This is a genomic window from Salmonella sp. SSDFZ69, assembly GCF_004010755.1.
Taxonomy (GTDB): Bacteria; Pseudomonadota; Gammaproteobacteria; order Enterobacterales; family Enterobacteriaceae; genus Salmonella; species Salmonella enterica.
In genome coordinates this window covers 1,205,137-1,435,822 of record NZ_CP034831.1, presented here as the reverse complement: position 1 = coordinate 1,435,822, position 230,686 = coordinate 1,205,137, and the positions used below count along the sequence as shown (strand labels likewise).

The 230,686-nt window shown below is 53.9% G+C and carries 196 protein-coding genes, 6 tRNA genes and 6 pseudogenes (1 of these 208 cut by a window edge); 69 read left to right on the top strand and 139 right to left on the bottom strand.

Translation table 11 applies throughout. The features are described from left to right. Window positions 1-44: 44 nt before the first annotated feature. Genes pgtA through pgtC form a run of 3 tightly spaced genes read right to left on the bottom strand, consistent with a single transcriptional unit; the run spans window position 45 to window position 4,478 of the window. Window positions 45-1,292 carry a two-component system response regulator PgtA gene (gene pgtA / locus EOS98_RS07030; RefSeq protein ID WP_000930843.1) on the bottom strand — a complete coding sequence of 416 codons (1,248 nt, stop codon included), beginning with the start codon at window positions 1,290-1,292 and terminating at the stop codon, window positions 45-47. Beyond that, entirely contained in the window at window positions 1,282-3,288 is a 2,007-nt protein-coding gene (pgtB, locus tag EOS98_RS07025) for a two-component system sensor histidine kinase PgtB (RefSeq protein ID WP_126523936.1), read from the bottom strand. Before pgtB ends, pgtA begins: the two co-directional genes overlap by 11 nt. After that, window positions 3,285-4,478: a phosphoglycerate transport regulator PgtC gene (gene pgtC / locus EOS98_RS07020; RefSeq protein ID WP_023203531.1), complete on the bottom strand. Its 1,194-nt coding sequence runs from the start codon at window positions 4,476-4,478 to the stop codon at window positions 3,285-3,287. The genes pgtB and pgtC overlap by 4 nt, the downstream gene beginning before the upstream one ends. Before the next feature lie 435 nt (window positions 4,479-4,913). Here pgtC and pgtP point away from each other — a divergent pair, with 435 nt between their 5' ends. Continuing rightward, window positions 4,914-6,305, top strand: a complete 1,392-nt coding sequence (pgtP, locus tag EOS98_RS07010) for a phosphoglycerate transporter PgtP (RefSeq protein ID WP_000955747.1) — start codon at window positions 4,914-4,916, stop codon at window positions 6,303-6,305. Between the two features lie 238 nt (window positions 6,306-6,543). Here the strand turns inward: pgtP and EOS98_RS07005 are convergent, their stop codons facing one another. Further along, window positions 6,544-6,786 carry a YfdY family protein gene (locus tag EOS98_RS07005; RefSeq protein WP_000639889.1) on the bottom strand — a complete coding sequence of 81 codons (243 nt, stop codon included), beginning with the start codon at window positions 6,784-6,786 and terminating at the stop codon, window positions 6,544-6,546. Between the two features lie 521 nt (window positions 6,787-7,307). On the opposite strand from EOS98_RS07005, the gene lpxP reads away from it, so the two are divergent. Both lpxP and ypdK read left to right on the top strand, forming a co-directional pair. Beyond that, window positions 7,308-8,228, top strand: coding sequence for a kdo(2)-lipid IV(A) palmitoleoyltransferase (gene lpxP, locus EOS98_RS07000; RefSeq protein ID WP_000484431.1), 921 nt, complete (start codon window positions 7,308-7,310; stop codon window positions 8,226-8,228). Between the two features lie 402 nt (window positions 8,229-8,630). After that, a complete protein-coding gene (gene ypdK, locus EOS98_RS06995; protein WP_010723117.1) occupies window positions 8,631-8,702 on the top strand; it encodes a membrane protein YpdK in 72 nt (23 codons plus the stop codon). Window positions 8,703-8,751: 49 nt separating this feature from the next. On the opposite strand, the gene alaC is transcribed toward ypdK, so the two are convergent. Next, a complete protein-coding gene (gene alaC, locus EOS98_RS06990) occupies window positions 8,752-9,990 on the bottom strand; it encodes an alanine transaminase (protein ID WP_000763118.1) in 1,239 nt (412 codons plus the stop codon). A gap of 586 nt (window positions 9,991-10,576) precedes the next feature. Here alaC and EOS98_RS06985 point away from each other — a divergent pair. Then, complete coding sequence (locus EOS98_RS06985; RefSeq protein ID WP_001528431.1) at window positions 10,577-11,431, top strand: AraC family transcriptional regulator; 855 nt, start codon at window positions 10,577-10,579, stop codon at window positions 11,429-11,431. Between the two features lie 7 nt (window positions 11,432-11,438). Here EOS98_RS06985 and EOS98_RS25085 read toward each other — a convergent pair. The 7 genes and pseudogenes from EOS98_RS25085 to glk form a co-directional block, all read right to left on the bottom strand. Further along, window positions 11,439-11,519, bottom strand: a pseudogene (locus EOS98_RS25085) (hypothetical protein); the annotation flags it as partial. Between the two features lie 13 nt (window positions 11,520-11,532). After that, window positions 11,533-14,028 (bottom strand): phosphoenolpyruvate--protein phosphotransferase, encoded by a 2,496-nt coding sequence (ptsP, locus tag EOS98_RS06980; protein WP_126523935.1) that lies wholly within the window; start codon window positions 14,026-14,028, stop codon window positions 11,533-11,535. A 21-nt stretch (window positions 14,029-14,049) separates the two neighbouring features. Further along, window positions 14,050-15,090: an aminopeptidase gene (gene ypdE, locus EOS98_RS06975; protein WP_023181642.1), complete on the bottom strand. Its 1,041-nt coding sequence runs from the start codon at window positions 15,088-15,090 to the stop codon at window positions 14,050-14,052. Beyond that, window positions 15,090-16,172 (bottom strand): aminopeptidase, encoded by a 1,083-nt coding sequence (ypdF, locus tag EOS98_RS06970; RefSeq protein WP_126523934.1) that lies wholly within the window; start codon window positions 16,170-16,172, stop codon window positions 15,090-15,092. The genes ypdE and ypdF overlap by 1 nt, the downstream gene beginning before the upstream one ends. 16 nt (window positions 16,173-16,188) lie before the next feature. After that, a complete protein-coding gene (locus EOS98_RS06965; protein WP_001528423.1) occupies window positions 16,189-17,436 on the bottom strand; it encodes a PTS fructose transporter subunit IIC in 1,248 nt (415 codons plus the stop codon). Between the two features lie 20 nt (window positions 17,437-17,456). Then, a complete protein-coding gene (locus EOS98_RS06960; RefSeq protein WP_000162759.1) occupies window positions 17,457-17,783 on the bottom strand; it encodes a PTS fructose transporter subunit IIB in 327 nt (108 codons plus the stop codon). A gap of 275 nt (window positions 17,784-18,058) precedes the next feature. Next, complete coding sequence (glk, locus tag EOS98_RS06955) at window positions 18,059-19,024, bottom strand: glucokinase (protein WP_000170380.1); 966 nt, start codon at window positions 19,022-19,024, stop codon at window positions 18,059-18,061. Between the two features lie 203 nt (window positions 19,025-19,227). Between glk and EOS98_RS06950 the strand changes: the two genes are divergently transcribed. Continuing rightward, the gene (locus EOS98_RS06950; RefSeq protein WP_000468920.1) at window positions 19,228-20,463 is read left to right on the top strand and encodes an ion channel protein; all 1,236 of its coding nucleotides are present in this window, start codon (window positions 19,228-19,230) and stop codon (window positions 20,461-20,463) included. 19 nt (window positions 20,464-20,482) lie between these two features. Here the strand turns inward: EOS98_RS06950 and EOS98_RS06945 are convergent, their stop codons facing one another. Then, on the bottom strand, window positions 20,483-22,135 hold the full coding sequence (locus EOS98_RS06945) for an alpha-keto acid decarboxylase family protein (protein ID WP_126523933.1): 1,653 nt from the start codon (window positions 22,133-22,135) through the stop codon (window positions 20,483-20,485). A 179-nt stretch (window positions 22,136-22,314) separates the two neighbouring features. On the opposite strand from EOS98_RS06945, the gene mgrA reads away from it, so the two are divergent. Next, window positions 22,315-23,313, top strand: coding sequence for an L-glyceraldehyde 3-phosphate reductase (mgrA, locus tag EOS98_RS06940; protein WP_023260184.1), 999 nt, complete (start codon window positions 22,315-22,317; stop codon window positions 23,311-23,313). A gap of 113 nt (window positions 23,314-23,426) precedes the next feature. Further along, window positions 23,427-23,753 (top strand): DUF2502 domain-containing protein YpeC, encoded by a 327-nt coding sequence (ypeC, locus tag EOS98_RS06935; protein WP_000490091.1) that lies wholly within the window; start codon window positions 23,427-23,429, stop codon window positions 23,751-23,753. Between the two features lie 60 nt (window positions 23,754-23,813). Here ypeC and EOS98_RS06930 read toward each other — a convergent pair whose 3' ends face one another. After that, window positions 23,814-25,055 (bottom strand): Nramp family divalent metal transporter, encoded by a 1,242-nt coding sequence (locus tag EOS98_RS06930; RefSeq protein ID WP_000131734.1) that lies wholly within the window; start codon window positions 25,053-25,055, stop codon window positions 23,814-23,816. Window positions 25,056-25,397: 342 nt separating this feature from the next. Between EOS98_RS06930 and nupC the strand changes: the two genes are divergently transcribed. Continuing rightward, window positions 25,398-26,600 carry a nucleoside permease NupC gene (nupC, locus tag EOS98_RS06925; protein WP_000376347.1) on the top strand — a complete coding sequence of 401 codons (1,203 nt, stop codon included), beginning with the start codon at window positions 25,398-25,400 and terminating at the stop codon, window positions 26,598-26,600. Between the two features lie 52 nt (window positions 26,601-26,652). Here the strand turns inward: nupC and EOS98_RS06920 are convergent, their stop codons facing one another. From EOS98_RS06920 to EOS98_RS06910, 3 genes are all read right to left on the bottom strand, one after another. Continuing rightward, window positions 26,653-28,842 (bottom strand): sensor domain-containing phosphodiesterase, encoded by a 2,190-nt coding sequence (locus tag EOS98_RS06920; protein WP_126524421.1) that lies wholly within the window; start codon window positions 28,840-28,842, stop codon window positions 26,653-26,655. Between the two features lie 190 nt (window positions 28,843-29,032). Then, window positions 29,033-29,108 (bottom strand) — tRNA-Ala (locus EOS98_RS06915). Between the two features lie 42 nt (window positions 29,109-29,150). Beyond that, window positions 29,151-29,226 (bottom strand) — tRNA-Ala (locus EOS98_RS06910). Between the two features lie 221 nt (window positions 29,227-29,447). Here EOS98_RS06910 and EOS98_RS06905 point away from each other — a divergent pair. Further along, window positions 29,448-29,810 carry a MerR family transcriptional regulator gene (locus EOS98_RS06905; protein WP_000472034.1) on the top strand — a complete coding sequence of 121 codons (363 nt, stop codon included), beginning with the start codon at window positions 29,448-29,450 and terminating at the stop codon, window positions 29,808-29,810. Window position 29,811: 1 nt separating this feature from the next. After that, window positions 29,812-30,204 carry a MerR family transcriptional regulator gene (locus EOS98_RS06900; RefSeq protein WP_000826514.1) on the top strand — a complete coding sequence of 131 codons (393 nt, stop codon included), beginning with the start codon at window positions 29,812-29,814 and terminating at the stop codon, window positions 30,202-30,204. A gap of 53 nt (window positions 30,205-30,257) precedes the next feature. Here EOS98_RS06900 and gltX read toward each other — a convergent pair whose 3' ends face one another. Then, on the bottom strand, window positions 30,258-31,673 hold the full coding sequence (gene gltX, locus EOS98_RS06895) for a glutamate--tRNA ligase (protein ID WP_126523932.1): 1,416 nt from the start codon (window positions 31,671-31,673) through the stop codon (window positions 30,258-30,260). Window positions 31,674-31,931: 258 nt separating this feature from the next. On the opposite strand from gltX, the gene EOS98_RS06890 reads away from it, so the two are divergent. The 4 genes from EOS98_RS06890 (at window position 31,932) to EOS98_RS06875 (ending at window position 32,325) form a co-directional block, all read left to right on the top strand. Beyond that, window positions 31,932-32,007 (top strand) — tRNA-Val (locus EOS98_RS06890). A gap of 45 nt (window positions 32,008-32,052) precedes the next feature. After that, window positions 32,053-32,128 (top strand) — tRNA-Val (locus tag EOS98_RS06885). Window positions 32,129-32,169: 41 nt separating this feature from the next. After that, window positions 32,170-32,245 (top strand) — tRNA-Val (locus tag EOS98_RS06880). A 4-nt stretch (window positions 32,246-32,249) separates the two neighbouring features. Further along, window positions 32,250-32,325: transfer RNA gene (locus EOS98_RS06875), tRNA-Lys, on the top strand. Window positions 32,326-32,539: 214 nt separating this feature from the next. On the opposite strand, the gene EOS98_RS06870 is transcribed toward EOS98_RS06875, so the two are convergent. Genes EOS98_RS06870 through xapA form a run of 4 tightly spaced genes read right to left on the bottom strand, consistent with a single transcriptional unit; the run spans window position 32,540 to window position 35,837 of the window. Beyond that, window positions 32,540-33,424: a LysR family transcriptional regulator gene (locus EOS98_RS06870; RefSeq protein ID WP_000438888.1), complete on the bottom strand. Its 885-nt coding sequence runs from the start codon at window positions 33,422-33,424 to the stop codon at window positions 32,540-32,542. A 51-nt stretch (window positions 33,425-33,475) separates the two neighbouring features. Continuing rightward, on the bottom strand, window positions 33,476-33,634 hold the full coding sequence (locus EOS98_RS06865) for a XapX domain-containing protein (RefSeq protein WP_000658727.1): 159 nt from the start codon (window positions 33,632-33,634) through the stop codon (window positions 33,476-33,478). A 58-nt stretch (window positions 33,635-33,692) separates the two neighbouring features. Beyond that, window positions 33,693-34,949: a nucleoside permease gene (locus EOS98_RS06860; RefSeq protein ID WP_126523931.1), complete on the bottom strand. Its 1,257-nt coding sequence runs from the start codon at window positions 34,947-34,949 to the stop codon at window positions 33,693-33,695. 54 nt (window positions 34,950-35,003) lie between these two features. After that, on the bottom strand, window positions 35,004-35,837 hold the full coding sequence (xapA, locus tag EOS98_RS06855; protein ID WP_020899062.1) for a xanthosine phosphorylase: 834 nt from the start codon (window positions 35,835-35,837) through the stop codon (window positions 35,004-35,006). 255 nt (window positions 35,838-36,092) lie between these two features. Here xapA and EOS98_RS06850 point away from each other — a divergent pair, with 255 nt between their 5' ends. Next, window positions 36,093-36,854, top strand: coding sequence for an outer membrane protein OmpK (locus EOS98_RS06850; RefSeq protein WP_000722930.1), 762 nt, complete (start codon window positions 36,093-36,095; stop codon window positions 36,852-36,854). A 61-nt stretch (window positions 36,855-36,915) separates the two neighbouring features. On the opposite strand, the gene EOS98_RS06845 is transcribed toward EOS98_RS06850, so the two are convergent. After that, window positions 36,916-37,842, bottom strand: a complete 927-nt coding sequence (locus EOS98_RS06845; protein ID WP_024157186.1) for a LysR family transcriptional regulator — start codon at window positions 37,840-37,842, stop codon at window positions 36,916-36,918. An 89-nt stretch (window positions 37,843-37,931) separates the two neighbouring features. Here EOS98_RS06845 and EOS98_RS06840 point away from each other — a divergent pair, with 89 nt between their 5' ends. Continuing rightward, entirely contained in the window at window positions 37,932-38,930 is a 999-nt protein-coding gene (locus EOS98_RS06840) for a bile acid:sodium symporter family protein (RefSeq protein WP_000765580.1), read from the top strand. On the opposite strand, the gene EOS98_RS06835 is transcribed toward EOS98_RS06840, so the two are convergent. The 3 genes from EOS98_RS06835 to zipA all read right to left on the bottom strand — a co-directional run bounded on the left by EOS98_RS06835 (window position 38,927) and on the right by zipA (window position 42,220). Continuing rightward, window positions 38,927-39,145, bottom strand: coding sequence for a DUF3820 family protein (locus tag EOS98_RS06835; RefSeq protein ID WP_104856774.1), 219 nt, complete (start codon window positions 39,143-39,145; stop codon window positions 38,927-38,929). The two genes, EOS98_RS06840 and EOS98_RS06835, sit on opposite strands and share 4 nt — an antisense overlap. 1 nt (window position 39,146) lies before the next feature. Continuing rightward, entirely contained in the window at window positions 39,147-41,162 is a 2,016-nt protein-coding gene (ligA, locus tag EOS98_RS06830) for an NAD-dependent DNA ligase LigA (protein WP_126523930.1), read from the bottom strand. Window positions 41,163-41,233: 71 nt separating this feature from the next. Next, window positions 41,234-42,220 (bottom strand): cell division protein ZipA, encoded by a 987-nt coding sequence (gene zipA / locus EOS98_RS06825; protein WP_000983126.1) that lies wholly within the window; start codon window positions 42,218-42,220, stop codon window positions 41,234-41,236. A 231-nt stretch (window positions 42,221-42,451) separates the two neighbouring features. Between zipA and cysZ the strand changes: the two genes are divergently transcribed. From cysZ to crr, 5 genes are all read left to right on the top strand, one after another. Further along, a complete protein-coding gene (gene cysZ / locus EOS98_RS06820; protein ID WP_000255008.1) occupies window positions 42,452-43,213 on the top strand; it encodes a sulfate transporter CysZ in 762 nt (253 codons plus the stop codon). Window positions 43,214-43,376: 163 nt separating this feature from the next. Further along, the gene (gene cysK / locus EOS98_RS06815) at window positions 43,377-44,348 is read left to right on the top strand and encodes a cysteine synthase A (RefSeq protein WP_000036904.1); all 972 of its coding nucleotides are present in this window, start codon (window positions 43,377-43,379) and stop codon (window positions 44,346-44,348) included. A 383-nt stretch (window positions 44,349-44,731) separates the two neighbouring features. Then, complete coding sequence (gene ptsH, locus EOS98_RS06810) at window positions 44,732-44,989, top strand: phosphocarrier protein Hpr (protein WP_000487600.1); 258 nt, start codon at window positions 44,732-44,734, stop codon at window positions 44,987-44,989. A 48-nt stretch (window positions 44,990-45,037) separates the two neighbouring features. Beyond that, window positions 45,038-46,765: a phosphoenolpyruvate-protein phosphotransferase PtsI gene (ptsI, locus tag EOS98_RS06805; RefSeq protein WP_000623118.1), complete on the top strand. Its 1,728-nt coding sequence runs from the start codon at window positions 45,038-45,040 to the stop codon at window positions 46,763-46,765. Window positions 46,766-46,805: 40 nt separating this feature from the next. Next, on the top strand, window positions 46,806-47,315 hold the full coding sequence (gene crr, locus EOS98_RS06800) for a PTS glucose transporter subunit IIA (RefSeq protein ID WP_000522253.1): 510 nt from the start codon (window positions 46,806-46,808) through the stop codon (window positions 47,313-47,315). Window positions 47,316-47,464: 149 nt separating this feature from the next. On the opposite strand, the gene EOS98_RS06795 is transcribed toward crr, so the two are convergent. Continuing rightward, window positions 47,465-47,704 carry a hypothetical protein gene (locus tag EOS98_RS06795; RefSeq protein WP_000844541.1) on the bottom strand — a complete coding sequence of 80 codons (240 nt, stop codon included), beginning with the start codon at window positions 47,702-47,704 and terminating at the stop codon, window positions 47,465-47,467. Next, a complete protein-coding gene (pdxK, locus tag EOS98_RS06790; RefSeq protein WP_000529613.1) occupies window positions 47,701-48,567 on the bottom strand; it encodes a pyridoxine/pyridoxal/pyridoxamine kinase in 867 nt (288 codons plus the stop codon). The genes EOS98_RS06795 and pdxK overlap by 4 nt, the downstream gene beginning before the upstream one ends. Before the next feature lie 82 nt (window positions 48,568-48,649). On the opposite strand from pdxK, the gene ptsJ reads away from it, so the two are divergent. Genes ptsJ through EOS98_RS06775 form a run of 3 tightly spaced genes read left to right on the top strand, consistent with a single transcriptional unit; the run spans window position 48,650 to window position 51,118 of the window. After that, window positions 48,650-49,942 carry a transcriptional regulator PtsJ gene (gene ptsJ / locus EOS98_RS06785; protein ID WP_094964292.1) on the top strand — a complete coding sequence of 431 codons (1,293 nt, stop codon included), beginning with the start codon at window positions 48,650-48,652 and terminating at the stop codon, window positions 49,940-49,942. Between the two features lie 14 nt (window positions 49,943-49,956). Further along, on the top strand, window positions 49,957-50,676 hold the full coding sequence (locus EOS98_RS06780; RefSeq protein WP_023218206.1) for a type 1 glutamine amidotransferase: 720 nt from the start codon (window positions 49,957-49,959) through the stop codon (window positions 50,674-50,676). Window positions 50,677-50,734: 58 nt separating this feature from the next. Beyond that, window positions 50,735-51,118, top strand: a complete 384-nt coding sequence (locus tag EOS98_RS06775; RefSeq protein WP_000710728.1) for a YfeK family protein — start codon at window positions 50,735-50,737, stop codon at window positions 51,116-51,118. A 1,311-nt stretch (window positions 51,119-52,429) separates the two neighbouring features. Here EOS98_RS06775 and cysM read toward each other — a convergent pair. From cysM to EOS98_RS06720, 10 genes are all read right to left on the bottom strand, one after another. After that, complete coding sequence (gene cysM, locus EOS98_RS06765; protein WP_126523929.1) at window positions 52,430-53,341, bottom strand: cysteine synthase CysM; 912 nt, start codon at window positions 53,339-53,341, stop codon at window positions 52,430-52,432. 67 nt (window positions 53,342-53,408) lie between these two features. Continuing rightward, window positions 53,409-54,506: a sulfate/thiosulfate ABC transporter ATP-binding protein CysA gene (gene cysA, locus EOS98_RS06760; protein WP_000021076.1), complete on the bottom strand. Its 1,098-nt coding sequence runs from the start codon at window positions 54,504-54,506 to the stop codon at window positions 53,409-53,411. After that, window positions 54,496-55,371 (bottom strand): sulfate/thiosulfate ABC transporter permease CysW, encoded by an 876-nt coding sequence (cysW, locus tag EOS98_RS06755; RefSeq protein ID WP_000852705.1) that lies wholly within the window; start codon window positions 55,369-55,371, stop codon window positions 54,496-54,498. The genes cysA and cysW overlap by 11 nt, the downstream gene beginning before the upstream one ends. Next, window positions 55,371-56,204: a sulfate/thiosulfate ABC transporter permease CysT gene (gene cysT / locus EOS98_RS06750; protein WP_000881746.1), complete on the bottom strand. Its 834-nt coding sequence runs from the start codon at window positions 56,202-56,204 to the stop codon at window positions 55,371-55,373. The genes cysW and cysT overlap by 1 nt, the downstream gene beginning before the upstream one ends. Further along, entirely contained in the window at window positions 56,204-57,220 is a 1,017-nt protein-coding gene (gene cysP, locus EOS98_RS06745) for a thiosulfate/sulfate ABC transporter substrate-binding protein CysP (protein ID WP_000290273.1), read from the bottom strand. The genes cysT and cysP overlap by 1 nt, the downstream gene beginning before the upstream one ends. A gap of 157 nt (window positions 57,221-57,377) precedes the next feature. Then, entirely contained in the window at window positions 57,378-58,169 is a 792-nt protein-coding gene (ucpA, locus tag EOS98_RS06740) for an SDR family oxidoreductase UcpA (protein WP_000517460.1), read from the bottom strand. 237 nt (window positions 58,170-58,406) lie between these two features. Further along, a complete protein-coding gene (gene yfeX, locus EOS98_RS06735) occupies window positions 58,407-59,306 on the bottom strand; it encodes a porphyrinogen peroxidase (RefSeq protein WP_000084583.1) in 900 nt (299 codons plus the stop codon). 94 nt (window positions 59,307-59,400) lie between these two features. Beyond that, window positions 59,401-59,976, bottom strand: coding sequence for an RpoE-regulated lipoprotein (locus tag EOS98_RS06730; protein ID WP_000838971.1), 576 nt, complete (start codon window positions 59,974-59,976; stop codon window positions 59,401-59,403). A 61-nt stretch (window positions 59,977-60,037) separates the two neighbouring features. After that, a complete protein-coding gene (locus EOS98_RS06725) occupies window positions 60,038-60,487 on the bottom strand; it encodes a DUF2919 domain-containing protein (protein ID WP_126523928.1) in 450 nt (149 codons plus the stop codon). Then, the gene (locus tag EOS98_RS06720; protein WP_000406008.1) at window positions 60,474-60,899 is read right to left on the bottom strand and encodes a GNAT family acetyltransferase; all 426 of its coding nucleotides are present in this window, start codon (window positions 60,897-60,899) and stop codon (window positions 60,474-60,476) included. The genes EOS98_RS06725 and EOS98_RS06720 overlap by 14 nt, the downstream gene beginning before the upstream one ends. Before the next feature lie 212 nt (window positions 60,900-61,111). On the opposite strand from EOS98_RS06720, the gene amiA reads away from it, so the two are divergent. From amiA to EOS98_RS06700, 4 genes and pseudogenes are all read left to right on the top strand, one after another. Continuing rightward, on the top strand, window positions 61,112-61,981 hold the full coding sequence (gene amiA, locus EOS98_RS06715; protein WP_000102880.1) for an N-acetylmuramoyl-L-alanine amidase AmiA: 870 nt from the start codon (window positions 61,112-61,114) through the stop codon (window positions 61,979-61,981). A gap of 2 nt (window positions 61,982-61,983) precedes the next feature. Further along, window positions 61,984-62,883 (top strand): oxygen-dependent coproporphyrinogen oxidase, encoded by a 900-nt coding sequence (gene hemF, locus EOS98_RS06710; RefSeq protein ID WP_001619258.1) that lies wholly within the window; start codon window positions 61,984-61,986, stop codon window positions 62,881-62,883. 20 nt (window positions 62,884-62,903) lie between these two features. Further along, on the top strand, window positions 62,904-63,233 hold the full coding sequence (locus EOS98_RS06705; RefSeq protein WP_023242678.1) for a hypothetical protein: 330 nt from the start codon (window positions 62,904-62,906) through the stop codon (window positions 63,231-63,233). Between the two features lie 75 nt (window positions 63,234-63,308). Continuing rightward, a pseudogene (locus EOS98_RS06700) lies at window positions 63,309-63,512 on the top strand (DUF1963 domain-containing protein); the annotation flags it as partial. 169 nt (window positions 63,513-63,681) lie between these two features. Here the strand turns inward: EOS98_RS06700 and eutR are convergent. The 18 genes from eutR to maeB form a co-directional block, all read right to left on the bottom strand. Beyond that, a complete protein-coding gene (gene eutR / locus EOS98_RS06695; RefSeq protein ID WP_000753665.1) occupies window positions 63,682-64,734 on the bottom strand; it encodes an HTH-type transcriptional regulator EutR in 1,053 nt (350 codons plus the stop codon). A 47-nt stretch (window positions 64,735-64,781) separates the two neighbouring features. After that, complete coding sequence (gene eutK / locus EOS98_RS06690; protein ID WP_126523927.1) at window positions 64,782-65,276, bottom strand: ethanolamine utilization microcompartment protein EutK; 495 nt, start codon at window positions 65,274-65,276, stop codon at window positions 64,782-64,784. 12 nt (window positions 65,277-65,288) lie between these two features. Continuing rightward, the gene (gene eutL, locus EOS98_RS06685; protein WP_001111056.1) at window positions 65,289-65,948 is read right to left on the bottom strand and encodes an ethanolamine utilization microcompartment protein EutL; all 660 of its coding nucleotides are present in this window, start codon (window positions 65,946-65,948) and stop codon (window positions 65,289-65,291) included. Window positions 65,949-65,957: 9 nt separating this feature from the next. Then, window positions 65,958-66,854 carry an ethanolamine ammonia-lyase subunit EutC gene (gene eutC / locus EOS98_RS06680; protein ID WP_127821154.1) on the bottom strand — a complete coding sequence of 299 codons (897 nt, stop codon included), beginning with the start codon at window positions 66,852-66,854 and terminating at the stop codon, window positions 65,958-65,960. 18 nt (window positions 66,855-66,872) lie between these two features. Beyond that, entirely contained in the window at window positions 66,873-68,234 is a 1,362-nt protein-coding gene (gene eutB / locus EOS98_RS06675) for an ethanolamine ammonia-lyase subunit alpha (RefSeq protein WP_000769990.1), read from the bottom strand. Window positions 68,235-68,245: 11 nt separating this feature from the next. Further along, complete coding sequence (eutA, locus tag EOS98_RS06670) at window positions 68,246-69,649, bottom strand: ethanolamine ammonia-lyase reactivating factor EutA (protein ID WP_080087591.1); 1,404 nt, start codon at window positions 69,647-69,649, stop codon at window positions 68,246-68,248. Continuing rightward, window positions 69,646-70,872: an ethanolamine utilization protein EutH gene (gene eutH, locus EOS98_RS06665; RefSeq protein ID WP_126523925.1), complete on the bottom strand. Its 1,227-nt coding sequence runs from the start codon at window positions 70,870-70,872 to the stop codon at window positions 69,646-69,648. Before eutH ends, eutA begins: the two co-directional genes overlap by 4 nt. Window positions 70,873-70,991: 119 nt before the next feature. After that, entirely contained in the window at window positions 70,992-72,179 is a 1,188-nt protein-coding gene (gene eutG / locus EOS98_RS06660; RefSeq protein WP_001147501.1) for an ethanolamine utilization ethanol dehydrogenase EutG, read from the bottom strand. Then, window positions 72,169-73,008: an ethanolamine utilization protein EutJ gene (gene eutJ, locus EOS98_RS06655; RefSeq protein ID WP_000929675.1), complete on the bottom strand. Its 840-nt coding sequence runs from the start codon at window positions 73,006-73,008 to the stop codon at window positions 72,169-72,171. Before eutJ ends, eutG begins: the two co-directional genes overlap by 11 nt. A 10-nt stretch (window positions 73,009-73,018) precedes the next feature. Further along, complete coding sequence (locus EOS98_RS06650) at window positions 73,019-74,422, bottom strand: aldehyde dehydrogenase family protein (protein ID WP_001075640.1); 1,404 nt, start codon at window positions 74,420-74,422, stop codon at window positions 73,019-73,021. An 11-nt stretch (window positions 74,423-74,433) separates the two neighbouring features. Then, window positions 74,434-74,721: an ethanolamine utilization microcompartment protein EutN gene (gene eutN / locus EOS98_RS06645; protein WP_001522340.1), complete on the bottom strand. Its 288-nt coding sequence runs from the start codon at window positions 74,719-74,721 to the stop codon at window positions 74,434-74,436. Window positions 74,722-74,833: 112 nt separating this feature from the next. Continuing rightward, complete coding sequence (gene eutM / locus EOS98_RS06640) at window positions 74,834-75,124, bottom strand: ethanolamine utilization microcompartment protein EutM (RefSeq protein ID WP_000387716.1); 291 nt, start codon at window positions 75,122-75,124, stop codon at window positions 74,834-74,836. 40 nt (window positions 75,125-75,164) lie between these two features. After that, window positions 75,165-76,181: a phosphate acetyltransferase gene (gene pta / locus EOS98_RS06635; protein WP_000582927.1), complete on the bottom strand. Its 1,017-nt coding sequence runs from the start codon at window positions 76,179-76,181 to the stop codon at window positions 75,165-75,167. Further along, the gene (eutT, locus tag EOS98_RS06630) at window positions 76,178-76,981 is read right to left on the bottom strand and encodes an ethanolamine utilization cob(I)yrinic acid a,c-diamide adenosyltransferase EutT (protein WP_080194624.1); all 804 of its coding nucleotides are present in this window, start codon (window positions 76,979-76,981) and stop codon (window positions 76,178-76,180) included. The genes pta and eutT overlap by 4 nt, the downstream gene beginning before the upstream one ends. Next, window positions 76,978-77,667: an ethanolamine utilization acetate kinase EutQ gene (eutQ, locus tag EOS98_RS06625; protein WP_000733861.1), complete on the bottom strand. Its 690-nt coding sequence runs from the start codon at window positions 77,665-77,667 to the stop codon at window positions 76,978-76,980. The genes eutT and eutQ overlap by 4 nt, the downstream gene beginning before the upstream one ends. Further along, complete coding sequence (gene eutP / locus EOS98_RS06620; protein WP_000820751.1) at window positions 77,645-78,124, bottom strand: ethanolamine utilization acetate kinase EutP; 480 nt, start codon at window positions 78,122-78,124, stop codon at window positions 77,645-77,647. The genes eutQ and eutP overlap by 23 nt, the downstream gene beginning before the upstream one ends. A gap of 12 nt (window positions 78,125-78,136) precedes the next feature. Continuing rightward, on the bottom strand, window positions 78,137-78,472 hold the full coding sequence (gene eutS / locus EOS98_RS06615) for an ethanolamine utilization microcompartment protein EutS (RefSeq protein ID WP_001031445.1): 336 nt from the start codon (window positions 78,470-78,472) through the stop codon (window positions 78,137-78,139). Window positions 78,473-78,888: 416 nt separating this feature from the next. Beyond that, the gene (maeB, locus tag EOS98_RS06610) at window positions 78,889-81,168 is read right to left on the bottom strand and encodes an NADP-dependent oxaloacetate-decarboxylating malate dehydrogenase (RefSeq protein WP_000344299.1); all 2,280 of its coding nucleotides are present in this window, start codon (window positions 81,166-81,168) and stop codon (window positions 78,889-78,891) included. Window positions 81,169-81,439: 271 nt separating this feature from the next. On the opposite strand from maeB, the gene tal reads away from it, so the two are divergent. Further along, a complete protein-coding gene (gene tal, locus EOS98_RS06605) occupies window positions 81,440-82,390 on the top strand; it encodes a transaldolase (protein ID WP_023215833.1) in 951 nt (316 codons plus the stop codon). A 19-nt stretch (window positions 82,391-82,409) separates the two neighbouring features. After that, window positions 82,410-84,410 carry a transketolase gene (tkt, locus tag EOS98_RS06600; RefSeq protein WP_000087326.1) on the top strand — a complete coding sequence of 667 codons (2,001 nt, stop codon included), beginning with the start codon at window positions 82,410-82,412 and terminating at the stop codon, window positions 84,408-84,410. Window positions 84,411-84,472: 62 nt separating this feature from the next. Here the strand turns inward: tkt and EOS98_RS06595 are convergent, their stop codons facing one another. From EOS98_RS06595 to nudK, 3 genes are all read right to left on the bottom strand, one after another. Next, entirely contained in the window at window positions 84,473-84,703 is a 231-nt protein-coding gene (locus tag EOS98_RS06595; protein WP_000700635.1) for a hypothetical protein, read from the bottom strand. Between the two features lie 127 nt (window positions 84,704-84,830). Continuing rightward, on the bottom strand, window positions 84,831-85,874 hold the full coding sequence (locus tag EOS98_RS06590) for a DUF1176 domain-containing protein (RefSeq protein WP_001270671.1): 1,044 nt from the start codon (window positions 85,872-85,874) through the stop codon (window positions 84,831-84,833). 124 nt (window positions 85,875-85,998) lie between these two features. Then, a complete protein-coding gene (gene nudK / locus EOS98_RS06585) occupies window positions 85,999-86,574 on the bottom strand; it encodes a GDP-mannose pyrophosphatase NudK (protein ID WP_000084037.1) in 576 nt (191 codons plus the stop codon). A gap of 203 nt (window positions 86,575-86,777) precedes the next feature. On the opposite strand from nudK, the gene pbp4b reads away from it, so the two are divergent. Beyond that, complete coding sequence (pbp4b, locus tag EOS98_RS06580) at window positions 86,778-88,076, top strand: penicillin binding protein PBP4B (protein ID WP_000673293.1); 1,299 nt, start codon at window positions 86,778-86,780, stop codon at window positions 88,074-88,076. Between the two features lie 448 nt (window positions 88,077-88,524). Here pbp4b and aegA read toward each other — a convergent pair whose 3' ends face one another. Further along, on the bottom strand, window positions 88,525-90,486 hold the full coding sequence (aegA, locus tag EOS98_RS06575; protein WP_079902448.1) for a formate-dependent uric acid utilization protein AegA: 1,962 nt from the start codon (window positions 90,484-90,486) through the stop codon (window positions 88,525-88,527). Between the two features lie 185 nt (window positions 90,487-90,671). Here aegA and narQ point away from each other — a divergent pair, with 185 nt between their 5' ends. Both narQ and acrD read left to right on the top strand, forming a co-directional pair. Beyond that, entirely contained in the window at window positions 90,672-92,372 is a 1,701-nt protein-coding gene (gene narQ, locus EOS98_RS06570; protein WP_000216814.1) for a nitrate/nitrite two-component system sensor histidine kinase NarQ, read from the top strand. Between the two features lie 184 nt (window positions 92,373-92,556). After that, window positions 92,557-95,670 carry a multidrug efflux RND transporter permease AcrD gene (gene acrD, locus EOS98_RS06565; RefSeq protein ID WP_001533680.1) on the top strand — a complete coding sequence of 1,038 codons (3,114 nt, stop codon included), beginning with the start codon at window positions 92,557-92,559 and terminating at the stop codon, window positions 95,668-95,670. 101 nt (window positions 95,671-95,771) lie between these two features. Here the strand turns inward: acrD and ypfM are convergent, their stop codons facing one another. Then, entirely contained in the window at window positions 95,772-95,831 is a 60-nt protein-coding gene (ypfM, locus tag EOS98_RS06560) for a protein YpfM (RefSeq protein ID WP_001386977.1), read from the bottom strand. Between the two features lie 412 nt (window positions 95,832-96,243). Here ypfM and EOS98_RS06555 point away from each other — a divergent pair, with 412 nt between their 5' ends. The 3 genes from EOS98_RS06555 to EOS98_RS06545 are packed head-to-tail and all read left to right on the top strand — an operon-like array spanning window position 96,244 to window position 97,959. Beyond that, complete coding sequence (locus EOS98_RS06555) at window positions 96,244-96,600, top strand: ArsC family reductase (protein ID WP_000631923.1); 357 nt, start codon at window positions 96,244-96,246, stop codon at window positions 96,598-96,600. Window positions 96,601-96,603: 3 nt separating this feature from the next. Then, complete coding sequence (gene dapE, locus EOS98_RS06550) at window positions 96,604-97,731, top strand: succinyl-diaminopimelate desuccinylase (RefSeq protein ID WP_001277822.1); 1,128 nt, start codon at window positions 96,604-96,606, stop codon at window positions 97,729-97,731. A 27-nt stretch (window positions 97,732-97,758) separates the two neighbouring features. Continuing rightward, window positions 97,759-97,959 carry a YpfN family protein gene (locus EOS98_RS06545; RefSeq protein WP_000383839.1) on the top strand — a complete coding sequence of 67 codons (201 nt, stop codon included), beginning with the start codon at window positions 97,759-97,761 and terminating at the stop codon, window positions 97,957-97,959. Window positions 97,960-97,985: 26 nt separating this feature from the next. Here the strand turns inward: EOS98_RS06545 and tmcA are convergent, their stop codons facing one another. The 5 genes from tmcA to dapA all read right to left on the bottom strand — a co-directional run bounded on the left by tmcA (window position 97,986) and on the right by dapA (window position 103,831). Then, window positions 97,986-100,004 carry a tRNA cytosine(34) acetyltransferase TmcA gene (gene tmcA / locus EOS98_RS06540; protein WP_126523924.1) on the bottom strand — a complete coding sequence of 673 codons (2,019 nt, stop codon included), beginning with the start codon at window positions 100,002-100,004 and terminating at the stop codon, window positions 97,986-97,988. Between the two features lie 15 nt (window positions 100,005-100,019). Next, window positions 100,020-100,883 carry a neutral zinc metallopeptidase gene (locus tag EOS98_RS06535; RefSeq protein WP_001267523.1) on the bottom strand — a complete coding sequence of 288 codons (864 nt, stop codon included), beginning with the start codon at window positions 100,881-100,883 and terminating at the stop codon, window positions 100,020-100,022. A gap of 130 nt (window positions 100,884-101,013) precedes the next feature. Next, on the bottom strand, window positions 101,014-101,727 hold the full coding sequence (gene purC / locus EOS98_RS06530; RefSeq protein WP_001171630.1) for a phosphoribosylaminoimidazolesuccinocarboxamide synthase: 714 nt from the start codon (window positions 101,725-101,727) through the stop codon (window positions 101,014-101,016). 174 nt (window positions 101,728-101,901) lie between these two features. Further along, window positions 101,902-102,936, bottom strand: coding sequence for an outer membrane protein assembly factor BamC (gene bamC, locus EOS98_RS06525; RefSeq protein ID WP_126523923.1), 1,035 nt, complete (start codon window positions 102,934-102,936; stop codon window positions 101,902-101,904). A gap of 16 nt (window positions 102,937-102,952) precedes the next feature. Next, window positions 102,953-103,831 (bottom strand): 4-hydroxy-tetrahydrodipicolinate synthase, encoded by an 879-nt coding sequence (gene dapA, locus EOS98_RS06520; protein WP_126523922.1) that lies wholly within the window; start codon window positions 103,829-103,831, stop codon window positions 102,953-102,955. Window positions 103,832-103,976: 145 nt separating this feature from the next. Between dapA and EOS98_RS06515 the strand changes: the two genes are divergently transcribed. Both EOS98_RS06515 and bcp read left to right on the top strand, forming a co-directional pair. Beyond that, window positions 103,977-104,549, top strand: coding sequence for a glycine cleavage system transcriptional repressor (locus tag EOS98_RS06515; RefSeq protein WP_000189061.1), 573 nt, complete (start codon window positions 103,977-103,979; stop codon window positions 104,547-104,549). Next, on the top strand, window positions 104,549-105,019 hold the full coding sequence (gene bcp / locus EOS98_RS06510; RefSeq protein ID WP_001068686.1) for a thioredoxin-dependent thiol peroxidase: 471 nt from the start codon (window positions 104,549-104,551) through the stop codon (window positions 105,017-105,019). Before EOS98_RS06515 ends, bcp begins: the two co-directional genes overlap by 1 nt. A gap of 46 nt (window positions 105,020-105,065) precedes the next feature. Here the strand turns inward: bcp and EOS98_RS06505 are convergent, their stop codons facing one another. The 4 genes from EOS98_RS06505 to EOS98_RS06490 all read right to left on the bottom strand — a co-directional run bounded on the left by EOS98_RS06505 (window position 105,066) and on the right by EOS98_RS06490 (window position 110,077). Beyond that, window positions 105,066-106,205 carry a glycerate kinase gene (locus EOS98_RS06505; RefSeq protein WP_000706377.1) on the bottom strand — a complete coding sequence of 380 codons (1,140 nt, stop codon included), beginning with the start codon at window positions 106,203-106,205 and terminating at the stop codon, window positions 105,066-105,068. A 5-nt stretch (window positions 106,206-106,210) separates the two neighbouring features. Then, window positions 106,211-107,479 (bottom strand): GntP family permease, encoded by a 1,269-nt coding sequence (locus EOS98_RS06500; protein ID WP_000200859.1) that lies wholly within the window; start codon window positions 107,477-107,479, stop codon window positions 106,211-106,213. Window positions 107,480-107,546: 67 nt separating this feature from the next. Continuing rightward, window positions 107,547-108,734 carry a sugar diacid recognition domain-containing protein gene (locus EOS98_RS06495; protein ID WP_001533732.1) on the bottom strand — a complete coding sequence of 396 codons (1,188 nt, stop codon included), beginning with the start codon at window positions 108,732-108,734 and terminating at the stop codon, window positions 107,547-107,549. A gap of 275 nt (window positions 108,735-109,009) precedes the next feature. After that, the gene (locus EOS98_RS06490) at window positions 109,010-110,077 is read right to left on the bottom strand and encodes an AI-2E family transporter (protein WP_000892056.1); all 1,068 of its coding nucleotides are present in this window, start codon (window positions 110,075-110,077) and stop codon (window positions 109,010-109,012) included. A 207-nt stretch (window positions 110,078-110,284) separates the two neighbouring features. Between EOS98_RS06490 and bepA the strand changes: the two genes are divergently transcribed. Both bepA and arsC read left to right on the top strand, forming a co-directional pair. Then, window positions 110,285-111,748, top strand: a complete 1,464-nt coding sequence (gene bepA / locus EOS98_RS06485; protein WP_000489631.1) for a beta-barrel assembly-enhancing protease — start codon at window positions 110,285-110,287, stop codon at window positions 111,746-111,748. Window positions 111,749-111,787: 39 nt separating this feature from the next. Further along, window positions 111,788-112,147: an arsenate reductase (glutaredoxin) gene (gene arsC / locus EOS98_RS06480; RefSeq protein ID WP_000132650.1), complete on the top strand. Its 360-nt coding sequence runs from the start codon at window positions 111,788-111,790 to the stop codon at window positions 112,145-112,147. Between the two features lie 26 nt (window positions 112,148-112,173). On the opposite strand, the gene EOS98_RS06475 is transcribed toward arsC, so the two are convergent. From EOS98_RS06475 to upp, 3 genes are all read right to left on the bottom strand, one after another. After that, a complete protein-coding gene (locus EOS98_RS06475; protein WP_061835882.1) occupies window positions 112,174-112,875 on the bottom strand; it encodes a DnaA inactivator Hda in 702 nt (233 codons plus the stop codon). Between the two features lie 94 nt (window positions 112,876-112,969). Next, on the bottom strand, window positions 112,970-114,259 hold the full coding sequence (uraA, locus tag EOS98_RS06470; protein ID WP_000198344.1) for a uracil permease: 1,290 nt from the start codon (window positions 114,257-114,259) through the stop codon (window positions 112,970-112,972). A gap of 87 nt (window positions 114,260-114,346) precedes the next feature. After that, a complete protein-coding gene (upp, locus tag EOS98_RS06465; protein WP_000706208.1) occupies window positions 114,347-114,973 on the bottom strand; it encodes a uracil phosphoribosyltransferase in 627 nt (208 codons plus the stop codon). A gap of 412 nt (window positions 114,974-115,385) precedes the next feature. On the opposite strand from upp, the gene purM reads away from it, so the two are divergent. From purM to ppx, 4 genes are all read left to right on the top strand, one after another. Further along, window positions 115,386-116,423 carry a phosphoribosylformylglycinamidine cyclo-ligase gene (gene purM, locus EOS98_RS06455; RefSeq protein WP_000130477.1) on the top strand — a complete coding sequence of 346 codons (1,038 nt, stop codon included), beginning with the start codon at window positions 115,386-115,388 and terminating at the stop codon, window positions 116,421-116,423. Continuing rightward, window positions 116,423-117,061: a phosphoribosylglycinamide formyltransferase gene (gene purN, locus EOS98_RS06450; RefSeq protein ID WP_127821153.1), complete on the top strand. Its 639-nt coding sequence runs from the start codon at window positions 116,423-116,425 to the stop codon at window positions 117,059-117,061. Before purM ends, purN begins: the two co-directional genes overlap by 1 nt. Window positions 117,062-117,249: 188 nt before the next feature. Further along, complete coding sequence (ppk1, locus tag EOS98_RS06445; protein ID WP_000529555.1) at window positions 117,250-119,316, top strand: polyphosphate kinase 1; 2,067 nt, start codon at window positions 117,250-117,252, stop codon at window positions 119,314-119,316. 4 nt (window positions 119,317-119,320) lie between these two features. Continuing rightward, window positions 119,321-120,862 (top strand): exopolyphosphatase, encoded by a 1,542-nt coding sequence (ppx, locus tag EOS98_RS06440; protein ID WP_023181768.1) that lies wholly within the window; start codon window positions 119,321-119,323, stop codon window positions 120,860-120,862. 35 nt (window positions 120,863-120,897) lie between these two features. On the opposite strand, the gene EOS98_RS06435 is transcribed toward ppx, so the two are convergent. Further along, the gene (locus EOS98_RS06435; protein WP_000773647.1) at window positions 120,898-123,111 is read right to left on the bottom strand and encodes a sensor domain-containing phosphodiesterase; all 2,214 of its coding nucleotides are present in this window, start codon (window positions 123,109-123,111) and stop codon (window positions 120,898-120,900) included. Window positions 123,112-123,207: 96 nt separating this feature from the next. Next, window positions 123,208-123,345 (bottom strand): hypothetical protein, encoded by a 138-nt coding sequence (locus tag EOS98_RS06430; protein ID WP_001540598.1) that lies wholly within the window; start codon window positions 123,343-123,345, stop codon window positions 123,208-123,210. 178 nt (window positions 123,346-123,523) lie between these two features. Here EOS98_RS06430 and EOS98_RS06425 point away from each other — a divergent pair, with 178 nt between their 5' ends. Continuing rightward, on the top strand, window positions 123,524-123,715 hold the full coding sequence (locus EOS98_RS06425; protein WP_000075924.1) for a YfgG family protein: 192 nt from the start codon (window positions 123,524-123,526) through the stop codon (window positions 123,713-123,715). A gap of 78 nt (window positions 123,716-123,793) precedes the next feature. Here the strand turns inward: EOS98_RS06425 and EOS98_RS24795 are convergent. Beyond that, window positions 123,794-123,937 (bottom strand): annotated as a pseudogene (locus EOS98_RS24795) (hypothetical protein); the annotation flags it as partial. A gap of 267 nt (window positions 123,938-124,204) precedes the next feature. On the opposite strand from EOS98_RS24795, the pseudogene EOS98_RS06415 reads away from it, so the two are divergent. Both EOS98_RS06415 and EOS98_RS06410 read left to right on the top strand, forming a co-directional pair. Next, window positions 124,205-124,426 (top strand): annotated as a pseudogene (locus tag EOS98_RS06415) (hypothetical protein); the annotation flags it as partial. Further along, entirely contained in the window at window positions 124,411-124,740 is a 330-nt protein-coding gene (locus tag EOS98_RS06410; RefSeq protein WP_023994424.1) for a DUF1493 family protein, read from the top strand. The pseudogene EOS98_RS06415 and the gene EOS98_RS06410, both read left to right, overlap by 16 nt. A gap of 76 nt (window positions 124,741-124,816) precedes the next feature. Here the strand turns inward: EOS98_RS06410 and EOS98_RS06405 are convergent. From EOS98_RS06405 to guaB, 3 genes and pseudogenes are all read right to left on the bottom strand, one after another. After that, window positions 124,817-125,136, bottom strand: a pseudogene (locus EOS98_RS06405) (DDE-type integrase/transposase/recombinase); the annotation flags it as partial. 135 nt (window positions 125,137-125,271) lie between these two features. Next, window positions 125,272-126,849: a glutamine-hydrolyzing GMP synthase gene (gene guaA / locus EOS98_RS06400; protein WP_000138293.1), complete on the bottom strand. Its 1,578-nt coding sequence runs from the start codon at window positions 126,847-126,849 to the stop codon at window positions 125,272-125,274. A 69-nt stretch (window positions 126,850-126,918) separates the two neighbouring features. Then, window positions 126,919-128,385: an IMP dehydrogenase gene (gene guaB / locus EOS98_RS06395; RefSeq protein ID WP_000944174.1), complete on the bottom strand. Its 1,467-nt coding sequence runs from the start codon at window positions 128,383-128,385 to the stop codon at window positions 126,919-126,921. 160 nt (window positions 128,386-128,545) lie between these two features. Between guaB and xseA the strand changes: the two genes are divergently transcribed. Beyond that, a complete protein-coding gene (xseA, locus tag EOS98_RS06390; RefSeq protein WP_126523921.1) occupies window positions 128,546-129,895 on the top strand; it encodes an exodeoxyribonuclease VII large subunit in 1,350 nt (449 codons plus the stop codon). Between the two features lie 161 nt (window positions 129,896-130,056). Here xseA and shdA read toward each other — a convergent pair whose 3' ends face one another. The 20 genes and pseudogenes from shdA to EOS98_RS06290 form a co-directional block, all read right to left on the bottom strand. Beyond that, window positions 130,057-136,338, bottom strand: coding sequence for a fibronectin-binding autotransporter adhesin ShdA (gene shdA, locus EOS98_RS06385; RefSeq protein WP_126523920.1), 6,282 nt, complete (start codon window positions 136,336-136,338; stop codon window positions 130,057-130,059). A gap of 658 nt (window positions 136,339-136,996) precedes the next feature. After that, a pseudogene (locus EOS98_RS06380) lies at window positions 136,997-137,215 on the bottom strand (hypothetical protein); the annotation flags it as partial. Between the two features lie 158 nt (window positions 137,216-137,373). Next, window positions 137,374-142,977: a DUF823/DUF824 repeat adhesin RatA gene (gene ratA / locus EOS98_RS06375; protein WP_127821152.1), complete on the bottom strand. Its 5,604-nt coding sequence runs from the start codon at window positions 142,975-142,977 to the stop codon at window positions 137,374-137,376. A gap of 119 nt (window positions 142,978-143,096) precedes the next feature. Next, window positions 143,097-144,065 carry a SinI family autotransporter-associated protein gene (locus EOS98_RS06370; RefSeq protein WP_126523918.1) on the bottom strand — a complete coding sequence of 323 codons (969 nt, stop codon included), beginning with the start codon at window positions 144,063-144,065 and terminating at the stop codon, window positions 143,097-143,099. A gap of 57 nt (window positions 144,066-144,122) precedes the next feature. After that, entirely contained in the window at window positions 144,123-146,315 is a 2,193-nt protein-coding gene (gene sinH, locus EOS98_RS06365; RefSeq protein WP_126523917.1) for an intimin-like inverse autotransporter SinH, read from the bottom strand. A 345-nt stretch (window positions 146,316-146,660) separates the two neighbouring features. Further along, window positions 146,661-146,882, bottom strand: coding sequence for a zinc ribbon domain-containing protein (locus tag EOS98_RS06360; protein WP_000406469.1), 222 nt, complete (start codon window positions 146,880-146,882; stop codon window positions 146,661-146,663). An 88-nt stretch (window positions 146,883-146,970) separates the two neighbouring features. After that, the gene (gene der, locus EOS98_RS06355) at window positions 146,971-148,443 is read right to left on the bottom strand and encodes a ribosome biogenesis GTPase Der (protein WP_000249411.1); all 1,473 of its coding nucleotides are present in this window, start codon (window positions 148,441-148,443) and stop codon (window positions 146,971-146,973) included. Between the two features lie 116 nt (window positions 148,444-148,559). Next, the gene (gene bamB, locus EOS98_RS06350; RefSeq protein ID WP_001177072.1) at window positions 148,560-149,738 is read right to left on the bottom strand and encodes an outer membrane protein assembly factor BamB; all 1,179 of its coding nucleotides are present in this window, start codon (window positions 149,736-149,738) and stop codon (window positions 148,560-148,562) included. A 10-nt stretch (window positions 149,739-149,748) separates the two neighbouring features. After that, complete coding sequence (locus EOS98_RS06345; protein WP_000409190.1) at window positions 149,749-150,369, bottom strand: YfgM family protein; 621 nt, start codon at window positions 150,367-150,369, stop codon at window positions 149,749-149,751. Between the two features lie 13 nt (window positions 150,370-150,382). Further along, window positions 150,383-151,657, bottom strand: coding sequence for a histidine--tRNA ligase (gene hisS, locus EOS98_RS06340; protein ID WP_001107139.1), 1,275 nt, complete (start codon window positions 151,655-151,657; stop codon window positions 150,383-150,385). A 110-nt stretch (window positions 151,658-151,767) separates the two neighbouring features. Next, the gene (ispG, locus tag EOS98_RS06335; RefSeq protein ID WP_000551804.1) at window positions 151,768-152,886 is read right to left on the bottom strand and encodes a flavodoxin-dependent (E)-4-hydroxy-3-methylbut-2-enyl-diphosphate synthase; all 1,119 of its coding nucleotides are present in this window, start codon (window positions 152,884-152,886) and stop codon (window positions 151,768-151,770) included. A 26-nt stretch (window positions 152,887-152,912) separates the two neighbouring features. Next, a complete protein-coding gene (gene rodZ, locus EOS98_RS06330; RefSeq protein WP_001090890.1) occupies window positions 152,913-153,917 on the bottom strand; it encodes a cytoskeleton protein RodZ in 1,005 nt (334 codons plus the stop codon). A 291-nt stretch (window positions 153,918-154,208) separates the two neighbouring features. Beyond that, window positions 154,209-155,375 (bottom strand): bifunctional tRNA (adenosine(37)-C2)-methyltransferase TrmG/ribosomal RNA large subunit methyltransferase RlmN, encoded by a 1,167-nt coding sequence (locus tag EOS98_RS06325; RefSeq protein WP_000003206.1) that lies wholly within the window; start codon window positions 155,373-155,375, stop codon window positions 154,209-154,211. 206 nt (window positions 155,376-155,581) lie between these two features. After that, window positions 155,582-156,013 (bottom strand): nucleoside-diphosphate kinase, encoded by a 432-nt coding sequence (ndk, locus tag EOS98_RS06320; protein ID WP_000963846.1) that lies wholly within the window; start codon window positions 156,011-156,013, stop codon window positions 155,582-155,584. Window positions 156,014-156,133: 120 nt separating this feature from the next. Further along, entirely contained in the window at window positions 156,134-156,997 is an 864-nt protein-coding gene (locus EOS98_RS06315; protein WP_080096224.1) for a 4Fe-4S binding protein, read from the bottom strand. After that, on the bottom strand, window positions 156,997-157,806 hold the full coding sequence (locus tag EOS98_RS06310) for a dimethyl sulfoxide reductase anchor subunit family protein (protein WP_126523916.1): 810 nt from the start codon (window positions 157,804-157,806) through the stop codon (window positions 156,997-156,999). Before EOS98_RS06310 ends, EOS98_RS06315 begins: the two co-directional genes overlap by 1 nt. Continuing rightward, window positions 157,799-158,428 carry a DMSO/selenate family reductase complex B subunit gene (locus EOS98_RS06305; protein ID WP_000077440.1) on the bottom strand — a complete coding sequence of 210 codons (630 nt, stop codon included), beginning with the start codon at window positions 158,426-158,428 and terminating at the stop codon, window positions 157,799-157,801. The genes EOS98_RS06310 and EOS98_RS06305 overlap by 8 nt, the downstream gene beginning before the upstream one ends. Next, window positions 158,425-160,803: a DMSO/selenate family reductase complex A subunit gene (locus EOS98_RS06300; protein ID WP_308813356.1), complete on the bottom strand. Its 2,379-nt coding sequence runs from the start codon at window positions 160,801-160,803 to the stop codon at window positions 158,425-158,427. Before EOS98_RS06300 ends, EOS98_RS06305 begins: the two co-directional genes overlap by 4 nt. A gap of 155 nt (window positions 160,804-160,958) precedes the next feature. Continuing rightward, window positions 160,959-163,274, bottom strand: coding sequence for a peptidoglycan glycosyltransferase PbpC (pbpC, locus tag EOS98_RS06295; RefSeq protein ID WP_079966909.1), 2,316 nt, complete (start codon window positions 163,272-163,274; stop codon window positions 160,959-160,961). Beyond that, window positions 163,275-168,215 carry an alpha-2-macroglobulin family protein gene (locus EOS98_RS06290; RefSeq protein ID WP_126523914.1) on the bottom strand — a complete coding sequence of 1,647 codons (4,941 nt, stop codon included), beginning with the start codon at window positions 168,213-168,215 and terminating at the stop codon, window positions 163,275-163,277. Between the two features lie 208 nt (window positions 168,216-168,423). On the opposite strand from EOS98_RS06290, the gene sseA reads away from it, so the two are divergent. Beyond that, window positions 168,424-169,266 (top strand): 3-mercaptopyruvate sulfurtransferase, encoded by an 843-nt coding sequence (gene sseA / locus EOS98_RS06285; protein WP_094897667.1) that lies wholly within the window; start codon window positions 168,424-168,426, stop codon window positions 169,264-169,266. Here sseA and EOS98_RS24600 read toward each other — a convergent pair. Beyond that, window positions 169,246-169,470 carry a hypothetical protein gene (locus tag EOS98_RS24600; protein ID WP_001533267.1) on the bottom strand — a complete coding sequence of 75 codons (225 nt, stop codon included), beginning with the start codon at window positions 169,468-169,470 and terminating at the stop codon, window positions 169,246-169,248. The genes sseA and EOS98_RS24600 overlap by 21 nt on opposite strands. 42 nt (window positions 169,471-169,512) lie before the next feature. Between EOS98_RS24600 and EOS98_RS06280 the strand changes: the two genes are divergently transcribed. Beyond that, window positions 169,513-170,181 (top strand): DUF5066 family protein, encoded by a 669-nt coding sequence (locus tag EOS98_RS06280; protein WP_126523913.1) that lies wholly within the window; start codon window positions 169,513-169,515, stop codon window positions 170,179-170,181. Window positions 170,182-170,596: 415 nt separating this feature from the next. Next, window positions 170,597-170,713, top strand: coding sequence for a small toxic inner membrane protein TimP (timP, locus tag EOS98_RS25080; protein WP_350028759.1), 117 nt, complete (start codon window positions 170,597-170,599; stop codon window positions 170,711-170,713). Window positions 170,714-170,749: 36 nt separating this feature from the next. On the opposite strand, the gene sseB is transcribed toward timP, so the two are convergent. The 11 genes from sseB to trmJ all read right to left on the bottom strand — a co-directional run bounded on the left by sseB (window position 170,750) and on the right by trmJ (window position 179,766). Next, window positions 170,750-171,526, bottom strand: coding sequence for an enhanced serine sensitivity protein SseB (gene sseB, locus EOS98_RS06270; protein ID WP_063809315.1), 777 nt, complete (start codon window positions 171,524-171,526; stop codon window positions 170,750-170,752). A gap of 109 nt (window positions 171,527-171,635) precedes the next feature. After that, on the bottom strand, window positions 171,636-172,919 hold the full coding sequence (pepB, locus tag EOS98_RS06265; RefSeq protein ID WP_000133541.1) for an aminopeptidase PepB: 1,284 nt from the start codon (window positions 172,917-172,919) through the stop codon (window positions 171,636-171,638). Between the two features lie 177 nt (window positions 172,920-173,096). Then, complete coding sequence (gene iscX, locus EOS98_RS06260) at window positions 173,097-173,297, bottom strand: Fe-S cluster assembly protein IscX (RefSeq protein ID WP_000523621.1); 201 nt, start codon at window positions 173,295-173,297, stop codon at window positions 173,097-173,099. A gap of 11 nt (window positions 173,298-173,308) precedes the next feature. After that, on the bottom strand, window positions 173,309-173,644 hold the full coding sequence (gene fdx, locus EOS98_RS06255; protein WP_001124466.1) for an ISC system 2Fe-2S type ferredoxin: 336 nt from the start codon (window positions 173,642-173,644) through the stop codon (window positions 173,309-173,311). Window position 173,645: 1 nt separating this feature from the next. After that, window positions 173,646-175,496: a Fe-S protein assembly chaperone HscA gene (hscA, locus tag EOS98_RS06250; RefSeq protein ID WP_001196659.1), complete on the bottom strand. Its 1,851-nt coding sequence runs from the start codon at window positions 175,494-175,496 to the stop codon at window positions 173,646-173,648. 12 nt (window positions 175,497-175,508) lie between these two features. Then, complete coding sequence (hscB, locus tag EOS98_RS06245; protein WP_000384398.1) at window positions 175,509-176,024, bottom strand: co-chaperone HscB; 516 nt, start codon at window positions 176,022-176,024, stop codon at window positions 175,509-175,511. 195 nt (window positions 176,025-176,219) lie between these two features. Beyond that, on the bottom strand, window positions 176,220-176,543 hold the full coding sequence (gene iscA / locus EOS98_RS06240; RefSeq protein WP_000028952.1) for an iron-sulfur cluster assembly protein IscA: 324 nt from the start codon (window positions 176,541-176,543) through the stop codon (window positions 176,220-176,222). Window positions 176,544-176,571: 28 nt separating this feature from the next. After that, the gene (gene iscU, locus EOS98_RS06235; RefSeq protein ID WP_000331704.1) at window positions 176,572-176,958 is read right to left on the bottom strand and encodes a Fe-S cluster assembly scaffold IscU; all 387 of its coding nucleotides are present in this window, start codon (window positions 176,956-176,958) and stop codon (window positions 176,572-176,574) included. 27 nt (window positions 176,959-176,985) lie between these two features. Continuing rightward, window positions 176,986-178,200: a cysteine desulfurase gene (gene iscS / locus EOS98_RS06230; protein WP_000775263.1), complete on the bottom strand. Its 1,215-nt coding sequence runs from the start codon at window positions 178,198-178,200 to the stop codon at window positions 176,986-176,988. A 180-nt stretch (window positions 178,201-178,380) separates the two neighbouring features. Further along, on the bottom strand, window positions 178,381-178,875 hold the full coding sequence (gene iscR, locus EOS98_RS06225; protein WP_094897669.1) for a Fe-S cluster assembly transcriptional regulator IscR: 495 nt from the start codon (window positions 178,873-178,875) through the stop codon (window positions 178,381-178,383). A 159-nt stretch (window positions 178,876-179,034) separates the two neighbouring features. Next, window positions 179,035-179,766, bottom strand: a complete 732-nt coding sequence (gene trmJ, locus EOS98_RS06220; RefSeq protein WP_000940032.1) for a tRNA (cytosine(32)/uridine(32)-2'-O)-methyltransferase TrmJ — start codon at window positions 179,764-179,766, stop codon at window positions 179,035-179,037. Between the two features lie 118 nt (window positions 179,767-179,884). On the opposite strand from trmJ, the gene suhB reads away from it, so the two are divergent. The 5 genes from suhB to asrC all read left to right on the top strand — a co-directional run bounded on the left by suhB (window position 179,885) and on the right by asrC (window position 184,782). Continuing rightward, complete coding sequence (gene suhB, locus EOS98_RS06215) at window positions 179,885-180,688, top strand: inositol-1-monophosphatase (protein WP_000553473.1); 804 nt, start codon at window positions 179,885-179,887, stop codon at window positions 180,686-180,688. 144 nt (window positions 180,689-180,832) lie between these two features. After that, window positions 180,833-181,711 (top strand): alpha/beta hydrolase, encoded by an 879-nt coding sequence (locus tag EOS98_RS06210; RefSeq protein WP_000174944.1) that lies wholly within the window; start codon window positions 180,833-180,835, stop codon window positions 181,709-181,711. Window positions 181,712-181,892: 181 nt separating this feature from the next. Beyond that, entirely contained in the window at window positions 181,893-182,936 is a 1,044-nt protein-coding gene (asrA, locus tag EOS98_RS06205) for an anaerobic sulfite reductase subunit AsrA (RefSeq protein ID WP_000985209.1), read from the top strand. A gap of 3 nt (window positions 182,937-182,939) precedes the next feature. Continuing rightward, window positions 182,940-183,758, top strand: coding sequence for an anaerobic sulfite reductase subunit AsrB (gene asrB, locus EOS98_RS06200; RefSeq protein WP_000017587.1), 819 nt, complete (start codon window positions 182,940-182,942; stop codon window positions 183,756-183,758). 10 nt (window positions 183,759-183,768) lie between these two features. Beyond that, on the top strand, window positions 183,769-184,782 hold the full coding sequence (asrC, locus tag EOS98_RS06195) for a sulfite reductase subunit C (RefSeq protein WP_000020685.1): 1,014 nt from the start codon (window positions 183,769-183,771) through the stop codon (window positions 184,780-184,782). Here asrC and EOS98_RS06190 read toward each other — a convergent pair whose 3' ends face one another. Then, entirely contained in the window at window positions 184,783-185,769 is a 987-nt protein-coding gene (locus tag EOS98_RS06190; protein WP_094897670.1) for a nickel/cobalt transporter, read from the bottom strand. Then, window positions 185,760-186,398, bottom strand: a complete 639-nt coding sequence (locus EOS98_RS06185; RefSeq protein ID WP_094897671.1) for a DUF1007 family protein — start codon at window positions 186,396-186,398, stop codon at window positions 185,760-185,762. Before EOS98_RS06185 ends, EOS98_RS06190 begins: the two co-directional genes overlap by 10 nt. A gap of 125 nt (window positions 186,399-186,523) precedes the next feature. On the opposite strand from EOS98_RS06185, the gene csiE reads away from it, so the two are divergent. Next, window positions 186,524-187,801, top strand: a complete 1,278-nt coding sequence (gene csiE / locus EOS98_RS06180) for a stationary phase inducible protein CsiE (RefSeq protein ID WP_000982963.1) — start codon at window positions 186,524-186,526, stop codon at window positions 187,799-187,801. On the opposite strand, the gene EOS98_RS06175 is transcribed toward csiE, so the two are convergent. Together EOS98_RS06175 and glyA are read right to left on the bottom strand one after the other, a co-directional pair. Then, entirely contained in the window at window positions 187,796-188,935 is a 1,140-nt protein-coding gene (locus tag EOS98_RS06175; RefSeq protein ID WP_001173729.1) for a 3-phenylpropionate MFS transporter, read from the bottom strand. The genes csiE and EOS98_RS06175 overlap by 6 nt on opposite strands. Before the next feature lie 195 nt (window positions 188,936-189,130). Further along, window positions 189,131-190,384 (bottom strand): serine hydroxymethyltransferase, encoded by a 1,254-nt coding sequence (gene glyA, locus EOS98_RS06170; RefSeq protein ID WP_000919178.1) that lies wholly within the window; start codon window positions 190,382-190,384, stop codon window positions 189,131-189,133. A 324-nt stretch (window positions 190,385-190,708) separates the two neighbouring features. On the opposite strand from glyA, the gene hmpA reads away from it, so the two are divergent. The 5 genes from hmpA (at window position 190,709) to EOS98_RS06145 (ending at window position 199,057) form a co-directional block, all read left to right on the top strand. Next, window positions 190,709-191,899 carry an NO-inducible flavohemoprotein gene (gene hmpA, locus EOS98_RS06165; RefSeq protein WP_061424906.1) on the top strand — a complete coding sequence of 397 codons (1,191 nt, stop codon included), beginning with the start codon at window positions 190,709-190,711 and terminating at the stop codon, window positions 191,897-191,899. A 181-nt stretch (window positions 191,900-192,080) separates the two neighbouring features. After that, window positions 192,081-193,622: a lysine decarboxylation/transport transcriptional activator CadC gene (gene cadC / locus EOS98_RS06160; RefSeq protein WP_001727744.1), complete on the top strand. Its 1,542-nt coding sequence runs from the start codon at window positions 192,081-192,083 to the stop codon at window positions 193,620-193,622. Between the two features lie 360 nt (window positions 193,623-193,982). After that, a complete protein-coding gene (gene cadB, locus EOS98_RS06155) occupies window positions 193,983-195,314 on the top strand; it encodes a cadaverine/lysine antiporter (protein ID WP_000100008.1) in 1,332 nt (443 codons plus the stop codon). Between the two features lie 82 nt (window positions 195,315-195,396). Further along, window positions 195,397-197,541, top strand: a complete 2,145-nt coding sequence (gene cadA / locus EOS98_RS06150; protein WP_001100652.1) for a lysine decarboxylase CadA — start codon at window positions 195,397-195,399, stop codon at window positions 197,539-197,541. Window positions 197,542-197,596: 55 nt separating this feature from the next. Further along, window positions 197,597-199,057 carry an oligopeptide:H+ symporter gene (locus EOS98_RS06145; protein WP_127821151.1) on the top strand — a complete coding sequence of 487 codons (1,461 nt, stop codon included), beginning with the start codon at window positions 197,597-197,599 and terminating at the stop codon, window positions 199,055-199,057. A gap of 48 nt (window positions 199,058-199,105) precedes the next feature. On the opposite strand, the gene glnB is transcribed toward EOS98_RS06145, so the two are convergent. The 5 genes from glnB to purL all read right to left on the bottom strand — a co-directional run bounded on the left by glnB (window position 199,106) and on the right by purL (window position 207,588). After that, window positions 199,106-199,444 carry a nitrogen regulatory protein P-II gene (gene glnB / locus EOS98_RS06140; RefSeq protein ID WP_000717694.1) on the bottom strand — a complete coding sequence of 113 codons (339 nt, stop codon included), beginning with the start codon at window positions 199,442-199,444 and terminating at the stop codon, window positions 199,106-199,108. 76 nt (window positions 199,445-199,520) lie between these two features. Further along, a complete protein-coding gene (gene glrR, locus EOS98_RS06135; RefSeq protein WP_024131115.1) occupies window positions 199,521-200,855 on the bottom strand; it encodes a two-component system response regulator GlrR in 1,335 nt (444 codons plus the stop codon). Then, entirely contained in the window at window positions 200,855-201,619 is a 765-nt protein-coding gene (gene qseG / locus EOS98_RS06130) for a two-component system QseEF-associated lipoprotein QseG (protein ID WP_001054239.1), read from the bottom strand. Before qseG ends, glrR begins: the two co-directional genes overlap by 1 nt. Before the next feature lies 1 nt (window position 201,620). Beyond that, window positions 201,621-203,051: a two component system sensor histidine kinase QseE/GlrK gene (gene qseE / locus EOS98_RS06125; protein ID WP_126523911.1), complete on the bottom strand. Its 1,431-nt coding sequence runs from the start codon at window positions 203,049-203,051 to the stop codon at window positions 201,621-201,623. 649 nt (window positions 203,052-203,700) lie between these two features. Beyond that, window positions 203,701-207,588, bottom strand: a complete 3,888-nt coding sequence (gene purL, locus EOS98_RS06120) for a phosphoribosylformylglycinamidine synthase (RefSeq protein WP_127821150.1) — start codon at window positions 207,586-207,588, stop codon at window positions 203,701-203,703. A 24-nt stretch (window positions 207,589-207,612) separates the two neighbouring features. Here purL and EOS98_RS06115 point away from each other — a divergent pair, with 24 nt between their 5' ends. Beyond that, the gene (locus tag EOS98_RS06115) at window positions 207,613-207,843 is read left to right on the top strand and encodes a hypothetical protein (RefSeq protein WP_001667158.1); all 231 of its coding nucleotides are present in this window, start codon (window positions 207,613-207,615) and stop codon (window positions 207,841-207,843) included. Beyond that, a complete protein-coding gene (gene mltF, locus EOS98_RS06110; RefSeq protein WP_127821149.1) occupies window positions 207,844-209,388 on the top strand; it encodes a membrane-bound lytic murein transglycosylase MltF in 1,545 nt (514 codons plus the stop codon). It abuts the gene before it with no gap. 50 nt (window positions 209,389-209,438) lie between these two features. On the opposite strand, the gene tadA is transcribed toward mltF, so the two are convergent. The 4 genes from tadA to murQ are packed head-to-tail and all read right to left on the bottom strand — an operon-like array spanning window position 209,439 to window position 212,919. Then, entirely contained in the window at window positions 209,439-209,990 is a 552-nt protein-coding gene (tadA, locus tag EOS98_RS06105; RefSeq protein WP_001134565.1) for a tRNA adenosine(34) deaminase TadA, read from the bottom strand. 24 nt (window positions 209,991-210,014) lie between these two features. After that, on the bottom strand, window positions 210,015-210,650 hold the full coding sequence (gene yfhb, locus EOS98_RS06100) for a phosphatidylglycerophosphatase C (protein ID WP_000253558.1): 636 nt from the start codon (window positions 210,648-210,650) through the stop codon (window positions 210,015-210,017). 3 nt (window positions 210,651-210,653) lie between these two features. After that, window positions 210,654-212,015 (bottom strand): PTS transporter subunit EIIC, encoded by a 1,362-nt coding sequence (locus tag EOS98_RS06095; protein ID WP_001630389.1) that lies wholly within the window; start codon window positions 212,013-212,015, stop codon window positions 210,654-210,656. 10 nt (window positions 212,016-212,025) lie between these two features. After that, window positions 212,026-212,919, bottom strand: a complete 894-nt coding sequence (murQ, locus tag EOS98_RS06090) for an N-acetylmuramic acid 6-phosphate etherase (RefSeq protein ID WP_001048535.1) — start codon at window positions 212,917-212,919, stop codon at window positions 212,026-212,028. A gap of 115 nt (window positions 212,920-213,034) precedes the next feature. On the opposite strand from murQ, the gene EOS98_RS06085 reads away from it, so the two are divergent. Further along, a complete protein-coding gene (locus EOS98_RS06085) occupies window positions 213,035-213,883 on the top strand; it encodes a MurR/RpiR family transcriptional regulator (RefSeq protein ID WP_000995703.1) in 849 nt (282 codons plus the stop codon). A gap of 38 nt (window positions 213,884-213,921) precedes the next feature. Here EOS98_RS06085 and EOS98_RS06080 read toward each other — a convergent pair whose 3' ends face one another. Together EOS98_RS06080 and EOS98_RS06075 are read right to left on the bottom strand one after the other, a co-directional pair. Beyond that, window positions 213,922-214,839: an oxidoreductase gene (locus tag EOS98_RS06080; protein WP_126523910.1), complete on the bottom strand. Its 918-nt coding sequence runs from the start codon at window positions 214,837-214,839 to the stop codon at window positions 213,922-213,924. Window positions 214,840-214,860: 21 nt separating this feature from the next. Then, on the bottom strand, window positions 214,861-216,057 hold the full coding sequence (locus EOS98_RS06075; RefSeq protein WP_001276365.1) for an OFA family MFS transporter: 1,197 nt from the start codon (window positions 216,055-216,057) through the stop codon (window positions 214,861-214,863). 115 nt (window positions 216,058-216,172) lie between these two features. Here EOS98_RS06075 and EOS98_RS06070 point away from each other — a divergent pair, with 115 nt between their 5' ends. Next, the gene (locus tag EOS98_RS06070; protein ID WP_001022463.1) at window positions 216,173-217,099 is read left to right on the top strand and encodes a LysR family transcriptional regulator; all 927 of its coding nucleotides are present in this window, start codon (window positions 216,173-216,175) and stop codon (window positions 217,097-217,099) included. A gap of 37 nt (window positions 217,100-217,136) precedes the next feature. Further along, complete coding sequence (locus EOS98_RS06065; protein ID WP_001196291.1) at window positions 217,137-217,397, top strand: YfhL family 4Fe-4S dicluster ferredoxin; 261 nt, start codon at window positions 217,137-217,139, stop codon at window positions 217,395-217,397. A 111-nt stretch (window positions 217,398-217,508) separates the two neighbouring features. On the opposite strand, the gene acpS is transcribed toward EOS98_RS06065, so the two are convergent. From acpS to rseD, 12 genes are all read right to left on the bottom strand, one after another. Further along, window positions 217,509-217,889: a holo-ACP synthase gene (acpS, locus tag EOS98_RS06060; protein ID WP_000986043.1), complete on the bottom strand. Its 381-nt coding sequence runs from the start codon at window positions 217,887-217,889 to the stop codon at window positions 217,509-217,511. Beyond that, window positions 217,889-218,620, bottom strand: a complete 732-nt coding sequence (gene pdxJ / locus EOS98_RS06055; protein ID WP_000818969.1) for a pyridoxine 5'-phosphate synthase — start codon at window positions 218,618-218,620, stop codon at window positions 217,889-217,891. The genes acpS and pdxJ overlap by 1 nt, the downstream gene beginning before the upstream one ends. A gap of 11 nt (window positions 218,621-218,631) precedes the next feature. Then, window positions 218,632-219,360, bottom strand: coding sequence for a DNA repair protein RecO (gene recO, locus EOS98_RS06050; RefSeq protein WP_000399380.1), 729 nt, complete (start codon window positions 219,358-219,360; stop codon window positions 218,632-218,634). Window positions 219,361-219,371: 11 nt separating this feature from the next. Then, a complete protein-coding gene (era, locus tag EOS98_RS06045) occupies window positions 219,372-220,277 on the bottom strand; it encodes a GTPase Era (protein ID WP_000102230.1) in 906 nt (301 codons plus the stop codon). Beyond that, entirely contained in the window at window positions 220,274-220,954 is a 681-nt protein-coding gene (gene rnc, locus EOS98_RS06040) for a ribonuclease III (protein WP_001068341.1), read from the bottom strand. The genes era and rnc overlap by 4 nt, the downstream gene beginning before the upstream one ends. Before the next feature lie 273 nt (window positions 220,955-221,227). Beyond that, entirely contained in the window at window positions 221,228-222,202 is a 975-nt protein-coding gene (gene lepB / locus EOS98_RS06035; protein WP_000002559.1) for a signal peptidase I, read from the bottom strand. 16 nt (window positions 222,203-222,218) lie between these two features. Next, a complete protein-coding gene (lepA, locus tag EOS98_RS06030) occupies window positions 222,219-224,018 on the bottom strand; it encodes a translation elongation factor 4 (protein ID WP_000790154.1) in 1,800 nt (599 codons plus the stop codon). 250 nt (window positions 224,019-224,268) lie between these two features. Then, on the bottom strand, window positions 224,269-224,748 hold the full coding sequence (rseC, locus tag EOS98_RS06020) for a SoxR-reducing system protein RseC (RefSeq protein WP_000589087.1): 480 nt from the start codon (window positions 224,746-224,748) through the stop codon (window positions 224,269-224,271). After that, entirely contained in the window at window positions 224,745-225,701 is a 957-nt protein-coding gene (rseB, locus tag EOS98_RS06015) for a sigma-E factor regulatory protein RseB (RefSeq protein ID WP_000812021.1), read from the bottom strand. Before rseB ends, rseC begins: the two co-directional genes overlap by 4 nt. Then, on the bottom strand, window positions 225,701-226,351 hold the full coding sequence (gene rseA, locus EOS98_RS06010) for an anti-sigma-E factor RseA (RefSeq protein WP_001168374.1): 651 nt from the start codon (window positions 226,349-226,351) through the stop codon (window positions 225,701-225,703). Before rseA ends, rseB begins: the two co-directional genes overlap by 1 nt. A 31-nt stretch (window positions 226,352-226,382) precedes the next feature. Then, window positions 226,383-226,958: an RNA polymerase sigma factor RpoE gene (gene rpoE / locus EOS98_RS06005; RefSeq protein WP_000003307.1), complete on the bottom strand. Its 576-nt coding sequence runs from the start codon at window positions 226,956-226,958 to the stop codon at window positions 226,383-226,385. After that, window positions 226,955-227,119 (bottom strand): rpoE leader peptide RseD, encoded by a 165-nt coding sequence (gene rseD, locus EOS98_RS06000; RefSeq protein WP_014344135.1) that lies wholly within the window; start codon window positions 227,117-227,119, stop codon window positions 226,955-226,957. Before rseD ends, rpoE begins: the two co-directional genes overlap by 4 nt. Window positions 227,120-227,382: 263 nt before the next feature. Between rseD and nadB the strand changes: the two genes are divergently transcribed. Then, window positions 227,383-229,005, top strand: coding sequence for an L-aspartate oxidase (nadB, locus tag EOS98_RS05990; protein WP_000989181.1), 1,623 nt, complete (start codon window positions 227,383-227,385; stop codon window positions 229,003-229,005). Here nadB and trmN read toward each other — a convergent pair. Beyond that, entirely contained in the window at window positions 228,990-229,727 is a 738-nt protein-coding gene (gene trmN, locus EOS98_RS05985) for a tRNA(1)(Val) (adenine(37)-N(6))-methyltransferase TrmN (protein ID WP_126523909.1), read from the bottom strand. The genes nadB and trmN overlap by 16 nt on opposite strands. A 130-nt stretch (window positions 229,728-229,857) precedes the next feature. On the opposite strand from trmN, the gene srmB reads away from it, so the two are divergent. Further along, on the top strand, window positions 229,858-230,686 hold the 5' portion of the coding sequence (srmB, locus tag EOS98_RS05980; protein ID WP_000219174.1) for an ATP-dependent RNA helicase SrmB. Its footprint extends 506 nt past the window's final position; only the first 829 of its 1,335 coding nucleotides appear in the window; the start codon lies at window positions 229,858-229,860; its stop codon lies beyond the right edge, outside the window.

The window sequence follows — 230,686 nt, the reverse complement described above, 5'->3', positions numbered from 1 at the left end:
CATCGTTGCTGATGTTGTCAGCCAGATTGAAAGTAACTGTAATATCAGAATTTATAATGCTCTTTACTTAGACCATATTTTTTCATGCGCAGATAAAGTTTTTTACGGGGAATTTGCAGGTACTCCGCCACTTCATTAATTCGTCCCTGATGAATATTTAATGCTTCGGTAATAATTTGTCGCTCATACTCTTCAACGCGCCGGTCAAGCGGGGTCGGTTCCTGCAGAAGCAGCTGCGGGTTGACCGTTTCCGCCAGCGGCAGCACGCCAACAGCGAAAAGCTCCGCCGCATTAGCCAGTTCGCGCACATTGCTTGGCCAGGCGCGTCGCATTATTCCTTTCAGTAATTCCCCCGCTATTTCCGGCACTGGATGATTGAGTCGCAGGCAGGCTTTTCGAAGATAATGGCGAAATAACGGCTCGATATCATCTGGTCGCTGAGAAAGAGACTGGCAGGCGATTTGGGTCATGGCGAAACAGTAGTAAAGCTCGGCCGCAATCTGGTTAGCTGCCGCCTGCTCCACCAGCGAAGCGCTGCCAACGCCCACCAAACGAAAAGGCCGATGCTCCAGGCTTTGTAAACGCGCCAGATGGTGCTGCTGTTCGCGTGTCAGATATTCGGGATGACTCAACACCAGCGTACCTCCTTGCGCCTGGTCGATGAATGTCTCCAACTGCCCGGCATTCTCCGGCGTGAGTTCATAGCGTACAAACGGCCCTTTCGCGTTACGCCCCAGTTGATGGAGATAACGGGCGCCAGTCATACGTCCAGTGCCATGCTCACCGTAAAACCATACGGCAATGTCCGTTTCCGCCAGTTGTTGTAACCGTTGTCGAAACTGATTCATCCACTCGCTGCGCCCAATCAGTTCAACCTGTAACGTCTGCTGGCAATATTGCCGCCGTGCAATGACCGACCGGCGCTGGCGTAGCGCGTCTTCAATTAATATCAACAGCTTGCCCGGATCGACGGGTTTTTGCAGAAAATCCCAGGCGCCCTTTTTCACCGCATCAACCGCCATCGGTACATCGCCATGTCCGGTAATCAATAAGATTGGCAGTTGATCGTCATCCTGATGAAACAGCGTCATAAGATCGATACCGGAACACCCCGGCATACACACATCGCTCAAAACGATCCCCTCCCAATCCGCTTTTACCCACTCTTTGGCCTCGAAAGGATGGGTAAAGCCACGCACGCGGTAGCCTGCCTGCTCAAGCATTTGGGTATAGGCGTCAAGTACATCAACGTCATCATCAATCAGCAAAATAGAACATTCATCATTCAACATCATCGACATCCGTTACCGAGAATTGCAGCACCACGCAAGCGTTACGCGTCAGCGTCGACGCCAGACGCAGGTCGCCCTTCATTTGCGCCATCAGCGACACGCTAATCGACAGCCCAATACCCAACCCGACAGCTTTACTGGTGGTAAACGGCTTGAGTAAAGAGGGCAACAGCGCCACAGGCCAGCCAGGGCCATTATCTGCAATATAAACCTCCAGCGCCTCTCCCTGCGTCTGCCACGTCACCGCGATCGCCGCATCATGCGAACAGGCGTCAAGCGCATTCGCCAGCACATTCACCAGAACCTGCTGAATACGCACTTCATCGCCGCTAACCCATACGGTGTCGGTTGGCAGTGAAAGCGCTCCCTGCCGGGATTGGTGGCGCATGGCCAATAACTCCCATGCCGCCACGAAAGTTTGGCGCAGATCAACGGGATACAATGGCGTTTCCAGCTCCGCCCGGCGGGTAAACTGCCGCAGCGAACGGATGATGGCGTCAATCCGGTTAATGAGCCCTTCCGCTTTGGTGAGCGTATTTCTCGCCTGTCCGCTCTGACCTTGTTCAATCGCGCGTCCCGCCGTAAATAAATACATTGAAAGCGCATTCAGCGGCTGGTTAATTTCATGCGCCAGCGTGGTCATGGTCTGGCCGACTACCGCCAGTTTCGCCGTCTGAATTAACTCATCCTGCATGGCGCGCAGGTCGGCTTCTATCTCTTTGCGCTCGGCGACCTCTTGTTCAAGCTGTCTGCGTTGCATATTGAGCTGGCCCAGCGTATGGCGTAGCAAACGGGCTATCCGTCCTAGCTCATCGCGCCCGTAAACCGGGATAGTCGAGTCGGTTCTCCCCAGCCCTATCTGTACCACAGCCTGATTAAGCGCGGTAAAACGCTTTACCAGCCGGGAACGGATAAAATAGTGGTTGAGTCCCCAGGCCAGCAGCAACGCCAGGAGCGTTGCCACTAAAATAAGCCCGCCGCTAACGCGGACAATCTGTTCCAGGCGTTGATTGAACGTCTGCATTTGCTGGTGACTACTACCTAACTGCGCCTCAAGCAGCGTGCGAAAGCGCCCTAGCGTAGCCTCTCTGGCGCGGCTGGCGTCCAGTAAGGCTTTTTGCGCCGCAACATAATCGCGCATGGTATCGGGCATCTTATTTTTTACCATCCCGATTTCCAATAGTTCGTCGATGGTTTGCCGCAGCGTGATCGTACTGGGCCAGTCATCCAGCGCACGAATATTCTCATCCGCCGTTTTTTTTAGGTTTTCCAGATAACGAATATGGGTCTCCACCAGCATCCCGTCATTATTGCCGGACTTGAGCTCATTCAATCTGTCGCGCAGGTCGTCAACAATCTGATTTTCAATTCGCGCCAGGGTATATATCTGCTGCTGCTCGTTCTGCACCTCGCGCGAACGTTGCAAATACTGCGCTGCATCGCCCTGATTCGCCTCAATTTGATCGAGCAGCGTCCCCTGCTGCCAGGTAAAATCCTGTACCAGCGAATTTAGCTCCGTGGTGAAATCATCATGGAGCCAGTCAATGCGAGCGGAAAGCTCGCTGACTTTCTCCCGCACCAAAAACATGTTGTAGAGGGCGTTGTCCAGCTCCGCCAGCAAGGTCCGGCTATCCTGTAAAATGACGGCCAGTTGCTGGCGCTCAGCAAGCTGAAGCCCCTGACTGAGACGCTCAATCTTATCCAGATGCTGAATAATCTGCGTACGTAACTGCAAACGTACCGTCGTGTTCGGCGCCAGCAAAAATTCATTGAGTTGATCCACGGCCAGATTCAGGTTCCCCTCAATTAAAAAAGCGGAGTGGATGCGAGGAAAATATTCATCAAGCGAATAGCGAACCTGCGAACTTTGTTCATGCCAGGAATAAAGGCTGACCATACTGACAATCAGCGTCAGTAATGCGCCCGTTAAAAATGCACCCCGTAAACTGTTGCTGATACTGAGCTGACGAAGCCGTTGCAATAATCTCCCCTTCATTTCAGCTCTTCCAGTTTGTGAATCGCCAGCCGCTGATTGTTCAGAAACCAGATCTGCCACTCCATCATTTTTTGTTCGGCAAAGCTTTTATTATCAAACTGCGCCAGCCAGGTTTCATCTTCGCTGCTTGCCGCATCCACCGGGACGCTGGTCAATAAGGCTCTGATTTCAGGTAAGGGGCGTTTAAGCCGCGTTTCTGCGCTGTGCAACGCTCGCCATGCATCTTTAAGCTGCGCAAGACGAAAACTGATCGCGGTATCAAACATGCGTTGTACCAGTTGCTGACGCTTCAGGATCAGACGATAGTTCAACGGCGGCTGGGCCATCAAACGCTGTTGTTGCGCGGCGCGAGGATTATCGGCGCTAAGCGGTGCGACGGGATACTTACCGGTATTCGCGTCAGCCAGTATCCTTTGCCCTTTCGGACTTAATAAGTAATGAATAAAAGCACGCGCTTCGTCTGCATGACGGCTGTTTTTCAACACCGCGACGTAAGTGGGCGACACCGCAGAATACGGGAAATAGGTAAAAGTAAGATTAGGATCGTTAAGTAGCAAATTAGCATAGTTATCAATGACCGGCCCGGCAACGCCAAGCCCGCTTTTGATTTTATCCGCAACCCCGAAACTGCGAGAGGAAATCGTGACCAGATTACCCGAGATTGCCAGCAGCGTCGCCCATCCTGCCGTCCAGCCTTTTTGCTGCAACAGCGACTCCACCATCAAATGATTGGTGTCTGAGCGTGACGGACTGCTCATTAATAGAGCGCCCTGGTAACTGGGCAGGACCATATCCTGCCAGTCGGCAGGCGGCGGAAGATGGCGCGCAGCAAGCGCTGAACGATTGATCAATAGCCCAAATCCGGATACCGCTACCGCCACTGAAGTTGAGCGGATAGAACGCGGCACCAGCTTCTGGCTGGCGGCAGGCGCGCTATCCAATAGCGCCAGCTTTTGGTGCTCCTGAAGGTGTTGCAACAGCATGGGGGATGACGTCAGGATCAGATCGACATTTTCCGCATTCGCCGTATCAAGTAATTGCTCTAAAGAACCGCTGGTACGGTTGAGCGTACGAATCATGACGGAACCCGGCTCCGTCTGCCAGCGCTGGATAATCCAGGCGGTCGCGCTGGGTGAAAAGGTCGTTGCCATAACCAGCTCGCGGCTGTACGCCTGGCAAGAACCGAACATTGCCGCCAGCCATAGCGTAAAAGCGCCCACTCTGGCGAAACGACTACAGCATGAGAAAAGTCGATTTGTGATCCCGTTCATAAATATCGATATCACATAAAGAAAATATTGAGACAAAACTTACCCTTTTATTTCTGTTGGCATCCAGAACAACGTTATTTGAATAATAACGGGTCCGTCGCCCGAAAACATCAATAAAGCGTATCAGATCACTGGCAGCAAATTTGTTAATATCCGCACATGCTAACGATAAAACGGCCATGCCAATAATTAAAGTTTCACCACACCCTTCAGGATGGGTCAAAAATAACCTTTAAATTCACCCAATTGAGTCAATTTTGACACATTTCTTCGACTTGAATTTTATTGTCACTCCTTTCACTCTACCGACAAAACCTCCTGATGTTCATCTCACTATAAAATACAGGTGACTCCATGTTAACAATATTAAAAACAGGGCAATCGGCGCATAAAGTCCCACCGGAAAAAGTCCAGGCCACATATGGTCGATATCGTATACAGGCATTGTTAAGCGTATTTCTGGGATATCTCGCTTACTATATAGTCAGAAACAACTTCACATTATCGACGCCTTATTTAAAAGAGCAATTGGATCTCAGCGCTACGCAAATCGGCCTGCTGAGTAGCTGTATGCTTATTGCTTACGGAATCAGTAAAGGCGTAATGAGCAGTCTGGCGGATAAAGCCAGCCCAAAAGTCTTCATGGCGTGCGGTCTGGTACTCTGCGCGATTGTTAACGTTGGGCTGGGATTCAGTAGCGCATTCTGGATATTTGCCGCTCTGGTGGTCTTCAATGGCCTTTTTCAGGGCATGGGCGTCGGCCCCTCGTTTATTACTATTGCAAACTGGTTCCCTCGCCGGGAACGCGGACGCGTAGGCGCCTTCTGGAATATCTCGCATAACGTTGGCGGCGGGATCGTCGCGCCTATCGTCGGTGCGGCTTTTGCGATATTGGGCAGCGAACACTGGCAAAGCGCCAGTTATATCGTTCCGGCCTGCGTCGCCGTCATTTTTGCCTTAATTGTTCTGGTCTTGGGAAAAGGTTCGCCGCGCGAAGAAGGTCTTCCCTCCCTGGAACAGATGATGCCGGAAGAAAAAGTCGTACTGAAAACGAAGAATACGGCAAAAGCGCCGGAAAATATGAGCGCATGGCAAATCTTCTGTACTTATGTGCTGCGCAATAAAAATGCCTGGTATATTTCGCTGGTGGATGTCTTCGTCTATATGGTGCGGTTTGGCATGATTAGCTGGTTGCCTATCTATCTGTTGACAGTAAAACACTTTTCAAAAGAACAGATGAGCGTCGCGTTTCTCTTTTTCGAGTGGGCGGCGATTCCCTCCACGCTACTGGCAGGCTGGCTGTCAGATAAACTGTTTAAGGGCCGCAGAATGCCGTTAGCCATGATTTGCATGGCGCTGATTTTTGTCTGTCTGATCGGATACTGGAAAAGTGAATCTTTGCTGATGGTAACGATTTTCGCCGCCATTGTAGGTTGTCTGATTTACGTCCCGCAGTTCCTCGCGTCCGTACAGACAATGGAGATAGTCCCCAGCTTTGCCGTAGGTTCCGCCGTCGGATTACGTGGGTTCATGAGCTATATTTTCGGCGCCTCGTTGGGCACCAGCCTGTTTGGCGTCATGGTGGATAAACTGGGCTGGTACGGCGGATTTTATCTTCTGATGGGCGGCATCGTGTGCTGCATTCTATTCTGTTACCTCTCCCATCGCGGCGCGCTGGAACTGGAACGCCAGCGCCAGAATGCGTTACATAATCAGGACTCACTGCAGCTTGCGGACGCACAATAAACGATTAGCCTTCCCGGGGAACAGAAGCGCCGACATTGTCGGCGCTATCTATTCGCTGACATCGTGTATACCAAAAATAATTCGAGTTGCTTAAAAGCGGCAAGGGAGTGAGTCCCCGGGAGCATAGATAACGATGTGACTGGGGTGAGCGACGTCCCGTCAGGGCGAGGCCCATGAATGGGCCGAGTAATCCATAGCCAACACATCAGCAACTTGAAGTATGAAGGGTATGTACTGACTAACGCTTACCGTATCCCACCATAAAGCGAATAATTAACCCACATGCCGGTGCGAGAAAAAGCAATAATCCGCTAACGATGTCATCGCCATCCTGCAGCCATACATTGAGTAAATAAATCAGCGCGGCAAGGATAACCATTCCCGTAAAAGAAGAAACCGCAGAAAAAGCCCCCATCACCTGACCGATATAGCCACTCACGGCAAGTATACTTATTGCAAGAAATGTCCATAAATAGATCATCTATAATACCTCCTGTCTATGGCAAGGCTTCCATATAGCCTTACGGTCCCTCTCACTTCTCCTTTAAGATAAACCTTATCAGCACGTCATTTCCATAACATTTATCTCACATTTTATTTTTCTAATCATTTTTCAATGACCTTCGTCTGAAATAAAATTATTACTGTAAAAACAATGCATTAAAAATAATGATTAGCTTATTTTTGCTACGGAAGAAATATTTACGCTTCTTGATAAAGAATTTCTGGGCGCGAGTAAATAACTGGTGGTACATTAGCCTGCCTGGCGTTCATGCCCTCGTGGTTTAGTACTGACTTAGTTTTACACTCCTTACGGGAACCATTGTCGTACATGATGGCCTAACTATACGTAAATCATTCAAGTTACCCTGATGAGCTTACTCAAGTAAGTGCTTCGGATAAGCGAACGCAACTTGAAGGATGATGCGTATTTCAGAGTGTACCGCTGCGGATAATGACTCTTCTGCGATACATTATTTTCGTATCTACAGAAGGTATTTTATGTTTCCTCAAAGCAAATTTTCACGCGCGTTTTTGCACCCGCGCTACTGGCTGACGTGGTTTGGCGTTGGCGTCCTCTGGTTACTGGTGCAGCTTCCCTACCCGGTTTTGCGTTTTCTGGGCACCCGCACCGGTAAGCTGGCGCGCCCCTTCCTGAAGCGACGTGAGTCGATCGCCCAGAAAAATATTGAACTCTGTTTTCCGACCCTCTCCCGGGAAGAAAGGGAAAAACTGATCGCCGAGAATTTCCACTCTCTTGGCATGGCGCTGCTTGAAACGGGCATGGCCTGGTTCTGGCCTGATAGCCGGGTTCGCAAATGGTTTGATGTGGACGGGCTGGACAACCTTACCCGTGCGCAGGCGCAAAATCGCGGCGTAATGGTCGTTGGCGTGCATTTTATGTCGCTGGAATTGGGAGGCCGGGTAATGGGTCTCTGCCAGCCGATGATGGCGACCTATCGTCCGCATAACAATCCGCTCATGGAGTGGGTGCAGACGCGCGGTCGTATGCGCTCAAATAAAGCGATGATCGGCAGAAACAATCTGCGCGGCATTGTGGGCGCGCTAAAAAAAGGGGAAGCCGTTTGGTTTGCTCCCGACCAGGACTACGGCCCTAAAGGCAGCTCCTTTGCGCCATTTTTCGCGGTTGAAAACGTCGCCACCACCAACGGTACCTATGTACTGTCCAGGCTGTCTGGCGCCGCCATGTTGACCGTTACAATGGTAAGGAAATCCGATAACTCGGGTTATCGTCTGTATATTACCCCTGAAATGGAAGGTTACCCGGCAGATGAAAATCAAGCCGCTGCCTATATGAATAAAATTATTGAGAAAGAGATCATGCGCGCCCCGGAGCAATATCTCTGGATTCATCGCCGTTTCAAGACTCGCCCGCTGGGGGAAGCGTCACTCTACATCTGAAAAAGGCCGCAAGGCCTTTTATTTTGGCATTTCGCATTGCCATAATATTCATATTGTAAATTACTCATTCCTGCTTTTAGCGATAAGTCTCCTGTTTACAGGCGATTTTTTACTGTGTCGGCGACGTCGCTCAATAGCGATTCATCACTGTCAGAAATTAAACTGTCGCCGATTCCCGACACTTGTAAGTTACTAAAAGTAAATAAGAAAATGCCTCTTGTTTCACCTCATTTTTAGGCGTACATTAGCGCCGTCTGGAGCGATGACGCGCAGAATTCTGAGGTGATGCAGGCGATCGAAACACGAATAATTCTCAATTTCGTATTGTCCGGCATCAACTCTCTATAATCAGGTAAGTGTAAGTTCATTTAGGCGTACGACAGGTACGCGGAGAGATGAAACGTGAAATATTTCTTTATGGGCATTTCATTTATGGTCATCGTTTGGGCCGGTACTTTCGCCCTGATGATTTAAAAGTACAATGCAAAGAAAAACAGGAGCCATGGGGCTCCTGTTTGCTTTTCTACTCCGTGCTCGCCTCAACGGGTTTTGGATGTGACGGCAGCACGCCATCGGCGCGGAACATCGCTTTAATCCCTCTGACGGCCTGGCGAATGCGGTCGCGATTCTCTATTAATGCAAAGCGTACATGGGTGTCGCCATAATCACCAAAGCCTATCCCTGGAGAAACACAAACTTTCGCCTCATTCAGCAGCTTCTTGGCAAACTCAAGCGATCCCATCGCCGCATATTGCTCCGGGATTTTCGCCCAGACGTACATTGAGGCTTTCGGCATTTCAACCATCCAGCCCGCCTCATGCAGCCCCTTCACCAGCACATCGCGACGACGTTTATACTGCTCGGCGATATCGCGCACGCACTGCTGATCGCCTTCCAGAGCGGCGATAGCCGCCACCTGAAGCGGGGTAAAGGTGCCATAATCGTGATAACTTTTAATGCGCGCCAGCGCGCTGACCAGGGTTTTATTGCCCACCATAAACCCAATACGCCAGCCCGCCATATTATAGCTTTTCGACAGCGTGAAAAATTCGACCGCCACGTCGCGCGCGCCGGGCACCTGCATAATGGATGGCGCTTTCCAGCCGTCGTACACGATATCGGCATACGCCAGATCGTGCACCACCAGCACATCATAACGTTTAGCCAGAGCGACCACTTTTTCAAAAAATTCCAGTTCGACGCACTGGGCCGTAGGGTTAGATGGAAAACCCAAAATCATCATTTTCGGTTTCGGATAACTTTCGCGAATAGCGCGCTCCAGCTCGTTGAAGAAATCCACCCCCTCTACCAATGGAACCGAACGCACCTGCGCCCCGGCGATAACGGCGCCATAGATATGAATTGGGTAACTGGGGTTCGGCACCAGAACCGTATCACCATGATCCAGCGTCGCCAGCATTAAATGCGCCAGTCCCTCTTTGGAACCGATGGTCACAATCGCTTCGGTTTCCGGATCGATATCGACATCATAACGTTCCTGATACCAGTGAGAAATCGCGCGGCGTAAACGCGGTATGCCGCGGGACGTGGAATAACCGTGCGTATCCGGACGCTGCGCGACGGTGCAAAGTTTTTCGACAATGTGGGGAGGGGTTGCGCCATCAGGATTACCCATACTGAAATCAATAATATCTTCGCCGCGCCGACGCGCAGCCATTTTGAGTTCAGCGGTGATGTTAAAAACATAGGGCGGAAGGCGATCGATACGCGTAAAGCGACGTTCAGGGCGGAAGTCAGCCATAATATCCTCAGATTAACGTTAGCGCCCGGACCGTCCGAGCGACGCTGCCACGATGGTGGCTCCTTTAGAAAATAGCCTGAAAATTTTCTTCCTGTCGAGAGGCTAATGAAAATATTTTTTAGCGACGAAAAAGAGGAACAACCGTAAAAATTTACTTTTTAAGCGTGTCAGTTATAGCATCATACAAATCATATTATTAACAAATTGATATCTTTAAATTTACCTAACGTGGTAAAGCCGACGATAATTTCCTGTCAATAAACCTTATCTCAAATAATCCCCTTTTGATTTTGTGGTTTTTCCTCTTTAATCAAAACCCTTACTAACGATAATGGTATTCAATCATGTCATATTGCGGTGTTTTTCAGGGACATTTCCCCGAAAATGAGGATCCTTTCCAGCAAGATGCCGCGATGAAACCGTAAATAAGGCAGCGAACCGGATACGTATAGTAAAATAAATCCCTGTTTTCGCCTGACTAACCGCCATGACGTGATGACTCAACGCGCTGGTGTTTGATCTTTCGCTCAGCAAGAGTAAAGTGAAATAATTCAGACAGTTGAAGCATTCATGCACAGGAAAGGCAATGAAAAAAACAGACTTACCGGCAGACCAACAATTTTTTGCCGATCTGTTTAGCGGCCTGGTGCTGAATCCACACCGATTAGGACGCGTATGGTTTGCCAGCCAACCACCCTCCCTGCCCTCCGGCAGCTTATGTATCGACCTCCCGCGGCTGGATATCGTCTTGCGCGGAGAATACGGTAATCAACTGGAAAAAACGCAGCGTCGGCTGACGGAAGGCGAAATGTTGTTTATCCCTGCCCGTGCGGCGAACCTGGCGGTTAGCGATAAACCGGTGATGCTGCTTAGTCTGGTATTCGCGCCCTCCTGGCTGGGTTTATTGTTTTACGAAAACCGTACAGCATCGCTTTTACGTCCGACGCGCCGTATCGAATTGCCACATTTGCAACGTGGCGAAGGCGAAGCAATGCTGACCGCGCTTACCCATTTAAGCCGTTCGCCTCAGGAACAAAATATTATCCAGCCGCTGGTGCTCAGCCTCCTGCATTTGTGCCGGAACGTGGTGAATACGCCCCCCGATATCTGCCGTCCACGCACTGAATTTCTCTATCACAGTATCTGTAACTGGGTACAGGATAACTACGCCCAGCCGTTAAACAGAGAAAGCGTTGCACAGTTCTTTAATATCACCGCCAACCACCTGTCCAGACTATTTACTCAGCATGGCACCATGAGTTTTGTGGAGTATGTTCGCTGGGTGCGAATGGCGAAAGCGCGTATTATGTTGCAGAAATACCACTTGCCGATTAACGAAGTCGCGCTGCGTTGCGGGTATCAGGATAGCGATTATTTTTGCCGTCTGTTCCGACGTCAGTTTGGCCTGACGCCAGGGGATTACAGCGCGCGGTTTCAGTAACAAACCGCTCGCCCGATGGCGGCGTAAACGCCTTATCTGGCCTACCATCACTCACGGACGTAGGCCTGATAAGCGCAGCGCCATCAGGCGGTTATCCCATGCTAAAACGTTAACTCCGCCTTCAGCAACGCCAGAATACTGTCGGCATCATTGGCGGCAAACAGCGACTGACGGAAGTTTTTATTTACCAGCTTACGGGCGAGCTGTGAAAAAACCTTCACATGATTTATCCCTTCATCCGCCCCAAGCGTCAGCATAATCACCAACTCTACGTCACCCATCTCCGACTGCCAGTCTACGGGCTGTGCGAGACGCGCAATACTGATCGACGAGTGGCGAATCCATTGCGATTTGGTATGGGGGATCGCCACGCCAAAACCGACGGCGGTGGTCACAATCTCCTCACGCTGCCAGACGTCCTCTTCCAGTTCGAACGGATGTTCGGTACGCCCGTTAACGCCAAGATTACCGCACAGAAACTGGATAACCTGTTCCTTATTACTGAGCGGCTCGCCGACAAAGATATTTTCCAGCGCCAACAGCGGTCGTACCTCTTTTTCTGGCGCGAACTGATTCAGCAGAGCTTCTATCTCCTGGGCGCTGCGACACTCGCAAGCCTGACTTGCCAGCGCCCGACACGCCTGACTATCCAGATGACGTAGCTGACTTTTTACCGCCGGAATACGTGGACTGCTCATACTTAGCTCATCCAGCCCCAGTCCCAAAAGTAGCGGTAAATAGCGGCTTTCTCCGCCCAGTTCGCCGCAAATGCCGACCCATTTGCCTCGCTCATGGGCAGTGTGGATAATCTGCCGCAACATGCGTAAAAACGATGGCGTAATCGGATTATACAGCGGCGAGACGCGCGGATTATTGCGATCGACCGCGTACAGATATTGCGTCATATCGTTCGAACCGATGCTAAAGAAATCCACCTCATCGCAGAAATGATCGATGATGTAACAGACCGACGGCACCTCAACCATAATTCCCAACGGAATATCCTGCGCGTGACGCAGCCTTTCCCCATGCAGCTCCGCAACCGCCTTTTTCAGCTCACTTTTTACCCATAAAATCTGGTCAAGACTATGCACCATCGGAATCATCAACTGCGCATGACCGAAAACAGCAGCCCGCAAAATTGCGCGAAGCTGGGTGCGAAAAAGCCCGGCAAACTCAGGGTAGATACGCACCGCACGGTAGCCAAGAAAAGGGTTCTCTTCCTGCGGAATATTGAGATAGCGGATATTTTTATCGCCGCCAATATCCATGGTGCGGAAAATCACCGGCTTTTCGCCCGCCGCCAGCAAAACCTGTTGGTAGGCTTCAAACTGCTCCTGCTCATCCGGCGCGCTGTCGCGATCCATAAACAGCATTTCGGTACGAAACAGGCCAATGCCTTCCGCGCCGTTGGAGAACGCGCCAGGCGCCTCCAGCGCGGTGCCAATATTCGCCGCAATATCGATACGCTGGTTGTCCTGCGTACAGGCAAGCAATGCCGCATCGCGCGTCTGCCGCTGTTGTCGTTTATCCGCCAGCTTCTGCGCCACGGCATAATAGCCGCGCACCGAGGTATCCGGACTAATCGCCAGTACGCCGCACTGCGCGTCCAGCACCGCAGGCCGGGTAGCATAACGACCAATGGCCTCGGCAGAGAGCCCGCTAAGCACCGGGATCGCGGAAGCGCGCGCCAGAATCAAAGTATGTGACGTCCGCCCGGTCTTTTCGAGGATCATACCGGACAGATACTGTAAATCGAGGCTTAAAAACTGGCTGGGCGTTAAGTCTTCCGCCACCAGAAGGGTAGGACGCGTTAGCACCAGCGCATTACGCGGCTGTTTTTCAGGCCAGGTAATGTGCAACAACTGCTCGGTGATATCGCGAATATCGCTCACCCGCTCGCGCAGATAATCACTTGCCGAGGCTGAAAGCTGGCGACAAACCTGTTCCATATTGGCAATAATCGCCGCTCCCAGCGCCAGATGGCGTTCAACCATTAAGCGACGAATATTCCCCACAAACTCATCATCCTGAATCAGCGACAGATGAGCGCTTAAAATAGTTTTACTCTCGCCGTCACGCTCGCGAAGCTGTTGATTAAGCTGTTCCGCCAGCGTCGCCAGGCTATTTTCAAGGCGGGTAAGATCTTCAGCGCTCGCGGGAATAGTACGGTAGCCCTCCAGATTATCGCTCTGCCACAGCGTCAGAATCCCCTCGCCCACGCCGCTTGCCAGCACATCGCCGTACAGCAAATCCGGATTCAGGCGAAGCAGCGAGCGCGGCAGCGGATGCGCCGCCAGTTCGGCTGGCCCTGGCTGAACGCTATCGCTGTCGATAAAATGGTGCGCAAGCCAGGCCTCCAGCGATCGTTTAGCCTGTTCTTCATCACGCCCGCTGATATTCAGAACGCAGCTATCATTGAACAGCGTACTGGTGCCGATAAGCGCCAGCGAACTTTTCGCGTCCGCCCGCGTATTCTGACGATGATTAATAAAAGTAATATCACTTTGCCACTGGCTGCACTGTTCTTTCAGCTCCCACGCGGGACGCGCATGAATACCGTTAGGCAGCGGGCAGAGAAACTCTATCGTTAACATAACTACTCCTTTAGCGCGAAATCAGCACCTGAAATCCGTCAGGCGAGCCACAGTATCGCGCGTAAAACCGGTCATCAGCGCCGACAGCAACTGCTGTGTCTGCAGAATGTCACGACAGTCGGCAATCGAGGCGGCACAATGTCCGTGGCGGGTTGCCGGACCAAGCACCACCGTCGGGATGCCCGTTCCGCTCAGATGCACCGCCCCGCCGTCCGTTCCGCCGTTGCTGAACATATCCAACTGTAGCGGTATTTCCGCTTGCGCTGCGATGCTCTCGACCCAGGCGGTTAGTTTTGGCGGCGCAATCAGCGACTTATCGCTCAGCACCAGCATCGGTCCCAGACCGATTTGCCGATGATTCGCCGCGCCATAATCAAAATTTTTCGCCCAGCAGGCGGTATCCAGTACGATGGCTAAATCCGGCGCAACGGCGCGGGCCGCCGTTTGACCGCCGCGTAATCCCACCTCTTCACTGGAACTGGCCACCAGCCAGATTTCCGCCGGTAATTCCGCATCGTGCCATTCACGCAGCAACGCTATCAGCAGATAGCAACCGAGCCGATCATCAAAGGCTTTACCCATCACCCGCTGATGCGGCAACACCTGAAACGCGCTATCAAAAGTCACACGATCGCCGGGACGAATCCCCGCCTGTATCACCTCGTCATAAGAACGCGCGCCAATATCGACCCGCAGTCCGCTCACCTCGTTGCCGCTGCGCTCACCATCAAGCAGGCCGGGAATTTTACATTCCTCCCGCGTGGTGATGCGGACCGGCTGGAGCTGACGCGCCGCCATTCGCACATTGCCCACCGGCAGCACATCAATCGCCCCCTCGCCGGAAATACTGCGCACCATAAATCCCACTTCATCCATGTGCGCGCAGATCATGACTTTCGGGCCATCCGAGGCATTAAGTCGGATCAATACCGATCCTAAGCCATCGAAGCGCACCTCTTTATGCAGGCGATCCGCTTCGTCGAGTAAGATCTGGCGAACCTCCTGTTCTGACGCGGCGATCGCATCCGCCTCGCACAGCGCTTTCAGTAGCGATAAATCCATCATGCGGCTCCTGTCAGTAATACGGTTTTCGGCATGGAATAGAGCACTTCCGCGCCTTCCGGCGTGACCAGTACAACATCTTCGATGCGTACCCCGCCCAGCTCCGGCAGATAAATGCCCGGCTCCACGGTCAGTAGCATTCCCGGTGCGAGTACTGTGTGGTCATCAGGCGAAAAGCGGGGATCTTCATGTACCTCAATGCCGATAGAATGGCCGGTGTTATGAGCGAAAAACTCGCCATATCCCGCCTGGTCGATAACATCGCGCGCGGCGGCATCCACCGTCAGACAGCGCGCGCCCGGACGAATAGCCGCAATGGCGGCAAGCTGTGCCTCAAGGACAATGTGATAGACGGGAAACAGCGGATGCTCCTGCGGCGCGCCCGCGCCGGGCACCAGAAAAGTTCGGGTCATATCGGAACAATATCCCTGATACAGCGCGCCGAAATCGAGAGTTATCCATTCCCCCGCCGCCACGATTTTATCGCTGGCTTTGCCGTGCGGCAGCGCGCCACGCCAGCCGCTGGCGACAATAGTATCGAAGGAGGCTTTCTCCGCGCCGCGCTGGCGCATAAACCACTCCAGTTCAGCGGCGATTTCCCGCTCGCTCTGGCCTGGCGCGATAAAGCGGCGAATGTGTTCCGCACCCGCATCAGCAATGCGACATGCTTCACGAATACGGTCGATTTCCGCCGACGTTTTAACCTGCCGCAGCGCGTCAATGGAGACGCTGATCATGGTGGCCTGCAGTTCCGTCTGCCAGCGACGCGCCGTCTCCCAACTGACCTGCGCGCCTTCAAAGCCAACCGTTTGCAGATTTTCCGCAGCGATAATCTGATTCGCCAGCGACACCAGCGTCTGTTGCCCGCCGAGCAGATGTATGCAATATCCGTTCGCGCGCGCTTTCACATCAGCGTAATAACGGGCATCAACCAAAATATGCGCATGTTGGCGGCTGATCAGGACAAATCCTGAGCTGCTGGAAATGCCCAGATGCGGCTGCTTGTTCGGGCGCGAGGAGATCAGTACCGCATCTAATTGGCGCTCGGTGAGCCATTGGCGAAGCGATGTCAGTCGCGTCATGTTATCAGTCCTTATTTCACAGACTTTCAATCAGCAATTTACCCCGGCGGTACATCATATGGCGCAAGAAGATCACCATCAGCGCCGTTATCACCGCGCCCAGTAAAATACCCGCGATATAGACGCCGAGATGGCTTACCAGCGGCCACGCCCAGATTGCCGACTCCGGGAACCATTGCACCGCGCCCAGCCAGACGGCGAACGTCGACCCCACGATGGCGCCGACCATGTAAGACGGGATGGCGGTGATCGGGCTTTCCAGCGCAAAGGGAATCGCCCCTTCGCTGATCCCCATAAACGCCAGGAACATCGCCGTCTTACCCTGCGGATAAAGCTGCGCGTTGAACAGACGTTTACCGGTCAGACGACGGTCGAGCAGCGTCGCCAGCCCCAGACCAATCGGCGGGATGACAATCGCGATGGAACGCGCCGTCACCGGCAATACATGGTCAGTGGTAAAACTAAAGGCAACAAATCCTGCGGCTTTGTTAATGGGACCACCGAGGTCGATGGCAGTCGCGGCGGCGATTCCCATCGCGTACATTAATGCCCCCTTTTCACCCGCCGCGGTGAGCAACGTGCGAATTCCGCCATTAATCCAGCCGCCAAAGGGCGTAATCACGTAGTACATCGCCAGCATTACAAAAATGGCGGAGAGAATCGGCAGTAAAAAGGTGGTCTTAAAGGCCAGCAGAAAGTCAGGCAACTGGATTTTTTGGTTCATCCACTTCACCAGATATCCCGCGACGATAGAAATAATCAGCGCGCCGATAAAGGTTGACGGGACTGGCGCGGTGGTCACCCAATGCAGGCTGGCCGGATCAAAATTCAGCACCTGCGTTGGCTGAGTGGACATCAAACCGCCGATAAAACCAGCCGGAAACGCCAGTTTGCCGCCGATAGAGTTCGCCACAAAGGCAGCGAACATCGGGATGGCGAAACCAAACAACACGCCGCCGAAAGATTGCGATAACCAGGCGAACTTCAACAAGGAGAGATTAAAACCAGCGAATTTTCCGCTGTTCAACGCGTCCATGATGCCGGTATCGGCGGGAATGTCCAGCCAGCTATAGGCAATCAACTGCGAGAAAGCGAGGATCACCCCGCCCATGATTAACGTCGGCACCATGCGTGAAATTCCGGACATCACATGCTGCGGTAGTTCGCCCCAGAAGCTATTACCAGAGGCCTGCGGTTTCTTGACTGCCGCTGCCGCGCCGGATGCGCCGGGTACAACAGTCGCACTGCGTTTTTTAATGGCCATATCTGTATCCCTGTCGAGAATTACGGTTGTTCGGCGGCAATCATCTCTTCAATTTCTTTGATAATGCCCGCAGCATTTTTAATGGCATCCTGAAGCGTGATCTCGTATACATCGCGTGATTCAAAACGCTCGTTATCCTCCGGCGTTACTGCTACGGAATGGATAATTAACGTCGCTTCGGCAATGTCCTGCGCCGTGAGACGGTTTTGAATACCATCAGCGCCCTGGGTTTCGATTTTGACTTCGTATCCTGCTTCTACCGCCGCCTCTTCCAGCGCCTGCGCCGCCATAAAGGTGTGAGCCAGGCCCATCGGACACGCGCAAACGGCAATCAGTTTTTTAGTCATAACGTTTTCCTCGTAATAGTTAACGAGGGAAATTATGACGGTGAGAAGCCTACGCTTGTTACCAGATGAATAATGCTTTTACTGGACAAGTAATTCTGCTAAGCAGAAATGTGACGCGTGTCGGCATGGTCGGTAACAGGCGAAAAAAAACCGCGTGAGGCACGCGGTTTGAGGCTGACAAGAGAATGTTTAATTGCCTGATGACGCTGCGCTCATCAGGCCTACAGATGACACACTTTTGTAGGCCGGATAACGCGTTTATGCCACCATCTGGCTTATAGAATATGACCTAATGTCTGGCGCAGATGCGCGCCGGAGCCTAACAAGCCAGGATTATCATGGACAATCAGATAGACCGGAATACCGTGTACATAATCTTTAAAGCGGCCTTTATCTTCAAAGCCACCACGGAAGCCGGACGCTTTAAAAAATTCCAGGAAGCGCGGGACAATACCGCCAGCGATATAAACGCCGCCAAATGTCCCCATGGTTAACGCCAGATCGCCGCCAAATCGCCCCATGATGACGCAAAAGAGCGACAACGCGCGGCGACAATCGATACAGCTATCCGCCAGGGCGCGTTCGGTAATATCTTTCGGGCGCAGATTTTCCGGCAGACGGTTGTCGGACTTAACAATCGCCCGGTAAAGATTCACCAGCCCCGGGCCAGACAGCACGCGCTCGGCGGAAACGTGGCCAATTTCGGCGCGCAATATTTCCAGAATCATAGCTTCTTCTTCGCTATTAGGCGCAAAATCGACATGCCCGCCTTCGCCCGGAAGGCTAATCCAACGCTTATCCACATGCACCAGATGCGCCACGCCCAAGCCGGTTCCCGCGCCATACACCGCAATAGGTTTGCCGTCTACCGGTTCGCCGCCGCCGAACTGAATTAAATGCTCTTTTTTCAGCATCGGGATCGCCATCGACACGGCGGTGAAATCGTTGATGATTTCCAGATGGCTAAAGCCGAGATTTTTTTTCATTTCCGCAATAGAAAAAGCCCAGGTATGGTTAGTCATCGCTACCCAGTCACCGGTAATCGGGCAGGCTATGGCGATACAACCATCTTCCACGCTGACGCTATGCTCATCGAGATAAACGCGCACCACGGCCTCAAGACTGGGATAATCCAGGCCGGAATACGTTTTGGCCTGCGAGATTTCTCCACTGGCGATATCACACAGGGCAAGACGCGCATTCGTGCCGCCTACATCTCCTACTAAAGCATACTTTGTCATTCTTCTACTGCTCCGCTAAAGTCAAAATAAGTCTTTGTCACACTGTAAATTCATGGGGGCATAACAACAACGGCCATCAGGCTGACTGCCTATAAATATAGATCTTCATCACAGAATTACTTTCTTGTTTCAGCACCAATTGCAGCAATGCCGTCGGGCAGGCTGTGCAAAATAGGTATACGACCCCGTGTAAGGAAGAGATTATGTTCCACCCGCGTGCCCGAACGATGCTGCTGCTGTCGCTCCCCGCGCTGATTATTGGCGTAGCGTCAAGCCTGGTTTTAATCGCGGCGATGAAAGTCGCGTCGGTTTTTCAGCAATTTCTTTGGCAACGACTGCCCACCAGCATCGGCATCGCTTATGATTCGCCGTTCTGGATAGTGGGTATGCTCACGCTAACCGGGATCGTGGTGGGTTTGATTATCCGTTACAGTCCCGGACACGCTGGCCCCGATCCGGCCATCGAACCGTTAATCAGTATGCCGGTCTCGCCATCTGCGCTACCCGGGCTGCTTCTCGCCTTAATCATCGGCCTTGCTGGTGGGGTAAGTTTGGGGCCAGAGCATCCGATAATGACAATAAATATCGCGCTGGCGGCGGCTTTCGGCTCCCGCCTGTTTCCGCGTATCACGGCGTTAGACTGGACGATTCTGGCCTCTGCGGGTACCATCGGCGCGCTGTTCGGCACGCCCGTCGCCGCAGCGCTGATTTTTTCGCAAACGCTTAGCGGCTCTAACGATATTCCCATGTGGGATCGCCTGTTTGCGCCGTTAATGGCGGCAGCGGCGGGGTCACTCACCACCAGCCTGTTCTTTCATCCGCATTTTTCGTTACCCATCGCCCATTACACGCAGATGCGGCTGGTGGACATTGCCAGCGGAGCGATCGTCGCGGCGATCGCCATTGCCGCCGGGATGGTCGCCGTCTGGTGCCTTCCGCGTCTGCATGAGTTGCTGCACCGACTGAAAAATCCGGTCCTGATTCTCGGCATTGGCGGTTTTATACTGGGTATTCTGGGCGTCATTGGCGGGCCACTTACCCTGTTTAAAGGCCTGGACGAAATGCAACAAATGGCGTTTAGCCAGACGTTGGGCGCGGGAGATTATTTTACCTTAGCCGTCGTCAAACTCGCCGCGCTGGTCATCGCGGCGGCGAGCGGCTTTCGCGGCGGGCGCATTTTTCCGGCTGTGTTTATCGGCGCGGCGCTGGGGCTCATGCTCCATGCCCATGTTGAGGCCGTACCCGCGGCGATTACCGTCTCCTGCGCGATTCTTGGCTTAGTGCTGGTAGTGACGCGTGACGGCTGGCTCAGTCTGTTTATGGCGGCAGTCGTCGTACCGGATACCAATCTGCTGCCGCTGCTCTGCATTGTGATGCTCCCCGCCTGGCTATTGCTGGCGGGAAAACCGTTGCTGGCCGCCAACCGTCACGAACCCTAATCCGGCGCAGCGGGGGCCATTATCCCCCGTTGCGGGCTTCCAGCGCCCGGGTCACGGTACGCAGTAATTCCGGCAGATCGGCTTTTGGCAACATCACTTCAATAAATGACAGACGTTGTGGGCGCGCCAGCCGTTCGAGGACCTCCGCCAGTTGGATAGCCTGCGTCACCCGCCAGCACTCCGCCTGTTGCGCCGCGTTTAGCGCCGGTGGTATCTGCGTCCAGTTCCAGCTCGCGATGTCGTTATACCGCTGGGCCGCGCCGTGAATGGCGCGCTCTACGGTATAGCCGTCATTGTTGAGCAGCAGGATGACCGGCGCCTGCCCGTCGCGTAACATCGAGCCCATCTCCTGAATCGTGAGCTGCGCCGCGCCATCGCCAATAATCAGAATTACCCGCCGATCGGGGCAGGCGGTTTGCGCGCCAAACGCGGCGGGCAAGGAATAGCCGATAGACCCCCACAGCGGCTGAACCACAACTTCCGCGCCGTCAGGAAGCGACAGCGCGGCAGCGCCAAAGGCGGCGGTCCCCTGGTCGACAAGGACAATATCGCCCGGTTTGAGATACTGCTGTAAGGTTTGCCAGAAGCTTTCCTGGGTCAGTTCTCCCTTATCAATCCGCACTGGCTGTCCGGCGGAACGCGTCGGCGGCGGCGCAAAAGCGCATTCCAGGCACAGTTCGCGCAGCGTAGACACCGCCTGCGCCATCGGGAGGTTGAACCAGGTTTCGCCGATGCGCGACGCGTAAGGCTGAATCTCCAGCGTGCGTTCCGCCGGCAATTGTTGGGTAAATCCGGCCGTAAGGGTATCGACAAAACGGGTGCCGACGCAGATAACCCTATCGGCGTCCTCTATGGCCTGACGCACTTCTTTGCTGCTGGCGCCTGCGCTATAGGTGCCAACGAAGTTCGGGTGCTGTTCATCAAAAAGCCCCTTCCCCATCAGTAGTGTCGCATGAGCGATGGGCGTTTCCGCCATCCAGCGCTGCAACAGTGGTCGTAAACCAAAACGCCCGGCAAGAAAGTCGGCCAATAGCGCAATGCGCCGACTGTTCATCAGGCACTGACGGGCGTGGTAACGAAAAGCCGTCTCCACGCCGCTTTGCGCTTCATGCACGGGCAACGCCAGCGCCTGCGTAGGCGGGATGGCCGTTTTTTTCGCCACGTCGGCGGGCAACATGATGTATCCTGGCCTGCGTGCGGCAAGCATTTCACTCAATACGCGGTCAATCTCGAAACAGGCGTTCTGTTCATCCAATATTGCGCTGGCAACAGATATCGCCTGACTCATGCGATAAAAATGACGAAAATCGCCGTCGCCGAGGGTATGGTGCATCAATTCGCCACGTTGCTGCGCAGCGCTACAGGGCGCGCCGACGATATGCAAGACCGGGACATATTCCGCGTAACTGCCCGCGATACCGTTAATAGCGCTAAGTTCTCCCACGCCAAAGGTGGTGAGTAGCGCTCCAGCGCCCGACATGCGCGCATAACCGTCCGCGGCATAAGCGGCGTTCAGCTCATTGGCGCATCCCACCCAACGCAGGGTCGGGTGGTCAATCACATGGTCAAGAAACTGCAAGTTATAATCGCCCGGTACGCCAAAAAGATGGCCAATGCCGCATCCTGCCAGTCTGTCCAGCAAATAGTCGGCCACGGTATAGGGGTTTTGCATGACAGCTTTCCTTCTGACGTTGACATTATGTTGAGTATTAAGGAATGCCGATGGCTGTCCAGCGCGGTGGGGATGAAAGCCTGGAAAACAATGTTTACAGCGGCAAACAGTAAAAGCCGGATACCGCCTGGCGAGTGTAACCGTATACACTATTTATTCACGCCACAGGGGGAAAGGTCATGATTTATCAGCCCGATGAAAATCGTTATCACACAATGGAGTATCGTCGCTGCGGACGCAGCGGCGTCAAACTTCCCGCTATTTCGCTGGGGTTATGGCACAACTTCGGCGATACGACACGGGTAGAAAATAGCCGGGCGCTGCTGCAACGCGCATTCGATCTGGGCATTACCCACTTTGATCTCGCCAATAATTATGGGCCGCCGCCGGGCTCCGCAGAATGCAATTTTGGCCGCATTCTGCAGGAAGATTTTTTACCGTGGCGTGATGAATTGATCATCTCCACCAAAGCGGGCTACACCATGTGGGATGGCCCTTATGGCGACTGGGGGTCACGGAAATACCTTATTGCCAGCCTCGATCAAAGCCTGAAACGTATGGGGCTGGAGTATGTCGATATCTTTTATCACCATCGTCCCGATCCCGAAACGCCGCTTAAAGAGACGATGAAAGCGTTAGATCACCTTGTGCGCCAGGGCAAAGCGTTGTACGTGGGGATCTCTAACTATCCTGCCGATCTGGCCAGACAAGCTATCGATATTCTGGAGGATCTCGGCACGCCTTGCCTGATTCATCAGCCTAAATATTCGCTTTTTGAGCGTTGGGTAGAGGACGGGCTGCTGGCGCTATTGCAGGAAAAAGGCGTCGGCAGTATTGCCTTCTCGCCGCTGGCGGGCGGGCAGCTCACTGACCGTTATCTGAATGGCATTCCGGAAGATTCCCGCGCGGCGAGCGGAAGCCGTTTCCTTAAACCAGAACAGATTACCGCCGACAAACTGGAAAAAGTTCGCCGGTTGAATGAACTGGCCGCGCGACGGGGCCAAAAATTGTCCCAGATGGCGCTCGCCTGGGTGCTGCGTAACGATAACGTTACCTCGGTACTGATTGGCGCCAGCAAACCGTCGCAAATCGAAGACGCCGTGGGAATGCTGGCCAATCGCCGTTTTTCAGCGGCGGAATGTGCAGAAATTGACGCTATTCTGGAGGGCCGGTTTTAGCAAAAAATGCTCTCCTTCATGATTTAAGAGTTAAGGCGATGAAACAAATCTTTACTGCTTTGTAATATTGCATTAACAGGCCGGCGACGGCTCGATCGTGAAGGAGAGAAAGTATGTTCAGGTCACTGATTCTGGCGGCAGCCTTGCTGGCTTTTACACCGCTTGCCGCGAATGCGGGCGAAATCACCCTGTTGCCCTCAATAAAATTACAGATTGGCGATCGCGATGATTACGGTAACTACTGGGACGGTGGTCGCTGGCGCGACCGTGATTACTGGCACAACCATTATGAATGGCGTAAAAATCGCTGGTGGCGCCATGACAACGGCTATCATCGCGGCTGGGATAAGCGTAAAGCGTATGAACGCGGTTATCGGGAAGGCTGGCGCGATCGCGACGATCATCGCGGGCGAGGCCGGGGTCACAAACATCATCACTAAGCCTCCTGCTGAATAATAGCCCGATGACGTTCACGCATCGGGCCTGCTATCTTTCTGTCTTTATGACAACCCCATCACCGTTCCAACCAGTAACCAGATATTCAGGGCGACGACCAGCACGACAATTATCCAGCCAATCTGTTTTACTCGCCGCGTGTTCACCAGCTCGCCCATTAGCGTAGCGTTACTGGTGAAAATCAGGAGCGGCACCAACGCCAGCGCAATACCAAAACTCAGCAGCACCTGACTCATCACCAGAATTCGGGTAGGGTCCAGCCCCATCAAAATCACAATAAATGAGGGCAGCATGGTAATGGTGCGCCGTACCCACAGCGGAATGTGAAAACGGACAAACCCTTGCATCACCACCTGCCCCGCCAGAGTCCCTACCACAGTGGAGGAAAGCCCTGCCGCTACCAGACTAAGACCAAACACCGTTGCCGCCGCATGGCTTAGTAACGGTTCCAGCGTCAGGTATGCCTGATCGAGGTCGGCGATGCCGGTGTGGCCGCTAAAATGAAACGCCGCCGCGGCGGTCGCCATCATTGCCAGATTGACAAAACCGGCAATCGTCATAGCAATAGCGACATCCCATTTCGTTGCTGAGTACCGTTGTTGCCGCGTTCCGCCGTGCAGATGCTGTGTTAATGACGAGTGCAGATAAATCACGTGCGGCATAATTGTCGCGCCAAGCACGCCGGCGGCTAAGAATACGGCTTCCGGGTTCGGTAGCGCCGGGATAACCATTCCTTTGCCGAGCTGCGCCATATCAGGCTGAGAGAAAAACAGCTCCACAATGTAAGCAGCGGCGACAAAAAGCAGTAAACCGCCGATGACTTTTTCAAGCGGTTTTTGACCGCGGCGTTGTAACATTAAAATCAGAAACGTCGCGATACCGGTCAATACCGCGCCCTGTAATAAAGAGACGCCCAGGATCAGCTTAAAACCTATTGCCGCGCCGATAAATTCAGCTAAATCGGTGGCCATCGCGATGATTTCCGCCTGTACCCAGTAAAACCAGACTACCGGGCGCGGATAATGGTCGCGAATTTGCTCCGCCAGGTTCTTGCCCGTGGCGATTCCGAGTTTTGCCGAGAGGATTTGAATCAGCATCGCCATCAGGTTCGCCCAGACCACCACCCAGAGTAGCTGGTAGCCAAAGCTGGCGCCGGCCTGAATATTGGTCGCGAAGTTACCAGGATCGATATAACCAATCGCGGCAATGAACGCAGGTCCCATTAATGCGAGCCTTAGCTTGCGCGCCGCCCGTCCGCTGCTATTCTCTACGCGATTGTCAGTCATCTTTTGCCTCAAAAACATAGCCTTTGCTATGTTTCATGCTATGTTTATTGATAATGATTATCAAGTGCATTTCAATGGGTACGGGTGATTACTTTGATAGTGTGAAACGATAGACCGATACGATGACGACCTGTATCAGAACAGTTTGGCTTAACATTACAAGATTAGCACACTGATATAACTTTTCATTTTCATATTCAGTACAGTAAAAGTGTATTACAGATCACTAATTTTGAATCTCGTCACAGGTCCTTATTATAGTGTGTGTTGGATCTCGTTTTCTTTACGGCTGTTGCATAGAATGTGCACGAAAATTAAACCTGCCTCATATTTGGAGCAAATATGGACCGCGTCCTTCATTTTGTCCTGGCGCTTGCCGTTGTTGCGGTACTCGCACTGCTGGTTAGCAGCGACCGTAAAAAAATTCGCATTCGTTACGTCATTCAGTTACTTGTTATCGAAGTATTACTGGCCTGGTTCTTCCTGAACTCGGATGTTGGCCTTGGCTTCGTAAAAGGTTTCTCCGAGATGTTTGAAAAACTGCTCGGATTTGCCAACGAAGGGACAAACTTCGTCTTTGGCAGTATGAACGATCAAGGTTTGGCGTTCTTCTTCCTGAAAGTATTGTGCCCGATCGTCTTTATTTCCGCGTTGATCGGTATTCTTCAGCATATCCGCGTTCTGCCAGTGGTCATCCGCGCTATTGGTTTCCTGCTGTCCAAAGTAAACGGTATGGGCAAACTGGAATCTTTTAACGCCGTCAGCTCGCTGATCCTCGGTCAGTCTGAGAACTTTATCGCTTATAAAGATATCCTCGGCAAAATGTCCCGTAACCGCATGTACACCATGGCTGCAACGGCGATGTCTACCGTTTCCATGTCTATCGTGGGCGCGTATATGACCATGCTGGACCCTAAATATGTGGTCGCAGCGCTGGTTCTGAACATGTTCAGCACCTTTATCGTTCTGTCGCTGATCAACCCCTATGTCGTTGATGCCAGCGAAGAAAATATTCAGATGTCGAACCTGCATGAAGGCCAAAGTTTCTTCGAAATGCTGGGCGAGTACATTCTGGCAGGTTTTAAAGTGGCGATTATCGTCGCGGCGATGCTGATCGGCTTCATCGCGCTGATCGCGGCGCTGAACGCGCTGTTCGCAACGGTTACCGGTTGGTTCGGCTACAGCATCTCCTTCCAGGGCATTCTGGGTTACATCTTCTACCCGGTCGCATGGGTAATGGGCGTACCGTCCAGTGAAGCGCTGCAGGTAGGAAGTATCATGGCGACCAAACTGGTTTCCAACGAATTCGTGGCGATGATGGATCTGCAGAAAATCGCCTCTACCCTCTCTCCACGCGCTGAAGGCATTATCTCCGTCTTCCTGGTGTCCTTCGCGAACTTCTCTTCCATCGGTATTATTGCGGGTGCGATTAAAGGCCTGAACGAAGAGCAAGGCAACGTGGTTTCCCGTTTTGGTCTGAAACTGGTTTACGGTTCTACGCTGGTGAGCGTACTGTCCGCCTCTATCGCGGCGCTGGTACTGTAAGTCTGCGTTTAATGTAGAAACCGGGGAGCTATCCCCGGTTTTTTTATGCCGCTTATTTACCTAACGGGCGCGGGCGGCCAATCAGATATCCCTGCAAACTGTGTACGCCAAGCTGCAATAGCAGATCGCGCTGCGCAGGCGTTTCAACAAACTCAGCCACGACGCTCAACGATTTCGCTTTCGCTAAATCAGTGATGGATTTCACGATCATCGCATCCAGGGAGTCCGTCAGAATATCTTTTACGAAACAGCCGTCGATTTTAATGATGTCCGCCTTGAGGCGTTTTAGCCGTTCATAGTTTGCATAACCGGTGCCGAAATCATCAATGGCGATTTTTAGGCCAAACTTACGCAGCTGGTTGATATTGTGCATACTGATTTCGGAATGAGAGAAGGCCTGTTCTTCAGTAATTTCGATGATGACCGAAGCAGGCGGGACGCCATAGCGTTTAAAAAGCTGCATAATGCGCGACGCCGTCTCTTTTTGCAGCAGCGTCAGCGGCATCAAATTAACCGAAAAACGCGCCCCCTGCTCCGCCGAAGGATGCGCGGACAACCATTGCAGGAGCGCTTCCATCACCTGCATATCAAACCGTACGCTCAGGTTAAACTGGGCGATAAGCGGAATGAACTGATTCGGCATCATGATACCGTCGTCGCACCGAAGCCGCGTCAGAATCTCGTCATACCCTTTTCCCTGCGCGTCGCGAATGGGTTGCGCATACAAAACCAGCGCGCCGCGCTCCAGCGCCTGACGGATTTTCTGCAACCGTAGCACCCGTTCCGTCGTCTGCCCGGAAGCGGCTTCAATACTCTGGGTCAGTGCAAGCACCCGACGATGCGAGCAGGATTGCTCCGCCAGCCAGCTTAATTGCCCCAACAGCGGTTGCAAGGTTTCCTGGCGACCATCGAATGTTCCCCACGATGCGCCGTATTCCATGTCCAGACCGGTATTGTTCCAGTAAATTTTGCGGTTATTAAGCACATTGAGCATATATTGCAGGCGGGCTTCCGTCTCCGGTCCCGTCAATACCAGCAATAATTCACTGCCCGGCAGATGGAAAATTTTCTCCTTTTCCAGCAGCAGCGGCTGCAACACGCGAAACACCTCGCGTTCGCAATGCACGCGCATCTGCATACCGTAATGACGGCTCAGAAATTCCAGGTTTTCCATGCGTAGATAACACACGCTTTGCCCGGCATCCTGTAAAAGAAACTGCTCCAGCGCGCGCAGGTTAGGCAGTTGCGTCAACGGATCGGTCAATGCCTGCGAGTGCCACTGTCGATTCAACCATTCGCTACGCTGATTAATCCGCGCCATGTACAACAAACAAATACTAAAAGAAATGAGAACTGAAAGGATAAATGCCAGCGAATATTCTGAGCCCACGCCCTGCAGAAAATTGCGGTTATAGCTAAGCAGGAATAGCGCAGTGAGAGCCCAACTAAAATTCAACAGCGGATAGCTGATTTTCCCCACGCCGATGGTAAATCCAATAAACAGAACTGGCACCAGATAGCCAGCAATATACTTTGTCTCGAAAGGCGTACACAGCACCGCTAATAGCGTCGCCAGAGTGGCAAACCAGAGAAGCGTAAACAGGCGTTTTTCTTTGGCGAGATAAGGAGCGACATCCCTCCGCCAGAAAATACGAGTATAGTGCGGGCTGACTATCATCCGCAGCGGATAATAGAAAAAGAGGGTAAAAATAAGCGCGGCAGAAATCAGACTCAATAAATCAACAATCGAGAAAATAGCGGTGCCGGTGCCAAAGAAGGTAGAGATTGTCACCGGGAAAGCCAGGTAGTGCCCCGCCAGATGCATACTGATTTTTATGCCAAACGGCGTCATTAACCCTAACCAGAAAACGCGTAGCCAGATGCCTTGGTTGGGTATTCCGTAGCGCCAGCGCGCGCCCAGCTGCCAGCGTACGATAGCGCAAACCAGCAATACGGGAAACGTCTGGCAAAATAGCAGCACCATCGCCTGTGGCAGTGGTAAATGAAAATTCCATTCATTAGTCAACATCATTCCGCCTACCATCGGCGCGACGCCACGGCGGCCAAATAAGAACAGCACGGAAAACATGACGCAGAGCGGTAGCCAGGCCAGAAAGATATAGCTGGAATCAATTGTGGCGCGGGGAGAAATGAGACGGGATAGCAGAACAGCCGGAACAGTCAGGCAGAAAGCCAGTAAAAATATTTTTATATTTTTTAATACGTTACACTTATCCAGCATTGCTTTAATGCTCACATCATTATATAAGGCGCATGAATAATAAGTATATTCGCATTATGAAGCAATCTAACAAAAGCTCATATTGACCGCAAAAGCAGCGGCAAACAAACGCACCTGAAGAGCAGATCAGACGCCATGAATTTTGTGACAAAAAGCAAAAACCCCCGCTTTTCAGCGAGGGTTTGAATATTGGTGGAGCTAAGCGGGATCGAACCGCTGACCTCTTGCATGCCATGCAAGCGCTCTCCCAGCTGAGCTATAGCCCCATAGTGCTTTTACGTATACGCCAAATTTATCGGGAGTAAATTTGGTGGAGCTAAGCGGGATCGAACCGCTGACCTCTTGCATGCCATGCAAGCGCTCTCCCAGCTGAGCTATAGCCCCACTACGTAAAGCTTGTCGAGTTGACGGGCGGCATCATATGAATTCCCTCGGCATGTGTCAACGGCAAAATGAACTTGCCGAATTCAATCGCTGAAAAAGCATTCAAATAAAGGACATTGCGGCACAACTCGCATTCAGTAGTTAAACACGTCACGGTTTCGACTAAAATGGTGCTATAAAATGAACCACTAATTAACCCCACGACTATTCAGGGAATCGTTATGTTCAAGGAACGGATGACGCCAGAAGAACTCGCTAATCTCACCGGTTACAGCCGACAAACCATCAATAAATGGGTACGGAAAGAAGGCTGGGCAACATCGCCCAAACCTGGCGTCCAGGGCGGTAAAGCCCGTCTGGTTCATGTAAACGAACAGGTTCGTGAATATATCCGCAGCGCTGAACGTTCAGTTGACCATCACGCAGACACATTTACGCCTGCCAGCAACGCATCGCTTGAAGCGCTGCTCATGACGCTTGCCAAAGAGATGACCTCATCCGAGCAGAAACAGTTTACCTCTCTCCTCGTGCGTGAAGGGATTACCGGTTTGTTACAACGCTTAGGGATACGCGATAGCAAATAATATGAAAAGATTACGCAGTAAAATGACCACTGAAGAGCTGGCTGAATGCCTCGGCGTGGCCAGACAAACCGTCAATCGCTGGATCAGAGAACAACACTGGAAAACCGAAAAATTTCCCGGCGTCAAAGGCGGACGCGCAAGACTCATCCATATTGATGCCAGCGTGCGGGAGTTTATTCTCAATATTCCGGCTTTTCGCAAACTGCCTGCGTTTTATCAGGCGGAAGAGGCTTTCGCAGAATATGCGAACGCGGCGCACAGTCATGCTTATCGACAAATTATTGATGCCGTTGAAAATATGTCTGCTCAGGAACAGGAAAAACTGGCGCTGTTTTTATCGCGGGAAGGTATTCGCGGATTTCTGACGCGTTTAGGTATCAATGAGGCGGACTAACAAAGAATAAACGGCAGGCGTCTGCCCTGCCGTTTATTCTGTTTCAGCTGGCGTTACTGCTGGCTTTCACGCTCGGCGATAAAGCCCAGCGCTTTGTTGATGCGCTCAATGCTGCGGGTTTTACCAATCGCATGTACGGTGACATCCAGCGCAGGCGACTGCCCGGCACCGGTCACAGCCACACGCAGCGGCATCCCTACTTTACCCATCCCCACTTCCAGCTCATCCGCCGTGGCCTGAATCGCGTGGTGGACGTTTTCTGCTGACCAGTCCGTAATCGCCGACAGTTTGTCGCGCACCACTTCCAGCGGCTGACGCGCCACCGGGCGGAGGTGTTTTTTCGCCGCATCGGCGTCAAACTCGCTGAAGTCTTCATAGAAGTAGCGGCAGCTCTGCGCCATCTCTTTCAGAGTTTTGCAGCGCTCGCCCAGCAACTTCACCAGTTCAGCAAGCTGCGGGCCGTTACGGGTGTCGATATTTTCCTGCTCGATATGCCACTGCAAATGCGTCGCCACATATTCCGGCGCCAGCGTATTGATATAGTGGTGGTTCAGCCACAGCAGTTTATCAGTGTTGAACGCGCTCGCAGACTTGCTCACCGCACCGAGGGAGAACAGCTTGATCATCTCTTCACGGGTGAAGATCTCCTGATCGCCGCTGGACCAGCCCAGACGCACCAGATAGTTCAGCAACGCTTCCGGCAGATAACCGTCATCGCGATACTGCATCACGCTCACCGCACCGTGACGTTTAGACAGCTTTTTACCGTCGTCGCCGTTAATCATCGACACATGCGCGTACATCGGCACCGGCGCGTTTAACGCTTTCAGAATGTTAATCTGGCGCGGAGTATTGTTGATATGGTCTTCGCCACGAATCACATGGGTAATTTCCATATCCCAGTCGTCCACCACCACACAGAAGTTGTAGGTCGGCGAACCGTCGGTACGACGAATGATCAGATCGTCCAGCTCCTGATTGCTGAATTCGATCGGGCCACGGATCTGATCATCAAAAATAACGGAACCGTCCTGCGGGTTAGCAAAGCGCACCACGCATGGCTCATCGTCGGCATGATGTTCGTGGCTGTGACGGCAACGCCCGTCATAACGCGGCTTCTCGCCTTTCGCCATCTGATCTTCACGCAGTTGCTCCAGACGCTCTTTAGAGCAGTAGCATTTATAGGCTGTTCCCGCCTCCAGCATTTCATCAATAACAGCGTTGTAGCGATCAAAACGTTTGGTCTGGAAGTACGGGCCTTCATCCCATTCCAGATTCAGCCAGTTCATACCATCCATAATGGCTTCAATAGCTTCCGGCGTGGAGCGTTCGAGATCGGTGTCTTCAATACGCAGCACAAACTCACCGCCATGGTTACGTGCAAAAAGCCAGGAATAAAGAGCAGTACGCGCACCGCCGACGTGCAGGTAACCTGTCGGGCTTGGCGCGAAGCGAGTTTTGATTTTCATGAAATGGCCTTACGTTTATAAAGATGCCGACAACCGGCAAATCCAGGGAAGATTATCAGGCTCGTATTCTATCACTGTGGTCTGATTCCTCAATGTTGATCGGGTTGGAACATCACGCTTTGCCATTTTCGTATACAAATCATGCTACATGGATTGTTTTGCGATCGTTTTGTTTAATTTTACGACGAACAAACAAAAACTTTAGAAAATGCGTTGACTCATTTTCAACTCTCCCTATAATGCGACTCCACACAGCGGGGGTGATTAGCTCAGCTGGGAGAGCACCTCCCTTACAAGGAGGGGGTCGGCGGTTCGATCCCGTCATCACCCACCAACTACTTTATGTAGTCTCCGCCGTGTAGATAAGAAATTGAGAAGTGGGTGATTAGCTCAGCTGGGAGAGCACCTCCCTTACAAGGAGGGGGTCGGCGGTTCGATCCCGTCATCACCCACCACTTTCTCGCCAGCTAAATTTCTTATTGTGAAGTACCGAAGTGGGTGATTAGCTCAGCTGGGAGAGCACCTCCCTTACAAGGAGGGGGTCGGCGGTTCGATCCCGTCATCACCCACCACTTCGGGTCGTTAGCTCAGTTGGTAGAGCAGTTGACTTTTAATCAATTGGTCGCAGGTTCGAATCCTGCACGACCCACCAATGTAAAAAAGCGCCCTAAAGGCGCTTTTTTGCTATCTGCGATTTATAAGATTCGAACCTGCCGCAGGTTCGGGTCTTGCCTGATGCGCTGCGCTTATCAGGCCTACAGACGACACCGCACGCGTAGGCCGGATAAGACGTTAATCGCCATCCGGCACAGACGACACCGCACACGTAGGCCGGATAAGACGTTAGTCGCCATCCGGCACAGACATCATACCGTCAACGCCGCCACCAGTTTCTCCAGTGCTGGCGTTGCCTGCTGCTGGTCATACACAATATACAAATCCGCCGGAATACGTTCCTCTAACGGACGGAACACCACACCCGGCCAGCTCATTTGCGCATAGCCATCAGCCATCAACGTAATCCCGATCCCCATACTGATCATCGCCAACACCGTTTGCGGCTCAACCACTTCCCGAATAATCATTGGCGAGAAACCCGCCTGTTGGCATACACGTTGTAAAAATCCCCAATCAGAATGTACGGAAGGCAACGTAACAAAATATTCATTGCGCAACGCCGCCAACGGCACAGAATCTCTGGATGCCAGATCGTGATCTTCCGGAACTGCAACCATGAATGCAGATTCATGCAAACGTATGCTGGTAAAACCGACTGCCGGTTCGATAGCCATACGCCAGATCCCTGCATCAAGTTCCCGACGCTCTAACAACGCCATTTGCATACCTGGAGACTTTTCGCGAAAAAGTACTTCAACATTGGGATTTACTTTCAAAAAGTGACGCATCGCAGGACGCATTCTTCCCCACAGCGCCGTACCAACCACACCCAGTTCAATGCGCCCCGCTTCACCGCGACCAATCTGCTCCACTCGCGCCAGCGCCTGATTTGCATTGGCTAACAAGCGACGTGACTCCTCCATTAAAACTTTCCCGGCATGGGTTAATGCAACGCTGCGGGAATGACGAATAAACAGCAATGTACCCAGTTGCTGTTCAAGTTCTTTGATATGGATACTCAAGGGAGGTTGTGACATATTTAACCGGGCAGCAGCCCGGCCAAAATGCAATTCTTCTGCAACAGCGAGGAAATAACGTAATAGCTTTAGATCAATACGATGGGCTCGTTCCATCACTATCGCACTCTAGGAATAAGGGATAACGTCTGGAATTTACCATATTACCTAGTAAAAAATAGATTTAACGACAAGATACCCAATATACATAAATACAATAGATAATACCCCGGGTAAAACATTTGGTGCGGGAATAGGTATACGGCATAAAGTAAAAAATGCGCCAATACCAAATCCAATACCGGAGGAGAGAATAATTTCTTTCATGCTGTGTCCTTGTTCATAAAAATGGACTGGCGAACATCCTCTCGCCAGTCAAATAAAATTAATGTGCTAATGATTTGGTCGACAGTTTTTCTGGATGGTGCTGATATTTAAAGAACAATGCAAAAATAACGGCCAATGCCAGAGCGTAGGCGGCAAAGACCAGCCAGATGGTTTGCCAATCTTTTACGCCATCAATAGAAAAATAATCCACGGCCATACCGCTTAAAAGAGACCCAATCCAGGCCCCCACGCCGTTAACCATGGTCATAAACAGCCCCTGCGCGCTGGCGCGAATACTTGAGTCCACCTCCTGCTCTACAAATACTGACCCTGAGATGTTGAAGAAATCAAATGCGCAGCCATAAACAATCATCGACAGCAGCAGTAGCACAAAGCCAAACGGGGATGGATCGCCAAAGGCAAAGAAGCCGAAACGCAACGTCCACGCCAGCATACTCATCAGCATTACCGTTTTAATACCAAAGCGTTTAAGGAAGAACGGAATGGTGAGGATAAAGCCCACTTCCGCCATCTGCGAAACTGAAAGCAAGATAGAGGGATACTTCACCACAAAACTATCGGCAAACTCAGGATTACGGGCAAAATCATGCAGGAACGGATTACCGAAGACATTGGTAATTTGCAGCACCGCCCCCAACATCATCGCAAACAAAAAGAAGATTGCCATGCGTGGATTTTTAAACAGAACAAAAGCATCCAGTCCGAGCTTACTGACAAGCGTGGTGTTCGCCTTCTTCTCGGCTACCGGAATTTTCGGTAACGTCAGCGCATACAGGGCCAGCAATAACGATGCGCCAGAAGCGATGTATAATTGCGCACTGCTCAGTTCCAGCCCCATCAGGCTCACCGTCCACATCGCAACAATAAAACCTATTGTGCCGAAAACGCGCACGGGCGGAAATGACGTTACCGGATCCTGACCTGCTTTCGCCAGACAGGAGTACGAAACGCTATTGGATAATGCAATCGTTGGCATATACGCCATCGCATTAACCAACATCACCCAGAACATCGTCTGGGGATCGGTAACGGTGGTGGCGTATAATAACGCCCCCGCGCAAACCAGATGGCAAAACATATAGGCTCGCTCAGCGCGCAGCCATTTATCAGCAATGATCCCCATAATGCCCGGCATGATAATCGCTGCCAACCCTTTTGAGCTGTAGACCATACCGACATTCGCGCCGGTAAAATCCAGAGTGTTGATCATGTAAGAGCCCAGGGTAACCAGCCAGCTCCCCCAGATAAAATATTGCAAGAACGACATGACTTTTAAGCGGGACGTAATACCCATTTTTTATTCCTTGCCGTGAGATAAAGCCCCAATACGGGGCCGTAGTCATTGTGTTTAGGCCAGCTTACGTAAAAAGCCGCAAATCAGATTTATAAAGTTCTGCCGGGAAAGTTCAGCCGCCGCCAGCGTTTGCGCATGGGAGAGTTTTACATCGCCCAGCCCTTCCGCCAGATTGGTGATCGCTGAGACGGCAACAACTTTGAGACCACAATGACGTGCGCTAATCACCTCAGGGACAACGGACATTCCGACCACATCGCCGCCAATAATCTGCATCATGCGGATTTCTGCCGCCGTTTCGAAGTTCGGACCCGGATAAGAAACAAATACGCCTTCAGTGAGGGGGAATCCCTCCTCTACCGCAACGGACTGAAGCATGGCGCGATAATCTGCGTCATAAGCATTAGCCAGCGAGAAGAAGCGATCGCCATAACGATCATCGTTTGGCCCCACCATCGGCGTACCGGGCATCGTATTAATGTGATCGCTAAGTGCAACCAGGCTACCCGGCCCCACTTCCGGACGCAGAGATCCTGCCGCATTGGTGCAGAACAACACTTCACAGCCCAGTAATTTCAACGTGCGAATGGCATCGGTCATCACCGCCATTCCACGCCCTTCATAAAAATGTCCGCGGCCTTTCATACAGGCCACCGGAACACCCGCCAGATGGCCGAGCACCAGTTCACCAGCATGGCCGTGTACGGTGCTGACGGGAAATCCCGGCAATTTCTCGTAAGAAATGGCTACCGCATCTTCGATTTGATCCGCCAGAGCACCCAACCCGGAGCCTAAAATAAACGCGACTCGCGGGGTAAATGCCGGTTTATGTGCATGAATAATATCAATACAATACTCAGGATTATGAGAAAAAAGAGCGTGAGGCATAAGTTTCCTTGTTCTATCGGATTTAATTTGACTCCTTTTTATAACGACCATCGCCCCTTGCTGACCAATACACTTTTCACGTGTCATCAATAGCCATTTAATATCGATAGATTTAGATCGCTTCTGTATTAATACAGAGGGAAAACAGTATTGGTTTTTGCTTACACTTCATATTAACAATATGCCGCTTTCATATTTATAAATTGCCTCTTTTTAATTAACCCATTAATAATTATCGGCATAGGGAAATATGCTATGAAAAAAATTCTTACTCTGACGCTTTCTTCTTTACTCATTATTCCCGCACTCACCCATGCGGAATTTAAAGGCGGGTTCGCCGATATCGGCCTCCATTACCTCGACTGGACATCAGACACCACGGAAAAAACCAGTAAAAAATCCCATAAAGATGATTTTGGGTACCTGGAACTGGAAGGCGGAGCGAATTTTAGCTGGGGAGAAATGTACGGGTTCTTCGACTGGGAAAATTTTTACAATGGCCGCCACGCTAAACCAGGCAGCGAACAGCGTTACACCTTTAAAAATACCAACCGTATTTATCTGAGCGATACAGGATTAAACCTCTATCTCCATGCCTACGGGACGTACGGTTCACCTCATCGCGCTAATTTCCATGATGACATGTTTCTCTATGGTTTAGGCTATAACTTCACAGGTAACGGTTACTGGTTTAAACCCTTCTTTGCCAAACGTTATACCGATCAGACCTACTACACAGGCGATAATGGTTATGTATTAGGTTGGGTGGCCGGCTATAGCTTCTCGTTGGGTAGTGAGAAATTCAGCGTAACGAACTGGAATGAGTATGAGTTTGACCGCGATGCGTCCTACGCTGCGGGCAATGGCGGGAAAGATGGCATTAATGGCGCAGTAGCGCTGTGGTGGAATGCGACTCCTCACCTGACCGCAGGAGTACAATATCGTTACGCTGATAATAAGTTAGGAGAATCCTTCCTGCAGGATGGCATTATTTATTCCATCAAATACCTGTTTTAACACACTGCCCTGTCAAAAATGGCAGGGCAAGACCGCACCTCACACACGGACAGATAGATATTTATAGCTGATACAGCGGATCTTTCGCCCTCGCGGCGGTTAATTCGCTGGCCTGAGTACGCACCACGTCCCACAACGCCTGCGCCGCCGTGGAGAGCGATCGGTTTTTTCGCCGCGCCAGCATGAGCTGCCTTTCAACTACGGGCGTCAGCCGTTTAACCTGTAAGTGGCTGCCCTGCGGGAGCGGTAACGCCAGCGCGGGCAGCACGCTGATGCCGATTCCCGCTTCCACCATTGGAAACAGCGTGGCCGGGTGACCAATCTCCTGCACGATATCCGCCTCAATAGCAAAATGGGCCAGCGCCGCATCAATCAGCGGTCGACTGCCGGAAGCATAATCCTGTAAGACCAGCGACGCCTGTTTAAGATCCTGCCAGCTCACCCATTCCTGATGCGCCAGCGGATGATCCTGGCGACACAACAGTAAAAAAGGCTCTGATAAGATGGCTTCACACTGTAAATCCACCGCTGCGCCGGGATCGATAACGATGCCAAAATCCACTTCACCCTGGCGGATGCTCTCCAGCACCCACTGCTGCGGACGATCGTGCAATACAAAATCAATAGCGGGATAAAGTGAATTACTTTGGGCAATGCATTGCGGAATAAGATGCGCAGAAATGGTTTGGCTCGCGGCAACGCGCACGGTGCCGGTTAATTGTGTCCCTACTCTGCCTGCATCGCGCAGTATGCTGTTCAGTTCATCAAGCACCCGCTCCAGACGCGTCGCCAGTTGTTGCCCCGCCTCGGTCAGCACCACCTCACGCGTGGTGCGATCCAGCAGTCTGACGCCGGTTTGCCGCTCCAGCTCTTTTACGCTATGACTGACCGCAGACTGGCTCAGTCCAATCCTGACCCCTGCCCGACTGAAACTTTTGGCCTGGGCGACGGTAATAAAAATACGCAGTTGACGCAGTGAATAGTTCATCGACTAGATTCATATATAGATGCAATAAATCAATTTTATTTCTCAAAGCGAAAAACGCAAAATAGCTGCACCGACTTTCAGGAGTTTTTATGAAACTTTTTCGTATCCTTGACCCTTTCACGCTGACACTTATCACCGTGGTACTACTGGCCTCTTTTTTCCCGGCGGAAGGCAGCTTTGTGCCTGTCGTTGAAGGCATTACGACAGCGGCCATCGCTCTGCTGTTTTTTATGCATGGCGCGAAGCTTTCGCGTGAAGCGATCATCGCTGGCGGCAGCCACTGGCGGTTGCATCTGTGGGTCATGTGCAGCACTTTTGTGCTCTTTCCTGTCCTCGGCGTACTGTTTGCCTGGTGGGCGCCTGTCAATGTCGACCCTATGCTCTACAGCGGCTTTCTGTATCTGTGCATTTTGCCCGCCACCGTGCAGTCGGCGATTGCGTTTACTTCACTCGCGGGCGGTAACGTCGCGGCCGCGGTGTGCTCAGCGTCTGCGTCCAGTCTGCTGGGCATTTTCCTGTCGCCGCTGCTGGTCGGTCTGGTAATGAATATTCATGGCGCGCAGGGCAGTCTGGAAGAGGTGGGCAAAATTATGCTGCAACTGCTGCTGCCTTTTGTGCTGGGACACCTGTCTCGCCCGTGGATCGGCAACTGGGTCGCGCGCAACAAAAAGTGGATCGCGAAAACAGATCAGACCTCTATTTTGCTGGTGGTCTACTCGGCGTTCAGCGAAGCGGTGGTCAATGGCATCTGGCACAAAGTCGGCTGGGGATCGCTGCTGTTTATCGTCGTGGTCAGTCTCATACTGTTGGCGATCGTCATCGCTATTAACGTCTTTGTCGCCCGTAAATGCGGCTTCAATAAAGCCGACGAAATCACTATTGTTTTCTGCGGTTCGAAAAAAAGCCTGGCCAACGGGATCCCGATGGCCAATATTCTGTTTCCGACGTCAGTGCTGGGTATGATGGTATTACCGCTGATGATCTTCCACCAGATCCAACTGATGGTCTGCGCAGGGCTGGCGCGGCGCTACAAACGCCAGACCGAGAAGTTACAGGCGCAGCAGGAAAGCCGCGCCGCGAAAGCTTAAAGCGGGCGTTTCAGGGGCTGCACCAGTTGCGTCAGCCCCTCGGTTTTAATCAGCAGCGTGATTTGCATCAATTCCCCCAGTTTACCCGCCGGAAATTGATCTTTACGGGCAAACCACAGCAAATACTCTTCCGGAAGGTCGATCAATCGACGTCCCTGATATTTGCCGAACGGCATCACGGTGTTGGCGATGTCAACCAGCTGCTCTTTTTCCATCTCAGGCACCCAGCAAGCGGATCATTTCCGCTTCATCAATCACGGTAATACCCAGTTCCTGCGCTTTGGCAAGTTTGGAACCCGCGGCTTCACCGGCAATCACCAGATCGGTTTTCTTCGATACGCTGCCTGCCACTTTCGCGCCAAGCGCCACTAAACGCGCTTTAGCGTCATCGCGGGACATCTGGCTCAGGCTACCGGTTAGTACCACGGTTTTACCGGCAAACGGGCTATCGATCTCTTGCACATTAATGACTACCGGCGCGGGCCAGTGAACCCCTTCCGCCAGTAGCTGCCCAATCACATCACGATTACTCTCTTCGGCAAAAAAGTTAAAGACGTGCGTAGCGACCACAATTCCCACGTCAGGTACTTTCTGCAACTCGTCAATCGTGGCGGCCTGCAGCGCCTCCAGCGTACCGAAATAAGCCGCCAGCCCCGCCGCCGTCGCTTCACCCACTTCACGGATGCCCAGCGCATAGAGAAAACGCGCAAAGGTCGTCGCTTTGGCTTTTTCCAGCGCGTTTACAACATTTTGCGCGGACTTTGGCCCCATTCGGTCCAGGCCGGTCAGTTTACCCGCCGTCAGACGGAACAGATCCGCTGGCGTATGGACATACTCCCTTTCCACCAGTTGGTCGATGATCTTATCGCCCATCCCGTCTACATCCATCGCCCGGCGCGACACAAAATGTTTCAGCGACTCTTTACGCTGCGCGCCGCAAATCAGCCCGCCGGTACAACGGGTAACGGCTTCGCCTTCGACGCGCTCTACGTCCGATCCGCACACCGGACAGTGCGTTGGAAACACAATCGGACGCGTCTCTTCAGGGCGTTCAGACAGAACCACGTTGACCACCTGAGGGATCACATCGCCTGCCCGACGGATAACCACCTTATCGCCAATGCGCAAGCCAAGCCGCTCAATTTCATCGGCATTATGCAACGTGGCATTGCTGACCAGCACACCAGCCACCTGAACCGGTTCCAGACGCGCCACCGGCGTAATCGCCCCGGTACGCCCTACCTGAAACTCAACGTCGCGCACAAAAGTCATCTGCTCCTGAGCAGGAAATTTAAACGCCACCGCCCAGCGCGGCGCGCGGGCCACAAAGCCCAGCTGTTCCTGCAAAGCCAGCGAGTTGACCTTAATCACCACGCCGTCGATATCAAAACCGAGCGTGGGGCGATCTTTTTCGACGTTGTGATAAAAATCCAGTACCTCCTGGGGAGAATCGCACAGCGTCACGCGATCGCTGACCGGTAACCCCCACGCTTTAAATTGCAGCAAACGCCCCAGATGCGTATCCGGCAACTCGCCGCCTTCCAGAATACCGACGCCGTAGCAGAAAAATGTTAGCGGTCGCTTCGCCGTAATACGCGGATCGAGCTGACGCAGCGAGCCCGCCGCCGCGTTACGCGGGTTAGCAAACACTTTGCCGCCAGTGCGGCGCGCGTCTTCATTGATCTTTTCAAACCCGGCCTGCGGTAAAAATACCTCTCCGCGAACTTCAAGACGCGCCGGAATGTTATCGCCGTGCAGCTTTAACGGAATGGCGCGAATCGTGCGCACGTTTGAAGTGATATCTTCACCGGTGGTGCCGTCGCCACGCGTCGCAGCGCTCACCAGCACGCCGTTTTCATACAGAATGCTGACCGCCAGGCCATCCAGCTTTAGCTCGCAGCACCAGATGACATTTTCCGTGCTTTTTAGACGATCCTGCACTCGCTTGTTAAACGCCAGGAAGCTTTCTTCATCAAATACGTTATCGAGCGACAGCATCGGTACTTCATGGCGAATCTGGTTGAATGCCGTCAGCGGCGCCGCGCCAACGCGCTGCGTGGGCGAATCCGGCGTGATAAGGTCCGGACGTTGCGCCTCCAGCTCTCGCAGTTCCCGCATCAGGCGGTCATATTCGGCGTCGGGAATCTCGGGCGCATCCATCACATGATACAGATATTCATGATGGCGAAGCGTGGTTCGCAGTTCTGTCAGTTGTTGTTCGATTGGTTCCATATCACACCATCAATGATAAAAAACCCCCGACAGGCGGGGGTTACGTTAAAAATGTCACACCTGCGTTAACCTCAGGCGTTAGCGTCCATCACCTCGCGGATGCGGTCCTGATATTCGCGCAGTTTCTGCGGCGTCATCATCCGACGCTGGTCATCCAGCACGACGCCGCCGACCTCATCAGCGATATGCTGCGCGGATTGCAGCATCAGCTTGAAGTTCTGCAGCGCATCGCCGTAAGACGGTACCTGCATAAAGATAGTGACGCCAGGCGTAGTGAAGTCCGTCATTTCAGGATCGAACGTTCCCGGATTGACCATATTCGCGAGACTGAACAAGGCCGGGCCGCTGCCGTCCGGGCTCAAATGACGATGGAAAATATTCATATCGCCAAATTTAAAGCCTGACTGCTGAATACTGTTCAGTAACACTTCACCATTAAGCTCGCTGCCATGATGGGCCGCGACGTTCATAATGATGACCGCCTCTTTACGCTGCGGTTTTTCCACAACCGGCGCTTCTTCCACTACCGGTTCCGCCTCAACCACAGGTTCCGCAGGCTGGAAGGTTTGCGCTGATGGCGGCGGCGCGGGCTGCGCAACAGGCTGCGGCGCTTGCGACGGCGGTGCAGGCTGCTGTTGCGGCGGCTGTACCGGCGGCGCAGATGGCTGAACCTGCTGAGGCTGCGGCGCAGGTTGGACCGGTTGCTGAACCGGCTGTTGCATCGGCGCTTGCGGCTGCGGCGGCGCCGCTGGACGCGGTTGCGCAGACGCATAAGGCGGCTGGTACTGGTGTTGCGGCGACTGACGAGGGGCATCATGCTCCTGCGACTGGCCGGGGGCATGATTTACGCGGTGAACACGAACTTCACCCACGCCTTCGTCTTCTTCGACATCGTCGTCATACGAGTCGTCGTCGCGTTTCGATTTCATGCGTTTTAGTGGACGATCGCGGAACATAGAAGATCGTTCTTTACGGCTGGTCCAGAAACCATGTACCAGTAAAGCGATTATGGCGATCGCGCCAACAATGATTAATATCAGACGCAAATCCTGCATCATTATATTCTCTGTTGTTCTAACACCTTGCCACCACGGCAAACATTTACTCACTAAGAGTATTTGCCGATTACGTCAAGTGCAAGTGTACTGTTGGCTTTCGCAGCATAAAGATGAAGGAAAATGTGCTTTTTGCTGTTTTTTCGAACATTTCCGAACTATCCACCGTCTGATAACCGGGTAAGATATCCCACGTTTACCCAGGGCTTTAAGAAAAAGGAGTATGTCCTGAATATGGTTTCATCATCCACAACCGTACCACGTAGCGGCGTCTATTATTTCTCGCAAGGATGGAAGTTAGTCACCCTACCGGGAATCCGCCGCTTTGTTATTTTACCTCTGCTAGTCAACATTGTGCTGATGGGCGGCGCATTTTGGTGGCTGTTTACCCAGCTTGACGCCTGGATACCTTCGTTGATGAGTCATGTGCCGGACTGGCTGCAATGGCTGAGCTATCTGCTGTGGCCGATTGCGGTTATTTCTGTTCTGCTGGTCTTTGGCTATTTTTTCTCTACCCTCGCCAACTGGATCGCCGCACCGTTTAACGGCCTTTTAGCCGAACAGCTTGAGGCGCGGTTAACCGGCGCCACGCCGCCAGATACCGGCATACTCGGCATCATGAAAGATGTACCGCGCATTATGAAACGTGAATGGCAAAAGCTGGCGTGGTATCTGCCGCGCGCTATTGTGCTGCTGGTTCTCTATTTTATTCCTGGCATTGGCCAAACCATCGCGCCGGTGCTGTGGTTTTTGTTCAGCGCCTGGATGCTGGCGATCCAGTATTGCGACTACCCGTTTGATAACCACAAAGTGCCGTTTAAAACGATGCGCGCCGCGTTGCGCACGCAGAAGGTGGCGAATATGCAATTTGGCGCGCTCACCAGCCTCTTTACGATGATTCCGGTGCTTAACCTTTTCATTATGCCTGTCGCCGTCTGTGGCGCGACGGCAATGTGGGTTGATTGCTGGCGTGCTAAGCACGCGTTATGGAAATAACGTAAAAATGTATAAATAAGAGATGGCTTATGCTGTCTCTTATTCCATACTGATAACCATTATTTCCCATCAGCATATAGATATGCGAAATCCTTACTTCCCCATATCTGGCTGGAAGGTATGCTGGGAAGGTATCCCAATTTCATACAGTTAAGGACAGGCCATGAGTAAGATTTATGAAGATAACTCGCTGACTATCGGTCATACGCCGCTGGTTCGACTGAACCGTATCGGTAATGGACGCATTCTGGCGAAGGTGGAGTCGCGCAACCCGAGCTTCAGCGTCAAGTGCCGTATCGGCGCCAATATGATTTGGGATGCCGAAAAGCGTGGCGTACTGAAACCTGGCGTGGAACTGGTCGAGCCGACCAGCGGCAATACCGGTATTGCGCTGGCGTATGTCGCCGCCGCGCGCGGTTACAAACTCACCCTGACCATGCCGGAGACCATGAGCATTGAACGCCGCAAGCTACTCAAAGCATTAGGCGCGAATCTGGTGCTGACCGAAGGGGCGAAAGGGATGAAAGGCGCGATTCAGAAAGCCGAAGAAATTGTCGCCAGCGATCCGCAAAAATATCTCCTGCTCCAGCAGTTCAGCAACCCTGCCAACCCGGAAATCCATGAAAAAACCACCGGCCCGGAAATCTGGGAAGACACCGATGGTCAGGTGGATGTGTTTATCTCCGGCGTCGGCACTGGCGGTACGTTAACTGGCGTCACGCGTTATATCAAAGGGACGAAGGGTAAAACCGATCTTATCACCGTTGCGGTAGAACCCACTGACTCCCCGGTTATCGCCCAGGCGCTGGCTGGTGAAGAAATCAAACCGGGTCCACATAAAATTCAGGGCATCGGCGCAGGCTTCATCCCGGGCAACCTGGATCTGAAACTGATTGATAAAGTGGTTGGCATCACCAATGAAGAAGCCATTTCTACCGCGCGCCGTCTGATGGAAGAGGAAGGTATTCTGGCGGGAATTTCTTCCGGCGCCGCGGTTGCTGCAGCGCTTAAGCTGCAGGAAGATGAAAGCTTTACCAATAAGAATATTGTGGTTATCCTACCTTCATCAGGTGAGCGTTATCTGAGCACCGCGTTGTTCGCCGATCTCTTTACTGAGAAAGAACTGCAACAGTGATGCCAGCATGTTAAAAACGCGTAAAAAAGCACCTTTTTGGGTGCTTTTTTGTGGCCTGCTTCAAACTTTCACCTCACCTGGCATTGATTCACCCTGCCGGAACTGGTATTTAACCAGACTAATTATTTTGATGCGCGAAATTAATCGTTACAGGAAAAGCGTTAGCTGAATCGATTTTATGATTTGGTTCAAATCTTCCTTTCGCGGCATAATGTTTAATGACGAGCGAAACGTCAGCGGCCATAAGTTGCCAGCAACGGATTGCGTAGAACACCTTTTGTGTCGCGTCCCGTTTACGCCGGCGCTAACAATACAGGCTAAAGTTGAGCCGCCAGGCTAGACTTTAGTTCCACAACACTAAACCTATAAGTTGGGGAAATACAATGTTCCAGCAAGAAGTTACCATTACCGCTCCGAACGGTCTGCACACCCGCCCTGCTGCTCAGTTTGTTAAAGAAGCAAAAGGCTTCACTTCTGAGATTACTGTGACTTCCAACGGCAAAAGCGCCAGCGCGAAAAGCCTGTTTAAACTGCAGACTCTGGGCCTGACTCAAGGCACCGTCGTCACCATCTCCGCAGAAGGTGAAGATGAGCAGAAAGCGGTTGAACATCTGGTCAAACTGATGGCGGAACTCGAGTAAGTTTTTTTCCGGGTTCTTTTAAAAATCAGTCACAAGTAAGGTAGGGTTATGATTTCAGGCATTTTAGCATCCCCGGGTATCGCTTTCGGCAAAGCACTGCTGCTGAAAGAAGACGAAATCGTCATTGACCGGAAAAAAATTTCTGCCGACAAGGTTGATCAGGAAGTTGAACGTTTTCTGAGCGGTCGTGCCAAGGCATCTGCGCAACTGGAAGCGATCAAGACAAAAGCTGGTGAAACGTTCGGTGAAGAAAAAGAAGCCATCTTTGAAGGGCATATTATGCTGCTCGAAGATGAGGAGCTGGAGCAGGAAATCATAGCCCTGATTAAAGATAAGCACATGACGGCTGACGCAGCCGCACATGAAGTTATCGAAGGTCAGGCTACTGCCCTGGAAGAACTGGATGACGAATACCTGAAAGAGCGTGCGGCTGACGTACGTGATATCGGTAAGCGCCTGCTGCGCAACATCCTGGGTCTGGCCATTATCGATCTGAGCGCGATTCAGGAAGAAGTTATCCTGGTTGCCGCTGACCTGACGCCGTCAGAAACCGCGCAGCTGAACCTGCAGAAAGTGCTGGGCTTCATCACCGACGCGGGCGGACGTACGTCTCATACCTCCATCATGGCGCGTTCTCTGGAACTGCCAGCGATCGTAGGTACCGGTAGCGTCACCTCTCAGGTGAAAAACGGCGACTATCTGATTCTGGATGCCGTAAACAACCAGGTTTACGTCAACCCGACCAACGATGTTATTGAGCAACTGCGCGCCGTCCAGGAGCAGGTTGCGACCGAGAAAGCGGAGCTCGCAAAACTGAAAGATCTGCCGGCAATCACGCTGGATGGACATCAGGTTGAAGTTTGCGCCAACATCGGTACCGTTCGCGACGTTGAAGGCGCTGAGCGTAACGGCGCGGAAGGCGTTGGTCTGTATCGTACTGAATTCCTGTTCATGGATCGCGACGCGCTGCCGACGGAAGAAGAGCAGTTTGCCGCCTATAAAGCGGTCGCTGAAGCGTGCGGCTCGCAGGCGGTTATCGTCCGTACCATGGACATTGGCGGCGACAAAGAGCTGCCGTACATGAACTTCCCGAAAGAAGAGAACCCGTTCCTGGGCTGGCGCGCCGTGCGTATCGCCATGGATCGCAAAGAGATCCTGCGTGACCAGGTTCGCGCGATTCTGCGTGCCTCCGCTTTCGGTAAATTGCGCATTATGTTCCCGATGATCATCTCTGTTGAAGAAGTTCGCGCGCTGCGCAAAGAGATTGAAATCTACAAACAGGAACTGCGTGACGAAGGTAAAGCATTTGACGAAAGCATTGAGATTGGCGTGATGGTGGAAACACCGGCTGCGGCGACAATTGCGCGTCATTTAGCCAAAGAAGTTGATTTCTTTAGTATCGGCACCAATGATTTAACGCAGTACACCCTGGCAGTTGACCGTGGTAATGATATGATTTCACACCTTTACCAGCCAATGTCACCGTCCGTACTGAACTTGATCAAGCAAGTTATTGATGCTTCTCATGCAGAAGGTAAATGGACTGGCATGTGTGGTGAGCTTGCAGGCGACGAACGTGCTACACTTCTGTTGCTGGGGATGGGTCTGGACGAATTCTCTATGAGCGCCATTTCTATCCCGCGCATTAAGAAGATTATCCGTAACACGAACTTCGAAGATGCGAAGGTGTTAGCAGAGCAGGCTCTTGCTCAACCGACAACGGACGAGTTAATGACGCTGGTTAACAAGTTCATTGAAGAAAAAACAATCTGCTAATCCACGAGATGCGGCCCAATTTACTGCTTAGGAGAAGATCATGGGTTTGTTCGATAAACTAAAATCTCTGGTTTCTGATGATAAGAAAGACACCGGAACTATTGAGATTGTTGCCCCGCTCTCTGGCGAGATCGTCAACATCGAAGACGTGCCGGATGTAGTTTTTGCTGAAAAAATCGTTGGTGATGGCATCGCTATCAAACCAACCGGTAACAAAATGGTCGCCCCTGTTGACGGCACCATCGGCAAAATCTTTGAAACCAACCATGCGTTCTCTATCGAATCCGATAGCGGCATTGAGCTGTTCGTTCACTTCGGTATCGACACCGTTGAGCTGAAAGGCGAAGGCTTCAAGCGTATTGCTGAAGAAGGTCAGCGCGTGAAAGTTGGCGATCCGGTCATCGAGTTCGATCTGCCGTTGCTGGAAGAAAAAGCCAAGTCTACCCTGACTCCGGTTGTTATCTCCAACATGGATGAAATCAAAGAACTGATCAAACTGTCCGGTAGCGTGACCGTGGGTGAAACTCCGGTTATCCGCATTAAGAAGTAATTCTTGCCGCAGTGAAGAATGGCGCCTTTGGGCGCCATTTTTTTTGCCTGTACTTGCGCCGCCATCCGGCGATGGTGCAGCGCACTGCCTGATGGCGCTACGCTTATCAGGCCTACAAGGTTGCGAACATTTCAGCGCCAATCCACGGGTTACAACTGCGAGGTCACCGGGCGAAAGCACTTCTCGCGCATCAGGATCTTCATCCCATCCGGGCCACTCTCCAGCATCCTGCGTTCGGAATCGGACACTTGCAACTCGCACTGATAGCCGCCAGTGATGCCAAACATCGCTCGCGCCACGCAGATATCTTCCAGCGCGTCCAGCCCGCTCGTTTCAAAATGCCCCACGATACGCCCCTGCTGGCGAACCACCAGCCGATAACTCTTCATCGCGCCTCCCCTGCCGGCGGCAGAATTAACTCATCACAGCCACACTGCTGTGTCCAGGTCATCACCTCCAGCACGCGCTGCGCCGCATCTTTTGCCGCGGTCGTCAGTTTTTTTCCCTGCACAATACCGCTGACCAGCTCGGCGCAGAAGAGATCTCCCGTCCCTTTTAACTCCGTCGCCACCCGCGGATGGGCAAAGACCTCCACGACCTGCGCGGTAACGACGGCAACCGTTATGGTCTCCAGAGATTCGCCCGGCGCGCTGGTGATAACCACCCATTTCAGCGTATCGGAAAGCAGCGATTGCGCCGCTGCCACCGCCTCTTCCAGCGTGCGACACGGTTTACCACTCAGCATCTCCAGCTCAAATACGTTCGGCGTTAGCCCCTGCGCCTGCGGCAACAAATGTGTGCGATAAGCCTGCGGAATTTCCGCCTGCACATACATTCCACTGTCGGTATCGCCAATGACCGGATCGACAAGAATACACACCTCCGGATGCGAAGCCCGGATCGCCATTAGCCACTTCGAAAGCAAGACAATTTGGTCTGCGCTGCCCATGTAACCGGTGGTAATCGCTTTTAATTCACGTAACGCATCGCGCTCATTCAACGCCGTAAGGTAGCCTGCAAACCACTCGGCGGGAATAATGCCGCCATAAAAGGTTTTATAGTGCGGCGTATTGCTGAATAGCACCGTCGGGACCGCCGTCACGCGTAATCCCTGCGCTTTAATGGCCGGAACAGCGATGCTGTTGCCTACGCTGCCGTACACGACCTGTGACTGGACGGCGACGATATCGGTCTGTAACGCCCGATGGTTGTCGTCGAAGAGCACTGACTGAATATCACTCTCTTGTCCCATAAAATTTTCCTCTCGCTGGACAGCAGGCTACCGCCTCATTATCATTGTCATATGCTAAAATTCATTTTGTCATAGGTCAATAATGATCGACGGAAAAACCGCTAACGAAATTTTTGACAGTATCCGTCAACACATTATCGCCGGCACGTTACGGGCGGAGGATTCGCTCCCGCCGGTACGGGAGCTGGCAAGCGAATTAAAGGTGAACCGCAATACCGTCGCAGCGGCGTATAAACGGCTGATAACGGCGGGACTGGCGCAAAGTTTAGGCCGCAATGGGACGGTGATTAAAGGCAGTCCGTCTCCCGTAGCGCTGGAAGGCGGCGATCCGCATACGCCTCTGCACGACCTTTCCGGCGGCAATCCAGATCCGCAGCGTCTGCCTGACCTTAGCCGTTATTTTGCCCGTCTCAGCCGCACGCCGCATCTCTACGGCGATGCGCCCGTTTCCCCTGAACTACACGCCTGGGCGGCGCGCTGGCTACGGGATGCCACCCCCGTCGCAGGCGAAATTGATATCACCAGCGGAGCTATCGACGCCATTGAAAGACTGCTTTGCGCGCATCTGCTGCCGGGCGACAGCGTCGCGGTGGAAGATCCCTGTTTTTTAAGCAGTATCAATATGCTGCGCTATGCCGGTTTTAGCGCCAGCCCGGTCAGTGTGGATAGCGAAGGAATGCAGCCTGAAAAGCTGGAACAGGCGCTAAACCAGGGCGCGCGGGCAGTGATCTTAACGCCGCGCGCGCACAACCCTACCGGCTGTAGCCTGAGCGCTCGCCGCGCCGCTGCGCTGCAAAATATACTGGCGCGTTACCCTCAGGTAGTGGTCATTATCGACGATCACTTCGCCCTGCTTTCTTCGTCGCCCTGGCAGCCGGTTATTGCGCAGACAACGCAACACTGGGCGGTGATACGCTCCGTTTCCAAAACCCTCGGCCCCGATTTACGTCTTGCTATTGTCGCCAGCGACAGCGCGACCTCGGCAAAACTTCGGCTGCGGCTAAATGCCGGTAGTCAGTGGGTCAGCCATCTGTTACAGGATCTGGTCTACGCCTGCCTGACCGACCCTGAGTATCAGCACAGGCTGACGCAAACGCGGCTGTTTTACGCCGCCCGGCAACAAAAACTGGCCCGCGCCCTACAGCAATATGGCATCGCCATTTCTCCCGGCGACGGCGTGAATGCCTGGCTCCCGCTGGACACCCATAGCCAGGCTACCGCGTTTACGCTGGCAAAATCCGGCTGGCTGGTACGTGAGGGAGAAGCCTTTGGCGTAAGCGCGCCGTCTCACGGTCTACGTATCACGCTGTCGACATTAAATGACAGCGAGATCAACACGCTGGCGGCTGATATCCATCAGGCGCTAAATCGCTAACAGGAGTAAATAACGTGCGAGTTCATTTTGTTGTCCATGAGTCGTTTGAATCCGCTGGCGCTTATCTGAAATGGGCTGAAGATCGCGGTTATACCATTTCATGGTCGCGCGTCTATGCCGGAGAAGCGCTACCGCCCAATGCCGATGAGTTCGATATGCTCGTGGTATTTGGCGGTCCGCAGTCGCCGCGCACCACCCGCGAAGAGTGCCCGTACTTTGACTCTCGCGCCGAACAGCACTTAATTAATCAGGCGATTTCGGCCCGGCGAATGGTTATCGGCATTTGTCTTGGTTCGCAGCTCATTGGCGAGGCGCTGGGCGCCGCGGTGTGCCAAAGTCCGGAAAAAGAGATTGGTCACTACCCTATTACGCTCACTGAAGCCGGTCTGCGGCATCCGCTTATCGCCCACTTTGGCTCACCGTTAACCGTCGGCCACTGGCACAACGATATGCCAGGACTCACCGATCAGGCGACCGTGCTGGCCGAAAGCGAAGGCTGTCCACGTCAGATAGTGCAGTACGGCAATTTTGTCTACGGCTTCCAGTGTCATATGGAATTTACCGTCGAGGCGGTTGAAGGATTAATCCAACATTCGCAGCAGGAGCTGGCCGACGCGCAAGGGAAGCGTTTTATCCGCTCGGTTGCCGAGATGCGCGCATGGGATTACCAGCAAATGAATGAAAAGCTGTGGCGTTTTCTGGATGAACTCACGCTGGCGCACTCACAGAAATAACCCCACCAGGAGTGCAACTTATTACCCGGCTAACGGTCTGAGGTGCAGTGATTATCGCATGAAAAAGGATTTTACCATGAAGAAAATTGTCTGCGCCGTCGTTGCGCTCCTGCTGACCCTACCCGCCTGGGCGAAGCTAAACGCCCATGAAGAAGCGCGCATTAACGCCATGCTGAATGCGCTGGCGCAGAAAAAGGATCTGACCTTCGTTCGTAACGGTGATGCGCATAACTGCGAGGAAGCCGTATCGCACCTGCGCTTAAAACTGGGCAACACGCGCAATCGTATCGACACCGCCGAACAGTTTATCGATAAAGTCGCGTCGTCGTCGTCCATCACCGGAAAACCCTATATCGTTAAAATTCCCGGTAAAGCGGATGAAAATGCACAGCCTTTCTTGCACGCGCTGATTACTGAAACGGATAAAACAGTTACTGAATAAGGTCCATGCTTGTAGGATGAAGTGTACACAATGGAATGCAAGGAATGAGGCATATTAGAACTATAATTATTTTGCTAATTGGATCATTTTTTTCAATTTCATTGCTAATCTTGTTCATTGAGATTGCAATGGGTGATGTATCTAAATATTCATTAGTTGGTATTTTTGTTTTATGGATTACATCTTTGATTATTGGAATAATGAATGTTTGGTGGCATATTTTAATTGCAGTTATTTTAATGATGTTATTTACTAACATTAAGAAAAAATGGTTAATTATTGTGATCTATATATATGTGTTTCTTATCGGATTAACTAGTTGTATTATAACTGGTGTATAGAAATGAATTCATGCACACTAGTAATAATGCAAATTAAGGGAGCATCCATAAATGAATCAGAGAAATTGTATGAAAGAACTATAAAAACATTTGAATATGCCATCTTAAAATTCAAATCAAAATTTAACTATTGTATGAATAATTTTATGTCATTCTTACATTCGATATTGAATAAAAATATATATCTACTCAATTTAGTATTTATACCTGATGTGGTTAATGCTCATGGTATGGGTGTTACAGAAACCGTATTTATAAACTGGTGGGTAATTTTAAGTTTAAATTTTATCATCTTCGTTACATTGTTTTTCTATAATAGAATTATTGTGTCGTTATTTTATTTATTTTCTTTCTTAACGATGTTGTTCTTGTTCTTGTTCTTTCATTTATATATGAAAACTTATATTGATGTATATTTTTATATAAATGGATATGTAGCTTTGATTATTGTACCTTTGCTTATTACATATATTTTTACGCGAGTGAATAAAAATCGAAAAAAATAAAATAGCAGAGTGATTATTATGAACACAGCAATCGTAATGTATATACTCATTATCGTGTAAGTTACAAAAAATATTGGCTCTATCCATTAACTGTCTATACTTCTGGAAGTTCACGAAATTACCGCTAAACCATTAGGCAATAGTTATTTCATTAACCTAACTTCACTTCCCATAAAACTTGTACCACGTACCACCCACGCCCATCTTCATGCCCCAGATCCATTGCCAGAGCCTCTTTCCCGCTAAACCTTTGCGCCAGATCAGGGCGGCGAGCACACTTTGTTAAAACAAATAATAAAAGATCAAAATACGATCGATTTGTTTATTTTTAAGATACTCAATCGAGTCACATCCTGAAGCCACCGCATTTAAATGCGGTAAACATGACATTGTTAAGCCCGTTTAACAAAGTATGCTCGCCCTGTTTCTATAATACGAATCGGTCCGCAGAATAATCTGTTAGTTTAAATCCCTGCCCCCTGGCTGAAATGCTCTTCACCAAACACGCCGGTAGACAAGTAACGGTCGCCGCGATCGCAGATGATCGCCACCACTATCGCGCCGGGCGTGGCTCGTGCGACGCGTAACGCGCCCGCTACCGCGCCGCCGGAACTCACGCCGCAGAAAATGCCTTCACGAACGGCCAGTTCACGCATGGTGTTTTCGGCATCATTCTGATGAATATCCAGCACCTCATCTACCAGCGAGGCGTTAAAAATGCCCGGCATATATTCCGCAGGCCAGCGGCGAATGCCCGGAATACTGCTGCCCTCTTCCGGTTGCAGGCCGACGATAGTGACCGGCTTTTCCTGCTCGCGCAGAAAACGCGACACGCCGGTAATGGTACCGGTCGTCCCCATACTGGAGACAAAATGGGTGATGCGACCTGACGTTTGCCGCCAGATTTCCGGGCCGGTGGTCGTGTAGTGGGCGTAGGGATTATCAGGATTATTAAACTGATCGAGCAGTTTGCCCTCGCCTCGTTCAGACATAACGAGCGCTAAATCGCGCGCCCCTTCCATTCCCTGCTCTTTAGTGACCAGAATCAGTTCCGCGCCATAGGCCCGCATTGCCGCCCGACGCTCCTGGCTCATGTTGTCCGGCATCAACAGCTTCATGCGATAACCTTTCAGCGCGGCAATCATCGCCAGCGCAATGCCAGTGTTGCCGCTGGTCGCTTCAATCAGGACATCGCCCGGTTTAATTTCCCCGCGCTTTTCCGCCTCGACAATCATCGATAGCGCCGCGCGATCTTTCACCGATCCTGCCGGATTATTGCCTTCCAGCTTGACCCAGATTTCACTGCCGTTATCCGGCCCCAGACGTTGTAATTTGACCAGCGGCGTGTTGCCGATCGTTTGTTCTAATGTATTCACGTTTTCAGCTCGTAAAAAAGCCCGGTATGCGTAGCGCCACCGGGCGATAACTATACAAATTAACCTATCAGGCCGATTGCGCCAGAGCAAGTTCCTCTTCACGCGTTTCAATACGCTGGTCGCCGTTATACAGACGCGCTTTTTGCAGTCCAACAAACAAACGCTCGCCGCGAACCGGAACATCCTCACCCGCCATCACCACCGTCAGCGGATCGTGATACCACCCCAGCGGCTGCACCACTAGCTGTGTATAGTGACCTTTCGGGCTGGCCTCAATGACCTGTACTGGTAGCGGAGAATCCAGGCTGGTGCGGCGGCTAATATCCACCTCCCACGGACGCAGGAACAGATCGACCGGCCCCTGGTACGCGGGCGTATAACCCAGCGGCCAGCGATGCGCGCCAACGTGAAACTGCCCACCGCGGACGGTGCCTGTCAGGCGGTTCACCTCGCCCATAAACTCCAGTACGAAGCGGGTTGCCGGTTCACGCCACACTCGATCCGGCGCATCAGCCTGTTCGATATTGCCCTGACTCATCACCACCACCCGATCCGCCACTTCCGTCGCTTCTTCCTGATCGTGGGTGACAAAGACGCTGGTAAATTTCAGTTCTTCATGTAGCTGGCGCAACCAGCGACGTAACTCTTTACGTACCTGGGCATCCAGCGCGCCAAAGGGTTCATCCAGCAGTAGAATTTGCGGTTCCACGGCAAGCGCGCGCGCCAGCGCCACGCGCTGTTTTTGTCCGCCGGAAAGCTGGGCGGGGAAACGATCCGCGAGGTGCGCCAGTTGCACCATCTCCAGCAATTGCGTCACTTTCGTTTTAATCGCCGCCGCAGTTGGGCGGTCGCGTCGCGGCAGCACCGTCAGACCAAAAGCAATGTTGTCAAACACCGTCATATGGCGAAACAGCGCATAGTGCTGAAACACAAAACCGACTTTACGCTCACGCGCGTGCAGACGGCTAACGTCCGTACCGTGGAAACGAATATGGCCGCTGGACTGATGTTCCAGCCCGGCAATAATGCGCAGCAGCGTCGTTTTGCCGGAACCAGACGGCCCCAACAAGGCAACCATCTGGCCGGAAGGAATATCCAGCGAGATATCATTCAGTACCTGAGTACGACCAAACGATTTCTTAATTCTGGCGATCTCAATGCTCATGATTTTCCTCCTGTTGCGCGCGTTTTTCCTGATTCTCCAGACGCCATTGCAACATGCTCTTCAAAAACAGGGTAATAATCGCCATTAGCGTCAACAATGCGGCGGCGGTAAAGGAGCCGACGGTGTTGTAGTCCTGCTCCAGTAATTCAATCTGTAACGGTAGCGATAACGTTTCGCCGCGAATCGAGCCGGACACCACCGACACCGCGCCAAACTCGCCAATCGCGCGGGCGTTGGTTAACACCACGCCGTAGAGTAGCGCCCAGCGAATATTCGGCAACGTCACGCGGCGAAACATTTGCCAGCCGGATGCGCCCAGTAAAATCGCCGCCTCATCTTCCTGACTGCCCTGGCTGAGCATCACTGGCACCAGTTCGCGCACCACAAACGGACAGGTGACAAAAATAGTGACCAGTACCATCCCCGGCCAGGAGAACATCATTTGCAAATTATGCTCATCCAGCCAGCCGCCCAACGGGCCGTTGGAACCATAAAACAACAGATAAACCAGACCGGCCACCACCGGTGAGACGGCAAAGGGAATATCCAGCAGGGTCAGCAATAGCTGACGTCCGGGGAAGTTAAAGCGCGTCACCAGCCACGCCAGCAGAATGCCGAACACCAGATTCACCGGCACTGCGATCAAGGCAATCAACACCGTCAGCCAGATGGCGTGCAGCATGTCCGGATCGGCCAGATTTTGCAGTACCGGCATTAACCCTTTGCTGAACGCCTGCACGAAGATGTAAATCATCGGCACCAGCAGGATAAACGCCGAAACCAGCATCCCGACGCCAATCAGAAACCATTTTCCCCAGTTAATACGGGGGACGTCGTATCGCTTCAATTGAGTCACTTCCGCCATTAATGACCTACCACACGTCGACCAAAGCGACTTTGCAGAGTGTTAATTGAGAACAGCAGCAGCAGTGACGCCGCAAGGATCACCGAGGCAATGGCGCTGGCGGCGGGGTAATCAAACTCCTGCAAACGCACAAAAATCATCAGCGAGGTCACTTCTGTTTTCCAGGCGATATTTCCGGCGATAAAAATCACCGCGCCAAACTCGCCCAGGCTACGGGTAAAAGAGAGCGCCACGCCGGCAATCAGCGCAGGCGACAGCTCAGGCAGCACGACTTTGCGAAAACTTTGCAGGCGGGTGGCCCCCAGGGTTTGTGCCGCTTCTTCATATTCCGGCCCCAGCTCTTCCAGTACCGGCTGGACGGTGCGCACCACAAATGGAATGCTGGTAAAGGCCATCGCCACCGCAATACCGAGCCAGGTATAGGTCACTTTGATATCAAACTGCGCTAGAAACTGACCGTAGAAACCGTTCACTGAGAACAGCGAGGCCAGCGTCAGACCCGCCACCGCTGTCGGCAGCGCAAATGGCAGATCCATCAGCGCATCCAGCAACGTGCGCCCAGGAAAACGGTAGCGGGTTAAAATCCACGCCATCAGCAGGCCAAACACGCCGTTAAAAATCGACGCTACAAATGCCGCCAGTAGCGTCACTTTATAGGCAGCCACCACCTGAGGGTTGGTCACGACATCCCAGTATTGCGACCAGCTCATCTGTGAGAGCTGCATCACCAGCGCGCTCAACGGCAACAGCAGGATCAGGCAGACAAACAGCAAACTGGTGCCGAGGCTTAACGTAAAGCCGGGCAGCACGCGTCGGGAAGAAACGGCAAGCATTACTTACGCCCCGCCGCCAACAGTTTGTCCAGCTCGCCGCCGCTGGCAAAGTGCGTTTTCATCACCTCAGGCCAGGAACCAAACTTGTCTTCCACGCGGAACAGTTCGGTCTGCGGGAATTTATCTGCTTGCTTGCCCATGATTTCCGGGTTATTCACGCGGTAGTAGTAATGGGTGATGATGGTCTGCGCCTGCGGGCTATACAGCCAGTTCAGGTAAGCTTTGGCGGCTTTTTCTGTGCCGTTGGCCTGCACGTTTTTATCCACCCAGGCGACCGGGAATTCAGCAAGAATGTTCGTTTTCGGGATCACCACTTCAAATCCCTGGGCTTCATATTGTTTGCGGATGTTGTTCACTTCCGATTCAAAACTAATCAGCACATCGCCCAGACCACGCTCGGCAAAGGTAGTCGTAGCGCCGCGACCGCCGGTATCAAACACTTCGACGTTTTTCAGGAACTGGGTCATAAACTGTTCGGTTTTGGCTTTATCGCCGCCGTCCGCGTTATCCGCCGCGCCCCATGCCGCCAGATACGTGTAACGGGCGTTGCCGGAGGTTTTCGGGTTAGGGAAAATCAGCTTCACGTCGGAACGTACAAGATCGCTCCAGTCGTGAATATTTTTGGGGTTCCCCTTGCGCACCAGGAAGCCCATCGTGGAATAGAATGGCGAACTGTTGTTCGGCAGACGGCTTTGCCAGTCGGCAGGGATCAGTTTGCCTTTATCATGGAGAATCTGTACGTCGGTCACCTGATTGTAGGTCACGACGTCTGCCTTCAGTCCCTGCAAAATCGCCAGCGCCTGTTTTGATGACCCGGCATGAGACTGCTTAATCGTCAGCTTATCGCCGCCGTTATCCTTCGCCCATTGTTGCTCAAACGGCGGGTTAAGGGCGGCAAACAGCTCGCGGGAGACATCGTATGAGCTGTTCAGCAGCTCCGTTGCCTGCGCCTGCCCTGCCAGTAACAGCATTGCTGCCAGCGTCAGGGGTCTCTTTTTCAGTAAGTTAACGGCCATTGCGCACCCTTATAAATTTAATGACTTTCTTATAGTCATCATATTTATAACCAGTGCTAAAGGAGTAACGGTTTTATATACCGTTTGATGATTTGAAAGTTGAAAAGGGAATAAGAGAATCCCTCCCCACGCGGCGCGGGGAGGAGACCGGCATCAATCAGACGCCTACGCTTACGCTTTCAGGCAGGGTACTGCCGCCATCAATGACGTTTTGCGTTCCGGTAAGATAGCTGGACTCATCGGAAGCCAGAAATGCCGCCAGTTCCCCTACTTCCAGCGGATCGGCAAGACGGCGTAGCGGAATGGCTTTTGCCATTTCCGTTAATACCGATTCCGGATCGTCAGGGTTAGACTGACGGGCAATGCTTTCCGCCATCGGCGTTCTTACATAACCGGGGCAAATGGCATTCACACGAATACCGGACTGCGCATACTCTACCGCCAGCGATTTGGTTAAACCGACAATGGCGGCTTTTGACAGCGCATAGGCCGTCTCACCCGGGTCCGCCACCATATCTCCCGTGACGGAAGACATCATCACAATGCGGCCATCTTTACGTTTAATCATCTCCGGCAGGACGGCTTTGGTGACGTTCCAGACACCTTTAATATTAATATCAATGTGGAAATCGCGATCTTCTTCACTCATATCGAGGAAGTTGCCCAGACGGCACACGCCAGCGTTATTCACCAAAATATCAATTCTACCTTCAGTCTCTTTGGCGCGCGCAACCGCCGCCTGCACCGAAGCAAAATCTCTGACGTCAGCCTTAACGGCAGTGCAGCGATGCCCGCGCCCGCCCAGCTCATCCGCCAGCTTTTCAATCTCATCGGAGATATCCAGCAAGATTAAGTTCGCGCCGTGGCGTGCGAATACGCGAGCGATCCCTTCGCCAATGCCCTGCGATGCGCCCGTAATCAATGCTGTCTTGCCCGTGAGTTTACCCATTTTCAATGTCTCCTTTTGAATATGGAGTCTTACACTCCATTAACACTGAAAATACAGTAATAACAAATAAGTGCTGAGGAATAGCTCACTAATTCAGGTAAATATTAGGTAAAAAAATCCCCGCGGAGGCGGGGATGGGCATTTTTATGCTGTTCTGCCTGATGGCGCTGCGCTTATCAGGCCTACCAATCGTAGGTCGAATAAAGCGTTTGCGCTGCCATCCGACAGGGTTTTACCTTATAGCGCTAACAGGCGATCCAGCGACGGCGCAAAATAGTAGCCGCCAGTCACCGGTTTGGTGAAGCGCAGCATTGCGTCGCGTTTACCGTCGGTATCGCCGAACATACTCAGAAGCTGCTGTTCGATATTGTGCAGGCGTGCGCAGTAAGCGCAGAAATAGAGACCATGAGTACCGCTGGCGGTGCCGTATGGCAGGCTCTGACGCACAATCTTCAGCCCTTTGCCATCTTCTTTGAGATCGACGCGGCTCAGGTGAGATGTTGCCGGACGCGCATCGCCGTCAATCTCTTCATTGGCTTCTTTGGTACGCCCGATCATCATCTCCTGATCGTGAATACTCATCCGGTTAAGTTGCTTGAGATTGTGTTCCCAACGCTGCACGAACACATAACTGCCGCCGGCATCCACGCCATCTTTGATCACCGCCACTTCACGGCGCGTCTCTTCGCCTGCCGGATTCTCTGTCCCGTCGACAAAGCCGCTCAGATCGCGTTCTTCCACCCAACGGAAGCCGTGAACTTCTTCTTTCACGTCGATACAGTCGCCGAAGGCTTCCATCGCCGCCTGGGCAACAGAAAAATTCACATCGTGGCGCAGGGAAAGGATATGGATCAGCACGTCATACTGCGTGGCCGGCGCCAGCCCTTTACCATAAGGAATAAAATCTTTCAGTTCTTCCGCCCCGACGCCGCCGCTCAGGGCACGCCAGGTGTTGTTGCCAAACGCCACAACGGCCCCAAGATGGGCGTCCGGAAATTTGACTTCGAAGGTCGCCAGTTTATCGGCAAATGTTCTGCTGGCCGCGCGCAGGGCGTCCAGGTCGCCTTTCACATTGGCTTCAATCCAAATTGCCGCACGGCAATGTTCCGGCAAAATGCCACTTTGAACCTGAGACATGATTCCTCCTGAAAATGAGAATGCCACGCAGTCGTGGCATTAATGGAGGCTATTTTACCTTGTTTTTAAGCGAAGCGGTTTGTTCAGGCGCAAATTAACGACGCCAGATAATTTTGCGCACGTCCCAGTTTTTTAAGACGTCATCAGGAGGCATTAAGCCTTCCGGTCCGCTCCACTCGCCGGAGAAAACATAGCTAATATGCTGACTTCCCTCGGCTTTACATTCGACGCTGGTATGGCTATCGCTGGAAACCGGCTCGCAGTGACCAAACGCTTTGCTGTAAAGGTCGCTAAACGGCGTACCGATTTTGCCCCCCGCGGCGGTTGGGATATCGCTGTCCAGCACATCAATACGGCTCACGGTTCCCTGCTCGCCGTTGATCACCATCGCGACGCTGTCGCCCTTCATCGCTTCGAAAAAGCGCACCACGTTGCCGTTATCGGTTTTCATACCGCTACGCAGGCGATAATCGCCATCTAATGCCTCTGCAATAGCCGGCTCTTCCAGCGGCGTGGCGGCGGTCAGCGCTCCCACGCCTTGCTCAGTGACTTCTGTCGAGGAACCAAACCAGTTCCATGGATTTGCGGCAGACCAGTTGACCGAGGAGAGCGTCGAGCAGCCGGTCAGCGCCAGCGGCAGTGCGAGTAAAGTCAAACGCAGCGATTTCATCTCACTTCCTTTCTTTTATTAATTAACGTTGGTTGGAGTGCGGGTTCGCCAAAAAGTGCCGTTATTCTTTCTCAAGGGAAAAACAGGCACGCAAACGTTGATTGGTTAACAGCCAGATCAGCGCGACGATGTCCGCCAGCAGCAGCGCCAGCCCGACGCCGTTGACCGGGTCGCCACCCAGCCACATCACCGGCAGCCAGCACAACGACACCAGTTGAGCAAGGATCAGGAGTCCGCGCAGCCAGCGCCACACACCAGGAAACGCTTCACGCCGCCCGCTGAGTAAAAACGCCACTACCGCCGGAACGCCGGGCAACAGCCCCAGCCAAAAATTATCATGGTCGGGATAAAAAAAGTTTAACAAAGTATTACCCTGTCCACGGGATGAACCGGCAATGATAAAGAGTACCCAGGCGCGCGCCTGAAGTAGCAGTACGCACCAGAACAGAAACGGCAGGCGTAAACGTCCGTGTAAATCATAATCGGCTGGATGAAACTCAGTACTCTTCATCTTCAATCAGGCGTTTACCCAAACTTAGGGCGTCAGAATGCTCATACCCCAGACGTTCATACATGCCCAGCACAACGTCGTTATCATCACGCACCATAATTTGGATTTTCGGACACCCGCGAGCGATGAGTTTTTTTTCCAGCCGGTTAAGCAACGCATTCGCAATGCCGCGCCCGCGGAACTCCGGGTGAACGCCCAGGTAATACGCCGAGCCGCGATGCCCGTCATAACCGCCCATTACCGTACCGACGACTTCGCCGCTAACTTCCGCAACGAGGAACAAGCTGACATCGTGATTCACCTTGCGTTCAATATCCATTTCAGGATCGTTCCATGGACGCAGCAGGTCGCAACGCTCCCAGAGGGTAATCACCTCTTCGAAATCTTCCTGGCGAAAAACGCGTATTTCCATGGTATTCGTTGCCTTTTCGGGTGGAAAAACCAAGATTATGGCGCAAACATCTGATTCAGCCAATATCTGACGCGATGTAGCGGAAAAAATGGCATAATGGCGATGTGTCACGTATTGAAATGAAAAGTAAAACAATTCTCATCACCAACCGTCGTAACGGATTACGCGATACGATATAACATCTTGAACTTAATTTTCACAACTCAGGCCGTATGAGCACTTTTAAACTCCTAAAAACTCTCACATCGCGCCGCCAGGTACTCAAAACAGGTCTGGCGGCCCTGACGCTGTCAGGTATGTCGCACGCAATAGCCAAAGAAGAAACGCTAAAAACCAGTAATGGTCACAGCAAACCCAAAACCAAAAAAACCGGCAGTAAACGGCTGGTGATGCTCGACCCCGGACACGGCGGCATCGATACCGGCGCGATTGGCCGCAACGGTTCTCAGGAAAAACACGTCGTGCTGGCAATTGCCAAAAACGTGCGCGCTATTTTGCGAAATCACGGAATCGATGCGCGTTTAACCCGGACAGGGGATACCTTTATTCCGCTGTACGATCGGGTGGAAATCGCCCATAAGCACGGCGCGGATCTGTTTATGTCTATTCATGCCGATGGTTTTACCAATCCGAAAGCGGCGGGCGCTTCCGTTTTTGCGCTTTCCAACCGCGGGGCCAGTAGCGCCATGGCGAAGTATCTCTCCGAGCGTGAAAACCGCGCGGACGAAGTGGCGGGTAAAAAAGCCACTGACCGGGATCATCTATTACAACAAGTTTTGTTTGATCTGGTACAAACCGATACGATTAAAAACAGTCTGACGCTGGGTTCGCATATTCTCAAGAAAATCAAACCTATACATAAATTACACAGCCGCACTACCGAACAAGCGGCTTTCGTGGTGCTAAAATCACCGTCAATTCCGTCGGTACTGGTCGAAACCTCGTTTATTACCAATCCGGAAGAAGAACGCCTGCTGGGCACGACGGCGTTTCGCCAGAAAATCGCTACGGCGATCGCCAACGGCATCATCAGTTATTTTCACTGGTTTGATAATCAGAAAGCACACACGAAGAAACGGTAATCATGAAACCCGATGCACATCACGTAAAACAGTTTCTGCTACGCCTGCAGGATGATATTTGCCAAACGTTATCCGCTGTGGATGGCGCAAACTTTGTCGAAGATAGCTGGCGACGCGAAGCGGGCGGCGGCGGACGCAGCCGGGTATTACGCAACGGCGGGATTTTCGAACAGGCGGGCGTTAATTTCTCTCACGTTCACGGCGATGCAATGCCCGCGTCCGCCACCGCGCATCGGCCAGAACTGGCCGGGCGTAGCTTTGAAGCGATGGGCGTATCGCTGGTGGTGCATCCGCACAATCCGTATATTCCCACCAGCCATGCTAACGTGCGCTTTTTTATTGCCGAAAAACCGGGCGCCGATCCGGTGTGGTGGTTTGGCGGCGGGTTCGATTTAACGCCCTACTACGGCTTTGAAGAGGATGCCGTTCACTGGCACCGCACCGCCCGCGACCTGTGCCAGCCGTTTGGCGACGATGTGTATCCGCGCTATAAAAAGTGGTGCGATGACTACTTTTTCCTCAAGCATCGTAACGAGCAGCGCGGTATCGGCGGCCTGTTTTTTGACGATTTGAATACGCCGGATTTCGACTACTGCTTCGCCTTTATGCAGGCGGTCGGCAACGGCTACACCGAGGCGTATTTACCGATTGTCGAACGACGCAAAGCGATGGTCTGGGGAGAGCGGGAGCGTAATTTTCAACTTTATCGCCGCGGTCGCTACGTGGAGTTCAATCTGGTGTGGGACAGAGGCACCCTGTTTGGTCTGCAAACCGGCGGGCGCACTGAATCTATCCTGATGTCGATGCCGCCGCTGGTGCGCTGGGAGTACGACTGGCAGCCGGAAGCGGGTAGCCCGGAAGCGGCGCTGAGCGAGTTTATTCAGGTACGCGACTGGATTTAACTTATTTATAAAGTAAAACAATGCAAACAAATACACGAAAAGTAGTAACCAGTGACGCCAAATGGCATCCCCATCTGGGTATAAGTTTTATTGGCTGCCTGCTTGCCATTACACTAGAAATATATTTTGAAGAAAGAATATTCATCCCTCATAGCGGAGGGGTGAGCTTCGGTCTGATCGTGCTTCTGGTTATCAATATGGTGACCATCCCTGTGGTCATGGCCCTGATAACATTACTCTGCTTTATTATTCATATTCCGCGTAAAAGCGTTAACTGCATCTTGCTATGCCTACTGGCATGTATTTTGACGATAGCCGGTTTGTTTATCGCCTATCCGGTTGGCCGTTGAATAAAAGCAGGCTCGTAGAAATAAACGAGTTCATTGTAGATAAAGAACTCGGTAATTCGCATTCTGACCTGGTAGTGTTGTACGGCATATAACACCGTTTTCGCCACGGCCGTTCCTAATTCACCCACGACCTTTTCACAGCTCGGCGGCCACCCGGCCTGGGTTCAGGATGCGGAATACCCAACGTGCCCAACGTGCGCGCAAACGATAATGTTCCTCGCACAAATAAGTTATGAAGATATTGAGAAATATGCCAATGGGATGCTTTACGGGCTTATCAGCGGAGGCAAAATTGCGCGCGGTTCCCCGGAGGCGGCGCTGGCGTGCCTTGTCCGGGCTACCAACCACAGACAGCAGCGAATCCGTAGGCCCGGTAAGGCGCCAGCCGCCACCGGGCAATTCCCGACACGCGCACGTTATCAGCAACCGGAGAGCCTACCCATCAATATCAAGCCCATTGCCGCATCCGTTGATGCAGCGTCAACGACGGTTTTTCGGCAAATAATTGCTGATAATCGGTGGCAAATTGCCCCAGATGCCAGAATCCCCACTGCATCGCGGCATCTTTGACCGTGGCGCTCTGCGACCACGGGCTAATCAACTCCCGGCGTACTGCGTTTAAGCGAATACGTTTCAGCCACGCATTGGGGCCAATGCCCAAAATGGCGTGAAACGCATTTTGCAGCGTGCGACGGCTTACGTGTAGCTGGTTACATAAGTCGAGCACCGTCAGCGGCTCCGACATATTTTCCAGCACATATTCCCGCGCCCGCGACAGTAGCCTACGATATCCCTGATGGCTGATGCTTTCGGCGCTATGAATCGGCTTCGCCTCTTCCAGCATCGTGCCCATCGCCAGCAACAAATTATCACTCAAGACCTTACGCACCGCAGGTTGATGCAGGGTTTCAGGACTCTCGCTAAAGGTGGCCAGCGCCTGCTGCACAAAGCCCCACAGCGCCGCTTTATGCTGCTCTTTTACCTCCAGCGCTAACTGGTTACGTAGCATATGCAGCACCCTTTCCGGGTTATGCAAAAACGTGGCCTGACGGGAAATAACATCTTCCGAGATAACGACGCCCAGAATGGTGTAATCATCCGGCGTGCTCAGTTCAAACTCAGTGCCTCCCGGTCGGGTGGCAATCTCGGCGCTGCCGAGCCCCTGCGCGCCGATAAATCCCTGTTCGCCGCGCGTCGCCGGAATACCAAACCAGAAAGAGTTTGGCCAAACCAGACACGACTGACGCAGCGCCAGGCCGGTGTATTCACGGAACACCTGAATCTCATCAAGCAGGATTTCCGTGAACTCGCCATGAAATTTACCCGGGTGTAACTGATCGTAGATCTGCTGCCAGGCGGTGATAGTCAGAGCATGTTCATAGACATCCGTCGTCCGTCGCTGATGAACATTGTCCACCTCGACTCTGGGCGTAAGTTTAACGTCTTCGGGTAACGCTTCATGATAAAGATGGTGCAAATTCGCTGTACGGGTCTTTTTCATGATCTTCTATGCCGGACGCCCGCCAGGACGCCCGGCCCTCCGACAGATTAATTTTTGATGCGATAGCGACTACTGCGTTTACGCAACGCTCCGTCAGAAAAGAGTTGTTCCAGCACGTTTCTGGCCTGCTCCAGCGGCCAGCCAAAATGCGCGGCCACCTCTCCCACCGTCATTCCCTGGCGTACTGATGCCAGCAGCGCCAGTAACGCTTCAGCGAACTCAGGCGTTGCGGGTACCTGGGGCGCTTTCTCAGTCGGCGTTGTCGCACGCGCAAACCCGCCAATCAGCCACTGGGTGTCCTCTTCCGGACGACCAATTTCTTTGCGACTAATCACACGGCCTGTGCGCTGCGCGGCGGCGCTTCCGGCATCCAGCGCCGCACGACACGCCGCCAGATCGCCCTCCACCACCAGCGTGAGCCTGCCAGGGTCGAGCACTTGATGACTGAGCAAACGCACGTTGGCCGCTTTCAGCATGGCATCCGCCGCATCGACGGCGGCGACCATTCCGTCCACTTCCAGTAATCCCAGGGCATTGATCATTGGCAGCCTCCGTTACGCACGCTGGACAGGGTTACGGGCGATATCCAGCACGGCGTCGGTAAAGGCGTTGCAGGCGGCTTTACACGCGGCCTGGCTTCCCGTTAAGAACGCGGCCGAATAGTTGGTTTCCGACGGCGGCGGCACGTAAGTCACCAGCTGAACGTCAGCGGATTTCATCGCCGCGTCAATGCCGAATGTCGCTTCCAGCGGCGGCGCCACTAGGTAGGCCATTGGATCGCCCAGCGCGATACCTGCGGTAGACGAGAGGTACGAGCCGGTACGCGAAACCACATGCGCCAGGAATGCGGTATTTTCCGCATCGTTCGCCCACTGGAACGCCGCGCCGTTTTCAATGCTGGCGACCATTGCATCCAGACCGGCGCGCACTTCCGCCGGGTTCGGTCCGCCCAGCATAATCAACACCTCACCAGCGGTAGGCGACGGCCCGTGAGCCGCCCCGGCATAGAGGGAGCGGCCATAGACCACTTCCACCATCGCCTGTTTGGTCGCTTCGTCAGCGGCAATATAGGTCACATCATCAGAATCTGCCGTGATGAGTCCGAGGCTACGTATATGTGGCGGTAATTTAAGTTCCCGCGCAAAGCCGTCATTCACGGAGGCAATCACGCGCATGGCAGTCACTGAAGGTCGAATCAAATCTAATGCAGGCATGATGTCTCCTTAACGGGTCATGTTGATGCCGGACGCTTTCTGCTCCAGCATCCGTTTGGCCAAATCCACAATCACGGCGGCGGCTTCTACTGGCGGCGTCCCCCCCTGATGAATGTTTGAAATACAGGTTCTGTCGGCCTCGACGGTGGTCGCCACGCGCGGGGAATAGACGGCGTAGCAGGAAAGACTTTCCGACTGCCCCAGCCCCGGACGTTCGCCCACCAGCAGGATGACGACCTTCGCGCCGAGAATTTCGCCAATCTGATCTTCAATCTTCACGCGGCCATAGCGCACAAAGAACGGCGTGCCGACGTTCAGCCCGGCCTGCTTCAGACCGGCAAGCAGCGGCGGCAGGATCTCTTCATAGTTGGCGGTAATCGCATCCGTAGAGAGGCCATCGGAGACCACTACCTGCACATCCGGGTTCATCACGCACTGCGACTTCAGCGCGTCAATGGCTTCCGGGCTCAGGCGACGCCCCATATCCGGGCGCGTCAGGTACAGGTTTTTGTCGCTGATCTCCGAACGCACTTCCAGCAGCCCTTGCGCTTTTACCCACTCTTTCGGCACTTCTTTGAGCACGGTGTCTTTCGAACGGGAGTGATCCGCCAGGAAGCGCAACAGCGCCTGGGTACGTGGACGTGGGCCAGCGCGCCCGGTACATACACGAGCAGCGGTACTGCGACGCAGTTCGGTCAGCACGTCCGCACGATGCGGATTCTCGACGCCAATCCAGGCTTTTGCCTCTGCGGAACCTAAATCCAGCGCGCAGCTTTCGGTCACCGTCGGCGCGGCGCACTGCGGCTTTGCGCCTGCCTGCGTTGACGGCGCGACGGGCTGCGGTACGTCCTGTCCCATTGACGCCATCACGCTACGTACAATTTCTTCAATCTGTTTTTGATCCATGGTGTTATCCCCGCGTCATCAGAAGAACAGTGACGGATCGCCCGCCCGTTTGGTCAGACGACCGTTTGCCATAATGCCCATCGTTTCCAGCCAGCGTTCAAACTCCGGCGATGGCCGTAAATTCAGCAACTGACGGACGGTGGCGGTATCGTGGAAAGCGGTGGTCTGGTAGTTGAGCATGATGTCGTCGCCGAGCGGCATCCCCATGATGTAGTTACAGCCGGCAGTGGCGAGCAGAATCATCAGGTTTTCGTTAAGGTTCTGGTCGGCGTCGGCATGGTTGGTATAGCAGCAGTCGCAGCCCATGGAGATGCCGCTCAGCTTGCCCATAAAGTGATCTTCGAGACCGGCGCGGATAATCTGCCTGTCGTTGTAGAGATACTCCGGCCCGATAAAGCCCACCACGGTGTTCACCAGGAACGGATCGTAGTGGCGCGCCAGCCCGTAGTTACGCGCTTCCATCGTCACCTGGTCGGCACCAAAGTTCGCACCAGCCGACAGCGCAGACCCTTGCCCGGTTTCAAAGTACAGGCAGTTTTCCCCGGCGATGCGGTTGAACTCCGCCCCCACAGCCCGCGCTTCGTCGAGCATCGCCAGTTCCACGCCGAACTCTTTTAAGCCCTTCTCGCTGCCGCAAATGCTTTGGAAAATCAGTCCGCCCGGCGCGCCGCGACGAATCGCTTCGATCTGGGTGGTGACGTGCGCCAGCACGCAGCCCTGGGTCGGAATATTGAATTTATCGATAACGCCGTAAACGGTGTCGAGCACGCGGGTCAGGTTCTCCACGTCATCGGTCACCGGGTTAACGCCGATCACCGCATCGCCTGCGCCGAAAGAAAGCCCTTCGTAGATTTGCGCGGCGATACTCTGTACATCGTCACGGGTATCGTTCGGCTGCAAACGGCAGCTAAAGGTGCCCGGAATACCGATGGTGGTATTGGCTTTTTTGATCACCGGCATTTTCTTGCCGCCGTAGATCAGGTCAGCGTTGGAGCAGATTTTCGCTACTGCCGCCACCACTTCGGAGGTCAGGCCTTTGCGGGTAAACGCGATGTCGTCCACGGAGGTTTCATCGCTCAGTACGTATTCGCGCAGTTCGCTGATGCTCCAGTTTTTAATCCGGTTATAGGCCGTTTCGTTGACGTCGTCCTGAATCAGGCGCGTCACGCAGTCCTCTTCATAGGCAATCACCGGATTGTTGCGGATATCCGCCACCGTCATTTCCGACAGTACCTGTTTTGCCGCTACGCGCTCCTGCGAACTTGCCGCGGCAACCCCGGCCAGCACATCCCCCGAACGCAGTTCGTTGGCTTTAGCCAGTACCTCTTTTACATCCTTAAACTGATAAACATTGCCGAACAATGTGGTCTTTAGTTTCATAAGTCGTTCCCTCAGGAAGGAAATGCGAGTGATTTCACCGTCACCGGCACAACCGATCCGCCAAAAAGAGGCGTACCAATGTCGATATAGTCTCCCGCCCGCACGACCACCTCATCGATGACCGCCAGCGGAAGTTGCGGTAACTGTGGGCGCAATAACATGCCCAGCGCTTTACCAAAATCCTGCTCGGCCACCACCAGCAGGGGATGTGGATTGGGATAACGCGCGACAAAAGCCGTCAGCGCGTTGATGACCGTGAGTAATGCGGCGTAACGCACCGGAAGCGTGGCGGGAAGCGCCAGCACGTAAGCGTCGGTTTGCGGGTCGAGATCAAGCTGGAGAAGCGCCTGCCGCCAGGCGTTCACCAGATCGGCGTCATCCTGCGGGATCGCCACCGGCAGGTTGCGCAGCGGCAGTTGGACGTCTTCCAGCCAGATAGTACTGCCGGAAAGCGAGAGCGTATGGGCCCCCGCGCCAATCACCGTGGCGCGCACGGTTTGCGCCGGAAACTGCACGTTCATCTCGCGCAGACGCGGGTGCTCATGCAGCGCGGTCGCCAGCAGCGGCCCGATATCAGAAAAGCAGAACGGATCGGCAGGTTGGTTGCGGTAGCATTCACCTACCCCACCGGAAAGGGTGATCACCTCTGGCGTAATATCGGCGGGCAGCAGCCCGGTTTGCATCAGCGATTGCGCCAGCGGCGAGAGCGCGCCAGTGATAACCTCGACGATGAGATCCGCCATCCGCCGCGCCACCTGTCCCAACTGTGCGGCAGCTAAGGCGCGAGCATCAGTACCCGAACCGAACACCTCATCGATAATCATCTGCCCCGGCTGATGGGCATAAACCACGCGCCCCTGAGCATCGGTTTCCAGCAGGCGACCACCGACGTTAAGGCAGGCGGTGCCGCTGACTTTTCCCGCGTCAAACAGCGCGTAGTTAGACGTGCCGCCGCCGATATCAATATTCAACACCCTACACATCCGCTGCTCAGACAAGCTTTGCGCTCCGGCGCCGTGACCGGCAATGACTGATTCCAGATGCGGCCCAGCGCTGGCGACCACAAAGTCGCCCAGCGACTGCGAGAGCGTCATGACCGCCGGACGGGCGTTGCGGGTTTTGGCGCTTTCGCCGGTGATAATGATAGCCCCGGAGTCCACCGATTCAGGCGCGATGCCTGCGGCCTGATACTGGGCCAGAATCAGCGCTTTAAGTTCTACCTCTTTCAGACCGCCCTGTTTATCCACGGGCGTAAAGAAGACTGGGCTTTGCCAGCTAATGTCGCGTTTGATGAATTCGTAGCGCGGCACCTGCGACACCGCCGCACGGTTAACCAACTCCAGGCGCGAGAAGATCACCTGCGTGGTGGTGGTGCCGATATCGATACCGACGCTCAGTAGCTGGCGAGTGTTCACGATTGCGCCTCCGCTTCGGTTTTCACCTGGGCGGCGTCATCTTTCGGCACCAGCATCATCGCCACGCCAATCGCCGTCACGCCGCCGATCAGCTTGCCGACAATCATCGGGAAGATCATGGCGTTCATATTCGCGGCGGCGAAGCCTAAATGGTCGCCCAGCGCGAACGCCGCAGAGACGGCAAATGCGCAGTTAATCACTTTGCCGCGGGTATCCATCTGCTTCATCATGCCGAACATGGGGATATTGTTCGCCAGGGTCGCTACCATGCCTGCCGCCGCAATATTATTTACGTTCAGCAGTTTACCGACATTCATCAACGGTTTTTCAAACCAGCGGGTCAGTAACAGCACCATCGGATACGCGCCAAGCAGCACGCAGGAGATAGAGCCGATCACTTCAATGGCGCGCATCACTTCGCCGGGCTTGTCGCCTGGCGCCATAAAGATCGGGTCGAGTCCCGGAATCAACTCCCAACCCAACAGGAATTTAACCACCGCAGCCGCCAGACCGATGGTGATCAGCGCCACCAGAAATTTGGCGAAAATCTGGAAACCGTTGATCATTTTTTCCGGGATGAACTTCAGCCCCAGCGCTACCAGCACCGCGACGATCAATACCGGGATCATGTTCATCAGGATCAGCGCGAAGGTAAACTCCACTGGCTGACCATTGATCTGCACGCCTGAGTACATGGCGATCAATCCCCCCGCAATGCAGCCAATGGGAATGGTGACGATACCCGCCAGTACGCCAAGCGCCAGGTAGCGGCGGTCAGACGGTTCGATAATGCCGAGCGCCACCGGAATGGAGAACACAATGGTCGGTCCCATCATCGACCCAAGTATTAACCCTGAGTATAGCCACGCCGCGACATCACCGCCGGCCAGCTCTTTGGCGAGGAAGAATCCGCCCATATCACAGGCCAGTAGCGTACCCGCGAACATGGATGGGTTCGCGCCCAGCATTTCGTATACCTGGATAATAACCGGCCCCAGTACATGCGCCAGCACCGGCGCCAGCGCGGTCATACCGACCATCGCCAGTCCCAGCGCGCCCATCGCCATAAAGCCCTCTTCAAACTGGCCGCCAGACCCCTCGATACTCCTGCCGAATTTACCGAGAAAGCGCGCCGACCCGCCGAACTGCGACAGGATTCTGTCCACGGCGGCAATCAGCATAAAGAACATCATGATGTACATGATGATTTCGTTAATTCCCATAGCCCTTACTCCCTGCCATTTATGATTTGTAGGCCGGATAAGACGTTTACGTCGCCTCCGGCATTAACGCCGTGTTATTGCCGGATGGCGGTGCGAGCACCTTATCCGGCCTACAGGCATTACCCGGCAGCCGCGTACAGGTCGATAATCTGTGCCTGTGTGGCGGTGCGTGGGTTACTGCGCAGACAAATATCCTCCAGCGCGGCTTGCGCCCACGCGCTGTAGTGTTCGGGTTTGGCGCCAGCGTCAGCCAGCCGTTTGCTCTGCCCCACTTCGGCAATCAGCTCGCTCACCGCCGCAATCGCATCGCGATCGTCCGATTTCTTATTGGTTAACGCCCGACCGATTTGACTGAAGCGCTCGCGGCAAACCATCCGGTTAAAGCCCATGACTGTTGGCAGCAGCATGGCGTTGGCCTGGCCGTGCGGAATATGCAGCGCCGCTCCTGGCTGATGCGCCATCGCATGACACAGCCCCAAACCGGCGCTGGAAAAGGCCATTCCCGCCATACAGGAGGCCAGCAACATATTTTCACGCGCCGCCAGATCGTGGCCGTAACCCACGGCTTTCGGCAGCGATTTGCCAATCATCGCTATCGCGCCAATCGCCAGGCTGTCGGTAAACGGCGTGGCGTTGAGCGCGCTGTAGGCCTCAATCGCATGCGTCAACGCATCGATACCGGTCATCGCCGTCACGTTTGGCGGAACGCCTTCGGTCACGGCAGCATCAAGAATCGCCACGTCCGGCATTAGTGACGCGTGCGCCAGCACCTGCTTGCGCCCGCTGACCGCGTCGATAATCACCGTCACGTTGGTGGTTTCAGAACCGGTTCCGGCGGTGGTCGGCACCGCAATCAGCGGCAGACGCGGGCGTAATGTACTGTGCTCGGTCATGGCGCTCAGCGTCTGGTCAGGGTTAGTAACCAGCAGGGCAACCGCTTTCGCCGCGTCCAGCACCGAACCGCCGCCAAAGGCCACTACGCCGTCGCACGCCGCCTCACGCAGTTGCGCCACCGCCGCGCAAACGTCGGTAATGCACGGCTCGCCAGGCGGACACGGCCAGACCGTCATCGCCACGCCCTTCATCGCCAGGCTGCGTGCCAGCGGCGCGGTCATTCCCGCCTGATGCAGGAAGCTGTCGACCATCACAAACAGATGGCTTACGCCTCGCGCTTGCGCTTCCTGTCCACAGGCGCCGAGCGCCCCAAGTCCGCACAGCGTGACCGGCGGTACGCTGAACGTTTTCACCCGTTGCAGATTCAGGGTGTCGAATGCCTGAAACAGCGCCGTCTGTAGTTCAGCTTGCATAGAGTCCCTCCGCTTTCGCTCTCCCGCTGTTAGCTATCGCCAGCGGGGTCATAAACAGGCTGTGCTGTGGTAAATGCACCTGTAATTCCGGGAAACGCTGGCGAAATAACGCCTCCACGCCCGGCTGCATACAGGAACCGCCCGCCAGCCATAAATCAGCAATTCCTTGCCCTTCAATGTGGCGAGCAACGATCTCCGCCATCTTTTCGTACACCGGCTTCACTACCGGCCAAATCTCCTGCGCATTGCTGCGTTTGTACTGTTCCGCCTCTTCCAGGGGAATACGGCGGTTGCCCGCCAGCGTCAGGGAGATATGGTGCCCGCCAGTGGCTTCATCGGCGGAGTAAGTCACCTTGCCCTGTTTGACGATGGCAATGCCGGTAGTGCCGCCGCCAATATCCACCACGCCTGCATTATCAAGCGCCAGCAGATCCGCTACCGCCGTCGGCTCATCCAGTACGTGGCTGACTTCTAACCCGGCAGACTCCAGCACGTTGATCGAAATACGCGGGTCGGTGCCCGGCGGGAACGAGGTCGCCGCGTGGGTAAAGCGGCAGCCGAGCTGCTGTTCAAGGGTGTCGAGATGGCGGCGCACGAGGGTGACGGCGCCGAAGAAATCCCAGACGATGCCGTCACGCACAACGTCGGCCCAGTCAAGGCATACCGCCACCGGCTGGGCGTTGCCGTCGACCACCATCGACACCACGTCGCAGGTGCCCAAATCGACGCCCAGCCACAGCGGTGTATCGCTGGCGGCGGGCGTCTGGTTACACAGGGCCGCCGCTTTTTGCAGTCTTGGAGTGAGCCAGAGTTGTTCGTCGTGCGCCATGAGTCATCCCTTATACAATGCGAAACGCATCCACCAGCACGCATCGACGCAGCCGCACAAAGGTACGTGCGCTGGTCACGCCTTCACCGGTTGGCGTAGTGATAGTCATGGTGGTCCAGCCTTCTCCGCCCAATCCAAGCCCGGCAATGCACGGCCCGTTTTTGACGAAAATGCTGGTGTCGATGGCGTTCGCCATCTGGTTCATGTTGTCGATATTGCGCGAGTGCATCGCCGCCGTATGGTGGCAACCGCCTTCAAGCTGAACCGCCAGGGCGATGGCTTCTTCGACGTTGGCGACCCGTACCACCGGCAGTACCGGCATCATCATTTCAGTGACGGCAAAGGGATGGTTAGCGGGCGTTTCCACAAACAGCAGGCGCGTTTGATCCGGGACGTTCAGGCCGATGGCTGCGGCAATCTTGCCCGCGTCACGACCGACCCAGTCACGGCTGACGGTGCCTTTACCGCGTTCATCGATATTCTTCAGCAGCACCGGCTGGAGCTGTTCGGCCTGAGCGGCGGTCAGTTTCACCGCGTGCTGACCTTCCATCAGACGCATCAGCTCGTCGGCGACGCTATCCACCACAATCAGCACTTTTTCGTCGGCACAGATGATGTTGTTATCAAACGACGCGCCTTTGACGATGGATTGTGCAGCGCGCGGCAGGTCGGCGGTCTCATCCACCACCACCGGGGGATTACCGGCACCGGCGGCGATCAGGCGTTTATTAGTATGTTTGCGCGCCGCGTCCACCACCGCTTCGCCGCCGGTCACCACCAGCAGGCCAATACCGGGATATTTGAACAACCGCTGGGCGGTTTCGATATCCGGGTTCGCCACGGTGACCAGCAGATTTTCCGGGCCGCCGGCGGCGACCACAGCCTGATTGAGGAGGGTGATTGCCCGCTGAGAGACCTTTTTCGCCGCCGGATGCGGGGCAAACACGACGCTGTTGCCTGCGGCAATCAGGCTGATGGCGTTATTAATCACCGTCGCCGCCGGATTGGTGGACGGCGTGACCGAGGCCACCACGCCCCACGGCGCATTTTCAATCAGCGTCAGGCCGTTATCGCCGGTCAGCACCTGCGGAGATAAACACTCGACGCCCGGCGTGCCGCGCGCCTGCGCCACGTTTTTAGCAAATTTATCGTCAACGCGTCCCATGCCGGTTTCGCTGACGGCAAGCTCCGCTAATTCTCGGGCGTGTTTTTCGCCCGCCTCGCGAATGGCATGAATAGCAAGCTGGCGCATCGCCACGCTCTTCAGCCCCTGCTGGGCCCGTTTTGCTGCCGCCACTGCGTCATCCAGGGAGGCAAAAACGCCCATCTCATGAACAGTGCTGGCCGGCTGGCTGCTGTCTTTCATTTTCAGCAGTACCGCTTTCACCACCTGTTCAATATCCTGTTGATTCATGATGTTCAGTCCTATTTATGGAAAACCACTTTCCCGCCAGCCACCACTTCATCGACGATGCCAATGACGCACAGATCGACCGGTGATAATTCGCTGCGATGCGCCTGGCGTGCGGAACTGCCGCTGACCAGCAGTACCCACTCTCCGGTTCCCGCCCCGATACTGTCGATAGCGACGGCACACTGCCCGTCGGGGTTGCCCTGGGCATCGATCATTTCCACCATCAGCAATTTGTCATGCGCCAGTCCCTGATGGCGGACGGTACATACGATTTGTCCTGTGACGACTGCCAGTTTCATATCCGCCTCCATGGATTGCCCGTTGGGTCGTAGGCCTTGAATCTGCGCACCATCAGGCAATGGCGCGCATTCATGCCGGATGGCGACGCTGCGCGTCTTATCCGGCCTACCATCAAATGTTGCTGTCGCCTTTGAAGCTGATCGGGAACACTTCTTCCAGATCGCCGTGCGGGCGTGGAATCACGTGTACGGAGACCAGCTCGCCAATGCGCTGCGCCGCAGCGGCGCCAGCATCGGTTGCGGCTTTGCACGCCGCCACGTCGCCACGCACCATGGCCGTACACAGGCCACCGCCAATCTGCTTCACGCCGACCAGCTTCACGCGTGCGGCTTTTACCATCGCATCTGAGGCCTCAATCAGCGCAACCAGGCCCCGGGTTTCAATCATTCCTAATGCTTCCATCGTGTTTTCCTCTCATTAAAGGGGTCCAGAACGGGACCGTTCATTCAACCAGTGTGTGTAAGCTGCGTTCGCGGCTCACGTCAGCCTGGCGCGGCACGGCTGCCACCAACGCCAGTTCGATAATTTCCTGCACGCTACAGCCTCGGGAGAGGTCGTGAAGCGGCGCGGCAAGCCCCTGAATTAGCGGCCCAACAGCGCGATAGCCTCCCAGACGCTGAGCGATTTTGTAGCCAATATTGCCCGCCTCCAGCGACGGGAAAATCATCACGTTGGCGCGGCCTTGCAGCGGGCTGTCAGGCGCTTTTTGCGCGGCGACCTCCGGTACGAAAGCGGCGTCAAACTGCAATTCACCGTCCACAAGCAGTTGCGGCGCACGTTCGCGAACGAGCTCTGTCGCCTGCTGTACGTTAGCAACATTGGGGTGACGGGCGCTGCCGTTGCTTGAAAATGACAGCATCGCCACGCGCGGCTCTTCGCCGGTAATGGCCCGCCAGGTGTCGGCGCTGGCGATAGCGATATCCGCCAGCTGCGCCGCCGTCGGCTGCGGCACTACGCTGCAATCGGCGAACCCTAATGCCGGACCGGCATACTGCGGCAGCATCAGGAAAATAGACGACAATGTTTTGCACCCGGGTTGCAGGCCAATCACCCGCAGCCCTGCGCGCAGCACGTTCGCCGTTGACGACAGGTTGCCTGCGATACACACATCAGCCTCACCGGCGCTCACCATGGCGGCAGCGAACATTAGCGGGTCGCTAAGCTTTTCCACTGCGTCCGGCGGCGTTTTTTCTCCGGCACGGGCAAGCCAGCGTTGCGCAAAACGCTGGCGCATACTCAGGTTGCTGTGTGGGTCGATGACCTGAATGCCATCCATCGCCATACGATGACTCAGGGCAAACTGACGCAGCGCAAACGGACTGGCGACCAGAACGGGGCGAGCCAGACCGTACTGTTGCAGGTAATGCGCCGCTTTCAGCACGCGTTCGTCCAGCGCATCAGGAAAGACGACTCTGGCGGGGGCGCGTACCGCCAGTTCGCGGGCGCGTTCAATGATCATGGCTTCTCTCCCAACCGTTGTTGAATTTGGGCGACCGTCAGCGGATGTTTCGTCACGCTCAAAATCATCATCACGTAAACCGTGCTGGAGAGACGGTTCAGCGCCTGTAAAATGTCCGGGCGCAAGACCTCAAAACTACGGGTTATAAACACTTGTGCGGCGAGGGTTTCTGTTTCGCGGACTTTGGTTCGCAGGAGATTAAGCAGCGCCGCATCGCGACCGTGGCTGGCCTCCGGCACCAGGTGATCGTGGTCGAGATAGCGCAGCGGCTGGTGGGAAAGCCGATGCAGCTCATCCTCGTTCAGCCCGACGATAGACTGCGCCGCCAGCGGTTCATCTATAGCGTCGGCGCGCATAATGTTGCCCAGCCGCGAGCGGATATCGAAAAGCCACGGCTGCCAGGGTTCCGCCAGTTCGATTTGTAGCCACACGGTTAGCGCGATGGCGCTGTCGAGCGCGGCGCGAAAGCCGAGGCGCGGGTCGCTTTTGGCGACCATTTTGTCCGCCGTCAGATGGGTCAGCGTATCGGGCTTTTTCACCACCGGCTGGCGGCACAGTTCACAGCAGGCCTGTGGGTGCGTATCGCTACTGGTTAAGCCATGTACCGGCTGCGGCTGCTGTTCGTCATCATCGACAAACAGCCGGCCTTGCTGATCCAGAAACTTAATGCGCAGGCGGCGACTTTCCAGCAGTTCCCGGGCCGAGGGCGTCAGTCGTGCGTCAGCGGGCAGATGGATCTCCGATCCTTCGCTGAGCGTATGATTCGCTCTGAGCCACGTTTCGGTGATGAAATCGTTCATACGGATTGCCAGTTTGCAGGCCAGGCGACGTACAGAAAGCGCACGGACGTTGGCGTGCCAAATTCAATGCTGGAGCCTTTAGGGATGAACATCACATCTCCGGCTTTGGCAATCATGGTTTCGCCTTCATGGCGTACATGCAGTTCGCCCTCCAGCACCATGTCGATTTCGTCGTAGTTCAGCGTCCACGGGAAAAAGGCGTTGTCCCACTGCATAAACCCGGCGGCCATGCTGCTGCCATCCTGCTCTGTAACCAGATCGGTTAAGCCGACGCAGTGCGGTTCGGCGCCGTCGAAGCGGCCAAATTTCACGCTGCTGCCGTCAATGACTTTCACGCCGCCTTTACCCGTGACGGAGGTAAAGCTCGGTTGCATCGTCCCCAGTTCCAGCGACTGCTTTTCCTTGAGCACTTTTTCCATCAACTGCGCCACCAGGCTTTCAGTAAACTGTCCTTCCGGGAGCTGCGCGATGATGGCTTCCCGAATGCGCTGGCTTTCGCTTTTACACGCCTGCGCCGATGTGGATGCCGGGACGGGCTCGTCGCATTCGGTAATCGTGAAGCCCAGTAGTTCCGCCACTTCGCGAGCCTCCGGGGTAATAATGCTGGCGCGCAGCACTACCGACATCGCCTGTTCGCCGCGGGCGTGGGCCGCACGAATATCGTTAGCTGTGATAAGTTTTTTCACCTGCCTCTTCCTCCTGTTCACTGAGAGCCGCCAGATAATCCACCAACTGCCGCACGCTTTGCGGGTCGTGGCCGTTGAGCTCGAAAATCGGCTCCCGGAATCCAATCTCGCAAAGCAACTGCCGCGTAGCGGCGACGTCGGCATCCGGCATGTCCGTTTTGCTGATAACGGCGATATGTCGTTTACGGGTTCCAACATCCAATAACCCGGCAGGTAAGCGACTTTCTTTATCGTTTGCCGCGTGGACATAAATCAGCGTGTCCACATCCTGCAACGTGGTAATTAAGGCGTGATACCAACGGGGATGGCTAAAATATTCACCCGGCGTATCGATATCGCCATGATCATTAAATTCCACGGCCTGCGTTTTTCTGGCGAGGGAATAATTTCCCCGTAACGCGTTAAAAAGCGTTGTCTTTCCGGCACCGACCGCGCCGACAAAAGCAATACGTTTCATTACCGCCACCAATTAACTTTTTGTTAACTCACACAGGGTAAAGTTTAATAATCGCCCCAGCCCGCTGACCGTCTGTAATAGCGCTTCTTCTACTGCGCCGACGGTGCCATAAATCACCAGCGCACCGCTAAATCTGTCGAGAAAACCGATGTGTACATCCGCAGCCTTCATCGCTAAATCGCCAGCGATCATGGCCGTTTCTCCCGGCGTTAAGGTCATAATGCCAATCGCGCCAGCATCGGGAACGCCGATCTTTTTCGCCAGTTCTTCACCAGGGTGCGCAATGAGATGCGCCAGCGTGACCTGTTTGCCCGGCACAAATTCCTGAATAATGCGTTCTTTATTCATTGCTCACCGCCTCCACTGAAACTGCCGTCATCGTGGCAATTTTTTGTCGGAGTAAATAACAAAATTCGGCAAGGTGATGTAAAAGGTGAGGTAGATCACTAAGAGAAAGAAAATAAAAGGGACTTCTGTCGAGGGTGTTAACGATAAATATCGTGGTGCATCACATTTTCAGGCGTCATTCTGAATTTAAGCCTGTTCCGCAATAAATACCCACCGGCTATTCTTTGTATTACTACTATTGATAAAAATAATGCGTATCACTCGATTTGTGCATAGTACAGATTCAGTGAAATAAGTAGGGGTAACGCAATAGGTTCCAGAGTATCCCCACCTGAGCCTTTCATGTCATGGCGAAGCCCAGCGGCGCATAAAAAAAGCGCAGGAGAACCTGCGCCAGAAGAGAGAGTAATGCGTTATTAAAGCGGCGTGGTTTGCGCTTCAACTACCGCTAACGCCACCATATTCACGATACGGCGTACAGAGGCGATCGGCGTTAATACATGTACCGGTTTAGACACGCCCATCAGGACCGGGCCGACCGTGACGCCTTCGGAACTGGAGACGCGGAGTAAGTTGTAACTAATGCGGGCGGCTTCCATATTCGGCATCACCAGAATATTGGCGGCTCCCTTCAGCGGGCTATCCGGCATCCGGTCATTACGAATACTTTCTACCAACGCCGCATCACCGTGCATCTCACCGTCAATCATCAGATCGGGCGCTCGTTCGCGTACCCGCTCAAGGGTTTCGCGCATTTTGCTGGCGGACAGCGAATTTGAGGAACCAAAGTTAGAGTGCGACAACAGCGCGACTTTCGGCTCAATACCAAAGCGGCGAACGGTTTCCGCCGCCATTACGGCGATCTCCGCCAACTGTTCCGGCGTGGGATCTTCGTTAACATAAGTATCGGCGATAAAAGTGTTGCCGCTTGGCAGCAGTAAGGCGTTCATCGCCCCTGCCGTATGCACGCCGTCACGGTAGCCAAAGACGGCTTTCACGACGCTGAAATGCTCATGGTAGTCGCCGATGGTGCCGCAGATCATCGCATCCGCTTCCCCACGCTGCACCATGATCGCGCCAATGGCCGTATGGTTGCCGATCATCGCACGCTGCGCCTGTTCCTGAGTTACCCCGCGACGCTTCATGATCTGGTAATACTCGCTCCAGTACTCTTTGAAGCGCGGATCGGATTCATTATTCACGATCTCGAAATCAACGCCCGCTTTGATCTGTAGCCCCAGTTTCTGGATACGCATTTCGATCACGCTCGGACGCCCGATCAGGATGGGCTTCGCCAGCCCCAGGGTGATCAACTCCTGGGTTGCGTGCAGCACGCGCGCCTCTTCCCCTTCCGGCAGCACTACGCGCTTCGGATCTTTACGTGCCTGCGAGAAGATCGGCTTCATGAACAGGTTGGTTTTGTAGACAAACTCGGTCAGTTTATCGATATAGGCATCAAAGTCAGCAATCGGGCGCGTCGCCACGCCGGAATCCATTGCCGCTTTCGCGACCGCCGGAGCGATTTTGACAATCAGACGCGGGTCAAACGGTTTCGGAATAATGTATTCCGGCCCAAAGCTCAGGTCCTGATCGCCATAGGCCGAGGCCACCACTTCGCTCTGTTCGGCGTGCGCCAGCTCGGCAATCGCACGGACCGCCGCCAGTTTCATCTCTTCGTTGATCGCCGTCGCGCCGACGTCCAGTGCGCCGCGGAAGATAAACGGGAAGCACAATACGTTGTTCACCTGGTTCGGATAGTCGGAACGACCGGTACAGATAATGGCGTCCGGGCGCACTTCTTTCGCCAGCGGCGGCAGAATTTCCGGTTCCGGGTTAGCCAGCGCCAGAATCATTGGCGCGCGGGCCATTTTCTTCACCATCTCCTGAGTCAGCACTTTCGGGCCTGAACAGCCGAGGAAAATATCCGCGCCGTCAATGACCTCATCCAGCGTGCGCTTGCCGCTGTCGTCTACCGCATAGGCCGCTTTGGTCTCCGCCATATTCGGCTCACGGCCTTTGTAAATAACGCCCTTAGAGTCGCACACCACGATGTTGTGCTTTTGCATCCCCAACGCGACCAGCAGGTTCATACAAGCGATTGCCGCCGCCCCTGCGCCGGAGACGACCATCCGCACGTCGGAAATATTTTTCTCTACGACTCGCAGGCCATTAAGAATGGCGGCCGTACTGATGATCGCCGTTCCATGCTGATCGTCATGGAAAACCGGGATGTTCATGCGCTCGCGCAGTTTCTGCTCAATATAGAAACATTCCGGCGCTTTAATGTCTTCGAGGTTAATGCCGCCAAAGGTCGGCTCCAGCGCTGCGACCACATTGATAAATTTGTCCGGATCAAGCTCATCGACTTCAATGTCAAACACATCGATGCCGGCGAATTTTTTAAACAGAACGCCTTTGCCTTCCATGACCGGTTTGCCGGCCAGCGCGCCAATGTTGCCTAACCCCAGTACCGCTGTACCGTTGGAAATGACCGCGACAAGGTTGCCGCGCGCGGTGTATTTGTAGGCTGCCAGCGGATCTTTTTCGATTTCCAGGCAGGGCGCCGCCACGCCTGGCGAGTAAGCCAACGCCAGATCGCGTTGGGTGGCAAGGGGCTTAGTCGGAGAAACCTGAATTTTACCGGGTACCGGAAATTCGTGGAAATCAAGGGCGCTTTGTTTTAACTGCTCATCCATTTTGTTGTTCCTTTCACGTATCGTTCAAAAAGTGACGCGGCCTGGTGCGCCGCACATTATCACCGTACTGCGCAACACAAACTTTGAAGGTCTGCAAACTATCACGACGCGGCGCAAGAGTTTGTTATCAACTTATAACGGCCATGTTACCTGCTTATACCAGCAATACCATGCCTGTCTGCTATGCTTTTTGGTTATGTAGTGTATCAATCTTTCAGAAGTGTGAATCAACACACTCATCTAACACTTTACTTTTCAAGGAGTATTTCCTATGAACCAGCTAGACGGCATCAAACAATTCACTACCGTCGTCGCCGACAGCGGCGACATCGAGTCCATCCGCCACTACCAGCCGCAGGATGCCACGACAAATCCCTCTTTACTGCTGAAAGCCGCCGGACTTGAGCAGTATGGTCATTTGATTGAGGATGCGATTGCCTGGGGGAAAAAACACGGCGGTACGCAGGAACAGCAGGTTGCGGCAGCCAGCGATAAACTGGCGGTTAATTTTGGCGCGGAAATACTGAAAAGTATTCCCGGTCGCGTCTCCACTGAAGTCGACGCGCGGTTATCGTTCGATAAAGAAAAAAGTATCGAGAAAGCACGCCATCTGGTGGATCTCTACCAGCAGCAGGATGTTGATAAATCACGCATTCTGATCAAGCTCGCCGCGACCTGGGAAGGTATTCGCGCCGCCGAACAGCTCGAAAAAGAAGGCATTAATTGCAACCTGACGTTGTTGTTCTCTTTTGCCCAGGCGCGCGCCTGCGCCGAAGCGGGCGTCTATTTAATCTCTCCGTTCGTGGGCCGAATTTACGACTGGTATCAGACGCGTAGTCCACTGGAGCCGTATGTCGTGGAGGAAGATCCCGGCGTGAAATCGGTACGCAATATCTACGATTACTTTAAACAACATCGCTATGAAACCATCGTGATGGGCGCAAGTTTCCGCCGTACTGAGCAAATCCTCGCGCTAACCGGCTGCGATCGACTGACTATCTCCCCTAACCTGCTTAAAGAGCTGAAAGAAAAAGAAGAACCGGTGATCCGTAAACTGGTGCCTTCCTCGCAGATGTTCCACCGTCCTACGCCAATGACGGAAGCGGAGTTCCGCTGGGAACATAATCAGGACGCGATGGCCGTAGAGAAGCTGTCGGAAGGTATCCGTCTTTTTGCCGTTGACCAGCGCAAACTGGAAGACCTGCTTGCCGCCAAACTATAAACCTTGCATGGAGTGATTTATGTCCCGTAAAGACCTTGCCAATGCGATTCGTGCGCTGAGCATGGATGCCGTTCAAAAAGCCAATTCCGGGCACCCCGGCGCGCCGATGGGGATGGCGGATATCGCTGAAGTGCTATGGAACGATTTTCTTAAACATAACCCCACCGATCCGACCTGGTATGACCGTGACCGTTTTATCCTTTCCAACGGTCACGCCTCCATGCTGCTCTATAGTCTGCTGCATTTAACCGGTTATGACCTGCCGCTGGAGGAGTTAAAAAACTTCCGTCAACTGCACTCTAAAACGCCTGGTCACCCGGAGATTGGCTATACGCCCGGCGTTGAAACCACCACCGGGCCGCTGGGCCAGGGGCTGGCGAATGCCGTCGGGCTGGCGATTGCCGAGCGTACGTTAGGCGCACAGTTCAACCGGCCGGACCATGAGATTGTCGACCACTACACCTATGTCTTTATGGGCGACGGCTGTCTGATGGAGGGGATCTCGCATGAGGTGTGTTCGCTGGCTGGTACGCTGGGACTGGGCAAACTGATCGGCTTTTATGATCACAACGGCATCTCCATTGATGGCGAAACCGAAGGCTGGTTTACCGACGATACCGCCAAACGTTTTGAAGCCTACCACTGGCATGTCGTGCATGACATTGACGGGCACGATCCGGAGGCGGTGAAAAAAGCCATTCTCGAAGCCCAGAGCGTAAAAGATAAACCTTCGCTAATTATCTGTCGGACGGTGATAGGTTTTGGCTCGCCGAATAAAGCCGGGAAGGAGGAGTCGCACGGCGCGGCGCTGGGCGAAGAAGAGGTGGCGCTGACCCGCCAGAAGCTGGGATGGCATCATCCGGCGTTCGAGATCCCAAAAGAAATTTACCGCGCGTGGGATGGCCGTGAAAAAGGCGAGAAAGCGCAGCAGCAGTGGCAGGAAAAGTTTGCTGCTTATGAGAAGGCTTATCCTGAGCTGGCCGCAGAGTTTACCCGCCGGATGAGCGGCGGACTGCCGGAGGCATGGGAATCCGCCACGCAAAAATTTATTAACGACTTGCAGGCTAATCCGGCCAAAATCGCCACCCGTAAAGCATCGCAAAATACGCTCAATGCCTACGGTCCCCTGTTGCCGGAACTGTTGGGCGGATCGGCGGATCTGGCGCCGAGCAACCTGACTATCTGGAAAGGTTCGACCTCGTTGAAAGAGGATCCGGCAGGTAATTATATCCACTATGGCGTGCGCGAATTCGGCATGACCGCCATTGCCAACGGCATCGCCCACCACGGCGGCTTTGTACCGTATACCGCCACGTTTCTGATGTTTGTCGAATATGCGCGTAACGCGGCGCGTATGGCGGCCTTAATGAAAGCCCGGCAGATTATGGTCTATACCCACGACTCCATCGGTTTAGGCGAAGATGGCCCGACGCACCAGGCCGTGGAACAACTGGCGAGCCTGCGCTTAACGCCAAACTTCAGCACCTGGCGTCCCTGCGATCAGGTTGAGGCGGCGGTCGGCTGGAAGCTGGCCATTGAACGTCAGCACGGGCCGACGGCGCTGATTCTCTCGCGGCAGAATCTGGCGCAGGTGGAACGCACGCCGGAACAGGTGAAAGCGATTGCCCGCGGCGGTTATATTCTGAAAGATAGCGGCGGCAAGCCGGATATCATTCTGATCGCTACCGGATCGGAAATGGAAATTACCCTACAGGCGGCGGAAAAATTGACTGGCGAGGGGCATAACGTTCGCGTGGTGTCGTTGCCTTCAACGGATATTTTCGATGCGCAGGACGAGGCATATCGCGAATCTGTGCTACCGGCGCACGTGACCGCCCGCGTCGCGGTGGAAGCCGGTATAGCCGACTACTGGTATAAATATGTTGGCCTAAAAGGCGCAATTATCGGCATGACGGGATACGGTGAATCCGCCCCGGCTGACAAACTGTTCCCGTATTTTGGCTTTACCGTGGAAAATATTGTAGAAAAAGCCCGCCGGGTGCTGAACATCAAAGGCTAAGGCGAGCGTTAGCAACACAGACTTTGCACAGTCTGCAGACCTGTTCTGTAGGCTGTGCAAAATTACTTCGTAGACTCAGGCGCATCTGACTGCCCGATGACGACCTCATCAATGGATTTATGGCACATCAGGCAAAAGGCCTTTTTTTTATGCGCCTGCAATGTTGAATCCCACGCCGCTGATCCGCCTTCTTTATTCACTTTTTCTCTTATCGCCGCCAGCCGATCTATTTCATAATAAGCGCTCAGGCAGCCACAATGGGGGCATAATACGGGGCCATTATTTATTTTCATACTATTTCCTGCTGTGGTGAGGCTATCGGGTAAAGTAACAATCCTACCGTAACGTAGCAATCTCTATACCATAAATGAAACCTCAATAGGTGTATCCCTATTCTGAAAAGGGGATAACAACCAGGATTCAACGCGTGATCCACAGCGTAGGCCAGGCATCCGGCCCGTGCCAGCTATCGCAGCTCGGTTCTTCGGCATAACGCACCAGACGAAAACGATCGCCATCATAACGCCAGCGCGTCTGGATACCGCAGTCGGTTAACCCCCGCCCTTTCGCCAACGTCACCAGTTCACGCGTTTTCTCGTCAAAGAAGGCGTTCATCAACTCCATGTCATTACTTTCGACGCCGCGATTAAACGGCAGCCGCAAACGTACGGCGCGCGAGACGAGCGTTTTTTTGCGTGAAACTACCCAGGCGAGATCAATAGTGTTATAGGCGCCGGCTTCGCAGTTAACAATCAATAACGCTTTATCATCCGTCAACGCGCTGACCTGCGTCTCGCGACGCAGCGGGTCAAGCGAACAACGAATGCCGTTTACCCGCCATGCTGCGTAGTCCAGCAGATCGTCGCGTTCTTCCTCACTCAGCGGTACGGGCGTTGGATTAATCACGGCGATCCCCTTTAATGCCGGCGCCGGGGGCACGCTGAGCGGCGGTTCGTTTCCTTTTTCAATCCAGGCGGTTTCGCTGCCCACACGTTTTTGTTGCGCGTCGATAAACAGTAATGCCGCTTTTAATCCCGCCAGCGAAAGCGTCTGAACGCCGTTTTTTAAGGTGATGGCCTGCGCATCCTGAATCGTCTGTAAAAATGCGGTGATGGTGGCAGGATCGCCGGTCATGAGATGCCAGGGCGACACGCGCCAGTGTGGACTGTTGAACGAAAGCGGTTTGCCATCCAGCAATAAGCGAGGCGCAATTGCGGCTTCTTTAGCGTCGGGCGGCGCCAAACCGCCGCGGTCGATACGCAGTACCGCATCGGTACGCGCCCCGGCGCTGCGGCTTAATGTCATCACCAGCCCATGATGTTCGCCAGTATTGCGCGCTACGCAAAAATTTTGGTTATTGCAGGTGACCTGCCAGTCGGAAAAAGTCCGTTGCGCTGGCGCAGCCCACAGTAGCTGGACCGGCAACAGGCCAAACAGACAAAAAAGAATAACGCGGTAGCGCATGAACGGAACAACCCCAGATTCAGAACAACACAGCTAAGGCGGTATCTTCCTTGCGCGCATCAGGGTTCTCAATCAGATTTATCGGATTGGTCTTTTTTGTGTAAAGAAATATATTTCTTTTTTTTCAGTCCATTAGATGAGACGTCTGTAAATAGTTAAGCAATAACACGGTCTTACCGTCCCGAATCTCACCTGAGCGCACCATTTCCAGCGCCCGGGAAAACGGCAGTTCAAGCACCTCAATCTCTTCGTCCTCCACGCCGCCGCCGATGCTGGCGCGCTCGCTATCATGATATTCGGCAATGAAGAAATGAATCAGCTCCGTGACGCCGCCTGGCGACATATAAAGCTCAAATATCTTGCGTACCTCGCCAACGTCATACCCTGTCTCTTCAATGGCCTCTTTACGGATACAGACCTCCGGCTCGTCGTTATCAAGCAGGCCAGCGCAGGTTTCAATTAACATACCGTCTTGATTACCGTTGACCCATGTCGCCACGCGAAACTGGCGAACCAGAACCACGGTTTTTTTAGTTGAGTTGTAAAGCAGAATGGTTGCGCCATTCCCGCGATCGTAAACCTCACGCTTGTGACGGATAACCTCGCCATTACGACGGGTCAGGTCATAGGTAATGTTGCGCAGAGTAAAATAATTATCAGAAAGAATTTTATCCTTAATAAGCGTAATGGTTTGCGACATGCTGGCTCCAGGGTGTAAAAAGAGCATTAATATTACGCCGTGAGGTCGGTTTTGTCTGCTGAAGGGTTAATCCTTAATGCCGACTGAACGGATGTACAGCCATATTTTTCTGTCACTGCCATGACCATATTCTGCTTCTCCGGGCCGCAGAGTCCATGCTCGCGATATGATTTGACGGCCGGAGTGAGACTGAGGGAATCATCATGAAATTTACTCTCGTTGCGACGGTTCTACTGACGTTTTCCCTTTCAGCTTTTGCCGTTGAGTATCCGGTATTGACCACCGCGAGCCCTGATCAGGTGGGGTTTGATAGCCAAAAACTTCACCGACTTGATGGCTGGATTCAAAATCAAATTGATGCCGGATATCCCAGCATCAATCTTCTGGTGATAAAAGATAATCATATTGTTCTACAAAAAGCCTGGGGCTATGCCAAAAAATATGACGGTTCCACGCTGTTAGCCCATCCCATTCGGGCGACCACTAACACGATGTATGACCTGGCTTCAAACACAAAAATGTATGCCACTAATTTCGCATTGCAAAAACTAGTGTATGAAGGAAAAATAGATGTCAATGATTTGGTATCAAAATATATCCCCGGCTTTAAGGATATGCCTGGGGATAAAATAAAAGGCAAAGATAAACTCCGCATTATTGATATTCTTCATCACGTCGCGGGCTTTCCTGCCGACCCACAATATCCTAATAAAAACGTCGCCGGTAAATTATTCTCACAGAGTAAAAGCACTACTCTGGAGATGATTAAAAAGACACCGCTGGAATATCAACCTGGGTCGAAGCATATCTACAGCGACGTGGATTATATGATTCTTGGTTTTATCATTGAATCGATAACGGCAATGCCATTAGATCGCTACGTCGAAACCACCATTTATAAACCGCTCGGATTAAAACATACCGTCTTTAACCCGCTGATGAAAGGCTTCACGCCGCCGCAAATCGCCGCAACGGAACTACATGGCAACACGCGTGACGGCGTGATTCATTTCCCCAATATTCGCACCAATACACTATGGGGCCAGGTGCATGATGAAAAAGCCTGGTACTCAATGGGCGGCGTTTCAGGACACGCCGGACTGTTTTCTGACACCCATGATATGGCTGTGTTAATGCAAGTCATGCTCAATGGGGGCGGCTACGGTAACGTGAAGCTATTCGACGACAAAACGGTTGCGCAGTTTACTCGCCGCTCGCCAGAAGACGCTACCTTTGGTCTGGGGTGGCGCGTTAACGGCAACGCCTCAATGACCCCCACGTTCGGGGTATTAGCCAGTCCGCAAACGTATGGACATACCGGATGGACCGGCACGCTGACGTCTATCGATCCGGTTAATCATATGGCGATTGTGATTTTAGGTAACAGGCCGCACTCGCCGGTAGCAAATCCTAAAGTGAATCCGAATGTTTTTGTCAGTGGATTATTACCTGCGGCGACGTATGGCTGGATTGTTGACCAGATATATGGTTCCTTAAAATAAAAATTAAGAGCCTATCTCTGTAGGCGTTATTGGCGCAGCCAGTTTGGACACGGACAGCGCGCAAAAACCGGAGCGTACACGTAGTACGTGAGGTTTGACTCGCTACGCTCGCCCTTCGGGCCGCCGCAAGCGGCGTTCAAAACGCTAACGCGTTTTGGCGAGCACTGCCCAGGACCAAAATGGCAAGTAAAATAGCCCTAATGGGATAGGCTCTAAGAAGGGATTCTGATAGCGTCCCTTCCTTCAATTTACACTCTATTTTCAATACTAAGATTGGCCTCATCAGGCCTGTTAAACGTCGACCCGACGGAAAAATGTTTATCGCAGGGCGTCCAGCCCTGCGAGCGTCAACATTTCTGCAAACGGAGTAAGGTTAGCCAATAAGTTTAAGATTTTTTATCACTCAATCATTTAACCGTTCCAGGCCTTAACCGGCCTACAAATACGCTTATTTAGCTAACCAGTCGAGTATCCCCTGCGCAGCATGTCGGCCTTCTGCCATCGCCGTCACCACCAAATCGGCGCCGCGCACCGCATCGCCGCCAGCGAAAATTTTCGGGTTGGACGTCTGGTAACGAAACTCGCTCTCGACGCTGGCGGCAATACGTCCCCAGTTATCCACCTTCACGCCATGCGATTCCAGCCACGACATACCATGCGGATGAAAACCAAACGCCATAATGACCGCATCTGCCGGCATCACGAACTCGCTGTCCGGTACAGGTACCGGGCGGCGTCGCCCCTGACCATCCGGTTCGCCAAGCCGCGTACGCAAAAAGCGAATACCGCTGGCGCGCCCGTGCGTATCCAGCACCAACTCAACCGGCTGAACGTTAAATTCAAAGTTCGCGCCCTCTTCCCGCGCGTTTTTCACCTCTTTTTTCGACCCCGGCATATTGGCCTCATCGCGGCGATAAGCGCAGGTGACGTTAGCAGCGCCATGACGCAGCGCCGTACGTACGCAGTCCATTGCGGTGTCACCGCCGCCCAGCACAACCACGTTAAGGCCCGCAGTATCAATAAACGGCTCGTCAGGCAACGCCGGAAGCCCCATCACCTGTTTGGTATTGGCGATGAGGAATGGCAACGCATCATATACCCCCGGCGCGTCTTCATTCGGTAAATCAGCCTTCATGGAACGATAGGTTCCTACCCCGACAAAGACGGCGTCATAACTCTCCAGCAGCGTCTCCAGAGAAATATCTTTCCCTACTTCGCAGTTAAGCTCGAAACGAATCCCCATCGCGCTGAAGATTTCCCGACGGCGCGCCAGCAGAGATTTATCCAGTTTGAAAGCCGGAATACCAAAGGTGAGTAAACCGCCGATTTCCGGATGGCGATCGTAGACGGTGGCGCTTACGCCATGGCGCGCCAGCACGTCAGCGCAGGCAAGACCTGCCGGCCCCGCGCCGATAATCGCCACGCGCTTATCGCTCTTCTGTACGTCCGACAGGTCGGGACGCCAGCCTTTGCTCAGAGCGCGATCGGAGATATAGCGCTCAATGTTGCCGATGGTAACCGCGCCATACTCATCGCGGAGTGTACACGCGCCTTCGCATAGCCGATCCTGCGGACAGACGCGCCCGGTAATTTCCGGCAGACAGTTGGTCTGGTGGGAAAGCTCTACCGCCGCATCAATATCGCCGGCTTTCACCAGTTCGATCCACTGGGGAATATGGTTATGCAGCGGACAGGTCCATTCGCAGATACTGTGTTCCCCGCATGTGAGGCAGCGGGCCGCTTCACGCTCCGCCTGCGCGGCGCGAAACGGCAGATAAATTTCCTCAAAGGTGGTTTTACGCGCTTCAATCGCCAGTTTATCCGGTTCGCCGCGCGGCGGCGTCGCCTGCATACGCTCGACTTTGCTGCTTGCTGTCCCACTGTGTTGTGTATCCACGGTATGCCAGGGGCGAATCTCCTGCCGGGCGGTACGCAGCCGTCGCGTTTTAGCCAGACGGGTCAACGAGTCTTCGGTGACCAGTTGCAGCGCATCCGCCGGGCAATTTTCCACACAGGCCGGACCCTGTTCACGTCCCTGACACAGATCGCATTTATGCGCGCTGGCTTTGAACTGGTTTGGCGCGACGGGCGTCAATACCATCTGCATGGTGCCGAATGGGCAGGCGACGACGCAGGATTTACAGCCGATACACTTCTGCGCATTGACCTGCACGCTGTCGTTAATATGCGCGATCGCGCCGTTCGGACAGCTACGGGCGCAGGGCGCATCTTCGCAATGGTGACATGTAACCGCGCTGCGCTGGCGCTGATGTTTGATGACAGTAATTCGGGGCTGATAGCGCTGTGACGTCAGGACATGTCGCTCATCATTGTGAGCCATTACGCAGGCGACCTCGCAGGCATGGCAGCCCAGACACTGCTGGCTATTGGCCATAATAAAACGATTCATGGCATCCTTCTGTTTTGGTTGTAAAAACCTTATTCTTTATATGAGCATTGTTATTAACTGACGAAGGCGGGGTCGGCAATGTTCATCTGCCCAGGAAGCACAACTATCTGTCCAGAACCTGTGGCAGATCAATTTATTTCAAAGCAAATGCAATTGTGATTCAGCTAAATGCGGGGAGTGCCAGCGTGACGGTTAAACGCCCGGTCTCAGCCAGTCTGGCTAAGGCTTTTTTCTATATTGTGCTGTTGTCTATTCTGTCCACCGGCAGCGCATTACTGACGCTGACCAGCAGTTTACGGGATGCCGAAGCGATCAATATCGCCGGTTCGCTACGAATGCAGAGCTATCGGCTGGGTTACGATCTGCAAAGCCGTAGCCCGCAGATTAATGCGCATCGTCAACTTTTCCAGCACGCGCTCAACTCGCCGGTACTGCAAAATCTCAACGCCTGGTATGTGCCGCAGGCGGTGAAAACTCGCTATGCGCGCCTGCACGCCAACTGGCTGGAGATGAATAGCCGCCTACAGGACGGCGACATTGCCTGGTATCAGACCAATATCAACAATTATGTCGATCAAATTGATCTCTTCGTTCTGGCGTTACAGCATTACGCCGAGCGTAAAGTCATGCTGGTCGTCGCCATATCGCTGGCGGGCGGTATCGGCATATTTACGCTGGTCTTTTTTACCCTACGGCGTATTCGCCAGCAGGTCGTTCGCCCGCTGAATCAACTGGTCACCGCCAGTCAGCGAATTGAACATGGTCAGTTCGCCCCGCTGCCGTTGGATACCAGCTTACCCAATGAGCTGGGATTGTTGGCGAAAACGTTTAGTCAGATGTCGAGCGAGCTGCATAAACTTTATCGTTCGCTGGAAGCCTCGGTGGAAGAAAAAACGCACGATCTGCACGAAGCGCACCGCCGCCTGGAGGTGTTATACCAGTGCTCCCAAGCGCTGAATACCAGCCAAATCGATGTCCACTGTTTTCGCCATATTTTGCAAATTGTCCGTGAACATGACGCCGCCTGGTATCTGGAGTTAACCGTGGGCGATAACTGGCGGATTAGCGAAGGCACGCAAAGCCCCGACCTGCCGATGCAAATGCTGCCAGTGACGATGCAGGACACGGTCTATGGCGAACTCCACTGGCAAAGCCCCAACGTTAATGCCTCTACGCCGCTGCTGAACAGCGTCTCCACGATGCTGGGGCGTGGTTTGTACTTTAATCAGGCGCAAAAACACTTCCAGCAACTTTTGTTAATGGAAGAGCGCGCGACGATTGCCCGTGAGCTACACGATTCGCTGGCGCAGGTACTTTCTTATTTACGTATTCAGTTAACGCTTTTGAAGCGCGCTATTCCTGAGGATAACGCCGGCGCGCAAAGCATCATGGCGGATTTTTCCAGAGCGCTGAACGACGCCTACCGTCAGCTTCGCGAGCTACTCACCACGTTCCGTCTGACGTTACAGCAGGCCGATTTACCCTCCGCATTGCATGAGATGCTGGAAGATTTACAGAGTCAGACCCCGGCCAAACTCACGTTGGATTGCCGTTTACCCACGCTGGCGCTGGATGCGCAAATGCAGGTGCATTTGTTGCAAATTGTGCGCGAAGCGGTCCTGAACGCCATTAAACACGCCAACGCGAGCGAAATCGCCGTGAGCTGCGTCACCGCGCCTGACGGCGATCATACCGTTTATATTCGCGATAATGGCATTGGTATCGGCGAACCGCATGAGCCTGCCGGACACTATGGTCTGAATATAATGCGTGAGCGCGCGGAGCGCCTTGGCGGCACGCTGAATTTTTCGCAACCCTCCGGCGGCGGCACACTGGTCAGTATCAGTTTTCGCTCCTCCAACAAGGAAGAGAGTCAGTTAACGTAAAGAACGGCAAATCGCCGGAAGGCCAGATGTCAGGCTTTCCGGCGTTGGCACAAAAAGTATGCTGTAAAAGCGCATGATAATTTACATTATCTCCTTTATTTCTCCACGTTTGGCTCGTAGCTTGCCGCTACAGTGAAGCAGTTCAAATCTATAACGATATGTAGAAACACGAGGTTTCCCTTTAATGGCGAATTTTTTTATCGATCGCCCCATTTTTGCCTGGGTGCTGGCTATCCTGTTGTGTCTGACAGGGGCGTTAGCCATTTTCTCTTTACCTGTTGAACAATATCCCGATCTGGCGCCGCCCAACGTACGTATTACCGCGAATTATCCGGGAGCGTCGGCGCAAACGCTGGAAAATACCGTAACCCAGGTTATTGAGCAGAATATGACGGGCCTCGATAATCTGATGTACATGTCATCACAAAGCAGCGGAACCGGACAGGCGACCATCACCCTGAGCTTTATTGCGGGAACCGATCCTGATGAGGCGGTTCAGCAGGTGCAAAACCAGTTACAGTCCGCGATGCGTAAACTGCCGCAGGCGGTACAGGATCAAGGCGTCACGGTACGCAAAACGGGCGATACCAATATTTTGACCATCGCTTTCGTCTCTACCGACGGCTCTATGGACAAGCAGGATATCGCCGACTACGTCGCCAGTAATATTCAGGACCCGCTCAGCCGCGTCAACGGCGTCGGCGATATTGACGCTTATGGTTCACAGTACTCTATGCGTATCTGGCTCGATCCGGCCAAATTGAATAGTTTTCAGATGACCACGAAAGACGTGACCGATGCAATTGAGTCGCAGAATGCGCAAATCGCCGTCGGGCAGCTTGGCGGTACGCCTTCGGTCGACAAACAGGCGCTGAACGCCACCATTAATGCGCAGTCATTGCTGCAAACGCCGCAACAATTTCGCGATATCACCCTGCGCGTTAATCAGGACGGTTCCGAGGTCAAACTGGGCGATGTTGCCACCGTGGAGCTGGGGGCGGAAAAATATGACTACCTCAGCCGTTTTAACGGCAAGCCGGCTTCCGGTCTTGGCGTTAAGCTGGCTTCCGGCGCGAACGAAATGGCGACCGCGAAGCTGGTGCTGGATCGCCTCAACGAGCTGGCGCAGTACTTCCCTCAAGGGCTGGAATACAAGATCGCGTATGAAACCACCTCCTTTGTCAAAGCCTCGATTATCGATGTGGTCAAAACGTTGCTGGAAGCTATCGCGCTGGTTTTCCTGGTGATGTATCTGTTCCTGCAAAACTTTCGCGCCACGCTAATTCCGACGATCGCCGTGCCGGTAGTATTAATGGGCACCTTCTCCGTGCTTTACGCGTTCGGCTACAGTATTAACACATTAACCATGTTCGCGATGGTGCTGGCAATCGGGCTCCTGGTCGACGATGCCATCGTGGTGGTGGAGAACGTCGAACGTATCATGAGCGAAGAAGGACTCACGCCGCGTGAAGCGACGCGCAAATCCATGGGGCAAATCCAGGGGGCGCTGGTCGGTATCGCGATGGTGCTGTCTGCGGTATTCGTGCCGATGGCGTTCTTTGGCGGTACCACCGGGGCGATTTATCGTCAGTTTTCTATCACCATTGTCTCGGCAATGGTGCTGTCGGTGCTGGTCGCCATGATCCTGACACCGGCGCTGTGCGCAACGTTATTAAAACCGCTGCACAAAGGCGAACAGCACGGGCAACGCGGATTTTTCGGCTGGTTTAACCGTACCTTCAATCGTAATGCCGAACGTTATGAGAAAGGCGTAGCGAAAATTTTGCATCGCAGCCTGCGCTGGATTCTGATTTATGTTCTGTTGCTTGGCGGCATGGTGTTCCTGTTTTTGCGTCTCCCCACCTCCTTTCTACCGCAAGAAGATCGGGGCATGTTCACTACGTCTATCCAGCTACCGAGCGGTTCTACGCAACAGCAGACCCTGAAAGTCGTTGAAAAAGTTGAAAACTATTACTTCACCCATGAGAAAGACAACATTATGTCGGTCTTCTCGACGGTAGGTTCCGGCCCTGGCGGGAATGGGCAAAACGTCGCACGCATGTTTGTTCGCTTGAAAGACTGGGACGCGCGCGATCCCACCACCGGCTCCTCGTTCGCCATTATTGAGCGGGCGACAAAAGCGTTTAACCAGATTAAAGAAGCTCGCGTCTTCGCCAGCAGCCCGCCGGCAATTAGCGGTCTGGGCAGCTCCGCCGGTTTTGATATGGAATTACAGGATCACGCCGGAGCAGGCCATGACGCGCTGATGGCCGCACGAGATCAACTCATTGAGCTGGCCGGGAAAAACAGTTCCTTGACCCGCGTGCGCCACAACGGCCTGGACGACAGCCCGCAACTGCAAATTGATATTGACCAACGGAAAGCGCAGGCGCTGGGCGTATCGATTGACGATATCAACGACACCCTGCAAACAGCCTGGGGATCGAGCTACGTCAACGACTTTATGGACCGTGGTCGCGTGAAGAAGGTCTATGTTCAGGCCGCAGCGAAATATCGTATGTTGCCGGATGATATTAATCTTTGGTATGTCCGTAACAAAGATGGCGGCATGGTCCCCTTCTCCGCCTTCGCCACCTCGCGCTGGGAAACCGGCTCGCCGCGTCTGGAACGCTATAACGGCTATTCGGCGGTAGAAATTGTCGGAGAGGCCGCGCCGGGAGTCAGTACCGGGACGGCGATGGATGTCATGGAGTCGTTGGTGCATCAGCTACCGGGCGGTTTTGGCCTGGAATGGACAGCCATGTCTTACCAGGAACGGCTCTCCGGCGCGCAGGCGCCCGCGCTGTACGCTATTTCGCTATTAGTCGTCTTCCTGTGTCTGGCGGCATTGTATGAAAGCTGGTCGGTGCCCTTCTCGGTGATGCTGGTTGTGCCGCTCGGCGTCATTGGCGCGCTACTCGCTACCTGGATGCGCGGGCTGGAAAACGATGTTTACTTCCAGGTGGGGCTGTTGACCGTTATCGGCCTCTCGGCGAAAAACGCGATTCTGATTGTGGAATTCGCCAACGAAATGAATCAGAAGGGACACGCGCTGTTAGACGCCACGCTGTACGCCAGCCGCCAGCGCCTGCGACCGATACTGATGACTTCGCTGGCGTTTATCTTTGGCGTATTGCCGATGGCCACCAGCACCGGGGCAGGCTCGGGTAGCCAACATGCTGTCGGAACCGGCGTGATGGGGGGAATGATCTCAGCAACCATTCTGGCTATCTTCTTTGTACCCCTGTTTTTCGTGCTGATACGTCGCCGCTTCCCGCTGAAGCCGCGCCCGGAATAAGCTCCCGGCCAGCCTGATACGAGGTGTCGGGCACAAAAAAGGCGACTTTCGTTGAGTCGCCTTTTCTTATCCCCTATGGGAGCGCGGTGCCTTCCAGGCATTTATTTACGAAGCATGACTTCGATAAAATCTTTCCAGTTCCCCAGTTCACGTTCAATCATAATAGCCTCTCTTATTATTATGGGTATTCTACGTAGTTAGCGGTATAGAGAGAAGTTCATTTAACCGATTGTTGCGATATCCTCTGGTTATACTGTCTATGATATTACTATGGCGCTGTAGCCGTAAATTTTATGTGACTTACTGCAATATTTAGCAACATTAATACCTTTTCTACTACTTTATCAAATCGGGTTAAAAAACAAACAATTGCATGTGCGCAAAATAGGATTTTCCTCGCGAATTATAAACAAGCCACATCTGGAACGTTTTGGAATCATTATTCACATTCACTCAACAATGTTATATTGATTGCCGATCAGCGCTGGATAAATAACCATTAACAGCCACACTTATTATCCCGCAGACGATACTATTGATTATTTATTCGAATTTCGCGTTAAAGGATTCAATATGATTACCCTCTATGGCATTAAGAATTGCGACACGATCAAAAAAGCGCGCCGTTGGCTGGAGGAGCATGGCATTGATTATCGTTTTCACGATTACCGTGTGGATGGCATAGACCTCCCTCTTCTTAATACCTTTATTGCCGAACTCGGCTGGCAGCCGTTACTGAATACGCGCGGCACAACATGGCGCAAACTGGATGAAGGCGACCGCAGCGGGATTACCGATGCCGACTCCGCCGCTGCTCTCATGGTTGAACAGCCGGCAATCATCAAACGCCCATTGCTCTGCGCGCCCGGGAAGCCTATGCTGCTTGGTTTCAGTGAATCCCGTTATCAGCAGTTTTTTGATGAGGTGTAGTCTATGTCGTGCCCGGTTATTGAGCTGACACAGCAACTTATTCGTCGCCCCTCCCTGAGTCCGGATGACGCAGGCTGTCAGGCATTAATGATTGAACGCCTGCGTAAAATCGGTTTTACCATTGAGCATATGGATTTTGGCGACACGCAAAATTTTTGGGCATGGCGTGGGCGTGGCGAAACGCTGGCGTTCGCCGGGCATACTGACGTCGTACCGGCTGGCGATGTCGATCGCTGGATCAATCCGCCGTTTGAACCTACGATTCGCGACGGAATGTTGTTCGGTCGCGGCGCGGCAGATATGAAAGGTTCACTGGCGGCCATGGTGGTGGCTGCTGAACGTTTTGTTGCGCAGCATCCTCATCACCGGGGTCGTCTCGCATTTTTGATTACCTCTGATGAAGAAGCCAGCGCAAAAAATGGCACCGTAAAGGTGGTTGAAGCGCTGATGGCCCGTCACGAGCGGCTGGATTACTGTCTGGTCGGCGAACCTTCCAGTACTGAAATTGTGGGCGATGTCGTCAAAAACGGGCGTCGCGGTTCTCTCACCTGTAACCTCACTATCCATGGCGTTCAGGGGCACGTCGCCTATCCGCATCTGGCGGATAACCCTGTTCATCGCGCCGCGCCTTTTCTTAATGAACTGGTCGCTATCGAGTGGGATCGGGGCAATGACTTTTTCCCGGCCACCAGTATGCAGGTAGCCAATATCCAGGCAGGCACCGGCAGCAATAATGTCATTCCCGGCGAACTGTTCGTGCAGTTTAACTTCCGTTTCAGCACGGAACTGACCGATGAGATGATCAAAGAGCGGGTACATGCGCTGCTTGAGAAGCATCAGCTACGCTATACCGTAGACTGGTGGCTTTCCGGCCAGCCGTTCCTGACCGCACGCGGCAAGCTGGTGGACGCGGTGGTAAACGCCATTGAGCACTATAATGAAATTAAACCGCAATTACTGACGACGGGCGGTACGTCAGACGGACGTTTTATCGCCCGTATGGGAGCGCAGGTGGTAGAACTGGGGCCGGTGAACGCCACCATTCATAAAATTAATGAATGTGTGAATGCCGCCGATCTCCAGCTACTGGCCCGTATGTATCAACGCATTATGGAACAGCTCGTCGCCTGATGAGCGTTCCGGTAAGAGGAAATAAGCATGGACTGGCTGGCAAAATATTGGTGGATTCTGGTATTGGTGTTTCTGGTAGGCGTACTGCTGAATGTGATCAAAGATCTCAAACGCATCGACCATAAGAAATTCCTTGCCAATAAACCTGAGCTGCCCCCGCATCGCGATTTTAACGATAAGTGGGACGATGAAGACGACTGGCCGAAGAAAGATCAGCCGAAAAAGTAACCGGATATCATGCCGGACAGGTATCGCTATCCGGCATGCTCCCCACCGCCGGGCATTACGTCGCGTAAACGCTGCGTTCGTCCGGCATCCAACGCAATCAGCGCCTGCGCCGCCTGCGCACGCTGCAACGCCAGCAGAGCTTTACGGCCTGAAATGCGTAGCCGGGCGCACAGTTCGGCATCGCTGGCTTTTTCTTCCAGCCGCCCTCTCAGCGCCGGTAATGGCGATGCGCTGTATTGCAGTAAACGATGCAGGCAACCTAACGATGTCAGTAGCGGACGGTGCGCGAACGCAAAGCCGACCAGCTCACGCCAGTCTTCATCATTAAGCGCCTGTTCGTCTAACGCCGCCAGCGGTATCGCCTCGCCGTTCCACTGCGTCAGGATGTCCGCATCGCGGCGCAAACGCCGGTGTTCCTGCTGCGCCAGCCGTTTTCCCGCGTCGCTCAGCGGCAATAACGCCATCGCCGTATAGCAACCGCTGCTCGCCTCCCGATGGTTGCCCATCCGTACCAGTACAAAGCCGCAGCGTTGCCAGAAACGCCACAGCTCCGGCGTATAGCCGAAGCTGACGGAAAGATAATCACACTGCGCCGCCTGCATGCACGCGCAGGCAATCAACTGCTGACCGATGCCTTCGCGCTGGCGAGCGGGGTGCACTGCGATACGGCTTACGCGACGCCCGACCAGCGTCGCGGCTAAAGGGTCGCTACCGTGCGCCGCCAGCGACTGCGCCACCAGATTTCCACGCGGACGCCGGAAACCGCACCATACAGCCTGACTGAGTTCTGCGGATAACCCGCCCTCTTCGACCAGCCAGACAGCGCCCGCCACACGGTTATTCGCCGTGGCCTGCAAGAAATGCTGTCCTGGCGCATCCATCATTCGGCGCAGATCCAGCGGCGAAGTACGATAGTGCGCCCCCGACAGTAACTGATACACAGCCCTCGGCAACGCGGGCGTATTCACCCAGGCCTGTTGGTAAAACGCCGAGATTGCTATCGCGCCATGTGGCGCCTGCGCAAACGCTTCATCGTCGAATATCAGCGCCTCGCTGACGATATTTTCCAGCGGGCATTCTGGCGCCCAGCGGACAGGCTGACGAAGCGTGAAGCGGTGAAGCTGCGGAAAACGGGCACAAAACTTAAGTAAAAAACCGCGTCCGGTGCCTTCGTAGCCCTGAACGGTGGTGGTGAGTAGTATGCGGGGAAAGCGCGAAACCAGTTGCAGCAGCAGCGGCGCGGGGATTGCCGCCGCCTCGTCAACCACCAGCCAGTCGGCTCTTGCCCCGCTCGCCAGCAACGCATCCGGCGCCATAAAGCAGAACCGCTCACCGGCAAACGCTGCCAGGATATCCGTTGCCGTTTTCGCCGGTGCGGTCACGATAGCCGTACCCGCCATCCGGGAGATGAATTGCCCGGCCAGCGCCGATTTGCCGCGCCCACGGGGGGCAATCACCGTCGCCACGCCGGGCGGCATTTCACGTAAACGCGATAAGATAGCCGCCTGCTCCGGCTGCGGCTCGCCGGTGGCGGGTCGCCAGCGTCCACGGAAAGGATAAGATGGCCAGCAAAACGGCTGGCGCTGTCGCCAAAGCAGCGTTTGCGGATCGCGGGAAAGAGTCCGTTTAAGATGCTGTGCAAACTGCGGTGTGGGGATAGGCTGCGCGCAGTCGCTCCAGCGCAGTGAATCGGTATCAGGCCTGCTTTCCCACGTCTCATACGGCGGCATCAGCAGAAGCAGCCAGCTTCCGGCCTGCAAGGTCCCGCTCAGGGCGGCAAACGCTGCGGCGTCAAAGCCCTGCCAGGCATCAAATATCGCATGACGGAATTCACGGCCCAGCAGCGTTTGTAACGCCTGTGGCGTACAGCGCGGCTGGGCGGGCGCGTCAGGCGCGACCCACAGCCAGTCACCGGGCAGCGCAGCGCGTATCGCCTCGGCCCGCTCCCGGCACCACGCCGCATCGCCGCTGATGACCAGTAAACGGCGAATGCCTTCCTGTGTCATTTGCGACGTTAACGCCTGTAGCGCATCGATATCAGACATCCCTGCCCCGGTTTATCAAAAGTTTTTGCCAAACGTATTACATTGCGCCGGGTCACCGCTGTCAAAGCCACGCTTAAACCAGCTGTAGCGCTGTTCTGAGGTGCCGTGGGTAAAACTATCCGGCACGACGCGCCCCTGCCCCTGTTGCTGTAAGCGATCGTCGCCGATAGCCTGTGCGGCATTGAGCGCCTCTTCCAGATCGCCCGCCTCCAGTACGCCTTGCTGCTGCATACTGTGTCCCCACACGCCAGCAAAGCAATCCGCCTGTAGCTCCATGCGCACCGAAAGGCGATTCACCTCCGTTTGCGACGCGTTTTGCTGCAACTGGCGTACTTTCGGCTCAATACCTAACAGTTTTTGTACGTGGTGGCCGACTTCGTGGGCGATGACATAACCCTGAGCAAAATCACCGTCCGCGCCCAGCTTATTTTTCATATCATCGTAAAATGAGAGATCGATATAGACGGTGCCGTCCGCCGGGCAGTAAAACGGCCCCATCACGGACTGACCCGCACCACAGCCGGTGCGCGTCATACCACGGTACATCACCAGTTTTGGCTGCTGATAGCCGCGCCCCATTTTTTGAAAGAGTTGCCCCCAGGTATCTTCGGTCGTCGCCAGAATCACCGAGGTAAATTTTGCCGCTTCATCATCATTGGGGCTTATCGAACGCGTCGACTGCTGCTGCGAAACCGGCTGACCGGTCAACAGACCGGTTAAATCCACCCCATAGTACCCTGCGACCAACACCACCACCAACAGAATGATGCCGCCTTTTCCGCGCGGAAGACGAAAGCCAGGACCACCCAGCGAGGGGCCGCCTGGCCGATTACGTCTGTCCTCTACATTGTTACTTTCACGACGCCCTTGCCAGCGCATAATCACCTCATTCTCTCTTTGTTATACAGATGATCGTAGGCGGTCAGGCGCAGGATTACCACAGGTAAACGCTATCAGAATGAGGAAAGGATGATACCGGAGAGCGGTTGCCCCCCGGTCAGAAGCGGAATTAATCTAATTTCACGCCCAGGCGATGCGCGACGGCTTCATAGGCTTCAATCAGACCGCCCAGGCTCTGGCGGAAGCGGTCTTTGTCCATTTTGTCCAGCGTCTCTTTATCCCACAGGCGGCTGCCGTCCGGCGAAAACTCATCGCCCAGCACCACTTCGCCTTTATACAGGCCAAACTCCAGTTTGAAATCCACCAGGATAAGACCCGCGTCATCAAACAGTTTTTTCAGTACGTCGTTGGCTTTGTAGGTTAGCTCTTTCATACGCGCCAGATTTTCCTGACTTACCCAACCGAACGTTTCACAGTAGGAACTATTCACCATCGGGTCGTGCAGCGCGTCGTTTTTCAGGAACAGATCGAATATCGGCGGGTTAAGCTCCATGCCTTCTTCCACGCCCAGACGCTTGACCAACGACCCAGCCGCACGGTTGCGCACCACACATTCAACCGGCACCATCTCCAGCTTCTTCACCAGACACTCGGTATCAGACAGCAAACGTTCCATCTGGGTCGGGATGCCCGCCTCGGCCAGTTTGGTCATAATGAAATGGTTGAATTTGTTATTTACCATGCCCTTGCGATCAAACTGTTCAATGCGCGCGCCATCCCCTGCTGACGTATCATTGCGGAATTCGAGCACCAACAGGTCCGGGTTTTCCGTGCTGTATACGGTTTTCGCTTTACCACGATACAACTCAGCTTGCTTTTGCATCTTTAACACTCCTGGGTGTGAATTAACGATAAGTATTCATTTCCTGCTACGCCTGCCGGAGACGTCGGCCTGTAATTGTGGTGCGAAATAGCGGTTAAATCGCGTTTTTGTACCGACGCACACGTTTGCGTATCTTATCAGAAAAAAGGGCCGGATTACTCCAGCCCTGTTAAATTACTTGTTGAACGCTGCCTGGAAGACGGCAACCAGCGCGTCGTTCTGGCCTTGCGTCAGAGTATGCCCCTTAGGATCGATAAACTGCAAGCTGCTGCGGTTATCTAAATCGCCGACCTGCAATTTATAGTCTCCGGACGCCAGGCCCGGGTCGCTAGCGCCCAGATCCCGCCAGTCGCTGTCAGACAACGGTTTGTACGTTACCGCCATGCTGCCCTGAGAGCGAGTGCTGTCGGTGACTTTCATGCCCACTTTTTCCAGCGCGGCCGGAAGGCGTTGCCACACGAGGTTGAACGGACCGCGAACGACCAGCATAGGTAAACCGGTATCATCAGCGGCGCTCTGCACATCCATCGTTGCGGCGGAACGGTTCTGCGCGGCATTTGCCGCATCCGTAGCGGTCTTATCCAGACCGGCGGAAATGACGTTCATCATTTCCGTGCTATAGCGCTGCAGCGACGCCGCGTCAGCGACCGGCTTGCCAGCCTGTTCCAGATTAACCAGTTTTACCGTTACCGCCTGCTGATAGCCCTGCGGCTTCACCGAGATTTGATAACGTCCACGATACTGTTCGTCTTCATCCAGGCGGTTCCAGTTCACCCAATCGGTCGTCAGGGTCTGGCTGGCATCGTCACGTTTTTCAATCGGATAATTTTTCGCCTGAATCACGCTGACGACTTGCGGCCACAGCGTGCTGCTACGACCATTTTCCACCAATAGCGTAGCGGTATCGCCAGAGAACTGGGTACGCGCGCCGCTCACTAACGCTAACGGCTGCGCTGGCGGACGGATATCCAACGCCTTACCAACCGCGCCGCTCCCCTTCGTGACCGGAATAACGTAGTCGCCGGTCGTTATCGGCAGGATCATTCCTGCCGGGGCGTGAAGTTCAGCAAGCGGCGCGGCATCCAGATAGGATTCATCGCCGCTTACCTGGCGCTTGTAGCGCGAATCGGAACTACAGGCAGCGAGCAGCAAAACAAGCGAAACACCCGCAACCTTCGCCAGGCGCGACTTTTGTACTGAGTAAGCCATCAAATCTCCCTAAACTTTACAGCAGGCCAGCATGCTGAAGCGCTGCTTTGATGATGTCACGACCATGGTCCGTGATAGGCGTCATTGGCAGGCGCAGCGTGTCGGTCGCCACAAGACCCAATGCCTTACATGCCCATTTCACCGGGATAGGATTGGGTTCGACAAATAGTTTGTTGTGTAACGGCATCAGACGCTGGTTGATAGCGCGCGCCTCGGCAAATTGCCCTTCCGCCGCCAGTTTGCACATGTCAGCCATCTCGCGCGCCGCTACGTTAGCCGTAACGGAAATCACGCCATGACCACCCAGTTGCATAAAGTCCAGCGCAGACGCGTCATCGCCGCTAAGCAGAATAAAATCGTCTGAAACCAGCTCTTTGATCTGGTGAACGCGGGTTAAGTTCCCTGTCGCCTCTTTGATAGCGATAATATTTTTTATTTCCGCCAGACGACCCACGGTTTCCGGCAACATGTCGCAACCGGTACGGGACGGCACATTATACAGAATTTGCGGCAAGTCAGTGTGTTCCGCGATGGCTTTGAAATGCTGGAACAAACCTTCCTGCGTGGGGCGATTGTAGTACGGCGTTACCGTCAGGCAGCCAACAATGCCGCTATCGTTAAAACGCTGCGTCAGGCTAATCGCTTCCGCGGTCGCGTTTGCGCCCGTGCCGGCGATAACCGGAATACGTCCGTCAGCCAGTTCCAGCGTCATCATCACGACATCGCCATGTTCATCATGGCTTAGCGTGGCAGACTCGCCGGTAGTGCCAACCGAAACAATCGCCGAGGTACCGTTGGCGACATGATAATCAATGAGTTTTTTCAGGCAAGACCTACTGACGTTACCTTTCTCATCCATCGGCGTAACAAGCGCGACAATACTTCCCGTGAACATGGGCCATCCTCTGTGCAAACAAGTCTCTCAATGGTACGTTTGGTATGGCAATAAAAGCAAGCGACCAAAGCCGTTCTGATTGTTGTATGCAGGTTTTTTTTATGGTTTCCTTAAGATTACCTCACCGCTCAAAGGAATAACTGGTTTGACACCGTCATCACAACACTATTTGGTTATCACTGCGCTGGGCGCCGACAGGCCCGGTATTGTGAATACCATTACTCGCCATGTCAGCAGTTGCGGCTGTAATATCGAAGACAGCCGACTGGCGATGCTGGGCGATGAATTCACGTTTATTATGCTGTTGTCCGGCACGTGGAACGCGATTACCTTGATTGAATCGACATTGCCGTTAAAAGGCGCGGAGCTGGATCTGCTGATTGTGATGAAACGGACGTCCGACCGTCCCCGCCCGGCAATGCCCGCGACGGTATGGGTTCAGGTTGAGGTCGCCGACTCCCCGCATTTAATTGAGCGATTCACCGCGCTGTTTAATAGTCATGAAATGAATATTGCGGAGCTGGTCTCCCGCACGCAGCCGGCTGAAGGTGATAAAGCTGCGCAATTATTTATTCAAATCACCGCACATAGCCCGGCGTCGCAAAATTCCGCAAATATTGAGCAAGCCTTTAAAGCACTATGTACAGAACTCAATGCGCAAGGCAGTATAAACGTCGTCAATTACTCACAACATGATGAACAGGATGGAGTTAAGTAATGAATCCACTGAAAGCCGGTGATATCGCACCGAAATTTAGCTTGCCGGATCAAGACGGGGAACAAGTAAATTTGACCGACTTCCAGGGACAGCGCGTTCTGGTTTATTTCTACCCAAAAGCCATGACACCCGGCTGTACCGTGCAGGCCTGCGGCTTACGCGATAACATGGACGAACTCAAAAAAGCAGGCGTGGACGTGCTGGGCATCAGCACCGATAAACCTGAAAAACTCTCCCGTTTCGCTGAAAAAGAGCTGCTGAACTTTACCCTTTTGTCCGATGAAAACCATCAGGTGTGTGAACAGTTCGGCGTCTGGGGCGAAAAGTCGTTTATGGGCAAAACGTATGACGGCATTCACCGCATCAGCTTTTTGATTGACGCTGATGGTAAGATTGAACACGTCTTTAATGATTTTAAAACCAGCAATCACCATGATGTGGTGCTGAACTGGCTGAAAGAAAACGCGTAAAAGCCTCAGGCCGCGCTGATGTGCGGCCTGGAAAGGGAATGTGCCGTCAGGCTTGCCGCGCCAGACGCCATATCGCCGCCACATTGCGCGCCGACAGGCTCAGGTTATATTCCGCCTCGTGTAAGGCTTCCGGCAGCGTAACGATATGCGACAAAATCGACAGCGCCGCATCGATACCCTGCTGATACACAACGTGATGATCGTGTTGCAGCCCACCGGCGAGCGCGATAACCGGTTTATGATACCGCTTCGCCACTCTGGCGACGCCAATCGGCGTCTTGCCGCAAATACTTTGGCTGTCCAGCCGCCCTTCTCCGGTAATCACCAGATCGGCATCTTTAACCGCCTGCTCAAGCTGTAGCGTTTCCACGACAATCTCTACGCCGGCGCGTAATTCCGCATTGAGCAACCCTAAAAGCGCGGCGCCCATTCCACCTGCCGCGCCCGCGCCGGGAGCGTTAATCACCTCACGTCCCGTAGCCTGATAAATATGTCGGCCCCAGTTTTCCAGCGCCGCGTCCAGGGTGTTCACCATTTCCGCTGTCGCCCCTTTTTGTGGGCCAAAAATGGCCGATGCGCCCTGGGGACCACACAGCGGATTGTTGACATCGCACGCCACGGTTATCGATACCTTACGCAGCAATGGGTGACAACCGGACAGATCGATAGAGGCCAGCGCCGCCAGCGCCTCACCGCCCGGAGAAAGCGAGCGCCCCTGTTTATCGCGCAATATAACGCCAAGCGCCTGCATCATCCCCGCGCCGCCGTCATTCGTCGCGCTGCCGCCAATTCCCAGAATAATACGCTTTACGCCACGCTCCAGCGCCGCGACGATTAACTCGCCGGTGCCGTAGCTGGTGGTATTAAGCGGGTTGCGCAATTCAGGCGAAACGTGATGCAGCCCGGATGCCGCCGCCATTTCAATCACGGCGGTATCGCTATCGCCCAGCATTCCCCAGCGCGCGGCCACCGGTTGCCCAAGCGGGCCTTGTACCCACTGGTCGACATAACGCCCGCCGCTGGCCTCCACCATTGATTGTACGGTTCCTTCTCCGCCATCCGCCATGGGCACTTTAACGTAGTCGGCGTCAGGATAAATTTCGCGGAACCCCTTTTCTATCGCCTCAGCGACCGCCATTGCGGACAAACTTTCTTTAAATGAATCAGGAGCAATAACAATTTTCATAGGGATTATCCTGCAAAACCAAAGAAACCGAACATCAGAGTAGAAATAAAGGTAATGGCTAACCCCACCAGCGTTTCATACGGCATTAGCTTTAAACGTTCATGAATTTGCATATTGACGCTGCCGCCCGTCGCGTGGAAAAAGCTGCCGTGCGGCAGATGGTCCAGCACCGTGGCGCCCGCATGGATCATAGCGGCTCCCGCCAGGGCGGAAACGCCAAGTTCAAGTAACGTGGGAGAGAAAACGCCGGACGCCACCGCCGTTCCCGCCGTGGTTGAGGCCGTCGCCATTGACATCATGGCGCCAGACACGGGCGCCAGCAGCCAGGACGGCAATCCCGAAGCGGTGAGGCCATGAATCAGGACATCTTTAAGTTCGGAATTAGCGATAATGCCGGCCAGCGTACCGGTTCCCAGCAACATAATAGCGACAGGCGCCATACGCATCAGACCGGCGACCATGTACTGGTTACAGTGGCGCGCGCGTCCCATCAACAGCAGACCGACCAATCCCCCTACGGGCAGGGCAATTAACGGGTCAATGGAAATGCCGGCAAATGGACGGAGAGAAAGCAGGAAAATAGCGACCAGCGGCGCGCTAATCGCCACCAGAAAGCCGGGTCTGGCGACGGAGTCATCATGGTGAGTCACTTCATGATCGGCGACGCCCGCGCCTTTATTATTCAGCCGTTTCGCTAACAGATAGGCGATAATAAGCCCAACGATGCCCGGAACCACGCCCGCCAGCATAATAGAGGTAAGAGGAACATGAAACGCATCGGAGGCGGCAATAGCGTTCGGGTTGGGTGACATCACGTTACCCGCTTTGCCGCCGCCGACCATCGCCAGCAGAATAGCGCTTTTTGACAGGCCTGCATTACGCGCAATCGACAGCGCAATCGGCGCGACGGTAATCACCGCCACATCAATAAATACGCCGACAGCGGTCAAACATAGTGTGGCAATGGCTAATGCCAATAATGCCCGGGTTTCCCCCACTTTGCGGACAATCGTCTCAGCAATCGTATTCGCCGCCCCGGACTCAATTAATACGCCCGCCAGTACGCCTGCGGCCAGAATACGCAATACGGCATTAACGATGCCCTGCGCGCCTGACACCATCAGCGACACGGTTTGCAGAAGATCGGCGCCGCCAATCAAACCGCCGACCAGCGCGCCCGCCATCATGCCGTAGGCTGGCGACACTTTTCTTAAAATTAATACGATGGCCACAACCAATGCGGCAATGGCTCCCAGGGTGGATATCGACGTCATATACTGCGCCTCCTTTAACATGGAACGCGCAGTATGGAAAAACCCGCCTAAAAATCCGCTGGAGCTTTCAACAAATTTCGATTCGACCAGGCAGCGGTAACTTGTCGGACGGTACAGATTCGGCCTGGAGCTCCATACCGATATAAAGCCAAAGCGTACTTTTTAACTCATTGATTTTTATGTGCGTAATATCCTCACAGCGCTGTAAGCGATAGCGCAATGTATTCACATGAATATGCAATGCTTTGGCCGTTTGCGTCAGGTCACAATTATGTTCAAACCAGGTCCGCAGCGTCTGTTGCAATACGCCTTTCGCGTCATGTTGCGCCAGTTGCAGCCACAGACGCGATAACTCCTGCACTTGCCAACTTTCAGACAGCCCGCTTAGCAGCGCGGGAAGCGCGTGGTCATGATAAAAAATGTACTGGCTGCGCAGCTTTTGTCTTTTCGCCATCGCCTGCGTGGCTCTCGCAGTGAGCAAAGATCGGTGCAATCCCGTCTCGCCGGCAAAATAGCCCCCAACCAAAATACGGCTAAAGCCCGATGATGCAGCCCATGATTTAAAAATCTGCAATTCACCCATTTCCTGGCGGGTATTCCACTTTCCCTCTTTTAACGTGATAGGCTTAATAATGATTAATTCATTAAATTCGGTAAACGTCACCAAATGGTTGCGCGCGTGATTCTCGAAATAATCCATTACATTGCGCAGCGCTTCACGATCCGGCTGGGAAAGTTCAATAATCAGCACCACTCTGGGAACCGCCAGATCAATGCCCAGATAGGCCGCCATAGAGCGCAACGACTCTGTTGAATTTTCTCGCAAAATCAATTGGTTGATCAGCTCTTCGCGATAGCGTTTATCCCACTGTCGCTGTTCGATCAGCACCATATGCTCGATCACCAGCTCCGCCGCCATTTTAACCAGCTCGGCATACGCGCGAACCTCCTCCGGCTCGCCGGTAATGCCGACCACGCCGATAAGCTGTTCATGAAAAGAGATGGGAAGATTAATGCCGGATCGCACGCCTTTTAGCTGATTGGCGGTAGCGGAATCAATTTCTACAATACGGTTTTCCTTCAGCGCCAGAATGGCCCCTTCGTGACGCTGGCGAAGCCGCGAAGGTTCGCCAGACGCGATAATGACGCCATGTTCATCCATGACGTTTACCGAGTAAGGAATAATTTTCATGGCTCGCTGTACAATTTGCCGCGCGGTATACCCTTTCAAGTAATGTTTTCTCAACACACTCATTCCCTGTTTCGTTATCGCTTCACATTAAAAAAACAATCTCGCATCAATGATGTCACTTATTAACGAATTTCTCAGAAGAATGCTTAGGCTAAGTCACCAAATTTTGGCAGCTTTACAGCGAGAATTTTGTAGGTTCCAACAATAAAAATGCCGCAACACGGTGCGGCATTAAAAAAAGAGCGGCTTTCTAAGCGCTTGTCCCTCATCAGGCGTGCGCAAAATCGCGGCAGGGCACTATGATGTCGTTCACGCTTTACAACTTTTGTACAGACCGCTCAGGATGAGGCATCCGTCACCTGACCATCCGGCCAGGCATGGACAACGGCTTTAATCAGCGTCGCCAATGGAATGGCGAAAAACACTCCCCAGAACCCCCACAGACCGCCGAAAATCACCACTGACAGAATAATCACCAGCGGATGCAAATTCACCGCTTCGGAGAAAAGTACCGGTACCAGCAGATTGCCATCCAGTGCCTGAATAATGAGATAAACGGCAAAACAGCTCCAGAATTCCGTCCCCAGACCAAACTGAAACAGCGCGACGCCCACCACCGGAATTGTCACCACAAAGGCGCCGATATAGGGAATCAGGACTGAAAAGCCCACCAGTACCGCCAGCAGCAGCGAATAGTTGAGGCCAAACAGCAAAAAGCCCAGCCAGGTCGCTACGCCCACCACCACCATCTCCAGCACTTTTCCGCGGATATAGTTGGTGATCTGCTGATTCATCTCATTCCACACCTGCCCCGCCAGCCCGCGATTACGCGGCAGCACGCGGCGCACGGCATTCAGCATCTGCTCTTTATCTTTTACCAGGAAAAAGACCATCAGCGGCACCAGCACCAGATATACCGCCAGCGTCAGTAGCCCGACTAACGAAGCCAGCGAATACTTCACCACCGAATCGCCCATGTTAAGCATCCGGGTACGCATGTTTTCCGCCATCGCATCAATAATGCCCGCATCCATCAGCGCCGGATAGCGTCGCGGCAAGGTCGCGGCAAAATCGGACAGTTTATTCAGCATACCGGGCATATCACGAATCAGGTAAATACCCTGCTGCCAGGCAATCGGCATCACCACAAACGCCATTAATAACAGAATGCCGACAAAGAGGATAAGGACAATGGAGGCTGCCCAGCGCCGGGAACAGCCAATCGCCTGCAGGCGCGCCGTCGGCCACTCCAGCAGGTAGGCCAGTACGATAGCGACCAGCAGCGGCGCTAACAGGCCGCTAAAGAAAAAGAGGATGCTAAAACCAGCCACCAGAATGACCAGCAAGGCAATCGCCTCCGGGTCGCTGAAGCGACGGCGATACCATTGCATTAACATTTCGAGCATAAAACCCTTCCCAGAACTCAACTGCGGGATTGTGATGCCGAATTGTATCGAAATGTCACAAAAAAGACTTCGCTTTTTATCGTTGATTCAGGAAACTAAAATAGTGAGTCTGTGCTCATCACAGTTACACTTATGAAGTGTCGGAGCGTGGAACGATATTTCACGACGTTGGTCAAAGGGCTATCTCAAAACAACAGGATAGAGGTTATGTTCAGGCAGTTGAAAAAAAACCTGGTGGCAACCCTCATTGCAGCATTGGCTCTCGGTCAGGTCGCGCCCGCATTTGCCGACCCTGCCGACACGCTGCCCGATATGGGAACCTCGGCAGGAAGCACGCTTTCTATCGGACAAGAGATGCAAATGGGCGACTTTTATGTGCGCCAGCTACGCGGCAGCGCGCCGTTAATCAACGATCCGCTGCTGGTGCAATACATTAACGCGCTGGGGATGCGTCTGGTCTCGCACGCCGACTCCGTCAAAACGCCCTTCCATTTTTTCTTGATCAATAATGACGAAATCAACGCGTTCGCGTTCTTTGGCGGCAATGTGGTGCTGCACTCGGCACTTTTTCGCTACGCGGATAACGAAAGCCAGCTAGCTTCAGTCATGGCGCATGAAATCTCCCACGTGACGCAGCGCCATCTGGCGCGCGCGATGGAAGATCAAAAGCGCAGCGCGCCGCTTACCTGGGTGGGCGCGCTGGGTTCCATTTTGCTGGCCATGGCCAGCCCACAGGCCGGTATGGCGGCGCTAACCGGTACTCTGGCGGGAACGCGCCAGGGAATGATAAGTTTCACCCAGCAAAATGAGCAAGAAGCCGACCGTATTGGTATTCAGGTACTGCAACGCGCCGGATTTGACCCACAGGCGATGCCCTCTTTCCTCGAAAAACTGCTCGACCAGGCGCGTTACTCCACGCGACCACCTGAAATTTTGCTCACTCACCCCTTACCGGAAAGCCGCCTTGCGGATGCCCGCAACCGTGCCAACCAGATGCGTCCGGTCGTGGTGCAATCTTCCGCTGACTTCTATCTCGCCAAAGCGCGCGCCCTGGGAATGTACAATTCCGGACGTAACCAGCTTACCAGCGACCTGCTGGATCAGTGGTCTAAAGGCAACGTGCGTCAGCAACATGCGGCGCAATATGGCCGGGCGTTGCAGGCGATGGAAGCGAGCAAGTACGATGAAGCGCGCAAAACGTTGCAGCCGCTGTTAAGCGCAGAGCCGAACAATGCCTGGTATCTTGACCTCGCCACCGATATTGACCTGGGGCAGAAAAGAGCCAACGACGCGATTAATCGCCTGAAAAATGCCCGCGATCTGCGCGTTAATCCTGTGCTGCAGTTAAACCTCGCCAATGCGTACCTCCAGGGAGGCCAGCCGAAAGCGGCGGAAACCATTCTGAATCGCTACACCTTTAGCCATAAAGATGACGGTAACGGCTGGGATCTGCTTGCTCAGGCCGAAGCCGCGCTGAACAACCGCGATCAGGAGCTGGCGGCGCGCGCTGAAAGTTATGCGCTGGCGGGACGACTGGATCAGGCAATTTCACTGCTCAGTAGCGCCAGCGCCCAGGCAAAACTGGGTAGCCAGCAACAGGCGCGTTACGATGCGCGTATCGACCAGTTGCGCCAGTTACAGGAACGCTTCAAGCCATACACGAAAATGTAATCGCCGTTTATTAGCCGGATGGCGTCACAAGGAGAACTCATGACCGACACGATTAAAATCTACCATAACCCGCGCTGCTCGAAGAGCCGCGACACGCTGAACCTGCTAAAATCTAACGGCGTGGAACCGGAAGTGGTGCTTTATCTGGATACGCCCGCCGACGCCGCCACCGTGCGGGAACTGCTGCGTATGTTGGGCATGTCCAGCGCGCGCGAACTGATGCGCCAGAAAGAAGATCTCTATAAGACGCTTCACCTGGCGGATAGCCAGCTGAGTGAAGAGGCGTTAATCCAGGCGCTGGTTGAACACCCTAAACTGATGGAGCGCCCCATTGTGGTGGCAAATGGTCAGGCGCGCATTGGCCGACCGCCTGAGCAGGTGCTGGACATCCTCGGTTAACCGTTGAACGCCGCCGTCGCGGCGTATTACAGTTTCAGGATCTCTTTGACAAACGGGATCGTCAGTTTTCGCTGGGCAGTGATCGACGCATGATCGAGCTGATCCAGCGTCATAAACAGCGTGCGCATTTCGCGATCAAGACGTTTGAGTAAAAACCGCCCGACATCTTCCGGCAGTTCAAACCCCCGTAACCGGGCGCGCAACTGTAGCGCCTGAAGTTTGTCTTCATCGGAAAGAGGCTGGAGTTTATAGATTTGCCCCCAGTCCAGACGGGAAGCGAGATCGGGCAAGCCCAAATTTAACTGTCTTGGCGGCCGATCGCCGGTGATCAATAACCGCGTCTTACCGGACTCCAGAATGCGGTTATAGAGATCAAAGATCGCCATCTCCCACAGTTCATCGCCAGCGACACACTCAATGTTATCAATACACACCAGCGAGAGGTGTTCCATACCGTCGAGCACTTCCGGCACGAACCAGGTACGTTTATCGAGCGGGACGTAGCCTACCGCATCTCCACGCTGCGACAGTTCAGCGCAGGCGGCGTGCAGCAAATGGCTGCGGCCCGCGCCTTCACGCGCCCAAAGGTAGATATATCCACTATGTTCCTGGCGCAACACGTTTTGTAACGCGGCCAGTAGAGAGGCGTTATCCCCCGGCCAGAAACTTGCGAAAGTTTCGTCGTCAGGAAGATAAAGTGGCAAAGAGAGCTGTGCCGGTGTGTTCAGAGATACCTCAACCCAGGATGACATAAAATCGCGCTGAGTTTACCACATAATTCCCTTGAGATAGAACCGGGCAGCATCGCTGCCCGGCAACCCGTTACTGATGCGGAGACTCCGCATCATTTGCCTCCAGTACCACTTCTTCCGGACGCAACAGGCTAATCAGTTTAAAAATCAGGCTCAGGCAAATCCCGACGATGGTCGCCAGCGCCATCCCTTTCAATTCTGCCGCGCCAATATGCACTTTCGCGCCGCTCACGCCGATGATCAAAATCACCGAGGTGAGGATCAGGTTTTGCGCTTTGTTGTAATCGACTTTTGATTCGATCAAGACGCGAATCCCCGACGCGCCGATAACGCCGTACAACAGCAGCGAGACGCCGCCCATCACGGGTAACGGGATAATCTGAATCGCCGCCGCCAGTTTGCCAACGCAGGAAAGCAGAATGGCGAAAATCGCCGCGCCGCCGATAACCCAGGTACTGTAAACGCGGGTGATCGCCATGACGCCAATATTTTCCCCATAGGTGGTATTCGGCGTGGAGCCGAAGAAACCGGAGACGATCGTCGACAGTCCGTTAGCGAACATCGAGCGGTGCAAACCGGGATCGCGCACTAAATCTTTTTTGACGATATTCGCCGTCACCACCAGATGACCGACATGCTCGGCGATCACGACCAACGCCGCGGGCAGAATCGTCAGGATCGCGAACCATTCAAAACGCGGCGTATAGAAAGTCGGCAGCGCAAACCAGTGTGCCTGGGCAATCGGCGTGGTATCGACCACTCCCAGCGCGAATGACAGCGCATAGCCCGCCAGCACGCCGATCAAAATCGGAATGATCGCCAGGAAACCGCGAAACAGTACGGAGCCGAACACCGTCACCGCCAGCGTGACCATGGAGATGATAATTGTTTTCGTGTCCGGCGACTGCCCTTGCGCAGGCAGCAATCCGGCCATCCCCGCCGCGACGCCAGCCAGCTCCAGACCGATGACGGCAACGATTGCGCCCATTGCCGCAGGCGGGAACATCACATCCAGCCAGCCGGTGCCCGCTTTTTTAACGATGAAAGAGACCAGACAGAACAACACGCCGCACATAATAAAACCGCCCAGCGCCACTTCATAACCCAGCGGCAACAGCAGTAGTACCGGGGAAATAAAGGCAAAGCTCGATCCGAGGTAGGCCGGAATTTTACCTTTGCAGATAAAGAGATACAGCAGCGTTCCGATACCGTTAAACAGCAGCACCGTCGCGGGGTTGATATGAAACAGAACTGGCACCAGCACGGTCGCGCCAAACATGGCGAAAAGGTGCTGTAAACTAAGCGGGATTGTCTGTAAAAGCGGCGGTCTTTCACTCACCCCGATAGCACGGCGCGTCATAGTGTTTTCCTCTAAGTGTGTTTGTTATGAGTTGTTTTATTCAAAAAAAAGCCGACTCTTAAAGTCGGCTTTTAATTATTTATTCACTTATTTGGTACCAAAAATCTTATCGCCGGCATCGCCAAGCCCCGGAATAATGTATCCGTGCTCGTTAAGCCCCTGATCGATAGAGGCGGTGTACAGTTCAACGTCCGGGTGCGCTTTTTCCAGCGCTGCAATGCCTTCCGGCGCGGCGACCAGCACCAGCACCTTAATGCTGCTACAGCCTGCTTTTTTCAGCAGGTCGATGGTCGCGATGACAGAACCGCCGGTCGCCAGCATCGGGTCGACGATCAGCGCCATGCGCTCATCAATGTTCGATACCAGTTTCTGGAAATAAGGTACTGGCTCAAGCGTCTCTTCGTTACGGTACATCCCGACTACGCTGATACGCGCGCTCGGTACATTTTCCAGAACGCCTTCCATCATGCCCAGACCCGCGCGCAGAATCGGCACAACGGTAATTTTTTTACCTTTGATCTGGTCGATTTCCACCGGGCCATTCCAGCCTTCGATAGTGACTTTTTCCGTTTCCAGGTCGGCTGTCGCTTCATACGTCAGCAGGCTGCCTACTTCTGAGGCGAGTTCACGAAAGCGTTTAGTGCTAATGTCGTTTTCACGCATCAGACCCAGCTTGTGTTTGACGAGTGGGTGTTTGACTTCCACGATCTTCATACTCTTCTCCTATCCTCAGATGACTGGCAACCACAAAAAAATCGCCGGATTATACCGCTTTTCCTCTCTGACGCAACACAATGTATGCTTGACCTGGATCAACCAAAAGCGCAGATAGCGGAAAAGTGAGTATAAATCACTCACGTTGAAACAGGCGATAAAGGCTAACAACCGTTTGAATCTTAGCAATTTTAAGGATGAATGGCCTGTCCCGACCGCCTGTCGTAAACCAAGTGCTGGATATCCTTTTCTTTTTTACCAACAGAGAAATTTTCAAGCAGCGACCGAAACCATGCCAAAAAAATCGTCCGGATATCCAGGGCGCAGACCACGCTCGCAAACGTTTGCTTTCCCTGTTAGAATTGCGCCGAATTTAACTTTTACCGCAAGAAAAAACGTGGGGAACCAGGCAGTGACCGATAAGACCTCTCTTAGCTATAAAGATGCCGGCGTCGATATTGATGCGGGTAACGCTCTGGTTGATCGAATCAAAGGCGTAGTGAAGAAAACTCGCCGCCCGGAGGTTATGGGCGGTCTGGGCGGTTTCGGTGCGCTGTGCGCGTTGCCGCAAAAATATCGTGAACCGGTACTGGTTTCCGGCACTGACGGCGTAGGCACCAAACTTCGCCTGGCGATGGACTTAAAGCGCCACGACGCTATCGGTATTGATCTGGTGGCAATGTGCGTAAACGATCTGGTCGTTCAGGGCGCGGAACCGCTGTTTTTCCTCGATTACTATGCCACGGGTAAACTGGATGTCGATACCGCCGCCAGCGTGATCAACGGTATTGCCGAAGGCTGCCTGCAATCCGGCTGCGCGCTGGTCGGCGGCGAGACGGCGGAAATGCCGGGCATGTATCACGGCGAAGATTACGATGTGGCGGGTTTCTGCGTCGGCGTAGTCGAAAAATCAGAAATCATCGACGGCTCCCGGGTTGCCGAAGGCGACGTGCTGATTGCACTCGGCTCCAGCGGCCCGCACTCGAATGGATATTCGCTGGTGCGGAAAATTATTGACGTTAGCGGCTGCGACCCACAAACCACTCTGCTGGAAGGGAAGCCGCTGGCCGATCATCTGCTTGAACCGACCCGTATCTACGTAAAATCGGTTCTGGAACTGATTGAAAACGTCGATGTGCACGCTATCGCCCACCTCACCGGCGGCGGCTTTTGGGAAAATATTCCGCGCGTTCTGCCGGAGAATACCCAGGCGGTAATTAATGAGTCGTCATGGCAGTGGCCCGCCATCTTTACCTGGCTGCAAACCGCCGGTAATGTCAGTCGACATGAAATGTACCGTACCTTTAACTGCGGCGTCGGCATGGTGATAGCGCTCTCCGCTCCGGAAGCGGACAAAGCGCTTGCTCTGCTAAACGAGAAAGGTGAAAACGCATGGAAAATCGGTATTATCAAAGCCTCTGATTCCGAACAGCGTGTGGTTATTGAATAATGAATATTGTGGTGCTGATTTCCGGCAATGGAAGCAATTTACAGGCGATTATCGATGCCTGCGAAGCGAAGAAAATTAAAGGCACCCTCAGGGCAGTATTCAGCAATAAGGCCGACGCGTTCGGCCTTGAACGCGCCAGAGAAGCCGGCATTCCGGCGCAAGCGCTGACTGCCGATCGGTTTGACAGCCGCGACGCCTTCGATCGCGAGTTGATTCGCAAGATAGACGAGTATGCGCCCGATGTGGTCGTGCTGGCTGGTTTTATGCGTATTCTGAGTCCGATGTTTGTCGCGCATTACTACGGGCGTCTGCTGAACATTCACCCTTCCCTGCTACCAAAATATCCGGGGTTGCATACCCATCGCCAGGCGCTGGAAAACGGCGATGAGGAGCACGGTACCTCGGTACATTTCGTGACAGACGAGCTCGACGGCGGCCCGGTCATTCTCCAGGCGAAGGTGCCGGTTTTTGCCGACGACAGCGAAGATGATATCACCGCACGCGTACAGACTCAGGAACATGCGATTTATCCGCTGGTGATTAGCTGGTTTGCGCAGGGGCGTCTAAAGATGCGCGATAACGCCGCCTGGCTGGACGGGCGTCGTCTGCCGCCGCAAGGTTATGCGTCTGACGAATAATACGTCATCGAACAGGACTGCGTCTGCTTGCCGGATGGCGGCATAAATGCCTATCCGGCCTACTCTTTTCCCTTCCTTTATGCTATCAGTTTATTGTCATATTTTTCTGGCGCAGTTGGACATTAACGCGTAATGCTCGCCATAATCATCAGGCAGTGTCCCGTGAATAAAACGGAGTATAGGTAGTAATGGGTCAGGAAAAGCTATATATCGAGAAAGAACTAAGCTGGTTAGCATTTAACGAACGCGTGTTACAGGAAGCGGCGGACAAATCCAACCCGTTGATTGAGCGGATGCGGTTCCTGGGAATCTATTCTAATAACCTCGACGAGTTCTACAAAGTGCGTTTCGCTGAACTGAAACGACGCATTATTATCAGCGAAGAACAGGGTTCAAATTCTCATTCACGCCATTTGTTAGGCAAAATTCAGTCCCGCGTGTTGAAAGCAGACCAGGAGTTCGACGGCCTGTACAACGAATTACTGCTGGAAATGGCGCGTAATCAAATCTTTCTGATCAACGAGCGTCAGCTCTCGGTGAACCAACAAAGCTGGTTGCGCCACTATTTTAAGCACTATTTGCGCCAGCATATTACCCCGATTCTCATTAACCGGGAGACGGATCTTGTTCAGTTTTTAAAAGATGATTACACCTATCTGGCGGTGGAGATTATCCGCGGCGACACCATCAACTATGCGCTGCTGGAGATACCGTCCGACAAAGTCCCACGCTTCGTTAATCTGCCGCCGGAAACACCGCGCAGACGCAAGCCGATGATCCTTCTGGATAATATTCTGCGCTACTGCCTGGATGACATTTTTAAAGGGTTCTTCGACTATGACGCGCTTAATGCCTATTCGATGAAAATGACCCGCGATGCCGAATATGACCTGGTGCATGAGATGGAATCCAGTCTGATGGAGCTGATGTCTTCCAGCCTGAAGCAGCGCCTGACCGCTGAACCTGTGCGCTTTGTCTATCAACGCGATATGCCCGCCGCGCTGGTCGACGTGCTGCGGGAAAAACTGACGATCTCCCGGTATGACTCAATCGTACCCGGCGGGCGCTACCACAATTTTAAAGACTTTATTAATTTTCCGAATGTCGGTAAAGCCAACCTGGTCAATAAACCGTTACCGCGGTTACGCCATCTTTGGTTTGATAAAGAGAAGTTTCGTAACGGTTTCGACGCGATTCGTGAACGTGATGTGCTGCTCTATTATCCTTATCACACCTTTGAACATGTGCTGGAACTGCTGCGTCAGGCGTCGTTTGACCCAAGCGTGCTGGCGATCAAAATCAATATTTATCGCGTAGCGAAAGACTCGCGCATTATTGACTCGATGATCCATGCCGCCCATAACGGCAAAAAAGTCACCGTGGTGGTGGAGTTGCAGGCGCGCTTCGATGAAGAGGCGAATATTCACTGGGCCAAGCGGTTAACCGAAGCGGGCGTCCATGTTATTTTCTCTGCGCCCGGGCTGAAAATTCACGCCAAACTCTTCCTCATCTCACGAAAAGAGGGCGATGACGTGGTGCGTTATGCGCATATCGGCACCGGTAACTTCAACGAAAAAACGGCGCGGCTGTATACCGATTATTCGCTGCTGACCGCCGATGCGCGCATTACCAATGAAGTGCGCCGGGTCTTTAATTTTATTGAAAACCCCTATCGCCCGGTCACTTTCGATTATTTGATGGTTTCTCCACAAAACTCACGGCGTCTGCTGTATGAGATGATCGATCGTGAAATCGCCAATGCCCAGCAAGGCTTACCGTCAGGGATTACCTTAAAGCTTAACAACCTGGTCGATAAAGGGTTGGTCGACAGGCTATACGCCGCGTCGGGTTCGGGCGTCCAGGTCAATCTGCTGGTGCGCGGTATGTGTTCTCTTATTCCGCAACTGGAAGGCATTAGCGATAATATTCGCGCGATTAGCATTGTGGATCGCTATCTGGAACACGATCGGGTTTATATTTTCGAAAACGGCGGTGATAAGCAAGTTTGGCTCTCTTCAGCTGACTGGATGACGCGTAATATTGACTACCGTATCGAAGTCGCTACGCCTATCCTCGACCCGCGGCTTAAACAACGCGTCCTGGATATCATTGACATTCTGTTTAGCGACACGGTAAAAGCGCGTTTTATCGATAAAGAACTCAGCAACCGCTACGTACCGCGCGGCAATCGCCGTAAAGTCCAGGCGCAGCTGGCAATTTATGACTACATCAAATCACTCGAGCAACCAGACTAACGCTATGCCAATTTACGATAAATCCCCCCGCCCGCAGGAGTTCGCTGCGGTCGATCTCGGCTCAAACAGCTTTCATATGGTTATTGCCCGCGTGGTTGACGGCGCAATGCAGATTATCGGCCGTTTAAAACAGCGCGTCCATCTGGCGGACGGGCTGGGCGCAGATAACAAACTCAGCGAAGAAGCCATGGAACGGGGGCTTAGCTGTCTGTCGCTGTTTGCTGAACGCTTACAAGGTTTCTCCCCTTCCAGCGTCTGTATCGTAGGCACCCATACGTTACGTCAGGCGCAAAATGCCGCTGATTTTCTCAAACGCGCGGAAAAGGTTATTCCCTACCCGATAGAGATTATTTCCGGTAACGAAGAAGCGCGCCTGATTTTTATGGGCGTAGAACATACGCAGCCGGAAAAAGGCCGCAAGCTGGTGATCGATATCGGCGGCGGGTCAACAGAGCTGGTCATTGGCGAAAACTTCGAACCCAGGCTGGTTGAAAGCCGTCGTATGGGCTGCGTGAGCTTCGCGCAGCTCTACTTTCCCGGCGGCATTATCAATAAAGAAAACTTCCAGCGCGCCCGAATGGCGGCGGCGCAAAAACTGGAAACCTTAACCTGGCAGTATCGTATTCAGGGTTGGAACGTAGCGATGGGCGCTTCCGGTACGATTAAGGCCGCTCATGAAGTTCTCCTGGCGCTGGGTGAGAAAGATGGCTTCATTACGCCGGAGCGCCTCGATAAACTGAAGTCAGAAGTGTTGAAGCACCGCTCCTTTAATGCGCTCAGCCTGCCGGGTCTGTCTGAAGAACGAAAAGCGGTCTTTGTGCCGGGCCTGGCGATTCTGTGCGGCGTTTTTGATGCTCTGGCTATCCGCGAGCTTCGCCTTTCCGACGGCGCGTTGCGCGAAGGCGTGCTGTATGAAATGGAAGGCCGCTTCCGCCATCAGGATGTTCGCAGCCGTACCGCAAAAAGTCTGGCCAATCAATACAACATTGACAGAGAACAGGCCAGACGCGTGCTGGAAACCACCATGCAGATGTACGAACAGTGGCAGGCCCAGCAGCCAAAACTGGCGCATCCGCAGCTTGAAGCGTTGCTTCGCTGGGCGGCAATGCTGCATGAGGTTGGACTGAATATTAATCACAGCGGTTTACATCGCCATTCGGCTTATATTCTGCAACACAGCGATTTGCCCGGCTTTAATCAGGAGCAGCAAATGATGATGGCGACGCTGGTGCGTTACCATCGTAAAGCCATAAAACTGGATGATATGCCCCGCTTTACGCTGTTTAAGAAAAAACAGTATCTGCCGTTAATTCAGCTACTTCGGCTGGGCGTATTACTGAACAACCAGCGGCAGGCGACCACCACGCCGCCAACGCTGCGACTAACGACCGATGACAGCCACTGGACGTTATGTTTTCCGCATGACTGGTTCAGCCAGAATGCGCTGGTACTGCTTGATCTGGAAAAAGAACAGCAGTACTGGGAAGCTGTAACTGGCTGGCGTCTCAATATTGAGGAAGAAAGCTCGCCGGAGATCGCCGCGTAAATTGTGAGCCAGACGCCGCGCCGCGGCGTCTGTCTTTACTGAATCTCAGATAATAGCTGCGGCTCGCCAATTAAATATCCCTGAAGATAGTCGATCCCCAACGAGAGCACGACGCTTCGTATTTCTTCGCTCTCGACATACTCCGCGACGACCTGCATATTTTTCATTCGCGCTAAATGACAAATAGAAGCCACAATCTGATAATCGAGACTGTTTGACACTATATTGCGAATAAAACTGCCATCAATTTTAAGAATATCGGCGTCAACGTTTTTCAGCCGCGCATAGCTGGCGTAGCCAGTACCGAAATCATCAATCGCTATCTGACAGCCAAACTGCTGTAGCTGTCCCAGCGTCAACTGCGCCTGCTCAGCATTGGTGAGAGAGTTGCTTTCCGTTACCTCAAAAACCAGTTGCCAGGGTTCAACCTGATATTGCGTAAGCAACTGCTTAACTTCTGCAGGGAAACGAGCGCGGCATACCGATGTTGGCGACAGATTAATGGCAAAACGATGCGCGGGCATATATTCCCGGCTGGCCGCCATAAACCGCAGCGTGTTTTCAATCACCCAGAGATCGATAGCGGAAGACAAACCAAACTCATGCGCCACGGGTAAAAAATTGTCCGGGTTGATAACGTCGCCGTTGTCATCCCTGAGTCGCAGTAAAATTTCATGGTAAACGTCCCCACGAACGCCGAAAATAGGCTGCGCCATCAGGAAAAAATGATCGTGCTCCAACGCCTGTTGCAGCCGATTCATCATCGCAATTCTGCCCTTCAAATCGCGCTGCAGGTGCATTGCGCCGCGCCGCTGTAAATCCTCCGGCGCGTTAGTCGTCAACGAAAGATCGGAACTGGTGCTTAATTCGCCCAGCAGAAGATAAAGGTGGCTAACCGGAGAACGCACGCAGCAGTAGCTCACGCCGACAGGCGGTTGTAGCGGCAGTCCATCCCAGATAAACCGAAACTGCTTAATATGTTTATCCAGCGCTTCAATACGCTGCTGATGCGCCTCTGTATTAAGACGCAGCACCAGGTCGTGCCCTGACATCTGGTAGACGCACTCATTTGAGGCCAGCATCGGCGTAATCCAGTGAGAGAGCTTTTGCTTATACTGGATGCGTAGCATGACGCCATAATTTTTACCCAATAGCTCCAGGCCCGGCACGTGTAAAAAACAGATCGTAGACCAGGGCGCATTTTGGAGCGCGCGGTTTAACGCACGTAAATTGGGAAGATGTACAACCGGGTCAAGATAGGCCAGCCGCCGTGCGCGACCACTCACTACGCGCTGACGCGTGGCCAGTACAGACATATAATTAACAATAAAAGAAAAAACCAGATAGCTCGAAGAGGTAATCGCTAATTGCGTATCATAACCTGAATACCAGGGCATATAACGCTGATAATAATGAATCGACGTAATTAACACGACGGCCCAGATAATTGAAATAAACTTATAGCCATAGCGCATCGCGCCCCACAGCATGACCGGCAATAATAACGAAAGCGTATAGTTGGTACTAAATATTGAACTATTATCAGTCAATGGCATACACAGTATAAACATTAGTGTAGTCAATACGGCCAGCCAAATAACGATCTCTTTTTTAGTGGCCTTGCTATCAATCTGTAGCTTTAATTGCTGATAATACCCCCGTAGGTGCAGCGGATTGCGGAGAGTACGAATAATAAAATAGCACAATGGCACGCCGACAAGGTTACCGACCAGTAACGCCTGGTAATTAATCAGCGTGTTGATATTAAAGGGCATTACCCCCATCAGGCTGGCTTTGCTTTCGTACATGCCAACAAAAGCGGCAAACTGGTAGATGACCAGAAATAATGTTGCAGAACAAAATACCTGCCAGAATATTCGTTGAAACAACAGGTGGGCGTCGCCGTGGGAAACATTGTTTCGCCGGGGGGAAAAGACACGATAGCCGCCCCAGCTTAGCACGATAGTAATGATAAAGTGCATCGTCACAGAAAGGGTTTCATACAGCCCTGTCTGCGGGTATCTGCGCCAGAAGATAGCAAGCACAATGCCCGGCAGTGCTGCCCAGCCGAAAAAGAGCATCAGGCTAAGCATAAAAGCTAACGGCAGGTAAAAAAGAACCACATTTCCAGTGCTGGTAAGCGCATAAGTATTTGCGCTACTTAAAACAGGTAGTAAAATCGAAGGAAGGATGAGCGGTAGTCCCCACCATTTATCTCTGATATTTATATAAGTTTTATTTAGTTTCATAGATGCTCAGCAGAACCCCCCAATCCCAAAGGGGCGTTAACAGACAGGCATCCCACCTGACTTTAAATTGATGATGCGATATACATCACACGATAGTCATCGATTGTAATTATTAAACAAAAGTAACATTTGATTTAAGTCAATTATTACCTTTCTCCTGCAGCCTTTATTCGCCTTTTTATTCTTTGTTATCATTAATTTATTATTAATGTAAATACTAAAATTATCTTCCATAACAATATAAGATAAATCAACTGACGCAATTTTACATTAAGAGGAATTGACCATCGGTTCGCAGTATGCCTTAATGTAGAGTGAACGCAGGCTTGTTACGTTCTTCGCCTTGATAATACCCTTGAAGAACCCAGCCTGATCCCGCCCATACCGCTGGGCCAACGTTAAGGAACCCTTTGTGAGTCAGGCCAACAGTATGCGAAAACGACATCGATTTAACACTCGCATGACCCGTATCGTACTGCTTATCAGTTTTCTCTTCTTCTTTGGACGTTTCGTCTACTCTTCTATCGGCGCCTGGCAGCACCATCAGGATAAAAAAGAAGCGCAACAATCATCGCTTTCTGTCACCACGCCGGGACAACGTTAAGCTGTTATCCGTTAAAAAGCCCGCGCAAGAAAAAGAAGCTTTAGCGTTAACGCAAAAAGACAATCCCACTCAATGGGTTCAGGCCATGATCAGACGCTTAAAGAGCAACCGCGGGATATCCTGCCTGGGTGATAAGATCACATGCGCGGTTACTAAGATTCCCTCGACCGAATACAAAACCCGATAGCCTTCAGCGTGGTTAAACTCCCGGTAGCTGGCACAAGTTCAGGGCAAATCTGGCATCCCAGCGGGCACTGGCGTACGGTACTCTCAAACTGTGTAAGTATCTCTGCGATAGGCGGATGCGGCTCAACCTCAACGCACTTCAGGAAACCCGCTATTGTGTCGATGCAGTGCTTTACCGTAAACGTATACTCAAAGGTCACCTGCGGCTCCGACCTATCCGCCAGAGTCAATGCGAAATCAGGAAGATAACCATCGTGGGAGGAGAATAAGGTGACCAGTCCTATACGTCAGAATTTGTTTTGTAAAGAGCCACCTGGGATCAGATTACCAACGTTGACAGGCAAAACCATCAACTCATTACAGCTAAGCTCAACGAATAATTTAGGTCGTTTCGTTGGTCGTAATGTACCCTGGCTCGGTTGGGTTATGACATTCACTACGATTTATGATATCCAGCGTGATATTAAAGATACATTTAATCGTGTGGCGGTTCCTAAAGATCGCATTCAGTGGACGTACTTCTAATGAGAGATATTAAGAAAGAAATTATCGATTTTATCGATCAGGAATATAACACTAAAAAGTACTTTCTCTGTGGGCCAAAGCGAACCATCACGCTTGATACCAGTATTAGGGATGATCTTAAACTCGTTTTTGAAGATAGTGAAGAACTTCTACAAGAGTACTTCAAGCGTTGGAATGTAGATCCAGAAGGATTTGACATACTCAACTATCTGAATCCAGAGTACTTTGGAAGTAAAGAGCCTGATCCGCGTAAGCCACTAACGGTTGGTATGCTCGTTGAAAGTGCTAAAGCTGGACGTTGGTTATATAGTTGAAGAATAAAGTTATTATATTTTAAATACCCCTTATTTGGGCTGAATCGCCACGGATAACCTGGGCACTTCTGAGTCGTTGGTAGATCTTTTTCTTTATCCGTTCACGCTTCAGTAGCTGGAAAAAGCTTTCTGCAACCGCATTGTCATGACAGTTGCCACGACGGCTCATACTGCCCTCCAGTCCGTGCGATTTCAGCCATTCATAGCGGGTGTACTGACTATCCTGATCAGAATGAACCAGCACCTGTTTTTGGGATGACGTCGCCACACGGCCATCAGAAGCGCATTCAGGACAATATCTTTTGTCATTCGTGGTTGCATTGACCAGCCGATAACTTTGCGCGAGAACAAATCAACGACCACGGCAAGATACAGCCAACCTTCGTGGGTTCGTAATTACGTCAAATTTGCCGTCAGGAGCTGTGCGCTACACAGAAAACTCATCTATGCACATAAACAAAAACCCTCTGCAAAAACAGAGGGTTAAATTCACTTTTACCTGCTCATGAAAACACAGGAAGGATTATCGGCTTATTCCCACTCAATGGTAGCCGGCGGTTTACCGCTGATGTCATACACCACACGGGAAATCCCGTTGACTTCATTGATGATGCGGTTGGAAACACGACCGAGGAAGTCATACGGCAGGTGCGCCCAGTGTGCGGTCATAAAGTCGATGGTTTCGACGGCACGCAGGGAGACCACCCAATCGTACTTACGACCATCGCCCATGACGCCAACGGAACGGACCGGCAGGAAGACGGTGAACGCCTGGCTGACTTTGTCGTACAGATCCGCCTTACGCAGCTCTTCAATGAAGATAGCGTCCGCGCGGCGCAGCAGGTCACAGTACTCTTTCTTCACTTCGCCCAGTACGCGTACGCCGAGGCCCGGCCCCGGGAACGGATGACGGTACAGCATGTCGTACGGCAGGCCCAGCTCCAGACCAATCTTACGCACTTCGTCTTTGAACAGCTCTTTCAGCGGTTCAACCAGCCCCATCTTCATCTCTTTCGGCAGGCCGCCGACATTGTGGTGAGATTTGATGACGTGCGCTTTACCGGTTGCAGACGCCGCAGATTCGATAACGTCAGGGTAGATGGTGCCCTGCGCCAGCCATTTCACGTCTTCCAGTTTCAGCGCTTCTTCGTCGAACACTTCCACAAAAACACGGCCAATGATCTTACGCTTGGCTTCTGGATCGTTTTCGCCAGCCAGCGCTGACAGGAAACGATCTTCCGCCGGTACGTGAACAATGTTCAGACCAAAATGGTCGCCAAACATGTCCATCACCTGCTCGGCTTCGTTGAGACGCAGCAGGCCGTTGTCGACGAATACACAGGTCAGATTTTTACCGATCGCGCGGTGCAGCAGCATCGCGGTGACGGAAGAATCCACGCCGCCGGAGAGACCGAGGATCACTTTATCGTCGCCTACCTGCTCGCGAATGCGCGCCACGGCGTCGTCGATAATTTTCGCCGGCGTCCACAGGGCTTCACACTGGCAGATATCGCGTACAAAACGCTCCAGCATGCGCATACCCTGGCGGGTGTGAGTCACTTCCGGGTGGAACTGTACACCGTAGAAGCGTTTTTCTTCATTGGCCATAATGGCGAACGGACAGCTCTCGGTGCTGGCGACTGTCACGAAGTCGGACGGAATCGCCGTCACTTTATCGCCGTGGCTCATCCACACGTCCAGCAGCGGTTTGCCGTCTGCGGTCAGGGAATCTTCAATACCGCGAACCAGCGCGCTGTCGGTCAATACTTCGACCTGCGCGTAACCAAATTCACGCTCATTAGAACCTTCTACATGACCGCCAAGCTGCATCGCCATGGTCTGCATCCCGTAGCAGACGCCAAATACCGGCACGCCTGCTTCAAAGACATACTGCGGCGCGCGCGGGCTGTTTTCTTCGGTGGTGCTTTCCGGGCCGCCGGAAAGAATAATGCCGCTTGGGTTGAAGTCACGAATTTGTGCTTCTGTCACATCCCACGCCCACAGTTCGCAGTAAACACCCAGCTCACGCACGCGGCGCGCAACCAGTTGAGTGTACTGAGAACCGAAGTCCAGAATGAGGATGCGATGCTTATGAATGTTTTCCGTCATTGACGCTTATTCCGAGGCAAGTGAAACAGATTAAATAAATCGCCCGACGCGAAGGTCGGGCGAAGAAAATCAGGAGCCCAGACGGTAGTTCGGGGACTCTTTGGTGATGGTCACGTCGTGAACGTGGCTTTCCTGGATACCCGCACCGCTGATACGCACAAACTCCGCTTTAGTACGCAGTTCGTCGATGGTAGCACAACCGGTCAGCCCCATACAGGAGCGCAGGCCGCCCATCTGCTGGTGAATGATCTCTTTCAGGCGACCTTTATAGGCTACGCGGCCTTCGATACCTTCCGGCACCAGTTTGTCGGCGGCGTTGTCGCTCTGGAAGTAACGGTCGGAGGAACCTTTGGACATCGCGCCCAGCGAGCCCATGCCGCGGTAAGATTTGTACGAACGGCCCTGGTAGAGTTCGATTTCGCCCGGGGATTCTTCGGTACCGGCCAGCATAGAACCCACCATCACCGCGCTCGCGCCTGCGGCGATGGCTTTGGCAATGTCGCCGGAGAAACGGATACCGCCGTCAGCGATAACCGGAATCCCGGTGCCTTCCAGCGCTTCCACCGCGTCGGAAACAGCGGTGATTTGCGGAACGCCCACACCAGTCACGATACGGGTGGTACAGATAGAGCCAGGGCCGATACCCACTTTCACCGCGCTGCAACCGGCTTCCGCCAGTGCGCGAGCGCCTGCGCCAGTGGCGACGTTGCCGCCGATGATTTGCAGGTCAGGATATTTAGCACGGGTTTCACGGATACGTTGCAGAACACCTTCCGAATGACCGTGAGAAGAGTCGATCAGCAGTACGTCAACGCCTGCCGCCACCAGCGCGTCAACGCGCTCTTCGTTGCCCGCGCCTGCGCCGACCGCCGCGCCGACACGTAAACGGCCCTGCTCATCTTTACAGGAGTTTGGTTTACGTTCCGCTTTCTGGAAATCTTTTACGGTAATCATGCCAAGCAGATGGAAGTTATCATCAACGACCAGCGCTTTTTCTACGCGTTTTTCGTGCATTTTTGCCAGCACGACTTCACGGGCTTCGCCTTCACGAACGGTCACCAGACGCTCTTTCGGCGTCATGTAGACACTTACCGGCTGGTTCAGGTCAGTCACAAAACGCACGTCACGACCGGTGATGATACCCACCAGCTCGTTATCTTCAGTCACCACCGGATAGCCCGCAAAACCGTTACGCTCGGTCAGGGCTTTCACTTCATGCAACGTGGTGGTTGGCAGGACGGTCTGCGGGTCGGTCACTACGCCGGACTCGTGTTTCTTCACGCGGCGAACTTCTTCCGCCTGGCGCTCAATGGACATGTTTTTGTGGATAAAACCAATGCCGCCTTCCTGGGCCAGGGCAATTGCCAGGCGCGCTTCCGTCACGGTGTCCATCGCCGCAGAAAGCATAGGAATATTCAGACGAATAGTTTTCGTCAACTGCGTGCTGAGATCGGCAGTATTCGGCAAAACGGTGGAGTGAGCGGGAACAAGGAGGACGTCGTCAAACGTCAGGGCTTCTTTAGCGATACGTAGCATGGGCAATATCTCACCTGGGAGGTTAATAAATATTGCCGCGGCATTATACAGAACGTAATCGGTTGCATCTACATTTTTTTGCAAATAGTGCTTGCGATCCCCCGTGAGCAGGTTACTATCGATTGAATAACCTGCTGATTTAGAATTTGATCCCGCTCACATGTTATCCTCTCAAACTTCCTCAATTTTTACCGTAAGCCGCCTTAACCAGACGGTTCGTCTGCTGTTAGAACAGGAGATGGGACAGGTATGGATCAGCGGCGAGATTTCTAATTTCACGCAGCCTGCGTCGGGCCACTGGTACTTTACGCTCAAAGACGATACCGCTCAGGTGCGCTGTGCGATGTTCCGTAACAGCAACCGCCGGGTGACGTTCCGCCCGCAGCACGGGCAGCAGGTGCTGGTACGCGCCAATATTACGCTGTACGAGCCGCGCGGCGATTATCAAATCATCGCCGAAAGTATGCAGCCCGCGGGCGAAGGCTTGTTGCAGCAGAAATATGAGCAGCTAAAAGCCAAACTGCAGGCCGAAGGCTTGTTCGATCAGCAGCATAAACAACCGTTGCCCTCCCCGGCCCACTGCGTGGGGGTGATCACCTCGAAAACCGGCGCGGCGCTGCACGATATTCTCCACGTGCTAAAGCGTCGTGACCCATCCCTGCCCGTTATTATCTATCCAACCGCAGTCCAGGGCGACGACGCGCCGGGGCAGATCGTTCATGCTATCGAACTGGCGAACGCGCGCGGCGAATGTGATGTACTGATCGTCGGACGCGGCGGCGGTTCGCTGGAAGATTTGTGGAGTTTTAACGACGAACGCGTGGCGCGGGCGATTTTTGCCAGCCGCATTCCGGTAGTCAGCGCCGTCGGCCACGAAACCGACGTCACGATAGCTGATTTTGTCGCCGACCTGCGCGCGCCTACGCCATCAGCAGCGGCAGAAATTGTCAGCCGCAACCAGCAGGAGTTGTTGCGCCAGATTCAATCCGCGCAGCAGCGTCTGGGCATGGCGATGGACTACTACCTCGCCAACCGCAGCCGCCGTTTCACGCAGATTTTTCACCGTCTGCAACAGCAACATCCGCAGCTGCGTCTGGCCCGTCAGCAAACCGCCCTGGAACGTTTACGCCAACGGATGGGATTTGCGCTTGAGGCCAGGATTAAGCAGGCCACTCAGCGCCAACAGCGCGTAAGTCAACGCCTGAGCCAGCAAAATCCGCAGCCGCGCATTCACCGCGCGCAGTCGCGCATCCAACAGCTGGAATATCGTCTGACGGAGAATATCCGCTCACGGTTAAGCGAACAGCGCGAGCGTTTCGGCAACGCGGTCACGCATCTGGAGGCGGTCAGCCCGTTAGCCACGCTGGCGCGCGGCTATACGGTTTCGACGACAACGAACGGCAAGGTGCTGAAAAAGATCAAACAGGTCAAAGCAGGCGATATTATGACTACGCGACTGGAGGACGGCTGGCTTGAAAGTGAAGTCAAATCCGTCACGCCGGGCACGTAATCCAACACTCCCCCACCCTTTGCAGCGCGATGTTGGGTTTCGACTTCGCCTCACCCAACCTACACGCCACGTCGGATAAGGTGTAACCACAATTCGACGATCAACCGGTTTGTCATTCGCCTCAAAACCGGGCAGGGAACACCCGCCCGGTTTTGTCTAACTTACCAGTTATAGCGCAGATTGAGGCTACCGTTCAGATCGCCAAAATCATTGCTGCCAGTCTGCCCGGCAACCTGAGCGCGAACGCTCCACTGCTTATCGATATCTGCCTGCAGACCCACTTTCAGCTCCGCACGGTTAGCCGGAAGATCCTGTTTTACCGTGGCATCATCAAACGATACCGACACATCATCGCTGGTGTGCAGCCAGTTAGCTTCAGCAAACGGCTGGATAACCGTACGGCTGCCTTTGTACAGCTTGCCGTCAACACGCAGACCCAGACGCGTTGTCCAACTGTCGCCATCCTGACCATCGATCCGGGTGCCGTAGTTATCCTTCACGCTATCTGCTGAGTAATTCTGCCAGACAACCTGCGCCTGCGGCGTCAGACTGACAGTATTGCCGTTGCTAAGCGCAATATCGTAGCGATAACCGGTTTCCAGCGAGACAGCGTTAGCGGTTGAATCGTAAGATTCAGAACCCGCATCACCGCTCTCTACGCTGTTGTTGTAGAAACCATATTGGTACCAGCTGTCGACATACGCGCCGCTATGCGTTTGGGCATCAGCAAACCAGGTGGCATAGACGCCAAGGTTATAGCCGTCTACGTTGCCGCTACTGGTGAACTGGCTACCGTCTGCGCCACGGTTACCGGTGCTGTCGGTATCGGCGTTGATGTAGCTCGCCATGACGCCAACGGTAACGCTCTGCTGGCCGTTACCCCAGGCCAGAATGTCGCCGCCTAACTGGAACTGGGAGTAGTTGCTGTCCATATCGATATTGCCGCTGACAGCCTCGGATTCCGCTTTACCCGCTTTGAAGCGCGCCCATACGCTGCCATCGGCATTACGATACTGGCTGCCCTCGCGGTCATAGAGGGTCTGCATTTGCAGGTTGCGCGCCATCCACTGGTTGCCCATGTACGCGCCGATATCCGCACGGTACTGCGGTGCGACATCGCCGCCATCGTCCGGAGGCGTGACATCGCCGCCGTCGCCGCCGTCGTCCGGAGGCGTGACATTACCGCCATCGCCGCCGTCGTCCGGAGGCGTGACATTACCGCCATCGTCACCGCCATCCGAAGGCGTGTCATCACCGCCGCTGTCGTCATCATCAGACTGTGCTTTTGACGCCAGATACCAGTCGTTGTCACTTTCATTCCAGTACAGACGGTAGGTATACAGACCGGCGTTAACCTCATTTTTTAGCTCAAACGCATCGCTGGTCGATACGCCGCCAACGTCCACCACTTCGATACCGTTAGTGGTCTGTGCTCCATCGCCGATGCCGTTGATGTACAGATCGGTGGTGCCGGAGGCATCGCCGGTAATGACTAACTTATCGGTCGCCGAATCATCGTCACCCAGGACGGTATTCAGGTAAAGCGAGCCGCCGTTGCCAGTGTAATTGCCATCGACATAAAGCGTATTGCCAGGCGTGCTGGAGCTGCTACCGCTGGTTATTGTCCCCATGTTGATCAGATCGCCATTGAGGGTGAAGATGGCGCCTGTTTCCTCGCTGTCGCCAAAGACCAGCGTCCCTTCGTTGGTCACCTTACCGTTAACGGTCGTACCATTGCTGCCGCCGAAGGTCGCCCCGGAAGCGACGTTCACCGCCTGCTGGCTGCCCATCTCGCCAATCGAGCCGTCTCCGGACAGCCATAGCGTGCCTTCCTGTACGTTAGTATCGCCGCTATAGGTATTCGCGCCGCTCAGCGTCAGTTTACCCGCGCCCAGTTTGGTCAGCGATTTACCGTCCCAGTCGCCGTTGCCGGTTTTATCGCCCAGTACGCTGGTGACTTCAAAACTGTCGCCTGCGCCCAGGGTAAACGTGCCGTGTGCTGGCGTCGCTGACGTGGCGGTCGCATTCCAGCTCAGCCCTTCGGTAAGCAAATATTCTGACGCATCTGCAGGATTGATTGTCCCGGTTACGGTCAGATAGTCCGGCTGGTCGGTGAGGTTCATCGTCAGGCTGGTAAAGTCGCCGCTGATATCGCTGTCCATATCCATCAGTTTAAAGGACTGGAACTCCGCGTCGGAGGCGCGCGCTTGCAGGCTGGCGTCGCTGACGACCAAATCGCCGCCAAGCGTGGCGCTGCCGCCGGTGATCAGCGGTTGCACTGAGTCACTATTCAGCTCAACGTTCAGCGTACTGCCATCTTGCTGAATTAACGCGCTGTCACCGAGATCCAACGAGGTGCCGAGCGCCAGTTGGGTCGTCGCGCCGCTATGAGTGGTGATGCCGCCCACCGCGCTAACTTCGCCGTCTACGTCCAGCACCAGCGTGGCGTTATTGTCTACCAGACCGGTGCCCAGCGCCGTCGTACTGGCGGCGACCAGCGTACCTTCATTGATGGTGGTGCCGCCGCTGTAGTCGTTGTCGCCGGAGAGGATCAGCGTGCCTGCGCCTTCTTTGGTCAGCGATTTACCGTCCCATCTGCTACCCGGATCCAGCGTGTCATCAACGTCTGTCAGTGTAGCCGCAACGTTAAAGCTGCCGTCAGGGTCGCTCAGGGTAAAGGTGCCGTGGGCGTCGGTAGTGGCGTTGTCTCTGTCCGCATACCAGGAGAGGGAGGCCGTCAGATCATAGTGGGTGTTGTCCGTTTCATCGACTTTTCCGTCGATAGTCAGGAAGTCAACATCTTCTCTATTCATTCCCGCGACGGTCAGATTGTCGAAATCACTCGTAATGGCGCTGTCGCTGTCAATCAGCGTGTAGGTGTATGCCTCGGGCGTCCAGCTGTCTGTAACGCTGCCGATGCCGGTAACATTCAGAGTGCCGCCCAGCGTGACGCTGTCGGCGGTAATCACGGCGTCGTCGGTGGCCGCGCCGAGGTCAATACTTAGCGTACTGCCGTTTTCCTGAGTGAGCTGGCCCGCGTCAAGGGTGCTGCCCGCTACCAGCGCGGTAGTGGCGTCGGTATGGGTGGTGATGTTCGCAAGCTCAAATGCGCCGTTGGCATCCAGTATCAGCGTACCGCTGTTGTCGATATTGCCGCTGCCCAGCGCGTTGACGTTGGCGGCAATCAGCGTACCGCCGGTAATGGTGGTGCCGCCGGAGTAAGTGTTATCGCCGCCTAACATCAGCTCGCCGGTACCGGTTTTGACCAGCGAACCAGCGCCGGAAAGGGTGTTTTCCAGCTCGCCTTCGCCGACCTGAAGCACGCCGCTGTTGGCAATAGCGCCAGTGCCCAGCGAATCCGCATGGTCAGCAATCAGCGTGCCGTCGGAAATAGTGGTGCCGCCGGAGTAAGTGTTGTCGCCGCTTAACGTCAGCACGCCCGTACCGGTTTTCACCAGCGAGCCGCTGCCGAAAAGCGTATTTTTCAGCTCGCCCTCGCCAACCTTAAGCACGCCGCTGTTGTCGATATCGCCGCTGCCCAGCGCGTTGACGCTGGCGGCAATCAGCGTACCGCCGGTAATGGTGGTGCCGCCGGAGTAAGTGTTGTCGCCGCTTAACGTCAGCTCGCCCGTACCGGTTTTCACCAGCGAGCCGCTACCGAAAAGCGTATTTTTCAGCTCGCCCTCGCCAACCTTAAGCACGCCGCTGTTGTCGATATCGCCGCTGCCCAGCGAATCCGCATGGTCAGCCGTCAGCGTGCCGCCGGTAATGGTGGTGCCGCCGGAGTAAGTGTTATCGCCGTTTAACGTCAGCTCGCCCGTGCCGATTTTCACCAGCGAACCGGTGCCGGAAAGCGTATTTTTCAGCTCGCCCTCGCCGACCTGAAGCACGCCGTTGTTGGCAACAGCTCCGGTCCCCAGTGAATCCGCATTGTCAGCAATCAGCACACCGTCGTCAATGGTGGTGCCGCCGGAGTAATCGTTATCGCCGTTTAACGTCAGCTCGCCTGTGCCGGTTTTCACCAGCGAGCCGCTGCCGAAAAGCGTATTTTCCAGCTCGCCCTCGCCCACCTTAAGCACGCCGCTGTTGTCGATATCGCCGCTGCCCAGCGAATCCGCATGGTCAGCCGTCAGCGCACCGCCGGAAATAGTGGTGCCGCCGCTATAGTCATTAGCGCCGGTCACGATCAGCTCATCGCTACCGCTTTTGACAATTTGGCCCCCGCCGGTCACGTTGTTATCCAGCGTGCCCTGGCTCAGCGCAAGCGTTGCGCTTTCTGCAATCGTCACATCGCCAGTGCCGAGCGAGGCGGCGTCTTTGGCGGCCAGAATACCGCCGTCAATGACGGTGTCGCCGTAGTCGTTGCCGGTGTTGCTGAGGATCAGCGTGCCGTCGCCTTGTTTGGTTAGCTTGCTGCCATCCCAGTTGGAGTTAGCCGTGGTTTCGTCCAGTTCGCTGGTGACGGTAAAGGTACTGTCTGCATCAACGGTAAAAGTGCCATGCGCAGCGCGCGCAGAATTTGCGCCCGCGTACCAACTCAAGCCCGTAGACAACTCGTAGTTGGTATTATCATTCGCATCAACGCCCGCGTTGATCGTAAGGTAATCCGGCATAGCAGAGGTGTCGGCATCCAGCGTTACGCTGTCAAAATCGGTAGTGATCGCAGTTTGCGAATCAATCAGCGTGACCGATCCAAAGTGTTCGTCAGTTTCGGGCGCGACAAAGGTGGCCGTTGAGCTAAGGTTCAGCGTCCCGTCCAGCGTGACGTTGGCGGCTTTGATAATTGGCGAGCTGTTGGCGGTATCCAGCGTCGCGTTTATCTGGCTGCCGTCCTGCAAGGTCAGGGTATTATCCACCGTCAGCAGCGTACCTGTCGAACCGCTCGCGTTGCCCAGCGTAATGCCGCCGTCGTTGGTCAGGTTGCCGACGGTTGACGGGTCGGTCATGTTCCACTGGCTGGTGTCGTCGAGCGACAGCGTAGTAAACATCGCATCTACACGACCGGTTAACGTGGACTCCTGGCTTAAAGAGAGCGATGACGATGACATGTCAGTCTGGACAATGTTGCCGGTCAGCATCGTTTTTTCGGCCTGAATAGTCGCTTTGCTGCCTAGTTTGATCGCGGTCGGCGCCGTAAAGGTGCTGTTGGTGAGCTTAATGGGGTCGTTAATGGTCGTGCTACCATCAACGTTCAGTGCGACAGTTTTTGAGGTGACGTTTGCGTCGCTGACCGTGAGCGCGTTGAGATCCTCATACGAGGTGCTTCTCTTTTTACTGGTGATAAAGATACCGTCGCCGTCGGCGTTGATGGTGGCGCCGTCGATATTGGCGTCCGACGCCAGAATATACACGCCCGTACCGGCAGAGGTAATGTTGCCGCCTGAAATATCCAGGGTAGTGGCGTTATTGGCCTGCACCGCCACACCGTCGGCGTTGATGGTGGCGCCGTTGATCCTGGCGTCCGACGCCACAATGTACACGCCCGTACCGGCAGAGGTAATGTTGCCGCCTGAAATATCCAGGGTGGTGGCGTTATTGGCCCGCACCGCCGCGCCGCTGGCGTTGGTATGCGTTATGGTCGCGTTGGTGAGATTAAGATCGGCCTTATTGCTGCCCTGAATGGTGTCCTTCGTACCTGTAGAGCTGACCGAGCTATCAGACAGGTTCAGGGTGGAACCCGCATCTGTCGCAGAGGTACCGGCAACAACGTTTATCTGGCCTTGCGCCAGGGTGATTGTGCTACCGTCCTGCACGTTCAGCGTACTGCCTTGTTGCACCTGCGCGCTACTGCTGTTAACTGCCTCAACGATGATGCCGTCCAGCGTTGCTTCTGAACCCGTATACAGCGTCATTACGCCGTAATTGCCGCCAATCTTCAGCGTGCTGTCCGTTAACATCAGTGTGCTGCCATCCGCTGCGGTAATACCCTGAGTATAAATGCCCGTAGTGGTTATCTGCGCGTCGGTAAGCTCAAGGATCGCATAATGATCCAGCGAAATGGCATTGGAAACGTACTTACCGCCATTCGGATCATCGGCTCCGCCTCCGCTTGTTTCAATGACGAGTCCCGTCCCTTTGACCGTGGTGGATTGCCAGCCGACGGTGGCAACACCCGAGACATAGAGTGCCGCGCCATCCTCAACTCCTGAATAGGTCATCGGCGGCGTTGAATCATCCAGAACGTGGGTCTGCGCATCAGCATATGATGCCTGATTATCGGCCATGGCCAACGGGCTGAAAAATCCGAGCGCCGCAGCCACGGCGCAAGCCAGCGCCGCGCGCGTTGCTTTTATTATTTGTCCATATTCGGACTTTTGGTTTGGGGAATGGGTTTCACTCGCGCATACTTGCGCTTTAACTTTGCTATGGCCTCGCGCCAGTTCTGAAGCCACGACATACATATTTCGCACGGCGCTCCAGACAATACTGTAGGTCCTGTTCAATTTTTAAATTTCCTTTTAATAACGTTCACGAAGCAAACTGGATTTTGATTGGCTGTAAATAGCTTTTAAATGGTGTATATAAATGAGATAAATAATAAATGACAAAAATATGGTTTTATGAATGATTGCAATCACCTGTAACAATATATTATCAAAGCCAAATTATTAACCAATTTCAAGGCCTATTTCAATATCAGGTCACTTTTTGATTTATTTATAATTGATATAAATACATCCATCCCTTTTATATATATTTATATTGTGAATATCATTTAATGATTTCATATATTGAGATAAATAGATGCGTGAGGTAAAAAGGTGTAATTATCATGCGACACCTGGCGTTATTTTAAATATACTCGTCATACTTCAAGTTGCATGTGCTGCGGCTGCGTTCCCTCACCCCAGTCACTTACTTTAGTAAGCTCCCGGGGATTCGCTCGCTTGCCGCCTTCCTGCAACTCGAATTATTTAGAGTATATAGGTAGCGCCAGACGCGTAATACGTTACTCCACACACGTCGCATAACCTGCTGTGCTTGCCGGCTTAATGGCGCAGTTTTGTTGCCTGGTATTCTCATCCACGCCGCAATACATGCCGCCGCTCGAGGTTGATTTAGATAAACAGGGATAGCCCTGCGTCGGCCAGCCTAACGAGCTACAGGATTCGCCGCATCAGAGCGCAACTGAACGCTGCCCTGATATACCGGGATCGTTACACTATCGGCCTGAGGGGGAGTGCCGTTAATAGCCGCAGTTTGCTCAGTGAGTTCCTGCCATGCGCCGCTGCTTCGCACGGCCTGGGCGAAGAAAGGCGTTAAACTGAGGGCGCATAGCAGCAACCAGGGTAAAAAACCGACACACTTTTTCGCTTTCACTGACGCACCTGAGAAAAGTCCATTTCGTTGCAGTTCATTCCATGAATACAAAAACGTAAAAATACATCGCTATCGGAACAACGCCAGCCGCAAGGGATACCCAGGTTGGGCGACGCGAAGCGTCACCCAACATTCAAAGGCGCTCCCGGCCCCATTCACTACGGCACCCGGCACGAGCCTAAGCCCGAGGTCGTCGATTTTTCACGAGTACAGGTTGTCTGGCCGGTCGTTTCGTTAAATGAACAGTAGTACTTATTGCTTTGGCCTTCATCTTGCGACACATAATCCCAGGACGATGTCGTCGGCCATTGCAACGTGCCGATAACGCTCTGCAACGCTTTCAGATCATCCAGCGAGGCCATATTTTCCTGCGATCCGCAAAGATGTGTCAGCGATGTTTCAACGTGCTCGGACTGATAATAATAGTTCGACGCCCAGTATTCGTTAGTCATCAGCCAGGTATACTGGGGCATGGCAGAGAGCTCGGCTTTCAGATACGGGCGGCGCAGCGTAACGCCGTTCACCTGCACGGTATCCGGCATATGACCCCAGTATGACGCATACGGCGTATCCGGGCTGGTTTGTACCGTAAAGATTGCATCCACGCTCGCCGCCTCATCAAATTGATTCGCAAGCGCCGCCGTGACAGACGTTTTTAACCCCGACGATTTATCCTGAGTTAACGTAAACCGCAACTTACCGTCATCGCCAGTGAAGCCAGACCATTTTGTGCTGAGGCCATTCTGGTTATTAAACACCACTGCCGTACCCGCAGGTGCAACCGGCGTCAGCATCATATTCGCTGGCGAAGTTGTAAACGGAACCGGCTCGCCAATCACGCCGGGATCAATGTATTGCTTATCCACCGCACCGCGCGAATAAGCGTATCCACGCGTCAACAGTACGGCCACCCCGGCCTGCGGCTGCCCGTCGTCGTTAGTCACCGTTACCGTCATCGGTATCGTTTCGCCTTTTTTCGCCACGGCCGCTGATTTATCGGCGTTCCATGCGTCGGAAGAGAGCGCGATATTCAGCCCGCTGCGCGATGTTGTCAGGCAGAGTTGTAAGTAGTAGTTACCCGGGTTTTCCGACATGCTGTAGTTTTTCCCCGTCTTGAGATCTTTATACTGCCAGTAAAGGGTTGAGCCTTTCAGCAGGCTATCGCCAGCCCACCACCGCTTCCCGACGGGCAATCCAATATCGGTCGCCACCTTGCCGCCTGGGTGATCGTTGTACAGCGCCGTGAAATCATCTATCGCAGCCATCTGGTTCATCGGGCACCCACCGTAATTACCGGTATTAAAATTATTCACCATGATCCAGTATTCATTGGTTTCGAAATAGGTATCCGTGTGCGCCTCCGATGAGGGCTCGCCTACCACCAGCGGGCGCTTAAACTCCGCACCGTTGCTGGCGGTGAAGGTCTCTGGCATATGGCCGTACATGTTGGCCTTGTCGCTGTCCGGGCTGGTGAGGACGGTGAACACCACCGGCAGCGATGAGGTCGCCGTCGGCGTATCGTTCAGACTCGCGGTCAGCAGGTTTTTCAACCCTATGCCGCCGGGTTCGGCAAGTGTCAGAGTCAGCGTACCGTCCGCGCCGGTGGTGCCGGTCAGAGCCGATGTGGCATAGTAAAACTGTTGCTGCGCACCGGCGAGCGGCGTCACCGTCATGTTGGTGCCGTTAGTGGCTACAAATTTATTATAGTCAGTGTTGCGCGCCTTCCCGGCGTCGCGTTTAAGCGAAAAAGCCGTATAAGGCACAGGATTGCCCATCGCATCGGTAGTGGTGATGAGCAGCGGGATCGACTCGCTGTTTTTCGCCTTCACCGCCTGAATAGCGTCATCCATCGCCTGCGGGGAGGTGAGGGTGATCTGCGTGGCCTGCGGCATCGGCGTCGTGGCGCAAATTTGGTACTGCCAGGCAGTGCTGGGCGAGCTGTTTTCTGACCGACGCGAACCATCAGCCAGATCGACAACGTAGTAGAAGTCAAGTTTTGCCCCACTGGAAAATGACGTCGAGTTCGATCCGCTCCAGTAAGAATAGTAGACCGGCCAGCCCTGGGCGGTATTTATCGTTCGGCTCGGGTATTTGCTGTAGAGCGAATCCAGCGCCTCAACGGCAGGGTAATAGCCCGCCGCGCAACGGGCCGGATTTGCCCCTTCACTGGCTGGCCCATGAAAAACCGCCCAGGTTTCGTTGGTTTCTTGCTTAGACGTAGTATTGTCCGTACTGGCCAGCTCAGCGAACAGCAGCGGGCGCTGGTACACCGCGCCATCTGCCGCCGTCAGCGATGGCGCCATATGCCCCCACATGCGGGCGACGCTGACATCCGGGCTGGTGACGACGGTAAAGATGGTGTCAATGCTGGCGCTCACGGCGGCATTTTCATACAGCGTCGCGTTAATCGCGGTGCGGGTGCCGTGGGTGTCCGGGCGGGTAACACTAATAATGCGGGTGCCGTCAGGGCCGGTCTGCGACCCCATTTTAGTGGTGGTCCAGGCCAGCGATTCGCCGTCGATCACCACGGGCGTCACGATGCCTTGCATATCGTCGCCGTCCTGAGCGGTATACTTTTCGCCCCGGCGATCGTAACCGTCGCCGCGGGTGAGCACAAATGGCGCTTCCGGGATCGGGTTGCCGCTGGCGTCCTTCACCGTCACCTTGAGCTGTAGGGTATCGCCCTTTTTCACTTTGACTGCATGCACGTCGCTGCCGTCGTACCACAGCGATGGATCGACCGGTTCAATGGTGATGGCGGCTGGTACCGGGTTGTCGCTGGCCAGGCAGCTGGCGTAAATCGAGACGTTGCTGTTGGCAAATTCACTGCCGTTCGCCAGCGCGATCAGTTTCCAGGTGGTGGCGCTCTGGTAGGTGGACGACCAGTAGTTAAGATAGACTGGCCAGCCCTGAATGCCGTTAATTTTGCCGCCACTGTTGGCGTTGTACAGCGCCTCAAGCTGGTCGATGCGCGGCAGGCGGTTCGCCGCGCAGCCGCCCGCATCCGGGTTGCTCGCCGCGTCGGTGTGGGCCACACGCGTCCAGGTCTCATTGCTCTCGTCCTGGGTACGCAGCGGGTTGCTCACTTCACCCGCCAGTTTGGGCCGCTCAAAGGTCCAGTCACCCACGGTAATTGTGTCGGCCATATGGCCCCACATTTTGGCTTTTGCCGTATCCGGGCTGGTGGCGACGGTAAACTTCACGCTGCGGGAAACCGGCGTATTGATGTATGAATCGACGGGCACGATGCTTAACTGCGTCAGCAGCCCCACGCCCTTATCCTGGGTGAGGATAATGGTCGCATCGCCGTTGGCGTCGGTGATCCCCTGATAAACCTGTCCGGCAACGTAGCCGACGCCGTCAAACTGCATCTCGCCGTTGCTGGTATCGGTAAAACCGGTCGTCAGCCCGTCGCGCCGCCTGCCGTTTGCCATGGTGACGGTGAAGTCGGTATTGGCGATCGCCATGCCGTTAAGAGCGTTGCGCGAATGGATGTTGAGCTTAATCTGTTCACCCACTTTGGCGGTCATATCGGCATTTTTGGTCGCCGGGTCGTCGTTGAAATAGACGTCCAGCACCGCCACCATTTCATTGGCCGAGCAGGTCAGGTAGTTCGGCATATCGGTAAATTTGCCGCTATCGCCGTTTTCGAGGTTGACGTGTACCGTCCCGGAGGCGTCGCTGTCGGCGGCGATGTAATAATCTTCGGTCGGCCAGCCGTGTTCGCTTTCCATCTGCCCGCCCGCATGTTCGCTGTACAAATGCGCCAGCGACGACTGATCCGGCACCTGGCCGACACCGCACTGCGCGGTGGCCGATGCCACGGAGTTAAATGTCGCCCACTGTTCGTTGTTTTCGTCGAACTGGCCGTCTTTATGGCTGGCCTCCACCGCCAGCAGCGGACGTTTGTACAGGTTGCCCGCATCTACCACGCCGCGCATATGGCCCCACATGTTGGCGCCGTCCACGTCCGGGCTGGTGACCACGGTGAAAATCACGCTAAAGGGCAGCTCGACGTTGCCGCCTTCGTCGTCCGGCATCACGATGCGGATAGGCGTTTCGACCCCCATACCGCTGTCGTGTTTTAACGTCAGATGCGCCTGGCCGTTAACGTCAGTCACGCCGGTATAGTGCTCCGGCGACGAGGCTCTCATGCCTTCGGAATCGACGGTGACCCGCTGGTTATCCCACGCGTCCTGATGCCCCCCTTTGCGGTTTGTCGCCGGATCGATAAACAGCTCCATATAACGGTAAGGCAGCGGTTTTTGCGTGTCCCGGTCGACTACGGTCATCGTCAGATTGATCTCGTCCCCCACCTGCGCTTTATACGGCCCCACCGGAGAAATGGTAATCTGCGGGTGCGCCGCAGGCTGGGCTTTATCCACGCAGCTGACCAGCAGCGTGTCGCTGTTGGCGGCCCTGACGACCGATGCGCTGTTCATATGTACGGCAGCGTGGTAGTCGCTCATCTGATCTTTGGTCGACGACCAGTATTCGGCATCGTCCGTCGCCGGCCAGCCGGTGTACGTCGCCAGTGTGCTGTGCTCATGCCTGAACGCCACCAGTTGTTCGGCATCCGGCAGAATGTTGCAGTGGTTATCGGCGCCGCTCCAGGTAAACTGCGCCCAGGTTTCGTTGGTATCGTCGACGCGGCTATCCGCGCCGCTCGCTTCCGCCAGCAGTTTCGGGCGGGTGAAGGTGTAGGTTATACCGTTCAGCGTCGCGGTAGCGCTCTCTATCATGTGGCCGTACATATTGGCCTTATCGCTGTCCGGACTGGTGATAGTGGTGAAAATGACGTCGACATTGTCGGTCAGCGTGGGATAGTTTTGCGAAGAGACGATAAGTCGCGTTTTTACCCCCGGACCGTTCTCTTGCGTTACCACCACCGTGGCGTTGCCCTGCCCGTCCGTTACACCATGATATTCTGTTTGCGCAGTCGTTAACTCGGTATTGCCAACGCGCACCGGGTTAGCGTTATTGACCACACCCTGGCGATTTATTGCATCCTCGCGACGGATCACAAACGGCGCATTGATCGCAGGTTTGCCATCACACGCTTTGGTGGTGACAGTAAGAGTAATACTTTCTCCGACCTTAACTTTCGATGCTTCAAAACTGGCATCGACATGATCGCCGCTCACAGAAACAGGGTCGCTCACCGCTGGTTTGATATTCAGCGTCACTTTCGGGCTTAACAGCGGAATGGTCGCATAATTCGGCACCCCGGTATTCGTAAAGAGCCACAGCGCGGGAACGTTGGTTTCATCTTCCACCTGCGCCCAGGCCACCAGCTGTCGCCCGGCGAGGTTTTGGGCGCAAAAGGTCAGGTTCGGAACCGGCTGCGGCGAGAGCGGCGTATCGGGCGTGGCGGCATCGGCCCATACCAGACCCATGGCGGGCGGCTGGCGGTTTTCCCAGGCGATGGTGGGCGGATCGCTAAAGAGATCGCCTTCGGTATCGGTGGAATTGACCGCCTGCATCGAGGTTGAGGCAGCATCCGCGCTAAAATCGCGCGGCATGGCGCTGAATTCAATATCGTGGGTTTTGGTAGGGTCAAGCAGCGTACTGCCCTGATACAGGGGAATAATCGCGCCGTCGGCCAGCGGCGCGGTGCCGTTAACCGCGCCGGTGACTGAGTTCAGCTCTTGCCAGGTTCCGCCCTTCAATAGCGCCTGCGCAGGCGCGATCGACGCTGCAAACATGACCAGTAATGTCAGTAAGAAATGTACAACTTTATTCACTTGCCGATTCCCGTCCATGAGCGATAGCTACCCGTTTTCATTCTCTGTCGTGATTCAACCCACTTTGCTTAGCGCGCGGCTAAGCAAAGTGCGCGGAAAATACCACTCCCCGCAGGGAGTGGTATGTTGAGGACAACTTATTTGCGTTTGTAGTCGATGGACAAAGCAAAGCCCTGGACACCGTCGCTACCCACGGTAACGCCGCCTTCCGCACCCTCGAACGCCTCTTTCGCTTCGGTGTTGGTAAGCGGGATGACAAGGTCTTTATCGTTCCAGCTTTCGTTGACAATACCGCCGGCACCAGTACCTGCTTTTGCGCTGGTCCCCATGAATTTCCAGCGGTAGTCATACTGGCTGGTAACCTCTTCACCGGTATCGTATTTACCTGCCGTACCACCCTCTTTATCTTTCCACAACAGAACCTTATAAGTTGTGTTGGTTTTGAGCGGAGTAGAGGTACCCAGCAGGTTGGTGGTTGAGCCAGACTCGTAGATCACAACATGGACGTTTTCATCCACCACCGGACCTTCCGGAATATCGTCGCCATCCGCACCACCGCCCGCATCGGTCGACAGGTCTTTCAACAGCAGTTCGGTTGCCACGGCAGGGTCACCGGTGGTGGTGGTTGGCGTGATTTTGATACCGATATAATGGTCTGCGTCAGCCGCCTGAATTTCATAGGTATCGCTACCTTCGGTGCCAATCTCTTCGGGATTGCTACCATTCTGGTCGCTGTATCTCATCCACTGCACCGTCTGTTTCGTGGCGGCGTTGTCGGCATCCAGGTCGCCTTCCGTATCGCCAATCGCCCAGTTCACCGTGACCTTATCGCCAACGTGAAACTGCTTATCGCCTTCGGTCACAATTTTACGATCGCCGCGATCGATAGTTACCGTTACGTGATCTTTGTCGGTATCCGCGGTTTTATCCGCCGCACGGGTAATCCACGGCACCGTACCCTGAATGGTGCCCGTCTGTTCAGTGGCACTCTGCCACTGCCCCGATTTCAGATTACCGTTTGCCGCCACCGCTGGCGCGGCGCAATATCCGGCAACCACTAATGCTAAAGCGACCTTCGTCAGCCGCCGTTTTACTGTTGCTTGCATTCAGACTCTCCTTTTTCTCCAAATTCAGCGGCTGGCTGGTCAGCCATAACGCTGACGCTATTTCTGGCTATACGTAACGCGTATGCCGTAACCCTGAACGCCATCTTCCTCATTGGAGGCAAACTTCTGCGCCGCCTCTTTATTGGTTACTGGCAGGACAAGATCTTCATTCATGGTGTTGGCCAGCGCGCCGGTATGTCCGTTTGTACTCTGCCCGGTAAACTCCCACTGGTAGTCGTACAGCGCCATCTCTTCTTCCGTGAGTTGCTCGGACATCTGAAAAACATTGTCTTTATTCTTGTCGCGCCACAGCAGGAAACGGTAAGCATTATTGACCGTAGGGTGTTTATCTTCTTTGCCGATAAGGTTGACAGGGTTGGCGGCTTTGACCTGATAAATCACCGCATTCAGCGCGCTCAGGTCGTCGCCGATAAAAGTGACATCAACGTAGTTACTGTCGCCATAGGCGTCTGCTTTCGCCTTCCAGCGGAAAGTGCCCGGCAGGGTGCTGGAAAGCGTCACCGTCCCCGCTTCTTTATCACGGCTGGCAATAAACACGCAGGGGGTTTCCGTGGTGCAGGGCGTCTGGGCCAGGGTGACTTTTTTATCATTGCTGTCGTACAACACGGGCGTCATGGCATCGTCCACCAGTTCGTTGCCATTGCGATCCGTGGAGTCGCCAAAGGAATCGGTGATCAGGAGATCCATCACCACGCCGTCTTCGCCATCGGCCAGCGCGCTGGCTTCATGGCTGTGATCGCTGCGATCGGTATCGGCAATGTTGTCGACGATCAGCTCAATTTTGCGATCCTGCTGGACGGTGATTTCCACCACGCCGGAGTTCTGCTTATTGCCCTTTTCGTCTTCCAGCGTCATGCGTACTTTCCAGGTGTTCAGGGCGATGCGCTGCTCTTCGGTATCGGCATTAACCCAGGCAGGAAGCACCAGATTCCAGCTGTTATTGTTGCCTTCGGTTAACGCATTAGCTTTTACTACCGGCATCACCAGCGTACGGGCGGCGTTGTTTTTCGCCTGCCAGGAAGCAGAAATAATTTTGTAATGGTGGTTAATCAGCGCGTTGACCGTCCACTTACATTTCTCCAGCCCCACCGCGGCCTCAGGCGTATCTTCAATCACGCATTCCGGGTGTTCGTTGGTGGCGTCAGCCTTCAGCCACAACGTGACGTCCAGCGGATCTTTCTCGCGATATTCGAGAATGATGAAATTGTTACGATCGACAAAATCGGTGCGGCTGCCCATTAAGGAGTGCTGGATTTTAACGTTTTCCGGATCGAGCTGCGCCGCCAGCGGCGTGCCTATCTGGTAGTTCACGGTCGCGTTAACGCTAAAATCGTTACTATCGCCAGTACCGGCTTTGTAATCCGTACCAACCGTGACCAGCGGTACCGGCGTATATTCCAGCCCCAAAGTGACGGCATGAGGATCTTTTTGCAGATTATCGGTGCCAAACAGCGCTACTTCATCGCCGTAGTACTGTTCGTAAACTAATTTAGCGCCAAGCTGCGGATAAAACGGCAGCCAGCTTTCCATGCGGATATCCCAGCCGCGCGCGGGTCGTTCTTCATAAAAGTCGAAATCTTCGGAGTCTTTCCAGTCAGAAAGAGGATGGTAATAGTTGCCGGAGAATTTCAGGTAATCTGTCCAGGCTTCGGTTCCCAGACCTAATCGACGGTGACCGCGCGTAAAATCGTAGTCATAGAATGCGTTGCCGCCAAGCAGCCAGTTGCCGACGTTCTGGCGCACGCCAAGCCCAAAGTTACCAATGGTGCGGTCTTCCTTACGCTGAGCCGAAATCTGGCTAAAGAAAAGCGTGCTCTGATTGTCATACCAGGGAATAAAATAATCCAGCGAACTGCCATCCAGATCGCCGCCTTCGCCTACGGTGAGGCTGGTACGGATCTTGCCATAAGGTGACATTACGCCTTCAAGATATGACTGTGCTGAGGAAGTAATTTGGTTTTGCAAATAGCTACGCGCCTGGGATTCCAGCGCTTCCGGGGTGAGATTATCAAAGCCCTGGGTGGCGGAATTAATAAAGTAGTCAGCGCCCTGTTCTTTAAAGGACTTTCCTTTATTTTCCTGTTCTTCTTTTTTGGCGGATTCGCTGGCTAAATCAGGCAAGGAGGAGTGGCTTTCATCATTTGCAGATACAGAGTTATCTGCGCCGGAAGCCGCAACCGATACTCCAGACACTAATAGCAAAACCAGAATGCGAATCCTTCGCACCATATGATATCCCTGTCGTTAAATAAACACGCCTCGATGAAAAGATATTATATGGATGATTCAGATGGAATCATAACTAACAGACCTAAATATATTCCTAAAAAGAAAAGTTTAATATGAAACAGACTTATAATATTGATATAATAAATAAAAAGAAGGCTGTTATTTATTTCTAATATTAATTTTTAGGAATAATATTCTCTATAAATAATTGAATCAATAAAAAGAATAAAATAGCCGTCGGGCAGGAGACTATGCTGATATTACGGGAGTATCGAATAACGCTTTTGCCCTTAGCCGAATAAGACGTCGGCGCCTCTGCTCTGCGGCGCAACGTCGACAGCGGTTTTATTGATCGGAAATGACGAAGTTAACCCGTTTTTTTGAAATTAAACCATGACCGTTCTGGCAAAAATAGTCCACTGCGCCGCAGGCTTTCAAAACCTGTAACGGCTGGCGGCAGTCAGGACACATTGCCTGTAACGAGAAATCTTTAGCGCATGTCTCGCAATGCGCAGTATCGCCATTGCGCTCCAGCGCGTGATGGCAAACGGGGCAGGTTATTTCCATAACATTCTCCTCAGGCGCGTGACTCACTTTTACTTGAAAGGCCTGATAGCGCAGCGCTTGTCAGGCCTGGAATATTACTGAAAAAGCATTACTTGCTTTTCTTGATATGTTTCATCAGACGCTTACGTTTGCGCATTTGCGTTGGCGTCAGTGTGTTACGCTTGTTAGCATACGGGTTCTCCCCTTCTTTAAACTGAATGCGAATCGGCGTCCCCATCACTTCCAACGACTTGCGGAAGTAGTTCATCAGATAGCGCTTATAGGAGTCTGGCAGATCTTTTACCTGGTTGCCGTGAATAACCACAATCGGCGGGTTATAGCCGCCAGCGTGGGCATATTTCAGTTTTACACGGCGACCACGCACCAGCGGCGGCTGATGATCTTCCACCGCCATCGTCATGATACGGGTCAGCATCGCAGTGCTCACCCGGCGAGTGGAACTGTCGTAAGCCTCGCGTACGGACTCAAACAGGTTGCCGACGCCGCTGCCGTGTAGCGCAGAGATAAAATGAACGCGGGCAAAATCAATAAAGCCCAGACGGAAATCCAGCGTCTCTTTCACCTGCTCTTTGACTTCCTGGCTCAGGCCATCCCATTTGTTGACTACGATAACGAGTGAGCGCCCACTATTGAGGATAAAGCCCAGCAGAGACAAATCCTGGTCGGAGATCCCCTCGCGCGCATCGATAACCAACAGTACGACGTTAGCGTCTTCAATCGCCTGCAACGTTTTAATCACCGAGAACTTTTCTACCGCATCGGTGATTTTTCCGCGCTTACGCACCCCCGCCGTGTCAATCAGCACATATTCCCGTTCGTCGCGTTCCATCGGGATATAAATGCTGTCGCGAGTGGTGCCCGGCATGTCGTATACCACCACGCGCTCTTCACCGAGAATACGGTTAGTAAGTGTGGACTTACCTACGTTCGGGCGACCGACAATCGCCAGCTTTATCGGCAGGCTTTGCGGGTCAAAATCATCTTCCGGCGCTTCTTCGCCATTTTGTTCCGCCTCGAACTGCGCCCAGTATTCCGCGTCTTCATCCACCTCTTCCTGCGGCGCGACATCATCCATCCACGGCAGAAGCACATGTTCCAGCAGGCTCAATACGCCACGACCATGTGAGGCGGCGATAGGGTAAATTTCGCCTAATCCCAGCGAGTAAAAATCGACAACCGCCTGATCGGGATCGAGACCATCTGTTTTATTCGCCACCAGGAAGGTCGGTTTTTCACGGGAACGCAGATGTTTGGCAATCGCTTCATCCGCTGGCATCAGGCCAGCGCGCGCATCTACCATGAATAACACTACATCCGCTTCTTCAATCGCCAGCAGCGACTGTTCCGCCATCCGCGTTTCGACGCCGTCTTCGGTGCCGTCAATACCGCCGGTGTCGATACAGATAAACTCGCGGCCTTCAACCTCCGCACGACCGTACTTACGGTCACGAGTCAGACCCGGGAAATCCGCAACCAGCGCATCTCGGGTGCGGGTCAGACGGTTAAATAGCGTGGATTTTCCGACGTTAGGGCGCCCGACAAGCGCGACCACAGGTACCATGTTTAAAGCCTCATTAAAAAAATCATCAGACAACGTGCGCATTTTGCGCCATTGTTAAAAACAGGAAAACGGCCCCTACACCAGGAGCCGTTTTTTAAAACGCACAACCGTGACGATTAACGCGTAATCGCGTAGACCGTACCGTCTTTGGCCTGGATGAGCAGTTTACCATCCGCCACCGTCGGTTCGGTCAGGAAACCGGAACTGTCTACTTTTTGTTGGGCCACAAAACGCCCGTCATCAACATTAATCCAGTGCAGATAACCTTCGCTATCGCCGACGACTAAATCACCATTATACAGCACCGGGGAGGTCAGCAAACGGTGCAGCAGATCGCTTTGCGTCCACAGCGTTACGCCGCCGTCAGTGGTCAGCGCCAGCACGCGATCGTTCTGATCGACCAGGTAGATACGGTCGCCGTCGACGATAAAGTCATTGACCGAACCCAGCTCGCGTTTCCACATAATCTGACCACTGCGCAGATCCAGCGCCGTTAAGTTACCATTATACGCCAACGCGTAAACGACGCCGTTTACCACAACCGGCGTGGTATCAACGTCGCTCAGACGGTCAATTTCCGTCGGGCCAGTGGCCTGGGAGATACGCTGTTGCCAAATCATCTGGCCTTGTTGCATCAACACGGCGCTGACGCGGCCATTATCACCACCAACAATAGCCGCGCCGAACGCGGTTGCCGGCGCAGATTCGCCGCGCAGCGACAGCGAAGGCATATCCAGGTTCACCGTCCATTTAATAGCGCCATCCGCCTGATTTAGCGCCTGCAACTGACCGTTGCTGGTATGGATAAGGACGATTCCATCACTGACAACCGGGCGAGACAACGCTTCGCCTGCGACCTTCGTCTGCCATGCTGTAGTGCCGTCGCTGGTATTCAGCGCATAAACCTCGGCCTTTTCACTGCCGATATAGACGTGACCGCCCGCGACCGTGACGCCGCCGGACAACAGCGCGGACGAACGAGAGAACCAGCCGTCTTTCTCGCCCAGATTCACAGACCAGATCTCTTTGCCATCATCCGCATTGAGCGCTTTTACCACGCCCGCGCGATCGGCTGCATAGACCACGTTATCTGCCATTACCGGATGAAGGTTAGAATAAAATTCGCCAATTCCGTTACCGACAGAGGTGCTCCAGACAGTGGTCGGGGTAAACTGGTTTTCAACCTGCGGTAATGGAGACATCTTGACGACATCTTCTTCGCCGCTAAACAGTGAACAGCCGCTGAGCAGGGTAACGGAAAGCAACCCTGGCAGAAGTAATTTACGCAATTGCATCGGGTCCCTCTCAGATGGACAAATTATTGATTTTCATCTGCATCATTTCGCTCAACGCCGGAGAAGCATCGCTATTGACGCCCGCTTCCCATGCGCTGCGCGCGCCTTTTTTATCACCCTTACTCAGCAACGCTTCGCCGCGCAAATCAGCGACAATGGCCGTCCATCCTTCGCCTTTAACGGCATCCAGAGTTTTCAGCGCGGCGTCAGCTTGCTTAAGCTGTAACTGAACGCGAGCGAGACGCAGATTAATCACCGCTTTGAGATTTTCATCGCTGGTGGCCGCCAACCCCTGCTGCAACTGGGCTTCGGCTTTTTTAAGTTCATTCTTATCCACAAACTGCTGCGCCAGTTCCATAGACGCCAGCGCACCATAGGTATTTTTATTCTCAGCCGCGAATTTTTCAGCGGCGGGAATGCTATCCGGCTTATCGGCGCTTACCGCCGTCACCGCATTTTGATACGCCAGAGAAGCAGCACGCGCGGACTCCGTCTGATGGCTGCTCCAGTAACGCCAGCCAACCAGCGCGCCAACCCCTAAAATCACTCCGACAGCCAGCGCTTTGCCGTTTTCGGCAAAGAAGCGTTTAATCGCATCCACCTGGTCGTGTTCGTTCTCGTAAATTTCCACGCTGTCCTTCTCCTTAGCCCAATAAAGTGCGCAAATGCGCGGCGACGCTGTCCTGCGCCACTGCCGTTTGCTCACCGGAGCGCAAATCCTTCACTACAACAGTCCCATCGGCGACTTCAGATTCGCCAAGAACCAGTGCAATACGGGCGCCCCACTTATCGGCGCGGGCAAACTGTTTCTTAAAGTTGCCGCCGCCGTGGTTTGTCATTAGCTTCACGCCTGGCATTTCATCGCGCAGCCGCTCCGCCAGCGTCATTGCCGCAGACTGCGTTTGTGCGCCGGCAGCTACCAGGTATATATCGACAACAGGAGAGGCAATAAATTCCGGATTAACTGCCTGAACTAACAAAACAAGTCGTTCCAGGCCCATCGCAAAGCCCACTGCCGGGGTAGCGCGACCGCCCAGTTGTTCCACCAGACCGTCATAACGACCACCCGCACAGACGGTGCCTTGTGACCCCAGACTGTTTGTTACCCATTCAAATACGGTGCGGTTGTAGTAATCCAGACCGCGTACCAGACGCTGGTTGACGGTGTAGGCAATCCCCGCCGCGTCCAGCAATTTACACAGGCCGGCAAAGTGCTCGCGTGAATCGTCATCGAGATAGTCGCCGAGAGCGGGCGCGTCGTTGAGCAGCGCCTGCACGTCCGGATTTTTTGAATCCAGCACGCGCAGCGGATTGGTATACATGCGGCGTTTGCAGTCTTCGTCCAGCGTCTCTTGATGCTGTTCTAGGAACGCGACCAGCGCATCACGATAGTTCGCACGCGCCTCTAATGAACCAATAGAGTTCAGCTCCAGGCTAACGTGGTCAGCGATGCCCAGCGCGCGCCACCAGCGTGCGGTCAGCATAATCAGCTCCGCGTCAATATCCGGGCCTTGTAAGCCGAAGACTTCGGCGCCTAGCTGGTGGAACTGACGGTAGCGGCCTTTTTGCGGACGCTCATGACGGAACATCGGGCCGATATACCACAAACGCTGTTCCTGATTGTACAGGAGACCATGTTCGATGCCGGCGCGTACACAGCCCGCCGTACCTTCAGGGCGCAATGTCAGGCTATCGCCGTTGCGATCCTCAAAGGTGTACATCTCTTTTTCAACCACGTCAGTAACTTCACCGATCGCGCGTTTGAATAACGGGGTCTGCTCTACAATCGGCAAGCGGATTTCACTGTAACCGTAGCTGCCGAGCACGTTTTTGAGTGTGCCTTCAATGCGCTGCCAGATGGCGGTTTCGCCAGGCAGATAATCGTTCATGCCGCGAATGGCTTGAATGTTTTTTGCCACGTTTATTCTCTTTCTGAATATAAAAATGAACCCTCAGCGCTTCCCCGAACGAACCGGGAGCCATGCGGGTTCAATCATACACGGGAAGCGCGCCGCTTCCCATCACGTTCTTATTTTTCAACCTGCAGCACGTCAATCCGACGCGCTTCATCAAGTTGACTTGCTTTCGCGCGAATACGGGATTCAAGCTGCGCGATCATATCGTCGTTATCGAGTCTGTCCTTACGCACGCCGTCTTCATACAGGCCGCTTTTCTTATTGCCGCCCGTCACGCCCAGCGTCGATACCAGCGCTTCGCCCGGCCCGTTCACCACGCAACCGATGATCGAGACGTCCATCGGGGTGATGATATCTTCCAGACGTTGCTCCAGCGCGTTCACCGTGCCGATAACGTCGAACTCCTGGCGAGAACAGGTCGGGCAAGCGATGAAATTGATGCCGCGCGCGCGAATGCGCAGCGACTTGAGGATATCAAAACCAACTTTGATCTCTTCCACCGGGTCGGCCGCCAACGATACGCGCAGCGTGTCGCCGATGCCTTCCGATAACAGCAGACCTAAACCGATCGCCGACTTGACCGCCCCGCTACGCGCGCCGCCCGCTTCGGTGATCCCCAGATGCAGCGGCTGATCGATCTGTTTAGCCAACAAACGATAAGACTCAACGGCAAGGAATACATCGGACGCTTTTACGCTCACTTTGAACTGATCAAAGTTGAGACGATCGAGATGATCGACATGGCGCATGGCTGATTCCAGCAGCGCCTGCGGCGTCGGCTCACCGTATTTTTCCTGCAGATCTTTTTCCAGCGATCCGGCATTTACGCCGATACGAATAGGGATGTTTTTGTCGCGCGCGCAGTCCACCACCATACGAATACGTTCTTCGTTACCGATATTGCCGGGGTTGATACGCAAGCAGTCAACGCCGTATTCCGCTACTTTCAGCGCAATGCGGTAGTCGAAGTGAATATCGGCAACCAGCGGGACGTTAACCTGCTGTTTGATAAGCTTGAACGCTTCGGCGGCGTCCATGGTCGGTACAGAAACACGAACAATATCTGCGCCAACGCGTTCCAGCGCTTTGATCTGATTAACCGTCGCTTCCACGTCAGTGGTACGCGTGTTAGTCATCGACTGGACGGCGATGGGGGCGCCATCGCCAATCGGCACATTCCCAACGTAAATACGTGTCGATTTTCTACGTTGAATCGGAGCCTGGTTATGCATGAAAAATCTCCCGCGTTACCCGTCTGTTACTGCGCCGGTGTCGGTTCGGCATTAAGGGTCAGACGCGCAACCTGATTAGTTCTGATAAAGCGGCTCAGATCGACAGGTTTTCCTTGATACTGGATCTGCACCGCGGCCGGCGCGCCAATTTTAAGTTTATAAGGCGCCTGACCGGTTAGGTTTAAATTACCATCTTTACGCTGCATACCGCTAAACAGCTTCTTACCCGTGGCGTCAGTGACTTCGAGCCAGCAGTCAGCGGTAAAATTCATCACCAGCGCGTTCGGATCGGCAGCAGGCGCCGCTACGCCAGCCTGACTGGTCGGCAGCGCGGACGGCGTTTCCGTTGCCGCTGGCGCGGCAGATGTCGCAGCCGTATCGACATTCGCCTGCGAAGGCGCGACTACCGTATTTTGCGTCGCCGCCGCCGTTGGCGCTGGCGTTTGCGTCGCCGCCGTCGAATCAACCGGCGTCGCAGGAGCCGGAGCCGTTTGCGCTGGCGTCGTATCCTGGCTTGTCGCGGCACCGGTGTCCAGTGGTACGCTTTGGCCGCTGTCTTTATCTGCGTTCAGTTCAGCCGTGCTTTGATCGGCCATTGTCGTGATCTCTTCCTGCTGCGCCTTATGGTTCTGCCACCACCAGGCGCCGGTCAGCCCTACGACCACAAACAGTACCAGCCAGGTAAAAGACATTAACCAGCCGTCGCGTTTTTTACGACGCTTTCCTAATGAGAAACTCTGCATCGGGGCGACTTTGGCGGCGCGCAGCGGGGCCTGCTTTTCCAGCCCCGGCAGCAGTTCCTCTTCTGGAACATGCACCAGACGCGCATATGAGCGGATATATCCGCGCAGGAAGGTTGAAGCAAGATCGGACGGCGCCTTATCTTCTTCAATATCGCGTACCGTAGAAACCTTCAGGCAAAGTCGCTCAGCGACAGCCTGCTGGCTGAGTCCGAGTTGTTCACGGGCATTGCGCAGACGAACGCCGGTGGTTTGTGCTTCATTTTGGTCGTGCGTGGCTTCAGTATTCATTCGCTACAGCTACAGGTACGTGTAAATTAGGATTCAGGCGCCGACGAGCCGTAATGCCCGCCCACACCGCGAAACATCAGGTTAGTTAACCTTAGTCAGACAGTATAAGCCTGTCAGGCCGCAGATGACAAAACCGCTAAGACACAAGGCTAAACTCTTGTTGCACCATTACATACTGCCTTAAAGTCGACAAAAACGCACCGTTATTATTGACCAGACAAGTACAACGCCAGACATTATTCAACTGACATTGCGCCACGGTATAATGAATGCCCCGTGGCGCAACTGCTATCAAATAGCCTTGATGTCAATCACCTCTCCCTGCATACGCTTACGCAGGGTACGTTTGGTACGGTCAATCACATCGCCTGCCAACTGTCCGCATGCCGCATCAATGTCATCGCCACGCGTCTTGCGTACGATGGTCGTGAAACCATAACTCATCAAAACTTTAGAAAAGCGATCGATACGGCTGTTAGAGCTGCGGCCATACGGCGCGCCAGGGAACGGGTTCCACGGAATCAGATTAATCTTACAAGGCGTCTCTTTTAGTAGCTCCGCCAGTTGATGCGCGTGTTCAGTGCCGTCGTTAACGTGGTCAAGCATCACGTATTCAATCGTCACGCGCCCCTGATTGGCGTTGGATTTCTCCAGATAGCGGCGAACCGCGCCCAGGAACGTTTCGATATTGTATTTTTTGTTGATCGGGACGATTTCGTCGCGAATAGTGTCATTCGGCGCATGTAAGGAGATAGCCAGCGCGACATCTATCATATCGCCCAGTTTATCCAGCGCAGGCACCACGCCGGACGTTGAGAGCGTGACACGACGTTTGGACAGGCCGAAACCAAAGTCATCGAGCATAATTTCCATCGCCGGTACGACATTGGTCAGGTTAAGCAATGGCTCGCCCATCCCCATCATGACCACGTTGGTGATCGGACGCTGGCCGGTGACTTTGGCCGCGCCGACGATTTTCGCCGCACGCCAGACCTGACCGATAATTTCCGATACGCGCAGGTTGCGGTTAAAGCCCTGCTGCGCAGTTGAACAAAACTTGCACTCCAGCGCGCATCCTACCTGTGAAGAGACACACAGCGTAGCGCGGTCGTCCTCCGGGATGTAGACCGTTTCAACGCGCTGATCGCCGACAGCAATCGCCCACTTAATGGTGCCGTCTGAGGAACGCTGCTCTTCAACGACCTCCGGCGCGCGGATTTCCGCGACCTCTTTTAATTTGCCGCGCAACACTTTGTTGATGTCGGTCATCTCATCAAAATTATCGCAGCAATAGTGATACATCCATTTCATCACCTGATCGGCGCGGAAAGGCTTTTCACCTAAGTTTTTAAAAAACTCGCGCATCTGCTGACGGTTGAGATCCAGCAGGTTGATTTTTGTTTCGTTGTTAAGAACTACCGGGGTACTGCTTTCAGGTGTGACAATTTGTTCAGACATATGCTATTCCGGCCTCGTTATTACACGTTATGGCCCCTGGAGGGTTGAAAAAAGAAACGCCCCGGTAAGCTTACTGCTCGTCCGGGGGCGCTGCATTGTACAAATTCTGGCGTAAGGATGCCACGTCTGCACGCGGCATTAGCAAAAATAATATTTGAACCGATAATTTATCGCCAACGCATTTACAGCGTGAAAGACGAAGGAGATTAACGGGTGCGCGGGCACACTTCGCCTTCACCGAAGAAAAAGGCGATTTCGCGCTGCGCGGATTCCAGCGAATCCGAACCGTGGGTGCCGTTTTCAGTTAAGCTATCAGCGTAGTCGGCGCGCAGCGTACCCGCCAACGCGTTCGCCGGATTGGTGGCGCCAAGCAGATCGCGGTGACGCTGTACCGCATTTTCACTTTCCAGCACGGATACCACGATAGGGCCAGAGGTCATGAACTCCACCAGACCGTCAAAGAACGGCTTACCGTCGTGCTCAGCATAGAAGCCGCGCGCCTGCTCAACGGTCAGGTGCAGCATTTTAGTGCCAACAATTTTGAACCCTGCAGCTTCAAAGCGCGCAAAGATGCTGCCAATAACGTTTTTTGCCACCGCGTTGGGTTTAATGATGGAAAAAGTCCGTTCAATAGCCATGTTTACCTCTGAAATATGTTCTGTTGTTATGTCAGGCGCGGATTATAAAGAGCATCCCATCAATTGCCTATGGATGCAGGTAACATTTTTTTAAAATAAAATGAGCATTAGCAACAAAAGTTAAAGGCGCACAGCAAACTCAGGGGACTGGCACAGCACGCAGTGCGTGTGTTCAGGCGTGAGAGCATGGAAAGTACGTTTGCAGCTTTCGCAGGTGAGCGTATGCACCGCACTATGCCGCGTTAAGGCGGGTTCCACGTCAAACCGCAGCCGCAGCGCCTGATGCGGACATACCGCCGCACAGCCGCCGCATCCCGTACAACGCGCCGCCGCTATCGTCAGGGTATTGTCGTCAAACTGGATAACGTTCTCCGGGCAGCTTCGCCAGCAGGCGCCGCACATCCTGCACTCTTGCGGACTGATTTCGGGTACGCATTCGCTGAACGCGGAAAACGCCTGTCTGAGACGCCGTTTCCCCGGCTCGACGGCGCACGGAGTAATGGCGTCGCGCGGAACATGAAACAGAGTGCGCCGCGAGGCGTTAATCTCCGCGCCGACAACGTGTTTGAAAGACCAGCCCGGCTCGCCGTAGCGGCGCAGCGCTAAATTTAGCCCCGCCAGCGCCATCAGCCACTGCGCCGATCGCTCCACCGCAATATCAATAAAGCGAATACCGTACTGGCTGTGCCAGAGAAGCAGTTCATCGACCGTTGGCGCCTGTAGCGAAAACGGCCCCACCAACGTATCCCCCTGCACAAAGCGTTTAACCGGTTTGATACCGGTAATGGCGTCAACAGGACAGACAAACAGACAGTCGCCACAGGCTATGCAGCGTGTCGTATCTATGCTGACCTGCCCCTGCGCCAGCGAAAACGCCTGCGCCGGACAAACATCGGCGCAAGCGCGGCAGGAAGAAAAACGAAAGCGACGACGGACGCAGGCCTGCGTCACGTCTACCGCCGGATCGATCGTCAGGTTAACCATCAGCCAATACTAAAGAAGACGTAGCGCAGCATAATCTCGCCGATAAGCAGCAATACGCTGCCCGCCACCAGCGTCCCTCTGGCGTTTCGCAGACCGCCTGCGGCAAAGCAGAGCATTCCCGCCGCTGAGACACACCAGCCGAGAAGATAGATGTCGCGCAACTGCGCCAGCGCCTGTAGCGGATGATGCGGGAAAGTGACGACCGTCGTATCCACTGCATTAATATCCGCCAGCCATAGCGGCTGCATGATCAGGCGAATCAGCACCATCAGTGCGACCACCACCACAGCGCAGCGCATTGCGGCGCCAGCGTTGCGCAGATAAGCCAGCGCAATGACTACCGAGCCGATAATGCCTGACGTGCCAAAGAACAGCGCCAGCGTGTTGCTATGCTGCCAGGTCACCACCGAGGCATGGATATAAACCTGGGCCATGCAGAATACATCCACCAGCCCGAACGCTGCCGCCAGCGCCAGCAGCGGCTGCCAGCCTGGCTTTCGGAAAAACAGCAGCACAACCCCCAGTCCCAGCGCCGCCAGATAAAGGCTGGCAAAGACGATTTCGCGACTCAGCCACGAACTGGCGACATGACGTAACGCATTTAGCGCATTCAGGGGATAGCCCATGTGCAACGCTGAAGCAAGCAGCCCTACGCAGGCCAGTACAAACGCCCCCGCCATCGCGGGAAGCGCGCCGTGTGCAGGCACCCGTCCCTCTACGGCGTACTGGCGGCCCAACGCCAGCCACAGAGTCACGCCCACAGACCCTTGCAAACAGAGCGTAAAAATCAGCAGCGGTAACTCATGCATGGCGTTTACCCTCTTTTTCTGCGCCCTGATGCGCTTTGACAACCAGATTAGGTTTGGTTATTGATGAATCTGGCAGCCCGTTAACGTCGCATACGCTACCGTACTTCGCGCGCAGTTCATCAATCGGGCCAAACTTGATGGCCTCAAGCGGACAGGTCGCGACACAGACGGGCGATTCACCTTTCGCCAGTAAATCAACGCACATGTCGCACTTGGACATTTGGCCGGTCTGCTCGTTAAGCTGTGGCGCGCCATAAGGGCAGGACCAGGCGCAATAGCCACAGCCGACGCATTTGTCGGTATCAACGCGCACAATGCCGTCGCCCGGGCGTTTATGCATAGCGGTAGTCGGGCAATTTTTGGTGCAGACAGGGTCTGCACAGTGGTTGCAGGAAATAGAAAGCGTATAAGCAAATACGTTATTGCTGACCCCGCCCTGCCCGGTCGGGATGAAACTTCCGCCCTTGACTTCATAGACGCGGCGGAAACGACGGCCTACTTCCAGATTGTTTTTGTCTTTGCAGGCCACCTGGCAGGCTTTACAACCGGAGCAGCGTGAGGAGTCGATGAAAAATCCCAGTTGTTTATCGCTCACCGGCGGGTAATGTGTAAACTGACTCATGCTTTAGCCACCTCCACCAGCATGGTTTGATGTGAATTTCCCTTCGCCAGCGCGGTAATACGGGCCGAGCTGAGGACGTTCGCACAGCCGCCTTTATCAACGCCGTTTTCATCCGGCTGCCACCAGGCGCCAGCCTGCATTGCGACAACGCCGGGAATAATGCGCGGCGTCACTTCCGCCGGGATTTCGCAAATCCCGCGTGAGTTATGAATACGCACCATGTCGCCATGCGTAATGCCGCGCTTTTGCGCATCCTGCGGGTTGATCCACAATGTCTGCTGCTGCACTTCAATCAGCCACGGGTTAGCGTATTGCGTTGAGTTGGCGCGGTTTTTTCCTTTCCACGTAATTAACTGGAGCGGAAAATCTTTCACCAGCGCATCCTCCGGGCCTTCATGCGCGGGAACGTAGTGCGACAACGCCGGGATTTCCGGATGCTGCATGTCGTACAGGCGCTTCGAGAAGATCTCTATTTTCCCTGACGGCGTCGGGAACGGATGATTGTCCGGATCGCGAATATTGTCTTCAAAGGCGATAAATGGCGCGCTTTTGAACAGATGCTGACGGGTCTTTTGCAGCGTGGCGAAATCCGGTAGATTTTCGTCCGGCATCGCCAGGCGCGTCTGTTCCCAGATGTGTTCAATCCACGCTTTCTCATCGCGCCCCTGGCTAAATTCGTTTTCAATGCCTAATTTCGCCGCCACCTCACGTAGCCAGTCGTAGTCGGAGCGCCGCTCAAATTCAGGCTCGATCAGTTTTTCAGAGAGTATCAGGTAGCTTGCCGTGCCCCAGGTTTCACCGATGTTCCAGCGTTCCATAAAGCTGGTTTCCGGCAGCAGTAGATCAGCGTATTTCGCGCTCGGCGTCATAAACAGATCGCTGGCGACAATAAACTGGATCTTTGATTCATCCTCCAGTACGCGTACCGCCTGGTGCAGATCGGGGTTCTGATTCGCCAGATAGTTCCCGGCCAGCGAGAACAGAATACGGATGTTACTGTCCAGCTTATCGGCATCTTTCAGCCCCATATCCGGCGTCACTTTGCTGGCGTCGTCTGCGGCCTGCACCCAGTTCATCACCGAAATTTTGGCTTTTACCGGGTTATCCGGCATCTCCGGACCCGCGGCAAATTTACGGTTAGCGCAGCCGCCGTAACCCGCAGCCCAACCGCCTTTGATGCCGACATTACCGGTAATGGTCGCCAGTAGAGTCGAGCCGCGCGCGGTGCGCTCGCCGCAGTTGTGGCGCTGTGGTCCCCACCCCTGAATCAACGCGGCGGGTTTGGTATTCGCGTAATCACGCGCTAACTGGCGAATGGTTTGCGCCGGCACATGGGTGATCTTTTCCGCCCACTCGGGAGACTTAACGACACCGTCTTTGGCGCCGGTCAGATACGCCACCAGCGATTCGTTAGCCGGTACGCCTTCCGGCATTGAGTCTTCATCAAAACCGATAGCGTAGCGCGCAATAAATGCGCGATCGTGCAGATTCTCGCTGATGATGACGTACATCATCGCGTCCATCAGCGCATTATCGGTGGTGGGCAGTAGCGGGATCCACTGATCCGCCAGCGACGAAACGGTGTCGGAATAGCGCGGATCGACCACGATAAACCGCGTACCGTTCTGCTTCATCTTCTGCAAGAAATAGTTGGTATGACCAAAAATGGTCTCCGTCGGGTTATGGCCCCACAGAATCACCAGTTTGGTGTCCAAAAGCGTATCCAGCGAACTGCCGCTGGCGGCAATGCCGTAAGTATAAGGCGTCGCGGCCGCCGTGTTGCCCATACTCACAGAATGGTAGCTTTCGAGATAGCCGCCGGTCAGATTCAGCAGGCGACGCGCCATTTTATCGCCGGAAAAGGTGCCGCCGGAAACGGCGGTGCCAACATGAACATAGCGCGAAGCCGGGCCATATTTTTCAGTAATCGATTTTAAATTATCGGCGATTAAGGTTGTCGCTTCATCCCAGGAAATTCGCTCGAACTTTCCTTCACCGCGTTTTCCTACGCGCTTCATGGGATATTTAAGTCTGTCAGGATGATAAACAAATTTACGGTATGCGCGTCCACGAACACAGGCACGCATCACCGGCATTTGCGCATCCAGCGCATTATCCGGTCGCGTTGAAATTCGCGTCACGATACCGTCACTAACATGCGCCCGAATATCGCATTTACCCCCGCAGTCAAAAGTGCTGCATGTCTGAACGACTTTTTCCGCAGGCCTGTTTTCAGTTGCCGTCACAGCGCGCGCCTGAGCGATAGCTGGCGAGGAGACAAACGGTAACGCAATAAGCGCGGAGCTGGCCTGGATAAAGTGGCGGCGAGAAATAGCGGGCTGTTCGCCATTTCCCTGGCTTTTTATATTTTTCATGATCCGACTCGTCAAATAAAAACCCATTCTCACGTTTTTAAGTGTTAGATCTCTTGATATTTATCAAGCTCCCTCATTAAGGGTAATTCCGGAAAAATTAATAATTCTCATTAACTTTAAATTAAATGAAATTCATAATTTATTCTGAAGAGTTGTTAACGTATTAATTCAAAATTAACCGCTGCAACCTGACCGGACTCATCCATTACGACAAGTTGATAACGTCCAGCGATATTGAGTAATAAAGAAAGGCGATTATTTTCACCATTAACAGGTTCGCCATTTAAAAACCACCAGCGACGCCCTTTACCGCCGGTAGTCGAGACGGGCAGCGTAACGTTTTCCTGGCCTGGCAATTGCCTGATCACCGCGCCATCCCTCACTCCTGACAGCATTAACGGCGCGGCATCACTGCCCTGTAGCGGCGGACAGTGGTCGGACGCCGCGGGCAAGCGGGCGCTACGTCTTTCCGCAGGCGGCAGCCACGGCTCCAGCGGCCGCGGCCAGACGATAAACGTATGCGCACGCGCCTGCGGACAGTCGGCAGCGACACGCCGCCCCGTATCATCCAGCCAGACCGGGAAACGAATACCGTTGATGTCTTCCTGCTCAGGTAACAGCAGCGTGGGCGGCTGGCTGTCGTCAAGCAGCCATGTCGCCAGTCGGCGGCGACAGTTGCTGTCTCCGGCAGGCAGAGTCTGTCCGCCCGGCCAGCAAATGACGCCGCGGCTTACCGTCTGCGGACGCGGATCTTCCGGCAGGCGTCCCGTATGCGCCAGTAACAGATTATTGACCTGGTTAAGTAATGGCACCGCGCTGGCAAAACCAAATTGCCCCACCACAGGCGTGCCGTCAGGTCTGCCTGTCCAGATGCCGATGATATAGCGCGCGTTAACGCCAATAGCCCACGCATCGCGATAGCCGTAACTGGTGCCGGTTTTCCACGCCAACGGCACAATGCGCGGCAGCGCGTTATCCGGCAAGGGTTGCGCTTCATCCGCCATAATCCGTCGAATGATCCACGCCGCTCCCGGCGACATTAATGGTCTTTCCGACAGCGGATCGTCCGGCTGTAACCGTAGTTTCGCCGCTTTCCCATGACGAGCGAACGCGCTGTATGCCGCCGCCATCTCGTCAAGCCGCGCGCCCGCGCCGCCCAGAATCAGCGAAAGATTGGGCGCCGCGCCAGCAGGCAAATATAGCGGCAGGCCGACGTTACGCAGTTTTGCCGCAAATCGTTTCGGCCCATAGGCTTCAAGCACCTGAACGGCAGGCAGATTCAGCGAGCGTACCAGCGCGTCGCTCATGCTGACCGGGCCGTGAAATCCGCTGTCGAAGTTTCCCGGGCGGTAATCTCCGGTGCGGCGCGGAACGTCCTGTAATAATGATGCGGGATGGATCAAGCCGTCATCCAGCGCCAGACCATACACAAAGGGTTTGAGTACCGATCCCGGCGATCGGATCGCCGTTACCATGTCGACATGACCAAAACGGCTGTCGTCATTAAGGTCTACCGATCCTACCCAGCCGCGCACACTCATATCGGTATGATCGACGACGATCATCGCCAACGAACTGCGTGCAGGCAGCCGCCCTTTCCATGCCCGCGCCAGATCTTCCAGTTGCCGCTGCAACCCGGCGTCCAGCGTGGTCACAATTTTGTCGTTCTGGCTTTTACTCAACATCATTCGGGCAAAAAGCGGCGCCAGTTGCGGCATTTGACGCGGCGCCAGCCAGACCGGCTCTTCACGCGACTCGCGTACCGTTTCGGCAGGCCAGACGCCCTGCGCCGCCATCCGATCCAGTACTTTATTTCGTGCCGCTTCGGCTCTCGCAGGCCAGCGGTCGGGGCGTAACCGGCTCGGCGCCTGCGGCAATACGGCCAGCAGCGCCGCGTCAGCGTAGCTCAGGCGCGCGGGCGGCTTGCCGAAGTAGGCCCAGCTTGCAGCGCCAATACCCTGTAGCGTGCCGCCGAACGGCGCGCGGTTCAGGTACAGCGTCAGGATATCGCGCTTGGACAAATGCCATTCAAGCTGGAGGGCGCGCCAAAGCTGGCGGATTTTACCGCCGAACGTGCGCGAATGCGGGTCCAGCAGTCTCGCCACCTGCATAGTCAGCGTACTGCCGCCGGAAATAACGCGCCCGGCGGTAAGATCCTGCCATGCCGCGCGCGCGACGGAGAAAGGGTTAACGCCAGGGTGCTGCCAGAACCAGCGATCTTCGTAATTGATTAAGGCTTCCAGGTAACGGGGAGAGACCTCTTCAATCGTCACCGGATAACGCCAGATCCCCCCGGCGTCGGCAAAGCGCCACAGCGGCGTACCGTCATGGGCTACCACGACCCGCGCAGGATGGACCTCATTGAGCGGCAGCGGCCAGAGTTTATCCGCTGCCCATAACGCCAGGAAAATAAAAAGCGGCGCGCCCGCTAGCCACAGCCAGCGGCCACGTTTACCACGCCAACCGTTCATTTAAGGCGTCACAATCAGCAGCCCCTCGCTCGCGCCGGTTGCCCGCCACTGAGGCGCGTACATCGATTCCACCTGCGGTTGCGCAAGCTGGTACGTCCCCGGCGTTACCGCGCGCGCCAGGTAGACCAGCGTCACGGGCTGGCCCTCATTGACAACGACGGCAGCCACAAACCGATCGTCGCGGAATTCCATATACTGAATATCCGCCTGCTGCATCTGATTAAGCAGATTTTGCACTTCGCTACCGCTCTCCGGCAGGCTGGCGCTGCTGTCAGCCAGATTCTGGTTTTCCAGCTCCAGCCCGGCCGGGAGCAGGTCCACCACCAGTGCATCCGGCACATTGCGATCGGCCACTACCGTTAACCAGACCAGCACCAGTTCGCCGCTACGCAACGAGGACAGCGATTTGCGCTGACCATCGGTCCCCAGTATTTGTCGTTCAATCTGCAAAACGTTGCTGGCAGGCTCAGGCGCAGATGAGGGATAGCCGCTGCTATCCAGACGCAACCATAGCGGCTGGCTACCGGTGTTCGTCACCTCAAGGGCGGCCAGCTGGTCAGCATCCAGATTACGGGTCAGCGCCTTGTCGCCCGACAGCGGTTGCGCCTCTAACGAGGTCTGCGCCTGCCAGGCGCCCGCGCTGGCCTGTCGCGAATGCGCGGCGAGGAACAAGGCATTGTTCTCCTGGGTAGAGAGCCAGCGCTGACCGAAGGCCTGCTCAGAAAGCGAGCTTAATAGCGCGTTTTGCGCGTCCGGTCTGAGGTTGTTCTCTTCCAGTAGCGACAACATCAGAGCGTTATCGCGCAGAGAACTGCCGTAATCCGCTATCCATTGCCGTTCGTCCTTACGCGGCGTATTCAGAGCCAGCGTAATGGCCTCTTCGCCGCGTCTGGCATCACCCATCGTGTTTAACGCGATGCCCAATTGCATCAGCGGCAGTCCTGAAGCCGCCTGACTACGGCGCTCCCAGATTTCGCGCAGCGCGCCGAGCGGCGCTTTCTGCTGACGCGCCAGTACCAGCGCGGCGTAAGCCTGAGCGGCAAAAGTACTGGCCTGGGTATTATCGCTATAACGAATCAGCATCAGCATCGTGCCGGGATCCTGCAGATAGCGCAGCAGTCGCTCATTGCCCCGGTTAATGGCCTCCGGCGGGACGCTATATCCCTGCTCGCCCGCGCGAATGAGGAAATCCATCGCGTAGGCCGTTAGCCAGGGCTCTTCCGCCCCATTTTCATCCCATAGCGCAAAACCGCCGTTATCACGCTGCATCTGTAGTATGCGGGAGATGCCGATATCCACCGCGGCGCGCCGTTTTTCATCGCTATCGCCGGTAATACCGAGCGACTGCAGTTGAGCGGCATTGGTATACAGCGCCGGGAATAACCCGCTGGCGGTTTGTTCCAGGCACCCGTACGGATATGCTTTCAGCTCGCGAATGTAGCGCGCCAGATTGAGCGGCGGTTTTCCGCTTAATAGCAGTTGTCCCTGTAACGTGGCTGGCGAGACGTTTGCCAGATGCTGCTCTGGTACATGCCAGCTCTCTCCCGGTGCCAGCGCAATGCCACTATTTACCGTTTGGGCAGGCCAGGCCGGACGCACGCCGATTTGCCACTGCTTATGCTGCGCGCCGAGGGTTTCTCCCGGCAGATTCAGACCGCTAATGGTCGCCTGGATTTCGCCTTCGCCAAAACCTTCCAGCGCGCGTACCGGAACGAATAAGGTGGTGCGCACGCCCGGCGCCAGGTTGACCGGTTGCGGCTGCTGGCTAAGCAGTTCCAGTAACCCACTGGCGGCGAGCGCAATATTCAGCGTCTGCGGGCGGTCGGTCAGATTGGTGACGTCCAGCACCAGTCGCGAAACATCCCCTCCCGCCAGAAAACGCGGCATATTCAGCTCGGCAATCACTGGCGCGGCGACAACGACTTTGCTTTCGCCGCGACCAAAATCGTCCGCTGTCCATGCCTGCGCCATAACCCGCAGTTCGCCGTTAAAGTCGCCAATCGGCAGCGTTACGACCCCTTCGCCCTGCTCATTGAGCGTGATCGGCTGCGCCTGCTGCGCGATGATATTGACATGGTTTACCGGCGGTTTTCCGCCGCGCTTAAGGTCGTCGCCATCGCCGCCAAAACGCAACGCCGCCAGCCGCCCCTGCCCTTCAATGACCTGGCCGTAAATATCGTAGATATCCGCACCGTAGCGTTTTTGACCGAAGAACGCCTGCCACGGGTCCGGCGTCGCGTAATCGGTGATATTCAATACGCCGCTATCGACCGCGGAGACCAGCACGTTGATCTGTTTTGGCATTTCGCCGTGTTTAACGCTGGCTTTCACCCTGACGGTGAGCGGCTGATTCGGGCGCATTTTAGCCGGGCTTTCCAGCGCCAGATCGAGGCGGCGGTTTTCATCCCCCAGCGGCAGGTGTAGTAACCCCACGGCGCGTTTTGGCGTCGCGGAACGAGATTTATCGCCGGGACGCACCACCAGCGTACTGAGATAGAGATCGTGGCGATTCCAGGTTTTATCCACCGGAATCGTGAGCTCCAGACCTTGTGCCGGCACATCGATCGCCTGCCACCACAGCGGACCGTCGCTGGACTCCACCATGGCATAACCTTTACCGGCGACCGGCGCGGCGATATGCAATTTCATGGTGTCGCCTGGACGATAATTCGCTTTATCCAGTTTGAGGGTGACGCGATCCGGACGCGCCGCGCCGCTACCGTCGCTGTTATCCTGCCAGCTATAGCCGGCCCAGAAACGAACGCTGCTGACCGTCTCATTCGGCGCTTTGACCTCCAGACGGTACGCGCCCCATTCCACCGGGAAGCTGACTTTTCCGGTTTCATCCGCGTTCAGATTCAGCGTCTGCTCGCCCTCCACCAGATCTTTTTGATCAAACTGCGACTGCCAGCCTTCGCTTTCCGACCAGTTCCAGTAATAGTCGCGACGCTCGCGGATGAGCCGCACCTGTAAACCGGACACCGCTTTTTTCTCGCCCTGCGCGTTGGCGTAAACAATATCGAATGCGGCGTTGCTGTCTTCGTCGACAATCGGTTGATTAACGGTGGTATCCGTACGGTAGTCGTATACCGCTTTGGCGGCGAACTGTGGACGAATTCCCGGTAACGTATCGGCAGGCCAAATCGCCTGCTCTACGCGACGAGTGACCGGACGACCGCCAGACTCCAGCAGGCTGGCCTGTAGAATTACCTGCAGCGGCGAATGCACTTCTTGCCACTGGCTGGCAGCACTCACTTCACCACGTCCGCCTTTATCCAACGTCAGTTGAACTTCGTCCAGGCTGCGCGAAAGATTCTCTTCAGCAATATTGCCGAACTGGAAGCCAGGCAACGCCGCGACAGCGTCGCGCAGCGGACGCAGGAAAAGTTGCCCTTGCAGGGTATTGCCGTTAGCAGGCGCGCCATACAAGTAATAGCCGACAACGGAGAATTTCACCTCATCCGCAGGCGCCAGAGGTGTTTTTTGCGCCGTCAGGTTGAGCGCCATCCGCTCCGGCATAAAGTCTTCCACGTGGAAATCCCAACTCCGCAGCAAATTATCGCCGGTGTTGGCGCGGACATGCCACAAGCCGGTCGGCGCGTTGATATCCAGCGGATAATTCAAACGGTATAGCCCGTTTTCCGGCTGGCTGACGACGGTACGCATCACCTGTCCGTCTGGTTTTACCACTTCCAGCTTAACGGGTTGATCGGGCAGCGTTTTACCGTCGCTATCGCGCAGTAATCCGTTGAGGATAACCGTTTCGCCCGGTCGGTAGAGATCGCGCGGGCCGAACATAAAGAACTGCTTGCTGTAGCCGGGCGCGCCAGCGACATTAAATTCCGACAGATCCAGAGCCGGAAGCGTGAGATCGAGCAGCGTGGTCTGCTCCTCTTTACGCGCCAGTAATAGCGCCGCCGCTTTATCAGCTTCCAGTTGCACATGTCCCTGCGCGTCGCTCGTCGCCTGCGCCAGCGTCTGACCTTTATCATTCAGAAGAACGATCTCAATTCCCGACTGCGCCGCGCCGTTTTCCAGGCTTTGCGTAAAGATATCCAGCCGATTATGGTAACGGTGCGCGGACACGCCGATATCGCTAAGGGTAAATAACGTAGCGGCATTACTATAGTTGTAGTGTCCAGCCTGATTCATTACCGCCACATATACGCCCGCCTGTTGCAGCGGCTTAATATCGCTTAATGGCAGCAGCAGTTTCTCACGCGTATTGCGCGCCGGATTAAGATCAAAACGACCGGTATAAACCAAATCCGCCATTTTCAGCAGATGGTCGGACTCCCAGTTAGAGAGAGAACTACGGTACTCCCACTGGCTGACAAATGACGCCAGCGATCCGGGCTTAACGCGGAAAAAGTTCACATCAACGTGGTTGACGTTAAGCGCCATGACCGGCAGTCCTTCCGCGATTTTCCCCGGTAGCAGCGATCCCCGGCTGGCAAAGCCGACGCTGGGCTGGACATCACGCGTGGTAATCGTTTTTTCATAAGACTTGCCGAAGGTGGCGTTATTCAGCGCTTTAACGGCGGGATCAATCGTGACCACCAGCACGCGCTCAGGTTCCAGATGACGTAACCTTAGCTCTTTTAAATTTGGCGCCAGCTCCCATGCGCCGTCAACGCTGCCGCTTTTCTTATCAACCACGTGAACCACACGGGAGAAATCCTGTTCAGGATCTAAAGGAATTGAAAACGTCAGCACCAGCGTCGCCGCGCCGTCAAGCTGCGCTTCGGAGGCGTCTAATAGCGTGAGCGCTTTGCCCTGGCTTTGCTGCGCCAGCTTTTGTAGCTGTGCCGGGTCTTGCGCGGGCGAGGGCTGCGCTACGGCTGGCGCTTCGCTTTTAGTCGTCGGGGCGGTTTTATCGTTGTTATCGCATCCCGCCAGCGCCAGCATGATCATGCAGGCCACCACGCGTAAATGTTTCATCTTTCATCCCTGGCCTTAACGGCCTGTCAGCAACGGTTGATGAGATATTATGCGCGAGAAATTTTATTGTGTAAGTCCGTATTACTGTGATGATGCGAAAATTTTACGCAGAAATGTGGTTTCGCCAGCCAAAACAGCCTCTTCTACTTGTCCCTTTTCGGGAAACGTCCGACAATTTGATCATAATCAGGTAACAATGGAGATGCCCATGACCACCGCCTTTTTTGTCGCCGCCGACTGGCTTGCCGAACATATTGATGATCCGGAAATACATATTCTTGACGCCCGTATGGCGCCGCCAGGACAGGAACATCGTGATATGGCGGGCGAATATCGCGCCGGACATATTCCCGGTGCGCTGTTTTTTGATATTGAAGCGCTTTCCGATCGCGCATCGCCGTTGCCGCATATGATGCCGCGCCCGGAAGCGTTTGCGGTGGCCATGCGTGAACTGGGGGTTCGCCAGGATAAACACCTGGTCATATACGATGAAGGCAATCTGTTCTCCGCTCCGCGAGCATGGTGGATGCTGCGCACGTTCGGTGCCGAGAAAGTGTCCATTCTGGCGGGCGGACTGGCGGGCTGGCAGCGCGACGAATGGCTATTGCGCGAAGGCGAGGAAGCGCATGAAGGAGGCGAGTTTGAGGCGAAATTCACGCCGCAAGCCGTGGTGCGCCTCACCGACGTATTGCTGGCAAGCCATGAAAAAACCGCGCAAATCGTTGACGCGCGTCCGGCGGCGCGTTTTAACGCTCAGGCTGATGAACCACGTCCGGGACTGAGGCGCGGGCACATTCCTGGCGCGCTAAACGTCCCGTGGACGGAACTGGTGTATGAGGGCGAATTAAAGACCACTGACGAACTGAATGAGGTTTTTTTCAGCCACGGCGTGAGTTTCGACAGACCGATTATCGCCAGTTGCGGTTCCGGCGTGACGGCCGCGGTCGTGGTGCTGGCGCTCGCCACGCTGGATGTGCCTGACGTCACGCTTTACGACGGCGCGTGGAGCGAATGGGGCGCGCGTACCGATTTACCGGTTGAACCCGCTTAATATCCGCCATGCCGGATGGCGCTCACGCTTATCCGGCCTACCGTTCAGGCTGATGTAAAACGATCTACAGACATTGTTTTTATTCAGCTCTTTTCCGCTGTCCTGCAAACGGGCATTATTTTCTCTTAATAAAATCCTATTTTTTATCGGTAAATACTTTACGCCGGGTATAAGGAGTATCATCACCGCTGTTTTGGTTTTCACCGGGAAATAACTCCTGTAAATATAATTTTTTAAGGATGGAAAATGGATATTTCACTCGCTAATTTAATTGAGTTGGTTAAAAAGGTTAACCGCAATAAGGTGCCTAATCCTATGCCTGCCGAGGAAATAAGTCGTCTGCGAGTGCGTAAGTATCGCGATCCGCAAAATACGGAAACCACTGAGTTACCTGAAAGCCTGAAGGCGCTACTGGCCTACGACCGCGATCTACTTAGCAATTATAATATGCCTGTGATTGAAACATTACAAAGATCTATTGATAAAGAGGGAGTAATTCATTCTTACTCCCCTGATGAAGAGGCGTATTACGGCGTTGGCATGGATAGCTCAGGTATTGATATTGAAGATCTGATGCCTGTCTGGAGTAACGATCCCCGTCTTTCGGCATTAATTCGTATCGATCATGTCGGCGATCAGGCCATTTTTATCTATATCACAGAACGGGATGCCAACGGCGAATACCCTATTGCCCGCATGGAACGTAATGAATTCTGGCTGGCGGAGTCTTCTCTGGTGGAATATCTCTATAATATTATTTCGGGCGCTAAAGACATTGGCTTTACCGAAGAGGATTTACATCTTCCGCAATGGAAGGCACAGCAAAAAATGAATGAACAACGCGATGCCGCTTTACTTGACCTGGAGGATTATCATGAGGCGTTTTGGGCAAAACTGGACGCGCCCGTCGATTAATCGACATGCTGTCGGGTGGCGCTCACGCTTATCCGGCCTACCGTTCAGGCTGATTTAAAACGAATCTACATAAATTCGGTTTAAGCAGGTCACAAAAAAACCGCTCAATTGAGCGGTTTTTTTGTGCTGGTCCGGTTCGCGGCCTTTCCAGCAGGCTTTGTTGCCATAGCAACGCAGGCACACCGTAGGGGATTAATACTCCCTTTTAAGGGAGCAAATGTCAATATGATTTACCGGGAAACTATTCAACATTTGAGGTATTATCTTTCCCGGCCCTTTCCGCCGTCTCGCAAACGGGCGCTGGCTTCAGGAGAGGATAACCCATGGCCGTAAGCGCAGGCACACCGTAGTGCCTGCTATCACGGCATTATCGCCAGCGGTGCTGCCGTGATGCGGTCTTCGCAAGGACCGCAACATGAAGGTACGATACTTTTGTGTCGTGCTTCTTGTTTCTGGCACGTTGTGTCTTCACGCAGACAGAAGCCACCCAGGTAGCTCTGTTCCCGTAACGCTCAACGTCCAGAGCAGGTAAGCCAGGAGGCCGCCCTGTTGGGCGGCTTTCTTTTCTTCAGATGATGCGGTTCTGTTTAAAATCGCGCAGGAACCCGCCCCAGCGGCGCTCGTAGAACGGCGCGATATGCTCGGTGATAAAGTGGCTGATACCCTGCTCGCCCTTCCTCACCTGACAAATATCGATCGGTTCGTCACCCGGTAACGTGTCGGTCGCCACATTGCCCGCTGCGTGAATGATCTCTTCAATCTCGCCGTCAGCCTCAATGCCAATCAGCAGATTGGGTTGGGCGTCCGCATGTTCTTTAATCGCGCAGAGAAACGCGCGTTTCACCGGTTTGATGGTTTTAAACAGCGTAGTGAGGGAATCAATCATCTGCGACGGCGGCTCGGCCACTTCGGATAAAATAAGCGACTCGCCGCCTTCCAGCACTTCCTGCGTACTTAACGGACTGCCTTCCTCAGCGAGAAGCAGGCTGATTTCACGCGGCATAAACTCTTTGCCCGTCGGCAATTTAGCGTTGAGGAATAGCGTTTCGCCAAGCGTCATTTCAAACAGCGTGCGCGCCGGCATCACCACAAATGCCTGTTCGTCTTCCACGGCCTGCTGCAGCGCCTCCAGAGAAGTAAAGAAGGGAATGACGGTCGTGCCGTCTTCTTTTTCCCAGTGCTGCAAATCCAGAGCACTGTCTTCCACAATCGCCTCGCCTTCGGCAGCGCTGCCCGGCGCCCAGACGGTGGACTCCAGTAAGGTACGGAAAAATGCCGGACGATGCGCGGGCTCAGTCGCCGCTTTCTCCAGCAAGATTTCTAATTCATTTTTAGTTTCGGACATAGGAATCACAAATTATGTATATGGGTTGTAGGCCTGATAAGACGCACGGCGTCGCCATCAGGCAAAATGCCGGGTGGCGCTTCGCTTACCCGGCCTACAAAAACACCGTTCAGGCGGTCAGCAAATTCGCGATGGTGCGCACACCCAGACCGGTTGCCCCGGCAGCCCACTGCTCAACCGGCGCTTTGCGATAAGTGGCGGAACAGTCAATGTGCAGCCAGCCTTCGCGGTAATTTTCAACAAAGTGCGACAGAAAACCTGCGGCGGTGCTTGCCCCGGCGGGATACGCCGCGCTGCCGGTGTTGTTCAGTTCCGCAAAGTTAGACGGCAGCTGGTTACGGTGGAACTCCGCCAGCGGCAGACGCCAGAACGGTTCATTCTCTTGCGCCGCGCTGGTCAGCAAGCGCCCCGCCAGCGTATCGTCAAAACTGAATAGCGCATGGTAGTCGTTACCCAGCGCCGTTTTCGCCGCGCCGGTTAACGTCGCCATATCAATGATTAGCTGCGGGTGTTGCGCGCTGGCGTCAATCAGACCATCTGCCAGCACCAGTCGCCCTTCCGCATCGGTATTCATGACTTCGACATTCTTACCATTACGGTAGCGAATAATATCGCCCAGTTTAAACGCATTGCCGCTGATCAGATTATCGGCGCAGCACAGGAACAGTTTTACGCGTTTATTCAACCCACGGGTAATGGCGAACGCCAGCGCGCCCGTTACTGTCGCCGCGCCGCCCATATCGGATTTCATTGAGTCCATAAAAGCGCTTTGTTTGATACTGTAGCCGCCGGAGTCAAAGGTGATACCTTTACCGACCAGGCAGGCATAAACCGGCGCATCTTTGTCTCCCGTCGGGTTGTAATCCAGCGCCAGCAGCACCGGCGGACGCTCAGAACCACGGCCTACGGTATGCAACCCCATATAGTTCTGCTCGCGCAGATCTTCGCCTTTGGTGATACGATAAGTGACGCTATCGCACGCGACGCTGCACAGCAGATCCACTGCGCGCTGCGCCAGTTGCTCCGGCCCAAGCTCTTCCGCCGGAGCATTAATGGTGTCGCGCACCCAGTCAATAATGGTCAGGCGGTTATCCAGTTCCTGACGTTGGGCATCGTCTAAATCCGGCCACATTACGGTACGGACGCCTTTTGGTCCTTTGTAACCCGCCCAGAATGCCCAACAACGCTCGGTATCCCATCCTTCGCCTGTCAGCGCGACCTGTTTTATTCCCAGGCCGTCGATTTTACGCGCCGCACGCTGGATCAACCCCAGATCGTCTTTACCGTTAAGATGCAAGGTAATACCGTCGTTATTAATACTGTAAGTGGCTTTATCGCCCCAGCGCGCATCGGCAGGCTGCGTGGAAAGCGTAATTTTCATGGCTTCTGTCATTGTTATTTTCCTTATTAGCAAACGGGCCGCCGTAGGGCAGCCCGTTAGATCTTTTGCTAAATGATTCGCGTTGCAGGAAGGCGGCAAGTGAGCGAATCCCCGGGAGCATAGCAAACTATGTGACTGGGGTGAGCGAACGTAGCCAACGCACCTGCGGCGAGGATCATGACGCAAAAATTACTCTGCTTCATCCAACCAGACTAGCAGAATCGCCTCCAGAATTTTTTCATTGGATGCGTTAGGGTCGTCGTCAAAATCGTCCAGTTCGCAGATCCACTGATGCAGATCGGTGAAACGAACGGTTTTAGGATCGACATCAGGATATGCGTCGTATAACGCTTCGCCGATCTCGCGGCTATCGGTCCACTTGAGTCCCATACTACCCTCTGTTAATGCTCACGCGCATGGTTGATTGTGTAACGTGGAATTTCGATAACCAGATCGTCGTCGGTAACGCGGGCCTGGCAGCTCAGTCGACTTTCCGGCTCCAGCCCCCACGCTTTATCCAGCATATCGTCTTCTTCTTCCGAACTTTCCGGCAAGGAGTCGAAGCCTTCACGTACAATACAGTGACAGGTGGTGCAGGCGCACGATTTCTCACAGGCGTGTTCAATCTCGATGCCGTTGCGCAGCGCAACGTCAAGAATGGTTTCACCGGTCTCAGCTTCCAGAACTGCGCCATCCGGACAAAGATCCTGATGAGGCAGAATAACAATCTTCGGCATGTTAAACCTCGTCTACGGAATGGCCTTTCAACGCGCGACGAACCGACTGGTCCATGCGGCGAGCGGCAAATTCCTGGGTTTGTTTATCTACGTTTTTAATGGCTTGTTCTATGGCGTCAACATCATCGCCTTGTGCGACCGCGCTTAAATGTGCGGCGGCATCATCAATGCATTGACGTTCTGCGGCGCTTAACAGCGCGGCGTCGGCAGTTAGCGCGCCGGTCAAACTTTCCAGCACGCGCGCGGCTTCGACTTTTTGCTCCGCCAGCATACGCGCTTTCACGTCCTGCTCGGCAAAACTCATGGAATCCTTGATCATCGAGGCGATTTCGCCATCGGTCAGACCATAGGAAGGTTTGACCTGAATGGAGGCCTCGACGCCGGTGGATTTTTCCATTGCGGTGACGCTCAACAGGCCATCGGCGTCTACCTGGAAGGTCACGCGAATATGCGCCCCGCCCGCCGGCAGCGGCGGAATCCCGCGCAGCGCAAAGCGCGCCAGCGAGCGGCAGTCCTGCACCAGTTCGCGTTCGCCCTGCATCACATGGATAGACATCGCGGTCTGACCGTCTTTGAAGGTGGTGAAATCCTGCGCGCGCGCCACCGGGATAGTGGTGTTGCGCGGAATGACTTTTTCCACCAGGCCACCCATCGTTTCCAGCCCAAGAGAGAGTGGAATCACGTCCAGCAGCAGCATTTCGCTGTCCGGCTTGTTGCCGACCAGAATATCGGCCTGAATCGCTGCGCCAATAGCGACCACTTTATCCGGGTCGATAGCGGTTAACGGCGTGCGGCCAAAAAATTCGCCCACCCGCTCACGCACCAGCGGTACACGGGTTGAACCGCCGACCATGACCACTTCCAGAACGTCCTGGGGCTCAACGCCGGCATCTTTCAATGCGCGACGGCAGGCCAATAGCGTGCGCTTAACCAGCGCGGAAATGAGATCGTTAAACTGCTCGCGAGTGATCTCCCCCTGCCAGCCCGCAACGTTAACGCGAACGGTATCGGCATCGCTTAAGGCGATTTTCGCGGTAATCGCGGCATCCAGCAGTTCGCGCTGAACGCGATTGTCGCTACGATCGGCAATTCCCGCCTGCTCACGAATATAGTCCGCCAGCAGATGGTCAAAGTCGTCGCCGCCGAGCGCAGAATCACCGCCCGTCGCCAGCACTTCAAACACCCCGCGGCTCAGGCGTAAAATAGAGATATCGAAGGTACCGCCGCCAAGATCGTAAACAGCGATAACGCCTTCTTTGCCTGAGTCCAGACCGTAGGCAATCGCCGCCGCCGTCGGTTCGTTGAGCAGGCGCAGTACATGCAGGCCTGCCAGCCGTGCGGCGTCTTTCGTCCCCTGACGTTGGGCATCATCGAAATAGGCGGGAACGGTAATCACCACGCCATCCAGCTCGCCGGAGAGCGATTCGCTAGCCCGCGCGGCCAGCGCTTTGAGAATATCAGCAGATACGCGTACCGGATTGAGCAATCCAGCCGCCGTGTCAATCATCGGCAGCCCATTAACGCTTGCCTTAAACCGGTAAGGCAGATGCGGATAGCGCGCCTGGATATCCGCCAGCGAGCGTCCCATCATGCGTTTCACAGAGCTGATAGTGTTGGCCGTATCCTGCGCGGCATTGTCACGCGCAGCGTAACCAACCGTATGGCCCTGCTGCTGATAGTGAACCACTGAAGGCAACAGGTGGCGCCCTTCGTGGTCAGGCAGAGTTTCCGCCTGGCCGCTGCGAACCGTCGCAACCAGAGAGTTGGTAGTGCCTAAGTCGATGCCCGCCGCCAGACGACGCTGATGCGGCGCGGCGCTCAGACCAGGCTCACTAATTTGTAATAAGGCCATGTTAGATTCCAGTTAAAAATCGAGCAGCTTTTCTTCGAGTTGTTCTGCGCTGCTTCGCAGTTTATCGAGAAACCGCAGTTTGCGCACCGTATCCGCCGCCGCGTCCCACGCGGCGTTGTCCAACTGTTCCACCATTTGCTGAAGACGAGCATCAAACATCTTTTGTACGCGTTTGATGAAGCTTTCCAGCCGCACGTCGTCTTTTGATTGTTCGATATCGTCCAGCTCTTCGCGAAGCGTGAGTTGTTCCATCAGAAACGCGGTGTCGCGTACCGTATGCTGCTCGCTGGCCAGATCGAACCCGTGTAAGGAAAGCAGATACTCCGCGCGCGTCAAAGGGTGACGCAGCGTTTGCCAGGCCTGGTTGATCGTGGCGGATTGCTGGACGGCGGCAAGCTGCTGCGCCTGGGTGCCGTTGGCAAATTTGTCAGGGTGATACTGGCGTTGCAGATCCTGAAAACGAAGGCTCAGCGCCTGGGTGTCAATTTGATAACGGGCTGGTAAGCCAAAGAGGGTGAAGTAATCCATAACATTCTCAGGGATAGCCTGTCAGAACAAACCCCACACGCAGGCGACCACGGTGGGGTTATACCTTCTTACTTCGCGCCGCAGATGCGTTGTCTTCGCGGGTTCCCCCAGTCATTTACTCAAGTAAGCGCCTGGGGATTCACTCGCTTGCCGCTTTTCTGCAGCACGAATGCTCGGTATAACAGCGGAACACGGTTACACGTGGAAGCTTTCGCCGCAACCACACTCATCTTTCACATTCGGGTTGGAGAATTTAAACCCTTCGTTCAGACCTTCTTTTACGAAGTCCAGCTGTGTACCGTCCAGAAATTGCAGGCTCTTGCCGTCAACCACTACCTTAACGCCTTTGTCTTCAAACACGGTGTCTTCCGCCGTTGGCTCGTCAACAAATTCCAGTACATAAGCCATACCTGAGCAGCCGGAGGTTCTCACGCCCAGACGCAGACCAAACCCTTTACCACGGTTGGCCAGGAAGGTATTAACTCGCGCTGCTGCACTGTCGCTAAGTGTAATCGACATAACAAAACCTCAATGTTAACGTTCTATTTTATTTCGCTTCGCGTTTGCTTTTGTAATCCGCAATAGCGGCTTTAATCGCGTCTTCCGCCAGAATAGAGCAGTGAATTTTCACCGGCGGCAGTTCCAGTTCGTCTGCAATGTCGGTGTTTTTAATCGCCTGCGCTTCGTCCAGGGATTTCCCTTTCACCCACTCCGTTACCAGAGAACTGGAGGCGATAGCGGAACCGCAGCCATAAGTCTTGAAGCGCGCGTCTTCAATGATACCTTCATCGTTAACTTTAATCTGCAACTTCATGACGTCGCCGCAGGCCGGAGCGCCAACCATGCCGCTTCCCACGTTATCGTCGTTGTTGTCAAACGACCCTACATTACGCGGGTTCTCATAGTGATCGATTACTTTTTCGCTGTAAGCCATTATAAATTCTCCTGATTCCGATACCGATTAATGATGTGCCCATTCGATGCTGTTCAGATCCACACCCTGCTTGTACATTTCCCACAGTGGAGAAAGGTCACGCAGGCGGCCAATGGATTTACGAACCAGATCAATGGTGTAGTCGATCTCTTCTTCAGTGGTAAAACGACCTAAAGAGAAACGGATAGAGCTATGCGCCAGCTCGTCATTCATGCCCAACGCGCGCAGCACGTAGGACGGTTCCAGACTGGCGGAGGTGCAGGCGGAACCGGAAGAGACCGCCAGGTCTTTCAGTGCCATGATCAGCGACTCGCCTTCAACGTAGTTAAAGCTCACGTTGAGAATGTTTGGCGCGCCCTGCTCAAGGTCGCCGTTCAGGTAAACTTCTTCAATATCTTTGATGCCGTTCCACAGACGGTTACGCAGACCGCGCAGACGGGCCATTTCGGTCTCCATCTCTTCTTTCGCGATACGGTAAGCTTCGCCCATGCCGACGATCTGGTGGACAGGCAGAGTACCAGATCGCATACCGCGCTCGTGCCCGCCGCCATGCATCTGCGCTTCAATGCGAATACGCGGCTTACGACGCACATACAGCGCGCCAATGCCTTTCGGACCATAAATTTTATGACCGGAGAAGGACATCAGATCCACTTTCAGTTGGCTCAGATCGATAGGCAGTTTGCCCACGCTCTGGGTGGCATCAACGTGGTAGATGATACCGCGCGCGCGGCACATTTCGCCGATGGTCGCGATATCCTGCACCACGCCGATTTCGTTGTTCACGTGCATGATGGAAACCAGAATGGTGTCGTCACGCATCGCTGCTTCGAGCTCGTTGAGATCGATGATGCCGTTGCGCTGCGGCGCCAGGTAGGTCACTTCAAACCCTTCGCGCTCAAGCTGACGGCAGGTGTCCAGCACCGCTTTGTGCTCGGTCTTGCTGGTGATGATGTGCTTGCCTTTTTTCTGATAAAAGTTGGCAGCGCCTTTAATCGCCAGGTTATCGGACTCCGTCGCCCCTGAGGTAAAGACGATTTCACGCGGGTCGGCGCCGACCAGTTCAGCAATCTGGTTGCGGGCGATATCGACGGCTTCTTCAGCCTGCCAGCCGAAACGGTGTGAACGAGACGCCGGGTTCCCAAAGGTTCCGTCCAGGGTCAGAAACTGCATCATTTTCTCGGCAACACGCGGGTCCACCGGCGTGGTTGCGGAGTAGTCGAGATAAATCGGTAATTTCATTGCTCTTAAACTCCGTACATCACTCAATGCAAGGAATCAGGCAACCGGCTGGATGTACGACCGTGTTGACGGGACGTCCGCGTCCCGGCCTGATTCTGAATTCTTTTTTACGCTTCATCCTTCAGACGACCGCGGCATTCACCGCATGAGGCCGCCAGAAGAGATGGCGTAATATTTTAATTAAGCGCGTAATTTAACGTCGATAGCGTCCTGCGCACGACCGCTGGCGCGCGGCGCGTCATGCGTGTGCTGGCGACCAGACACATCCAGAACTTCCTGGTTATTCACCAGCTCGCCTAAGGTAATATTGTTGAGAAAACCGGTCAGGCGATCGCTTAAATCACGCCACAGCGCATGGGTCAGGCATTTATCGCCGCCCTGGCAGCCGCCTTTGCCCTGGCAACGGGTCGCGTCAACGGATTCATCAACCGCGCTGATCACTTCGCCGACCGCGATATTGCCAGCATCTTTACCCAGCAGATAACCGCCGCCCGGCCCGCGTACGCTGGAAACCAGACCGTTTTTACGTAAACGGGAAAATAGCTGTTCCAGATAAGAAAGGGAAATCCCCTGACGTTCAGAAATATCAGCCAACGGTACCGGGCCCGCTTCGGAGTTGAGCGCAACGTCTAACATTGCGGTCACGGCATAACGCCCTTTAGATGTCAGTCTCATGTCTTACTTAACCTCAAACTCGCCCCTGCCCGGGGTTTTTTATTGTAAAATGGGGGTATTGCATAGCAGGGACAAGTCTGACATTCCCGAGTAATTTGGTCAACTATTTACTTGAGTAAATTAGTCAGGTATTTAGCGTTCCGTGCGGCATTAACGCGGTTACTTGCCTTTATTCTGTTGCTCAATAGACGCCAGAATCCCACGCAGAATATTCAACTCCTGGCTTTCCGGGCGGGCGCGGGTAAACAGACGGCGCAATTTATTCATCACCTGCCCCGGATGGTTTTCGCGAATAAAGCCTGTGGAGAGCAACGTCTGCTCCAGATGGCCGTAGAAACGTTCAAGATCGTCCACCAGCGGATACGGTGTCTCTTCATGATCTGCCGCGTCGCCGTTTTCCTGCGTCGCCAGCCAGGCCATACGGACTTCATACGCGATGACCTGTACCGCCATCGCCAGATTCAACGAGCTGTACTCCGGGTTAGCGGCAATAGCGACGTGATAATGGCATTTTTGCAACTCATCGTTAGTCAGCCCGACACGCTCACGACCAAAAACCAGCGCAACCGGCGTATTTGCCGCTTCCGCCACGCTTTTTAAGCCGCACTCGCGCGGATCAAGCATCGGCCACGGCAGAGTGCGGGAACGGGCGCTGGTGCCGACCACCAGGCTACAGCCAGCCAACGCTTCATCCAGCGTATCGACGATCTGCGCATTACCGATCACATCGCTGGCGCCTGCCGCCAGGGCGATGGCCTGGGAGTCCGGTTTCACCAACGGGTTTACCAGCCACAGGTTAGTTAAGCCCATGGTTTTCATAGCGCGAGCCACAGAGCCCATATTGCCGGTGTGGGAGGTTTCCACCAGCACAATTCGAATGTTTTGCAGCATTGTCTTTCTTCAGCTAAAGATTATTCTGACATCTTACCATAAAACCAAGACAGATTCCGATCTCGCTGCTATACTCTGCGCCGTTTTCCCGTTCTTTAACATCCAGTGAGAGAGACCGATGCATCCGATGCTGACCATCGCCGTGCGCGCAGCGCGCAAGGCGGGTAATGTAATTGCCAAAAACTATGAAACTCCGGACGCTGTAGAAGCGAGCCAAAAAGGCAGTAACGATTTTGTGACCAATGTAGATAAGGCCGCTGAAGCGGTAATTATCGACACCATTCGCAAATCTTACCCGCAACACACTATTATCACCGAAGAAAGCGGTGAGCACGTTGGCACAGATCAGGATGTTCAATGGGTTATCGATCCGCTGGATGGCACCACCAACTTCATCAAACGTCTGCCACACTTCTCTGTTTCCATTGCTGTACGCATTAAAGGCCGTACTGAAGTGGCTGTCGTTTACGATCCGATGCGTAACGAACTGTTCACCGCCACCCGCGGTCAGGGCGCGCAACTGAACGGCTACCGTCTGCGCGGCAGTACCGCGCGCGATCTGGACGGCACTATCCTCGCTACCGGCTTCCCGTTCAAAGCCAAACAATACGCGACCACCTACATTAATATTATCGGCAAGCTGTTCACCGAATGCGCCGATTTCCGCCGCACCGGTTCCGCCGCGCTGGATCTGGCCTATGTGGCTGCAGGTCGTGTCGATGGTTTCTTTGAAATTGGCCTTCGTCCGTGGGATTTCGCCGCGGGCGAACTGCTGGTTCGTGAAGCGGGCGGTATCGTCAGCGATTTCACCGGCGGTCATAACTACATGATGACCGGTAATATCGTGGCGGGGAATCCGCGCGTCGTTAAAGCCATGCTGGCGAATATGCGCGACGAACTGAGCGATGCGCTGAAGCGCTAAGTCTCTTCGGCGGATGGGGCCACTCATCCGCCGTGCCTTTTCAGGCGTTTTTCCTAAACACAGCCTCATCGCTTTACTTGCCTGCATGTTTTTGTACGATCGCTCCCTGCTCCGCTATTGGCATAAAGCGGCAAGGAAGCGAACATGACCCTTCAACATACCCGACGCATCGTCAAATCCCTTTTTATTCTGTTTATTATTGTGGTCTGTATTTACCTGCTACCCCGCGTAGCGATCAATGCCTTTTATTACCCGGACAATAAAGTCTATGGACCAACCCCTGCCGAAGCTGAATCCATTACCTTTACCGCCAAAGATGGCACGCATCTGCACGGCTGGTTTATTCCCACTGCTTTCGGCAGGCCGGAAAACGCCGTCGCGACGGTGATTCATGTCCATGGCAACGCCGGAAATATGTCGGCGCACTGGCCGTTAGTCAGCTGGCTGCCAGAACGCAACGTAAACCTGTTTATGTTTGATTACCGTGGTTTTGGCGAATCGGAGGGCACCCCATCACAAGAAGGGCTACTGGATGATACGAAAAGCGCGATAGATTATGTGCGGCATCGTGCCGACGTTAACCCCGAGCGCCTGGTACTGCTGGGGCAGAGCCTGGGCGGTAATAATGTGCTGGCCGCCGTAGGCCACTGCGTAGGCTGCGCAAATATGCGCTACGCCGACCAGGCGGGCATACGTGCGATTATCCTCGACTCAACGTTTTTATCCTATTCCTCCATCGCCAACCAGATGATCCCGGGCAGCGGCTATTTGCTTGATGACCGCTATAGCGCGGATCGCAATATCGCCAGCGTCAGCCCCATTCCGGTATTGATTCTTCATGGCACGGCAGACCATGTTATTCCCTGGCAGGACAGTGAGAAATTGTATGCCCTCGCCCGGGAGCCCAAACAAAAAATCTTCATTCCTGACGGCGATCACATTGATGCTTTTTCCGGACGTTATGCAAACCTTTACCGTGATGCAATGATTAAATTTATTCAGACCGCGCTATCCGCTAAATAGCGCGACGCTGTATATATGCATATTTTATGATTAAGAATATATTTATTATACCGATAGTAAAAACCATTTTTTCCCGTTAGCGAAGGCGGTGGATTAGCGCTAGCGTAACAGTAATATTCAACTGATTTTTATAACAATTTATTTTCATTTGTTTTTCCTGAATATTACTGTGGAGTATGTGATGGCTATCAAAATTACGCCTGACGAGTTTAGTTTGCTTATCCAGCGATTAAACAAAAAATGGCGCGTGTTTGCCCCGTCCGCAGAGTTTCGCGGCGGGCGTTTTTCCGACACTGACAACATTATTTATCAACGGATTAGCGGCTGGCGCGATCTCATCTGGCACGAGAAATCGCACATGTCGCCGAATACCATAATTGCCCCTATCACCGAAACGCTCTTTTATTTCGATAAAGACACCATCCAAATTGCCGAGACAGACACTTCCCCGATAATCATCTTTGCCCGCGCCTGCGACATTAACGCCATGTCGAGGCTGGATTATATGTATTTATCAAATGGGAATAATTCCGATTACAGTTATCAACTGCTACGGGAGCATATTCGTTTCGTCCTTATTGAGTGTGAAGAAAGCTTCGAAAATTGTTTCTGCGTCTCAATGGGCACCAATAAAACTGACTGTTATAGCGCCGCCATGCGTTTTAGCGATGAGGGCGCGCTTGTCAGCATCCGCGATCCCTTTATCGAGGCGGCGATACAAGGGCTGGGGCAGGAGGCTGACTATACCCCCTCTTTCGTCAGCGAAAACCGGGAAACCGTCGTCACGCCGGACAGCGTTTGCCGCGATCCGCAAAAAATTCGCGACATTCTCACCCGCCACCCGCTATGGGACGCCTACGACAGCCGCTGCATCAGTTGTGGCCGCTGCACTACCGGGTGCCCAACCTGTACCTGCTATAGCGTCTTTGACGTCGCCTATGATGAAAATCCGCAGCGCGGCGAACGCCGCCGCCAGTGGGCAAGCTGCATGGTGCCGGGCTTTAGCGACATGGCAGGCGGTCATGGTTTTCGCGAAAAACCCGGCGAGCGTCTGCGCTACCGCGCCCTGCATAAGGTCAATGACTACAAAGCGCGCAACGGCATTGAACATATGTGCGTCGGCTGCGGCCGCTGCGACGATCGCTGCCCGCAATACATCAAATTTTCTTTGATTATCAATAAAATGACCGCTGCCGTTCGGCAGGCGCTGGCAGAGGAGGCATAACGCATGTCACATTGTTCCTGTCATGATAAACCGCAGCACAGTTTGCTGCCTGCGGCGTACCGCATCCTCAGTATTACTCGCCACACGCCGCTGGAGTGGAATTTCCGCGTGGCCGTCGATTTTCCCGCGCACTGGGGGCAATTTGTTGAGGTGTCGCTGCCGCGCGTCGGCGAAGCGCCCATCTCCGTTTCCGACTACGGCGACGGCTGGATAGATCTGCTGATCCGTAATGTCGGAAAAGTGACCAGCGCCCTCTTTACGCTGAAAGAAGGCGACAACGTGTGGCTACGCGGCTGCTATGGCAATGGCTATCCGGTCGATACGCTGCGCCATAAACCCTTACTGGTTGTCGCAGGCGGCACGGGCGTCGCGCCGGTGAAAGGCTTAATGCGCTATTTCGTTGAGAATCCCCAGGAAATTGGTCAACTGGATATGATTCTCGGCTATAAAAATCGCGATTGCGTGCTGTACAAAGAAGAAATGGCGACGTGGCGCGGCAAACATAATCTGGTGCTCACGCTGGATGAAGGCGAGGCTGATGACCGTTACCAGATTGGCCGGGTGACCGATCGGCTTGCCGACATGACGCTTAGCGATATCGACACTATGCAGGCCATCGTCGTTGGGCCGCCAATAATGATTACCTTTACCGTAAAAATGCTGCTGCAAAAAGGGCTCAAGCCGGAGCAAATCTGGGTGGACTACGAACGCCGGATGGCCTGCTCCGTCGGGAAGTGCGGCCACTGCCGTATGGGCGAAGTGTATGTCTGCACCGACGGCCCGATATTTAACTACGCCGTCGCGCAACGTTTTGCCGATTAAGGAGAACATCATGAGCATTGATATTGATATCATTAAAGCCCGTGCGAAAAACGAATATCGCCTGTCAAAAGTGCGCGGCGAAGCCATGATCAGCGTCCGCATTCCCGGCGGTATTTTGCCTGCGCATTTGCTAACGGTGGCGCGTGACATCGCCGAAACCTGGGGCAACGGACAAATTCACCTCACTACCCGCCAGAAGCTGGCGATGCCGGGTATCCGTTACGAAGATATCGACAACGTGAACGCCGCGCTGGAGCCGTTTCTTCGCGAGATTGAAATAGAACTGTGCGACGTCCAGGTTGAGGATACCAAAGCAGGCTATCTCGCTATTGGCGGGCGAAATATTGTCGCCTGTCAGGGGAACCGCATTTGCCAGAAAGCCAACACTGACACGACCGGTCTGTCCCGTCGTCTTGAAAAACTGGTCTATCCCAGCCCTTATCATCTCAAAACGGTCATCGTTGGCTGCCCGAATGATTGCGCGAAGGCGTCAATGGCCGATCTGGGGATTATTGGCGTGGCGAAAATGCGCTTCACTGCCGATCGCTGTATCGGTTGCGGCGCCTGCGTGAAGGCCTGTAGTCACCACGCGGTAGGCTGCCTGGCGCTGAAGAACGGCAAAGCGGTCAAAGAAGAGTCCGCCTGTATCGGCTGCGGCGAGTGCGTGCTGGCCTGTCCGACGCTGGCCTGGCAACGTAAGCCGGATCAGCTCTGGCAAGTCCGTCTGGGCGGACGCACCAGTAAGAAGACGCCGCGCGTCGGCAAGCTCTTCCTCAACTGGGTGACTGAAGATGTGATAAAGCAGGTGATCGTTAACCTGTATGAATTTGAAAAAGAGATGCTCGGCGGAAAACCGATCTATCTACATATGGGCCATCTGATCGACAAAGGCGGCTACCTGCGTTTTAAAGAACGGGTACTGCGCGGCGTTCAGCTCAATCCGGAAGCGATGGTCGCCGAACGCATTTACTGGGCCGAAGACGAATCCGTCGCGCGGATGCATCTCAAACCCGCCGGGCACTAATCAACCACGCCATGGCCGCAGCCCGCCCACAGGCTGCGGCACGCTAAACCACATGACCAACGCCGCAACAAGCAGTATGACCCCTCCGGCCAGCGCCAGCGTTGACCAGCCTACCTGCCGCCATAACGCCGGCGCTTTGTTTCCACTGAGTTTCACCGCCAGAGCACGAAAAGTGTGTACCAGCAGCGCCAGCGAGGTAATCGTTAGCGAGGTTCCCGCCGCCATTGCCAGTACCGACGCCATTCCCCAGCTAAAAACGCCAATCACTTTACTGAATAACAGCACCATTATCGCGCCGGAACAGGGCCGCATCCCCATAGACAGTACGATCATGAGTCGCGCGCGCCAGTCATCGCCGCTATGCAATTGTTCCTGCGTCGGTAAATGCTGATGTCCGCAGCCGCATTTTTCATGGTGAACATGGCGCGGCGTAAAAGCGATAAAGGCAAGTTTACGTAGCAGCGCGCGTAACCTTTTTATGGCCCGCCAGCACAGCAAGATGCCCAGCCCGCCAACTAACGCATAGCTCCCCTTTTCCAGCCAGAAACCGCTCAGATGGAGCTGCCTGGCCGGAAGTTGCAATACGGTCAGCACGCCCACCACCAACCCGATAGCCACGAACCCCTGTAATAACGCGGCGGCGAGGGTTAACACGATACTTGATTTCAGCTTCGAAGGATGCGTCGCCAGCCATGTCGCGATCACCACTTTGCCGTGTCCCGGCCCCAGCGCATGAAGCACGCCATACATAAAACTCAGCAGAAGCAACGATCCGCCCGCCCGCTCAGGATGCGTCGCCACCGCGTTAAGCAGCGCGCTCAACTGCTGATTTACGTCCCGCTGCCAAAGAGCGCTTTTCAACATCACCTGCGGCCAGGCCTGCCATATCCACAGACCGCCAACCAGCATCAGCAGCAGGAATAACGCCAGTGGCCACAGCGAGAGCCAGCGTCGCCCCGGAGCGCGTTGAGAAAAAATTACTGACATTGCAAGGTCACCGTTTGGGCAAACTGTTTACCTAAATCCACATCCTCCGGCGGCGCGTCCTCTTTATCCAGCGACTGGGCGAAACGTAGCGTCTCTTCGCCGGGCGCAGGAGTATAAACCTGAATCCGACACTTTTCGCGCAGCGGTTCCGGCATCGTGATATCGCTGTCCTGGTCATAATGCATATCGACATAATAAGAGGGATCAAACGTTGAAAAGGTATAAGTCTGTCCGCTTAACGGCTGCGGTTCAGCCAGCGGTAGCGTAAAGGTCAATACCGCCTGATGCGCGTCACGCGTCATACCGTATTCTGTCGGCCTGTTTTTAAACTTCACTTTCGCGCCATTGCGCCACACTTCTGTAAAGTAGTGCTGCCCAAGTACGTTAGCCATCACTTCCGCCGCCAACTTTTTCCATATTTCTGACCCCGGTGCCGCGTTTCCGGCGTCATACAGCAGATCTGCGGACGTCAGCGCGTCCATTGTCCAGCGCATTTTTAACGCCACAAATTGCTCATTTTCACTGACCACCTGCGTTTGCAGACGGATGAAGCTGTGCGGATGCGCCGCCGCCACGAAAGATAAAACGGCAAGAAATAGTGTTAAGGCGCTGCGTTTCACTGGCTTCATCTGTTCCTCGCGATAAAAATTCTGTGACGTTCCTCAGCATTCCTGGCCTAAAAGCACGCTTATCACATTTTTCACACGCAAACTTTAGCTATCCTTACCAGACAAACTAACGGGAGACCTGACAGATGATGCCGACAATTGCCCCACCATCTGTACTTTCCGCTCCCCAGCGCCGCTGTCAGGTATTGCTGACGCTTTTCCAGCCGGAGCCAATTGCCACGGTGGAAATCTTCAGCGCGCTTAATGGCGTTGATGATGATACTGCCCGTGAGGATATCACTGAGACAAGCCTGGAGATCCAGCGCTATCATCGCCTTGCCATCACAACATGCCAGAACGGTTGCTATCGGATCGAAGGTACAGCACTCGATCAGCGCCTTTGCCTTTTACACTGGCTCAGGCGCGGCCTGCGTTTATGCCCGACCTTCGTCACGCAACAGTTTACCCCGGCCTTAAAAAACGCGCTAAAGCAGCGCGGTATCGCGCGTCCGCTGTATGACGATATTAATCTGCACGCGCTCATTAATCTGTGCGCTCGCCGGTTGCAAAAACCATTTGAACATCGCGACGTGCAGTTCCTGCGTCTCTTTTTACAGTATTGTCTGCTACAACACCATGCCGGCATCACCCCGGAATTCAACCCTGTGCAGCAGATTTGGGCGCAGTCGTGCGCGGAATATCCACTCGCCCAGGAAATTGGTCGTCACTGGCAACGCCACGTGATGCAGGCCGCACCGCTCAATGAAGCGCTGTTTATGGCGTTACTGTTTTCAATGATTCGCCTCCCCGACCCGATTCGCGACACGCATCAACGGGCGCAGCAACTGCGACTGGAAGTGGCGCGGCTGGTGCTGCGCTTTCGAGAAAAAGGGAACGTACGCTTCAGCGACGAACAAGGGCTTAACGATCAGCTGTATGTCCATCTCGCCCAGGCGCTGAACCGAAGTTTATTCACGATTGGCATCGATAATACGCTTCCGGAAGAGTTCAACCGTCTTTATCCGCGTCTGGTTCGCACCACACGTGAGGCGCTCGCCGGGTTTGAAGCCGAATATGGTATCCACTTTTCCGAGGAAGAGACGGGGCTGGTGGCAGTAATTTTCGGCGCCTGGCTAATGCAGGATAACGATTTGCATGAAAGACAGATCGTATTGTTAGCGGATAAAAATGATGCGCTGGAGACGCATATTGAGCAGCAACTGCGTGAACTGACCCTGTTGCCGCTGAATATCAGACGGATATCGCTCCAGGCGTTTCAAAAAGAGGGATGCCCGCGCGGCGTAGCGCTGATTGTTACCCCTTACGCCACGCCGCTACCGCTCTTCTCACCGCCATTAATTCATGCGGATCGCACCCTCACAGAGCACCAGCAGCAGCAGATCCGCAAGATCCTGGAATCATGACGCGGCAACCACTTTGGGCCGAAGGAAGATAGCGGGCAATGCCACCAGCGCCATAATCCAGAATACGCCGCCGCCCAGATGTTGATACAGAAAACCGGCAAATACTGTCATAATCGCGATACTGCCGCCCATCGCCACAGCGGAATAGACGGCCTGCAAACGAATCACCTCGCTTCCCTGACGCGCAGCGATATAGCGCATAGCGGCCAGATGGCAAACGGTAAACGTGCCACAGTGCAGGATTTGTATCACAATCAGCCACGGCAACGCCGTACTCCAGCCCATCAGTCCCCAGCGTACCACGCCGCACACAGCGGAAAGCAACAGCAAGTCGCGGGCGCTAAACCGGCGGAATAGCTTTTTACTCAGGGCAAAAATGATCACTTCCGCCACCACGCCCAACGACCATAAATAGCCGACCGCCGATGCTGAATAGCCAGCCCCCTGCCAGTAGATGGCGCTAAAACCGTAGTAGGCGGCGTGCGCCCCTTGCAGCAAACAGACGCAGGCCAGAAAACGCCAACTTTGTGCCACCAGCGTACGCCAGGCGGGCCAGCCTGCGCTCTCCTGCTGACGACTTTCCCCTTGCGGCGGCACGCTGGGACGTAACAACATACCCAGCAACATCGAGGCGACGCCGAGCGTCAGTAGCGCCAGAATCGCCTGGTAATCGTATAAACTCACCAGCTTACCGGTCAGCGCCGACCCTATCACGAAGGCGATGGACCCCCACAGCCGCACCCGACCATAGTCCAGGGTAATTTGCTTTTGCCAGGTATTGGCCAGCGCATCGGTCAGCGGCACCAGTGGTGAAAAGAAGAGGTTAAACCCAACCATCACCACCATTAGCCACGCGACATGCGTTCCTGCCCAAAATGCCAGCGCAAATACCAGCGTCAGCAATGCCAGTACGCGCAGCGCGGAGATCAACCGCGAAGGATCGCTTACGCGAGGCGCAATGAGCAGGCTGCCGAGAAAACGCGCGACCAGACCCACGCCCAGCAGAAGACCGATGGTTTCCGGCGTTAGCCCAAGACCTTTGAGCCAGACGCTCCAGAAGGGCAGAAAAATACCGTAACTAAAGAAGTAGGTGAAATAACTGAGCGCCAGCCAGCGCGTGGAATGCAATGCCATGATTCCCTCCCGTTTGGAGGCGATAGTCTGGCGGTAAACGGTTGCGCTGGCAAGGGTAACATAAGGTTAACAGGCGGAGGGAGAAGTTCAAACGACAACGCCGCCGGATAATGACTTCCGGCGGCGTCACGTTATGGCGCATAAGTAATGCCCGACAGACGCAGCGCCATCGGGCCATTCTCACAACACAAGCGCTTACGCGTAAACCGGGAAGCGGGCGCAGATATCCAGCACTTTCGCTTTCACGCGTTCAATGGTGGCTTCATCATTGATGTTGTCCAGCACGTCACACATCCAGCCAGCCAGCTCTTTCACTTCCGCTTCTTTGAAGCCGCGACGAGTAACCGCCGGAGAACCAATACGGATACCGGAGGTCACGAACGGGCTCTTAGGATCGTTCGGCACGCTGTTTTTGTTCACGGTGATGTTAGCACGGCCCAGCGCGGCGTCAGCTTCTTTACCGGTCAGGTTTTTATCCACCAGGTCCAGCAGGAACAGGTGGTTCTCAGTGCCGCCAGACACCACTTTGTAGCCGCGGTTCAGGAACACTTCCACCATCGCTTTGGCGTTTTTCGCCACCTGCTGCTGGTAAACTTTGAACTCCGGCTCCATCGCTTCTTTCAGCGCTACCGCTTTACCGGCGATTACGTGCATCAGCGGGCCGCCCTGCGCGCTTGGGAACACGGCGGAGTTCAGTTTTTTGTACAGCTCTTCATCGCCGCCCTTCGCCAGGATCAGGCCGCCGCGCGGACCCGCCAGGGTTTTGTGGGTGGTGGTGGTGACAACGTGAGCGTGCGGAACCGGGTTCGGGTAAACGCCTGCGGCAATCAGGCCCGCCACGTGCGCCATGTCGACAAACAGGTATGCGCCGATGCTGTCAGCGATTTCACGCATTTTTGCCCAGTCAACCACGCCGGAGTAGGCAGAGAAGCCACCGATAATCATCTTCGGCTTGTGCTCTTTGGCCAGCTTCGCCATCTCGTCATAGTCAATTTTACCGGACTCATCGATACCGTAAGGTACGATGTTGTACAGTTTACCGGAGAAGTTAACCGGGGAGCCGTGAGTCAGGTGGCCGCCCTGCGCCAGGTTCATACCCAGAACGGTATCGCCCGGTTGCAGCAGCGCGGTGTAAACAGCGAAGTTAGCCTGAGAACCGGAGTGCGGCTGCACGTTAGCGTAGTCGGCGCCGAACAGTTCTTTCGCGCGGTCGATAGCCAGCTGCTCAACGACATCAACGTATTCGCAACCGCCGTAGTAGCGCTTGCCCGGATAACCTTCAGCGTATTTGTTGGTCAGCTGAGACCCCTGCGCCTGCATCACGCGCGGGCTGGTGTAGTTTTCGGAGGCGATCAGTTCGATGTGCTCTTCCTGACGTACTTTTTCCTGCTCCATAGCCTGCCACAACTCGGCATCATAATCGGCAATGTTCATTTCACGCTTTAACATCCGCATCTCCTGACTCAGCTAACAATAAAATTTGTGCCTGAAAAGGCAGTCCGTGGGACTTCGGCCAACAGTATAACCGAATCATTCTTCGATAACAGGTCTTGACAAAGGTTTTTACGCAAACGATTACCTGTGCGTCAGATAAGGGTTTCCTGAACGAGAGTCTGACGAATTTCAACGGATTTCTTTTCAGCTTTGTGATGCAGATTTTTCACGTTGTTACATCCATAACGTAAAGCAGAGAAGATCCATTTACAATGCAAGGGTATTTTTATAAGATGCATTTGATATACATCATTAGATTTTCACATAAAGGAAGCACGTATGCTTGACGCACAAACCATCGCTACAGTAAAGGCCACCATTCCCCTGCTGGTTGAAACAGGACCGAAACTGACCGCCCACTTCTACGACCGTATGTTTACGCATAACCCGGAGCTCAAAGAAATCTTCAATATGAGCAACCAGCGTAACGGCGATCAGCGTGAAGCCCTGTTTAATGCTATCGCGGCCTACGCCAGCAATATCGAAAATTTACCGGCGTTGCTGCCGGCGGTAGAAAAAATCGCGCAGAAGCACACCAGCTTCCAGATTAAGCCGGAGCAGTACAACATCGTCGGGACGCATCTGCTGGCGACGCTGGACGAAATGTTCAACCCGGGCCAGGAGGTGCTGGACGCGTGGGGCAAAGCCTATGGCGTACTGGCTAACGTCTTTATCCATCGGGAAGCCGAGATTTATCACGAGAACGCCAGCAAAGACGGCGGCTGGGAAGGCACGCGCCCCTTCCGCATCGTTGCGAAAACCCCGCGTAGCGCACTGATCACCAGCTTTGAGTTTGAACCGGTCGACGGCGGTACGGTGGCGGAATACCGTCCCGGGCAGTATCTGGGCGTCTGGCTGAAGCCGGAAGGTTTTGCGCATCAGGAGATCCGCCAATATTCACTGACCCGTAAACCCGATGGCAAAGGATATCGTATTGCCGTGAAGCGTGAAGACGGCGGCCAGGTATCAAGCTGGTTACACAATCACGCCAGCGTAGGCGATGTGGTGCATCTGGCTGCGCCGGCAGGTGACTTCTTTATGAATGTCGCCGCTGATACCCCCGTTTCGCTGATTTCCGCTGGCGTCGGCCAGACGCCGATGTTAGCGATGCTCGATACGCTGGCGAAAGGACAGCATACCGCGCAGGTGAACTGGTTCCACGCGGCGGAAAACGGCGACGTTCATGCGTTTGCCGACGAAGTGAGCGAGCTGGGCCGTACACTGCCGCGTTTCACTGCCCATACCTGGTACCGCGAGCCGACTGAGGCCGATCGCGCCCAACGCCTCTTCGACAGCGAAGGGCTGATGGATTTAAGCAAACTGGAAGCCGCGATCAGCGATCCGGCAATGCAGTTCTATCTTTGCGGCCCGGTAGGCTTTATGCAGTTTGCCGCAAAACAACTGGTTTCACTTGGCGTGAATAACGAAAACATTCATTACGAATGCTTCGGCCCGCATAAAGTGCTGTAATTGCAAGAAATCCTCTGAAAAAACGGGCGTTATCGTTAAGGCGAACGCCCGTTTTCCTCCCCGTTCTCCTGCTTATTGCGCTGCTTTTTATGCCTTTCTTTTACAAAAAAGGGGAATAAAAAAAGTCTGTGCAAATCGTGTTATTATTAACGTTTGACTTAGCTCGTTAGGGCATCTTTTTATGCAGCAACCTGTTGTACGCATTGGAGAGTGGCTGGTTACACCTTCTGTTAATCAGATCAGTCGTCAGGGACGCCAGATTACTCTTGAACCACGGCTGATCGATCTTCTGATGTATTTTGCGCATCATCCGGATGAAGTGTTAAGCCGGGATAACATTATTGATCATGTCTGGATGCGCACCATCGTGACCAACCATGTTGTCACCCAAAGCATTTCTGAACTACGCAAATCATTAAGAGATGGCGGAGACAGCAATGCTGAATACATCGTTACCGTACCTAAACGCGGCTATAAGCTGACGGCGCCGGTTATCTGGTGCGAAGAAAATAGCGATGAGATCGATAATTCATCAACGTCGCCGCCGCCGATCGCAGCAACGAATGCAGAACCGACAGAGGGGGTTACTGCCGCTACGCCTGTGCCGCCCGCCTCTTTGCAAACGCCGACTAAAAAGGCGAAAAAGCCGCGTATCGCCGCTTTCTGGACGTGGGTGATGTTCCTGCTCTCGCTGGCGACGCTGGTGGTGTTTATCGTGATGTCGGTGGTAGATCATAATGCCGCGGTAACAAAAACGCGGTTATTACTTAACCCACGAGATATAGATGTTCGTTTTGAAGGCGGCAATTCCTGTAATAACTGGGTCTCGCAGGAGTCCTACGCCATCGGTCTGGGCGGCTTAATCACCGACCTGCTGAACACCTACTCGACCTTTATGGTGCACGATAAAACCAATTACCGGGTCAATGAGCCAAGCAGCTCCGGTAAGACGTTAACCATTCAGTTTGTCAATCAGCGCCACTATCGGGCGCAGCAGTGCTTTATGTCTGTTGTGCTCATTGATAACGCCGATGGTTCAACCATGCTGGATAAGCGTTATTTCGTCACCAATACTAACCAGTTGTCCATCCAGGATGATCTGTTTAATAGCCTGTCTTTCGTTTTAACACAGCCCTGGCCTAATCGTATGCGAGAACAACTGGCCCTGTTCAGAACGCCGCAAAATACCGCGCTGATGCGTTTTTATGAGGCGCGCCAGCTTATTCTGAGCGGCGATGCGCAGGCGCTAAGTAAAGCCAGCGATATTCTGAATGGCATTATTAAGGAAACGCCTGATTTCAACTATGCCTATGAATATAAAGTGCTGGTAGATGTATTACGGCAATCACAACAGCCGTTTGATAAAGAACAAGTGGCTGCGCTGAACGAAGAGTTTAAAAAAATAGATCAAATTCCGGGCGTTGAGAAAACGTCTGTTTATTATAAAATCAAGACCGTTGATCTTTTGGGCAAAGGTGATATCGATGCAGCGTATGAGGAAATCAATAAAAGCATCGAGCTTGAAATGTCGTGGTTTAACTATGTCCTGTTGGGGAAAGTTTACGAAATGAAAGGTGAGAATCGTCTGGCCGCTGATGCCTATCTGACCGCCTTTAATTTACGTCCAGGTGAAAACACGCTGTACTGGATCGAGAACGGCGTATTTCAGACATCCGTTCAGAAAATTGTCCCTTATCTGAATAGTTTTCTGGCAGAAGATTAAATTTAACGCTGAACCATGACAAATAAAAGCGAAAAGATATTAAATTTTTCGCTTTTATTTTGTGAAGAACATGTTGCTAAAAATAGCTTATGTTAATTTTAGCAACATGTTCATCGCAAAGAAATGTAAATATAACTCTTTGTAATTAAACGATGTTTATCCTTTCATGATATTTTCCATGATATTTATATGTTAATTCAAAAAAATCAATCTATCAGTTTTTTCATGTTTGTGTTTATTTCACTTTTTCTTTAGGACTTATCTCAACCCATTCGTTAATCTTGTCGACAGTTGAACGGGCACGCAGCATATATGAAGCATAAGCCCGGTTCTTAAAAATACAGCTCAGGAGAAATGAACATGAGTTCTGTCAAAAAGATCGGGCTATTTGCCTGTACTGGCGTCGTTGCCGGTAATATGATGGGGAGCGGGATTGCATTATTACCCGCCAACCTTGCCAGTATTGGTGGCATTGCCATCTGGGGCTGGGTAATTTCTATTATTGGGGCAATGTCGCTGGCTTATGTTTATGCGAGGCTGGCAACCAAAAACCCTCAACAGGGTGGCCCTATCGCTTATGCTGGGGAAATATCTCCGGCGTTTGGTTTCCAGACCGGCGTTCTTTATTATCACGCAAACTGGATTGGTAACTTAGCCATCGGTATTACCGCTGTTTCTTATCTTTCTACATTCTTCCCGGCATTAAATAATCCAATACCGGCAGGTATTGCCTGTATTGCTATCGTCTGGCTGTTCACCTTTATTAATATGCTGGGTGGGGCCTGGGTCAGCCGCTTGACAACGATTGGCCTATTCCTGGTGCTGATCCCGGTAGTCTTGACCGCAGTCGCCGGCTGGCATTGGTTCGATATCGCGACCTATCACGCGAACTGGAACACGTCCACGACGACCGACTCTCACGCCATTGTTAAAAGTATTCTGCTCTGCCTGTGGGCGTTCGTTGGCGTTGAGTCTGCCGCCGTCAGCACCGGCATGGTGAAAAACCCGAAACGCACCGTACCGCTGGCAACCATGCTGGGTACCGCGCTGGCAGGCATCATCTATATCGCCGCGACTCAGGTTATCGCCGGGATGTTCCCAGCTTCCGTTATGGCCTCTTCCGGCGCGCCGTTCGCTATCAGTACCTCCACGATTCTGGGTGGCTGGGCTGCGCCGCTGGTTTCCGCCTTTACCGCTTTCGCCTGCCTGACGTCTCTGGGCTCCTGGATGATGCTGGTCGGCCAGGCTGGGGTTCGCGCCGCCAACGACGGCAACTTCCCGAAAATTTACGGTGAAATGGATAAAAACGGTATTCCGAAAAAAGGTCTGCTGTTGGCTGCGGTGAAAATGACGGCGCTGATGATTCTGATCACCATCATGAACTCCAGCGGCGGTAAAGCGTCCGACCTGTTCGGCGAACTGACCGGGATTGCCGTACTGCTTACCATGCTGCCGTACTTCTACTCCTGTGTTGACCTGATTCGCTTCGAAGGGTTCAACATCCGTAACTCGGTAAGCCTGATTTGTTCTGTACTGGGCTGCGCATTTTGCTTCATCGCACTGATGGGCGCCAGCTCCTTCGAACTCTCCGGCACCTTTATCGTCAGTCTGATCATCCTGATGTTCTACGGTCGCAAAATGCACCAGCGCCAGAACAACGACAGCGACAACAATACGGCTGAAGCGCTTTAACCGCTAACTCCTTTTTCTCAAAGCCCCTTTCGTCACCTGCTATAGCGTAGCGGGAGGGGCCCACTTTACCAGGAACAAGACTATGAACGTTATTGCTATCATGAACCACATGGGCGTCTACTTTAAAGAAGAGCCTATTCGTGAACTGCATCGTGCACTGGAAGGTTTAAATTTCCGTATCGTCTATCCAAACGACCGAGAAGACCTGCTGAAGCTGATTGAAAATAACTCCCGCCTTTGCGGCGTCATTTTCGACTGGGATAAATATAACCTTGAGCTTTGCGAAGAGATTAGCAAGCTGAACGAGTATATGCCGCTGTACGCCTTCGCCAACAGCTACTCTACGCTGGACGTCAGCCTCAACGATCTGAGAATGCAGGTTCGCTTCTTTGAATATGCTTTAGGCGCCGCAGCCGATATCGCGGCGAAAATTCGCCAGAATACCGATGAATACATCGACAATATTCTGCCGCCGCTGACAAAAGCGTTGTTCAAATATGTGCGCGAAGGGAAATATACTTTCTGTACGCCTGGCCACATGGGCGGGACCGCTTTCCAGAAAAGCCCCGTCGGCAGCATCTTTTATGATTTCTTCGGCCCGAACACGATGAAATCCGATATTTCGATTTCCGTTTCCGAACTGGGTTCGCTGCTGGACCACTCCGGCCCGCATAAAGAAGCGGAAGAGTATATCGCCCGCGTCTTTAACGCCGAACGTAGCTACATGGTGACGAACGGCACCTCTACGGCGAACAAAATCGTCGGTATGTACTCCGCGCCGGCAGGCAGCACGGTACTGATTGACCGTAACTGCCATAAATCGCTGACCCATCTGATGATGATGAGCGACATTACGCCGATTTATTTCCGCCCAACCCGTAACGCCTACGGTATTCTTGGCGGTATTCCGCAAAGCGAGTTCCAGCACGCCACTATCGCTAAACGGGTAAAAGAGACGCCTAACGCAACCTGGCCGGTCCATGCTGTTATTACTAACTCAACCTATGACGGTCTGTTGTATAACACTGACTACATCAAGAAAACTCTGGATGTGAAGTCCATTCATTTTGACTCCGCCTGGGTGCCTTATACCAATTTCTCCCCTATTTATCAGGGTAAATGCGGTATGAGCGGCGACCGTGTAGAAGGCAAAATCATTTATGAAACCCAGTCCACGCATAAACTGCTGGCGGCGTTTTCACAGGCATCCATGATTCATGTTAAAGGCGACATTAACGAAGAAACCTTTAACGAAGCCTACATGATGCATACCACCACTTCTCCGCACTACGGTATCGTAGCGTCTACTGAAACCGCAGCGGCGATGATGAAAGGTAATGCGGGTAAACGCCTGATTAACGGCTCTATTGAACGTGCGATTAAATTCCGTAAAGAAATTAAACGCCTGAAAAGCGAATCTGACGGCTGGTTCTTTGACGTATGGCAGCCGGAACATATCGATGGAGCTGAGTGCTGGCCGCTGCGTTCAGATAGCGCATGGCATGGCTTCAAAAATATCGATAACGAACACATGTACCTCGACCCGATCAAAGTCACTATCCTGACGCCGGGGATGAAGAAAGACGGTACGATGGATGAGTTCGGTATTCCGGCAAGTCTGGTCGCCAAATATCTCGATGAACGCGGCATCATCGTAGAAAAAACCGGTCCATACAACCTGCTGTTCCTGTTCAGCATTGGTATCGACAAAACCAAAGCTCTGAGCCTGCTGCGCGCGCTCACTGAATTTAAACGCGCCTTTGACCTGAACCTGCGCGTCAAAAACATTCTGCCGGCACTGTATCGCGAAGCGCCTGAGTTTTATGAAAATATGCGCATCCAGGAACTGGCGCAGAATATTCATAAACTGGTCGAACATCATAATCTGCCGGACTTAATGTACCGTGCGTTCGAAGTGCTGCCGAAAATGGTGATGACGCCGTATACTGCGTTCCAGAAAGAGCTGCATGGCGAAACGGAAGAGGTGTATCTTGAAGAGATGGTTGGTCGCGTCAACGCCAACATGATCCTTCCTTACCCTCCGGGAGTGCCGCTGGTGATGCCTGGTGAAATGATCACCGAGGAAAGCCGTCCGGTACTGGAATTCCTGCAAATGCTGTGCGAAATCGGCGCCCACTATCCGGGCTTCGAAACCGATATCCACGGCGCCTATCGTCAGGCAGACGGACGTTACACCGTTAAGGTGCTGAAAGAAAATACGAAATAAGTACCAAAGGGAAGTGGCTTGCCACTTCCCTTTTTTCACGCAGCAAGGAGACTTTATGAAAACACCCTCACAACCGCGCGCGATTTTTTACATCGTGGCGATTCAAATTTGGGAATACTTCAGCTTTTACGGCATGCGTGCCTTACTCATCCTTTATCTTACCCACCAGCTTGGTTTTAATGACAGCCACGCGATCAACCTCTTCAGCGCCTACGCCTCTTTAGTTTACGTTACCCCTATTCTTGGCGGCTGGCTTGCCGACCGCCTGCTTGGCAACCGCGTGGCGGTTATCACCGGCGCCTTATTGATGACGCTGGGTCATGTGGTATTGGGCTTAGAATCTGATTCAACGCTGAGTTTATATGCGGCGCTGGCCATTATTATCTGCGGCTACGGCTTGTTTAAATCCAATATTAGCTGTCTGCTGGGCGAACTTTACGCCCCTGATGACAACCGCCGCGACGGGGGATTCTCGCTGCTCTACGCCGCCGGGAATATTGGATCGATAGCCGCGCCGATCGCCTGTGGTCTGGCGGCGCAGTGGTATGGCTGGCATGTCGGCTTTGCGCTGGCGGGCGTGGGAATGTTCATCGGCCTGCTCATCTTTTTAAGCGGTCATCGCCACTTTCAGCAGACGCGCGGTGTTAATCGCCCCGCGCTGCGGGCGGTTAAATTCGCCCTTCCAACCTGGGGTTGGCTGGTATTAATGCTGTGTATCGCGCCGGTATTCTTCACCCTCCTGCTGGAAAATAACTGGTCTGGCTATGTGCTGGCCATTGTCTGCGTCTTTGCGGCGCAACTTATCGCCCGTATTATGGTTAAATTTCCCGAACACCGTCGCGCCTTGTGGCAAATCGTTCTGTTAATGATCACCGGCACTCTCTTTTGGGTTCTGGCGCAGCAGGGCGGAAGTTCGATCAGTTTATTCATCGACCGTTTTGTCAACCGCCACTGGCTGAATATGACCGTCCCCACCGCATTGTTCCAGTCGGTCAATGCGATTGCGGTGATGGCGGCGGGCGTGGTGCTGGCGTGGCTGAGCAGCCCGAAAGAGAGCGCCCGCTCGGTGCTGCGCGTCTGGCTTAAATTTGCCGTGGGGCTGGTATTAATGGGCGGCGGTTTTATGCTGCTGGCGCTAAACGCGCATCAGGCCCGGTTAGACGGGCAGGCATCAATGGGAATGATGATTGCAGGGCTGGTGCTGATGGGCTTTGCGGAGCTGTTTATTGATCCGGTCGCGATGGCGCAAATTACCCGCCTCAATCTGCCTGGCGTCACGGGCGTACTAACCGGTATTTATATGCTGGCGACCGGCGCGGTCGCTAACTGGCTGGCTGGCGTCGTCGCGCAACAAACCACGGAATCGCAAATTAGTGATACGGCGGTAGCCGCCTACGGACACTTTTTCGCGCAAATGGGCGAGTGGACGCTAAGTTGCGTGGCGCTGATCGTCGCCATTGTCGGCCTGAGATGGGTTTGCACCCGGACTACATCGGCGCTACCGCAGGGCAATTAAACGGTGGTTCGCTGCCCACAAGGAGGAGACGGGCAGCGAATCGGCACATCAGATAGCCGCGTCGTCTTCTTCGCCAGTACGGATACGAATAACGCGGGCGACATCAAAGACAAAGATCTTACCGTCGCCGATTTTCCCCGTCTGCGCGGTACGAATGATGGTGTCAACACAGGTATCCACGATGTCGTCAGGCACAACGATTTCAATTTTTACCTTCGGCAGAAAATCCACCATATATTCCGCGCCGCGATACAGCTCGGTGTGGCCTTTTTGACGGCCAAAGCCTTTGACTTCGGTGACCGTCATGCCGGTAATACCTACCTCGGCCAGCGCTTCACGGACATCGTCCAGCTTGAAGGGTTTAATAATCGCATCAATCTTTTTCATGCTATTCCTTGAAAAGGTCGCCTGTGTTTTGATCGGTTAAACGTAACATATTTCGCGCTACTTTACGGCATGAAAACTACTCTTTGAAATCATTCGCATCCAGTTCGTGACGGGAGAGTAGCTTATAGAATTCCGTGCGGTTGCGCCCCGCCATCCTTGCCGCGTGCGTCACGTTACCTTTGGTAATTTGCAGTAACTTGCGCAGATAGTTCAGTTCAAATTGGTTTCGCGCTTCGGCAAAAGTTGGCAGCGCGGTGTTTTCGCCTTCCAGCGCCTGCTCGACCAACGCATCGCTGATCACCGGCGAAGAGGTTAACGCCACGCATTGTTCAATGACGTTGACCAGTTGGCGCACGTTGCCCGGCCAGCTTGCCGTCATCAGCCGTTTCATTGCATCAGTAGAAAAGGCGCGAACAAACGGTTTATGCCGCTGTGCCGACTGTCTGAGCAGATGATTAGCCAGCAGCGGAATATCTTCGGTACGCTCCGCCAGCGCCGGAATTTTCAGGCTCACGACATTCAGCCGGTAGTACAAATCTTCACGAAATTCGCCCCGCGCCATCGCCTTCGGCAGATCGCGGTGCGTCGCGGAAATAATTCGCACATCGATATCAATATCGCGATTGCTGCCCAGCGGCCTGACTTTGCGCTCCTGTAACACCCGCAGCAGCTTCACCTGTAACGGCGCGGGCATATCGCCAATTTCATCCAGAAACAGCGTGCCGCCTTCCGCCGCCTGGAACAACCCTTCACGATTGCTCACTGCGCCGGTAAAGGCGCCGCGCGCATGGCCGAATAATTCGGACTCCAGCAACTGTTCCGGCAACGCGCCGCAGTTGATGGCGACAAACGGCTTGTTACTGCGCGGGCTGGCATTATGAATCGCCTGTGCGAAAATCTCTTTTCCGGTGCCGCTTTGTCCGTTAATCAATACGCTGACATCCGACTGCGCGACCATGCGCGCCTGTTCAAGCAGTCGCAGCATCAGCGGGCTACGGGTAACGATAGCGTTGCGCCAGCTATCGTCCGTCGCGGGAGCGGACTGTTCCAGCGCTTCATCTATCGCTTTATATAACGCGTCTCTGTCGATCGGCTTCGTCAAAAAGCTGAATACGCCTTTCTGGGTAGCGGCCACCGCATCCGGAATGGAACCATGCGCCGTCAGAATGATAACCGGCATTCCCGGCTGTACTTTCTGAATTTCTGTGAACAGTTGCATACCATCCATTTCATCCATGCGCAGGTCGCTTATTACCAGATCCACTTTTTCCCGATGCAGTACCCGCAGTCCTTCCTGGCCGCTCTCTGCGGTCACTACACTGTATCCTTCACTGGTCAGGCGCATACCGAGCAATTTCAGTAATCCGGGATCGTCATCGACCAGCAGCAGGTGCGCCGGTTTACGGCTTATCATGGCGTTACCTCATCTTGTGACGGCGACGGCGCCGCGCCATCTTCAGACGTCGCGGGTTTGTCATTCGTATGCGGCGTATCGGCGTTGTAATTCCCTGCCGGTTTTCGTGTCGAAAGCTGGCGCTCAATATCGGTTAAACTCTCCAGCTTACGGGTGGTAAGATCGAGCTGCGTTTGCAAGGCCTGTTGCTGCTGACGCAGCGCATCCAGCTCACTATCTGACGTTTGCTGGAGTTTGCTATAACGCTGACGTTCGGCAGAAAGTGCTAATTGCAGCGCCTGACCGTCATGCCAGATTTGGTAGACGGGCCGTACCTGAGCCGGTATTTGCGCGCTTAACGCCTCCAGACGGGTCACGATGGCGCGCCGCTCCGGCGGCGTAATTTTTGCATCCGCCAGTAAAATCCCGCGCCTGAAGGCATTTTGCCAGTTATCATCCGTCAACGCGCGCGCCTCTGCGCGCGACTGAACCGGCATCAGACGATCGGCGCAGTCAATCGTGCGTAGCCAGTACAGCGGATTCGTCTCTACCGCCTGCCCGCGTAGCGACCAGATATCCGCGCACGCCGTCGGGAGATAATCCGCCAGTTGATAATGGGGGAGCGTGTCCTGCGCTGCGCTACCGGGCAGTTGCTGTGAAGCATGGGGAACACATGCGGTCAGCGCCAGACACGATATGCCCACCGGTATTCCCCACCGCAAAAGGCATCGTTTAATAGTTTGGACGAAAACGTGTGACATACGCACCAGGCTTAAATTCATATTAGTGTTTGTCAGATGCAGGCAATGGCAGCGAGATGCGAAAACAGACTTCCTGCGCGTTGTCATCCACCAGTTGGATCTCTCCCTGCATTCGACGAATACAATCTCTGGCGATACTCAGCCCTAACCCACTGCCTTTTACCGCCCCTTTTCGCTGGTGGCTTCCCTGGAAAAAAGGCTCAAAAATCATTTCTCTTTCGGTTTGCGGAATCGGTTCGCCGCTATTAACCACATCGATATAAACCGTGGAGCCCTGAGAGCGACTACGGATACAAATGTTACCGGATTCAGCGCCATAGTGCACCGCGTTGGAATAGAGATTATCCAGCACGCTCATCAGCAACATGGGCTCTGCTATGCAGCGTTCGGCCTCCAGGTCGACATCGGTATGCATCATTTTAGCGCGGGCAGGCAAACTGTGGGCGGAAACCACCATATCCACAAGCGGCGCGATATCGACCGCTTCCAGCTCTGTGGCACTGTCTACCAGTTTCCGGTTGTAATCAAGCAATTGCTCAATCAATTTTTGTAAATTACGACTGCTGTCATCCAGAATATCGACCACCTCTTTTTGCTCCAGCGTCAGCGGCCCAACCACCTGATCGGCCAGCAGCTCTGTCCCCTCGCGCATACTGGCCAGCGGGGTTTTCAGCTCATGGGACAGGTGACGTAGAAACTGATGGCGCTGGGATTCCAGCCACGCCAGACGCTCACTCAGCCAGATAATGCGCTGCCCCACCGATCGTAATTCACGCGGACCGGTAAAGGTGACGGTATTCCCCAAAGAACGGCCTTCGCCCAGGCGATTAATCATCCGTTCAATTCCTTTCACCGGCCCGATAATCATGCGGGTAAAAAGTAGCACCATCGCCAGGCTCACCAGAAATAGCACCAGCGCCTGCCAGCCGAAAAATTGTCCGCGCTCGGCGATTTCTTGTTGTAACTGCTGCCCGCGCGAGTAAACCACAGTACGCGTCGCCTGCACCATTTCCGTATTCGCGTTGGCAAAGGCCTCCAGGCGCGCGGCCGCTGCCGCTTCCGGGCCGCTATCTTTACACTGCAATTGCGCCAGCGCGTTTAAATCCTGGCGTAACGCCTGATACAACTTATCATCCGGCAAGACGCCGGCATGGGCGTCCAGCATATCGCTATAGCGCTTACGCTGGCTTTGATACACTTTTGCCAGCGTCGGATCGTCAAGCACGCAATACTGTCGGTAGCTTCGCTCCATCTCCAGCGCGACGTTGGTCATCGCCTCGCTGCGTCGGGCGTCAATAAGCGTGCTGCGGTTAGTCACCGCAGCCTGATCGCTTAACGCGTTAAGGCTTTGCCACGCCTGCCAGGCCAGAACCAGCAACGGCAGCAGGATCAGCAAAAAGGCCAGCATGACCAATTGTCGTAAAGAACGGGGGAAAACAGACCAGCGCTTCAACGTGTCGCTCACATAAAAGAAGAATAAAAAAGATGCTAACCGAGGGAAGCGCCAGATACAACAAAGCCGGGCTAAACCCGGCTTTGTTATGGAATAAGGCGGTGCCTAACTCGACGTTTCGCCCGGAGGTTGATAAAGCTACGCTATTATCAGAAGTTGGACGGCAGGCACCTTGTTGTGCGTCATTCGAAGTTTATGTAGCGCGTCCCTAAGGGGCTGACATAAGAAGGTGAATGAGCCACTGGTTACCATTATGCAGTAATTGTGCCAACATTCAAAAGACTTTGTTAACACAATGATAGATATGAAAAATATCGTTATTCATGCTAAAAATGGCTCTGTCTGTTTTTTGCCCTTTCTGTCGCCAATCAGCAACACCTGCAACACCTAAAAATAAAACAATTTAAAATCAAATAGTTAAATGTCTCTTTTTGGCGACAACCTATCCCCCACTCATGTCGGGATTTCCCGACACTTTAATCTTGCGGCATAAGCACTAGTTTATTGCCGGATGGCGGCGTAAACGCCTTGTCCGGCCTACCGCTTGACGTTCAAGACGGTAGCTTCAACCGCGCTTCCCCGTGGGCCTGATAAGCGCCGTCTACAAAAAAGCCCCTCGTGAAGAGGGGCTTAATGGCTATCGGGCTAATTAACCAAGCTGCTTACGCGCATTACGGAAGATACGCATCCACGGGCTATCTTCGCCCCAATTTTCCGGGTGCCAGGAGTTGGCGACGGTGCGGAATACGCGTTCCGGATGCGGCATCATAATCGTCACCCGACCGTTTTCGGTCGTCACCGCCGTGATGCCGTTCGGCGAACCGTTCGGGTTAGCCGGATAGGTTTCGGTCACCTTACCAAAGTTATCAACGTAGCGCAGAGCGACCAGGCCTTTGCTCTCAAGCGCGGCAAGATGCGCATCGTCACGCACCTCAACGCGCCCTTCCCCATGGGAAACCGCAATCGGCATCTGTGAGCCTACCATTCCTTGCAGCAGCAGCGATGGGCTTTGCGTCACTTCCACCAGGCTGAAGCGGGCTTCGAAGCGGTCAGAATGGTTACGTACAAAACGAGGCCACAGTTCGCTGCCCGGGATCAGCTCGCGCAGATTCGACATCATCTGGCAACCGTTGCACACGCCCAGCGCCAGCGTCTGCGGACGATGGAAGAAGGTTTCGAATTCGTCGCGCACCCGATGGTTAAACAGAATGGATTTCGCCCAGCCTTCGCCCGCCCCCAGCACGTCGCCGTAGGAAAAGCCGCCGCAAGCCACCAGCGCATGGAAATTGCCCAGACCGATACGACCGCCCAGCAGGTCGCTCATATGGACGTCAATCGCGTCAAAGCCCGCACGATGGAACGCCGCCGCCATCTCCACGTGAGAGTTCACCCCCTGCTCGCGCAGTACAGCGACTTTCGGTCGTGCGCCTGTCGCAATGTACGGCGCGGCGATATCTTCATTAATATCAAACGACAGCTTCACGTTGAGGCCCGGATCGGCATCATTCGCTTTCGCCTCGTGTTCCTGGTCAGCACATTGCGGATTGTCGCGCAGACGCTGCATCTGCCAGGTGGTTTCCGCCCACCAGACACGCAGCGTAGTGCGGCTTTCGCTGAATACCGTCTGGTCATTAGCGGTAATCACAAAGCGATCGCCAGCCAGGGCCTGACCAAGGTAGTGGACGCAGTCAGCAAGGCCGTACTGCGCCAACAGCGCTTCGACCGCGTCTCTGTCTTCAGCGCGTACCTGAATCACGCCGCCCAGCTCCTCGTTGAACAGTGCGGCCAGATGGTCATCGCCCAGCGCGGCGATATCGACCTGCACGCCGCAGTGGCCGGCAAAGGCCATCTCGGCCAGCGTCACCAGCAGACCGCCGTCGGAACGGTCGTGCCAGGCCAGTAATTTACGCGCAGCGACCAGCGCCTGCATGACGTCATAGAAGCCTTTCAGTTGCGCGACGTCACGCACGTCCGCGGGTTTGTCGCCAAGCTGACGATAGACCTGCGCCAGCGCCGTTGCGCCCAGCGCGTTGTGGCCCTTGCCAAGATCGATCAGCAGCAAGGCGTTATCTTCCGTTGACAGCTGCGGCGTAAGGGTGTGACGCACGTCTTCCACGCGGGCAAACGCGGAAATCACCAGCGACAGCGGCGAGGTCATTTCGCGCTGTTCGTTACCTTCCTGCCAGCGGGTTTTCATCGACATCGAATCTTTGCCCACCGGAATCGTCAGGCCAAGCTGCGGACAGAGTTCCTCTCCCACCGCTTTAACCGCGTCATACAAACCGGCATCTTCGCCAGGATGACCGGCTGCCGCCATCCAGTTAGCAGAAAGCTTAATGCGCTTGATATCGCCAATCTGCGTCGCGGCAATGTTAGTCAACGCTTCACCGACGGCCAGACGGGCGGAAGCGGCAAAGTCCAGCAGCGCCACCGGCGCGCGCTCGCCAATCGACATCGCTTCGCCGTAGTAGCTGTCGAGGCTGGCGGTAGTGACCGCACAGTCAGCCACCGGAACCTGCCACGGGCCAACCATCTGGTCACGCGCCACCATACCGGTGACGGTACGGTCGCCAATAGTGACAAGGAAGGTTTTTTCCGCCACGGTCGGCAGATGCAGAACACGATTTACCGCGTCGGCAATCGTGATATCCGCGCGGTTCAGCGCATCGCCTTTCGCCTTCAATGTTTGCACATCGCGGGTCATTTTCGGCGTTTTGCCCAGCAGGACATCCAGCGGTAGATCGATCGGCTGATTGTCGAAATGGTTATCATGCAACGAGAGATGCTGTTCTTCGGTAGCGTCGCCAATGACCGCATACGGCGCGCGTTCGCGCTTACACAGTTCGTCGAACAGCGGCAACTGGTCAGCCGCGACCGCCAGCACATAGCGCTCCTGGGATTCGTTACACCAGATTTCCAGCGGGCTCATGCCCGGCTCGTCGCTAAGAATGTCGCGCAGTTCGAATTTCCCGCCGCGCCCGCCGTCGCTCACCAGCTCCGGCATGGCGTTGGAGAGACCGCCCGCGCCCACATCATGGATAAACAAGATTGGGTTAGCGTCACCCAACTGCCAGCAGCGGTCGATCACTTCCTGGCAGCGGCGTTCCATTTCCGGGTTATCGCGCTGAACAGAGGCAAAATCGAGATCCGCATCAGACTGGCCGGAAGCCATTGACGATGCCGCGCCGCCGCCGAGGCCGATATTCATCGCCGGGCCGCCAAGGACGATCAGCTTCGCGCCCACGACGATCTCGCCTTTCTGCACGTGATCGGCGCGAATATTACCGATCCCGCCCGCCAGCATGATCGGCTTATGGTAGCCGCGCAGCTCTTCGCCGTTGTGGCTGTTCACTTTCTCTTCGTAGGTACGGAAGTAACCGGTCAGCGCCGGGCGACCAAATTCGTTGTTAAACGCCGCGCCGCCCAGCGGGCCTTCGGTCATGATATCCAGCGCGGTGACAATACGTTCCGGCTTGCCAAAATCCTCTTCCCACGGCTGTTCAAAGCCCGGAATACGCAGGTTGGAAACGGAGAAGCCCACCAGCCCGGCTTTTGGTTTCGCGCCACGCCCGGTGGCGCCTTCATCACGAATTTCGCCGCCGGAACCGGTTGCCGCCCCCGGCCACGGAGAGATGGCGGTTGGGTGGTTATGCGTTTCGACCTTCATCAGAATGTGCGCGGGCTCCTGATGAAAATCGTAACGGCCAGTATTGTGATCGGCGAAGTAGCGCCCCACCGCAGATCCTTCCATCACCGCGGCATTGTCTTTATAGGCAGAGAGCACATAGTCCGGCGTGGTTTCGAAGGTGTTTTTAATCATTTTAAACAGCGACTTCGGCTGCGGTTTACCGTCGATAATCCAGTCGGCATTAAAAATCTTGTGGCGGCAGTGCTCGGAGTTCGCCTGGGCGAACATGTACAATTCGATATCGTTCGGGTTGCGTCCCAGTTTGGTAAACGCCTCCTGCAAATAGTCGATTTCATCTTCCGCCAGCGCCAGACCAAGACGCAGGTTGGCGTCAATTAACGCCTGACGGCCTTCTCCCAGCAGATCGACACTGGAAACCGGCGCAGGCTGATGGTGGATAAACAGTTTTTCCGCATCGGTTAAAGAAGAGAACACCGTCTCCATCATACGGTCGTGCAGCTCTGCGGCCACTTGTCGCCACTGTTCCGCCGTCAACGTCGAAGCCTCGATATAGTACGCTACGCCACGCTCCAGACGATCAACCTGTTGCAGGCCGCAGTTGTGGGCGATATCCGTTGCTTTTGAAGACCAGGGGGAGATGGTACCAGGACGCGGTGTGACCAACAGGAGTTTACCCGCCGGCGTATGGCTGCTAAGCGCCGGGCCGTATTGCAGCAGACGGGTAAGCTGCGCCTGCTCGCTATCATTTAACGGGGCGTTCAGGTCAGCAAAATGGACATACTCAGCGTATATATTGTGGACCTGGAGGTTGGCAGCCTGAAAGCGCGCCAGCAGTTTATTGATACGGAATGCAGACAGTGCAGGCGAACCACGCAGAATTTCCATCATAAGTCTCTCGTCTTCTAAGCTTCGGTGTGCGCAAGGGGGGAAACGGCCGTCATTATAAAGAATCTGACGCGTCGACGAAACCGTTTGCGTAGAAATAAAATCACCGCTTTTTCTTGTCATACGGTGCGGCTATCGTTGCGAATAAGTTGCCAACTGGCGCATTGTTACGCAAAATGCCGCTCATTAATGACTTATCTATTGCAGCAAAACATCTTTTTCAGCCCGAGGCAACGCACGATCCAGAGAATTAACTAATTGAAAAAATTAAAGATTAATTATCTGTTCATCGGCATATTGACGCTGCTGCTGGCAGCAGCCCTTTGGCCCTCAATCCCCTGGTTCGGTAAAACCGAAAACCATATCGCCGCGATTCAAGCCCGGGGGGTACTGCGCGTCAGTACGATCGACTCGCCATTAACCTATTCCGTTATCAACGGTAAAAAATATGGTCTGGACTATGAACTGGCGCAGCAGTTCGCCAACTATCTCGGCGTGAAGCTGAAAGTGACGGTGCGCCAGAATATCAGCCAGTTGTTTGACGATCTGGATAACGGCAATGCCGACCTGCTCGCGGCTGGGCTGGTCTACGACAGCGCACGCGTTAAAAACTATCAGCCCGGCCCCATGTATTATTCAGTTTCGCAACAGCTCGTCTACCGGGTCGGACAATATCGCCCACGTTCGCTGGCGACCGTTAACGAGAATCAGCTTACCATTGCGCCAGGGCACGTCGTGGTCAATGATTTACAGCGTTTAAAAGAGACAAAGTTTCCCGACCTGAGCTGGAAAGTGGATGATAAAAAAGGCTCGACGACGCTGCTGGAAGAGGTCATCAGCGGCAAACTGGATTACACCATTGCCGATTCAGTGGCGATCAGTCTGTTTCAGCGCGTCCATCCCGAACTGGCCGTGGCGCTGGACGTCACGGATGAACAGCCCGTGACCTGGTTTAGCCGACTGGACGACGATAGTACGCTCTCCGCCGCGCTGCTCGATTTTTTCAATTCGATCAATGAAGACGGTTCTCTGGCGCGGATCGAAGAGAAATATCTGGGACATGGCGATGATTTCGACTACGTTGATACCCGCTCTTTCCTGCGAGCGGTGGATAACGTCCTGCCGGAGCTGGAACCGTTATTTAAAAAATATGCCAAAGAGATAGACTGGCGCCTGCTGGCGGCGATTTCTTATCAGGAATCACACTGGGACCCGCTGGCGACCTCGCCAACCGGCGTGCGCGGCCTGATGATGCTGACTAAAAATACCGCCCAAAGTCTGGGGCTGACCGACCGTACCGATGCGGAGCAAAGCATCAGCGGCGGCGCTCGCTATCTTGAAGATATGATGGCTAAAGTTCCCGAAACCGTTCCGGAAGACGAGCGTATCTGGTTTGCCTTAGCCGCCTACAATATGGGTTATGCGCACATGCTCGATGCCAGATCGCTGACGGTAAAAACCAAAGGCAATCCGGATAGCTGGACCGATGTGAAGCAGCGTTTGCCTCTGTTAAGCCAAAAACCGTATTACAGTAAGCTAACCTACGGTTACGCGCGTGGACATGAGGCTTATGCTTATGTGGAAAATATCCGTAAATACCAGATAAGTTTAGTGGGGTATTTGCAGGAAAAAGAAAAGCAGGAAGCGGAAGCCATGAAACTGGCGCAGGATTACCCGGCGGTGTCGCCGGAGGAGCTGAATAAAGCGCCCTTTCCCCTCCTGTCGTTTTTATCGCAGTCATCAGGCTACCTGACGCATTCGCCGTCTTTACTGTTTACGCCGCAGAAGAAAGAAGAAAAATAGCGCGGTGGTCTTATCGGATGGCGACGCGTAACCTCTTATCCGGCATTGCGCTATACTGTCGGCCCCGCGCCTTGCGCACGGTCGGCTTTCTTCAGGGCTTTAATTTCCTGACGACGCATACGGAAAAAATCACTGAGCAGCGTCGCACATTCATCGCGCAGCACCCCTTCAATAATGTCGACCCGGTGATTCATTCCCGGATGGTGCAGCACATCAATTAGCGATCCGGCCGCGCCGGTTTTTGCATCGCGCGCGCCAAAGACAACGCGTCCAATGCGGCTATGCACCATAGCGCCTGCGCACATCACACAGGGTTCCAGCGTAACATACAGCGTGGTATCCAGTAACCGGTAATTCTGCAATACCAGACCGCCCTGACGCAGCGCCATTATTTCAGCATGCGCAGTAGGATCGTGGCGGCCAATGGGTCGGTTCCAGCCTTCGCCAATGACACGATGGTTATGCACCAATACCGCGCCAACCGGAACCTCGCGTTCGTCCCAGGCGCGTTTCGCCAGCGTCAGCGCGTGGCGCATCCAGTATTCGTGATCTAATTCGACATCAGACAAAGAGGTAACTCCGGTAATGAAAGCGGGCGGCATTATACACAGACGCTATGCGTTTCACTATTCGAGCTGCTGCAACTCGCCGTGCGGCGTCACCCGCCAGCGATGCTGGCAAAAATAAAGCAGCGGGTTATCCTGTTTGCTGTCGCTGTAGCCGCTATAAAGACGCAGCGGCGTACCGATTTTACGTTCCAGTTGCGCGACTTTTTCATGGCCCAGACAGCGCACGGTTAATACCCAGCCGCCATACCGTCGCGCCATCTGGCTGGCGATGAGGTTAACGCGCGGCAGCCACGGCGTATCAAAATAGACTTGCTCTACCAATGATTGCGGAGAACCGGTAATAAGCCAGATATCCGCGTCAGAGCTCAATAGATAGGTGGTCAGACGCTCCTGTACAACCGGAAACGCCGTGACGTTAGCGCGAAACCAACGGACAAAATCCGCCTGATGCGCCTGCAAACGCGTTTCGCTATGGCCAAAAGTACAGCCCCACAATAACAGACTCATCGGCCAGCGGGCCGCACGCCCTTTTACCAGTAAACCGATACCGATAATGGGCAACAACGGCAGTACGAGCAGCGCATTTAGCGGCTGACGGCGCAGCAAATAACGCAGAAAACTGCCGAACATATCCTGTTGATGTAACGTTCCATCCAAATCAAAAAAGACGACACGACGCTCGTGGCTGACCAAACCTTACTCCTCTGGATCATTGAACCCCAGCAGCCAAGTAAAAATAAACCCGGCAATTACCGCTATTAAATAGCCTAACAGATAGAACAGGACTTTTCCGGCAACAATTGTTAATGCCAGCGGCAAACCGGAAATACCAAAGGTAATTACCGTCGCCACTTTCCAGTAGCTGATCAACGCCCCGCCTACCGCGCCGCCGAGGCAAGCGCCAATAAATGGCTTACCCAATGGCAGCGTGACGCCAAAAATCAGCGGCTCGCCAATCCCCAGCAGTCCGACCGGAAGCGCGCCTTTAATCACCTTTTTGAGCCGCACATTGCGGGTTTTCATCAGTACGGCAATGGCCGCGCCTATCTGACCAACGCCCGCCATCGCCAGGATGGGAAACAGCGCGTTATAGCCGTGCGCTTGCACCAGCTCCACATGAATAGGCACCAGCCCCTGATGCAGCCCGGTCAGTACCAACGGCAGGAAGGTTCCGGCTAACACCGCGCCCACCAGAAAACCGCCGCGATCGATAGCCCAGGACGCGCCGTGAGCGATAGCGTCTGAAATCCAGCCGCCAAGCGGTTGCAGAGCGACAATCGCTACCGCGCCGGTGATAACAGTCGTCAATAAAGGGTTAAGAATTAACTCCAGCGACCCCGGCAGCAGCTTACGGAACTGGCGCTCAATCCAGCACATTAACGCCACCACCAGCAGGACGGCGATAACGCCGCCCCGTCCCGGCTGAAGCGCCTCGCCAAAGAGCGTAATCTGCGCCAGTTGCGGGCTGGAAAGGATCCCCGCCATCACGCCGCCTAACGCCTGCGATCCGCCAAAGACTTTCGCGGTATTGACGCCAACCAGAATGTTCATGATAGCGAATACCGCGCTACCAAATATCCCCATCAGGCCCAGCAGGTTAGGATAATGGACGGCAACATCGCCGACGATATCCGGACGTTTAAGAATGTTGATAATGCCGGTAATCAAGCCGGATGCGATAAAGGCAGGGATAAGCGGAATAAAAACATTCGCCAGCTTACGCAACGCATCGCTCATCGGCGCTTTATACTTCGCTTTCGCCTCGGATTTGGTACGCGCCATAGCGTCATCCGGCTTTACACCACCTGCGGCAATCTGCACGCGCATCGCATCAACCACCTGCGCAGCCTTCCCCGGCCCAACGATCAGCTGATGTTGCTCCCCTTGCTTTACGTATCCACTGACGCCAGGCAACGCTTTTAAGCGCGGAATATCCAGTTGGCTGTCGTCCTGTACCTCCACCCTGACTCGCGTCATACAGTTTTCCAGGCGCAGAATATTTTGCTCTCCGCCGATACCACGTAAAATGTCGCTGGCGAGCGCTGCCGTCTTATCCATACACACCTCTTTAGTGTTCTAACGCCGCCCTTAAAAAGCCCTGATGAGCGGCGAGTTTTTCCCTGGCGGCTGCAGCATCCAGCCCCGTAAGCGCCATCAAAATGGCGGGCTTAACCTCAAAATCGGTCTGTTTCAGCAACGTTTCCGCCTCTTCACGACCTATCCCGGTCGCTTCAACGACCATCCGACACGCGCGATCGACCAGTTTGACGTTGGTGGCTTTCATATCCACCATCAGGTTTTGATAGACCTTGCCGAACTTCACCATCGCGCCGGTAGAAATCATATTGAGCACCATTTTCTGCGCGGTGCCGGATTTCAGCCGCGTGGAGCCGGTAAGCGCTTCCGGCCCGACAACGGGCGAAATGGCGATATTAGCCTCCCGCGCAATAGGCGAATCTGGATTACAGGAGACGGCAACAGTGGTACAACCGGACTGTCGCGCATAGCGCAGGCCACCAATCACATAGGGTGTACGACCCGACGCCGCGAGCCCCACGACCAGATCCTGTTCTTGCAGATTTAGCGCGACAAGATCGTCTTCGCCTGCCTGTTGGCTGTCTTCCGCGCCTTCGACCGCTTTCAGCAACGCGCCCGGCCCGCCGGCAATCAGCCCGACGACCAGACCGTGCGGAACGCCAAACGTCGGGGGGCATTCTGAGGCATCCAGAACGCCAAGCCGACCACTGGTGCCCGCGCCCATATAGATGATACGTCCGCCAGACTTCAGCGCCGCCGCAGCGGCATCCACCGCACGCGCAACGTCAGGCAGAGTGGCTTTTACCGCTTCCGCTACCCGCGTATCCTGTTCATTAAAACGCTTAACTAATTCAGGAGTAGGCAACGCATCCAGATCCATCGTTTGCGGGTTACGGGTTTCAGACACTAAGGTACCAAGATTCATTTTTGTCCCTCTGGAATTTTTAATTCATAATAAGCGTCCATGATGGAATAGAATATTCCCCCAGGCGAGTGAAATTTCGTTTTGTCGTCGCCATCACGTTTCGCAGGAGCTGCCCATGAACTGTTTGATTCGTATTCGCCAGCGTTATCCGGATCTCGCGCAAAGCGACAGGAAACTGGCGGATTATCTGCTCGCGCAACCGGATACGGCGCGGCATCTGAGCTCGCAGCAACTGGCGGCTGAAGCGGGCGTCAGCCAATCCAGCGTAGTCAAGTTCGCGCAAAAACTGGGGTTTAAAGGGTTTCCGGCGTTGAAACTGGCTCTCAGCGAAGCGTTGGCCAGCAATCCTAATCCGCATTCCGTTCCCGTTCATAACCAGATTCGCGGCGACGATCCGATGCGCCTGGTCGGGGAAAAATTAATTAAAGAGAATGTGGCGGCGATGCACGCCACGCTGGACGTTAACAGTGAAGAAAAGCTGTTAGAAAGCGTCACGATGCTGCGCCACGCCCGCCGTATTGTGATCACCGGGATTGGCGCCTCTGGGCTGGTGGCGCAAAATTTTGCCTGGAAGCTACTGAAGATTGGCATTAACGCGGTGGTTGAGCGCGATATGCACGCCCTGCTGGCGACGGTGCAGGCGCTGGCGCCGGAGGATCTGCTGCTGGCGATCTCTTATTCCGGGGAACGGCGCGAGCTGAACCTGGCGGCGGACGAAACATTACGCGCAGGCGCGAAAATCCTGGCCATTACCGGTTTTTCTCCCAACGCCTTGCAGCAGCGCGCCACCCGCTGTCTGTATACGATTGCCGAAGAGCAAGCGACGCGTAGCGCCGCTATCTCCTCGACACATGCGCAAATGATGTTGACCGACTTACTGTTTATGGCGCTGGTACAACAGGATTTAGAGCGGGCGCCGGAGCGTATTCGCCATAGCGAGGCGCTGGTAAAAAAACTGGTTTGAAAATGGCTCTTCCGCCTCATGCAGAAGAGCCATCAAGTTTATTGCGTTTCTTTAGCGTGAATCAATTGCGTCAGGAGTTTGTTAACCGGTACGGCAATATTGTTCTGAGCGCCGATTCGCGCAATCGCACCATTTAAATAGTCGATTTCAGTCAGTCGGCCTTTATGTAAATCCTGATGCATAGAAGGATAGTGGTGGCCGCTCTCACGCGGATCGAACACTTTCTTCACCGTATTCATCACCATTTGCTCAGTCAACGGAATATTCTGGCTGGCAGCAACCAATACAAACTCATCAACTACCGCTTGCGCTAAATCTAAAGCACCAGGCCGCTGACCAAATCCGCCGACATTACAATCCAGTAGCGCGCAATAGGTGTTCATTACGCTATTAAAGGCTGCTTTCTTCCAGATCGATAATAATACGTCAGGGCTTATTTCAGCATTCAATCCAGCGCTATTAAGGGTGGCAATGACCTTAGCCTCTTGAGCCGAATCCTGGCTGGCTATCGGCTGCAGTTCAATCGTTCCGGTACCGGTGGCCATAATATGCCCAGCCCCCTCCAGTTCGCTGGACCATAACGTCACACCCGCATAGATTTTCTGCCGATCGACATATTTCTCCAGGGTTTCGATATTTCCCAGGCCGTTAGATAAAATCATCACGACCTTCGCGGCTGGCAGCAGCGGCTTAATACGCTGTAACATGCTATCCAACTGCATGGCTTTGGTAAACAGAATAACCAGCTCAAACTCCCCCTGGGATTCATCAGCCAACATAGCAGGGATGGGGTAATACTTCTGAGTCATTTCCGTTTCGACAAACAACCCCTTGCTACGAATAGCGTCGACATGCTCCTGCCAACCATCGATAAGCGTCACGTCGTGCCCGGCCTCCAGCAGCATATAGCCAAAACGACATCCCATAGCGCCTGCACCTGCGATTGCAATTTTCATTTTTATTTCCTTATTATCTGATTAATGAATTTTGGCTAAAACCGTTGCGACATATTTTTTCGTTATCAGGGTCAACACGACTCCAATAAGCAATAGCACCGTTGTCAAAATAAATACTGTATTGTAGCTTCCGGTATATTTTGCAATAGCGGACGTGACGTAAGGAGCAATAACCGCACCGACGGCAAAACCAAAATACATAAAGCCGTAGTTTAGTCCCTGGTTACGCATACCAAAATTCTGGCTGGTCAAGCCAGGGAAGATAACTAATATACCGGCATAAGCAAAGCCCACGCCCAGAGCGCTGAAATAGAATACCGAAGTATTACCGTTGAAGAACAACAGCAGCAGCATACAGACGCAGGTAAAAAGATAAACAATAACCAGCGTATTATAGCCGCCTAATTTATCGGTTAACCCTCCCCAGAACAGGCGACCGATCGAGTTAAATATCGAGACCAGGCTAACGACTAATGCACCGGACAGTAAACCGTACTGCGTCATACCAATTTGCGCAGAACTTGAGCTAATTACCATCCCAGAGAACACGCCCAGCGCCAGAATCATAAACAGCAGCCAGAAGCGCAGATCTTTCAGCATGTGCCGATAGTCTTTATCCAGTGGCGAGGCTTTAATTCCTCCGCTATCTTTTGCTGGCGCGCTACGAATAAAGAACTGGACGATAAAAATAACCACCAGATAAACAATACCCAGATATAACAACGCCCGACTAACATCGTGAGTTTGCGCCATAAAATATTCGGCCAGGCGGGTGCAAAGTAGCGTCCCGACGCCAACACCCGCCAGTACGATACCGCTGGCCAGACCGCGACGGTCGGGGAAAAATTTCAGAATATTATTAAGATTACCCGTAAAAGCCAGGCCCGATCCCAACCCGGCAATGACGCCGTAGGTTAAAAACAGCATGGGCAAATTATCCACAAACCCGGACAAGATAAAACCTAAAGAAAACAGGATACCGCCGATAACTATCGCCTGCTTTCCTTTACCATTGTCGATCATTCTCCCGCCCCAAATCATCGGTAAAGGAATGATCCCCATGTTGATAGAGAATGCTAACGCCAGCGTAGCCGGATCCCAGTGATATTGCGCCATGAGTGGTGTTTTGAAATAGCTAAATGCGTAGACGCCCCCGAGCACAAAATTGATGCACACGTGAGCGGCAAGCATTCCCCAGCGGTTGATTGATGCCGACATAATTTTCCCTTTTTAAAATGCACTGATCACAGTTTAAAAAAAGCAAAATAGGCAAACAATTTGGTATTTTTTATAATCGTTATAACAAAACCCAATCGATTGGCATTAAATTTTAATGAATATCAAACAACTACACTCCTTCCTGATATTGTGTGATGAATTACATTATGGTCGGGCAGCCAGTCGCCTGTTTATCACTCAGCCATCATTAAGTCAGCAAATCAAACAACTTGAGTCATCACTTAAAACAATATTATTTAAGCGAAAAGGCAGAGGAATTAAATTAACAAAAGCAGGCATTATTTTGCAACGACACGCTAACAAAATAATGCTGGATTTAAAAAATGCCGAAAATGAACTTCTTCCCTATCAGGATCAACAGCGCGATACTATTTCAATCGGGGTGTCAGGCAGCTACCTGGTCCTGCCCGCTTTTCGCAACTTTATGGCGCACCATCCGGAAATATCTTTAAATGTTAAAGAGTTCTCAACTGAGCAAACCATTAAAAAGCTGACGGATAGCGCCGTTGATATTGGCATTGTTTATCGAACAGCGCTCCCTGCCCAGCTAAGCTCTACCATGCTGTTTGAAGATGAAATTATCGCTGCAATCCCACTTTCTCATCCTCTGGCGACACGCGAACGTCTGCATCTAAAAGATTTAAACGACCAGCCCATTATCGTGCTTAATGACTCTCTGCTATTAAGAGGGATCATCACCACAGAATTTAATAACCGCAAAGTCGTTCCTAACGTCATCTGCGAACTGGATAACCACTACTCATGCCTTGAGTATGCCGAAGCGCAGATTGGCATCGCATTTATTACCCGCTCGCTAACCCATTTATCGACACCCAAAAATGTTCGCCTGGTTTCACTGGGCATCCCCGCATTCTTTATTCCTGTCATGCTGGTGCACAGTAATGACCTTTCACTGGATAACGCAACCATCTGCCTGCTCAAGCAGATCAAAAATTTTTACACTGTAGATAACAAATCAGCGCCAGAAAAGAGCTGGCCCGAGCAGAAAATAGGCGTATAATGCCCGCCCGATTTATGTTGTTTCTGAGAATTTCCTGATGGCGCTGTTAATCACCAAAAAATGCATCAACTGCGATATGTGCGAGCCGGAGTGCCCGAATGAGGCGATTTCAATGGGCGACAGCATTTATGAGATTAACAGCGACAAATGCACCGAGTGTGTAGGCCATTACGAAACGCCGACCTGTCAGAAAGTCTGTCCGATCCCCAATACGATTTTGCAGGATCCCGCCCATGTCGAAACCGAAGAACAGTTGTGGGATAAGTTTGTTCTGATGCATCACGCAGATAAACTGTAAGCGGGTTAACGCACTTCCAACGCAACAATGCCTGATGGCGCTATGCTTATCAGGCCGACAATATATCGGCCTGTAGGTCAGATAACGTGTTTACGCCGCCATCCGACAAATCTAACTCTCCAGAATGACCGTAGCGCAGGCGTAATGGCGTTCATCGGCCAACGTGACATGCATGTGCGCCACACCGAGTTTTTCCGCCAGCGTTAACGCCTCGCCCCACAGCCGCAAACGTGGTTTTCCCAGCTCATCGTTAAACACTTCGAACTGATTAAACGCCAGACCGTTGCGGATGCCGGTGCCAAAAGCTTTCGCTGCCGCCTCTTTGACCGCAAAACGCTTGGCGAGAAAACGCACCGGCTGCTGATGCGTCTCCCAGATAGCCCACTCGTTGTCACTGAGCACACGCCTTGCCAGACGTTCGCCGGAACGGGAGATCACTGCCTCAATGCGGGCAATCTCTACAATATCCGTTCCCAGGCCGAGAATCGCCATTAGCCGCGCGCTTCCAGCATCAAACGTTTCATTTCAGCCACCGCCTCTTTCAGCCCCGTCATCACCGCCCGACCAATAATGGCATGACCGATATTGAGCTCGTGCATTTCCGGCAGTGCGGCAATAGCTTTGACGTTATGGTAGGTCAGGCCATGACCCGCATTTACTTTTAGCCCCAGACGGGCTGCCAGGGTCGCGGCGCTGGCAATACGTGCCAGCTCTTTTGCCTGTTCCGCATCGGTTTCTGCGTTGGCATAGCAGCCGGTATGGATTTCGATAAACGGCGCGCCGACTTCCGCCGCCGCGTTGATTTGCCTTTCATCGGCATCGATAAAGAGCGAAACCTGGATGCCAGCCGCCGCCAGGCGCGCACAGGCATCACGCATTTTATCGCGCTGTCCGGCCACATCCAGGCCGCCTTCGGTGGTGACTTCCTGGCGTTTTTCCGGCACCAGACAACAGAAATGCGGCCTGGTTTCTACGGCGATCGCCAGCATCTCTTCGGTCACCGCCATCTCCAGATTCATACGCGTATGCAGCGTCTGACGCAGAATGCGCACATCGCGATCGGTAATGTGGCGACGATCTTCGCGCAGGTGTACGGTAATGCCGTCCGCGCCTGCCTGTTCAGCAATAAACGCCGCCTGTACCGGATCCGGATAGTCGGTGCCGCGCGCATTACGTAACGTGGCAATGTGGTCAATATTGACGCCTAACAGTAATTCAGCCATGACAATCCTCGTTAATCTTTCTTCGTTTTTACTGTGCGTTTGGGCATAAATTGCCGGAACAGCTCCCGGCTTTTTAACGGTTTTCCCCCAAGATACGGCTTTAATGCCATACGGGTAAAGCGTTTAGCGGCACGCAGGGTATCTACATCCGGAAATTCCCGCGCCTCCAGCGCTTTCAGGTGCCGTCCGGTAAAGGTGTTGTTATCGATGACGACGCTGGCGAAAAAGCCTTTTTCTTCGCGGTAACGGTAGGTCATGGTGTCATCCACCCGTTCGCCGCTGCCTGCACAGTGGGTGAAATTGACGCCATACCCCAGATGTCCCAGCAACGCCAGTTCGAAACGTCGCAACGCCGGTTCAGGCGAGCCGGTGGTTCCCGCCAGCGCCTGAATACAGTTCAGATAATCAAAAAAGAGTTCGGAGAAGCGCGTTTCATATTCCAGTACGCGAGAGAGGAGTTCGTTGATATACAGGCCGCTATAGAGCGTAATACCGCTTAACGGCAGCGCCAGAGAAACTGCCTCGGCGCTGCGCAGGGTTTTCACCTCGCCGCGTCCGCTGTAGCGTAGCAATAACGGCGTAAAAGGCTGCAACGCGCCTTTCAGATTGGAACGTTTAGATCGCGCGCCTTTGGCGACAAGGCGCACGCGCCCCGATTCTTCCGTGAAGACGTCCAGCATCAGGCTGGTTTCGCTCCAGGGGCGACTGTGCAGGACAAATGCGCGCTGCCACCCTTCCACGCTGTGTTAACTCACAGATCGTCTACGTAACCGAGACTGCGCAGAGCGCGTTCGTCATCGGCCCAGCCGGATTTCACTTTCACCCACAATTCCAGGTGTACCGGCGCTTCGAACATCTCCTGCATGTCTTTACGCGCTTCAATACCAATGGTTTTGATTTTGGCGCCTTTGTTGCCAATCACCATCTTCTTCTGCCCTTCGCGCTCGACGAGGATTAGCCCGTTGATATCATAGCCGCCGCGTTCGTTGGTAACAAAACGTTCAATCTCAACGGTAACGGAATACGGCAGCTCGGCGCCGAGAAAACGCATCAGCTTTTCACGAATGATTTCAGACGCCATAAAGCGCTGAGAGCGATCGGTGATGTAATCTTCCGGGAAGTGGTGAATAGCTTCCGGTAAATGTTTACGCACGATACCGGCAATGGTATCGACGTTCATACCCGTTTCAGCAGAGATCGGTACGATATCAAGAAAGTTCATCTGGCTTGCCAGGAACTGGAGGTGCGGCAGCAAATCGGCTTTTTCTTGCACGTTATCCACTTTGTTAACGGCGAGAATAACCGGCGCTTTGCCATCGCGCAGTTTGTTCAGGACCATTTCGTCGTCCGGCGTCCAACGGGTGCCTTCCACAACGAAAATCACCAGCTCAACGTCGCCAATCGAACTGCTCGCCGCCTTATTCATCAAACGGTTAATGGCGCGCTTTTCTTCCATATGCAGTCCCGGGGTATCGACATAAATTGCCTGATACGGGCCTTCGGTATGAATACCGACAATGCGGTGGCGCGTGGTCTGCGCTTTACGGGAAGTGATCGAAATCTTCTGCCCAAGCAGTTTGTTCAGCAAGGTGGATTTGCCAACGTTCGGACGTCCGACGATGGCAATAAATCCGCAGTAAGTTTTGTCAGTGCTCATTCCAACTCCAGTTTTTTCAGCGCCTGTTCGGCGGCAGCCTGCTCCGCCTTACGACGGCTGGAACCCGTGCCAACCACCGGTTCGCTCAGGCCGCTGACCTGGCAGTGGATAGTAAATTCCTGATCGTGCGCCTCGCCGCGTACCTGCACAACCAGGTAAGATGGCAGCGGCAGATGGCGACCCTGCAAATACTCCTGCAAGCGCGTTTTAGGATCTTTTTGTTTATCGCCCGGACTTATCTCATCCAGACGGGTTTTATACCAGTTAAGGATTAACTGCTCGACGGTCTGGATATTGCTATCGAGAAATACTCCGCCGATTAACGCTTCAACGGTGTCCGCCAGAATGGACTCCCGACGAAATCCGCCGCTTTTTAATTCGCCCGGCCCTAAACGCAGGCACTCGCCTAAATCAAATTCACGGGCTAATTCCGCCAGCGTATTACCACGTACCAACGTGGCGCGCATACGGCTCATATCTCCCTCATCCACCCGTGGAAAACGGTGATAAAGCGCGTTAGCGATAACGAAGCTCAGGATTGAATCGCCTAAAAATTCCAGGCGTTCGTTATGTTTACTGCTGGCGCTGCGGTGAGTTAATGCCTGCTGCAACAGCTCCTGATGATTAAAAGTGTAGCCCAGCTTCCGTTGAAGCCGATTAATTACGATGGGGTTCATGCGATACCAATAAATGAATGCGTCAACAATCCAGCACACGAAACAGACCTGATACACGTCATCTGTCCTGCCGCATCGCTGCAGCGGAAAGAAGGTTGTCTATAACCAACGCTGTTTCGTGTGCCGTGGCGACCAAACGGCGCCAACCTAAAACTTCGGGGGAATATTCTATACACAACGACAGGGGATGTCGTTAGTCTGAGGGAATTTATCCAGGAAATAATTCACGCTGCCGCTAAAAAGACGGCAGCGTGAGCGATCATTTCGTCACAGTTAGTGAATACCGCCGATACGACTCAGGCGTACGCCTGTCGGCCACTCCCCTTCCTGCTTGTCAAAGCTCATCCAGATAGCGACCGCTTTACCGACCAGATTCGCTTCCGGAACAAATCCCCAGTAACGGCTATCCGCGCTGTTATCGCGGTTGTCGCCCATCATGAAATATTGCCCCGGCGGTACAACCCAGGTCGCCAGCGGTTGTCCTGGCTGTTGGTAATACATGCCCAACTGATCCTGAGCTATCGGCACCATCAGGATGCGGTGGGTCACATCGCCTAACGTCTCTTTACGTTCGGTCAGGCGAATGCCGTTTTCTTTTGTCTCGTTTAGCGGAACCTCAAAGAAACCGCTGGTCGCTTCTCCGCCGTTACGGCGGGCAAAGGTCTGTACAAAATCGCTCGGCTCAACGTTAGAGTAGGTAACCGGTAGCGCGTTTTCGCACGCCTGACCGGAGCTACAGCCTGGCTGAATCGTCACCTCTTTCGCAACCGGATCATAAGTGATTTTATCGCCCGGCAAACCGACGGCGCGTTTGATGTAATCTAACTTAGGATCTTCCGGATATTTAAATACCACAATATCCCCGCGCTTTGGATGACCGGTTTCAATCAGGGTTTTCTGGTAGATCGGATCTTTAATGCCGTAGGCAAATTTTTCCACCAGAATAAAATCGCCGATAAGCAGTGTCGGCATCATTGAGCCTGACGGGATCTGAAAGGGTTCATAAAGAAATGAACGAACGATCAGAACGATCGCCAGAACCGGGAAAACCGACGCCCCGGTCTCCAGCCAGCCCGGCTTAGGCGCCACTTTATTGAGCGTAGCGTTATCCAGCGCATCTCCCGACGCCGTTTGCGCGGCAGCCTGGCGCGCCCGACGTTTTGGCGCGAAAACAAACTTATCAACGCACCATAAAATGCCCGTCACCAGTGTGGCTATCACCAGAATCAGGGCAAACATGTTCGCCATGCCAACTCCTTAGGGATTATTTATTGTCTTTACCGACATGCAGAATGGCGAGGAACGCCTCCTGAGGCAGCTCGACGTTACCGATCTGCTTCATGCGTTTCTTACCTTCTTTCTGTTTCTGCAGCAGTTTTTTCTTACGACTGATATCGCCGCCGTAGCACTTCGCCAGCACGTTTTTACGTAACTGTTTTACCGTCGAACGGGCAATAATATGCGTACCAATCGCCGCCTGAATCGCGATATCAAACTGCTGGCGTGGAATCAAATCTTTCATTTTCTCCACCAGCTCGCGACCACGGCTTTGCGAGTTATCACGGTGCGTGATCAGCGCCAGCGCATCGACACGCTCGTTGTTGATTAACACATCAACACGCACCATATCGGAAGCCTGGAAGCGCTTGAAGTTATAATCCAGAGACGCATAGCCACGCGACGTTGATTTCAGACGGTCAAAGAAGTCGAGCACCACTTCCGCCATCGGGATTTCATAGGTCAACGCGACCTGGTTACCGTGATATACCATGTTAGTTTGTACGCCGCGTTTCTCAATACACAGCGTAATAACGTTACCTAAATAGGCTTGTGGTAACAGCATATGACATTCGGCGATAGGCTCGCGCAGTTCATAAATGTTATTCAACGGCGGCAGCTTGGAGGGGCTATCAACATAGATAGTCTCTTTCGCCGTTGTTTCTACTTCATACACCACGGTCGGCGCAGTGGTGATCAGATCCAGATCGTATTCGCGTTCCAGACGCTCCTGAATGATCTCCATGTGCAACAGGCCGAGGAAGCCGCAGCGGAAACCAAAGCCCAGCGCCGAGGAGCTTTCCGGTTCATAAAACAGTGAGGCATCGTTCAGGCTCAGCTTGCCGAGCGCGTCGCGGAAACTTTCATAATCGTCGGAGCTGACCGGGAACAGACCTGCATAGACCTGCGGTTTCACCTTCTTAAAGCCCGGCAACGCTTTTTCCGCTGGGTTACGCGCTGAGGTTAAGGTATCGCCAACCGGCGCGCCGAGGATATCTTTAATGGCGCAGACCAGCCAGCCTACTTCGCCGCACTTCAGCTCGGTACGATCAACCTGTTTTGGCGTGAAGATCCCCAGGCGGTCAGCGTTGTAGGTCTGCCCGGTGCTCATCACTTTAATTTTGTCGCCTTTACGCATGGTGCCGTTTTTAATACGCACCAGCGATACCACGCCCAGGTAGTTATCGAACCAGGAGTCAATAATCAGCGCCTGCAGCGGGCCGTCCGGATCGCCTTGCGGCGGCGGGATATCGCGCACCAGGCGTTCCAGAACATCCGTCACGCCGACACCCGTTTTGGCGGAGCAGCGTACCGCGTCCGTCGCATCGATACCGACAATGTCTTCGATTTCTTCCGCCACACGCTCCGGATCGGCGGCCGGCAGGTCAATCTTGTTAAGCACCGGCACCACTTCAAGATCCATTTCCATCGCGGTGTAGCAGTTCGCCAACGTTTGCGCTTCTACGCCCTGGCCGGCATCCACCACCAGCAGCGCGCCCTCGCAGGCGGCTAACGAACGGGAAACTTCATAGGAAAAGTCAACGTGTCCCGGCGTGTCGATAAAGTTCAGTTGATAAGTTTCACCATCAGACGCTTTAAAATCCAGCGTCACACTCTGGGCTTTAATAGTAATACCGCGCTCACGCTCAAGATCCATCGAATCAAGTACCTGAGCTTCCATTTCACGGTCAGACAGGCCACCGCAGATTTGGATAATACGGTCAGACAGCGTCGATTTACCGTGGTCAATGTGAGCAATGATCGAAAAGTTACGTATGTTCTTCATAGAGATAAATTATTATGCCTTACGCCTGGTTGACCAGACTTTAGAGGTCGCTGTTCTGAGCTTAACGTCTGTTTTAACTGAAACGCCGCATTCTACACTACAACGCTAAGGCGAGGAAATGTTCATAGTGTAAGGAGAGCGGGAACTGGAAAACGCCTCGCTTTTCCCTGTAAAACACCGCAACGCAGGAAAAGCGCATGCTTATCGGGACAACACCCCAACGCGGCAGGTGTACCGTTGGGCAAAACGTTTACTGGCGCGTTTCTATTGAGGTAGTTTCGACGCGAACAAGGTCCGGCGGGAGGGCAACGTTTAAAATCACCGGCTGCCAGGCGTCGCGCTCCGCCAGTTTTCGGGAATAGCCGCGGGCAACCAGAAAACCGCCCACGCCGCCCAGCACGGCCCCGCTTAATGCGGCAAGGTCAGATCCAAACAGCATCTGAAAAAGCGCCGCACAAAGAAATAGCCCCGCTAAAGGCGACATATAGACCAGCAACGCCGAACCTAAAAGGCTTTTTTCGGCGATGCCCAACTCGACTTTCTGCCCCGGCGCCAGCGGCTCCGCGCTTGGCACAACAATGGTATGCGTGGTTTGCGGCCCTAATTTATTCAGCACGCGACTGCCGCATCCCGCACGGGAGGCGCAGCTGCTGCATGACGCTTTAACGTCGCAGCTCACCACCGCCTGACCATTCTGCCAGGAGACAACGGTTGCCCACTCTTTAATCATTGTACTGCCCTGAATTTGATACTGTCGGCAATGCGCTTCGCCGTTTGCGGCGGAAGCTCGCCGACAATGGTGATTTCCGCGTTGTCGCGAACGCTGCTATAAACCGTTCGGCGCCCGGTGCGCAGCATCTGATCGCTGCTGTTTTGCGTCGCCCGGTTCACATTGACGGAAAAGCTAAACAGACCGTCAGAATAAAGCCGCGATTCGATAGGCAGGTTATCCATCGTCGGCAACGGACGACGGCTGCTGGAAACTTCGCTAAAGCCTTGCGGTACCCAGGATGGACTCCAGTTAAATTTCGTTTTTTCGCCACCGGGAACAGAAAGCAGCGGCGGCAGATTCGCCTTCGCCAGCGCCTGCATGTTGCTGCCGATATCCTGACTCACCGTGAACGCAATAACGCGGAACTGCTCCAGCGTCTCGCCATCGCGATCCAGCAGATCAACGCGCATCGGCAGTTTGGTGTCCATGTCCATCCAGACGATATAGCTGTAACGCGTACCATCGCGCGCCACAACGCGGATAACTTCGCACAATCTGTCTGCGATACGGGTGCGTCCGACAGAAATAAAGTCGTAGTAAGGCGCCAGGCGCTTGAAGTCGGTGTAAATCAGGGAAGGCAGAGAATCGACAATATAATCACCGTTCAGGGTGAACGGCTCAAGGCCCGGTTCAAAATAACTGATTTCATTACCACGCTGTACGACCTCCCGGCGGGGACCGTCCAACTGTAGCAATTGCGCAAGCGGGCGACTATCCAGGCGTGCGTGTCGATAACGTAGAGATTCAACGCCTTGTTTCGTGATGCTGACGAATGACAGCTCGTAATTCAGTGACTGACTGGCGATGTTCATCTGCTGCAATAACGCCCCGGACGCAGGGTCGGCCGAGGCGTTTACTGAGAAGAACAGGCTAGCCGCCACAAGGGACATGGCAAACCAAAGTTGCTTCATTACTGCGATTGCGTTCCTAAAGTTTGGATTCCTGGCACCTGTACCGCGGCTTGCTGGGTTTGCGCCTGCTCAAACTGAAGCTGCTCGGAGTGCAGTCGGCGCTGCAGTTCATAGTCCTGCAACATGGCATTAATGCGACGACGCTGCTCCTGTACCTGCTGTTGCTGACTGCCGACAGGCGCTGCTTCAGAAGGCACTCCCAGACTTACCGGGCTGGCTTTCCCCATCATAGGCAGGGTATTGAAAACCGGCGTTTCAGGTTGTTGGGATGTTTCAGATTGCCCATTATAGTGCTGGACACCGACGATAACTGCAAGTGAAACGCACGCCGCCACGCCCATTTGGGTAAGCTGCGCCGCCCACGGACGCACTTTTTTCCAGAACGGCATTTTCTGCCATTGCTGCGGAGCGGGTTGGGCCTCAGGGATTAATGGCGACACCTGACGTACTGGCTCGTTTTCAATAGCGGCCATCACGCGAGCGGATATATCGAAATGGAGAACGTCAGGCGTATCCCCCCGCATTGAATCGCGGATCAGGTGATAACTCTCCCAGGTTTTCTGCATTTCCGGGTCGTGCGTAAGCGCTTTGAGCAGCTCACTATCCAACGTTTCGCCATCCATCAAAGCGGAAAGTTTTTCTTTCTGCATGCCTAATACCTTTTCCAGTATCCCGCTATCGTCAACGCCTGATAAGCGGTTGAACTTTATTATCAATAGCTTCCCGCGCCCGGAAGATACGTGAACGCACCGTCCCCACCGGACAATCCATGATAGCCGCTATCTCTTCATAGCTCAGGCCATCCAGCTCCCGTAAGGTGATTGCCATACGTAAATCTTCCGGGAGGGACTCAATAGTTCGGAAAACTATCTGTCTCAGTTCTTCTGACAACATTAAGTTCTCAGGGTTCGAAATTTCTTTCAGCGCGCCGCCGCTTTCAAAGTTTTCTGCTTCAATCGCGTCTACATCACTGGAAGGCGGACGACGCCCCTGCGCAACCAGGTAGTTCTTCGCGGTATTGACCGCAATACGATACAACCAGGTATAAAAAGCGCTATCCCCCCGGAAAGAATCCAGCGCGCGATAGGCCTTAATAAATGATTCCTGTACGACATCGGGAACGTCGCCCGATGGCACATAGCGGGAAACCAGACTCGCCACTTTATGCTGGTAGCGCACTACCAGTAAGTTAAAGGCTTTCTGATCTCCCTTCTGGACCCGTTCAACCAGGACCTGGTCCGTTAACTGCTCGCTCATCCGAGGTAATGTCTCCCCAAACCAAATTTCCACGCGCTTTCGAAACGCCACTCCATAAGCCGCACTATGAGCAAGCAACAGGTTAGAGTGTCTATGTTTCGTAAAGTTCCGTTACGCATTTGTTTTTGTTTGTCATGTTGTAGACAGGTCTTATCTTCCATTATAAGTCTACAGATGCTGAACAACGCACTATCTGTACAGAAATGCCCATTTCGTCGTTTGCAGAGTAACCTAACAGCATCTTTATTTCACTACAAAATCCGACGCTAACACCCTGCCCTATAAAATATTTTTTGCCGTTTATCTCTCGCCGTATTTTTATTTTATGTTTAATAAGCACAACACCAGCGAAATCATAACGTGCTTTTTAGCGCCATATAGTGCTAATCTGCCGCAACCATGTTTAGTAAATTAAACAAGAACCATGATGACAACTCCTGAACTGTCCTGTGATGTGTTAATTATCGGCAGCGGCGCGGCCGGACTCTCGCTGGCGCTGCGTCTGGCTGAAAAGCATAAGGTTATCGTCCTGAGTAAAGGGCCGGTGAGCGAGGGCTCCACGTTTTATGCGCAGGGCGGTATTGCCGCCGTGTTTGATGAAACCGACAGTATTGCGTCGCATGTCGAAGATACGCTGATTGCCGGCGCCGGAATTTGCGATCGCCACGCGGTGGAGTTTGTCGCCAGCAACGCCCGTACCTGCGTGCAGTGGCTTATCGATCAGGGCGTCCTGTTTGATACGCATGTCCAGCCAAACGGCAAGGAGAGCTATCATCTCACGCGTGAAGGCGGCCATAGTCATCGCCGTATCCTTCATGCCGCCGACGCTACCGGAAAGGAAGTCGAAACCACGTTGGTCAGTCGGGCGCAAAATCATCCTAATATTCAGGTGCTGGAACGCAGCAACGCCGTTGATTTAATTATCTCCGATAAAATGGGTCTGCCGGGGCCTCGCCGGGTCGTCGGCGCCTGGATCTGGAATCGCAATAAAGAGTGGGTTGAAACCTGTCATGCGAAGTCGGTGGTGCTGGCGACCGGCGGCGCCTCAAAGGTGTATCAATATACCACTAACCCGGATATTTCCTCCGGCGACGGTATCGCGATGGCCTGGCGCGCAGGCTGTCGGGTCGCTAATCTGGAATTTAACCAGTTTCATCCCACCGCCCTTTATCACCCGCAGGCGCGTAATTTTCTCCTTACCGAAGCGCTGCGTGGCGAAGGCGCATACCTTAAACGTCCGGACGGTTCACGGTTTATGCCGGACGTTGACGAACGCGGGGAACTGGCGCCGCGCGATATTGTCGCCCGCGCTATTGACCATGAGATGAAACGACTCGGCGCAGACTGTATGTTTCTCGATATCAGCCACAAGCCTGACGATTTTGTCCGCCAGCACTTCCCGATGATCTATGCGAAACTGCTCGATTTGGGGATGGATTTAACCAAAGAACCGATTCCCATTGTTCCTGCCGCGCACTATACCTGCGGCGGCGTGGTCGTCGATGATTATGGTCGTACCGATGTAGACGGCTTATATGCCATTGGCGAAGTCAGTTACACCGGCCTGCACGGCGCTAACCGTATGGCGTCCAACTCGTTGCTGGAATGCTTAGTGTACGGCTGGTCCGCAGCAATGGATATCGACAGGCGAATGCCTTCTGTCCACAGCGTTGACGCCCTTCCCGCCTGGGATGAAAGCCGCGTGGAGAACGCCGATGAGCGGGTGGTGATTCAGCATAACTGGCACGAACTGCGCCTGCTGATGTGGGACTATGTGGGCATTGTGCGCACGACGAAACGGCTGGAGCGCGCCCTACGGCGTATTACCATGTTGCAACAAGAGATTGACGAATATTACGCCAACTTTCGCGTCTCGAATAATTTACTGGAGCTGCGCAATCTGGTGCAAGTGGCCGAACTGATTGTGCGTTGCGCGATGATGCGTAAAGAGAGCCGGGGGCTGCACTTTACGCTGGATTATCCGCAACAACTGGCTGAATCAGGCCCATCGATCCTTTCGCCGTTAACGCCTCACATAAACAGATAAAATGCCTGGGTCAGCGCCGTATAACTTTCAGAATAATGCTGGTCTGACCCGCGAATTACTAATCTGTCGCTAAAGCACTCCCCGGCTTGTGGGGAGAATGCGAGCAAAACCCGGTGCGGCAAGCGCGCTTCGTTTTCCGCAACGTCAGTACGTAGCCGCAAATGCCATCCCATGTTGAGCGCTTGCTGCGTAAAAGCGTTACCTATTTGTTCCGGCAAGACTACGCAAAAAAAGCCATCTTCGGTAATACAATCCGCCACAATAGCCAATAACGTCTGGTGATCCAGCGTAGCGGTGTAACGCGCCTGCTCCCGCTGCGGCGTGGCGCATTCCACACCGGGTTCGTAATAAGGCGGGTTGCTGATAATAAGATCAAAGCGTACCGTCTGGCGAGGCGCCCAACTCTGAATATCGTCAGTATGCACCGTTATTCGATGCGGCCAGGGAGAGTGAGCCACGTTTTCCTGCGCTTGCATGGCAGCCCCGGCATCCAGTTCCACGGCGTCAATAGGCACATTGTCATCCGTCCGCTGCGCCAGCATTAACGCCAGCAGACCGCTTCCAGTACCGATATCCAGAATTCGCTTTACATCCGCGACCGGCGCCCACGCCCCGAGTAAAATACCGTCAGTTCCCACTTTCATCGCACACCGATCGTGTGCGACAAAAAACTGTTTAAACGTAAATCCGTTACGACGAAGAACGGAGCCAGACTGAGACATGTAAAAACAACCTTGCAAAAAAACGGCGACAGCGCCGAGTGAAAACAATACCTGAGAAGGGATATCCATACAAACAGATGAAGATTGCGGCCGTAACGTCTATAATCAGCGCCCCACACAGAGGTAGAACATGACTGTAACGACTTTTTCCGAACTTGAACTCGACGAAAGCCTGCTGGATGCCCTCCAGGATAAAGGTTTCACTCGCCCGACCGCCATTCAGGCTGCCGCCATTCCGCCTGCGCTCGATGGCCGTGATGTACTCGGTTCTGCGCCGACAGGCACCGGTAAAACGGCGGCATATCTGCTGCCGGCGTTGCAGCACCTGCTCGACTTTCCGCGTAAAAAATCGGGGCCGCCGCGCATTCTGATCCTGACGCCAACCCGCGAACTGGCAATGCAGGTTGCCGATCACGCTCGTGAACTGGCTAAGCATACTCATCTGGATATCGCCACGATTACCGGCGGCGTGGCCTATATGAACCATGCTGAAGTGTTTAGCGAAAACCAGGATATCGTGGTCGCCACGACGGGCCGTCTGCTGCAATATATAAAAGAAGAGAACTTTGACTGCCGGGCGGTTGAAACACTGATCCTTGACGAAGCTGACCGGATGCTCGACATGGGCTTCGCTCAGGACATTGAACATATCGCTGGTGAGACCCGCTGGCGTAAACAGACGATGCTGTTCTCCGCCACGCTGGAAGGCGATGCGATTAAAGATTTTGCCGAGCGTCTGCTGGAAGACCCGGTTGAGGTTTCCGCCAATCCGTCAACCCGCGAGCGTAAGAAAATTCACCAGTGGTACTACCGTGCCGACAATTTCGAACATAAAGTTGCGCTGTTGAAGCACCTGCTAAAACAAGACGATGCAACCCGTTCTATCGTGTTTGTACGTAAACGTGAACGCGTCCATGAACTGGCTGAAACGCTGCGTCTGGCAGGGATCAACAATTGCT

Excerpts from the sequence above, each read along its gene's own strand:
- hscA (WP_001196659.1), bottom strand. The coding sequence starts at position 175,496 with ATGGCCTTATTACAAATTAGTGAGCCTGGTCTGAGCGCCGCGCCGCAT.
- asrC (WP_000020685.1), top strand. The coding sequence starts at position 183,769 with ATGAGCATTGATATTGATATCATTAAAGCCCGTGCGAAAAACGAATAT.
- EOS98_RS06185 (WP_094897671.1), bottom strand. The coding sequence starts at position 186,398 with ATGAAGCCAGTGAAACGCAGCGCCTTAACACTATTTCTTGCCGTTTTA.
- tal (WP_023215833.1), top strand. The coding sequence starts at position 81,440 with ATGAACCAGCTAGACGGCATCAAACAATTCACTACCGTCGTCGCCGAC.
- glk (WP_000170380.1), bottom strand. The coding sequence starts at position 19,024 with ATGACAAAGTATGCTTTAGTAGGAGATGTAGGCGGCACGAATGCGCGT.
- iscX (WP_000523621.1), bottom strand. The coding sequence starts at position 173,297 with ATGGGACTCAAGTGGACCGATAGCCGCGAGATCGGCGAAGCGTTATAC.
- alaC (WP_000763118.1), bottom strand. The coding sequence starts at position 9,990 with ATGGCTGACTTCCGCCCTGAACGTCGCTTTACGCGTATCGATCGCCTT.
- ppk1 (WP_000529555.1), top strand. The coding sequence starts at position 117,250 with ATGGGTCAGGAAAAGCTATATATCGAGAAAGAACTAAGCTGGTTAGCA.
- eutC (WP_127821154.1), bottom strand. The coding sequence starts at position 66,854 with ATGGATCAAAAACAGATTGAAGAAATTGTACGTAGCGTGATGGCGTCA.
- qseG (WP_001054239.1), bottom strand. The coding sequence starts at position 201,619 with ATGAATTTAAGCCTGGTGCGTATGTCACACGTTTTCGTCCAAACTATT.
- EOS98_RS06190 (WP_094897670.1), bottom strand. The coding sequence starts at position 185,769 with ATGTCAGTAATTTTTTCTCAACGCGCTCCGGGGCGACGCTGGCTCTCG.
- dapA (WP_126523922.1), bottom strand. The coding sequence starts at position 103,831 with ATGTTCACGGGAAGTATTGTCGCGCTTGTTACGCCGATGGATGAGAAA.
- EOS98_RS06430 (WP_001540598.1), bottom strand. The coding sequence starts at position 123,345 with ATGGAAGATAATTTTAGTATTTACATTAATAATAAATTAATGATAACA.
- pgtC (WP_023203531.1), bottom strand. The coding sequence starts at position 4,478 with ATGTTCGGTTCTTGCCAGGCGTACAGCCGCGAGCTGGTTATGGCAACG.
- eutN (WP_001522340.1), bottom strand. The coding sequence starts at position 74,721 with ATGAAACTGGCAGTCGTCACAGGACAAATCGTATGTACCGTCCGCCAT.
- acpS (WP_000986043.1), bottom strand. The coding sequence starts at position 217,889 with ATGGCGATTCTCGGCCTGGGAACGGATATTGTAGAGATTGCCCGCATT.
- ypdF (WP_126523934.1), bottom strand. The coding sequence starts at position 16,172 with ATGACGCGACTGACATCGCTTCGCCAATGGCTCACCGAGCGCCAATTA.
- rpoE (WP_000003307.1), bottom strand. The coding sequence starts at position 226,958 with ATGAGCGAGCAGTTAACGGACCAGGTCCTGGTTGAACGGGTCCAGAAG.
- hmpA (WP_061424906.1), top strand. The coding sequence starts at position 190,709 with ATGCTTGACGCACAAACCATCGCTACAGTAAAGGCCACCATTCCCCTG.
- eutP (WP_000820751.1), bottom strand. The coding sequence starts at position 78,124 with ATGAAACGTATTGCTTTTGTCGGCGCGGTCGGTGCCGGAAAGACAACG.
- eutM (WP_000387716.1), bottom strand. The coding sequence starts at position 75,124 with ATGGAAGCATTAGGAATGATTGAAACCCGGGGCCTGGTTGCGCTGATT.
- murQ (WP_001048535.1), bottom strand. The coding sequence starts at position 212,919 with ATGAATCTTGGTACCTTAGTGTCTGAAACCCGTAACCCGCAAACGATG.
- EOS98_RS06920 (WP_126524421.1), bottom strand. The coding sequence starts at position 28,842 with ATGCTGGATAAGTGTAACGTATTAAAAAATATAAAAATATTTTTACTG.
- ptsJ (WP_094964292.1), top strand. The coding sequence starts at position 48,650 with ATGATCGACGGAAAAACCGCTAACGAAATTTTTGACAGTATCCGTCAA.
- EOS98_RS06080 (WP_126523910.1), bottom strand. The coding sequence starts at position 214,839 with ATGAAAATTGCAATCGCAGGTGCAGGCGCTATGGGATGTCGTTTTGGC.
- pbpC (WP_079966909.1), bottom strand. The coding sequence starts at position 163,274 with ATGAACGGTTGGCGTGGTAAACGTGGCCGCTGGCTGTGGCTAGCGGGC.
- cysP (WP_000290273.1), bottom strand. The coding sequence starts at position 57,220 with ATGGCCGTTAACTTACTGAAAAAGAGACCCCTGACGCTGGCAGCAATG.
- EOS98_RS06145 (WP_127821151.1), top strand. The coding sequence starts at position 197,597 with ATGAAAACACCCTCACAACCGCGCGCGATTTTTTACATCGTGGCGATT.
- mgrA (WP_023260184.1), top strand. The coding sequence starts at position 22,315 with ATGATTTATCAGCCCGATGAAAATCGTTATCACACAATGGAGTATCGT.
- guaB (WP_000944174.1), bottom strand. The coding sequence starts at position 128,385 with ATGCTACGTATCGCTAAAGAAGCCCTGACGTTTGACGACGTCCTCCTT.
- aegA (WP_079902448.1), bottom strand. The coding sequence starts at position 90,486 with ATGAATCGTTTTATTATGGCCAATAGCCAGCAGTGTCTGGGCTGCCAT.
- EOS98_RS06070 (WP_001022463.1), top strand. The coding sequence starts at position 216,173 with ATGAATATCAAACAACTACACTCCTTCCTGATATTGTGTGATGAATTA.
- EOS98_RS06095 (WP_001630389.1), bottom strand. The coding sequence starts at position 212,015 with ATGGATAAGACGGCAGCGCTCGCCAGCGACATTTTACGTGGTATCGGC.
- EOS98_RS06545 (WP_000383839.1), top strand. The coding sequence starts at position 97,759 with ATGGACTGGCTGGCAAAATATTGGTGGATTCTGGTATTGGTGTTTCTG.
- iscU (WP_000331704.1), bottom strand. The coding sequence starts at position 176,958 with ATGGCTTACAGCGAAAAAGTAATCGATCACTATGAGAACCCGCGTAAT.
- sseB (WP_063809315.1), bottom strand. The coding sequence starts at position 171,526 with ATGTCCGAAACTAAAAATGAATTAGAAATCTTGCTGGAGAAAGCGGCG.
- nadB (WP_000989181.1), top strand. The coding sequence starts at position 227,383 with ATGATGACAACTCCTGAACTGTCCTGTGATGTGTTAATTATCGGCAGC.
- EOS98_RS06535 (WP_001267523.1), bottom strand. The coding sequence starts at position 100,883 with ATGCGCTGGCAAGGGCGTCGTGAAAGTAACAATGTAGAGGACAGACGT.
- cysA (WP_000021076.1), bottom strand. The coding sequence starts at position 54,506 with ATGAGCATTGAGATCGCCAGAATTAAGAAATCGTTTGGTCGTACTCAG.
- EOS98_RS06490 (WP_000892056.1), bottom strand. The coding sequence starts at position 110,077 with ATGCTCGAAATGTTAATGCAATGGTATCGCCGTCGCTTCAGCGACCCG.
- pgtA (WP_000930843.1), bottom strand. The coding sequence starts at position 1,292 with ATGTTGAATGATGAATGTTCTATTTTGCTGATTGATGATGACGTTGAT.
- crr (WP_000522253.1), top strand. The coding sequence starts at position 46,806 with ATGGGTTTGTTCGATAAACTAAAATCTCTGGTTTCTGATGATAAGAAA.
- cysK (WP_000036904.1), top strand. The coding sequence starts at position 43,377 with ATGAGTAAGATTTATGAAGATAACTCGCTGACTATCGGTCATACGCCG.
- ispG (WP_000551804.1), bottom strand. The coding sequence starts at position 152,886 with ATGCATAACCAGGCTCCGATTCAACGTAGAAAATCGACACGTATTTAC.
- EOS98_RS06370 (WP_126523918.1), bottom strand. The coding sequence starts at position 144,065 with ATGCAAGCAACAGTAAAACGGCGGCTGACGAAGGTCGCTTTAGCATTA.
- eutH (WP_126523925.1), bottom strand. The coding sequence starts at position 70,872 with ATGGGAATTAACGAAATCATCATGTACATCATGATGTTCTTTATGCTG.
- ptsP (WP_126523935.1), bottom strand. The coding sequence starts at position 14,028 with ATGTTAACGATAGAGTTTCTCTGCCCGCTGCCTAACGGTATTCATGCG.
- era (WP_000102230.1), bottom strand. The coding sequence starts at position 220,277 with ATGAGCACTGACAAAACTTACTGCGGATTTATTGCCATCGTCGGACGT.
- cadA (WP_001100652.1), top strand. The coding sequence starts at position 195,397 with ATGAACGTTATTGCTATCATGAACCACATGGGCGTCTACTTTAAAGAA.
- zipA (WP_000983126.1), bottom strand. The coding sequence starts at position 42,220 with ATGATGCAGGATTTGCGTCTGATATTAATCATTGTTGGCGCGATCGCC.
- amiA (WP_000102880.1), top strand. The coding sequence starts at position 61,112 with ATGAGCACTTTTAAACTCCTAAAAACTCTCACATCGCGCCGCCAGGTA.
- EOS98_RS06930 (WP_000131734.1), bottom strand. The coding sequence starts at position 25,055 with ATGACTGACAATCGCGTAGAGAATAGCAGCGGACGGGCGGCGCGCAAG.
- der (WP_000249411.1), bottom strand. The coding sequence starts at position 148,443 with ATGGTACCTGTGGTCGCGCTTGTCGGGCGCCCTAACGTCGGAAAATCC.
- rseC (WP_000589087.1), bottom strand. The coding sequence starts at position 224,748 with ATGATTAAAGAGTGGGCAACCGTTGTCTCCTGGCAGAATGGTCAGGCG.
- fdx (WP_001124466.1), bottom strand. The coding sequence starts at position 173,644 with ATGCCGAAGATTGTTATTCTGCCTCATCAGGATCTTTGTCCGGATGGC.
- EOS98_RS06950 (WP_000468920.1), top strand. The coding sequence starts at position 19,228 with ATGTTCCACCCGCGTGCCCGAACGATGCTGCTGCTGTCGCTCCCCGCG.
- purC (WP_001171630.1), bottom strand. The coding sequence starts at position 101,727 with ATGCAAAAGCAAGCTGAGTTGTATCGTGGTAAAGCGAAAACCGTATAC.
- EOS98_RS06730 (WP_000838971.1), bottom strand. The coding sequence starts at position 59,976 with ATGAAATCGCTGCGTTTGACTTTACTCGCACTGCCGCTGGCGCTGACC.
- eutJ (WP_000929675.1), bottom strand. The coding sequence starts at position 73,008 with ATGGCGCACGACGAACAACTCTGGCTCACTCCAAGACTGCAAAAAGCG.
- EOS98_RS06435 (WP_000773647.1), bottom strand. The coding sequence starts at position 123,111 with ATGAAACTAAATAAAACTTATATAAATATCAGAGATAAATGGTGGGGA.
- yfeX (WP_000084583.1), bottom strand. The coding sequence starts at position 59,306 with ATGTCTCAGGTTCAAAGTGGCATTTTGCCGGAACATTGCCGTGCGGCA.
- iscA (WP_000028952.1), bottom strand. The coding sequence starts at position 176,543 with ATGTCGATTACACTTAGCGACAGTGCAGCAGCGCGAGTTAATACCTTC.
- trmN (WP_126523909.1), bottom strand. The coding sequence starts at position 229,727 with ATGTCTCAGTCTGGCTCCGTTCTTCGTCGTAACGGATTTACGTTTAAA.
- csiE (WP_000982963.1), top strand. The coding sequence starts at position 186,524 with ATGATGCCGACAATTGCCCCACCATCTGTACTTTCCGCTCCCCAGCGC.
- maeB (WP_000344299.1), bottom strand. The coding sequence starts at position 81,168 with ATGGATGAGCAGTTAAAACAAAGCGCCCTTGATTTCCACGAATTTCCG.
- rseD (WP_014344135.1), bottom strand. The coding sequence starts at position 227,119 with ATGGAAGATAAGACCTGTCTACAACATGACAAACAAAAACAAATGCGT.
- EOS98_RS06595 (WP_000700635.1), bottom strand. The coding sequence starts at position 84,703 with ATGAAAATAAATAATGGCCCCGTATTATGCCCCCATTGTGGCTGCCTG.
- suhB (WP_000553473.1), top strand. The coding sequence starts at position 179,885 with ATGCATCCGATGCTGACCATCGCCGTGCGCGCAGCGCGCAAGGCGGGT.
- EOS98_RS06315 (WP_080096224.1), bottom strand. The coding sequence starts at position 156,997 with ATGGTTAACCTGACGATCGATCCGGCGGTAGACGTGACGCAGGCCTGC.
- EOS98_RS06300 (WP_308813356.1), bottom strand. The coding sequence starts at position 160,803 with ATGAAAAATATAAAAAGCCAGGGAAATGGCGAACAGCCCGCTATTTCT.
- bamB (WP_001177072.1), bottom strand. The coding sequence starts at position 149,738 with ATGCAATTGCGTAAATTACTTCTGCCAGGGTTGCTTTCCGTTACCCTG.
- EOS98_RS06500 (WP_000200859.1), bottom strand. The coding sequence starts at position 107,479 with ATGACGTCGATATCCACCCTGGGAGCCATTGCCGCATTGGTTGTGGCC.
- EOS98_RS06840 (WP_000765580.1), top strand. The coding sequence starts at position 37,932 with ATGAAACTTTTTCGTATCCTTGACCCTTTCACGCTGACACTTATCACC.
- pdxK (WP_000529613.1), bottom strand. The coding sequence starts at position 48,567 with ATGGGACAAGAGAGTGATATTCAGTCAGTGCTCTTCGACGACAACCAT.
- bepA (WP_000489631.1), top strand. The coding sequence starts at position 110,285 with ATGTTCAGGCAGTTGAAAAAAAACCTGGTGGCAACCCTCATTGCAGCA.
- guaA (WP_000138293.1), bottom strand. The coding sequence starts at position 126,849 with ATGACGGAAAACATTCATAAGCATCGCATCCTCATTCTGGACTTCGGT.
- EOS98_RS06945 (WP_126523933.1), bottom strand. The coding sequence starts at position 22,135 with ATGCAAAACCCCTATACCGTGGCCGACTATTTGCTGGACAGACTGGCA.
- EOS98_RS06865 (WP_000658727.1), bottom strand. The coding sequence starts at position 33,634 with ATGAAAGAAATTATTCTCTCCTCCGGTATTGGATTTGGTATTGGCGCA.
- EOS98_RS06065 (WP_001196291.1), top strand. The coding sequence starts at position 217,137 with ATGGCGCTGTTAATCACCAAAAAATGCATCAACTGCGATATGTGCGAG.
- iscR (WP_094897669.1), bottom strand. The coding sequence starts at position 178,875 with ATGAGACTGACATCTAAAGGGCGTTATGCCGTGACCGCAATGTTAGAC.
- EOS98_RS06495 (WP_001533732.1), bottom strand. The coding sequence starts at position 108,734 with ATGAGTGTGTTGAGAAAACATTACTTGAAAGGGTATACCGCGCGGCAA.
- EOS98_RS06590 (WP_001270671.1), bottom strand. The coding sequence starts at position 85,874 with ATGCGCTACCGCGTTATTCTTTTTTGTCTGTTTGGCCTGTTGCCGGTC.
- EOS98_RS06075 (WP_001276365.1), bottom strand. The coding sequence starts at position 216,057 with ATGTCGGCATCAATCAACCGCTGGGGAATGCTTGCCGCTCACGTGTGC.
- rseA (WP_001168374.1), bottom strand. The coding sequence starts at position 226,351 with ATGCAGAAAGAAAAACTTTCCGCTTTGATGGATGGCGAAACGTTGGAT.
- EOS98_RS06280 (WP_126523913.1), top strand. The coding sequence starts at position 169,513 with ATGGATATTTCACTCGCTAATTTAATTGAGTTGGTTAAAAAGGTTAAC.
- ptsH (WP_000487600.1), top strand. The coding sequence starts at position 44,732 with ATGTTCCAGCAAGAAGTTACCATTACCGCTCCGAACGGTCTGCACACC.
- eutK (WP_126523927.1), bottom strand. The coding sequence starts at position 65,276 with ATGATCAATGCCCTGGGATTACTGGAAGTGGACGGAATGGTCGCCGCC.
- bcp (WP_001068686.1), top strand. The coding sequence starts at position 104,549 with ATGAATCCACTGAAAGCCGGTGATATCGCACCGAAATTTAGCTTGCCG.
- EOS98_RS06085 (WP_000995703.1), top strand. The coding sequence starts at position 213,035 with ATGAACTGTTTGATTCGTATTCGCCAGCGTTATCCGGATCTCGCGCAA.
- EOS98_RS06555 (WP_000631923.1), top strand. The coding sequence starts at position 96,244 with ATGATTACCCTCTATGGCATTAAGAATTGCGACACGATCAAAAAAGCG.
- EOS98_RS06310 (WP_126523916.1), bottom strand. The coding sequence starts at position 157,806 with ATGCATGAGTTACCGCTGCTGATTTTTACGCTCTGTTTGCAAGGGTCT.
- EOS98_RS06725 (WP_126523928.1), bottom strand. The coding sequence starts at position 60,487 with ATGAAGAGTACTGAGTTTCATCCAGCCGATTATGATTTACACGGACGT.
- ppx (WP_023181768.1), top strand. The coding sequence starts at position 119,321 with ATGCCAATTTACGATAAATCCCCCCGCCCGCAGGAGTTCGCTGCGGTC.
- gltX (WP_126523932.1), bottom strand. The coding sequence starts at position 31,673 with ATGAAAATCAAAACTCGCTTCGCGCCAAGCCCGACAGGTTACCTGCAC.
- asrA (WP_000985209.1), top strand. The coding sequence starts at position 181,893 with ATGGCTATCAAAATTACGCCTGACGAGTTTAGTTTGCTTATCCAGCGA.
- uraA (WP_000198344.1), bottom strand. The coding sequence starts at position 114,259 with ATGACGCGCCGTGCTATCGGGGTGAGTGAAAGACCGCCGCTTTTACAG.
- tmcA (WP_126523924.1), bottom strand. The coding sequence starts at position 100,004 with ATGTCTGATATCGATGCGCTACAGGCGTTAACGTCGCAAATGACACAG.
- rnc (WP_001068341.1), bottom strand. The coding sequence starts at position 220,954 with ATGAACCCCATCGTAATTAATCGGCTTCAACGGAAGCTGGGCTACACT.
- glnB (WP_000717694.1), bottom strand. The coding sequence starts at position 199,444 with ATGAAAAAGATTGATGCGATTATTAAACCCTTCAAGCTGGACGATGTC.
- acrD (WP_001533680.1), top strand. The coding sequence starts at position 92,557 with ATGGCGAATTTTTTTATCGATCGCCCCATTTTTGCCTGGGTGCTGGCT.
- pepB (WP_000133541.1), bottom strand. The coding sequence starts at position 172,919 with ATGACAGAAGCCATGAAAATTACGCTTTCCACGCAGCCTGCCGATGCG.
- EOS98_RS06860 (WP_126523931.1), bottom strand. The coding sequence starts at position 34,949 with ATGGGTATTACGTCCCGCTTAAAAGTCATGTCGTTCTTGCAATATTTT.
- sseA (WP_094897667.1), top strand. The coding sequence starts at position 168,424 with ATGACCACCGCCTTTTTTGTCGCCGCCGACTGGCTTGCCGAACATATT.
- purN (WP_127821153.1), top strand. The coding sequence starts at position 116,423 with ATGAATATTGTGGTGCTGATTTCCGGCAATGGAAGCAATTTACAGGCG.
- upp (WP_000706208.1), bottom strand. The coding sequence starts at position 114,973 with ATGAAGATCGTGGAAGTCAAACACCCACTCGTCAAACACAAGCTGGGT.
- EOS98_RS06985 (WP_001528431.1), top strand. The coding sequence starts at position 10,577 with ATGAAAAAAACAGACTTACCGGCAGACCAACAATTTTTTGCCGATCTG.
- EOS98_RS06775 (WP_000710728.1), top strand. The coding sequence starts at position 50,735 with ATGAAAAAGGATTTTACCATGAAGAAAATTGTCTGCGCCGTCGTTGCG.
- EOS98_RS06905 (WP_000472034.1), top strand. The coding sequence starts at position 29,448 with ATGTTCAAGGAACGGATGACGCCAGAAGAACTCGCTAATCTCACCGGT.
- EOS98_RS06835 (WP_104856774.1), bottom strand. The coding sequence starts at position 39,145 with ATGGAAAAAGAGCAGCTGGTTGACATCGCCAACACCGTGATGCCGTTC.
- eutS (WP_001031445.1), bottom strand. The coding sequence starts at position 78,472 with ATGAATAAAGAACGCATTATTCAGGAATTTGTGCCGGGCAAACAGGTC.
- EOS98_RS06305 (WP_000077440.1), bottom strand. The coding sequence starts at position 158,428 with ATGAGTCAGTTTACACATTACCCGCCGGTGAGCGATAAACAACTGGGA.
- EOS98_RS06325 (WP_000003206.1), bottom strand. The coding sequence starts at position 155,375 with ATGTCTGAACAAATTGTCACACCTGAAAGCAGTACCCCGGTAGTTCTT.
- hemF (WP_001619258.1), top strand. The coding sequence starts at position 61,984 with ATGAAACCCGATGCACATCACGTAAAACAGTTTCTGCTACGCCTGCAG.
- tkt (WP_000087326.1), top strand. The coding sequence starts at position 82,410 with ATGTCCCGTAAAGACCTTGCCAATGCGATTCGTGCGCTGAGCATGGAT.
- cysZ (WP_000255008.1), top strand. The coding sequence starts at position 42,452 with ATGGTTTCATCATCCACAACCGTACCACGTAGCGGCGTCTATTATTTC.
- EOS98_RS06360 (WP_000406469.1), bottom strand. The coding sequence starts at position 146,882 with ATGGAAATAACCTGCCCCGTTTGCCATCACGCGCTGGAGCGCAATGGC.
- cysT (WP_000881746.1), bottom strand. The coding sequence starts at position 56,204 with ATGCTTGCCGTTTCTTCCCGACGCGTGCTGCCCGGCTTTACGTTAAGC.
- ypeC (WP_000490091.1), top strand. The coding sequence starts at position 23,427 with ATGTTCAGGTCACTGATTCTGGCGGCAGCCTTGCTGGCTTTTACACCG.
- arsC (WP_000132650.1), top strand. The coding sequence starts at position 111,788 with ATGACCGACACGATTAAAATCTACCATAACCCGCGCTGCTCGAAGAGC.
- nupC (WP_000376347.1), top strand. The coding sequence starts at position 25,398 with ATGGACCGCGTCCTTCATTTTGTCCTGGCGCTTGCCGTTGTTGCGGTA.
- pta (WP_000582927.1), bottom strand. The coding sequence starts at position 76,181 with ATGATCATTGAACGCGCCCGCGAACTGGCGGTACGCGCCCCCGCCAGA.
- sinH (WP_126523917.1), bottom strand. The coding sequence starts at position 146,315 with ATGGTGCGAAGGATTCGCATTCTGGTTTTGCTATTAGTGTCTGGAGTA.
- xseA (WP_126523921.1), top strand. The coding sequence starts at position 128,546 with ATGTTATCCTCTCAAACTTCCTCAATTTTTACCGTAAGCCGCCTTAAC.
- iscS (WP_000775263.1), bottom strand. The coding sequence starts at position 178,200 with ATGAAATTACCGATTTATCTCGACTACTCCGCAACCACGCCGGTGGAC.
- cadC (WP_001727744.1), top strand. The coding sequence starts at position 192,081 with ATGCAGCAACCTGTTGTACGCATTGGAGAGTGGCTGGTTACACCTTCT.
- tadA (WP_001134565.1), bottom strand. The coding sequence starts at position 209,990 with ATGCCGCCCGCTTTCATTACCGGAGTTACCTCTTTGTCTGATGTCGAA.
- eutB (WP_000769990.1), bottom strand. The coding sequence starts at position 68,234 with ATGAAACTAAAGACCACATTGTTCGGCAATGTTTATCAGTTTAAGGAT.
- EOS98_RS06960 (WP_000162759.1), bottom strand. The coding sequence starts at position 17,783 with ATGACTAAAAAACTGATTGCCGTTTGCGCGTGTCCGATGGGCCTGGCT.
- EOS98_RS06870 (WP_000438888.1), bottom strand. The coding sequence starts at position 33,424 with ATGGAACGAGCCCATCGTATTGATCTAAAGCTATTACGTTATTTCCTC.
- EOS98_RS06210 (WP_000174944.1), top strand. The coding sequence starts at position 180,833 with ATGACCCTTCAACATACCCGACGCATCGTCAAATCCCTTTTTATTCTG.
- EOS98_RS07005 (WP_000639889.1), bottom strand. The coding sequence starts at position 6,786 with ATGATCTATTTATGGACATTTCTTGCAATAAGTATACTTGCCGTGAGT.
- ptsI (WP_000623118.1), top strand. The coding sequence starts at position 45,038 with ATGATTTCAGGCATTTTAGCATCCCCGGGTATCGCTTTCGGCAAAGCA.
- eutG (WP_001147501.1), bottom strand. The coding sequence starts at position 72,179 with ATGCAAGCTGAACTACAGACGGCGCTGTTTCAGGCATTCGACACCCTG.
- asrB (WP_000017587.1), top strand. The coding sequence starts at position 182,940 with ATGTCACATTGTTCCTGTCATGATAAACCGCAGCACAGTTTGCTGCCT.
- EOS98_RS06505 (WP_000706377.1), bottom strand. The coding sequence starts at position 106,205 with ATGAAAATTGTTATTGCTCCTGATTCATTTAAAGAAAGTTTGTCCGCA.
- pdxJ (WP_000818969.1), bottom strand. The coding sequence starts at position 218,620 with ATGGCTGAATTACTGTTAGGCGTCAATATTGACCACATTGCCACGTTA.
- dapE (WP_001277822.1), top strand. The coding sequence starts at position 96,604 with ATGTCGTGCCCGGTTATTGAGCTGACACAGCAACTTATTCGTCGCCCC.
- EOS98_RS06965 (WP_001528423.1), bottom strand. The coding sequence starts at position 17,436 with ATGGCCATTAAAAAACGCAGTGCGACTGTTGTACCCGGCGCATCCGGC.
- lepA (WP_000790154.1), bottom strand. The coding sequence starts at position 224,018 with ATGAAGAACATACGTAACTTTTCGATCATTGCTCACATTGACCACGGT.
- cysW (WP_000852705.1), bottom strand. The coding sequence starts at position 55,371 with ATGGCGGAAGTGACTCAATTGAAGCGATACGACGTCCCCCGTATTAAC.
- pgtB (WP_126523936.1), bottom strand. The coding sequence starts at position 3,288 with ATGAAGGGGAGATTATTGCAACGGCTTCGTCAGCTCAGTATCAGCAAC.
- pgtP (WP_000955747.1), top strand. The coding sequence starts at position 4,914 with ATGTTAACAATATTAAAAACAGGGCAATCGGCGCATAAAGTCCCACCG.
- trmJ (WP_000940032.1), bottom strand. The coding sequence starts at position 179,766 with ATGCTGCAAAACATTCGAATTGTGCTGGTGGAAACCTCCCACACCGGC.
- eutL (WP_001111056.1), bottom strand. The coding sequence starts at position 65,948 with ATGCCTGCATTAGATTTGATTCGACCTTCAGTGACTGCCATGCGCGTG.
- bamC (WP_126523923.1), bottom strand. The coding sequence starts at position 102,936 with ATGGCTTACTCAGTACAAAAGTCGCGCCTGGCGAAGGTTGCGGGTGTT.
- hscB (WP_000384398.1), bottom strand. The coding sequence starts at position 176,024 with ATGGATTACTTCACCCTCTTTGGCTTACCAGCCCGTTATCAAATTGAC.
- nudK (WP_000084037.1), bottom strand. The coding sequence starts at position 86,574 with ATGTCGCAAACCATTACGCTTATTAAGGATAAAATTCTTTCTGATAAT.
- ypdE (WP_023181642.1), bottom strand. The coding sequence starts at position 15,090 with ATGGATTTATCGCTACTGAAAGCGCTGTGCGAGGCGGATGCGATCGCC.
- EOS98_RS06175 (WP_001173729.1), bottom strand. The coding sequence starts at position 188,935 with ATGGCATTGCATTCCACGCGCTGGCTGGCGCTCAGTTATTTCACCTAC.
- EOS98_RS06705 (WP_023242678.1), top strand. The coding sequence starts at position 62,904 with ATGCAAACAAATACACGAAAAGTAGTAACCAGTGACGCCAAATGGCAT.
- lpxP (WP_000484431.1), top strand. The coding sequence starts at position 7,308 with ATGTTTCCTCAAAGCAAATTTTCACGCGCGTTTTTGCACCCGCGCTAC.
- xapA (WP_020899062.1), bottom strand. The coding sequence starts at position 35,837 with ATGCCTCACGCTCTTTTTTCTCATAATCCTGAGTATTGTATTGATATT.
- ratA (WP_127821152.1), bottom strand. The coding sequence starts at position 142,977 with ATGGACGGGAATCGGCAAGTGAATAAAGTTGTACATTTCTTACTGACA.
- eutR (WP_000753665.1), bottom strand. The coding sequence starts at position 64,734 with ATGAAAAAGACCCGTACAGCGAATTTGCACCATCTTTATCATGAAGCG.
- rseB (WP_000812021.1), bottom strand. The coding sequence starts at position 225,701 with ATGAAGCAACTTTGGTTTGCCATGTCCCTTGTGGCGGCTAGCCTGTTC.
- lepB (WP_000002559.1), bottom strand. The coding sequence starts at position 222,202 with ATGGCGAACATGTTTGCCCTGATTCTGGTGATAGCCACACTGGTGACG.
- EOS98_RS06900 (WP_000826514.1), top strand. The coding sequence starts at position 29,812 with ATGAAAAGATTACGCAGTAAAATGACCACTGAAGAGCTGGCTGAATGC.
- EOS98_RS06845 (WP_024157186.1), bottom strand. The coding sequence starts at position 37,842 with ATGAACTATTCACTGCGTCAACTGCGTATTTTTATTACCGTCGCCCAG.
- EOS98_RS06290 (WP_126523914.1), bottom strand. The coding sequence starts at position 168,215 with ATGAAACATTTACGCGTGGTGGCCTGCATGATCATGCTGGCGCTGGCG.
- EOS98_RS06720 (WP_000406008.1), bottom strand. The coding sequence starts at position 60,899 with ATGGAAATACGCGTTTTTCGCCAGGAAGATTTCGAAGAGGTGATTACC.
- rodZ (WP_001090890.1), bottom strand. The coding sequence starts at position 153,917 with ATGAATACTGAAGCCACGCACGACCAAAATGAAGCACAAACCACCGGC.
- ndk (WP_000963846.1), bottom strand. The coding sequence starts at position 156,013 with ATGGCTATTGAACGGACTTTTTCCATCATTAAACCCAACGCGGTGGCA.
- ucpA (WP_000517460.1), bottom strand. The coding sequence starts at position 58,169 with ATGGGTAAACTCACGGGCAAGACAGCATTGATTACGGGCGCATCGCAG.
- cadB (WP_000100008.1), top strand. The coding sequence starts at position 193,983 with ATGAGTTCTGTCAAAAAGATCGGGCTATTTGCCTGTACTGGCGTCGTT.
- eutT (WP_080194624.1), bottom strand. The coding sequence starts at position 76,981 with ATGAACGATTTCATCACCGAAACGTGGCTCAGAGCGAATCATACGCTC.
- EOS98_RS06850 (WP_000722930.1), top strand. The coding sequence starts at position 36,093 with ATGAAAAAAATTCTTACTCTGACGCTTTCTTCTTTACTCATTATTCCC.
- ligA (WP_126523930.1), bottom strand. The coding sequence starts at position 41,162 with ATGGAACCAATCGAACAACAACTGACAGAACTGCGAACCACGCTTCGC.
- EOS98_RS06795 (WP_000844541.1), bottom strand. The coding sequence starts at position 47,704 with ATGAAGAGTTATCGGCTGGTGGTTCGCCAGCAGGGGCGTATCGTGGGG.
- EOS98_RS06650 (WP_001075640.1), bottom strand. The coding sequence starts at position 74,422 with ATGAATCAACAGGATATTGAACAGGTGGTGAAAGCGGTACTGCTGAAA.
- glyA (WP_000919178.1), bottom strand. The coding sequence starts at position 190,384 with ATGTTAAAGCGTGAAATGAACATTGCCGATTATGATGCCGAGTTGTGG.
- timP (WP_350028759.1), top strand. The coding sequence starts at position 170,597 with ATGAAGGTACGATACTTTTGTGTCGTGCTTCTTGTTTCTGGCACGTTG.
- purL (WP_127821150.1), bottom strand. The coding sequence starts at position 207,588 with ATGATGGAAATTCTGCGTGGTTCGCCTGCACTGTCTGCATTCCGTATC.
- pbp4b (WP_000673293.1), top strand. The coding sequence starts at position 86,778 with ATGAAATTTACTCTCGTTGCGACGGTTCTACTGACGTTTTCCCTTTCA.